The sequence below is a fragment of the Paenibacillus sp. P4_A9 genome, from assembly GCF_056402415.1.
The window spans coordinates 1-230,686 of record NZ_JBFUHL010000003.1 but is presented as its reverse complement, the minus strand read 5'-3'; the positions used below and the strand labels follow the sequence as shown (position 1 = coordinate 230,686).

203 protein-coding genes, 12 tRNA genes, 2 rRNA genes, 2 pseudogenes and 3 riboswitches (1 of these 222 cut by a window edge) are annotated in these 230,686 nt (G+C 46.0%); of the genes and pseudogenes, 68 read left to right on the top strand and 151 right to left on the bottom strand.

Annotation, left to right across the window (positions count from 1 at the left end):
• A protein-coding gene (locus tag AC1DVJ_RS04920) for an S-Ena type endospore appendage (RefSeq protein WP_477588815.1) crosses the window boundary here: on the top strand, nt 1–486 show its 3' portion. Its footprint begins 15 nt before the window's first position; the window shows 486 of its 501 coding nt (coding positions 16–501); the start codon falls outside the window, past its left edge; its stop codon occupies nt 484–486.
• Between the two features lie 414 nt (nt 487–900).
• On the opposite strand, the gene AC1DVJ_RS04915 is transcribed toward AC1DVJ_RS04920, so the two are convergent.
• From AC1DVJ_RS04915 to AC1DVJ_RS04850, 14 genes are all read right to left on the bottom strand, one after another.
• On the bottom strand, nt 901–1,782 hold the full coding sequence (locus AC1DVJ_RS04915) for a carbohydrate ABC transporter permease (protein WP_477588813.1): 882 nt from the start codon (nt 1,780–1,782) through the stop codon (nt 901–903).
• A gap of 21 nt (nt 1,783–1,803) precedes the next feature.
• Nucleotides 1,804–2,685 (bottom strand): carbohydrate ABC transporter permease, encoded by an 882-nt coding sequence (locus tag AC1DVJ_RS04910; protein WP_477588950.1) that lies wholly within the window; start codon nt 2,683–2,685, stop codon nt 1,804–1,806.
• Between the two features lie 91 nt (nt 2,686–2,776).
• Nucleotides 2,777–4,135 carry an extracellular solute-binding protein gene (locus AC1DVJ_RS04905; protein ID WP_477588812.1) on the bottom strand — a complete coding sequence of 453 codons (1,359 nt, stop codon included), beginning with the start codon at nt 4,133–4,135 and terminating at the stop codon, nt 2,777–2,779.
• 94 nt (nt 4,136–4,229) lie between these two features.
• Nucleotides 4,230–5,039, bottom strand: a complete 810-nt coding sequence (locus tag AC1DVJ_RS04900; protein ID WP_477588810.1) for a response regulator transcription factor — start codon at nt 5,037–5,039, stop codon at nt 4,230–4,232.
• Nucleotides 5,036–6,955 carry a sensor histidine kinase gene (locus AC1DVJ_RS04895; protein WP_477588808.1) on the bottom strand — a complete coding sequence of 640 codons (1,920 nt, stop codon included), beginning with the start codon at nt 6,953–6,955 and terminating at the stop codon, nt 5,036–5,038. The genes AC1DVJ_RS04900 and AC1DVJ_RS04895 overlap by 4 nt, the downstream gene beginning before the upstream one ends.
• Nucleotides 6,956–7,342: 387 nt before the next feature.
• Nucleotides 7,343–8,431, bottom strand: coding sequence for a nitric oxide synthase oxygenase (locus AC1DVJ_RS04890; protein ID WP_477588807.1), 1,089 nt, complete (start codon nt 8,429–8,431; stop codon nt 7,343–7,345).
• 14 nt (nt 8,432–8,445) lie between these two features.
• A complete protein-coding gene (locus AC1DVJ_RS04885; RefSeq protein ID WP_477588806.1) occupies nt 8,446–8,775 on the bottom strand; it encodes a hypothetical protein in 330 nt (109 codons plus the stop codon).
• A 33-nt stretch (nt 8,776–8,808) separates the two neighbouring features.
• A complete protein-coding gene (locus tag AC1DVJ_RS04880; protein WP_477588804.1) occupies nt 8,809–9,507 on the bottom strand; it encodes a pirin family protein in 699 nt (232 codons plus the stop codon).
• A gap of 101 nt (nt 9,508–9,608) precedes the next feature.
• Nucleotides 9,609–10,310, bottom strand: a complete 702-nt coding sequence (locus AC1DVJ_RS04875) for a hypothetical protein (RefSeq protein ID WP_477588802.1) — start codon at nt 10,308–10,310, stop codon at nt 9,609–9,611.
• 352 nt (nt 10,311–10,662) lie between these two features.
• A complete protein-coding gene (gene abc-f / locus AC1DVJ_RS04870; RefSeq protein WP_477588801.1) occupies nt 10,663–12,603 on the bottom strand; it encodes a ribosomal protection-like ABC-F family protein in 1,941 nt (646 codons plus the stop codon).
• 108 nt (nt 12,604–12,711) lie between these two features.
• Nucleotides 12,712–12,855 (bottom strand): RAxF-45 family protein, encoded by a 144-nt coding sequence (locus AC1DVJ_RS04865; protein WP_477588800.1) that lies wholly within the window; start codon nt 12,853–12,855, stop codon nt 12,712–12,714.
• A gap of 117 nt (nt 12,856–12,972) precedes the next feature.
• A complete protein-coding gene (locus tag AC1DVJ_RS04860; RefSeq protein ID WP_477588948.1) occupies nt 12,973–13,734 on the bottom strand; it encodes a TSUP family transporter in 762 nt (253 codons plus the stop codon).
• Nucleotides 13,735–13,915: 181 nt separating this feature from the next.
• On the bottom strand, nt 13,916–14,320 hold the full coding sequence (locus tag AC1DVJ_RS04855) for a VOC family protein (RefSeq protein WP_477588798.1): 405 nt from the start codon (nt 14,318–14,320) through the stop codon (nt 13,916–13,918).
• 74 nt (nt 14,321–14,394) lie between these two features.
• Nucleotides 14,395–16,155, bottom strand: coding sequence for a glycoside hydrolase family 35 protein (locus tag AC1DVJ_RS04850; RefSeq protein WP_477588796.1), 1,761 nt, complete (start codon nt 16,153–16,155; stop codon nt 14,395–14,397).
• A gap of 141 nt (nt 16,156–16,296) precedes the next feature.
• On the opposite strand from AC1DVJ_RS04850, the gene AC1DVJ_RS04845 reads away from it, so the two are divergent.
• Complete coding sequence (locus tag AC1DVJ_RS04845; RefSeq protein WP_477588795.1) at nt 16,297–17,253, top strand: helix-turn-helix domain-containing protein; 957 nt, start codon at nt 16,297–16,299, stop codon at nt 17,251–17,253.
• A gap of 99 nt (nt 17,254–17,352) precedes the next feature.
• Complete coding sequence (locus AC1DVJ_RS04840) at nt 17,353–18,114, top strand: GT-D fold domain-containing protein (protein WP_477588793.1); 762 nt, start codon at nt 17,353–17,355, stop codon at nt 18,112–18,114.
• Here AC1DVJ_RS04840 and AC1DVJ_RS04835 read toward each other — a convergent pair.
• The 4 genes from AC1DVJ_RS04835 to AC1DVJ_RS04820 form a co-directional block, all read right to left on the bottom strand.
• Complete coding sequence (locus AC1DVJ_RS04835; RefSeq protein ID WP_477588791.1) at nt 18,107–19,225, bottom strand: Ger(x)C family spore germination protein; 1,119 nt, start codon at nt 19,223–19,225, stop codon at nt 18,107–18,109. The two genes, AC1DVJ_RS04840 and AC1DVJ_RS04835, sit on opposite strands and share 8 nt — an antisense overlap.
• Nucleotides 19,222–20,295 carry a GerAB/ArcD/ProY family transporter gene (locus tag AC1DVJ_RS04830; RefSeq protein WP_477588789.1) on the bottom strand — a complete coding sequence of 358 codons (1,074 nt, stop codon included), beginning with the start codon at nt 20,293–20,295 and terminating at the stop codon, nt 19,222–19,224. The genes AC1DVJ_RS04835 and AC1DVJ_RS04830 overlap by 4 nt, the downstream gene beginning before the upstream one ends.
• Nucleotides 20,292–21,719, bottom strand: coding sequence for a spore germination protein (locus AC1DVJ_RS04825; protein ID WP_477588788.1), 1,428 nt, complete (start codon nt 21,717–21,719; stop codon nt 20,292–20,294). The genes AC1DVJ_RS04830 and AC1DVJ_RS04825 overlap by 4 nt, the downstream gene beginning before the upstream one ends.
• A 155-nt stretch (nt 21,720–21,874) precedes the next feature.
• Nucleotides 21,875–22,645, bottom strand: a complete 771-nt coding sequence (locus tag AC1DVJ_RS04820; RefSeq protein ID WP_477588786.1) for a DeoR/GlpR family DNA-binding transcription regulator — start codon at nt 22,643–22,645, stop codon at nt 21,875–21,877.
• A gap of 232 nt (nt 22,646–22,877) precedes the next feature.
• On the opposite strand from AC1DVJ_RS04820, the gene AC1DVJ_RS04815 reads away from it, so the two are divergent.
• The 4 genes from AC1DVJ_RS04815 to AC1DVJ_RS04800 all read left to right on the top strand — a co-directional run bounded on the left by AC1DVJ_RS04815 (nt 22,878) and on the right by AC1DVJ_RS04800 (nt 27,637).
• The gene (locus tag AC1DVJ_RS04815; RefSeq protein WP_477588784.1) at nt 22,878–23,819 is read left to right on the top strand and encodes a metallophosphoesterase family protein; all 942 of its coding nucleotides are present in this window, start codon (nt 22,878–22,880) and stop codon (nt 23,817–23,819) included.
• A 69-nt stretch (nt 23,820–23,888) separates the two neighbouring features.
• Nucleotides 23,889–24,749, top strand: coding sequence for an EamA family transporter (locus AC1DVJ_RS04810; RefSeq protein ID WP_477588782.1), 861 nt, complete (start codon nt 23,889–23,891; stop codon nt 24,747–24,749).
• Between the two features lie 222 nt (nt 24,750–24,971).
• Nucleotides 24,972–26,603, top strand: coding sequence for a DUF2339 domain-containing protein (locus tag AC1DVJ_RS04805; protein ID WP_477588780.1), 1,632 nt, complete (start codon nt 24,972–24,974; stop codon nt 26,601–26,603).
• A 323-nt stretch (nt 26,604–26,926) separates the two neighbouring features.
• The gene (locus tag AC1DVJ_RS04800; RefSeq protein WP_477588778.1) at nt 26,927–27,637 is read left to right on the top strand and encodes a YwaF family protein; all 711 of its coding nucleotides are present in this window, start codon (nt 26,927–26,929) and stop codon (nt 27,635–27,637) included.
• Nucleotides 27,638–27,793: 156 nt separating this feature from the next.
• Here the strand turns inward: AC1DVJ_RS04800 and AC1DVJ_RS04795 are convergent, their stop codons facing one another.
• The 7 genes from AC1DVJ_RS04795 to AC1DVJ_RS04765 form a co-directional block, all read right to left on the bottom strand.
• Nucleotides 27,794–28,540, bottom strand: a complete 747-nt coding sequence (locus tag AC1DVJ_RS04795; RefSeq protein WP_477588776.1) for an alpha/beta fold hydrolase — start codon at nt 28,538–28,540, stop codon at nt 27,794–27,796.
• Between the two features lie 106 nt (nt 28,541–28,646).
• Complete coding sequence (locus AC1DVJ_RS04790) at nt 28,647–29,198, bottom strand: DUF6143 family protein (RefSeq protein WP_477588774.1); 552 nt, start codon at nt 29,196–29,198, stop codon at nt 28,647–28,649.
• Nucleotides 29,195–29,758, bottom strand: coding sequence for a DUF6143 family protein (locus AC1DVJ_RS04785; RefSeq protein ID WP_477588773.1), 564 nt, complete (start codon nt 29,756–29,758; stop codon nt 29,195–29,197). The genes AC1DVJ_RS04790 and AC1DVJ_RS04785 overlap by 4 nt, the downstream gene beginning before the upstream one ends.
• A 232-nt stretch (nt 29,759–29,990) precedes the next feature.
• Nucleotides 29,991–30,344 carry a DUF2500 domain-containing protein gene (locus AC1DVJ_RS04780; protein WP_477588771.1) on the bottom strand — a complete coding sequence of 118 codons (354 nt, stop codon included), beginning with the start codon at nt 30,342–30,344 and terminating at the stop codon, nt 29,991–29,993.
• Between the two features lie 68 nt (nt 30,345–30,412).
• A complete protein-coding gene (locus AC1DVJ_RS04775; protein ID WP_477588769.1) occupies nt 30,413–31,126 on the bottom strand; it encodes a DUF975 family protein in 714 nt (237 codons plus the stop codon).
• Between the two features lie 351 nt (nt 31,127–31,477).
• Complete coding sequence (locus AC1DVJ_RS04770) at nt 31,478–31,747, bottom strand: hypothetical protein (RefSeq protein ID WP_477588768.1); 270 nt, start codon at nt 31,745–31,747, stop codon at nt 31,478–31,480.
• Nucleotides 31,748–31,922: 175 nt separating this feature from the next.
• Nucleotides 31,923–32,879, bottom strand: coding sequence for a polysaccharide lyase family 7 protein (locus AC1DVJ_RS04765; protein ID WP_477588767.1), 957 nt, complete (start codon nt 32,877–32,879; stop codon nt 31,923–31,925).
• Between the two features lie 389 nt (nt 32,880–33,268).
• Between AC1DVJ_RS04765 and mraY the strand changes: the two genes are divergently transcribed.
• From mraY to AC1DVJ_RS04745, 4 genes are all read left to right on the top strand, one after another.
• Nucleotides 33,269–34,222: a phospho-N-acetylmuramoyl-pentapeptide-transferase gene (gene mraY, locus AC1DVJ_RS04760; RefSeq protein ID WP_477588766.1), complete on the top strand. Its 954-nt coding sequence runs from the start codon at nt 33,269–33,271 to the stop codon at nt 34,220–34,222.
• 132 nt (nt 34,223–34,354) lie between these two features.
• Nucleotides 34,355–35,164: a HipA family kinase gene (locus tag AC1DVJ_RS04755; RefSeq protein WP_477588765.1), complete on the top strand. Its 810-nt coding sequence runs from the start codon at nt 34,355–34,357 to the stop codon at nt 35,162–35,164.
• 97 nt (nt 35,165–35,261) lie between these two features.
• Complete coding sequence (locus AC1DVJ_RS04750; protein ID WP_477588764.1) at nt 35,262–36,362, top strand: GGDEF domain-containing protein; 1,101 nt, start codon at nt 35,262–35,264, stop codon at nt 36,360–36,362.
• A gap of 282 nt (nt 36,363–36,644) precedes the next feature.
• Complete coding sequence (locus tag AC1DVJ_RS04745) at nt 36,645–37,292, top strand: SOS response-associated peptidase (protein WP_477588762.1); 648 nt, start codon at nt 36,645–36,647, stop codon at nt 37,290–37,292.
• Between the two features lie 47 nt (nt 37,293–37,339).
• Here the strand turns inward: AC1DVJ_RS04745 and AC1DVJ_RS04740 are convergent, their stop codons facing one another.
• From AC1DVJ_RS04740 to AC1DVJ_RS04730, 3 genes are all read right to left on the bottom strand, one after another.
• Nucleotides 37,340–37,762, bottom strand: coding sequence for a DUF1284 domain-containing protein (locus AC1DVJ_RS04740; RefSeq protein ID WP_477588761.1), 423 nt, complete (start codon nt 37,760–37,762; stop codon nt 37,340–37,342).
• Complete coding sequence (locus tag AC1DVJ_RS04735; RefSeq protein WP_477588759.1) at nt 37,759–38,334, bottom strand: NUDIX domain-containing protein; 576 nt, start codon at nt 38,332–38,334, stop codon at nt 37,759–37,761. The genes AC1DVJ_RS04740 and AC1DVJ_RS04735 overlap by 4 nt, the downstream gene beginning before the upstream one ends.
• A gap of 392 nt (nt 38,335–38,726) precedes the next feature.
• Nucleotides 38,727–40,139 (bottom strand): hypothetical protein, encoded by a 1,413-nt coding sequence (locus AC1DVJ_RS04730; RefSeq protein ID WP_477588758.1) that lies wholly within the window; start codon nt 40,137–40,139, stop codon nt 38,727–38,729.
• 149 nt (nt 40,140–40,288) lie between these two features.
• Between AC1DVJ_RS04730 and AC1DVJ_RS04725 the strand changes: the two genes are divergently transcribed.
• Complete coding sequence (locus AC1DVJ_RS04725) at nt 40,289–40,504, top strand: hypothetical protein (protein WP_477588756.1); 216 nt, start codon at nt 40,289–40,291, stop codon at nt 40,502–40,504.
• 57 nt (nt 40,505–40,561) lie between these two features.
• Here the strand turns inward: AC1DVJ_RS04725 and AC1DVJ_RS04720 are convergent, their stop codons facing one another.
• The 9 genes from AC1DVJ_RS04720 to AC1DVJ_RS04680 form a co-directional block, all read right to left on the bottom strand.
• Nucleotides 40,562–41,632 carry a polysaccharide deacetylase family protein gene (locus AC1DVJ_RS04720; protein WP_477588755.1) on the bottom strand — a complete coding sequence of 357 codons (1,071 nt, stop codon included), beginning with the start codon at nt 41,630–41,632 and terminating at the stop codon, nt 40,562–40,564.
• A 128-nt stretch (nt 41,633–41,760) separates the two neighbouring features.
• Entirely contained in the window at nt 41,761–42,720 is a 960-nt protein-coding gene (locus AC1DVJ_RS04715; RefSeq protein WP_477588754.1) for a polysaccharide deacetylase family protein, read from the bottom strand.
• Nucleotides 42,721–42,731: 11 nt separating this feature from the next.
• On the bottom strand, nt 42,732–42,992 hold the full coding sequence (locus AC1DVJ_RS04710; RefSeq protein WP_477588752.1) for a YqkE family protein: 261 nt from the start codon (nt 42,990–42,992) through the stop codon (nt 42,732–42,734).
• Between the two features lie 45 nt (nt 42,993–43,037).
• Entirely contained in the window at nt 43,038–44,873 is a 1,836-nt protein-coding gene (locus AC1DVJ_RS04705; protein ID WP_477588750.1) for an APC family permease, read from the bottom strand.
• 101 nt (nt 44,874–44,974) lie between these two features.
• Nucleotides 44,975–45,126: riboswitch (cyclic di-AMP (ydaO/yuaA leader) on the bottom strand.
• A 292-nt stretch (nt 45,127–45,418) separates the two neighbouring features.
• Nucleotides 45,419–46,648, bottom strand: a complete 1,230-nt coding sequence (locus AC1DVJ_RS04700) for an NAD(P)/FAD-dependent oxidoreductase (RefSeq protein WP_477588749.1) — start codon at nt 46,646–46,648, stop codon at nt 45,419–45,421.
• A gap of 184 nt (nt 46,649–46,832) precedes the next feature.
• Nucleotides 46,833–47,633, bottom strand: coding sequence for an EcsC family protein (locus tag AC1DVJ_RS04695; RefSeq protein ID WP_477588748.1), 801 nt, complete (start codon nt 47,631–47,633; stop codon nt 46,833–46,835).
• A gap of 90 nt (nt 47,634–47,723) precedes the next feature.
• Complete coding sequence (locus AC1DVJ_RS04690) at nt 47,724–48,758, bottom strand: polysaccharide deacetylase family protein (protein WP_477588746.1); 1,035 nt, start codon at nt 48,756–48,758, stop codon at nt 47,724–47,726.
• 323 nt (nt 48,759–49,081) lie between these two features.
• The gene (locus tag AC1DVJ_RS04685) at nt 49,082–50,734 is read right to left on the bottom strand and encodes an ATP-binding cassette domain-containing protein (protein ID WP_477588745.1); all 1,653 of its coding nucleotides are present in this window, start codon (nt 50,732–50,734) and stop codon (nt 49,082–49,084) included.
• On the bottom strand, nt 50,725–51,543 hold the full coding sequence (locus AC1DVJ_RS04680) for an ATP-binding cassette domain-containing protein (protein ID WP_477588743.1): 819 nt from the start codon (nt 51,541–51,543) through the stop codon (nt 50,725–50,727). Before AC1DVJ_RS04680 ends, AC1DVJ_RS04685 begins: the two co-directional genes overlap by 10 nt.
• Nucleotides 51,544–51,683: 140 nt before the next feature.
• Here AC1DVJ_RS04680 and AC1DVJ_RS04675 point away from each other — a divergent pair, with 140 nt between their 5' ends.
• The 8 genes and pseudogenes from AC1DVJ_RS04675 to AC1DVJ_RS04640 form a co-directional block, all read left to right on the top strand.
• Entirely contained in the window at nt 51,684–52,295 is a 612-nt protein-coding gene (locus AC1DVJ_RS04675; RefSeq protein ID WP_477588741.1) for a biotin transporter BioY, read from the top strand.
• Between the two features lie 205 nt (nt 52,296–52,500).
• Complete coding sequence (locus AC1DVJ_RS04670; protein ID WP_477588739.1) at nt 52,501–52,803, top strand: S-layer homology domain-containing protein; 303 nt, start codon at nt 52,501–52,503, stop codon at nt 52,801–52,803.
• Complete coding sequence (locus AC1DVJ_RS04665; RefSeq protein WP_477588737.1) at nt 52,766–53,482, top strand: hypothetical protein; 717 nt, start codon at nt 52,766–52,768, stop codon at nt 53,480–53,482. Before AC1DVJ_RS04670 ends, AC1DVJ_RS04665 begins: the two co-directional genes overlap by 38 nt.
• Nucleotides 53,483–53,624: 142 nt before the next feature.
• Nucleotides 53,625–54,812: a beta-propeller fold lactonase family protein gene (locus tag AC1DVJ_RS04660; RefSeq protein ID WP_477588735.1), complete on the top strand. Its 1,188-nt coding sequence runs from the start codon at nt 53,625–53,627 to the stop codon at nt 54,810–54,812.
• A gap of 325 nt (nt 54,813–55,137) precedes the next feature.
• Nucleotides 55,138–56,223 (top strand): GerAB/ArcD/ProY family transporter, encoded by a 1,086-nt coding sequence (locus AC1DVJ_RS04655; protein WP_477588734.1) that lies wholly within the window; start codon nt 55,138–55,140, stop codon nt 56,221–56,223.
• Nucleotides 56,213–57,328: a Ger(x)C family spore germination protein gene (locus tag AC1DVJ_RS04650; protein WP_477588732.1), complete on the top strand. Its 1,116-nt coding sequence runs from the start codon at nt 56,213–56,215 to the stop codon at nt 57,326–57,328. The genes AC1DVJ_RS04655 and AC1DVJ_RS04650 overlap by 11 nt, the downstream gene beginning before the upstream one ends.
• Nucleotides 57,329–57,347: 19 nt before the next feature.
• Entirely contained in the window at nt 57,348–58,793 is a 1,446-nt protein-coding gene (locus AC1DVJ_RS04645; protein ID WP_477588730.1) for a spore germination protein, read from the top strand.
• Between the two features lie 592 nt (nt 58,794–59,385).
• A pseudogene (locus AC1DVJ_RS04640) lies at nt 59,386–59,499 on the top strand (winged helix-turn-helix domain-containing protein); the annotation flags it as partial.
• 45 nt (nt 59,500–59,544) lie between these two features.
• On the opposite strand, the gene AC1DVJ_RS04635 reads toward AC1DVJ_RS04640, so the two are convergent.
• Nucleotides 59,545–59,985 (bottom strand): PDC sensor domain-containing protein, encoded by a 441-nt coding sequence (locus tag AC1DVJ_RS04635; RefSeq protein WP_477588957.1) that lies wholly within the window; start codon nt 59,983–59,985, stop codon nt 59,545–59,547.
• Between the two features lie 370 nt (nt 59,986–60,355).
• Here AC1DVJ_RS04635 and AC1DVJ_RS04630 point away from each other — a divergent pair, with 370 nt between their 5' ends.
• The 3 genes from AC1DVJ_RS04630 (at nt 60,356) to AC1DVJ_RS04620 (ending at nt 63,632) form a co-directional block, all read left to right on the top strand.
• Nucleotides 60,356–61,228 carry a hypothetical protein gene (locus tag AC1DVJ_RS04630; RefSeq protein WP_477588729.1) on the top strand — a complete coding sequence of 291 codons (873 nt, stop codon included), beginning with the start codon at nt 60,356–60,358 and terminating at the stop codon, nt 61,226–61,228.
• Between the two features lie 125 nt (nt 61,229–61,353).
• Nucleotides 61,354–62,055, top strand: a complete 702-nt coding sequence (locus AC1DVJ_RS04625; RefSeq protein WP_477588727.1) for a response regulator transcription factor — start codon at nt 61,354–61,356, stop codon at nt 62,053–62,055.
• The gene (locus AC1DVJ_RS04620) at nt 62,052–63,632 is read left to right on the top strand and encodes a HAMP domain-containing sensor histidine kinase (RefSeq protein WP_477588725.1); all 1,581 of its coding nucleotides are present in this window, start codon (nt 62,052–62,054) and stop codon (nt 63,630–63,632) included. The genes AC1DVJ_RS04625 and AC1DVJ_RS04620 overlap by 4 nt, the downstream gene beginning before the upstream one ends.
• Here AC1DVJ_RS04620 and AC1DVJ_RS04615 read toward each other — a convergent pair.
• Both AC1DVJ_RS04615 and AC1DVJ_RS04610 read right to left on the bottom strand, forming a co-directional pair.
• Nucleotides 63,600–65,525, bottom strand: a complete 1,926-nt coding sequence (locus AC1DVJ_RS04615; protein WP_477588724.1) for an ABC transporter permease — start codon at nt 65,523–65,525, stop codon at nt 63,600–63,602. The two genes, AC1DVJ_RS04620 and AC1DVJ_RS04615, sit on opposite strands and share 33 nt — an antisense overlap.
• Complete coding sequence (locus AC1DVJ_RS04610; RefSeq protein WP_477588723.1) at nt 65,512–66,279, bottom strand: ABC transporter ATP-binding protein; 768 nt, start codon at nt 66,277–66,279, stop codon at nt 65,512–65,514. Before AC1DVJ_RS04610 ends, AC1DVJ_RS04615 begins: the two co-directional genes overlap by 14 nt.
• 176 nt (nt 66,280–66,455) lie before the next feature.
• Here AC1DVJ_RS04610 and AC1DVJ_RS04605 point away from each other — a divergent pair, with 176 nt between their 5' ends.
• Nucleotides 66,456–67,127 carry a winged helix-turn-helix domain-containing protein gene (locus AC1DVJ_RS04605; RefSeq protein ID WP_477588722.1) on the top strand — a complete coding sequence of 224 codons (672 nt, stop codon included), beginning with the start codon at nt 66,456–66,458 and terminating at the stop codon, nt 67,125–67,127.
• Entirely contained in the window at nt 67,124–68,161 is a 1,038-nt protein-coding gene (locus AC1DVJ_RS04600) for a sensor histidine kinase (protein ID WP_477588721.1), read from the top strand. Before AC1DVJ_RS04605 ends, AC1DVJ_RS04600 begins: the two co-directional genes overlap by 4 nt.
• A gap of 112 nt (nt 68,162–68,273) precedes the next feature.
• Here the strand turns inward: AC1DVJ_RS04600 and AC1DVJ_RS04595 are convergent, their stop codons facing one another.
• The 3 genes from AC1DVJ_RS04595 to AC1DVJ_RS04585 form a co-directional block, all read right to left on the bottom strand.
• The gene (locus tag AC1DVJ_RS04595; RefSeq protein WP_477588719.1) at nt 68,274–69,476 is read right to left on the bottom strand and encodes a YhgE/Pip domain-containing protein; all 1,203 of its coding nucleotides are present in this window, start codon (nt 69,474–69,476) and stop codon (nt 68,274–68,276) included.
• Between the two features lie 82 nt (nt 69,477–69,558).
• Nucleotides 69,559–70,182 carry a TetR/AcrR family transcriptional regulator gene (locus AC1DVJ_RS04590; protein WP_477588717.1) on the bottom strand — a complete coding sequence of 208 codons (624 nt, stop codon included), beginning with the start codon at nt 70,180–70,182 and terminating at the stop codon, nt 69,559–69,561.
• A 262-nt stretch (nt 70,183–70,444) separates the two neighbouring features.
• The gene (locus AC1DVJ_RS04585; protein ID WP_477588716.1) at nt 70,445–71,182 is read right to left on the bottom strand and encodes a ThuA domain-containing protein; all 738 of its coding nucleotides are present in this window, start codon (nt 71,180–71,182) and stop codon (nt 70,445–70,447) included.
• A 200-nt stretch (nt 71,183–71,382) separates the two neighbouring features.
• On the opposite strand from AC1DVJ_RS04585, the gene AC1DVJ_RS04580 reads away from it, so the two are divergent.
• Nucleotides 71,383–72,351: a helix-turn-helix domain-containing protein gene (locus AC1DVJ_RS04580; RefSeq protein WP_477588715.1), complete on the top strand. Its 969-nt coding sequence runs from the start codon at nt 71,383–71,385 to the stop codon at nt 72,349–72,351.
• Nucleotides 72,352–72,361: 10 nt separating this feature from the next.
• Here the strand turns inward: AC1DVJ_RS04580 and AC1DVJ_RS04575 are convergent, their stop codons facing one another.
• The 3 genes from AC1DVJ_RS04575 to AC1DVJ_RS04565 all read right to left on the bottom strand — a co-directional run bounded on the left by AC1DVJ_RS04575 (nt 72,362) and on the right by AC1DVJ_RS04565 (nt 74,427).
• Nucleotides 72,362–73,180 carry an SPL family radical SAM protein gene (locus AC1DVJ_RS04575; RefSeq protein WP_477588714.1) on the bottom strand — a complete coding sequence of 273 codons (819 nt, stop codon included), beginning with the start codon at nt 73,178–73,180 and terminating at the stop codon, nt 72,362–72,364.
• A gap of 17 nt (nt 73,181–73,197) precedes the next feature.
• On the bottom strand, nt 73,198–73,800 hold the full coding sequence (locus tag AC1DVJ_RS04570; RefSeq protein WP_477588713.1) for a methylated-DNA--[protein]-cysteine S-methyltransferase: 603 nt from the start codon (nt 73,798–73,800) through the stop codon (nt 73,198–73,200).
• Nucleotides 73,801–73,884: 84 nt separating this feature from the next.
• Nucleotides 73,885–74,427 (bottom strand): bifunctional transcriptional activator/DNA repair enzyme AdaA, encoded by a 543-nt coding sequence (locus tag AC1DVJ_RS04565; RefSeq protein ID WP_477588711.1) that lies wholly within the window; start codon nt 74,425–74,427, stop codon nt 73,885–73,887.
• A 152-nt stretch (nt 74,428–74,579) separates the two neighbouring features.
• Between AC1DVJ_RS04565 and AC1DVJ_RS04560 the strand changes: the two genes are divergently transcribed.
• Nucleotides 74,580–75,524: a DNA-3-methyladenine glycosylase family protein gene (locus AC1DVJ_RS04560; protein ID WP_477588710.1), complete on the top strand. Its 945-nt coding sequence runs from the start codon at nt 74,580–74,582 to the stop codon at nt 75,522–75,524.
• A gap of 22 nt (nt 75,525–75,546) precedes the next feature.
• Here the strand turns inward: AC1DVJ_RS04560 and AC1DVJ_RS04555 are convergent, their stop codons facing one another.
• From AC1DVJ_RS04555 to AC1DVJ_RS04530, 6 genes and pseudogenes are all read right to left on the bottom strand, one after another.
• Entirely contained in the window at nt 75,547–75,711 is a 165-nt protein-coding gene (locus tag AC1DVJ_RS04555; protein ID WP_477588709.1) for a hypothetical protein, read from the bottom strand.
• 165 nt (nt 75,712–75,876) lie between these two features.
• Nucleotides 75,877–76,713: a hypothetical protein gene (locus AC1DVJ_RS04550; RefSeq protein WP_477588708.1), complete on the bottom strand. Its 837-nt coding sequence runs from the start codon at nt 76,711–76,713 to the stop codon at nt 75,877–75,879.
• 98 nt (nt 76,714–76,811) lie between these two features.
• On the bottom strand, nt 76,812–78,020 hold the full coding sequence (locus AC1DVJ_RS04545; protein WP_477588706.1) for a multidrug effflux MFS transporter: 1,209 nt from the start codon (nt 78,018–78,020) through the stop codon (nt 76,812–76,814).
• A 127-nt stretch (nt 78,021–78,147) separates the two neighbouring features.
• A pseudogene (locus AC1DVJ_RS04540) lies at nt 78,148–78,240 on the bottom strand (type II toxin-antitoxin system RelE family toxin); the annotation flags it as partial.
• A gap of 71 nt (nt 78,241–78,311) precedes the next feature.
• Nucleotides 78,312–78,542 carry a hypothetical protein gene (locus AC1DVJ_RS04535; protein WP_477588704.1) on the bottom strand — a complete coding sequence of 77 codons (231 nt, stop codon included), beginning with the start codon at nt 78,540–78,542 and terminating at the stop codon, nt 78,312–78,314.
• A gap of 154 nt (nt 78,543–78,696) precedes the next feature.
• Nucleotides 78,697–81,987, bottom strand: a complete 3,291-nt coding sequence (locus AC1DVJ_RS04530; protein WP_477588703.1) for an OmpL47-type beta-barrel domain-containing protein — start codon at nt 81,985–81,987, stop codon at nt 78,697–78,699.
• A 402-nt stretch (nt 81,988–82,389) separates the two neighbouring features.
• On the opposite strand from AC1DVJ_RS04530, the gene AC1DVJ_RS04525 reads away from it, so the two are divergent.
• Complete coding sequence (locus AC1DVJ_RS04525; protein WP_477588702.1) at nt 82,390–84,267, top strand: AbfB domain-containing protein; 1,878 nt, start codon at nt 82,390–82,392, stop codon at nt 84,265–84,267.
• 67 nt (nt 84,268–84,334) lie between these two features.
• On the opposite strand, the gene AC1DVJ_RS04520 is transcribed toward AC1DVJ_RS04525, so the two are convergent.
• Nucleotides 84,335–85,468: an NADH:flavin oxidoreductase gene (locus AC1DVJ_RS04520; protein WP_477588701.1), complete on the bottom strand. Its 1,134-nt coding sequence runs from the start codon at nt 85,466–85,468 to the stop codon at nt 84,335–84,337.
• A 154-nt stretch (nt 85,469–85,622) separates the two neighbouring features.
• Between AC1DVJ_RS04520 and AC1DVJ_RS04515 the strand changes: the two genes are divergently transcribed.
• Both AC1DVJ_RS04515 and AC1DVJ_RS04510 read left to right on the top strand, forming a co-directional pair.
• Nucleotides 85,623–85,952, top strand: coding sequence for an ArsR/SmtB family transcription factor (locus AC1DVJ_RS04515; RefSeq protein ID WP_477588700.1), 330 nt, complete (start codon nt 85,623–85,625; stop codon nt 85,950–85,952).
• A 225-nt stretch (nt 85,953–86,177) separates the two neighbouring features.
• Nucleotides 86,178–87,059, top strand: coding sequence for a glycosyltransferase (locus AC1DVJ_RS04510; protein WP_477588699.1), 882 nt, complete (start codon nt 86,178–86,180; stop codon nt 87,057–87,059).
• A gap of 88 nt (nt 87,060–87,147) precedes the next feature.
• On the opposite strand, the gene AC1DVJ_RS04505 is transcribed toward AC1DVJ_RS04510, so the two are convergent.
• Nucleotides 87,148–89,298 (bottom strand): glycosyltransferase, encoded by a 2,151-nt coding sequence (locus tag AC1DVJ_RS04505; protein ID WP_477588698.1) that lies wholly within the window; start codon nt 89,296–89,298, stop codon nt 87,148–87,150.
• A gap of 193 nt (nt 89,299–89,491) precedes the next feature.
• Between AC1DVJ_RS04505 and AC1DVJ_RS04500 the strand changes: the two genes are divergently transcribed.
• The 4 genes from AC1DVJ_RS04500 to AC1DVJ_RS04485 are packed head-to-tail and all read left to right on the top strand — an operon-like array spanning nt 89,492 to nt 92,361.
• Nucleotides 89,492–90,517: a GHMP family kinase ATP-binding protein gene (locus tag AC1DVJ_RS04500; protein WP_477588697.1), complete on the top strand. Its 1,026-nt coding sequence runs from the start codon at nt 89,492–89,494 to the stop codon at nt 90,515–90,517.
• A gap of 2 nt (nt 90,518–90,519) precedes the next feature.
• The gene (locus AC1DVJ_RS04495) at nt 90,520–91,104 is read left to right on the top strand and encodes a D-sedoheptulose-7-phosphate isomerase (protein ID WP_477588696.1); all 585 of its coding nucleotides are present in this window, start codon (nt 90,520–90,522) and stop codon (nt 91,102–91,104) included.
• Between the two features lie 4 nt (nt 91,105–91,108).
• On the top strand, nt 91,109–91,813 hold the full coding sequence (locus AC1DVJ_RS04490; RefSeq protein WP_477588695.1) for a nucleotidyltransferase family protein: 705 nt from the start codon (nt 91,109–91,111) through the stop codon (nt 91,811–91,813).
• Complete coding sequence (locus AC1DVJ_RS04485) at nt 91,810–92,361, top strand: D-glycero-alpha-D-manno-heptose-1,7-bisphosphate 7-phosphatase (RefSeq protein ID WP_477588694.1); 552 nt, start codon at nt 91,810–91,812, stop codon at nt 92,359–92,361. Before AC1DVJ_RS04490 ends, AC1DVJ_RS04485 begins: the two co-directional genes overlap by 4 nt.
• A 106-nt stretch (nt 92,362–92,467) precedes the next feature.
• Here the strand turns inward: AC1DVJ_RS04485 and AC1DVJ_RS04480 are convergent, their stop codons facing one another.
• From AC1DVJ_RS04480 to AC1DVJ_RS04435, 10 genes are all read right to left on the bottom strand, one after another.
• A complete protein-coding gene (locus AC1DVJ_RS04480; RefSeq protein WP_477588693.1) occupies nt 92,468–93,022 on the bottom strand; it encodes a histidine phosphatase family protein in 555 nt (184 codons plus the stop codon).
• Nucleotides 93,023–93,137: 115 nt separating this feature from the next.
• Nucleotides 93,138–93,461, bottom strand: a complete 324-nt coding sequence (locus AC1DVJ_RS04475; RefSeq protein ID WP_477588692.1) for a hypothetical protein — start codon at nt 93,459–93,461, stop codon at nt 93,138–93,140.
• Between the two features lie 127 nt (nt 93,462–93,588).
• On the bottom strand, nt 93,589–94,071 hold the full coding sequence (locus AC1DVJ_RS04470) for a hypothetical protein (protein ID WP_477588691.1): 483 nt from the start codon (nt 94,069–94,071) through the stop codon (nt 93,589–93,591).
• A gap of 198 nt (nt 94,072–94,269) precedes the next feature.
• Nucleotides 94,270–94,365, bottom strand: coding sequence for a competence inhibitor ComI (gene comI / locus AC1DVJ_RS04465; protein ID WP_477588690.1), 96 nt, complete (start codon nt 94,363–94,365; stop codon nt 94,270–94,272).
• A 111-nt stretch (nt 94,366–94,476) separates the two neighbouring features.
• Complete coding sequence (locus tag AC1DVJ_RS04460) at nt 94,477–96,099, bottom strand: helix-turn-helix domain-containing protein (RefSeq protein ID WP_477588689.1); 1,623 nt, start codon at nt 96,097–96,099, stop codon at nt 94,477–94,479.
• 3 nt (nt 96,100–96,102) lie between these two features.
• Nucleotides 96,103–97,893, bottom strand: a complete 1,791-nt coding sequence (locus AC1DVJ_RS04455) for a cache domain-containing sensor histidine kinase (protein WP_477588687.1) — start codon at nt 97,891–97,893, stop codon at nt 96,103–96,105.
• A 107-nt stretch (nt 97,894–98,000) separates the two neighbouring features.
• Complete coding sequence (locus tag AC1DVJ_RS04450; RefSeq protein ID WP_477588685.1) at nt 98,001–99,356, bottom strand: ABC transporter substrate-binding protein; 1,356 nt, start codon at nt 99,354–99,356, stop codon at nt 98,001–98,003.
• A gap of 148 nt (nt 99,357–99,504) precedes the next feature.
• Nucleotides 99,505–100,335: a carbohydrate ABC transporter permease gene (locus AC1DVJ_RS04445; protein ID WP_477588684.1), complete on the bottom strand. Its 831-nt coding sequence runs from the start codon at nt 100,333–100,335 to the stop codon at nt 99,505–99,507.
• A gap of 20 nt (nt 100,336–100,355) precedes the next feature.
• Entirely contained in the window at nt 100,356–101,300 is a 945-nt protein-coding gene (locus tag AC1DVJ_RS04440; protein WP_477588683.1) for a carbohydrate ABC transporter permease, read from the bottom strand.
• 167 nt (nt 101,301–101,467) lie between these two features.
• Complete coding sequence (locus AC1DVJ_RS04435; RefSeq protein WP_477588681.1) at nt 101,468–102,913, bottom strand: DEAD/DEAH box helicase; 1,446 nt, start codon at nt 102,911–102,913, stop codon at nt 101,468–101,470.
• A 190-nt stretch (nt 102,914–103,103) separates the two neighbouring features.
• Between AC1DVJ_RS04435 and AC1DVJ_RS04430 the strand changes: the two genes are divergently transcribed.
• Nucleotides 103,104–103,850: an ABC transporter ATP-binding protein gene (locus AC1DVJ_RS04430; protein WP_477588680.1), complete on the top strand. Its 747-nt coding sequence runs from the start codon at nt 103,104–103,106 to the stop codon at nt 103,848–103,850.
• Nucleotides 103,847–105,823, top strand: coding sequence for an ABC transporter permease (locus tag AC1DVJ_RS04425; protein WP_477588678.1), 1,977 nt, complete (start codon nt 103,847–103,849; stop codon nt 105,821–105,823). Before AC1DVJ_RS04430 ends, AC1DVJ_RS04425 begins: the two co-directional genes overlap by 4 nt.
• On the opposite strand, the gene AC1DVJ_RS04420 is transcribed toward AC1DVJ_RS04425, so the two are convergent.
• From AC1DVJ_RS04420 to AC1DVJ_RS04410, 3 genes are read right to left on the bottom strand one after another with little or no spacing between them, the layout of a single operon-like run.
• Complete coding sequence (locus AC1DVJ_RS04420) at nt 105,824–106,816, bottom strand: sensor histidine kinase (RefSeq protein ID WP_477588677.1); 993 nt, start codon at nt 106,814–106,816, stop codon at nt 105,824–105,826. It abuts the gene before it with no gap.
• The gene (locus AC1DVJ_RS04415) at nt 106,813–107,487 is read right to left on the bottom strand and encodes a response regulator transcription factor (protein WP_477588675.1); all 675 of its coding nucleotides are present in this window, start codon (nt 107,485–107,487) and stop codon (nt 106,813–106,815) included. The genes AC1DVJ_RS04420 and AC1DVJ_RS04415 overlap by 4 nt, the downstream gene beginning before the upstream one ends.
• A 51-nt stretch (nt 107,488–107,538) precedes the next feature.
• Complete coding sequence (locus AC1DVJ_RS04410; RefSeq protein WP_477588673.1) at nt 107,539–107,964, bottom strand: GNAT family N-acetyltransferase; 426 nt, start codon at nt 107,962–107,964, stop codon at nt 107,539–107,541.
• Nucleotides 107,965–108,138: 174 nt separating this feature from the next.
• Between AC1DVJ_RS04410 and AC1DVJ_RS04405 the strand changes: the two genes are divergently transcribed.
• Complete coding sequence (locus AC1DVJ_RS04405; RefSeq protein ID WP_477588672.1) at nt 108,139–109,011, top strand: AraC family transcriptional regulator; 873 nt, start codon at nt 108,139–108,141, stop codon at nt 109,009–109,011.
• Between the two features lie 114 nt (nt 109,012–109,125).
• On the top strand, nt 109,126–109,710 hold the full coding sequence (locus tag AC1DVJ_RS04400) for a P-loop nucleotide/nucleoside kinase family protein (protein WP_477588670.1): 585 nt from the start codon (nt 109,126–109,128) through the stop codon (nt 109,708–109,710).
• A 32-nt stretch (nt 109,711–109,742) separates the two neighbouring features.
• On the opposite strand, the gene AC1DVJ_RS04395 is transcribed toward AC1DVJ_RS04400, so the two are convergent.
• Genes AC1DVJ_RS04395 through AC1DVJ_RS04385 form a run of 3 tightly spaced genes read right to left on the bottom strand, consistent with a single transcriptional unit; the run spans nt 109,743 to nt 113,328 of the window.
• Nucleotides 109,743–110,849 (bottom strand): Ger(x)C family spore germination protein, encoded by a 1,107-nt coding sequence (locus AC1DVJ_RS04395; RefSeq protein ID WP_477588668.1) that lies wholly within the window; start codon nt 110,847–110,849, stop codon nt 109,743–109,745.
• Complete coding sequence (locus tag AC1DVJ_RS04390) at nt 110,846–112,249, bottom strand: spore germination protein (RefSeq protein WP_477588666.1); 1,404 nt, start codon at nt 112,247–112,249, stop codon at nt 110,846–110,848. Before AC1DVJ_RS04390 ends, AC1DVJ_RS04395 begins: the two co-directional genes overlap by 4 nt.
• A complete protein-coding gene (locus AC1DVJ_RS04385) occupies nt 112,246–113,328 on the bottom strand; it encodes a GerAB/ArcD/ProY family transporter (protein WP_477588665.1) in 1,083 nt (360 codons plus the stop codon). The genes AC1DVJ_RS04390 and AC1DVJ_RS04385 overlap by 4 nt, the downstream gene beginning before the upstream one ends.
• 276 nt (nt 113,329–113,604) lie before the next feature.
• Between AC1DVJ_RS04385 and AC1DVJ_RS04380 the strand changes: the two genes are divergently transcribed.
• Nucleotides 113,605–114,513 (top strand): ArsR/SmtB family transcription factor, encoded by a 909-nt coding sequence (locus tag AC1DVJ_RS04380; RefSeq protein WP_477588663.1) that lies wholly within the window; start codon nt 113,605–113,607, stop codon nt 114,511–114,513.
• Between the two features lie 104 nt (nt 114,514–114,617).
• On the opposite strand, the gene AC1DVJ_RS04375 is transcribed toward AC1DVJ_RS04380, so the two are convergent.
• The 4 genes from AC1DVJ_RS04375 to AC1DVJ_RS04360 form a co-directional block, all read right to left on the bottom strand.
• Nucleotides 114,618–115,799 carry an MGDG synthase family glycosyltransferase gene (locus AC1DVJ_RS04375; RefSeq protein ID WP_477588662.1) on the bottom strand — a complete coding sequence of 394 codons (1,182 nt, stop codon included), beginning with the start codon at nt 115,797–115,799 and terminating at the stop codon, nt 114,618–114,620.
• Nucleotides 115,796–116,479: a phosphatase PAP2 family protein gene (locus AC1DVJ_RS04370; protein ID WP_477588661.1), complete on the bottom strand. Its 684-nt coding sequence runs from the start codon at nt 116,477–116,479 to the stop codon at nt 115,796–115,798. The genes AC1DVJ_RS04375 and AC1DVJ_RS04370 overlap by 4 nt, the downstream gene beginning before the upstream one ends.
• 877 nt (nt 116,480–117,356) lie before the next feature.
• On the bottom strand, nt 117,357–118,118 hold the full coding sequence (locus AC1DVJ_RS04365; RefSeq protein WP_477588660.1) for a hypothetical protein: 762 nt from the start codon (nt 118,116–118,118) through the stop codon (nt 117,357–117,359).
• Between the two features lie 19 nt (nt 118,119–118,137).
• Complete coding sequence (locus AC1DVJ_RS04360) at nt 118,138–118,992, bottom strand: hypothetical protein (RefSeq protein ID WP_477588658.1); 855 nt, start codon at nt 118,990–118,992, stop codon at nt 118,138–118,140.
• Nucleotides 118,993–119,132: 140 nt separating this feature from the next.
• Here AC1DVJ_RS04360 and AC1DVJ_RS04355 point away from each other — a divergent pair, with 140 nt between their 5' ends.
• Entirely contained in the window at nt 119,133–121,130 is a 1,998-nt protein-coding gene (locus AC1DVJ_RS04355; protein ID WP_477588656.1) for a hypothetical protein, read from the top strand.
• 61 nt (nt 121,131–121,191) lie between these two features.
• Here AC1DVJ_RS04355 and AC1DVJ_RS04350 read toward each other — a convergent pair whose 3' ends face one another.
• Together AC1DVJ_RS04350 and AC1DVJ_RS04345 are read right to left on the bottom strand one after the other, a co-directional pair.
• Nucleotides 121,192–121,632, bottom strand: coding sequence for a hypothetical protein (locus tag AC1DVJ_RS04350; protein ID WP_477588654.1), 441 nt, complete (start codon nt 121,630–121,632; stop codon nt 121,192–121,194).
• A 5-nt stretch (nt 121,633–121,637) separates the two neighbouring features.
• Entirely contained in the window at nt 121,638–122,018 is a 381-nt protein-coding gene (locus tag AC1DVJ_RS04345; RefSeq protein WP_477588653.1) for a winged helix-turn-helix transcriptional regulator, read from the bottom strand.
• A gap of 127 nt (nt 122,019–122,145) precedes the next feature.
• Between AC1DVJ_RS04345 and AC1DVJ_RS04340 the strand changes: the two genes are divergently transcribed.
• The 3 genes from AC1DVJ_RS04340 (at nt 122,146) to AC1DVJ_RS04330 (ending at nt 123,950) form a co-directional block, all read left to right on the top strand.
• Nucleotides 122,146–122,499 carry a DoxX family protein gene (locus AC1DVJ_RS04340; RefSeq protein WP_477588651.1) on the top strand — a complete coding sequence of 118 codons (354 nt, stop codon included), beginning with the start codon at nt 122,146–122,148 and terminating at the stop codon, nt 122,497–122,499.
• Nucleotides 122,500–122,547: 48 nt separating this feature from the next.
• On the top strand, nt 122,548–123,315 hold the full coding sequence (locus AC1DVJ_RS04335) for a DODA-type extradiol aromatic ring-opening family dioxygenase (protein ID WP_477588650.1): 768 nt from the start codon (nt 122,548–122,550) through the stop codon (nt 123,313–123,315).
• A gap of 149 nt (nt 123,316–123,464) precedes the next feature.
• The gene (locus AC1DVJ_RS04330) at nt 123,465–123,950 is read left to right on the top strand and encodes a pentapeptide repeat-containing protein (protein ID WP_477588648.1); all 486 of its coding nucleotides are present in this window, start codon (nt 123,465–123,467) and stop codon (nt 123,948–123,950) included.
• A gap of 62 nt (nt 123,951–124,012) precedes the next feature.
• On the opposite strand, the gene rpmF is transcribed toward AC1DVJ_RS04330, so the two are convergent.
• On the bottom strand, nt 124,013–124,189 hold the full coding sequence (rpmF, locus tag AC1DVJ_RS04325) for a 50S ribosomal protein L32 (RefSeq protein ID WP_047680282.1): 177 nt from the start codon (nt 124,187–124,189) through the stop codon (nt 124,013–124,015).
• Nucleotides 124,190–124,364: 175 nt separating this feature from the next.
• Here rpmF and AC1DVJ_RS04320 point away from each other — a divergent pair, with 175 nt between their 5' ends.
• The 5 genes from AC1DVJ_RS04320 (at nt 124,365) to AC1DVJ_RS04300 (ending at nt 129,171) form a co-directional block, all read left to right on the top strand.
• The gene (locus tag AC1DVJ_RS04320; protein ID WP_477588646.1) at nt 124,365–124,628 is read left to right on the top strand and encodes a hypothetical protein; all 264 of its coding nucleotides are present in this window, start codon (nt 124,365–124,367) and stop codon (nt 124,626–124,628) included.
• 40 nt (nt 124,629–124,668) lie between these two features.
• A complete protein-coding gene (locus tag AC1DVJ_RS04315; protein ID WP_477588645.1) occupies nt 124,669–125,364 on the top strand; it encodes a response regulator transcription factor in 696 nt (231 codons plus the stop codon).
• On the top strand, nt 125,357–126,370 hold the full coding sequence (locus AC1DVJ_RS04310; protein WP_477588643.1) for a sensor histidine kinase: 1,014 nt from the start codon (nt 125,357–125,359) through the stop codon (nt 126,368–126,370). The genes AC1DVJ_RS04315 and AC1DVJ_RS04310 overlap by 8 nt, the downstream gene beginning before the upstream one ends.
• Nucleotides 126,371–126,470: 100 nt before the next feature.
• Complete coding sequence (locus AC1DVJ_RS04305) at nt 126,471–127,232, top strand: ABC transporter ATP-binding protein (protein WP_477588642.1); 762 nt, start codon at nt 126,471–126,473, stop codon at nt 127,230–127,232.
• Complete coding sequence (locus AC1DVJ_RS04300) at nt 127,222–129,171, top strand: FtsX-like permease family protein (RefSeq protein ID WP_477588640.1); 1,950 nt, start codon at nt 127,222–127,224, stop codon at nt 129,169–129,171. The genes AC1DVJ_RS04305 and AC1DVJ_RS04300 overlap by 11 nt, the downstream gene beginning before the upstream one ends.
• A 262-nt stretch (nt 129,172–129,433) precedes the next feature.
• Here AC1DVJ_RS04300 and AC1DVJ_RS04295 read toward each other — a convergent pair whose 3' ends face one another.
• From AC1DVJ_RS04295 to AC1DVJ_RS04250, 10 genes are all read right to left on the bottom strand, one after another.
• Nucleotides 129,434–130,255 carry a squalene/phytoene synthase family protein gene (locus tag AC1DVJ_RS04295; RefSeq protein ID WP_477588639.1) on the bottom strand — a complete coding sequence of 274 codons (822 nt, stop codon included), beginning with the start codon at nt 130,253–130,255 and terminating at the stop codon, nt 129,434–129,436.
• A gap of 247 nt (nt 130,256–130,502) precedes the next feature.
• Complete coding sequence (locus AC1DVJ_RS04290) at nt 130,503–131,921, bottom strand: ABC transporter substrate-binding protein (protein ID WP_477588637.1); 1,419 nt, start codon at nt 131,919–131,921, stop codon at nt 130,503–130,505.
• Nucleotides 131,922–131,954: 33 nt separating this feature from the next.
• Nucleotides 131,955–133,061: an efflux RND transporter periplasmic adaptor subunit gene (locus AC1DVJ_RS04285; RefSeq protein ID WP_477588636.1), complete on the bottom strand. Its 1,107-nt coding sequence runs from the start codon at nt 133,059–133,061 to the stop codon at nt 131,955–131,957.
• A gap of 34 nt (nt 133,062–133,095) precedes the next feature.
• Entirely contained in the window at nt 133,096–133,974 is an 879-nt protein-coding gene (locus AC1DVJ_RS04280; protein WP_477588634.1) for a carbohydrate ABC transporter permease, read from the bottom strand.
• A gap of 2 nt (nt 133,975–133,976) precedes the next feature.
• Nucleotides 133,977–134,849, bottom strand: a complete 873-nt coding sequence (locus AC1DVJ_RS04275) for a carbohydrate ABC transporter permease (RefSeq protein ID WP_477588632.1) — start codon at nt 134,847–134,849, stop codon at nt 133,977–133,979.
• 109 nt (nt 134,850–134,958) lie between these two features.
• A complete protein-coding gene (locus tag AC1DVJ_RS04270; RefSeq protein WP_477588630.1) occupies nt 134,959–136,167 on the bottom strand; it encodes a CapA family protein in 1,209 nt (402 codons plus the stop codon).
• 96 nt (nt 136,168–136,263) lie between these two features.
• Nucleotides 136,264–138,369, bottom strand: a complete 2,106-nt coding sequence (locus AC1DVJ_RS04265; RefSeq protein ID WP_477588628.1) for a hypothetical protein — start codon at nt 138,367–138,369, stop codon at nt 136,264–136,266.
• A 17-nt stretch (nt 138,370–138,386) separates the two neighbouring features.
• Entirely contained in the window at nt 138,387–139,100 is a 714-nt protein-coding gene (locus tag AC1DVJ_RS04260; RefSeq protein ID WP_477588627.1) for an N-acetylmuramoyl-L-alanine amidase family protein, read from the bottom strand.
• Between the two features lie 166 nt (nt 139,101–139,266).
• Complete coding sequence (locus AC1DVJ_RS04255) at nt 139,267–141,084, bottom strand: sensor histidine kinase (RefSeq protein ID WP_477588626.1); 1,818 nt, start codon at nt 141,082–141,084, stop codon at nt 139,267–139,269.
• Entirely contained in the window at nt 141,081–141,785 is a 705-nt protein-coding gene (locus tag AC1DVJ_RS04250; protein ID WP_477588624.1) for a response regulator transcription factor, read from the bottom strand. The genes AC1DVJ_RS04255 and AC1DVJ_RS04250 overlap by 4 nt, the downstream gene beginning before the upstream one ends.
• Nucleotides 141,786–141,958: 173 nt before the next feature.
• On the opposite strand from AC1DVJ_RS04250, the gene AC1DVJ_RS04245 reads away from it, so the two are divergent.
• From AC1DVJ_RS04245 to AC1DVJ_RS04230, 4 genes are read left to right on the top strand one after another with little or no spacing between them, the layout of a single operon-like run.
• Entirely contained in the window at nt 141,959–143,290 is a 1,332-nt protein-coding gene (locus tag AC1DVJ_RS04245) for a spore germination protein (RefSeq protein ID WP_477588622.1), read from the top strand.
• A gap of 30 nt (nt 143,291–143,320) precedes the next feature.
• A complete protein-coding gene (locus tag AC1DVJ_RS04240) occupies nt 143,321–144,421 on the top strand; it encodes a hypothetical protein (protein WP_477588620.1) in 1,101 nt (366 codons plus the stop codon).
• Nucleotides 144,418–145,512 (top strand): Ger(x)C family spore germination protein, encoded by a 1,095-nt coding sequence (locus AC1DVJ_RS04235; RefSeq protein WP_477588618.1) that lies wholly within the window; start codon nt 144,418–144,420, stop codon nt 145,510–145,512. Before AC1DVJ_RS04240 ends, AC1DVJ_RS04235 begins: the two co-directional genes overlap by 4 nt.
• A complete protein-coding gene (locus AC1DVJ_RS04230; RefSeq protein ID WP_477588616.1) occupies nt 145,509–146,657 on the top strand; it encodes a cation:proton antiporter in 1,149 nt (382 codons plus the stop codon). Before AC1DVJ_RS04235 ends, AC1DVJ_RS04230 begins: the two co-directional genes overlap by 4 nt.
• Nucleotides 146,658–146,883: 226 nt before the next feature.
• On the opposite strand, the gene AC1DVJ_RS04225 is transcribed toward AC1DVJ_RS04230, so the two are convergent.
• From AC1DVJ_RS04225 to AC1DVJ_RS04205, 5 genes are all read right to left on the bottom strand, one after another.
• Nucleotides 146,884–147,408, bottom strand: coding sequence for a DUF421 domain-containing protein (locus AC1DVJ_RS04225; protein ID WP_477588614.1), 525 nt, complete (start codon nt 147,406–147,408; stop codon nt 146,884–146,886).
• A 66-nt stretch (nt 147,409–147,474) separates the two neighbouring features.
• Nucleotides 147,475–147,891, bottom strand: coding sequence for a hypothetical protein (locus tag AC1DVJ_RS04220; protein ID WP_477588612.1), 417 nt, complete (start codon nt 147,889–147,891; stop codon nt 147,475–147,477).
• 308 nt (nt 147,892–148,199) lie between these two features.
• Nucleotides 148,200–148,961, bottom strand: a complete 762-nt coding sequence (locus AC1DVJ_RS04215; protein WP_477588610.1) for a S66 peptidase family protein — start codon at nt 148,959–148,961, stop codon at nt 148,200–148,202.
• The gene (locus AC1DVJ_RS04210; protein ID WP_477588608.1) at nt 148,918–149,127 is read right to left on the bottom strand and encodes a hypothetical protein; all 210 of its coding nucleotides are present in this window, start codon (nt 149,125–149,127) and stop codon (nt 148,918–148,920) included. Before AC1DVJ_RS04210 ends, AC1DVJ_RS04215 begins: the two co-directional genes overlap by 44 nt.
• Nucleotides 149,124–149,732, bottom strand: a complete 609-nt coding sequence (locus AC1DVJ_RS04205; RefSeq protein WP_477588606.1) for a TetR/AcrR family transcriptional regulator — start codon at nt 149,730–149,732, stop codon at nt 149,124–149,126. Before AC1DVJ_RS04205 ends, AC1DVJ_RS04210 begins: the two co-directional genes overlap by 4 nt.
• Before the next feature lie 294 nt (nt 149,733–150,026).
• Here AC1DVJ_RS04205 and AC1DVJ_RS04200 point away from each other — a divergent pair, with 294 nt between their 5' ends.
• Entirely contained in the window at nt 150,027–150,455 is a 429-nt protein-coding gene (locus AC1DVJ_RS04200) for a putative periplasmic lipoprotein (protein WP_477588604.1), read from the top strand.
• Between the two features lie 69 nt (nt 150,456–150,524).
• Here AC1DVJ_RS04200 and AC1DVJ_RS04195 read toward each other — a convergent pair whose 3' ends face one another.
• From AC1DVJ_RS04195 to AC1DVJ_RS04175, 5 genes are all read right to left on the bottom strand, one after another.
• Complete coding sequence (locus AC1DVJ_RS04195; protein WP_477588602.1) at nt 150,525–151,490, bottom strand: MBL fold metallo-hydrolase; 966 nt, start codon at nt 151,488–151,490, stop codon at nt 150,525–150,527.
• A gap of 271 nt (nt 151,491–151,761) precedes the next feature.
• The gene (gene atzF, locus AC1DVJ_RS04190) at nt 151,762–153,591 is read right to left on the bottom strand and encodes an allophanate hydrolase (protein WP_477588600.1); all 1,830 of its coding nucleotides are present in this window, start codon (nt 153,589–153,591) and stop codon (nt 151,762–151,764) included.
• A 45-nt stretch (nt 153,592–153,636) separates the two neighbouring features.
• The gene (gene uca / locus AC1DVJ_RS04185) at nt 153,637–157,260 is read right to left on the bottom strand and encodes an urea carboxylase (RefSeq protein WP_477588598.1); all 3,624 of its coding nucleotides are present in this window, start codon (nt 157,258–157,260) and stop codon (nt 153,637–153,639) included.
• 30 nt (nt 157,261–157,290) lie between these two features.
• A complete protein-coding gene (locus AC1DVJ_RS04180) occupies nt 157,291–157,941 on the bottom strand; it encodes an urea amidolyase associated protein UAAP2 (protein WP_477588596.1) in 651 nt (216 codons plus the stop codon).
• Between the two features lie 31 nt (nt 157,942–157,972).
• Nucleotides 157,973–158,692 (bottom strand): urea amidolyase associated protein UAAP1, encoded by a 720-nt coding sequence (locus AC1DVJ_RS04175; protein WP_477588594.1) that lies wholly within the window; start codon nt 158,690–158,692, stop codon nt 157,973–157,975.
• A gap of 69 nt (nt 158,693–158,761) precedes the next feature.
• Nucleotides 158,762–158,860, bottom strand: a riboswitch (guanidine-I (ykkC/yxkD leader).
• Nucleotides 158,861–159,050: 190 nt separating this feature from the next.
• Nucleotides 159,051–159,156: riboswitch (guanidine-I (ykkC/yxkD leader) on the top strand.
• A gap of 87 nt (nt 159,157–159,243) precedes the next feature.
• Between AC1DVJ_RS04175 and AC1DVJ_RS04170 the strand changes: the two genes are divergently transcribed.
• The gene (locus tag AC1DVJ_RS04170; protein WP_477588592.1) at nt 159,244–160,587 is read left to right on the top strand and encodes an APC family permease; all 1,344 of its coding nucleotides are present in this window, start codon (nt 159,244–159,246) and stop codon (nt 160,585–160,587) included.
• A gap of 69 nt (nt 160,588–160,656) precedes the next feature.
• Here AC1DVJ_RS04170 and AC1DVJ_RS04165 read toward each other — a convergent pair whose 3' ends face one another.
• The 4 genes from AC1DVJ_RS04165 to AC1DVJ_RS04150 form a co-directional block, all read right to left on the bottom strand.
• Nucleotides 160,657–161,643: a Gfo/Idh/MocA family protein gene (locus tag AC1DVJ_RS04165; protein WP_477588590.1), complete on the bottom strand. Its 987-nt coding sequence runs from the start codon at nt 161,641–161,643 to the stop codon at nt 160,657–160,659.
• A 99-nt stretch (nt 161,644–161,742) separates the two neighbouring features.
• Nucleotides 161,743–162,849, bottom strand: coding sequence for a Ger(x)C family spore germination protein (locus AC1DVJ_RS04160; protein ID WP_477588588.1), 1,107 nt, complete (start codon nt 162,847–162,849; stop codon nt 161,743–161,745).
• The gene (locus tag AC1DVJ_RS04155; RefSeq protein ID WP_477588586.1) at nt 162,842–163,921 is read right to left on the bottom strand and encodes a GerAB/ArcD/ProY family transporter; all 1,080 of its coding nucleotides are present in this window, start codon (nt 163,919–163,921) and stop codon (nt 162,842–162,844) included. Before AC1DVJ_RS04155 ends, AC1DVJ_RS04160 begins: the two co-directional genes overlap by 8 nt.
• Nucleotides 163,922–163,934: 13 nt before the next feature.
• Nucleotides 163,935–165,440 carry a spore germination protein gene (locus AC1DVJ_RS04150; protein ID WP_477588584.1) on the bottom strand — a complete coding sequence of 502 codons (1,506 nt, stop codon included), beginning with the start codon at nt 165,438–165,440 and terminating at the stop codon, nt 163,935–163,937.
• A 160-nt stretch (nt 165,441–165,600) separates the two neighbouring features.
• On the opposite strand from AC1DVJ_RS04150, the gene AC1DVJ_RS04145 reads away from it, so the two are divergent.
• From AC1DVJ_RS04145 to AC1DVJ_RS04125, 5 genes are all read left to right on the top strand, one after another.
• Nucleotides 165,601–165,834 carry a hypothetical protein gene (locus tag AC1DVJ_RS04145; protein ID WP_477588582.1) on the top strand — a complete coding sequence of 78 codons (234 nt, stop codon included), beginning with the start codon at nt 165,601–165,603 and terminating at the stop codon, nt 165,832–165,834.
• A gap of 35 nt (nt 165,835–165,869) precedes the next feature.
• Complete coding sequence (locus tag AC1DVJ_RS04140) at nt 165,870–166,292, top strand: SRPBCC family protein (protein ID WP_477588580.1); 423 nt, start codon at nt 165,870–165,872, stop codon at nt 166,290–166,292.
• Nucleotide 166,293: 1 nt separating this feature from the next.
• A complete protein-coding gene (locus AC1DVJ_RS04135; protein ID WP_477588946.1) occupies nt 166,294–166,668 on the top strand; it encodes an ArsR/SmtB family transcription factor in 375 nt (124 codons plus the stop codon).
• Nucleotides 166,669–166,839: 171 nt separating this feature from the next.
• Nucleotides 166,840–167,607, top strand: a complete 768-nt coding sequence (locus AC1DVJ_RS04130) for a DODA-type extradiol aromatic ring-opening family dioxygenase (RefSeq protein WP_477588578.1) — start codon at nt 166,840–166,842, stop codon at nt 167,605–167,607.
• A gap of 92 nt (nt 167,608–167,699) precedes the next feature.
• Nucleotides 167,700–168,071 (top strand): DoxX family protein, encoded by a 372-nt coding sequence (locus AC1DVJ_RS04125; RefSeq protein ID WP_477588576.1) that lies wholly within the window; start codon nt 167,700–167,702, stop codon nt 168,069–168,071.
• A gap of 40 nt (nt 168,072–168,111) precedes the next feature.
• Here AC1DVJ_RS04125 and AC1DVJ_RS04120 read toward each other — a convergent pair whose 3' ends face one another.
• The 13 genes from AC1DVJ_RS04120 to AC1DVJ_RS04060 form a co-directional block, all read right to left on the bottom strand.
• The gene (locus AC1DVJ_RS04120) at nt 168,112–168,576 is read right to left on the bottom strand and encodes an SRPBCC family protein (protein WP_477588574.1); all 465 of its coding nucleotides are present in this window, start codon (nt 168,574–168,576) and stop codon (nt 168,112–168,114) included.
• Nucleotides 168,573–168,863: a MerR family DNA-binding protein gene (locus AC1DVJ_RS04115; RefSeq protein WP_477588572.1), complete on the bottom strand. Its 291-nt coding sequence runs from the start codon at nt 168,861–168,863 to the stop codon at nt 168,573–168,575. Before AC1DVJ_RS04115 ends, AC1DVJ_RS04120 begins: the two co-directional genes overlap by 4 nt.
• Before the next feature lie 49 nt (nt 168,864–168,912).
• Entirely contained in the window at nt 168,913–169,239 is a 327-nt protein-coding gene (locus AC1DVJ_RS04110; protein WP_477588570.1) for a type II toxin-antitoxin system RelE/ParE family toxin, read from the bottom strand.
• Nucleotides 169,223–169,495, bottom strand: a complete 273-nt coding sequence (locus AC1DVJ_RS04105; RefSeq protein WP_477588568.1) for a type II toxin-antitoxin system prevent-host-death family antitoxin — start codon at nt 169,493–169,495, stop codon at nt 169,223–169,225. Before AC1DVJ_RS04105 ends, AC1DVJ_RS04110 begins: the two co-directional genes overlap by 17 nt.
• Nucleotides 169,496–169,933: 438 nt before the next feature.
• Nucleotides 169,934–170,839, bottom strand: a complete 906-nt coding sequence (locus AC1DVJ_RS04100; protein ID WP_477588566.1) for an effector binding domain-containing protein — start codon at nt 170,837–170,839, stop codon at nt 169,934–169,936.
• 72 nt (nt 170,840–170,911) lie between these two features.
• Nucleotides 170,912–171,622: a metallophosphoesterase family protein gene (locus AC1DVJ_RS04095; RefSeq protein ID WP_477588564.1), complete on the bottom strand. Its 711-nt coding sequence runs from the start codon at nt 171,620–171,622 to the stop codon at nt 170,912–170,914.
• A 155-nt stretch (nt 171,623–171,777) separates the two neighbouring features.
• The gene (locus AC1DVJ_RS04090) at nt 171,778–177,429 is read right to left on the bottom strand and encodes an S-layer homology domain-containing protein (RefSeq protein ID WP_477588562.1); all 5,652 of its coding nucleotides are present in this window, start codon (nt 177,427–177,429) and stop codon (nt 171,778–171,780) included.
• Between the two features lie 94 nt (nt 177,430–177,523).
• Nucleotides 177,524–179,041: a glycoside hydrolase family 28 protein gene (locus AC1DVJ_RS04085; protein WP_477588560.1), complete on the bottom strand. Its 1,518-nt coding sequence runs from the start codon at nt 179,039–179,041 to the stop codon at nt 177,524–177,526.
• Nucleotides 179,042–179,065: 24 nt separating this feature from the next.
• Nucleotides 179,066–180,160 (bottom strand): glycoside hydrolase family 88/105 protein, encoded by a 1,095-nt coding sequence (locus tag AC1DVJ_RS04080; protein WP_477588558.1) that lies wholly within the window; start codon nt 180,158–180,160, stop codon nt 179,066–179,068.
• A 53-nt stretch (nt 180,161–180,213) separates the two neighbouring features.
• The gene (locus AC1DVJ_RS04075; RefSeq protein ID WP_477588556.1) at nt 180,214–181,341 is read right to left on the bottom strand and encodes a hypothetical protein; all 1,128 of its coding nucleotides are present in this window, start codon (nt 181,339–181,341) and stop codon (nt 180,214–180,216) included.
• Between the two features lie 2 nt (nt 181,342–181,343).
• Nucleotides 181,344–182,219 carry a carbohydrate ABC transporter permease gene (locus AC1DVJ_RS04070; protein ID WP_477588554.1) on the bottom strand — a complete coding sequence of 292 codons (876 nt, stop codon included), beginning with the start codon at nt 182,217–182,219 and terminating at the stop codon, nt 181,344–181,346.
• A 38-nt stretch (nt 182,220–182,257) separates the two neighbouring features.
• A complete protein-coding gene (locus AC1DVJ_RS04065) occupies nt 182,258–183,208 on the bottom strand; it encodes an ABC transporter permease (RefSeq protein WP_477588552.1) in 951 nt (316 codons plus the stop codon).
• Between the two features lie 87 nt (nt 183,209–183,295).
• The gene (locus tag AC1DVJ_RS04060; protein WP_477588550.1) at nt 183,296–184,834 is read right to left on the bottom strand and encodes an extracellular solute-binding protein; all 1,539 of its coding nucleotides are present in this window, start codon (nt 184,832–184,834) and stop codon (nt 183,296–183,298) included.
• Nucleotides 184,835–185,132: 298 nt separating this feature from the next.
• On the opposite strand from AC1DVJ_RS04060, the gene AC1DVJ_RS04055 reads away from it, so the two are divergent.
• Nucleotides 185,133–185,219, top strand: coding sequence for a putative holin-like toxin (locus AC1DVJ_RS04055; RefSeq protein ID WP_081787580.1), 87 nt, complete (start codon nt 185,133–185,135; stop codon nt 185,217–185,219).
• Nucleotides 185,220–185,405: 186 nt separating this feature from the next.
• On the opposite strand, the gene AC1DVJ_RS04050 is transcribed toward AC1DVJ_RS04055, so the two are convergent.
• Complete coding sequence (locus tag AC1DVJ_RS04050) at nt 185,406–186,923, bottom strand: extracellular solute-binding protein (RefSeq protein WP_477588548.1); 1,518 nt, start codon at nt 186,921–186,923, stop codon at nt 185,406–185,408.
• A gap of 155 nt (nt 186,924–187,078) precedes the next feature.
• On the opposite strand from AC1DVJ_RS04050, the gene AC1DVJ_RS04045 reads away from it, so the two are divergent.
• A complete protein-coding gene (locus tag AC1DVJ_RS04045; RefSeq protein ID WP_477588546.1) occupies nt 187,079–189,403 on the top strand; it encodes a helix-turn-helix domain-containing protein in 2,325 nt (774 codons plus the stop codon).
• A 179-nt stretch (nt 189,404–189,582) separates the two neighbouring features.
• Here AC1DVJ_RS04045 and AC1DVJ_RS04040 read toward each other — a convergent pair whose 3' ends face one another.
• The 3 genes from AC1DVJ_RS04040 to AC1DVJ_RS04030 form a co-directional block, all read right to left on the bottom strand.
• Nucleotides 189,583–189,879: a hypothetical protein gene (locus AC1DVJ_RS04040; RefSeq protein ID WP_477588545.1), complete on the bottom strand. Its 297-nt coding sequence runs from the start codon at nt 189,877–189,879 to the stop codon at nt 189,583–189,585.
• A gap of 779 nt (nt 189,880–190,658) precedes the next feature.
• Nucleotides 190,659–191,498, bottom strand: coding sequence for a sugar phosphate isomerase/epimerase family protein (locus AC1DVJ_RS04035; RefSeq protein WP_477588543.1), 840 nt, complete (start codon nt 191,496–191,498; stop codon nt 190,659–190,661).
• Nucleotides 191,499–191,574: 76 nt separating this feature from the next.
• The gene (locus AC1DVJ_RS04030) at nt 191,575–192,648 is read right to left on the bottom strand and encodes a Gfo/Idh/MocA family protein (RefSeq protein ID WP_477588541.1); all 1,074 of its coding nucleotides are present in this window, start codon (nt 192,646–192,648) and stop codon (nt 191,575–191,577) included.
• A 121-nt stretch (nt 192,649–192,769) separates the two neighbouring features.
• Here AC1DVJ_RS04030 and AC1DVJ_RS04025 point away from each other — a divergent pair, with 121 nt between their 5' ends.
• Nucleotides 192,770–193,657 carry a helix-turn-helix domain-containing protein gene (locus AC1DVJ_RS04025; protein ID WP_477588540.1) on the top strand — a complete coding sequence of 296 codons (888 nt, stop codon included), beginning with the start codon at nt 192,770–192,772 and terminating at the stop codon, nt 193,655–193,657.
• A 68-nt stretch (nt 193,658–193,725) separates the two neighbouring features.
• Here the strand turns inward: AC1DVJ_RS04025 and AC1DVJ_RS04020 are convergent, their stop codons facing one another.
• Complete coding sequence (locus AC1DVJ_RS04020) at nt 193,726–196,185, bottom strand: S9 family peptidase (RefSeq protein ID WP_477588538.1); 2,460 nt, start codon at nt 196,183–196,185, stop codon at nt 193,726–193,728.
• A gap of 179 nt (nt 196,186–196,364) precedes the next feature.
• On the opposite strand from AC1DVJ_RS04020, the gene AC1DVJ_RS04015 reads away from it, so the two are divergent.
• The 3 genes from AC1DVJ_RS04015 (at nt 196,365) to AC1DVJ_RS04005 (ending at nt 199,291) form a co-directional block, all read left to right on the top strand.
• Nucleotides 196,365–197,108 (top strand): spermidine synthase, encoded by a 744-nt coding sequence (locus AC1DVJ_RS04015; protein ID WP_477588536.1) that lies wholly within the window; start codon nt 196,365–196,367, stop codon nt 197,106–197,108.
• Nucleotides 197,109–197,202: 94 nt separating this feature from the next.
• A complete protein-coding gene (locus AC1DVJ_RS04010) occupies nt 197,203–198,759 on the top strand; it encodes an ABC-F family ATP-binding cassette domain-containing protein (RefSeq protein WP_477588535.1) in 1,557 nt (518 codons plus the stop codon).
• 214 nt (nt 198,760–198,973) lie between these two features.
• Complete coding sequence (locus AC1DVJ_RS04005; RefSeq protein ID WP_477588534.1) at nt 198,974–199,291, top strand: DUF5658 family protein; 318 nt, start codon at nt 198,974–198,976, stop codon at nt 199,289–199,291.
• A 113-nt stretch (nt 199,292–199,404) separates the two neighbouring features.
• Here AC1DVJ_RS04005 and AC1DVJ_RS04000 read toward each other — a convergent pair whose 3' ends face one another.
• Both AC1DVJ_RS04000 and AC1DVJ_RS03995 read right to left on the bottom strand, forming a co-directional pair.
• Entirely contained in the window at nt 199,405–202,677 is a 3,273-nt protein-coding gene (locus AC1DVJ_RS04000) for a response regulator (RefSeq protein WP_477588532.1), read from the bottom strand.
• Nucleotides 202,678–202,742: 65 nt separating this feature from the next.
• Nucleotides 202,743–204,014, bottom strand: coding sequence for a GGDEF/EAL domain-containing response regulator (locus AC1DVJ_RS03995; RefSeq protein WP_477588530.1), 1,272 nt, complete (start codon nt 204,012–204,014; stop codon nt 202,743–202,745).
• A 266-nt stretch (nt 204,015–204,280) separates the two neighbouring features.
• Here AC1DVJ_RS03995 and AC1DVJ_RS03990 point away from each other — a divergent pair, with 266 nt between their 5' ends.
• Nucleotides 204,281–204,994: a response regulator transcription factor gene (locus tag AC1DVJ_RS03990; protein ID WP_477588529.1), complete on the top strand. Its 714-nt coding sequence runs from the start codon at nt 204,281–204,283 to the stop codon at nt 204,992–204,994.
• Nucleotides 204,995–205,220: 226 nt separating this feature from the next.
• Nucleotides 205,221–205,427 carry a hypothetical protein gene (locus AC1DVJ_RS03985; RefSeq protein ID WP_477588528.1) on the top strand — a complete coding sequence of 69 codons (207 nt, stop codon included), beginning with the start codon at nt 205,221–205,223 and terminating at the stop codon, nt 205,425–205,427.
• A 464-nt stretch (nt 205,428–205,891) separates the two neighbouring features.
• On the opposite strand, the gene AC1DVJ_RS03980 is transcribed toward AC1DVJ_RS03985, so the two are convergent.
• From AC1DVJ_RS03980 to AC1DVJ_RS03970, 3 genes are all read right to left on the bottom strand, one after another.
• Entirely contained in the window at nt 205,892–207,154 is a 1,263-nt protein-coding gene (locus AC1DVJ_RS03980; protein WP_477588944.1) for a voltage-gated chloride channel family protein, read from the bottom strand.
• Between the two features lie 69 nt (nt 207,155–207,223).
• Nucleotides 207,224–208,666: a SulP family inorganic anion transporter gene (locus AC1DVJ_RS03975; RefSeq protein ID WP_477588943.1), complete on the bottom strand. Its 1,443-nt coding sequence runs from the start codon at nt 208,664–208,666 to the stop codon at nt 207,224–207,226.
• Nucleotides 208,667–208,874: 208 nt separating this feature from the next.
• Nucleotides 208,875–210,368 carry a DHA2 family efflux MFS transporter permease subunit gene (locus tag AC1DVJ_RS03970; RefSeq protein WP_477588526.1) on the bottom strand — a complete coding sequence of 498 codons (1,494 nt, stop codon included), beginning with the start codon at nt 210,366–210,368 and terminating at the stop codon, nt 208,875–208,877.
• Between the two features lie 230 nt (nt 210,369–210,598).
• On the opposite strand from AC1DVJ_RS03970, the gene AC1DVJ_RS03965 reads away from it, so the two are divergent.
• Nucleotides 210,599–211,180 (top strand): TetR/AcrR family transcriptional regulator, encoded by a 582-nt coding sequence (locus AC1DVJ_RS03965; protein ID WP_477588524.1) that lies wholly within the window; start codon nt 210,599–210,601, stop codon nt 211,178–211,180.
• 53 nt (nt 211,181–211,233) lie between these two features.
• On the opposite strand, the gene AC1DVJ_RS03960 is transcribed toward AC1DVJ_RS03965, so the two are convergent.
• The 27 genes from AC1DVJ_RS03960 to AC1DVJ_RS03830 form a co-directional block, all read right to left on the bottom strand.
• The gene (locus AC1DVJ_RS03960) at nt 211,234–213,672 is read right to left on the bottom strand and encodes a heavy metal translocating P-type ATPase (protein WP_477588522.1); all 2,439 of its coding nucleotides are present in this window, start codon (nt 213,670–213,672) and stop codon (nt 211,234–211,236) included.
• Nucleotides 213,673–213,686: 14 nt separating this feature from the next.
• The gene (locus tag AC1DVJ_RS03955; RefSeq protein ID WP_477588520.1) at nt 213,687–213,887 is read right to left on the bottom strand and encodes a copper ion binding protein; all 201 of its coding nucleotides are present in this window, start codon (nt 213,885–213,887) and stop codon (nt 213,687–213,689) included.
• Nucleotides 213,888–214,000: 113 nt separating this feature from the next.
• Complete coding sequence (locus AC1DVJ_RS03950; protein ID WP_477588519.1) at nt 214,001–214,324, bottom strand: metal-sensitive transcriptional regulator; 324 nt, start codon at nt 214,322–214,324, stop codon at nt 214,001–214,003.
• Nucleotides 214,325–214,390: 66 nt separating this feature from the next.
• Nucleotides 214,391–215,893: a glycoside hydrolase family 26 protein gene (locus AC1DVJ_RS03945; RefSeq protein WP_477588517.1), complete on the bottom strand. Its 1,503-nt coding sequence runs from the start codon at nt 215,891–215,893 to the stop codon at nt 214,391–214,393.
• Nucleotides 215,894–216,036: 143 nt separating this feature from the next.
• Nucleotides 216,037–217,776: an ABC-F family ATP-binding cassette domain-containing protein gene (locus AC1DVJ_RS03940; protein WP_477588515.1), complete on the bottom strand. Its 1,740-nt coding sequence runs from the start codon at nt 217,774–217,776 to the stop codon at nt 216,037–216,039.
• Nucleotides 217,777–217,983: 207 nt separating this feature from the next.
• On the bottom strand, nt 217,984–219,813 hold the full coding sequence (gene glmS / locus AC1DVJ_RS03935; protein WP_477588513.1) for a glutamine--fructose-6-phosphate transaminase (isomerizing): 1,830 nt from the start codon (nt 219,811–219,813) through the stop codon (nt 217,984–217,986).
• Nucleotides 219,814–220,264: 451 nt separating this feature from the next.
• The gene (gene glmM, locus AC1DVJ_RS03930; RefSeq protein WP_477588512.1) at nt 220,265–221,605 is read right to left on the bottom strand and encodes a phosphoglucosamine mutase; all 1,341 of its coding nucleotides are present in this window, start codon (nt 221,603–221,605) and stop codon (nt 220,265–220,267) included.
• Between the two features lie 30 nt (nt 221,606–221,635).
• Nucleotides 221,636–222,880: a CdaR family protein gene (locus AC1DVJ_RS03925; RefSeq protein ID WP_477588510.1), complete on the bottom strand. Its 1,245-nt coding sequence runs from the start codon at nt 222,878–222,880 to the stop codon at nt 221,636–221,638.
• The gene (gene cdaA, locus AC1DVJ_RS03920) at nt 222,873–223,691 is read right to left on the bottom strand and encodes a diadenylate cyclase CdaA (protein ID WP_477588509.1); all 819 of its coding nucleotides are present in this window, start codon (nt 223,689–223,691) and stop codon (nt 222,873–222,875) included. The genes AC1DVJ_RS03925 and cdaA overlap by 8 nt, the downstream gene beginning before the upstream one ends.
• 168 nt (nt 223,692–223,859) lie before the next feature.
• Nucleotides 223,860–224,465: a zf-HC2 domain-containing protein gene (locus tag AC1DVJ_RS03915; protein ID WP_477588507.1), complete on the bottom strand. Its 606-nt coding sequence runs from the start codon at nt 224,463–224,465 to the stop codon at nt 223,860–223,862.
• An 81-nt stretch (nt 224,466–224,546) separates the two neighbouring features.
• Nucleotides 224,547–225,143 carry an RNA polymerase sigma factor SigW gene (sigW, locus tag AC1DVJ_RS03910; protein ID WP_477588505.1) on the bottom strand — a complete coding sequence of 199 codons (597 nt, stop codon included), beginning with the start codon at nt 225,141–225,143 and terminating at the stop codon, nt 224,547–224,549.
• 77 nt (nt 225,144–225,220) lie between these two features.
• A complete protein-coding gene (locus AC1DVJ_RS03905) occupies nt 225,221–226,090 on the bottom strand; it encodes a DMT family transporter (protein WP_477588503.1) in 870 nt (289 codons plus the stop codon).
• Between the two features lie 122 nt (nt 226,091–226,212).
• Nucleotides 226,213–228,999 (bottom strand): phosphoenolpyruvate carboxylase, encoded by a 2,787-nt coding sequence (gene ppc, locus AC1DVJ_RS03900; protein ID WP_477588502.1) that lies wholly within the window; start codon nt 228,997–228,999, stop codon nt 226,213–226,215.
• Between the two features lie 240 nt (nt 229,000–229,239).
• Nucleotides 229,240–229,310: transfer RNA gene (locus AC1DVJ_RS03895), tRNA-Gly, on the bottom strand.
• 18 nt (nt 229,311–229,328) lie between these two features.
• Nucleotides 229,329–229,402 (bottom strand) — tRNA-Pro (locus AC1DVJ_RS03890).
• Nucleotides 229,403–229,427: 25 nt separating this feature from the next.
• Nucleotides 229,428–229,504: transfer RNA gene (locus AC1DVJ_RS03885), tRNA-Arg, on the bottom strand.
• 9 nt (nt 229,505–229,513) lie between these two features.
• A tRNA-Gly gene (locus tag AC1DVJ_RS03880) sits at nt 229,514–229,588 on the bottom strand.
• A gap of 38 nt (nt 229,589–229,626) precedes the next feature.
• Nucleotides 229,627–229,706 (bottom strand) — tRNA-Leu (locus AC1DVJ_RS03875).
• Nucleotides 229,707–229,724: 18 nt separating this feature from the next.
• Nucleotides 229,725–229,800 (bottom strand) — tRNA-Lys (locus tag AC1DVJ_RS03870).
• 10 nt (nt 229,801–229,810) lie between these two features.
• Nucleotides 229,811–229,885: transfer RNA gene (locus AC1DVJ_RS03865), tRNA-Gln, on the bottom strand.
• Between the two features lie 9 nt (nt 229,886–229,894).
• Nucleotides 229,895–229,967 (bottom strand) — tRNA-Thr (locus AC1DVJ_RS03860).
• 12 nt (nt 229,968–229,979) lie between these two features.
• Nucleotides 229,980–230,055: transfer RNA gene (locus AC1DVJ_RS03855), tRNA-Val, on the bottom strand.
• 14 nt (nt 230,056–230,069) lie between these two features.
• Nucleotides 230,070–230,144: transfer RNA gene (locus AC1DVJ_RS03850), tRNA-Glu, on the bottom strand.
• Nucleotides 230,145–230,160: 16 nt separating this feature from the next.
• Nucleotides 230,161–230,236, bottom strand: a tRNA-Thr gene (locus AC1DVJ_RS03845).
• A 2-nt stretch (nt 230,237–230,238) separates the two neighbouring features.
• Nucleotides 230,239–230,314: transfer RNA gene (locus AC1DVJ_RS03840), tRNA-Asn, on the bottom strand.
• 5 nt (nt 230,315–230,319) lie between these two features.
• Nucleotides 230,320–230,436, bottom strand: a 5S ribosomal RNA gene (rrf, locus tag AC1DVJ_RS03835).
• 100 nt (nt 230,437–230,536) lie between these two features.
• Nucleotides 230,537–230,686: ribosomal RNA gene (locus AC1DVJ_RS03830) — 23S ribosomal RNA — on the bottom strand; the annotation flags it as partial.

Here is a 230,686-nt window from a genome sequence, read left to right as displayed (position 1 = left end):
CTGGCAGAAAAAGCGAAGTTGAAAAATAAAACCAACATTCGGATAGATAATAAAATTAACAACCGTCAAGTAACAATTATTAAAGAAAAATGCAATGATGGAAAAAAATGCCCGGAAGTAAAGAAACGTAAGGGGAAAATAAGAAAACGATTAATTGAGATTCATAGGTGTGTTCCAATCCAACTTAAGTGTGATGGAACTTCGCCTTCGTCGTTTAAACCAGTTTTTATATCAGCAACATCGAGTTCCATCATTAAGCATCCGTCTGGAACTATTACCATTACTAATACTAGTGATACATGTACAATGGAAGTGTCAATTAATAGGATAAATGGTGATCATGGTACGGTACAAGTCGGACCTAGTTCATCGTTTACTTCAACAGTCTCGAATTTAAAAAGTGTGGAAATTCGTTGCAAAGGCTCATCTGATTCAAAATGTACAGGTACGTTAGATTTAGATTTGTTCTTCATTGTTGAGTTCTAACCTGATAGCTACCGTTAAACTACAGGAAGCGAGTTTCCTGTTTTTGCTTGCGCTTACAGTCGCATATTCTCGTAGTTTCCTTGGTGCATACGTGGATACGGTATGTAGTTTTCCAATTTGGAGGGATAATCATGATGGGGCTTAACGGAGATCATCCTCACAGTTTATTATTTAAATTGTGAGGATGATCTCCCCAAAGATCACTTACTGCGAATTCGAAGACTTGAAACCTTAGGGTACTCTTTATTTTCACCGAACTATAAAAAAACAAGAGCAGCTGCCACGGCAGAACTACTCTTGTTGTTTATTGGTTAGTAGAGATACAGTACATAAAGCACCACGACTATTTTCTTTTAAAAACACCAAACCTACACGAAAGCCCTATAGAATCATTACGGGGACTCCTCTACGCGATTACCCTTTCACCGAACCAGCCGCAATGCCTTCTACGATACGGTTACTCAACAGGATGAACGCAATCATGATAGGCAAAATACTGATCATCAGGGTAGCGCCAATCGCTCCCCAATCGGTTGTATATTGGCCGACGAAATTCTGTACGCCAACGGTTAAGGTCTTATACTTTTCAGAGGAAATAAACGTATTCACGAAAATAAACTCATTCCAATTGTAAATCATGTTAATGATGACAGCTGTTGATAACACAGATGCCGTCATCGGCAGCGTAATGCTAAAGAAGATACGATTCACGGAGCACCCGTCCATAACGGCCGCTTCTTCCACTTCACGCGGGAGTGTGTAATAAAAGCCGAGCATAATCATAATCGTAATCGGCAAATTAAACGCAATGTAGGATAAGATGATCGATAACGGATGATTGATGAGGTCCATTTTCATAAACATACTGAATAACGGAATGAGCGTCGAATGTACGGGAATCATCAGGCCCACCATAAACAGTCCAAGCACGAACGATTGCAGCTTCCATTTCATCCGTGTCAATGCGAATGTCACTAAGCTGGCCAGCAATACCGTAACCCCAACCGACACTAACGTCATCCACACACTGTTGAAAAAGTAGCTATTAATATGGCCTTGCGTCCAGACTTTCTCGTAATTCTCCCAGCGCAGTCTTTCGGGAAATGCCATCGGAGCAAGATTAAAGATTTCCTCATTATTTTTCAAGGAGAACAACATGAGCCACAAGAGCGGGAAAATCTGAATCACAGCGACAATCGATAACACGATATACAATACGCCATATCCGATCTGTCCAGGCAGCTTGCTTCGCGGCGTTAGGGCCTGTGTCTGATGACGGGTGGTTTCGAGTTGCATCGGAATCGGAATCTCCTTTCGTTACGAGTATTGGATATCATCTTTGGAAGCCGTCGCTTTGCGGATTAACCAAGTAGCCACGAGGCAAATCAAGAGCAGGAAGAAGCCAATGGCGCTGGCATAGCCGAAATCATAGCCTTTGAACGCTTTGCGGTACATGTAGGAAGCCATGACTTCACTGGATCCGTTAGGCCCGCCGCCTGTCATCACATAGATCAGGTCAAAATATTTCAGCGATCCAACGACGGCCAGAACGACCGTTACTTTCATAACCTCTGCGATTAACGGAACACGAATGGATATAGCAACGCGCCATGGGCTTGCGCCATCAATACGTGCTGCTTCGATCAGCGAGGTCGGTACATTTTTCAAAGCGGCATAATAGATCAAAATATAAAATCCGGCGTACTGCCACAAGATCGGCATAAAAATGGCGTATAAAACAATGGATGGATTGGACAGCCATTCCGGTGTATGCGTGACCCCCAATGACGCTAGGATAGAATTCAATACCCCGTTCGTTGGGTGGAATATTTTCAACCATAGTTGAGCGATAGCAACAGAAGAAAGCAGCATAGGGATTAAATAGATTTTACGGAAAAAATTAGCCCCGCGAATGTTCGCGGATAGCACTAATGCGACTAGTAAGTAAACGATCAAAGAGATCGTCGAAAAGATCGCCAGCAAGAACGAATGCTTCGCGCTTCCCCAGAACAATTTATCGTGCAGCAGTTCGGCATAATTATGCAAACCGATGAAACTCATTTTGCCTACGCCATCCCACTTCATTAACCCGTAATAGCCTGTCATCAGGATCGGCATATAGATTAAAGCTAACAGCAGAAATAACGAGGGAATTACGTAGATCGCAATCATGGATTTGTTGGACATGACTTTATCCATAGCAGGCACTCCCTTTCTCACACCGGTAATGACAAAGGACATATCTCTTTGCAGGGATATGTCCTTTCCCGTATCCTTCGTATTCGGTAGGTTACTTGGCTTCCTTCGCCAAGGCATCCTCATGATTCTTGGCAAAAGCTTCCGGTGTTACCGCTTTACCAAACAAAGCTTGAATCATATTCAAGTGAACTTCTGCGGAAGCAGGCTTCATTTGAACATCTGCGAACAGCGTGATATTGCTCGCTTTATTCAGCTCGTTCAATAGGTCGATGTACATTTGCGGCAGCTTCACTTTGGATGTGTCTACTTTTGTAGCTGGGATTACGCCTGCTTCAGAAATAGCGTGCTCGCCCCACTTCGATACGAAGAAGCTGACAAATTTCTTGGACTCTTCTTTCACTTTGGAGTTGTTCGCAACGAACAAGCCTACGCCTGGTCCGCCAACCCAGCTATCCATATTTCCTTTACCGCCATCAACCGTTGGGAATTTAAAGAATCCGATTTGATCCTTGAACGCTTGTGGAACGTCTTTATTCGTTGTGTAGTTCGGCAATTCCCACGTTCCCATCATGTACATAGCTGCTTTGCTATTCATGAATTCAGCTTTACCTTCATCGTTGCCAAGTCCGTTAAAGCCTTTGTTGAACGCGTTCATGTCTACAAGGCCTGCAATTTCCGAAGCTGCGCGAACTAAGCCAGGATCAGTGAAGGAGCCTGTGCGGTCAATCGCTTTTTTCAATGTTTCTGGTCCGCCGATCCGGTCAGCAAGGTACATGTACCAGAGGGAACCCGTCCAACGGTCTTTGTTACCAAGTGCGATTGGTGCTACACCGTTCGAGCTAAGCGTTTTGACAATATTTTTGAACTCGTCATATGTCTTAGGAGGCGCAAGGTTGTACTTAGCAAAGAGCGCTTTATTGTAATACACCGGTACGATGTTTAATTCAACTGGAAGTCCGTAGGTTTTGCCGCCGAATGCGTACGCATCGGTTGTCCCTTTAACGAACTTGTCTTTCAAATCACCTTGCAGCAGGTCATCAAGTGGAGCAAACATGTCACCTTTTACATATGGATCCATGTAGCCAGCTGCCCATGTGAAGCCCACGTCTGGAAGCGCATTTGAAGTAGAAAGCACTTTCATTTTATTCTTATATTGTTCATTCTCAAGCACTTCTTGTTCGATCGTAACATTCGGATTAGCGGCTTGATACTCTTTGATGATATCGTTTACAATTTTGTTTTGCGTTGCGGAGTTTCCTGTTGGCCAAAGGTGCATCATTTTAATTGTTACTTTTTTAGCAGGTTGAGCACTTGCTGCTTCGGTTGCTTTCGCTGTTGCTGCAGGTGCTGTCGTTTGGCTCGCATTATCTGTAGAGCTAGAGCAGCCCGTCAGTGCCACGGATAGGCCGAGCATCGTTGTTAGTGACCATGTAAGCGTTTTTCTTACCATGTTTTGTTTCCCCCTAATCATTTGTGTGCTACGTGTTTTATTGTAGCGCTTTCATAGAGGCCACAGAGAGTAACAGCTATCGGGTAATATTCCACTATTTCGAGGTATCTATCCGATCCTCGGCATCCATGATCTGTTTCCGATACTGATTTGGGCTAGTCCCTTCGTACTCTTTGAACAGCTTAATGAAATATTTCGACGTCTGATAACCAACTTGCTCCGAAATATCGGCGATCGTTAACCTTGTTTGCAACAGCAGCTCCTTAGCCTTCTGGATCCGGCTTCTCGTGACATATTCGCTGAAGGTGAAGCCGGTTTGCTCTTTGAAAAGCGCGCTGAAATAGCTCGGATTCAGGTGTATATGGCTAGCCACTTCGCTCATGCCCAGTGGCGCTTGTATATTTTGTTCAACATAAAGTACTGCCTGTTGGACAGGCGGGCTATAGTTTTTGTCAGCGGTCTTCGCCTGCATCAGGCGAGTATCCACCATTTTCTCCATCGTCTCTACGCGACCCCGTTTTTCTTCAATGCGCAGTGCTTGCTCGACGGCGTCGATCAGCTTGCTCTTCTGGATGGGCTTGAGCAAATAGTTAACGACACCTAACTCGATGGCTGTTTGTGCGTATTGGAAATCAGGATGTCCGGAAATAATGATCGCAACAGGCTTGTGGGCGAAACTTCGTGTGCCCTCTACCACCTGCAGTCCGTTGATTTCAGGCATTCGGATGTCCGTAATCAAGAGATGAACGGGGCGGGTTTGGAGAAGCTCCAGTGCTTCCGTTCCGTTGCTGCAGCTTAGTATCTGATAACGCCCGATCGACCAGGCTTCTAATGTTTTGCGTATGCCTTCTCTCGTTAATGGCTCATCGTCAACGATGAGTATGGTTTTCCCCGATTCGTTCATCGTGTTCCTCCTAAAAGTTTTTCGCCAGAAAAACTAGCCTCGAAAGCATCAGCTTCAATCGGAATATCGAAGCTCACGCTTGTCCCTTGCCCAGGGACGCTGGAGATCGTCAAACCGCGGTACGTATCTGGAAGTGAAGGGTAATAAAGCTGAAGTCGTCGCTGCACATTGGAGATGGCCATGCCTTTCCCTTTGGCTGATGGGGTAGTCGTGCTAGGGGCAGCACCTGATCCTGATCCAGTGCCAGTGCCAGAGCCAGTACCAATGCCCATGCCGCCGCCCTGCTCTATCGACTCCTTCACAGCTTGAAGTGTCTCTTCGTTCATACCTGGCCCGTCATCACTTACTGTGATCCGCAGTTCATCTGCTTGTAGCGGTGACGGCTCCACACGGATTGTGATGAGTCCCGTTCCTATTTTTCCCTCTAAGCCATGTAAAATCGCATTCTCCACTAAGGGCTGGATGAGCAACTTAGGGATATGTACATGACTGTACGTATCTTCACTGTCTATTTCCCAAACTAAACGGGAGCCGAACCGTACACTCATAATGCTCAAATACCGCTTAATATGTTCCAATTCCTCGGCCAAATCGACCCATACCTCTTTATTGGGATTACCGATGACATAGCGGAATAAATCAGACATGGATACGACGAGATCAGCAAGCGCTTCCTCCTCTTTTTCCTGCAAAGACCAGTACAGTGCTTCTAATGTGTTATATAAAAAGTGCGGGTCAATCTGCGCTTGAAGTGCCTGCAGCTCGGTTCGGCTTTGGATCATTTCTTTCTCATACACGAGTTTAATGAGCCGATTGATATTATCGACCATCTGATTGTAGGTCATGTTCAAATCGTTCAGCTCCGTGGTGTAAGACTGCGTCAGATTGGGTGTCAGCACCCCTTGTCTTGTATTTCTCATGGCTCGCATCAGCCGGAGAATCGGCCTCGTAATCATCGAGGAAAGAAGAAACGAAAGGATAATAAACAGAACCAATCCGATTGCCCCAGATACGATAATTGCCCAACGCAGCACGGAAATCCCATCGGTAATATCACTCACCGGATACAAAATCATCAACGTCCAGCCCGTTTGCTCCGAGAGCTGCTTTACCAGAATGTACCGTTTCTGCTCCAGCGTCACCTGTTGCGAGTCGGTATGCATCAGTCCGCTAATGTTGGCGAGCGCTTCGCCGCCCGAAACAATTGGTCTAGCCGAGCTATCGGCTAGCAGCATCAACTCGCGCTGCCCCGATTCCGGCAGCTGGCTCTGGAAATCAAAATAGCTGCGATTAATTCGCACCATTAAATACCCGCCATTCGAGAACCATCGGTCAATTAAATTGATCCGACGAATGGCTAGCACCGATTCCGGATCCTTCGGATCGTTCCCTACCCAAACTAGCCTGCCCTTTTCTTTATCCGCCTGCTCAATCCAGTTCGGCTCGACGCGTTCCGTAAGCTTCTGCTCATCCAGCGGGAACATGCGCGCAAAGTCAGTGGTATACAGCTCTACATTGCTAACACCGCTATAGCCTTGGATATGATTGGCGATTTTCAAAAGCGACTGACGTTCGCTGAAGCTCATCGTTCTCCCTTGAACGGCCGAAAGAAACACTTGCTGTAGATACACATCATTTACAGCCTGTAACGTTAGCGTATCGATTTGTGTAATGAGCGCTTCCAGCCGGCCATTGGCTTGACTGGCGATTTGCTTCATCTGCGTCTCCGCCTTCGTATTGAGGAGGGTAGACACCGAGTTGTACGTAATAGCGCCTGCGCAGACCAGAACGATGATCATCACGGCAATAAATCCCGCCAGCATCTGATTGCGCAATGTATTCCAGTTAGCTACCTTCTGCCACAAGCGGAGTTCCCCATTTCGCGTATAGTACGTGCTTTCAATATGCCAAATCATACTACATACGAGTTAGTTTGGCTATTAAACTATTGTGGATTGGACCTTTACGACTAACCCTATGCTGCGCGTGCCAGTCCCCATAGAGTTACTCGATTATTTCGAGTAATTCTAAAGCTGGAATATCCAGCTTCAGTGTGGCTCGGCTACTCCAACTGACCTACTAAAGCTGGAATATCCAGCTTCAGTGTGGCTCAGCTACTCCATCTGACATTCTAAAGCTGGAAATTCCAGCTTCAGAGTGGCTAAGCTACCCTGTGGGCGCCACTTTCTATAGAGTTACTCGCAAGTATTTCCTAAACAGCAAAAAGTCTACCCCCGCCCCACACCATGTGTGCATACGTGAGTAGACTCTACAACTTGAATAACGCCCTCCGTGAACTGAGACTAGCGCTTACTTCTACGGTAAAAGAAATTCGGCAGCTTCACTTCGTTCGAATAATGCTGATGAAAAATATGCGTCGTCGCGGGTGAAAGCGGTGGAATCAGCCACGTCCAATCGCCAGTGACGTCACGCCCGCTCTTTTCCTCGTTGTCTTCGAACCGTTTGAACTGCTTCGCCGCCGTATGGTGATCGACGATGGCGACACCCTGCTGCCCAAACGAATGCAGCACCGCTACATTCAGCTCGACCAACGCTTTGTCCCGCCATAGGGACGCTTCGCGCCGCGTGTCGAGTCCCATAATCGCCGCTACCCGCGGCAGCATGTTGTATCTGGTCTCATCGGCAAAGTTCCGCGCGCCGATCTCCGTTCCCATGTACCACCCGTTAAAAGGAGCCGCGGGATAAATCACTCCGCCCATTTCGAGGTACATGTTCGAGACCATCGGCACCGCATACCATTGCAGGTTCAGCTCTTCAAACGCCTGCAGCTCCGGATGCCTAATAGCAACCTCCAGAATCAACGCTTTTGGAATCTCAAACAACCTTGGCGCTCGCTCTCCCACCTGAAGCAAGAGCGGGAGCACATCGAAATGTGTGCCTGCACCTTGCCAGCCGAGTGCCTGGCATTCTTTCGTGAAGGCCAGTGAAGCCGGATCGCCCACGATGCCGTCCCCTGTCTCATAGCCTGCATAACGAACCAACTGTTCGTTCTTAATCTGGACGACGGGCTTTCCATCTCGCGCAGCCGGAAAGACAGTGATAACCGGGCGGATCTTCCCGCCATTCGTCGCTTCCTCAATATGCCTGAAAAGCGCGTCAGCAGCCGCCTCTTCAGTCTCGATATGACGAGCATCGTATACACGAAGCGACTCCCAGAACAAGCGACCGATGCAGCGGTTGCTGTTGCGCCAAGCCATTTTCGCACCATGCGTCAGCTCTTCAATCGTGTGCTCGTACTCCCCTTTATACCGAATCGCTTGCGTGATCTCTGCAATACGCGCGTCAATTTGGGCCTGACTTTTGCCTAATTCGGTGTAGCATTCTTGTATAAAAGGGATCGCTTTCTCTAGTTGTTGGTCCTGAACTTTCATGGGTATTGCTCCTATCACTTCACACTAAATTGGTCGGGAATATAGCTGATATGGGAGGTTGCGACGATCGTTAGCTCGCCCTTGTCCTCGGAATACTGAACGGCATCATCACCGACATAGAACCATAATTTCCGTGTAGGCTCATTCTCAAACTCTTGGAAAACAAATACATTCAATTCATCTTTCCATTTCAAAAGCTCCGCAATTCGCTCTGGCTGATCGATCTGCACGCTGAACAACCATTGTTCGCCTTGCTGCTTCCATGTATAGGACATCGGGTGCTTCCCCGTATCAATAAATGCACGTCCGCCTACCGCATGCTTCACCAAAAAAGTTTCCTTCATCGCTGCAACCTCCTCTATCTCTCCGTTACCGCCTTATGGCAGATCGATTAGCATGAAATGTGTATCTTCCAGTGCACGAATGGTCAATATTGACTCCGCTTGCATACGCGCGCTATCCTTCGCTTCCAGTACCGCATCATTAGCGGAGCATTTCCCGCTTACGAGCATGAGGAAAATGCGGCGATTCTCGCCCTGCTCGAACTGAAGCTCCTTGCCCGCATCCAGCTTACAGAGGTAAATACTCATGTCTTGATGGATTTTCGCAATGTGAGGGCCACCAACAGGAGTTACGACCGGCAAGAGATGGTTTACCATCGCCTCCGGCACATACGTCACATTTTCAAAAGAAGGCTCCATTCCTCGTTTTGCTGGCATAAACCACAGTTGAAAAAGACTCATCGGCTCCGTTTCCGATGCATTATATTCGGCATGAATAACACCGCTGCCTGCGGACATCCGCTGTACGCCATTCGCCGCTGTTACGGCCACATGGCCGAGGCTATCTTCATGTTTTATCGCTCCGCTGAGCACGATGCTGACAATCTCCATATCGCTATGGGGATGTGGGCCAAAGCCCCGTCCTGCTGCGATATCATCGTCATTACAAACACGCATCACACCGAAGCTGACATTCTCTTCATCAAAATAATCGCCGAATGAGAAACTTTTGTGGCTCTTGAGCCACCCCATATCGGTTGAATTACGCGTGTGGGCCGGGAAAACTTGTATCACAGCAATCGCCTCCTTCTACTAGTACCTCTAGCTTATCATACTGGGCTTCTTAACTTCCATGACAGATCAGTGGCGAAACGAAGTCAATTGTGCAACTAAGCCTAATTGCTGCGTTCGATAAGTTGTATTTGCTTGTGATACGTTTGGTTGTTGTCTGTTGACGTGTTGAAAAACTGAATGCTGGCACGCTCAGGGGTGTAACTCGTGTTCCTATCGCCTTGAATCGGAGTGGAGAGATCCAGATATTGCACGACTTTTCCATTCAAAATAAAAACAAGAAGATAGCTATTATCGTAAGATAATCGTAACGAATTATGGGTCCACGTGTAGCCTAGTCGCTCATTGATTTGAGTGTGAGATGTATACGGACTGAACAGATAGAGCTTATCCCATGCAAAATGGGTTAGTTCTTTGACATTCCTTGTAGTTGTTATCCCACTGCCTTGAATGGCATTGATCTGTTTTTGGAAATTTTCAGCTAGTGTTTGATGTTGAATCGGATCGACTTTCTTCAACTGCTGATCCAATAGTTTGATGACGGATAGACTTGTAGGAACGGCCAGTAGGATAGACAGAATGATCATCCACCGTACTTTATGCGTTCGACATCTAGCTATCAGCCGAATAAGCACATACGTAATACCTACGGATATAACAAAAGGCAGTAAACTGATCGTTGTGTTAACGAGGTCAAATCCATTCTCCCTCACATCTATAACCTGATTCACAATGCCATAAGCCAAATAGTACAGGATAGTTAGCACGACCCAGATCATTCCGAAAAGTAATTTGTTCCTACGCATGTACGAACCTCGTTCCTATCACAGATATCCTACATTATCGCACGAAAAATGATTTCTAGTTCCATGAATCATTAATTGCCGAGCACCGCTCTCTTCTGCCTCTGTGACTGGACGGCGAAGGTGTTACGTAGGAGACTCGTTCGGCTAACGGACATGGATGCCGTTATTTCGGTCGAATTTGGCCTTTTCACAATCTAACGGACACTCCAGCCGTTAATCGGGCTTAGTTTCTAGATAGATGACTGAAAACGGGCGAATAGAGGCACCTGTGTCCGTTAGAATTTCAAAGCCGCTAATTTGGAGCAAATAAGGTCCACTGTGTCCGTTTGCGAGTATCGCGTGGGAAACTCTTCTACTCCTCCAGCAGCACCCACTGCTCATACAGCGCATCCAACTGTCCCTGCACAGCTTCCCGCTTCTCCCAAAGCTCAGTAAGCTCCGCCGGTGTCAGCGTTTCGCTTTCTTGCTGCAGCCGGTGATCCAACACCGCCAGCTCCGCTTCTGCGTTCGCGATCCCCTTCTCCATAGCTGCCTTCCCAGGCGCTGCCGCTGTCTTGCCCCGCTTAGCCCCGGAATCCTCGGGCTGTGCCACTTTCACTTTCACTTTCGCCTTATCCGCAGCGAACCGGCGTTCCTCCGCTTCGAGCTCTTCCCGCACGCGAAGCTCTCCGCTCTTTTCCTTATACGCATCAAAATCACCTAAATACACGGTGATCTTCCCTTTGTCTAAATCCCATATTTTGCGTGCGAGCCGATTCATAAAATACCGATCATGCGTCACCGCCAGCACCGTGCCAGGGAATTCCTCGAGCGCGTCCTCCAACGCTTCGCGCGAAGCGATGTCCATGTGATTCGTCGGCTCATCCAGAATGAGCAGATTCGGCTTACGCAGTACAAGCAGGGCTAACCGCAATTGCGTCCACTCGCCGCCAGACAAGGAGCTCACCGATTTGAACACATCCGCACCATAAAATAAGTAAGCCGCGAGTCGCCCTCGCGCTTCGCCTTCTTCCAGCTTCGCTTCTTCGCAGAAATACGCCAATACGGATTTCTTATCATCCGCTGGATACGCCTGCTGCGCCAAATATCCGATGTCGACTCGAGCCCCCAGCTCGAGATCCCCGCCATCCGGCTGCACTTCACCGAGCAGCATCTTCAGCAGGGTAGTCTTCCCTGAGCCGTTATGCCCGACGAGCATCACTTTCTCGCCGTATTCGAGCGCACCCCCAGCTTGCTGCAACAGCACCTTCTCACCGTAACGCTTCGTAACATTCTCGAAGCGCAGCACCCTTCGCCCAGAGCGGTCCTCCGGCTTCAAATCGAAATCAGCCGCCTTCGGATCCAGCACTGGACGCTTGAGCTTTTCCATCCGATCCAGCGCCTTCTGCATGGAGAACGCCCGGCGGAAAAACTTCTCATTCCCGCCGATCCGCCCCCATTCTATCAATTGCTTGATCGTCTCCTTCATCTTTCGGATTACCTTCTGCTGCTCTTGATACTCCGCGAACTGCTGAAGAAGTCGGACTTCCTTCTCCTTCACATAACCCGAATATGAAGTGTGATACGTTGTCGATTCACCGTCTTCCAAATCCACAATTTTCGTGACGACGAGGTCCAGAAAATAACGGTCATGGGACACAATAATGCAGGCACCATCGTAATGCCTGAGGTACTCCTCCAGCCACTCCACGCCGGACAAATCCAAATGATTCGTCGGCTCATCGAGCAGTAATAAGTCTGGCTTGCCAATTAACTGCGAAGCTAAAGTGATCTTCGTCTTTTCTCCCCCCGACAAGGTGGCAAAGCTTCGCTCGTAAAATCCCTTTGCGATATGGAGTCCGTTCGCCACCTGATCGATGCGGGCATCTAGCTCGTAGCCGCCTTCTCGTTCGAATCGCTCCTGCAGCTGAGCGTACCGTTTCAGTAATTGCTCCATCTGTTTCTCATCGTTCATCATCGCCGGACTCGACATCTGCGCTTCAAGTTCACGCATCATTGTGCGGCACGCAAGCAGCTCTTGGAAGCTAGCCGCCAGCACATCATACACCGTGAAGCTTTCCCAAGCGGTTGGAATTTGGGCCAAATACCCAATCCCTGTATCTTTGCGCACCGTCAATTGCCCTTCATCGGGCTTTTCCATCTTGGAAATAAGACGCAGCAGCGTTGATTTCCCACTGCCATTGCGACCCACAAGTCCGACACGCTCCCCTTGATGGATTTCAAACGTAACATCCTCAAGCACCAGCTGTGCACCGTGGTATTTTTTTATATTTTGACCATTAACAATTAACATAATAAAGGATCCTCCTTGGTATGAAGACAGACCCTGACCTGTTCGCAGGTGACACAAAAAGGCCGCAGGAAAAAATTCCCACGACCTTTCGGATGCTTCCGTAGAGGGTTAAGGTAGGCGTCTTTTCGTGAGTTGGTTAACCGTATGCGCATAAGTGGACAGACCTCTCGCGTCTTTGACTTCTGCATGAACGATGCCAGCCATCGCAATGGGTAACTGGCTCACACGGTTGTTTACGAACTCTCGATTCATCCTACCTTCACCTCCTTCAAATTATACTCTGCTAAAATAGTACCATAACCATCGGTCAATTCGCAATGGACCCGTGCCTAGTGATGAATACATGACACGTCACTTAGCAGCCTCCCCCTACAACAAACTCCAAATCTGCTTACCAACCAGCAGCACACATACCGTGATAAAAAGCGGTCGCACATACGCCGAGCCTTTGCGAATCGCCATGCGCGAGCCGAGAAAGGCGCCGCAAGCCATAGCTAGTCCCATAGGGATGCCGACCTTGTAATGTACGGAACCCACTACGATGAACGTCCCCAAGCTTGCGATGTTGCTGCCGAAATTTAGGAGTTTGGCATTTCCTGCTGCTTTGACGAAATCGAATCCGACCATGAGGAAAACGAAAATTAGAAAAGAGCCGGTTCCAGGCCCAAAAAAACCATCATAGAAGCCTAGAACGAAAGCCGCACACCCCATCAAAAAGGCCGTTCTCGCGGAGTATTGACTGAAGGTCGAGATGTCACCCCAATTTTTACGGAATATCGTGTAGATCGTAATCAGAATGAGCATAACAACAACGAGTGGCTTTAAAAAGTCAGAAGGAATTTGCTGCAAAACAAACGTCCCGCATACCGCGCCAGATAAGGAAAGCACGAATAGTACGCGAACTGCCTTCAGATCGATATTTCCTGATCGCATAAAAGATAAGGTGCTTGTCAGCGATCCCATGCTGCTCGCCAACTTATTCGTCCCCAGCGCCACCGCAGGAGGCATGCCCGTTGCAAGCAGAACCGGCACCGAAATGAGCCCTCCGCCTCCGACAACGGAATCTATAAATGCAGCCAGAAAGCCGCCGATGATAACGAACATCATCATTTCCCAACTCAAGTGCAACATAATGGTAGTTAACTCCTCTTGTGTGTTTATAAGTATGGATTGTCCAACACCTATTTTCGCACGATGCAACCGTTCAAGCAAGAATTTACCTATGGTAAATTTATAATTATTTGATTGAACATGAAAAGGCCACCGATCCTCTCGGCAGCCATAGCATTTCTACAAATTTAACGGATCTGGATTAATCGACTTTCGGCTCGGCGGTAATCATCCATATTACACCGTATTTATCTGCTAGTTCTCCGTAGAACAAGCCGAAGGGTTGTTGTGCGATTGGGTATTTCACCTTACCGCCTACCGCAAGCTTCGCGAATGCATCACTAGCTTCATCTTCTGTGTTGTACGCTATACTAAGTGAAATACCAGGCCCTCGCGTAAACGGTTCAAATGAATCCGACATGAAGATGGCATTTCCTCCAGCAACGACCATACTTAAATGCATGACTTTGTCCTTAAACTGATGTTGTGCCCCCATTAACTGTTCATGCGTCATGACGGACAATATCTCACCACCGAGAGCTTCTATGTAAAACGCAGCCTGAGATCTCGCATCATCTGTTGAGAGATAAGGTGTCAATTTCCCCATCTTAAACATCCTTCCCTTTGTGTAGTAGAGTTGTTTAAATTATCTTATCATACTTAGCACAAGATAGTTGCAAATCACCCTAAGTCTGGCGTATCGGTCAGCTCCACAACTAGCTTCTCCGCATGATGCAGTTCTAGAACGATGAGCTCATTACGCCCTTTTTTGAGCAAAGGAGCTGGCACATACAGCGTACGCTGCGGTCCTTTTTCCCAGTAACGGCCTAGGTTGAAGCCATTGATCCACACAATCCCCTTCGACCAACCCGCTAACTTCACAAATGTGTCCCCAGCCACTTCAACGGTAAATTCCCCACTATAGAACGACGGGCGGTCACGCACTTCACTCTCTGGCGCGATTTGTGCAAATGGAATCGTAGTTAGGTTGTCTAATGGGAGTGGATATATCGTCCAATCAAATAAGAACTGATTGTTCATCCGCACGCCCTCTGTGATTCCCTTACAGTCTCTGAGCTTCGGCCCATAGTTCACGCGCCCCATGTTCTCGACCACAATCGCAAGCTTCGCTCCCTCAGCAGGAATGTCCATCTGGAGTGGACGTGCATCCCATCGTTCCACCGTACCTTGATAGACACCATTCAAGAAAACCTGCGCCCGATCATGAACCTCTTGCAGGTGAAGGCTTTCACCGGTACGAGGTCCTGATATGTGTGTCGCATACACGATGAATCCGTAATCTTGCCCGAGCTGTTCCATAGGTACTGGAGAGATGCGCTCGACAGGTTTGGCTAAATAAGACAGATGATCAAGCAAATCTGCCTGCTCTGTCATTGCGATATGACCATAGCTTTTCTTCGCTATGGGTTCTGGCAATGCAGGAAGCTCCGCTTCCGTTTTGCCCAAATAAGTAGCAATCACTTTACGAACGGCACGATATTTCTCCGTCACATCCCCGCATTCCGATAACGGTGAATCGTAATCGTAGCTTGTGATCGTCGCTTCATATTTCTCTTGATAGTTGGCTCCGTTATAGAATCCGAAGTTCGTTCCGCCGTGGAACATATAGAAGTTGACCGATGCACCAAGGCGAAGCATGCGGTCGAAGACATCCGCTACATCTCCCGCATCCCGCGTGTGATGCGGCTTCAACCAATGATCAAACCAACCATTCCAGTACTCCATGCAAAAGAGCGGCTCATCCGCGCGATATTGGCGGAATTTCTCGAAAGCCTCTTCCGGCTGTGAGCCGAAATTGACAGTCGCAAGCGTTCCTGGGACCGTTCCACCCTGCAGCATCCCATCCTCAGGACCATCCGATGTAAACAGCAGTACATCCACACCCCGACTGATTAGCCCATCTCGCAGATAGGTTAAGTACGCGGTATCATTGCCATAGCTGCCATACTCATTCTCGATTTGCATCGCTAGGATCGGCCCGCCATTGGTGCTTAGAAGCGGCGTTAAACGAGGAATTAATTCATCGTAGTAGTTATCCACTTTTTGCAAATACATCGCATCCATACAGCGCAGCTTCATAGCCGGATACTGCAACAGCCACGCCGGTAATCCCCCGAATTCCCACTCCGCACAAATGTAGGGACTAGGCCGCACGATCACATGCAGACCGAGATTGCCTGCAAGCTGGATGAATTTCTCCACGTCTGCAAGACCACTAAAGTTGAATTCATTTTCCTTCGGCTCATGCAAATTCCAAGGCAAATACGTCTCCACGGTGTTAAACCCGCAGGCTTTCAGCTTCAACAGCCGATCTTCCCAGTACTCAGGGACCACGCGGAAATAGTGAATAGCGCCCGACAACATTTGAAATGGCTTGCCATCTAATAGAAATTGTTTATTTGCAGCTGCTAAAATAGCCACGATCATCCCTCCGAATTATGCGTATAAGCGGTGTTTACTCCTCTCATCATCGCTGATTCGGCCCTATCTTCTCAATCTCCAAATGGTGCATGTTCTATACCAAATGTGCCAATGGATGTTATGATGAAACTAACCTTTAACATGAAAGCGAATGTGAATCCGACAATGGTAGATGTTTATCGATTCCCCAACCTAGTAAATACCCTGCAAGTGGTAGGCTGCCATTTCGGCTTGCAACCTCCAGGCTGGCACTACCCGCGACATCATCACCATTTATTTGAGCTGCTATACTGCTCGCAGGGTGAGGTTGTTCAAGAAATGAATCGCGATGTGATTACGATGCGGGAAGGTGACTGGCTGCTGATCAAATCCAGTATAAGGCATGGATCTGCCAATACCAGCATCGAGCCCTATGGGTATTTCAATGTGCATTTTGACCTCGACGATACCGAGATTCGCAGTCTGCTCGCCGCGGCTGCTTATCGACATATCCCTCGTAGGCAGGCCGAACAAAGCAAGCTTATGTGCTATGTAAGTGAGCTAGAGGCTGTCATGCAACGTAACCGCTCTGCGGAGATCATGGAGCTGCAGGATCCAGAGCAGCAGCTTCCGCTGCGCTTCGAAGATAAGCTGCTGCTGCAATCGTATACCCTGCTCATCCTGCATGATGTGCTGCATTTGCTGCGTCAGCAAGAGCAGGCTGCCCCGAAGCAAACGAAGCAACCTATTCAGTTTGAATCGGACCCTAGCAGGGATGCCTCCTTGTTCACCACAGATATCGCGCACGCCATCGAAGAAAAGCTTTCGCTCGGCCTCGGCGAAGAAGCCTCTGTTGCCGGGATTGCCAAGGAGCTGAACCTGAGCCGCAGCCAGTGCACCAAGCTATTCGCCAAGGTGTACGGCCTGTCACCGCGGCAGTATGTCAGCCAGATGAAGCTGAAGCTGGCCAAGGAGCTGCTCGTCACAACGCACATGTCGATGACGGACATTGCGGAGAAGCTTGGCTTCCAATCTGCCAGCCACTTCTCGCGACAATTCCGTCGTTGGACTGGCCAGTCGCCAAGTGAATTTAGGCCCAAGCATCATGCTGTGAAATAAGAGGAAGCGGAAAGTCTTGCAATTCGACAAAATAGGTGCACCCTGTTTCGGCATAATCATAGAATGCATGGTTAGTCTTGAAAAGGAGGTGTATTCGAAATGATAGTTAACGAAATGAAACGGAGAAAAATTATCGAAGCACGCTATGGACGAAAAACGGTCGGGCCCCATTACGTTTATAGGCGATTGGTACAATCGATCAGGTTGCGCAAACCCATTTCCATCATTCGGATCGGCGATGTGGTGGCCAAACTTCTCGCACGCAGAGAGATCAAATCATTGTATGAAGTGTCAGCGTTTCTAGGCATTGATCTACCGCCCTCTCGTAAAATGATGAAGGAATTGTATCAATCAGTCCGAGAGGCTGATATTGTTGGCGTATCGCACTTTGGGCCTAGCATTCCACATATTCAATCGTTTATGAGGAAATCCGGTTGGCACCCTGCGGTCATAGCTGATGCCTTTATCAACGATCAACTGTACGAAAGGGGATACTTGCAGCGCTTGATAAGTGACTATCGTGTAGCTCTCGTTGGCCGAGCCGCCCCAATGGCTGCTAAACAACTACGAAATAAGGGGATTCACGTTGTTATGGCCATACCCCTCAATCACTATAAAGAAATTGGCTCGGTGATGCACAAGCTGAGTAAACACCGCAACGACATCGATCTTGTTCTGGTCGGCGCCAGCGTTCCGGGGAGAATTATGGTCCCCCAAATAGCCAAACGTCTCGGCATATCTGCCATTGAAATCGGCCATATGATGGACGCACTTTCCGATCCGAAAGGTTGGTCCCAGGCACGGGAAAACCGACATGCGTTCAAGTCCAGGTGGATGCAAAAGTTGAAAAGAACTAATTAATAATCCCATGAGCGATAATGCTCACTTTCATAGAAATTTTGAAATTCGCCTTCGGATAGTCGGTTTCCCAGTCCATCTTTTTCCACTCATTCGGATAAAAAGCCATCACGTCCCGCGCAATGCCCAAAGCATCGGAGTTGGCCTGCTGAAGCAGTTTGCATATCCCATTGCTTTCATCCGTTAGTACCTCGGAGAATCGCTTATTCAATTGTTCGATCTTATGCTTGTCTGCTAGGTCTTCCTTGGCATATTCAATGACTCTGCCCTTCATACTCAGGTTGATCTGAATCTGCACTTGCCCCTCCGCATCAATCCAGACCTCTTTATTCCGCTTAAAATTCATTATGTTAAGGGCTAAATAATCGGAGGGTTCATCTTTCTTATTGGAAGATTCCTCCTCTATATCCCTTGTGATTACGCAAATGTCACCTTTCTCTCCGTTCATTAATAAATACAGCATGGATTGTTCCGGCGTTAATGAATAGCCTGTATATTTGCGAGCATGCATAAGAGCCAAGCCGTCAACTACAGCTTTATCGGACTCCTTCCTCAGAATCGGAAGCACGGGATCTCGTCCTGCATCATGTAGAATGGGATAGAGTGAATGCAGCGTCATTGAAGGAATTATCGTTTCATAGTTAGCACTTCTAAGGATTTTCCGTAAATATTCACCTACCGTTGCAGACCCAATACGGTCGAGACGAATCAATTCGCCAGCTTTCCCGCGAACAATCGCTACTTTTGCAAGCATAGGAACATTTGAACTCCGAAAGGAAGCGTCCAGCATTTGAGCTAAATCTTTTCTTGCCAGCTTCTCTCCGATCAGAATGACTTGATTTTTGGAAGTACCTATGGGGCCGGCAATTTGCAATCCGATTTTTTTAAATAAGGCATCTTGCAGCGTTGGTCCCGATGCGGTTAGCACCTCATGGACTGGCGCCGTTCGTTCCTTCCCCCCAGGAGATTGAATAGTCGCGGTAGTGACGATCTCATTTTGATCGTTGGTATCAATCGAGGCAGCATAAATGAGTTGTAGGTTCTTAAGTTCATTTCGATAGTTGCATCCCGAAAGTAGCAGGAGGCTAAGGCATCCAATCGCAAGTTTTCTCATACCGGCGGCATCCGTCCCCTTTCCCCTCTCAGCCAGGCTAACATTAAAAGTACGATCGGAATCCCGAGTATGATAAAGCTATCGAATTGGCTGATTTTCTCCAAGACTTGGATCCGATTCTCCGATCGCCAGAATGTCCCCATTAAACAGACAAGCGGGACAAGATAATAAATGGCTTTTTTGTGCTCATTGCGATGAAATAATAAACCTAATCCTTTCCCTGCGCTGTAGAGGTAACTGATCTGTGTTGACGTTACTTTGACCAGCCAGATAGAAAGAAAGAGCAGATCCAATCGTTCTAGAAACGGCAGGGAAATCCCATTGAGATAGTACGGCACGGGCTGTGGAATGAAACGAAGTGATTCGGGGCTGAAATTTAGATAACAGACGAGAACCATGATCATAAAGAAGGCGGTTGCCACTCCATTTGCCCACAGAATGGGGGGGATCAAGCTCTTTCCTTTGGCCTGTATATCGGAATTCAGCACTAACAACACTTCAAAACCCAGAAAGGAAAGCAAAGAGCTTTTTACCCCCAACATAATGGCGTGAAACCCGCCTTGCCCAACAGGCAGTAGATAGCGGTAATCCATTTGGCTAAAGCTCGTCATCATGATCCCCAGCATCACAATAATGAGTAGGGTAATTAACGCATTGTAACGGGCAATAATCCGAATATTCTCCTTGGCCATGTATAGGCAAACGATACAATTCGCAACGATGATAAGCCCAGGGGTCATGTGGGGCAATATCCATAACTCTACAATCACCATTTCCAGTAATAAAATCAAGCAGCTCGTAAATGTAAAATGTAAGATATACACCACGTTGAGCACATTCCCGAGCCATTTACCGACAATGAGAGGTATGAATTGGTATAGATTTTGCCGCGGAAATCTTTGACATAACATGGCGTAACCCACTAGGAGGAGCTGAACAACAGCTCCAGCCACAAGAACAGAAATCCACCCATCTGCACCCGCAGCCTTATGCAAATCATAAGGGAAGGAAAGCACAGCGATACCAATCTGCGTTTGCAGAATGAATGCAAATAATTGAACCCTAGTCATGATGCCCTCCTATCTGACGCTTTACTGCCGAAGATTCGTTTGGGCAGCTGAACAAGCGTAGTCAGAATGCGTCTGGGATTAAACGGAGTAAACGGATAGAAATAAGGCACTCCAAATGTTTCAAGTTTACTTAGATGCATGAACAAGAGGCAGAAGCTAAAGGCGATACCCGCAAAACCAAGCAGCGCGGAAGCAAACATGATGGGGAATGAGATGAGCCGAATAGCAAGGCGCATTTCATGTGATGGCACACTGAAAGAAGCGACGGCTGTCAAGGAAATGACAACAATCATCGTCGTAGAAACCAAATTGGCATTCACAACTTCACTTCCAATCACGAGACCTCCGACGATAGACAGCGTTGATGCGATCGATTTAGGAAGTCTGATTGCAGCTTCTCTTAGAAGCTCTAGCACGGTGATCATGAACATCGCTTCCATGAGCGGATTGAATGGGATATTTTCCAACGAAGCCTTCAACGAAAACAATAAGTCAATCGGCAGCACATCAAAATGATTGGAAACAATGGATATGTACACCGAAGGAAGTGCAATGCCGATCATGACGCTGATTAACCGAAGGAACCTAAAAAAAGTTCCGTTCCACCACCTGACATTAAAGTCGTCTGCGGCCTGAAAAAACATGAAGAACGTCACTGGCAGAATGGTCGCGGACGATGTTCCGTCTATTAATAGTGCTATTCGTCCTTCCATTAAATGCGAAACGGTAGTGTCGGGTCTTTCGGTTAAAAGCAATTGTGGAAATGGCGACAGATGGCTGCTTTCCAATCGATCGGTAATTTGTCCGGACGATTTAATGAAGGTTGCCTGATTCGTGAGCAGATTGGCTATAATCTCATCGACAACCGTCATGTCGGCAATATCACACATATATAATAGCTTTACGTTCGTCGGGCTTTCGGAACCTACGGTGAAATGCCGTTCAACGAGGTTCGCATTCTTCAACCGTTGGTGGATCAATTGTCCATTGATATAAACGTCATCCACAAATCCAACATGTGATCCGCGAACCGTTTGTTCATTTTGTGGTTCTCCCACGCTGTTCGCGACTCTTGCACTTGCATCGACCAACATAATATCCGTTCGTTGTTGCAGCAGAATCGCACATTTGCCCTGAAGCATTCCTGCCGCTGCTGACTTCAAATCGGTGACAAGCTCAATATCTAGAATCGGAAGTATATCTTCAAGACGGCCTTCCCCAGATTGCAGCAAAGGTTTGAGTATTTCCGATTGCAGCTTATCTGTATCTGTAATTGTAGACAGATAGAGGAGGCTTCCTTGTAAGCCTTGCAAGGTAAATTCCCTGGAACGCAAATCATCGGAAGAATGAAAGAGCTGGAAAAGTTTACGTATATTCGTCTCAATCTCTTCAGAGATGTGAAATGAATCCTGTTCTGTTTCCATACTACCGTGCCCTCCCGCCCTACTACATTTCCGTTAGTATCTACCAGTTGGTCAAGATTATCCAAATACATCCATACAGAAATGAAACAGATATGAAAAAAGCCTCCTCATCGCTAAGGAAGCGTAACTTTGCCTGATCTAGGATGACTAATTAATTATTCGCTAATTCGCACCTCGATGCTAAGCGCCTCAATCGTATCCACCCATTCCTTCGGGCAGCCTGGATCTGTGATCAGCATGGAGATTTCCTCCAGCTTGGCAACTCTTGCGAACGTGGATAGTCCGAATTTACTGTGGTCTGCAACCAGAATCGTTTCTTCGGCCCGCTGCATCATTTTCCGCGAAATGACGGCTTCAGCTAAATGAAAGTCCGTAATACCATCGTGCAGGGAAATGCCGCCAGCGGAAATAAACGCTTTGTTCACCTTAAACTGATCGAGCAGTTGATCTGTAAGGGAACCTGTCACGGCTCGACACTCCTGGCTTACCTCTCCGCCTGCAAAAATAATTCTCCCCCGGAACATGTCCATCGCCAGATTGAGGATCGGAATCGAGTTCGTAATGAGCGTAACGTTCGTCTTCTCTTTCAGAAAGGGGACGATTTCGATCGTCGTTGTGCCGTTATCCAGCATGATCGTTTCACCATCTTGAACGAGTGAGGCTGCCAGCTTACCGATGGCCGCTTTCTCTGACTTCATCATTTGCACGCGATTTAGAAAAGGCGGCTCGACCAGCTCCATCCGCATTTTGACAGCTCCCCCGTAAACCTTACGCAGCTTGCCTTCCTTCTCCAAACGATCCAAATCGCGTCGAACAGTTTCCGTCGAAACCGTCAACAATTCCGATAGGTGATGGACCTGAACTTTTCCTTCCAGCTCCAAATGATTCAGAATCGTCATCCTGCGATCTTCGTATGTTAATGACATAATGGCCTCCTAATATGACCGATGGTTTGTATATGATGTTGTTTTATGTTGTTTTCATAAGTGTAGGGGTTCGTGCTAGGTGTGTCAATCATGCTTACATCATCCCCCCATCTCACCGAAATTTGTTCGTTGACAGCTTTGCCTGAACGGGTATACAATTGTCAACAAACAACAACATTTATATTTAAAACAACACAATTCCACACCCATTTACATATAGGGGGCTATGATCATGTTCAATCGGCATCCACTCACATTTCGTGAGGATCGTACATTTACGATTACGCAATTTACAGATTTGCACTGGATCGATGGCAGAAGTGAGGATCAACTAACCCTTCGTCTGATGGAGGAAGTACTTGATGCGGAGCAGCCTGATCTGGTCGTTTTTACCGGTGATGTTATTTATACGGGACCTGTTTCGGAGGGTGAACAGCGCTGCGAGCAGCCTAGCCAAGCATTCCGCGATGCGGTTCAAGCTGTGGAAGTCCGCCGTATTCCATGGGCTGTGGTATTCGGTAATCATGACACAGAAGCCTACATCACAAGAGATGAGCTCATGGACACCATCCTCGAGCAGCCCTACAATGTGACACAACCTGGTCCTGCCGACATTAGCGGGGTTGGTAATTGCCGCCTTTCCCTTTATAGCCGTGACGGACAGATGGCAGCGAACTTATACTTTTTTGATTCGGGCAGTCACTCGACAGTTCCGCAGATCCAAGGCTATGACTGGATTCGCAGCGATCAAATCCACTGGTACACCGAACAAGCAAGCAAGGAACAGGCCGAACTACCTGCACTCGCATTCTTCCATATCCCGCTCCCGGAGTATCAGCAAGTATGGGAGTGCGCAACATGCTACGGTAACAAACACGAGAATGTCTGCTGTGCTCGCGTGAATTCTGGCCTTTTTGCAGCAATGGTTGAAATGGGTGATGTAGTAGGAACCTTCTGCGGACATGATCACATCAACGATTACTGGGGCGAGCTTCACGGGATCCGTCTCTGCTACGGAAGAGCGACAGGCTACAATACGTATGGCAAAGAAGGCTTTCACCGTGGTGCGAGGATGATTCGCCTCCACGAAGGTGAGCGTGCATTTGAAACTTGGCTGCGACTCGCTGATGGCACCATCCTGAGCGAACAACCTGAGCACCTTCCCGGTGATTGATCAGAGCGAACATCTGAGCATCAACACTGAGGCTTACCTAGCCGGTACGAATGAGTTGGAGATGATGATTTGTTAATCGTAGCAACTTTACTTGTCTTAGCTTCTGGCCTAGCTCATGCCATTTGGAGCTTGTTCACCAAAAGCAGCCGCAACAAAAGCGTTTTCCTTTGGTCCATTATCATGGTCACCACTGTACTCCTTCTTCCGTATTTGATTCGAGAATTATGGCTTCATCCTTTATCCTTATCCGCTTACGGCCTTCTACTGTTATCCGCTTGTTTACAGGCCGTTTATGCGCTCTTACTGTCTCGCACCTATACGATGGGAGATCTGTCGCAGATTTATCCGATTATGAGAGGCACCAACACCTTGCTCATTCCGATTGTAGCCGTCCTATTTCTGCGCGAATCCTTATCCATCTATGGATGGTTAGGTTTGCTTTCTATGGTCATCGGCTTCATTACGCTTAGCGGTATCTTCACAGGCTTCCGAGCTGGAACGCTGGCTACTGGATCCGTTAAACCTTTTTTAATGGCGCTTAGCGTGGGCGTTTGCACGACTTGCTACGTACTTGTCGATAAGCTAAACCTCGCTCACCTCTCCGCTGTCTCCTTATTAGAGGTGACCAATATCGGATTCGTCGCGGGACTCACGCCGATTGTTATTGCTTCAAAACAACTTCGTATAGAGTGGAAATTGAACTTCAAGATTATATTACTTGGCGCCATTCTCAATCCGGCCTCATACTTGCTATTCCTTTTCGCGATGAAATACGCACCCGTTGCCCAAATCTCTCCGTTGCGCGAAATTGGGACTGTTTTTGCAACGATATTGGGCATCGTCGTGCTCAAGGAAAAGCAAGGCACCTTGCGGATTCTTTGCTCCATTCTTATATTAATTGGCATTCTGATGATTAGTTTGTGGGGATAAGGAAAATAAGAAGACCCGCCCAGGCGGGTCTTCTTCCTATGTACATGCCAAGTGCATTAAGCTCGAAGATCTCGCTGTGAAGCATGTATAGTCACATTTTCCACCTCATATGTAGGGTACTACAATAGGATAGTACTTATTTAATCGAGCATTAACTGTTATCCTGAATATATAAAACATTGACCGCCAAAATTGTCACTAAAAGCAAGGGGAGGGTTGGTCTTGGACATTGATCATCGATTTGAGAACTTAGAGAAGAGAGTTATTGCTCTAGAGAAAGAACTCGCGATTTTAAAGCAAAGCAAACCAACAGAAACTAAAATAAGTTATCCAAATCCAGTTCAGCAGAATGTACCTCCAAAACAAGAAGTGAAACAAGAAGAAACCGATTGGGAACACCTGATTGCAAGGGTATGGCTGCCGAGAGTTTTTATGTTTGTACTACTTATCGGCATCGTATGGGGATTTAAAGCCGCAGTTGATAGCGGATTCCTAACAGAGGGTATGCGCTGTGCTATCGGTTATTTGGTCGGTGGAACCTTTGTATTCTTCGGTTTCAAACAACACACGGCAAATCGGCCATTGCTGTCGCAGGTTTTATTGGGCGGTTCAATCGGATTGTTCATGCTAACCACCTTCGCGTGCCATAATTGGTATGGACTCATTCATGCTCCTATTGCGTTTTCCCTGAATGTGTTATGGGTCGTATTAGGTTTATGGTTTTCACACAAATTTAAATCACAAGCATTAGCAATCATAGCTAGTGCAGCGGGTGTATTGACGCCATTCTTATTGAATAGTGACAATCCTTCATCTGTATTTTTTGTGAGTTATGAGACGATATTGTTTGTAAGTTTTATGATTTATGCGATAAGAAATAAATTTGTCGGCTTATTTTACAACTCGTTCGGTTTACTAATAGTAGCATTGTTCCTATTTGGCCTAATCGGAAATGGGGATGATGTGAAGGTTGCAGCAATTGGCGTGTTAGCGCAACAATTAGTTCTGCTTGCGTCTATATTTTTTAAAAGCCCCACGATGAACCACCAACTGAGATTGCTGATTCCAAGTTTCGCGTTTACCGCTATATGGTTTAAAGTAGCTTACACAGATGCCCAATTCAATATGTTGATGGTTGCTACTTGTATTGCCTATGCCTTAATTTCCTACTACTGGTTCAGCAGAAAAGCACAAGAGAAGCTGCCATTTACTATGACATTAGCATCCTATGCACTGTTATTCTACACGGCCAACTTCTTCAGTGCAGATGCTTTATCTGGTTTCTTGTTGGTTGAGGGAATTATTGCGCTGTTACTTGGTTTCATAGTGAAGTCGTTACTGCAAAAAATCAATGGAGTCATTATTTATATACTCGCTTTCGCAACGGCATTAGATACACTCACAGAGGGTATGAACAAAATTATTTCGGTTGAGATGTTAATATGGTTATTCGTATTAGGAACACTATCGTGTATGATCAAAATGGTTTCCCATTTTGGGGTGGGCAGCTCAACTAAGAACACCTTAGTCATTCTTAAGTACGGACTCGGTGCATTGTTCTTGTGTTTCATTACGGAGGTCACACGAACATTGGCATACGATTTAAGCACAAATATACAACATTTACTCGTTTCGACGGCGTGGGTCGTATACGCGATTGGCGTTATTGCCTACGGACTGAAGAAAGAAGTCAAAAAAGTAAGACTTACTGGTATCGCCTTGTTATTCCTAACTTTAATGAAGGTCATCTTCATGGACTTGCCAAATGTCTCTCTGACCATCAAAGCAATATTATTTATCGGACTTGGCTTCATCGGTATTTTGTTATCTCGGTTCTTCTACAAGAAGGACTGAGGATCTTGAATGACAAAAAAGAGAAGCCCTATGATGCAGGGCTTCTTTGGTATTAAGATTGACGCCTTTGGATGAGATTACAAAATATGCATATAACTAATTACAAATTGCCGCACCACCATCGGATGATCCGAAGAAGCAGGGGAGATCTGCTGCTAAGAAGAAATCGAAGTAACTCTGATATCAAATGATGTATATGCCGCCGGTTGGCGTTTTGGATCATCCGGCGGTCTCGCTGTTTTTTGAAATATCGTTCGCTGTTAGTGTAATACGAAATGGTAGAGCTGTATTCATTCCCAATAATAAAAGGGGAGGGGGTTTTTATGGACTGGTTTTCGGAAACGGAGTATCCTTTTGCCATGTTTTCCCCACAACATATTCTGCCGCTTGTCGGAATAGCTTTACTGATTCTGCTGCTGTATCGGTTTAAAAACTCGCTTCGTCACGATGAATGGAAGAAAAGAATCAGGTTTGGACTTTGCACGCTCCTCATCGTGTTTGAAGTCTTACTTTACGGATGGTATTTTTATTTCGAGCAGTTTTCCTTAGAGCAGTCCCTTCCCCTCCAGCTATGCAGCATCAGCTACATCTTAACCATCGTCATACTGCTTTTTCCATTTTATCGGATTTATGAATTTTTATACTTTGCAGGTGCCGGCGGTGCCATACAGGCATTGCTGACACCGGCGGCCATCCTGTCCGGATTTCCCCATTTCACTTATTTTTACTTTTTTATCGGTCATGGCGCCATTGTATGGGTTGCCTTGTATATGACCTGGGTGCATGGCTATCGGCCAACGTGGCGTTCGATTTGGAGAGTACTATTGATTATGAACGGTCTTCTGGCAGTAATCATTCCTGTAAACTGGTTGACAGAAGGGAACTACCTGTTTGTCACAGAAAAACCGTCCGGTGATACACTGCTTAATTATCTGGGTCCTTGGCCATGGTACTTGTTATCCCTGGAGGTGGTGGCGGTGATTATCTTCATTTTCATGTACCTCCCCTTTCTGTTCCGCAGGTCTAACCCCTAGGTTTATTCCACTAGCTCACCGAAGGAGTGCCGCTCGGCACTCCTTCGGTGTTTCAACTATACGACATTAGATTCTTGTCCGGTTCGTCGTTAGCTAGGCGTTTATATCACAAAGAGCAGATAGCCGCGTCATCTGCTCTTTGCGATAACTATGATTTTAGGAGCGAGGGACGGATATTATCCAGTTTTCAATTGCATCGATTGTAATTTTCAGTTGCTCGTCGGCTGAAATGTCCGCCGGTAAATCCCCTCTTTGAAAGCCGTAACTGCCAAATTGTGCATGATTGCCCCCATTGATGATTTTGAATGTTGTCGAAGTAGGCAAATTGGACTTCGCAGATTCCCAAGTATCCTTATTTACAGCGCCATCCTTTGTGCCAATAATCGATAAGACTGAGATGGAAGAGGAGTTTATGCTGCCTTTCGCATCAGGATAAGAGGCCAAAAAGAAGATGCCCTTAATACGGTCTTGATGGGCTTGCGCAAATCGGGATGCCATGACACCACCCAGCGAATGCCCGCCTATAACAAAAGCAGTATCGGGAAATTCCTCCAGTAGTAAATTGCCACGATCGCCTCCTAATACGGCTAAATCCAAGGGCATTTTAACGATATAGGTAGGGTGACCGCTCTCGGCTAATTTGCCAGCAAGTGTTGCATAACTCTCTGGTTCCACTAAACCGCCCGGGTAAAAGATAATGCTAGGACCTTTTTTCGTCTGTTGCGGAGTGAACTGTATCCAATTTTTTGTGTTCAATACCTCAACGCTACTATTACTCTTCATGGCTTCGAGTGCTTTGGCGTCAGGATCGTAGGGATTGATGAGAACAGCAACGAGTCCAACTGCGATGACGACAATGAGCACAAGTAATTTCCACCAGCGAAATTTGAAGAATGATTTCACAAATAAATTTACACCTCCCATTGAATACCGAAAATCTGCGCATAAACAGTTTTGTCGATACTGTGTTTCTCTTATATTTGACCTCACTGCTTTTTCAGCAAAACCTTTAAGTCAATGGAGCAGGATCCTCCCACCAGCCGAAGCCTACTCGCGCCGGAACAGTCCCCCGCTCCTGTGAGCGTAAAAAAGCGATGATAGAGCTTCCTGGAGGCAGGATAATCGTGCCCTGTAAATCGTGTGTAATGGTTGACTTAGGCTCCGCTATTTGGACAAATGAAAATAGACCATCCTCAGGAGATTCGCTTAGCCGATCCGCATCTCGCAGCTCCACCTTAGGTATCGGAACGGGACAAATCGCCTGATTGACGGAGGCAACATTCCGAGAGACTATTCCTTTTCCAAGGGAGTTGTTTTTCAACCAAAATTCAACAGTAAATGGATTGGGTGAATAATTCGTAACCGTAAATACATCACATAATAAATGGATACCGGAATCACTCGGATTGAATAATCCTCCCCAAGCGTGATTACGTTCTCCAAAAGTTAACAACCCCGTCTGGCCGAGAAAATAATTTCCAAGCCGGGTTTGATAAACAGATTCGGTCATATTGATGACCTCAACAGGCAGCTCTGCTCTTTTTCTGTGTTGAAAGCTCATTGCTGACCTCCAACTGATTTTTTTTCCTCCCACCATCTGAATACGATTCTAGACTCATATATAAATGGGCCTGGAGATTTCAAGAAAATAGCAAAGGACCCACCGGGTGGCAATATGATTCCGCCTTTGTTAGAATCGCTCATAAATGTTGAATTCGGGGGAACGATTCGATTACTCACATTTACTCCCCCTATTGGAATTTCATTAATTTGGCTAGCATATTGCAGCTTTACTTTAGGCTGGGTAGGTGGATTTAACGTGAGATTTGCGGGATGAACAAGAGAGGACGTATTGCCTTTTCCAGTAAGTTTGGGGTTAACCCATATTTCCACATTAAAGAATTGGCTTGAAAAATTGGTGATGGTAAAAATGTCTAAGAACAGGATGACTCCTGATTCTGCGGGATTGAACAGTCCACCCCAAGCGTTCTGCTGCTGACCCTCCATTATGAGCGCGTCGGTCTGGCCGAAAAAATATTTGCCCCGAGATGAATTCAACGTACGACTCGTCACATCCACCACTTCAACAGGCTTGCGCCTTTTTTTGATCAAGCCGAACACAGGATCCCTCCTTCATGCCAGCATTCTCCAATCAGCAGGCTTTACCAACATTTTATTTTCGATTTCCCAAAAGCATTCACGTTTATTGTTCCGTTTTGTCGTGTATTATCATTATCCTTCAACAATACCGTACAATTGCGCTATCCTGCATACAGAATCCTTCCCCTCCACGAAAAAAGACGCCGTCGCGGCGTCCAATTTATTTAATCTTTCCCTGGAATTACACCTTCATTCACCGCTGAAAATTGTTAAACCGAGTCCCCTGATTCGTCAGCTTTCCCCTGTCTCCTTCTGCGATCAGACCGTACTCCGAGCCGCTCAACTGTAGCTCCAGGCGCGAACGATCGTCGAACTCGAATGTCACGAAGTAAGAAGTACTCGCGCTTGAATCTTCGGATCCGCCCCAAACTTTCGTTCGTTTCGTGACAACTGTTGCATCCCTTCTCAGCACAGGGGACGCATTATTTCGCGCCCAGGTATGGATCCCGCTTATCACGGCAAAGACGATCATTCCAATTATCAGTAACGGAATCAACACAAACATCGCTTTAAAAATAAACGGCGGTCCATCAAACCCCATCGGCATAACAGCAGCGCTCCTCTTACTGTCAAATTTTTACTACTAGTAGCACAGTTGCAAGGTGATGAGGGCTTTTATTCAATTGGGGCTTGATGCAAAGATGCACCTTCTTGTTGCTGCATGGCTTTCCGATTGACATAGAATGCAGCTGAAGCGGCTGAGCTATAGGTAACGACAGGCAATATGAATACGGCTATAATGACACTACTCCAATAAGGGTCCACCATATCTACCCCCGGGAGTAATCCAACAGCAATAAACCCACCAATAATCGCGAGTAGATACCAGCCTATAAAGCTCAAGTGAAGCTTGAAAAAGTCCCATTTATGCCCTCTCATCATTTCCGAGCTGCGTTTAATGGCTTGAAGCGGTTTTAAGTCTGGTTCATCGTTCAAAATGTAGAAGGTCATGGCATAACGTAGGGCTGCAATAATACCTGGTATTATGAGTAAGACTGTCCAAAGCAGGATGAAAAGTATGAACAGGAGGTAAGTCAGAAATGAAGAAATAAATTGTTTGAATCCATAAAATAGATCGGTGAACTGTGCACTTTCATCTCGATTCAGTTTTAGAAAATAATGCGCAGAGCCCAGCAGGAGAGCACCACCTACTAGAAAGCCTGCAAGGTCTAAGAACCAGTGCGCCTCAGGACCCGTCAATGGACCGAACAAAGTCGCAGCCGCCGTAACAAACAGAGCTAAAGCCCAGTTCCCTCGCAGACTCCACCTCGCTAATTCCCTTAGGTCCGATGAATTCTTGTAATAATAATTATCTTGGTTCACGTTCATGTTGGTCCTCGCTTCGTCTGGAATATTTTACATTTACTCTCAATAATAAGGAATCTGACCCCCTTAGTAAAGAACCAAATTTACAAGTAGGTGAATTGTCCTATCTATACACTAAAGCCTCAGTCCAGTATTCACACCCACACATGGAGAAAGTTAAGAGTTAAATTATACTGCGCGATACTCAGTAAAAAAATAGGGATCGTCGACTGCACAACAGCCGGCGATCCCTATTTAAGTAACTGTTCACCGTTAGTGCAACGACCTAATCTTTGTCATTTTTCCAATGGAAATATTAAAATCACCATCAAATGATGATGCTTGATTTTAATTACATATCTGTATATATACTCGTTAAATTTTAGAGAGTACAACCGAAGCAAGCATTCCAGCAACAGGAATCCAGAACAAGTATGATTTTAGAAGTCTAACCAACCGATTGTGTTGTGTATTTACCATTTTTTTGTGATCGTGATTCATTTGTAGGTCTGTTAAAGCACCTGTGGCATTTACAGCATTGATATAGTTGGACTCACCACCGCTTCCTGAGTAAAATATCATAACAGTAATTACCATGAAAATTAACGATCCCAAAAATAAATAATCTGAAATTTGTTGCAACATTTTTATCTCCCCTCTCATAGTTGCCTTATTCATTATAATATATTAACCGTGGAATTAATTCCATTATTATCCTTTGTCTAATTAATTCTGCCTATAGCTGAACAGACTGCCGATTTATCGGCAGTCTGTTGTTCGTTACAAAATCATCTCCCATAAGTTTTGACGTGACCGAGATTTAATCATGGGAGTGCTTAAGAGAGAAAAACGTCGCTTGCACGTAATCGGATGCGTCACCGGTGTTATTCTGATTGTACACACCTGCTTTGAAGTACAAGTACTTGTCATTGTAACCAGAAGGGAGAGTGTATGTCACAGTAGTAGTTTTGCCTCCTTCAGGGGTGACGTGAAGCGTCAACTGGAGGCCTTCAACATTGATTTTGTAGCTCCATTTCTCCCCAAGTGAGATTCCGTTCGTAGGATTCAGATTGTTCGGACCACCGATCACTTCGACCCAGGTATTTTTATTGTCCAAATCATCCGTACCGAAGTAGATAGCTCCCTTGGCGTCTGAAGGACGCTTATGGAAGTACAAACGGATTGGCTCTGTATTTGGGGCATGGATCTGGCCCACGATGACGCGACCGACTTTATTACTGTCGCCTGTAGTGGAAACGCGGTCAACTATCAGTGTTGCTTTCATCGAACCGTCGACGCCACCGGCTTGAGATTTGGTGCTTTCCGAGGAAGTCGACGTAACCCAGTTATTCCCCAGGGCGGTTGTGCCGGCTGACGGGTTGAGCATTTCCCGAAGCTCTGAGCGCGTATAGCTGCTATTCACCGTTGTACTTCCAAGGTTTGGCGACACGAACACCATTCCTCCTGTGGTCTCGTCCGTAAAAAACCAGTTAGGGTGCGTAAACCCCATACTGAGCACCGGAGGCTGAATTTCGATCGCATTCGGAAGAGTAATCTTCCACTTGGTCAGATCGAAATTGTCCGATGGCGTACAGGACGTACACAAGTCCTTTCCGCTATGACCTTGTTTTGTCACGCTGGTTTTGATGGTTTCGGAGGATGTGCTTTCGTTGCCTGCAGCAAGTCCGGTGCTTCCGACAATCATTGAAAGTCCAAGTGAAACAATTGCTGTGGAAAGCGCCACTCTGTTAGGAGATTTCTTTGAACCAAACTTCATCATTTCTCCTCCTCGCGTTATTTTGAGTACACAATGCTCCAAGCAAAGTCTTTGCGAAATCGCTTTCATTTGTATTATATGGAAGCCAAACGTTCCCAGCAATGGAATCATTTTAGTTATAGTTGTGTTTTTTTGTTGTTCCAAACTCTTTTTTCTTCAGCTGACACGTAAACCCGTTAGTTGAGAAAAGGCCGCCGATCACTTTCGGCAGGCCTTTGATTGAGCTATCTTTTTTCAACTCAACTCTCTACGCAGAAAAAATGATAGAATTATTATGCTTCCATTTTATCAGATGGTGTTTTTATTCATAAATAAAGCAAAAGGAATATTTGTCCACATACTAGTCGTATAATAAAACTGAATGATATCGTTAGGGGAGAACCAATCCAATGGAGAGTTCATTACTTAGTGCTATAAGTATTTCGTTTCTGCTTGTTGCCATGTTAACACCTATTTTAATATGGGCGTTGCGTAGTTTGAACCTAACTCAACCTATCAGGGTAGAGTTGCCACCGGACCATCAAGCAAAACGTGGTACTCCGCTGATGGCAGGCATTATCCTACTTATAGGGGTAATTACATCAACATATTTCCATCCTAAGCCTCTGGTACTTTTCCTTGGAGCAACCTTTGTTTTATTTGGCATATTGGGGTTCATGGATGATTTTAAAAAGGCTGCATTTCAAGACCCCTCCGGTATCTCAGGAAAAACGAAACTGATTTTTCAATTTGCTTTCACTATCATATTGTTATTTGCATTACTTTATCAGTTCAATTTAAATTCAGAAATCACCCTATTTAAAGGTTTTAAACTCCACTTACCAATTTTCGCATATCTAATACTAATGATGTTATTTATTGTGGGGTCAGCCAATGCAATAAATTTTACTGATGGGCTGGATGGACTTCTAATAAACGTTGCAATACCAACTTTCTTTTTCTTTTTTGTGATTTCGGAAAGAATTGAAGTACAGACTTTTTCGTTAGTAATGATTGGTTGCTTATTAGGTTTATTTATATATAATATTTATCCAGCAAAAGCGTTTATGGGGGATACTGGGTCTCTTGCAATTGGTGGATCTCTTGCTTTCTTAGCAGTAATTGAAAAGGTTGAAATTTTGATTCCGATATTATTTTTTGTTTATCTAGCAGAGCAACTATCTGTCATTTTGCAAGTTTGGTATTACAAGAAAACCAAATTGAGAATATTCCGAATGGCACCTATTCATTATCACTTTAGTTTGAAGTATGGCTGGAGCGAGAATAAAATAGTAATGGTATTTGGATTCATATCTTGGATATCAGCATTTATTTCTTGGGTTCTTTGGAAATACATACTTTAGATTTCCTATCTCTTACTCAACTACATATCACCTTAATTAACAAAGCAGGTCGCCGCGCGCCTGCTTTATTGGTGTATCTTTATTCAGCTAACATACAGGCTCTTCAATCATTTTTGAATATTGTAATGTTAGATGCTATCAAAGAAAGGTTGGGGAGCAGTGACATCTTTAGAACCGATAAAATATTTGGAGACGCTGTCTGGAAAAGCCGCACATTTGTTGTCATTTAATGATGGAAACCGTTATGCGGTAAAATGTAAAAACAATTTCCACGGAACAAGGGAACTGGTGAATGAATTCGTGATCGCCAGATTAGGGCAACACCTTTCTTTGCCTGTAGTACCATTTAAAATGGTGAATATGACAGAGCAGCAGATTCAATATATACCAAAAAAGTTTTCTTCCAAATACGTGCCGGGGACACAATTTGCAAGCCTATTTATAGATAATTGCAGAGGCCTCTCGAAGGAACCTCCTCATCCGACTAAAACGGAAATCAAAAATAGCCAGGTTTTGGCCGGAATCCTCGTGTTCGACCATTGGGTGCATAACGCTGACCGCACAAAAAGCAACATTCTTCTAGAGCGGCTGCCGGAAGGCAAGTATGATATTCATATGATCGATCACGGAAAATGTTTTCCGGGAGGATACAAATGGAACAAAGCAACATTGCAAAAGCACGATAAGTTTAAAAAGGATTCTATCGTTCATATTTGGACTGTGGGCATGCTTGAGGATACATCGATACTCTCTTCATATATTGAACAGATCCTTGCTTTTCCGGAAGCCCTTATTGAAGAAGTGATTCGGGAAATTCCTACGGATTGGAGTGTGTCGATTCAAGACAGAGAGGCACTTATTACTTATCTCATCGTACAGAAAAAAATATTTGCCGATTCGGTGTATCAATTTGCGAAAAAATATGGAAGGGGCTTAATTTAATAGCTTGCCTAAACAGGGGGTTATTCTTTACAATATCAGGATAAGGCTCAAATCATTTCGATACCTACTGCCCTGAAAGGAAAGTGGCCACCTGTTGATGGAACAATTTCCAGCACATGATTCAACTTGGAATCGAAAACTCATTCTAACATTATGGTGGATCCTCATCGTTTATGAAGTAGCTGCTACGACTACGCTCTTCTTTCGAATTAATGAGCAGCCGGTGGATTGGTTTAATAGCTTTATTCGTTTTCAACTTGTTCCTACGATTTTGCAGCTTCTTCTCATGGGCATAGGTTATTTGGCGATGCATTATTTGAAGTTCTATAGAGAGTTTATCATGATCACATGGACCATGACCATGGTTAGTATATTCATCCTTTGTATTCCTGAAATGACACACAGCTATGTGCTCATCTGCATGCCTATACTTATGTCTTCTGTCTATTTCCAGAAAAAATATATCATTTTCGCTTATTGTCTCGGTGTTGGATTCTTCTTCTCTTTACTTCTTATCCAGATGGCTTACGAACAAACGACCACCTTATATGAAATTATCGTATCACTTGCCATCCTAACCGCGACTGTGGTGCTTTGTTTTGCAATCATGGGTAGAGGACTTGAACTGCTTGCTCAGCTTAAGAATTCGGTTGTACGCGAGCAAGATTTGCTGATTCGCAACGTCATGACTGACCGTCTATCCAAAGTTGATGCGCTCACTGAGCTTTTTAATCATCGTTCCTTTCAAGAACATACGGACCACCTTATTTCGCATATGCCCCATGATACATCGCTGGAGCTTGCGCTAATGGACATCGACAACTTCAAGCTGATTAATGATAATTACGGTCACTGGGTCGGGGATGTTGTTCTCAAAACCATCGGTACCCTTCTCAAAGAGTTGCTCGGCCCGGATGATATGTCTTTTCGCTATGGCGGCGAGGAGTTTGCCGTGTTATTCGTGGGGAAATCGCATCAAGATGTGCTAGCCATTTGCGAAAAAATTATGGAATCGATACGCAGCACTGTCATTCCTGAAATGCCGGACCAGAAGCTGACGATGAGCATTGGACTCGCGACCTATAATCGAAATACGATGAAAAAGGCGTGGTTTCAGCTTGTCGACGAATGCTTGTATACAGCCAAACGTAACGGCAAGAACTGCATACATGTGCATACTGCAGACATTCAAGTGTAAGTAGCTGAAGGGTAAACCCATGTGGCAGTAGTCAAAACCAGGAGCGAGGTGCTTCTGGTTTTTTTATTTTGGAAATCTTCTGTGGAAAAAAGTGTTAAGCCTCATACATGAATTGGTTGCATTAGGAAAATAATGAAAATGAGAATACCTATATCGAGGCAACTCGAAGATGAGCGACCGCGAATAGAGGTAGGTATTATCGCCAATAAGCAAGCGGTATTCGGAATCCGAAAACTTAGAGCTTACTTATGTGGTAACCAAAATTCAAATGAGGTGATAATCATGTGTCATTCCATAGCCATTCTGGCTGATGTTCAAGAAGTCATGAAGCAATTCCGCGTCGATCGGCTCTTATCCTATAGTTCCAATCGCTATGAGGTGCGCCCTACTGAATCCGTGTCTGCTGTGATGATCAATCGCAAGGGCGAGCGCCTGTTGGATGAGTTCCGTTGGGGGCTGATGCCCTTCTGGGCGAAGGATGCGGTATGCGGCGAGCGCAACTCGATTTTCTCAAACATCGTGTTCGATCGCATTGTCAAAAAGCAACGCTGTGTCATTCCCTGTAGCAGCTTCTATGTGGGGATGACGGAGGGCAAGGAGACGGAGTGGATTCGTTTCAAAATGCGAAGCGGCACGTTCGGCATTGCTGGCCTGTACGACATTTGGCAGGCACCCTCTGGTGAAGAGGAGCTGCGTACGTGTATGATGCTCATGACGGAATCGAATTCCGTCGTCTCTCCGTACCACGCCAGTATGCCAGCCATTCTGGACGAGGAACAAATGGAGAAATGGCTGCAGCCCGAGCAGAAGGACAGTCGTCAGTTGAGATCTTATCTGCAACCCATTGACGACATGCGGATGGTGGCTAATATTCTTACATCCCCTTCAGAGAAGCTGGAGATGGGTTCCGATGTGAGTATTTTTGTATAAGAAAAATACAGCGAGAAAAAAGGACTTGCGACTAGGCGCAGGTCCTTTTACTTTTTAGGCACAGGCGGCAGAGCGCCACCCTCCCCAATGATACGTACACCATCCGCGCAAACACCGTAAGGCTCCCAACGGCAGGTCGCGCAGAGATTGCTGATATCTGCCGGTTTCACTTCAAGAGCAACTTGCCCGCAAATGGTGGACCATGTCCGCTCCATGCCGACCTCCAAACCAAGCTTGGCAACAATCTCTGCGTCACGTTGGTACACGGTACGATTCTCACAATGCGCAACTTGATCCTGCGGAAACACCGCGCATAAATCATCAGGACCAAGAACAACATGAATCATCGTCTCAGGCTCTGTGCGCAGCTGTTCATAGACCGTCGTCATATTTTCACAAAACGCTGGTGAATAGCCCATTCCTCGGTAGCCTAATAAACAGAGCAGGTGATGCCCGCGAAGTTGGATCATACGTTGTTAACCCTCGGAACACGGTACAATCCGTATCCGGCCATAGGAATGACGGGTACTTTATCCTCGACGAGGCCGTCCCCTTTGGAATGTAAGGCAACATCAATGAGCCATTTGGTGAAATCAGCCACAGGCATGGTAGCCATTTCTTCTAAGCTATAAAAGCCTGCTGCATCTACCTCCACGCCATCTGGCTGTGGGGTTCCGCCGATGTAAGCCATTTCGAAAGCGATGTACACATTATGTATGCTTCTCGGCTGATCACGCACAGCAACCAGACGTGAAACGGACGCTTCGACCCCGCATTCTTCCAAGACTTCACGCACAATGGTATCTTGAATCAGCTCATGCTGCTCGATATATCCACCCGGGTTTGTCCAACGGCCCTTTCCCGGTTCTTGCGCTCTGCGCACAAGTAAAATCTTCTCATCCTTCATCACCAGTGCACCGACACCGATGCTGTAGTTCCCCCAATGAACAAAACTACACGCTGTGCAGGCTCTTCGCTCCGTCCCATCCACATCACGCGTCTCCATGGCAGCTCCGCAGCCCATGCAAAATTTGACTTCCATCTGTCTCAGCTCCCTTTGGATCATCTATCCTCTAAATCATCTATATGCAATGTTACTGCGAAAGATGGACAATAGGCAATACTAAGTACAAAGGATATACTTACCAGATGCTCCTCAAGACGATCCATGTCAAAGATGCTAAAGTACATCATTTTTCGGTAGAAGCAGCAATCATAGACGAATTAATGCAAAAGCGAAAGTACATCATCTTGGACCGAAAAGGTGCCAAATTGCTGAGAGTCGGCAGAAATTGTTGTACTTTTGCATGAATTTCAGGGGCAATTTGGAGAAATGTGGAGCGATTTCGGTTAAAAAAAGAAAAAAGGGTCCCCGCCACATCCAATGGCGTTCGGGACCCCCTCCACACTCATACCCCTCTTCCTTGCCACTACCTAAACCAAAAACATCGCCACAATCGTCGTTACCGCTAAGCCAATGAGCACGGGCTTCAGGTTCCGTCTCGCAAGCTCGAACGGACTCACACCGCAGATGGCCGCAGCCGGAATGAGCGCCCACGGGATCAAGGTTCCGCCGCCGACCCAAATGGCGGCAACTTGCCCTAGCGCGGTCAGCACCGCTGCGCCAGAGCCAATGGCGGTCGCGAACAGCTGCGCGATGGAGCCCGCCAAGGATATACCCGAGAAGCCGGAGCCATCGAGGCCTGTAATGGCGCCGACGACGGTTAACGTCACGGCACCAATTGCCCCGTTCAGCGGCACGACTCCTGCGAGTGCCACGCCCAGATCGTTCACGATGCCATGTGAACCCTCTGGAAGTATTTTACCAAATAGCTCCGAGATGGCGGAGTCACCTAAATAGAAGAAAGCCGCAATCGGGATAACGGGTCCGAAGACTTTGAACCCAAACACAAAGCCCTCGATTAAATAGGAGGTAATTTTCTCCACACCCGCATTTCGGTGAGCGATCAATGTGACCGCTATTAAAATGAACACCGCCGTACCGCCGACGAGAGCGGTTGCATCGCCACCCTGCAGATTCAAGACGAACATCGCAATGACATCTAAGGCAAATAACACGGGAATCGCAATGGCTAAACTTCTCTTTAATCGCTCGCCGATCAGCACTTTGCCGTCTTCCTCCACAGGAACGAGACCGCCGCTTTCCTCTAAACGGGTATCGATGAGACCGCTGCGCCATTTCCCATTTTTCATATCGCGCCGCATAAACCAGAACGCTGTAATGGTCGTAACAAGACCCATCACAATAACGAGCGGAATGCTTGCTTCCATCACGGAGGAAACCGGCAATCCGGCTGCATCCGCTGTCAATTTGGGCGCTCCTTGAATAATGTAATCCCCAGACAGCGCAATCCCATGTCCGAATAGGTTCATCGCCATAGCGGCACCGAGTGCCGGCAAGCCAACACGAACAGCAACTGGCAAAAGCACAGCACCAATCAACGCAACCGCAGGTGAAGGCCAAAAAAACCAAGACGTCACCATCATAATGATGCCGATACCCCAGAAGGCTAATGCTGGCGTTCTCAGAAACTTCGTCAGCGGTGCAACCATCGTTTCATTAATCCCTGTACGAATTAAAACGCGGCTCATGGCAACGATAATCGAGATGATCATAATCGTCCCCATCAACTCTTTCGTTGCATAAATAAAGCTGTTAAATACACCAGATACAGAGCCGCTCAATGTTTCCGTAGCTAAAAATCCTAGTGTAAAAATACCCACCACACATATCATCGTCGTATCTCTGCGTTTAACAAGAAGTGTAAGAATAAAGCCAATGAACACTAAATAGACCCAATGAATCGGTAAAAGTTGAATATCCATCCTGCACCACACACCCTCTCAGCCCAAGCAGCAATTGGTGCTACATTGTATGCTCGGCTAGGCATAGGCGTTCGTCTAAATTCGGGCATTTCGCCACCTTGTGGTACAATAAAATAACTATTTTAATGAAGTTAGGGGATTGTACATACATGGCAAGGAATCAACGATTACATTCAGATTCAGATTTTCAGGAGGTCATTGATCGACAGGGCGTTGTTCGAATTTTTAAAGATGACCATATCGTCGATTCCAATGCGGTCGTCCTGCGATTCAGTGATACGACAGTGGTTGTGCAGACACGCGTTAGCGATTTGACCTACTATGATCGAGCAGCATGTGAGTTTTTTGAGATGAAAAGAAAATAGAGTTCCTGCTTCGTGAACAAAAAAGAAGCCGCTTCAATGCGGCTCCTTACTATAGTTTTACTTTACTTTTTTATGATATAACTTCATTCTCCACATCAAATCATCTTCAGACATATACGCTGCGCCTGCATGGACTCTAAAAATCTCATTACTCCCTTTGCTATTTATCCCCTCTTTGGTCGTAAAGAAAAGTTCGATTCCCAATTCCTTTCCTACCCTAATTACAGTTTCATTATAGGCACCAAAAGGAAACGCAAGTAGACGGTACTGAGGTCCAAGCTCTTCCTCAATACGGTTTTCAGCCGTGATCAGATCGTGTTTAATTCTTTTTAGGTACTCAGTTTCGGTCTCTAATCTCTTTTCAGCTTCCAAATAAATGGGGTTTGTAAGCATAGGCATTAGTGCGTTGCTTGAACCCGCCTTGGCTTTGTCATGATGATCATAGGTATGAGAGTAAAAACTCATCCCGTTCTGTTTCATTTCTCTCATCTGATCCCATGTTAGACGCGGTGCCTTTGGATGATCTATTGAATCGACCACAATAAATTTTGTAGCATGAAAACCTAAGCTAAGTAATTCCGGATACGCGTGGGTATAAAAAGATTCATATCCATCATCAAAAGTGATTAAAACCGCATTTTGAGGAACCTGAGCCTCATTCTTCATAAAATGAATAAAATGTTCCATGCTGATTACATTGTAATCTTCTTTCTTCAATCTTTGCATGTGACTTTTAAATCTTTTCGGGGAAATTGTAATGCCATTTTCTTTCTCATCAATGTGATGATAGGTCAGTACAATGACTTTGTCGGTATAATGGACCTTTTGTTTGCTATAATCTGTTTGAATAAAAGATAGCGTATTTACTTGATGCTGTTGGGGTTGTTGCGTTTCTAGTTCTAATTGTTGTGCTACTTGTTGTTCTACTTGTCTTGCTTCTTGTTCTACTGGCTGCTCATAAGAAGGCACAAGTTGTTCTTCGCTAATTACTTGTTCTGGCATGATTGTCTGCTCTAAGGACTTCTGCGATGTCGTAGGCAATAATACATAGAGACAAAATAAAAAGCTAGAAACTAAAAGAACAGTAAACGCCACATTCGTTGGGTTTTCCAATTTCGGTCTATTCATGCGGACAACAACCCCATAGATGAGAATATAACAAATTAGGAAGATAGTATCATGAAAACGCTTTCTTGTAAACTTTTTATTACACAATGCTTTCCCCGTCTCAGGGGCAAGAAAATATGACTTCGTGCTTAATTAAGTTCATTAGCAGCAAGCTGTACAAAGCTGTAGCCTAATTTACGTAATTCAGGAATCGCTCTGATGACACCTTCAGCGGTATCCTTCTCGGGATGATTCATATGCGCAAGAACAATGGAACCGCTCGTGGCCTTGGTTATGGCCTTGTACACCTGCTCCGTGTTATAAGTAGCTCCTGCGTCACCAAGCACAGAGTAGCCTGCTAACTCAAAGCCAAGATCATGGGCAACATACACCGCGACATCATCATAAAAAGCCGTACCCGAGCGGAAAAATGTTGGTCTTTTTCCCGTCAGCTTCTCAATCTGATCCGCATTGTCGTTCATTTCATGAATGGCTTCTTTGACGTTCTTCGTGCCCGCGATACCATAGGCTGGCTTGCCATTCACCGATAATGGCCGGTGCTCGGTGCCATGATTTTCGATCTCGAACAGCGGATTCGCAGCCAACGTGGCAAAGATGGCTGGATTCACAGCTATCCATCTCGCATTGATGAATAACGTAGCCGGAATGTGCTCCTGAATCAAATACTGGATCAGCTTCTCGTCGTAACCACTGCCTTCTTTCCCGCCGCAGGCATCAAAGGTGAGGGCTATTACTTTGTCATTCGTATGTAAACGTGTTTTCACACCAGGGACACGCTCTCCCCACTTCGTCGGTAAGGCAGAGGCATAACGAGAAATTAAGGATTGTTCCACCGACGCGAAGGCTGGGATGGCCTCGATTTCTGCTGTAATTGTCGGACTATCTGATATCGAATGGGATGAGTTCGTCGTGACAGGTGACTCTGTTGGGATGCTCACAGGGGTTGGTGAGATAGCTGGTGGTGTTGCCGTTGCACTCAGCGGCGCAGCTGTTGTAACTGCTGTTGTAACTTGTACGCCTTCAGCACCCTGCTCCACCTCACAACCTGCAAGCGCTATCATCGCGATCACAAAGAAAAGGAGGCACATCGTGCGCCCCCTCATTTGTGTTTCCGCCAATCTAATTTACTTTTCTCCAGCTGATATGCAAAATCATTTTCAAGCCGCTTCTCTTCCGCTTTGCGAGCCGCCTCTACCTTGGCTCTTTCGGCGTCCTTCTTCGCTTGCTCTTCCGCTTTCATCGCGTCAGCCTGGGCTTTGAGTCCTTCCAAAATTTCCGGACGCAGCAGATCCTTAAGTGTTGCGGGTTTATCTTGCGCGCTAGCCGCAGCTGGCGTCATTTTAGCTTTCTTTTTCACCATAATAAGGTCACCTCGTCTACATGTTCTCCCTATTATTGTACACGTCTACTGGTGTAAATGATACGGTACCGTCGCAACAACGATATCCTTATCAGCTTGAAGCTTCGAGCGTATACGCGCTGCAGACTGATTATGGAGCAGACGGTGCCACCATTTCTTCGGCATGAATTGAGGGAGAATAACCATGATAGACTGCTTCTCTGACACGTGAGTGTCGATGCGATCAATGAATTCTGCCAGCGGCTTCAGGATCGTCCTGTACCGTGATTTGAACACGACCAGTCGTACGCCTGGATCCCAGATCTGCCACTTCTCCTGCATCGATTCTTCGTCCTCATCCGAGAAGGAAACATAGAAAGCGATGACGTTTGGCGAAAGTGATTTCGCATAGTTCAGTGTTTGCTCGACAGCGCGATGAATCCCGGCCACAGGTACGATAATCACGGGTTCTTTGGTGCAAACACGGTCTTGTGTAATATCAATTCTCAGCTGATTGGCTACATCGTCGTAATGGTGAGCGATCTTCGTGATTAACCATAGTAAAATCGGTGTCACAATAATAACGATCCAAGCACCCTCGCTAAATTTAGTCACAGAGAAAATAATAAGAACCGCAAAGGAGACGATGCCGCCTAGACCGTTAATGATCAGCTTCCCGATCCAACCGGGTACGCGTTCTTTTAACCATTTACGTACCAAACCAGCCTGAGCTAATGTAAAAGATAAAAATACGCCAATCGCATAAAGTGGAATAAGTCCGTCGGTCTTACCTTTAAAGCCAATCAAAAGCAGGCTGGCCAATACGCCTAGCGTGATAATGCCATAATGATAGGAAAGTCGATCCCCACGGAAAGAGAACATACGCGGGAAGTTTTTGTCTTGGGCCATGATCGATGCCAAAATCGGAAAACCATTGAAACTTGTATTCGCAGCTAGCACCAAAATGAGCATCGTCGCGATTTGGGTCGCATAGTACATGACTCCGCGGCCAAAAGCTTGCTCCGTCACCATCGATAGAACCGATGTATGCCCGTTATGATCAGGTGCAACCCCATAGCCTAAAGCGATCAGCGTTACACCGCCGAACACGATGGCCAATAAGCCGCCTAAGGAGAGGAGCGTACGGTTTGCATTTTTGACGGAAGGTGTTCGGAAATGTGGGACAGCATCTGAAATCGCTTCGATTCCCGTTACAGCTGAACAACCGGATGAGAACGCCTTAAGAAGTACGAATAAGGTTAATGAGTTCGTCGCAGCGCTTGGTGCGAATTCGATCGCATGCGTATTGAGTGAGCCCGTCAGTAAATCGAAGACGCCTTTACCAACTAACAACAGGATACAAAAGATGAAAAAGTACGTTGGTATCGCGAATACAGTCCCTGATTCGGAAGTACCTCGCAAATTGAGCCACACCATTATCCAAACTAGAATTAGCGTTAAGGGCACAATATAGGGCACCGTAGAAGGAAAGGCCGACGTAATCGCCTGTACACCGGCAGAGATCGAAACCGCAACCGTTAAGGTGTAATCGATCAGGAGCGAGACCCCTGTAAGTCGTCCCCACACCATACCTAAATTTTCTTTCGTAACCATATAAGCGCCGCCGCCCATGGGGTAGGCTTCAATAACTTGTCTATAGCTCAACACGAGCAGTAGGATCAACGCGATAATGGAAATGGCAATGGGCAAGGAAAACGCAAATGCGGCAACCCCAACTGTTGCGAGCTCTAACAGAATTTGTTCCGTCCCGTAGGATACAGAGGATAATGCATCCGAAGACAGGATAGGAAGGGCTTTCCAGACAGGCAGTTTCTCCGACTCAATCTCACTCGACTTTAGCGGCTTCCCAAACACAATTTTTTTTAATGAATCACTTGTCATTTCGTGGTCGTTCCTCCAATTAAAGCTAATCTCAATGATCTAATCCCGTAAAATTGACGCAAAAAAACACAAGGATTGACCTTGTGTATTAGACACATGTTCTCCTTTCTCACGATCGCTTACGAGGTTAGCTGTCGGGTTCGGGCCGCGAGAAATCCGCCCTAAAAGGTACTTGGTATCAGCACCATTATTCACCCCATGAAACTCGTGGTTCCCCCGCTTTTCTTAACAGAAAATTAAGCGAAATATTCAACTGTTCAGGTACGAGTTGAATACTACTCTCTTCTTCCAACATAGTAAAGGAGGGAAAAAACGTAAAAAGGTCTTTTCCAGTACCCGATTCCTCCAATAATTCGCTTACATTCAGTTGATTCATTGTTTATCTTCCATTCTCGTAGTGGTTCGAGGTATTTCGGGCAAAATAGAGGGTTGCATTCTTCAAACATTGGTTAATTCATTTATTACGGGGATATTTATTGGAGGAAATCCTTTTGAGATCTAAAAACCTAGTAATAATTAGTGTTTAGATGGAAAAGTTAGCAGCATTAATTCGGCACATGATAATTGCGGGTTGTGGATTTTTGCTTCCAAATCATTTTCTTCCAAATGAGTGGAATGCCGCCGATGAGGTATAAATAGCGGGCATCGATCATTTTTTTGATAAGTGAGGCCATGCGGCCTTTCACTTTCTTGACTTTGAGTAGACCAACAGCCTGACCGCGGCCTAGGGATGCAACTGTGCCTTTGAAATCATATACAAAAGGCTTCATTTCTTTGCCTCGAACAGTCTGAATGAGATTCCTAGCTGCATTATAGCCCTGTTGGACAGCAATTTGGGCATTTGCGGGATATGGCGTACCCTCTGGGCTTGTAACAATCGAGCAATCACCGGTAATGAAGATCTCTGGAAACTGATGCGAACGCAAGCAGCTATCCACTTTTACCCGCCCCCGCTGAACCTCGAACCCCGCTTGCTGCAGCAAGGAATTACCGCGTATTCCCCCTGACCAGACTACCGTTCCTGCGCGAATGAACTCACCATTGCCCAGAATAACTCCTTCCGGTGTGCATGCCTTGATCGCGGTCGATAGCTTATATTGCACGCCCTTGCGGCGCATTACTTCCATCCCGTATTCAATCAGATCCTCAGGAAGCCCGGGCGGCAGCGCCGATGGGGAAGCTTCCACATTATAAATGCGGACATCCGCAGGATCGACATCATAGGTTTTACACAGAACGGGAATGCGGTCCGCCAGCTCTCCGACAAATTCTGTACCCGTGAACCCCGCGCCGCCAACGACGAAGGTCAAATAATCCTTGCGCTTCGGTGCCATTTTGGACTTAGCAAACATATATTCAATGTGCTGCCGAATGAAGCGGACACTGTTAATGCTTTTGATGGACATGGCATATTCATTCAAGCCCGGAATACCGAAGGTCTCCGTCTCACTTCCTAAACCAACCACCAGGTAGTCATAGTCGAGCGTAGCATCTTCCAGCACAATCTTCTTTTCATTAGGCAAAATTTCTCTAACCGTCGACTTCACGAACCGTATCTTCCGTTCATCAATCAAATCCGAAATGGTCACGCGCGCGTTCTCATGATGATCCGTACCGGCAGCCGGCATATGCAGGTGTGTCGTAATGTAGTGATAGTCGTGCTTGTTGACCAGTGTGACGTCCATCTCATTCTTTCTCATCTTCTTCTGCAGCCTTATCGCTGTGACAAGTCCGCCATAGCCTGCGCCCAGGATAACGATTTTGGGTTTACTCATTGCCTCAACACTCCTCCATTTGTGAAATTAATCACATATATGCTTGTGAAAATAATCACAATTAATCACAAGATGAGCCGGTATCCGACTCTCTACTAGTGTATGCGTGAGGTTCCAAGAAATAACTATGAGTTTGACTATTTATGAAAATAAGGCGTGAAAGGCAACTGATCATTCGTCCCTACTACGCCTCAAAGTTAGCGTCCAATTCTGCCGCTTTGTCTTGCAAAGTGCGCAGCCGGTAGCTGTTCATGCCTGTCACGCCGAGCTCCTCGAGCAAGCCAAAGTTGGCCCAAGCGCCGACGACGGCCCCGATGCCGGGGATGAGCTGGAGCATTTTACGAAAATCAATCGTATCCCTGTACTCCTGCTGGAGCTGCAACCAATTCACTTGTTTCATGTAGTCGGCGGCAGGCGGAAAGGACTGCGAGACGGCAGGCCAATTCTTAATGGTGTTAAGCAGTTCCGGCTTCTTCTTCGAGCTAGAGAACGCCAGCTGGAACACGTATAGAATGAACAGTCTCTCTCTATAATCCTTGGTCGAATACCCGTAAATATGCGCTAATTCAAAAAGGAATTTCAACTTAATCCCGATCAGAATCGGAAAATCAGCAAGCCCAAGCAAAATTCCGCCAGCACCCGCACCAGCTCCCTCGGCGGCCGCGATCTTTTTGTAGAGAGATAGCAATTCCTCTGCTTTGGCATCACGATCTGCTAAAGACACGCCCTTTAAGGGATCCGTTGTCGGCATATAGTTCATCCCGAACAGGGTCGTTTGCACAATCCCTTTGACCGTCGCGGTGATCGTATTGTGGACTTTCTCTGGGATCACTTGGTTGATGCGGTTTTGGACAGATTTGGAGGCACGCTCTATTAGGTTCGGTTGCTTTTGCAGACGTATTTCCCAGCGCTTAAGCTTTCTCTGCATTTGCTGCTCGTAGATCGTGTACGCTTGATCCATTGCTCCACCGCCGCCTTTTGTCATCGTTCGTTTAAGTATAGTATACCGTGGAGATGGGCTCAAGGTGATTGGTGGTGTTGGTGGGGGTGGACTGATGAGTCAAATGGGTGCCCACTACTTGGTTTTTGAGAGCTTGTGAATGAACGCTTTCAGGTTTTCTTCTCCGTTGATAAAAAGCCTTTTGAGCAGATAAGGAGACTGATGATTGGTCGTGTAACCTTGTTCGATCGTAAAAGCGTAGCGAAAGCCGTGGTCTTGTAAGAGCTTTAATGTTGTTTGGTTATATTCACCGTAGGGATAGCAGAATACGTCTGCTTGTGTGCCTAGCTTTTCCTCGATTAGCTTTCTAGCTTCAGTGATCTCGAGAGCCTGTTGTTCCGCTGAAAGCCGGGGCAGATGAGGGTGTGTCATGCCATGAGGTTGAATGTCCCAGCCGGCTTCATGTAGTTTCTCGACTTGCTCCCAATTCAGATAGCCATCATGATCGACCATACCTGGTGACATGAAAAGTGTAGCAGGGAAATCGTATTTGGCCAGGATCGGCATCGCCTCCTCCAGATTATCCACATAGCCATCATCAAAAGTAAGCAATACCGGTTTTTCGGGTACCGTGAGCCCGCTTTCATTTTCAATAAGGCCTATGAATGTTGTGAGAGAAATGGGATTGTACCCGTGGTCATGCAGATATTTCATCTGTTCCAACAGCTTCGCTGGGGAAATAACGACCACATTTCCTGGGTCAATTGTGACGCTGTGGTAGTTGAGTACTGGGATACTGACTTTGGATGGGGAAGGAGTGGCAACAACAACGGGCATGTAAGTGACCGCTGTAACGGATGGTGTTGGAGTTGGGGGTATGTCCACTTGGACGGATGATGTTGGCGTTGGCACTGTGTCCACCTGAACGGATGATGTCGAAGCTGGAATTGTGTCCGGCTGAACTTGGACCGGCTGTTCGAGCTTGTCCGGTGTAAAAGCTGGAACCTCAATCTGTGCTGGTGTAGGAGATTCGATCAATTCCTCGGCTTGTACTTCTATGTCGATCGGTGCTGATGAAGGATTGAGTCCAATGATGACAAGGAGAAAAAGCAGGGTAAACAGCCCAGCTAGCAGCGAGTAAAATAGAAATCTCTTTCTTTGGATGTTCATAACTCACCAACCATTTCTAGAGTAATTGTCTATCACTCTATTTGTAAGCAATGGTTGAGAGAATTATTCCTAGATTTAGATGGATGGTTGAGTTTCCAGAGGAACTTCACTCGTTGAGCCTCCTACTCGCACGAGCTACTTCAAAGGTGATTATCCCTTCGGTTATGCCTAACGGACCTGACAGCCTCTATTACATAGAATATAGACAATTTCGATTTCTAACGGACACAAGGAGCGCTATTTGCTGATTTGTGTGCTCCAATGTACCTTTCGAGTGGAAATAACGGCAGTGACGTCCGTTAGATTTTCGTTAGCCGATGAAATTATGTGAAAAGCAGTAGTCCCCATGCTAATAGAGCACCCACCACCAAAATCGTGTCCCCCCGCTGCCACTCTAGCGTGTTCTTCCGTAGAAGCAACGTCTTGCCGTCGATTTGTTTCATTTCCATCGCGACGGTCATTTGCTCCGCTTTGTGGAACATCGCAAGTAATAGTGGAACAACCAGTGCCGGGATGTCGCGCACACGAACACTGCCTGGACGGACAGATGCTTTGCCTCGGGCACGTACGATTGTTGAGAATTGCTGCCACTCCCGCAAGATGAGCGGGATGAAGCGAAAAACAAACGAAACAGCCAAGGAGAAGGACGCCACTGGCAGCTTCACCTTGTGCAAGTATTGCAATGCCCAGTTCAGTCCCTGTACAAGCTGACCGTATGGGGTCGACATCGCGAGCCAGTAACCGACCATTAGGACGAGAAATAGACGTGTCAGAATGAAGGTTGTGCTCCAGCCAATTTCGACCACGTAGCCTAGCGGTGAGAACTCAATCCCTGCTAGAGCGACGGAGAAGATCAAGAAAATCGCATAGGACATCGCGATTTTTCGGATCCCGCGCAGGACACTTCGCGGGAGGCCCAGAAACGCGCAGCCGACGAGCCCTGCGGCCACCGCGAGGCTGCCCCACCCCTGCTGCCCCATCGTCCCGATGGCGAGCAGCAGGTAGAGCAGCCACTTCGCCCGCGGGTCCAGTCGCAACCACCCCGCCATCGGCGAGGGTGGCTGCAGTTGCGGTGGCTGCGCCACGCGCGCGGCAGCCGGCGCCGCTTCCGCAGGCGCCGAAGCGCTAGCGCTGCCGCCTTCGCACAGCGCAGCCAAGATCGCCGACGCGGCAAGCGCCGGCGTGAGCCGATCCGGCGCGATGGCGATGCCAACTCGCGCCATCTCGGCAGCGGCCTCCGCGCAGCTCGGGAGGCCAACCCCGGCGCGCGCTAGCACTTCGTGCGCGCGGCAGAGCTCTTGCGGCGAGCCGTCGAAGACGAGCTCGCCATGGTCTAGAACGAGGACACGGTCCGCTAGCGGAAAGAACGTGTCCAGATCATGCGTGGCGACGACGAGTCCGCCACGGGTTCGCTCGCGCAGCATGCGCAGAAGCTCGCGCACGGCGGCCGCCTCGAGGCCGGCAGTTGGCTCATCCATGAGGAGCCAATCCGGCGCCGTGGCGAAGGTGGTCGCCAGCGCGAGCCGCCGCTGCTCGCCGCCGCTGAGTGCGAAGGGCGAGCGATCCATGGCGAATACGCCATGGGGATCAAGCGCATGCGTCGTCTCGCGGATGCGCCGTTCGCGCGCTTCTGCCGGGAGCTTGTAAGGTCTAAGCGAATAGGCGAATTCTTGACGGATGCTGCGTGCGAACAACTGCTGCTCCGGAAACTGGAATGTTAAACCGAATCGAAGCATTTGCTTGGAATCAACCTTCGTAGGCTTGAGCCAAATAGGCTGTTCGTCCAGCGTAATCGTTCCAGCTTGTGGCTTGAGTAGACCCGACATCACTTGCAGCAACGTGGATTTCCCTGATCCTGCATGGCCGATAAGCAACGTCGTTGTTCCCTCTTGCAGGGTGAAGCTTATATCTTGTAGCAGAGTCACATCCGGTGAATCCGGAGCTATTACTCCTACTCCCTTCAATGCTATCGACATAAGATCGCCTCCGCCAGTTCTTCCATATTTAGAGGTAGGGGGTGTAAGGAGAGTCCTTGCTCGATCAAACTCATCGCCGTTTGAATGGCAAAAGGCGGATCAAAGCCAAGCTCCACACAAGGCGAAGATTTCTCCCCAGCACCTTCGGCTTCACCATAAAAGAACTTGCGCGGATCCCCATCAAAAGTAATCCTACCCGCTCCAAAACCGATCACACGGCTGGCATCCGCCACCTCTTCTAGCCGATGTGATATCCAAACAATCGTCGTTCCACGTTGATGTGCTTGACGTACGGCTTCGCGCACTTCTTTACGAGAAGCAGGATCCAGCATCGCTGTGGGTTCATCCAATAATAGAATCTCTGGCTGAATAGCAAGTGCGGCTGCCAGATTAACGAGCTGCTTCTGCCCACCTGATAATGTTGCCATCGTACGCTCCGGCGAAAGTGATAAGCCTACAGCGGATAGGACGTCCACATACCATTTCCTGCGTTCCCCAGCCGATAGCTGCTGTGCTTGCGATAGGAAGTCCAGTTCCTCCGCGATCGTTTCTCCTATGAACTGTGCTTCTGGCAATTGGAGTACGCCTCGTGTCGTTGAATTCACATCATCCGTTCTACGTTGAATTTGCCCTTCCGACAACGGGTTCAAGCCTAATAGTACACTTGCAAGCGTACTTTTCCCGCTTCCATTTGGGCCCACAACAGCTATCCACTCACCTCTATGAATGTCTAGCGAGACGCCCGACCACACACGCCGCCCTTCACCCGATTCCATTCGATAGACGATAGAAGCATTATTTAATGACATTAATTTCTCTCTCGTAGGCATATGTAAAAAAGTTCCTTTCACTTTTCTAGCAGTTGTGCTATCATCTGTATTGTCAACTTAGTTGCAATGTTTCGGTTGACAATGAATTAACAATACCAGAAACAGGAGTGGTCAACAATATGAAACTTACGTTACGTGGTGTTATTTTCAGTGCTTTATTTGCCGCTATTCTCGTCTTATTCAGCTTCCTTAAAATCTCAGTTGGCTCCGAAGTTCCGATTACTTTGCAAACATTAGCTGTTATGCTCGCTGGAGGTTTACTGGGCGCGCGTTACGGATTCCTAAGTATGGCCCTTGTCGTTGTTCTTACTGCGTTGGGCTTTCCCCTTCTCGCTGGGACCGGAGGTATTGCCAAAGTACTCGGACCTACCGGCGGCTTTATCATGATCTGGCCGATATCCGCGATGCTCATTGGTCTCATTTTACCTCGTATTCGATTAAAAGGCATCATGGGCTATGTCGCTGCGTTCCTTGTTCTTGAAGTTTTCGGCTCCCTCTTTCTTTATTTGGCTGGCGTACCGTGGTTAATGTATAAGGTTCCTACCTATACATTTGCAAAAGCAATGGCACAAGGCTGTTATCCATTCCTTCCTGGGGATGCAATTAAAGCTGTCGTAGCTGCGCTCATCATTGCGCCAGTTCGCCAAGTTTTTCCTCCGCAACGCCTTACCGGTTCATCTTCACACAGCATCATTCAAAATGATACGAAGCAGGATGCGATCGTCAACTAATCATTGCCATTTTCATTCAATCCAACTAAGGGCTGTCCTCCAAGTAGCTTCAACTACTTGAGGGTCGCTCTTTTTTATGCATTTTTACGAAATTGTAATGTCTTGCCCTTCATTTTTATGCGATTGTTATGCGCGAACAAGTAAGCTTAGTCCTGTAGACAACAGCGCAAATAACAAATCCAATAAACTTGAGGAGTGTTTCTCGATGAAAAATAACAATAAAGTTCTAGCCACTCTAACTATCACAGCAACTGTCGGATTATCCGCCCTTCTTCCTTACCATGCTCTAGCAGCAAATCCTTTTACGGATTCCGCAGGTGTTGCACAAATCCAGACTGCTATTAAGCAACTAGCACAGCAGCAGGTGCTGTCAGGCTATGAGAACAATACCTTCAAGCCCAATCAAGCGGTCACACGCAGCGAGATTGCCAAAATGGTAGCCCTCGCCTTCCACGTAAACACTACCGTGGATGCAACGACAGCTAGTCCTTTTCAAATTCACAGCTAGCACAGAGCGCATCCGTTTGGACTCCACAGCGCAGGTTGCCAATGATCTATTTGAAGTTGAATCACATCTAGCTGACGGTGTTGCGGATTACGGTTATGTCATTGCTGCTTACAGCAAAGGCCGACCTGGTTCATTTATCGTTGACGCATGGAATCGTTATAATGGAACGACCTACCAAATCCTTTCTTCCATGCGGGGACGCCAAGTCCAAATCACCCCTGAGGGTGGTGCAGCGATGACGGCTAATTACTTGCCTTTCACGCAAGCAACGGATGGTCGCCAAGCGCCTAAATTCATTTTGCCTAACGGCGAGACCTTCCGCCCTGGTGTAACCTATACGGTTTCCGCAGACTGGGCGACACTTACGAACCCTACTTTTACTGCAAAAGAAATCGCTCCGAATAAGCTTCAATCCGCTGCCGCAGTAGATGCGAAGACGATTGCAGTCACGCTGACGCAAGATCCGAAGGATGAGATCTTCGTTTCACGCCGCGTATCCCTAACTGCTGCCGATGGCACAGTCTTGACTGCTGAATACAGCTTAACGACACGCAAAGGTGCTGTTGGTACGTTCACGCTTTTGAATAATGCTCAACTGGTTCCAGATACGACTTATACGGTTGCTCCAGTGGGTGCTTGGGCTACGGCTTCAGGTGTCACTTTAAACTTGAAAAAGTAATCACTTACTATATAATCGAATGACAAAAGATAAGGAAGATGACCTGCGATCAGGTTCTCTTCCTTACCTTCGTTTGCTAAACTTATCCACAGGTACTGCTGTTTTCTAAAATTCTTACATCCTAATTTAGAGGTGACCATCTATGTTACTGAAAAATATTTTCCAATTCGCACGCTTAACGCCACTCACATTGTTTCTTGTCTTAATTGGCTGTAGCAGCCAACAACCGAACCCCGTCAACAGCCTCAACCCGACGAAGACATCAACACCAGCTCCTACCGCAGCAGCTGCAGCAGCTGCAACACAAACTCCCGCGACGAGTTCATCACCTGCACATACGACCACTTCCCCTTCGACGGCTACTACGACTTTAATGGTGACTCATTCGAAAAGTGACTATATGTCCTTCCTCGATCCCGCTTCAGGCCGATTTGAGAAGCTGGTCGTCGGTAAAGCCCCTTTTGCTATCGCAGAGGGGCCAAATCATCGCGCTTATGTGTCGACAGCTGAAGGTGTTGCTGTCATCGATACGAAGGCCCGTACGCGGATTGCACTAGTACCATATCAAACCAATGTGGGTAAACCACGCTTTGGTGAATATCGCTCGGGAGGCATGGGGATTGCAGTATCGCCAGATGGTAAATTTGTTTATGTCGGTGTCTATTCCGATGGAGGCAAGAGTCAACTAGAAATCTTGTATACGGAAAAGCTCACTATGACGGGGCAAGTCCCTGTCGGCGTTCGACCTTTTGATGTTGTGACTAGCTTGGACGGCCGTGAAGTATACAGTATAGATCACGATGGATACACGGTAACGGCTGTCGATCCTTTTAATCTAAAAGGCCGCACGTTAGAAGCTGCACCTTTCGGTAAAGGCGGCTTCGAGAAGCCGCACTACGCCGCCGTCCGTGCTGATGGCCGTTTACTTCTGCCTTACCAAGGACGCGGTCTTGTGGTGCTTGACCCGAAGAGCGGCAGCTATACAACCGAACCCTTGACGGGCAACACCCATCAGGAAGGCGTCACACTTACCCCGGACGGCAAGCAGCTGCTGATCGTTGGCATCGGCGAGGCAGGCAGCGCAACGGGGAAGCCGAATCTGACCGTGCTCGATGTGAACACTTATAAAGAGAAGATCCTTCCGTTAACCCGCATGCACCAAATGGTTGCCAGCAGCGCCGATGGTCGGTATGCCTATCTCACAGGTGGCGTCACCTATGCTGATACGGGCTGGAATGGCATGACCGTGGTTGATCTCGCAGCAGGTACAACACGCGAATTTGAGCTGCCTGATTATCCGCTTGATGTGCAGCTTCTGACGAAGCAATAGTCGCTGCAGATCAATCCCCCTTCACCATATAACCAAATGTTCGCGGAAACAAAGTGTTAGACTGGAAAATAGAGTTGTAGACTGAGAAAATAAACTATTAGACTCACTCGGCAGCGCTCAACGTGCAGAATAATTGAAGATCAATTACCACAAGTGACGCAAATTTTTTGGTACATGAGGCTAGGACAAAATAGAAAGCCCTGCTCAATTCTGTGTTCAGAGAGCAGGGCTTTTCTTGCACACTAGTACCTAGATGCATTTTGGTATGCATCCACGGATTAAAATACCCAAAATGGGAAAAATATGGCGGAAAGAGGGTGATCTGATGGGCGTTGTAACAAACAGGCAGATATTCTTTATCGTACTTTTCTCAATAACAGCTTCTGCTTTTATGGGTATGCCTGGAAATGCTATAAAAGCAGCGGGGACCGGTGCATGGCTTGCTATCTTAATAGTGGCTATTGTATTTGCGTTTGGAATCTTTATTATTGCAAGTCTGAACCAAATGTTCGAAGGCAAAATCATTCATGAATATGCAGAGCTATTGGTTGGAAAAGTAATGACCAAAATCATTGGTATTATTTATATCATCCACTTTAGTTTCTTTTCAATCCTCCTTTTCAGAGGTTCTGCAGAATTTATTAAAGAAATTTTCTTGCCTACTACCCCTAAATGGGTAATATTGGCGTTATTTATGGCTGTTGCGCAATACATGGTCTACAAGGGAATAACGACAATTGGACGATTGCTGGAGTTTTATGGATTTATTTTTCTTGTTGTTCCGCTAACTGTCCACACAGTTATGTTCTTTGTGGGAGATCTAAACTATATAAAACCGTTTTTTGAACCTGAACTTGTGAAAGAATATATTTTTGGTACAAAGGATTTAATATACGCGTTTGTAGGCATTGAGATTCTGACCATCATTCCTTTTGGCAAAATCAATCTCAAAAGTGGTGTGTGGTATGCCATGATTTCCGTTCTGTATGTGGGACTTTATTATGTGATCAATACAGAGACTTCCGTGATGATTCTCGGAATCAACCAAGTTTTGTTACATAAAGCTTCTCTTGTTGAGGCATTACGGCAAGTAAACCTTCCTTACGCTTTTTTTCTAAAACGGTTTGATACCGCCTTTCTAACCGTTGGGATAATGGCGATATTGTCTGGCATGGCTTCGGTCCTGTTTGCAACTGTTGAAAATACACTAAAGCTGTTTGCAATGAATCAAAGAAATATTGTATTAGTTGTGGTGGGAATGATTCTTTTTATTTTGTGTTTGTTCTTAAATAAACCCGAAGTAGTTACCTATTTGTCGAAAAATATATTGCCGATCAGCGGAATCCTAACAGGATACATTATTCCCATCATCTTATTTGTTTTAGCAAAGGCGAAAAAATATGGGAACTAGAATGATTGCGGCTGTTTTAATCAGTGTAGTGATGCTGTTCCTTTTGGTCGGATGTTGGGATGTTCGTGAAGTAAAAGACTATTCGTTTGTTTCTCTCATAGGCATTGAAAAGGTTGACGATAACATAAAGTTCCACCTGCAATTACGATCAACAAGGAGTAGATCTTCAGATTCTCAAAGCGGAGCAAGTAATAAATCGGAAATTCTAGTTTCAGAAGGAACTAGTTTTACGGAAGCAAGAACCTCCTATTTAAGAGGGGCGGAGAAGGGTGTATATCTTGGTTCAGTTAGAGCGATCGTTTTCTCTAATAATTTTTCTAAAGGTGGAATAGAGGAATATTTCAATCGACTAAGGGGATCGAGGGAATTCAATAAAAGCCCCATTTACATCTTTACTACAAATACGAATTTGGAAAAATTACTGTCTGAAAGTCAAGCCAAAGAAACGAATATTGGCGATAAACTTAAAGAATTGACGCGAGGGTTGGTTAAACAAGGAATGTTGGATGATTCAATTTTGACTAAAGAGATGGAAAATGCACTGGTTAAACATACGGGATATGTGCTGAACAATATAGATAAAATCAACGAAAAAATTAAGGTGAACGGTTATTCCATATTTAAGGATAACAAGAAAGTCGGGTTTATTCCTGAAAGTGGAATTAGAGGCATTAACTATTTCATTTTAAGAAAGCCTTATAATGAATATACAATTGACTTTGAAGGCGTAAGTGTAGCATTTTCCGCACTCGTGAAGCATAAAGAAATCGAATCCTATTACGATGGCAGAAACATAAATTTTATGATTCGAGTATCTCTTCGCTGCGAGATCATTAATTTTTCCAAGATGATTAATCTTTCCTATGAAAAAAAGAAGGAATTGCAAAATATAATTTCAGAATTAGTAAAACAAGAAATGCTAGACACCATAAAAGCATCGCAGGAAAAATACGGGTGCGATTATTTGCAATTGTATAGAGCATTCAGAGAGAAATATAACAGCGATTTCAGAAATATGAATTGGAATGAGAAATATATGCAGGCTAACTACAATGTTATAGTCAAGACAGAAGTGAAAACAGCCAATTTAATAAATTTAGAGTAGATGCAAGTGGGGGGATATGATGAAAAATATTAACTACATGGATGCTCTCAATGATGGTGAATTATCCAAGCATGACATTAAAAAGCGAGAGCTAAAAAACGAAAAAGGTAAAATTACTTTCTTATTTGTAGACCAGCTGACAGACAAGAAAATGCTATCAACTGATGCCATACAGCCAATCAGCATGCTGTTCTCGCAAAAGAAGGACGCTTTATTGAAAGCTCAGGAAGTTCATGACTCGATTATATATGCGATTGATTTAAGTATCGATGATAAGATAAGCAAAATCATTGAGTATATTCTTCAGGGAATGACGGTGGCGATATTTTCTAATGATTGGCAATACATCGTCCTGAATACAAAGAAGAATGAGAAGAGATCAATCCAAGGCCCGGAACTAACCTACACAGTAAGAGGGGCACGGGACTGCTTTATCGAAAATTTGGATGATAATTTGTCTTTAATCCGGTACAGGATTAAGGACCCGCAGCTCAGGTTTACTAATCTTAATGTGGGAAGAAGGACAAAAACAAAAGTTTCTGTTATTTACATTGCGGATATCGCGAATGAAATAGTTGTAGCAGAGGTTACTGATCGAATTAAAAAAATTGATGTGGATGGCATTATTAGCTCTGGAGAGTTGCAAAATTTATTGTTGAACCGATGGTATCACCTATTTCCCCAGACGGGAATCGTGGAACGGTCAGACTTAGCGGCAACAGCACTCCTTGATGGCAAAGTCATTATTTTGGTCGAAGGAAGCGCTTTGGGCATTATAGCGCCAAAAGTTTTTTTGGAATTCTTTGCATCAGGAGATGACATGTTTGACAATTCGTTTATAGCGATTCTCTTAAAGTACATCCGATTAATGTCAGGCTTTCTTTCCATTTCTACTACTGCCTTGTATGTGGCAATCTTGAACTTTCATATCGATGCGCTCCCCATTGATTTCATTGATTCGCTCAGCACCTATTCTCAACATGTACCCTTTTCCACATTTGTAGAGGCTTTAATTTTAGAAACTCTCGTTTTGATTCTTAGAGAAGCCATGATCAGAGTACCTAAACAGATCGGTTCTGCTGTAGGTGTACTGGTAAGTATCATTATTGGACAAGCAGCAATTTCAGCGAATATTTTCAATCCGCTATTGCTGATTGTAGTCACGATTGGACTGATTACAGCCTTTGCTATACCGGATTATACGATGACCAGCCCCTTAAGACTCATCAGATTTTTCATGTTATTTGCGTCTGCTTCATTTGGTTTAATCGGGTTTACATTAGCACTTACCATCGTTTTTACAAACCTTGTTTCCATAAACTCATTTGGAGCACCCTATTTTGCCCCAATGGCGCCCTTTAACTGGCAAGATCTTAAGAACCAGTTTTTCTTTAGAAGAGACAAGTCTTTTTTAAGACCGAATTTCTTAAGAAACAAGGATAAGACTCGATCTAATAAGCGGTAAGATAGGCGCCGATCATGGCACCTAAAATTGTTTGAAAATTGTCAATTGGGTTGAAAATCCATATTGCTACGAGTTGCATAATGAATAAAGGGATATCCTTTAGGCAGTCATTAGTCTACAATTGCGCTATCCCTCAGAGTGATTCTATTTGAGGTTAGAAATTCGCCGTTAGACCTGATATGGTGAACCGTATCATAAAGGAGTTAAGGTCATTCCGCTCCCTCGGTATGATTTGATTTAATGGGAATAAAGGATATTGCACAAAATGGGGTGCCCCTTTAAAAGGTCAAAAAGGAGGCCAACTTGTGTGGATACAAGGTAAAACACGTTGTATAATGACATCTTTTACAATAGATGAAAATGAGATGATAAAATACGCAAAAAGTATGAGATCAATCGAGTGACTTATTGGATAAATATAAAGAAGAAACCACAAAACAATACAGTCACAGACCACATTTTACAATAACCCCTGTAAGAGAACAAGAACACGAACGGGCAGCTTAGTTCCAATATGTGTTAATTATTCGAGGTGTAAAAAAACGCCGGTGACCTTTTAGCTCAGCGACGGATACGACTAGGCGGTACGGAAGTGAAATATACGGAGACGGAGTATAATCTGTTCGTTCTTCTTTTGCAGCATGAAGGAAAAGTAATGACGCATGAACAGCTGTTGGGTGAGATATGGGGAAGTGAGTATCGCGATGAGGTGGAATATTTACGCGTTACGATCGCGCGGATTCGGCAGAAGCTAAAGGCCCACTCCGAAGGAAGAAATAATGGCTTTCTGTGCAGCCTTCACACGTGCTGTATAGTCCCGGTCATTGACATCCGTACCAATCAAATCCGTCGACATCTGATGTGTCGCTTTGATGGTTCCTTTATCATCCACCACATAAATGCCCGTGAACCCCTCCAAATTCTCTTGGAGCGATTGCAGCTTCAACGTCAAACTCTCACGGTTCCTGAAAGCCGCATCCGAAGCCGAAATCGTAGCCGCTAAGGTTTCAACGGCGTTGCGATGATAGGACATATATGCTTCTACCGCGTCCCCGAGTCGATACGTCGTCTGCCGCTGGTTCTGATTCGTTTCTTGTGTAATATGCTTAATTTGTGAAACCTGGAAGCCGCCTAGAATTAGGATCGGAATCAAGGCCATTAGGGCAAATGTAATCGTTAAATGTGACCTCATGGAATAATGCTTCAATATGAAAATACCCCGCTCTCCATCGCAATCATTTGTTTAGCTTCCAACTTATTTTACCACTGGCAAATTTGTAATGAAAATGAAATCTAACCTTCATGTTGTTTTAATGTAAAGTGCCTATAATAAAGACCAACCCCCCTTTAAAATATAAACTTAGACCCACAGCCCGTTGCTGTGGGTCACTTTTTTTTGGGGGGCGGATGTGGGGAATCCTGAGACCATTCAAACTTCCCCGCCAATCACACAATTTCCCACAATCTTACGATAGGATGTCCATAATCTTTCGGTACAGTAAGGGTGTAAGGGAAATTAATCATCCCTGCACGCTACATAAATCGAAAGGAGTTTTCACAATATGAACCCTACTTGGAAAAAACGCGCCCTTCAAACGAGCATGCTCGCCCTTCTAACAACAGTCGCAATCGGCGCTGTAAGTGCTTCTGCAGCAGAAACTTCAACAACGAAACCAGTCAAATCTTTTCAGATGGTGAAAGCTGGTAGTGCTAGCGCTACCGTCGCAGCGCCTGCTTTCCACATCGGTTCAACATTTGGCGGCTTACTTAATAACCCTGCCGTTGAGCGCAATTACTTGAAACTGCTGGTGACCACTTATTCACCAGACTCCCTCGCTGATTGGCAGAAAGCGCTAGAGGATCGGAAGCAAGCTGAGGCGGAAATGCCGAAACCAACGCTTGCGAAACGATTCTCCTTGAAAGATGGCGAGCAGTTGAAAATTGATGGCGCTGTGCCAGCGGATACAATGTTCTTCTCTGCGGATGGTTCTGCAAAGCCAATCGAAGGCAATGCGCCAGCAGGCACGATGTTCTTCTCTGCTGTAGGTTCCACTGAGTCAGTAAAAGGCCTGCCTCCTCTTGCTGAGCTGAAAGAGCTGCCTGAACTGCCAGAAGCCGCTGAGGGAATGGTCATGCCTAAACGGATTATGATCCAACGTTCGGCTCCGGATGAGGTGCAAAAATCAGGTAACCGAGTTCTTCCAGTTGAGCCAGGTGCCGCTGGTGGTATAATAATAGGCGAACCTGTGCAACCCGAATCTATCAAGCTGCAGCAAAAACTCGTTGAAGCGATCGAAGCCGATAATGCTGAATCGATTCGTGCTGCCCTTGCTGATTACTTGAAAGAATATGTGAAGCAATCCGAACAAATTAAGAAATTTGCCAAGGAAATTAAAGAAAAGCTCCCAACTGAAACAGAGTCGGAGTCGAAATAAACAGCTGCACGTCCTCTATGTAGGAACGGAAGGCTATACCTGCAAGAGAAGTGGAACCGATCGCATTCATGCGTTTTCGGCTCCACTTTTCCCCATGTTATCAGGCGTTAAAGGAGAGATATACGATGTATAGCATCTATCTAGTAGAAGATGAAGAACATTTACGAGGCGTGCTAGCCGCCTATTTGGAGAAAGAGGGGTGGCAAGTGCGTTCGTTCCCTGACGGGACCTCAGCGAGAGAAGCAATCTCGGAGCGGCCGGACTTGTGGGTCCTCGATATTATGCTCCCGGGCGTAGACGGCTTCCAGCTCATGCGTGAGATTAAAGCGGATCAGCCGTCGCAGCCTGTGATTTTCATCTCGGCTCGCGATGCTGATATTGACCGCATCATTGGGCTTGAGCTTGGCAGCGATGACTATTTGGCCAAGCCCTTCCTGCCGCGAGAGCTGGTCATTCGATCCCGCAAGCTGCTTGAGCGGGTCTATGCGGGTCACAGCAACAGCAGGCAAATGACTGCCACCGAACCCCGCAGGGCGAAACTCATCACTTTTGCCTCCTACACCATCGACGAGCCAGGCCGTATGGTAGCCGATCATGATGGCACAACCTTAGACCTAACGTCCAAAGAATTTGAACTGCTGCTGTACTTCGTTCAGCACCACGGGCAAGTCCTGGAACGCGAGCAAGTGCTTCGCGCTGTCTGGGGAATCGACTATTTCGGCACGGACCGCGTCGTCGATGATTTGGTGCGCAGATTGCGCCGCAAGCTGCCTGAACTGCGTTTAGAAACCGTATATGGATACGGGTATAGGATGGTGAAAGCATGAAACTTCAACTAGGCCGATGGCCGCTCGCTATGAAGTTATGGGGAGCCTTCGCGGCGTTAACCCTCTTCATTTTCACGCTGCTCGCGGTGTTATTGCCTTGGACATTAAAGGGCTTTTTCACCGAGCAGCTGTATGACATTTTGATGGATACCCAAAGCGGTCTGCAGGTAGCAGCAACAGCAAGCGCAAGCTCTGCCTTCGCCATTCCTTTGTCTCCTAAGCCCGCAGATGATGAGATGAGGGCAGCTCCTATTTTCACCCAAGCAGGCAGCATTCGCGTGAAAGCCGATGGGGAAGGAACTCCCAATGCGAACGTGCTGCGTCCAGACGTTAGATTGAACCTCTCAACGGGAGTCTCTGCCGGAACGCCCCCAGTTGGGTTGGATCCCGCCACACTATCTGCTCAGATCATCGCACCGATGGAAGCCACCATTGCTGGTCCTTCTATTCGCCATTTCACGATCAATGGTACACAAGCTGCACAAGCCATTGAAGCGACTTCTGGAAGCACGGAACCCGTCATGGCAGCGATGGAGAAGGATGCGCTTGCCCAGCTCCTACCCGTTGCGAAGTATACGCGTACAATTGACAACGATAGTATCTTTTACGTGATCCGCAAAGAGATCGTCGAAGGCGCCCCACGCTTCATCATCTCCTACGCATGGGGGAACTATCGGAATGACCTGATCATGTCGATGTTCGGCAGACTTATGCTGCTGATGGTCGCCCTGATCGTGGTTAGTTGGCTGCCCTGCTTACTGCTGGCGCGCTACTTCACGCGCCCGCTTGTTCAGATGGAAGCCCATGTCGGACGCATGGCAGAGCGTGATTGGCATGAGCCCATCGAAACGGGGCGTAAGGATGAGATCGGCCGCCTCGGCCGAGCAATCGAATTGATGCGGCAGCGTCTTGTGAAGCAAGACCGTGCGCAGCAATTTTTCCTGCAGCATACGTCCCATGAACTAAAAACCCCCGTCATGGTGATCCGCAGCTACGCGCAATCGATCCAAGACGGGGTGTTTCCGAAGGGCACCTTGCGTGCCAGCATTGATGTGATTATGAAAGAAGGCGAACGCCTTGAGAAGCGCATTCGCGATCTGCTGCTATTGAATAAGCTGAACTATTTTACAGCGAAGGAGAAACCATTCCACGCTTTCGAGATCCACGCCGTGCTCGAAGATGTCATTGAACGCCTCCGCTATCGGCGGCCTGAGCTGAATTGGGAGCTGGATCTCCACGAGCACACACTCGTCGGTGACCAAGAGCAATGGAAAATTGCGCTCGAGAATATGCTCGACAATCAGCTCCGCTATGCGGAAAGCTGCATTTGCGTCAGCATCAAACCTGCTCCGTATTTTGAAATCCGCATGTCGAACGACGGTCCTTTGCTCGATGAAACCATCGCAGACAGTCTATTCGAAGCTTTCCGCAAAGGAGGCAATGGACAGTTCGGACTGGGTTTAGCCATCGTGAAACAAATCATGGATCACCACGGGATGAGCGTGCGTGCCGTGAATGAGGCAGATGGCGTCACTTTTACCATTTTACCTGCCAACGATGCGGTTGGAGGCTCCTAGACATAGCACATAGTAGCAGAAATAAATGGCCGCATATAAGATCGTCGTAGATAGAATAGGCACGAGAAGATTTCCGCTAATCAGCTGGATCGTTGCCAGAGCCTTGAGAACCATGATGCTGTGCACAACCCCAATCAAAAGTGGAAGCAAGAACACGAACAGCGTCTGCTTGGCAATGGTCGTCCGGATTTCTTTGCGGCTCACGCCGATTTTGCGCAGCATCACATAGCGGTCTTTATCTTCATTGGCATCGGTTAGCTGTTTGAAGTAAATCATACAGCCCGTCGCAGCTAAGAATACAAGCCCGAGGAAGCCAAGTGTGAAAATATCTAAGCCGGCTGACTCCATGTTCTGCCGATATTGAAAATAGTAGGTGGACATCCCGTTTTGTTCCGTTTTCAGCTTCATTAGGGTATCACTGGTCAGCTTCGTTGACCCTTGATCCTTGACGACATACCCTTTGTACGTCACTTCGTCTGATCCTGGGAGCAGCTTGGCATACAAGCTGTCGCTGACAATGAAGACGAGATCAGGAAAGCCCCAAGGCAGCATTCTACCTACAATCAGCTGCTGGACCGTTAGCGTTTGGTTACCTGCCGGAGCGCCAACGGAAATCGTGTCTCCTTTCACCTCATTCAAGGTGAACGTCGAATATTTCGGCTGAATAACCGCAACATCATTGTCTTGAAGATCAACCTGCCCCTCTCTGTCTAGCGCCTCTGAGGTACGATTGTACATGGAGGCTGACACAATCTTAATGGGAACCGAACTAGGTGAATGACTCGATGGATGATAGAAGAAGTTCGTCACATCCGCAGAAACTCGAATGATCGGCACATCAAGCTTTGCCTTAATCGGATGATCTTTATCCTGCTCCAAAATGGCACTAAACTGCCCATCAAAGCTAGCTCCTTGCGAAATGTACATGTAGCTAAACGGAGCTTCCTCCTCGGCTTCCTTGGTTACTGTAAAATAAGAGCTTGATCCAACCGTAACCGCACAAAGCGTTAGCGCGCTTAGCAGCGCAATCATCGTGAACATCCGCGTATTCCCACGAATGCGATAAATCAATTGAGCTGTTGAGATCATATTCATGCCTCGATAGTAGCGAGACTTCGTCTTTTGGGCGATTTTCAGGATGTAAATGAGTGCATATCGAAATAGCAGATAGGTGCCGGCAATCAAGCTGCCGAAGATAATGAGGAAATTCCGCCCCATTTGCGCGCCTGTCGTCATCGGTTGGAACACTGTCCAATAGCCGATAACCAACAGCACTACGGCCAATATAGCTGAAAAAGCCGATGGCTTCGGTACCTGCTCCCCTTCTTGCTCCGCTTTGAACAATTCCACGAGTTGGAATCGATAGATTAAGCGATAGCTATGGATCGAGGTCACCACGATGATAATCGCAAACACGATCAGTGTGTTCACAATCGCCTCGGTCGAAATACTGAAGCTGACTTCAACGGTTGAATCCAACAGCTTCAGGTACATCATGGCAAATAGCTTGGACAATAGCGTGCCAAGCACAATACCAATGGCTACAGCCCCAATGCCCATCATCATATTTTCATAAAATAACATCGTCCCAATCTTCCGCTTCCTCACACCAAGCAAGGCGTAAAGGCCTACCTCCTTCTTCCTCTTTTTAGTGAAAAACGAGTTAGAGTACCAGATAAATACAGCCACGAATAGGATCAGAATGATCGAGGCTTGCTGGAAAACCGAGCGCATACCATCCCATCTCTGCACATTGGCCGCAATTTCTTCGCTGTATCGCAAGGATACGAACGTATAGTAGATCACGACACTGAAAATCATCGAGATGAAATAGATCAAATAGTTCTTCAAATTCCCAAGGACGTTCCTTCTAGCCAGACTAAATAAGGTCACTTGCCCCACCTCCTAGTACCGAGAGCACGTCCATTACCTTGTTGAAAAATTCCTTCCGAGAAGAGGTCCCCTTATTTAACTCCGTAAATAATTTACCATCTTTAATAAAGACGACGCGTGTACAATAGCTAGCTGCAAAGGCATCATGCGTCACGATTAAAATGGTTGATTGATCTTGCACGTTCAAGCTCTGCAAGCTTTCTAGAAGCTCTGTCGCCGACTTGGAGTCGAGCGCTCCTGTCGGCTCATCCGCTAGAACGAGGCTGGGGTTGGAGACAATGGCGCGACATGCGGCAGTACGCTGCTTTTGCCCGCCAGAAATTTGATACGGATATTTGTCTAGAAGTGAATCTATGCCAAACTTCTTGGCGATAGCCGCTACTCTGCTTTCTAGCTCAGCCACCTTCATTCTCGCTAGCGCTAGAGGGAGGATGATATTCTCCTTCACAGTCAGCGTATCCAGCAGGTTATAGTCCTGAAAAATGAAGCCTAGCTTGTCGCGGCGAAACGCTGCCAGCTCCGCTTCCTTCATCTTCATCAGTGAGATGCCATCCACTGTGATTTCCCCCGAGGTAGGTTGGTCAATCGTGGCCAGCAAATTCAACAGCGTCGTTTTGCCCGATCCGGACGGGCCCATAATGCCAACGAACTCGCCTTGTGTGACGGTCAAATCGATATCCTGCAAGGCTGTGAATACATTTCCTTTGGATCCATATACCTTCTTCAACTGCTTAGCTTCAACGATGGTTTTCATATCGGTTATTCCTCCAATAAGCATGTTTATTTCTTTATACCTCTATCCTACTATCTCCGTGTCCCTGCAACCATCGAAGTAACTTACAACTCCTCTGCGTTACCTTACAATTTTGTCATGATTGTGCTACCATTTCTGGTAAAGCAACATTTGTCAGGCTTTAGGAGGTGTCCGCTGTGAAAATTATGATCGTGGAAGATGATAAAACGATACGAGATACGGTAGCTGAAGCACTTGGCCGCTGGGGGTTTGAAACGGTTATCGTGGAACAATTCGACTCCGTACTCAACATTTATGTGAAGGAAAATCCTCATCTCGTACTCATGGACATTAATTTACCGGCGTTCGACGGCTTCTACTGGTGCCGCCAAATCAGGGAAGTATCGAACGTGCCGATTCTCTTCCTCTCCTCCCGTAATACCCCGATGGATATGGTGATGTCGATGAATATGGGTGGCGATGATTTTATCCAGAAGCCCTTCTACACCGACGTTCTCGTGGCCAAAATCAATGCCCTGCTTCGTCGAACCTACTCCTACATGGAAACAGCGGCCAATGTGATGGCGCATAATGGGGTCGTCCTTAACTTGAAGGATGGCGACATTTCCTGTGGCGATCAGAAAACAGAGCTCACTCGAAATGAGTTCAAAATTCTAACGATTCTCATGCAGCATCAAGGCGCTATCGTCAGTCGTGAGCAGATGATGCGCGGTCTCTGGGAGGATGAAAGCTTCGTCGACGATAATACGTTAACCGTTAATATTACCCGCCTGCGCAAAAAGCTTGCAGAACTTGGACGCGATGATTTCATCTCAACCAAGAAAGGGCAAGGGTACATCATTCCATGAGCTTTCTTTCGTATTTGAAGGATAAACGATATTTCCTGGGGATGTATGCGGTGACGATGTTATTCGTTTCGCTCATTATGCTCGTCAGTGTGAAAGATCAGGCTGCGCTTAACAATATTGCCTACACGAATGCAGGCTGTTTCCTATTTGCTGCCTCTTATGTTACAGTTGGCTACTTCTATCGGAAGTCCTTCTTCAAGGAACTGAATGAGTTTCTAGGCAAAAGCAAACATCAAGATTGGGCCATCGAAGCGATGCCCGAGCCTCAAAACGACGAGCAAGAGCTCTATCTCCAGCTGTTAACTCAACTGTCTAGGGATCAAGCTCATGAGGCGCAGCTCCTGCATGCGGATATCCGAAACCATCAAGACTTCATCCTCTCTTGGATTCATGAAGTGAAGCTGCCCATTGCAGCCAGCCGTTTGATTATGGAGAACCGTGCAGGTAAAACAGCCGAATATCTCGTGGACAAACTCGAAGATGAGCTTAGCAAAATCGATAGCTATGTGGAGCAAGCGCTCTATTATTCGCGAATTGACTCCTTCTCGAGAGATTATTTCATCTCAGAGTTGGCACTGACCGCCCTTGTGAAGGATAGTGTCAAGAAGGTGGCCAAGCTGTTTATTGCCAAACGGATACGTCCCGACATGGAAGAGCTAACCCACCATGTGAACAGTGACAGTAAGTGGTTGGGCTACATCGTGAACCAGATCGTGGCGAATGCTTTGACGTATACGGAGAATGGCGGGAGCATCCTATTTCATTCCGAGGAAACGGAGTCTGAGAAGCGACTGATCATTCAAGATACCGGGATCGGGATTGATTCCGCTGACTTGAGCCGCGTATTCGATAAAGGCTTCACCGGGAAAAATGGCAGAACGCATAGCCGCTCTACCGGGATGGGACTCTACTTAGCCAAGCAGATGGCGATCAAGTTGGGGCATGATCTGTCGATCACCTCAACCTTGGGCGAGGGGACCACAGTCACGATTCATTTCATGAAGATGCAGTATTATAATGATTTGCGATTATAGTGAAAAAGCCTCCAAACCTGTATTTTCAGGTTGGAGGCTATTTGGTGATTCGTGGAATCTACGCCCCGGCCATTCGCCGGAACTACTTTTCTGTTGTATCTACAACAGATGATTATGAACGAGAAGCCTCTACCTTAGGGGCTGGTTGCTCATGTTTTTTCAACAGCGAAAGCAGGATGACCACCAGAGCGCCTGCTCCAATCAAAGCTAGTGTCCAAATCGGACTGCTCAAATTCAAGTTCTGACGGAAGTAGAATAAGTCACGTAGACCTTCCGCAGAGAAGCGAAGCGGCAGCCAGGAATATAGCCAGTCGTGGCTGAACGATGGCAGTAGCTCTGGAGGTAGTGAAAGCACTGGTGCGCCGAAGAAGAAAATGAGCACGAAGATGGGAATCCCTTTAAATCCAAGCCAGCTAACAACGGCAGTTTGTAGTAGGAAAAAGGCAAATCCGACTAGGCATAGGAATAAGAAGATTTTGCCGTTATCCGGAATCGATAGACCCAACCATGCTCCCGCTACGAGAAGAATGCTTGCCGCCGAAGCAGCTGTAACTACAAGCCCGCTCACTAATTGTGACAATTGAATACCGAGACGGTGCAAGCGGGATCCGGTTTGTGTCGCTTTGCCTGCTGCCAAGAAGAGCAAAATCGTCGTCACCATCGCTCCAAACCAAGCAAGCTGCGTCAACACTACAGGGGCGTTGCCATTGGCGCTGTTTGTGCCGACGGCGTTTACGTTTTTGCTTGTGATGACAATCGGTGTAGCGAACGCTTTGGTTTGTTCAACAGTGAGGGTTCCGCCTTTTTGGCTGACTTGCGCCAGCAGCTGCTCTCTCACTTGACCGTTAACGCCATTAAGGATCTGCGTCAGCACCCCATTTGCCATCGTAGCCGCGGTGTTATTCATCCCTTGGTTCACATAAAGTGTTACGGATGACGCCTGCGGCCCAGGAGACAATAAGCTTGCTAGCTTATGGCTGAAGTCCGCCGGAATGACAATCGCTGCGTACGCTTGCTCGCGATCCATCGCATCGATGGCTTCTTGTTCACTGGCTAATGTTGTCCATTTGAGTGGGGACACCGTAATAGCTAGATCTGGAACAGCCGTTATTTTGTCTTGAATGAGCTTGCCGAAATTCATGTCTTGACCTGTCGGAAGCTTCTCACCCGCATCCATTTGAACGAGTACAACAGGCAAATTCTTAGGCATGGGGTTTACAGTAGAACCGAGTTGAGCAACCCCTAGTAATAGAATAACGAGGAAAACGACAATAATGGCGAGATACGGGTGTTTCTGTTTGAAAAAATGATTCATAGTAAAACCTCCTTGTGATTAATTTAATTAAAATTTGATTCAATTCATTCAACGATGTGTGAACGAAATTACTAAAAAAGAATCACTTTCTCCAAAGTGATACGGTGAAAGCGATCATTTTTTTCAAATAGCTGTCTACATCTGGCTCAACCAATTTTACTGGCATGATTTGCCCTATTATCGCCATCATACCAACGGAAATGACTTGCTTAGCTGCCAAACGAAAGTCCATTTCTTGAATCTCGCCCGCATCAGCTCTTCTAGCTAACGCCTCAGATAACGCATTGTGCCTCTGCAGGATCAACTCGTTCATGAAATTCTTATCCTCGGATAAGATATTATCTGCATCCCGAAGCATAATCTTCATGAAATCCGGATCTCCAAGAAGCGTCTTCACTAGTCCGGAGATAAATTGGTATAACGCATCTTCCAACGGCAGACCTGGGTGAATCTTTTTAATCAACTGATCCATGATCTCCATACGAGTATGCTGCGCCTCGCGGAAAATCGTCTCCAAAATCTCCTGCTTTCCTCCTGGAAAGTAGTGATATAACAAGCCATCCGTAATCCCGATATGCTTGTTCATGGCGCGAATTGACGTCCCGTGGTAACCATGCTGAGCAAACAGTTGCTTCGCACCAAGTAAAATCTGTTCCCTACGCTCAGCAGCTTGATGATCGCGGCTTGTTTTCGGCACTCTTTTCATCTGATGATCTCACTTCCGTTATTTCATTCAACGATCGTGTAATGAATTATAGACCTCTTTTTTTGAAAATGCAAGTGGCAACGATAGCTAGCCTGGATTCTTCTCGACGCCGTAACTCGATTTTTTCGACTTACACTACTCTTTTGGCCATTCTTACCACGTGTAACTCGATTTTTTCGAGTATTCGTGCGGCTGACTACAAACACACAAAGCAAATATGCCCCCATTTAGGTGGGGGCATACATAGTTATAAGCATTGCTTTTACGCTTTAACCTTGGCTTTAATCTGTTCCAAAGGCTTGTGATTCCCATATTTCGGGTACTCACGTGTGGATGGTGCTGCCCACTGAACCGCATTGCTGATCACGCGGCGGATTTGCTCGTTGTAGTATGTGCGGTACGTTTCGTGGCCAGGACGGAAGTAGAAAATCTTCCCGTTCCCACGGTTGAACGTACAACCGCTGCGGAATACCTCGCCGCCTTCGAACCAGGAAACCATGATGAGCTCATCCGGTTGTGGGATATCAAAATGCTCGCCGTACATTTCCTCAGCCTCAAGGTCAATGTACTCGCCAATGCCTTCCACGATGGGATGACCTGGCGCAACGACCCATAGGCGTTCCTTCTCGTCAGCTTCGCGCCATTTAAGATCACAAGAAGTGCCCATAAGGCTTTTGAACACTTTAGAGAAGTGACCGGAATGCAGGACGATAAGGCCCATGCCTGCCCATACACGCTTTTGAACACGAGCTACGATTTCATCTTGTACTTCGTCGTGTGCTTTATGTCCCCACCAAATCAGTACATCCGTATTGTTCAAAACCTCTTCCGACAGACCATGCTCGGGATCATCTAATGTTGCATATGTGACTTGGACGTCACCGCTAAGCCCCTCACCAATTGCCGTGTGGATACCTTCCGGGTAGGCGGCGCGGACGATTTCACTTTCTTTTTCATGACGGTATTCGTTCCAAACGGTTACTTTAAGTTGTTGACTCATCTTCCATGACCTCCAAAGATAGCGTATACATTCTTACTTCTGAGTATAGGTTGTCCCCAATGCTTAGGAAAGGCAGAATTGTGCCGACTTCTTATTCAATAGTGTCATCTGCTGCCCTAGGGTGTTATACTTAATGGGATTAACCCTTATAACTACTAGCTTACCGCCTATCCAAAAATGTCCAACCTGTGAGGTATTCCATGCCTATGAACCCTACTCTTAGTCCTACGAACTTAACTAAAATCGTAAATGAAGAAGTCGTTTACCAGAATCCGCTTCTCTTCTTGAAAATATGGGAAATCAAACATGATACTTCCCAATTCGGCTTTACAGAGCCTTGGGCATGGCATTGGCATAAGCAAGTTGAGTTTCTGGTGGTGACCCAAGGTCATCTTGCTATCCAAACCAAAGATGCCTATACAATTATGGAGGCAGGGGACGTCATGTTGCTCGGCTCCTCACAGCCGCATCGTACGCATAAGTACACGGAAGCCCCCCTGCATCAAATTGTATTTCAAATTGATCTTACACAGCATTTTGACCTGAGCACACTGGCTTATTTGCATTTATTTTCAGAATTGACGCACTCGCTTGAGCCGTTTAATGCTCTTTTTCGTTCAAATGCGACGGTTAGAGCAAGTGCTTACCAGCTCATCCGGCAAATTCATGAGGAATCACAATCTCGTCAGATTGGCTATGAACTAGCCATTGTTGCTGCCATTAAGCAACTCCTGCTTCTTCTGCTGCGCAATGATAAACGTGATCTTGCAGGACTGACCGAGGACTCCGGTATCTCACGCCTGCGGCCCGCGCTTAATTTTATTGACGAGCATTTGACAGAGCGAATTACGGTCGAAGATGTGTGCCGCATTCTGAATCTGAGCTATCATTACTTTATTAAGTATTTTAAAAAAGTGATGGGCCTATCCTTTATTGATTATGTGAATTATAAACGTATCAAAAAAGCCGAGCGCCTCCTGCTCACAGGGGATCTCAGCATTATGGAAATCAGTTATGAAGTCGGTATTCAAAATATGGCTCAGTTCTACAAGCTTTTCAAGCGTCATAATCAATGCTCGCCTAAGGAATTTAAGCAGCGGTTGCGTGACCAGACGGAGCTGCAGGATGAGCAAGAGGGTGCGCAAGACAGTGTTGAGGGTCGGAGCTAAAAGAATATTCTCAGGGGAGGAATCCCTCCTGGCTGATAAATACACGCTCCTGCGGGAAATGCCGCAGGAGCTGTTCGTGCACGCGCAAGTACGCGTCCCGACTGTACCAGTCGGACAGCTCCAGCGCGTCATAGATGGCACGCACGCCGATGCGTTCCGTGCGCTTGCCTCCACCCCCATCGCCCATGAAATAGTCGTCGATGCACACCCGATCCACGATGCCAGCCAGCCGCTCGGCGAAGCCGTCCGAGCTTGGCAGCGCTGGCGCGATCGTGGCCTGCACCGGGATCCCGCGAGCGGCGAGCTCGCGGAGTGCTTCTAGCCGCGCCACGATCGGTGGCGCGGACGGGGTAAACGCACGACGGATGTCCTCGCGGTCCGTCTCCACCGTCATGCTGACTCGCACGCGCTCGCCGAGCAGCTGAAGCAGGTCCGCATCCCGCGTCACGAGCGGGCTGCGGGTTTGCACGAACAAGAAGTCCGGCTGCTGTACGGACATCACCTCCAGGAGCGCGCGGGTGAGCCGCTCCTTGTATTCGATCGGCTGATACGGGTCTGTCGCCGAGGAGAAGAAGATCGTGACCGGCCCTTTGCTCTTCGCCCTCGCCAGCTCCTTGGCGAGGAGCTCGGGCGCGTTCTCCTTCACGTCGACCCAGCTGCCCCAGGGCTCGCCGCTGCGGAACAGCGCCACCGGCATTTGCCGCACGTAGCAGTAGGAACATGCGAAGGCACAGCCCGTGTACGGATTTAACGTATGCGAATAACCCTTGAGGAAACCGCTCGCCTTCGTCAGCAGGGTCTTCGATTGCTTACGCTTCACATCGACCATGGACGTACCTCCTTTGACTAACGTAACTTGCCTGCTACTCCCTCTAAACGCAACAATTTCTCTTTGTTTCCCAATCCGCCACGATAGCCCGTCAATGCCCCATCCTTCCCTTTCACCCGATGACAAGGCACGACGATGAGCACGGGATTCGCCCCAATGGCGGTTCCGACCGCACGTACGGCACTGGATCTCCCCAGCGTCTGGGCTACCTGTGAATAACTCACCGTTTCACCATGTGAAATGTCGTGCAAAGCGGCCCACACCCCCTGTTGAAACGCCGTCCCACGGAGATCCAATGGAAGTGAGAACGCCGTTCGTTCCCCACTCAAATACTCGTCCAACTGCTGAATATAAAGCCTCAATTTCTCATCATCTTTTACCCAACTGCTTTGAGGTCCAATCTTATTTGCCCACTTGCTAAATTGCAGCCAAGACTCCACACCGACACCATCAGCGGCATCCCCATTCTGAAATTGCAAATAACATAATCCGATATCTGTCACAGCCAGTAGGAAGTTACTCCCCTGCAGGCGTACGGATCCCCAGTAGATGGGGGTATTTTTCGTTTCAGCACCACTTTTCTGCATGCCCATCGTCTCCACTCCTGTAGTCACTCCCACTCAACTCCCTCCACCTATACGACTTAGCCCCCACTATCCAAAAAGCTCCGCCTAGTTGCATCTCCGATCCCCCGTCGGTTATGGTTAGTGAACGTGCTTTTGACGGAATTCCGTAGGCGTAAGTCCGGTTTTCTTCTGAAACAACGTCGCAAAATAGGCAGCATTCGCCATCCCCACCTGCGCTCCGATCACATTTACGGCCATGTCCGAGGTGAGCAAAAGCTTTTTAGCCGCCTCCAGTCGGGCCTGCCCAATATACATAAGCGGCGTCACGCCTGCTATTCGTTTGAACGTCCTTTGCAGATGATACGTACTCGCAAAAAAATGCTCCGCAAGCGTCGCTAACGACAGTGGCTCAGCGAAATGTTCTTCGATATGCGCCTTCATTTGCGCGACCCATTCCTCGTCGGGAAGCCTGATGCCGTCAGGCCGACACCTTTTGCATGGACGAAAGCTCTCTGCTATTGCCGCCTGACTGTGATGAAAAATTCGCACATGCTCCCGCTTCGGAAGCCTAGATTTGCAGGAAGGCCGGCAGAAAATCCCTGTCGTCGCCACCGCATAATAAAACGTCCCATCATACGCCGCATCATTGGTAACGATGGCTTGCCAAAACCGCTCCTGCATACCGAGTGCCCCTCTCCTTGTGATCCTTTTATACGCTCAGTATACCCAAACAGGCCTGCGGTTGTAAGTGCCCCAAGATGAGAAAGCAAGATTACAAAAGCCGCAATCGGCGATAATGCATGTAACACTTCCTACCGATAAGGAGAATGACGATGCCACACCTAAAAGCTTTTGACCCCTCTAGCCTAAAATGGAACGAACAAACAAGCACGCTCTCGTTAGCTTTGCCTGAGCCTTTTCGATACAAGCAAAATATCGGCTATTTATGCCGCTCAACCAATGAATGCCTATTCGCTGTGGATAACTCTAGCATCTATAAGTTGCTGCCTGTTGGGGATAACCTGGCGCTTATCGCTGTCCACAGTGAGGATGACGAGGTGCTTCATATCCGAACTGTGCACTATACTGGTGCTAGTTTAACCTCTGCAACCCGCGAAGAAATCGCTCGTTATGTGTGGGAGTGGTTTGATTTGGGGACGGATCTAGCGCCATTGTATGAGATGGAGGATCCGATTCTGCGTCAAGTGACGGAAGAGTTCCGAGGGCTGCGCTTGATGGGGATTCCAGATTTATTTGAGGCGATGAGTTGGGGGATTATCGGGCAGCAGATTAATTTGGCTTTTGCCTATACGCTCAAAAGGCGTCTAGTCGAGACCTTCGGCACTTCCCTCGTCTGGGAGGGACGAACGTATTGGGCGTTCCCGACGCCTGAACGAATTGCGACGCTAACGACAGAGGATTTAACCGCTTTGCAATTCACAGGTAAAAAAGCGGAGTACCTCATTGGCGTTGCCAATCTCATGGCAGAAGGCGCGTTATCCAAGGCTGGGCTGCTTGCGATGGGTGATTTCTTTGCCATGGAAAAAGACCTGCTGCGCATTCGCGGCATCGGCCCGTGGACGGCCAACTATGTGCTGATGCGCTGTCTGCGCAACCCCGCTGCGTTCCCATTGGCCGATGTCGGCCTGCATAACGCGCTGAAGCATGTGCTCGGGCTAGAAGCCAAGCCCTCGCTCGAAGAAATCCGCCAGCTAGCCGAGGGCTGGCGGGGCTGGGAAGCTTACGCCACGTTTTACTTGTGGCGGGTTTTATATTAGCGTGCTACAGGAGCATCGCGCATCATGGGTTCGTCGGCGGCTCCACAGTCAACGCTTCCTCAACGCCTTCATCCGAGCAATCAAAACAAACTAAGGTTTTGTCCTCCTGAACAATGCCATCCAGAAACCCCATTTTGCAATAAATGGGTTTCTCGCATGCGCGACAATGACCGATGAGTTCCTCCATTTGCTTTCCTCCTTCTTAACGACGCTGTATACCACGATTTACATGTGAATAACTTCTACGTTCTGAGCCGCTTCCCTCCAACTCCCCCACTCGTCACCAAAAAAAGGTTGCCTCGCTCGATATCATCGAAAGTGGCAACCTTTTGTTTTTACTTCACGGTGTTAACTAAGTCGCCGAGGGCTTCGCTGTTGTCGGAGCTAGTCTATGCTCCCCGCCGCGACCAGGCTTACCTTTGAACGAACCGCCGTCGCCACGCGGTTGTGGCGCTGGGCGTTCGCCGCCTTTGCGTTCGACGAAGCTTTTCAGCTCGTCGGTCATGTTGTCTTTGAGTTTGGCGATCAGCTGATCTTCGTTGATGCCTTTCGCTTCTGCGATTTCTTTTAGAGACTTCCCTGCTTTGCGCTCAGCAGCAAGCTCATCCTCGGTGATGCCTAGTAGGGCAGCTATTTCTTTCGGATTGCCCCAAGCACCGCCAGGCATTGGCATGTTACCGCCGCCGCGAGGCATTGGCTTTTTATCGAAATCCATCGCCTTTGGCGTAGCTTCGACGATTTTTTTCAAGCGATCGGCGAGTCCCGTTTTGAGCTTATCGGCCTGCTCTTGCTTGATTTTCCCCGCGCTAAGCGCTGTATCGACTTTCTTCGTTTCCGCCTCGGTTAGTTTGGCAAGCAAAGCATCTTCACTGAGATTAGCTTTCTCCTGCGCAATTTGAACGATGGATTTACCTGCAGCAATTTCCGCTTTCAGGACGCTCTGGTCAATGCCAAGGATGGAAGCAAAGTCTATGAAACCGTCTATACCGCCTCTACCAAATTCAAAACCGCCTCTCGGCGCTTGATGCTTCTCTATTTTGCCTCTATCCTGAAATTTCTTAGGTACTGATGACGTCGTCGTGTCTGTGTCTTTTGCAAATACTTGGTTATGCTGAAGTACGAAGCCGCCACTGATCAATAATCCAGCTGCGAGTGTGCCGATAAGCCACGTTTTATGAATGCGCTTCATGCGAGTTACCCACCTTTTTCAAAAATTGGTCGATTCTTCTTCAGTATAGAAGCTAATTGTGAATAAACTTTGAATTTTCGAAAAAAAGTAATCTCCCTTTACGCTTTTTCTCGTGTAAGGACAACGAAGCAAACGACAGCACCTAGTTCCATAACTGCGATGATGATACCTAAAGGAACAGCCGTGTGACTGCCGCCAAGACCAACTAGCGGGGCTACGAGCCCTCCGATAACGAAGGTCATCAAGCCTAGCAAGGCTGCGGCGCTGCCGGCTGTTTTGCCTTGATTTTGCAGAGCCAAAGATGAGGTTGATACGGAAACTGGACCAATACAAGCCACGATGAGGAAAAACGCCGGCAAAATCAGATAAAGTCCTGCCCCGCTAAGTGTTGCGACGAGCAGCAGCAGCCCACCTAGAACGGCTAGTACTAAGCCGCCAGCAAGCAGACGGTGATTGCTAACTTTGCCAGCTAGTCTACCCGTTATTTGACCGGCAAGGATCACGCCTGCGCCATTCACGGCGAAGATGACACTGAACATTTGTGGAGACACATCAAAAATATCCTGCAAAACAAACGGCGACCCCGAAATATACGCGAACATGCCGGCAAAAACGAGCCCCTGCGTTAACGCATAGCCCATGAACAACCGGTCTGTGAGCAAGCCCCGGAAAATACGCAGTGTGTTTGTGAGGCCGCTTTTGGTGCGGCGTTCAGGTGGATGGGTTTCTTTTAGCCCAAGAACAACAATAATGAGCATCACGATACCGATAAAGCTGAGCACAAGGAACACGCCGCGCCATGAGGTGAATTGCAGAAGCTGTCCCCCGATAATCGGAGCAAGGATCGGAGCCGAGCCGTTAACGAGCATCAGCAGCGCAAAAAACTTCGTCAATGCCACGCCTTCATACATATCACGAACAATAGCCCGAGAAATCACGATCCCTGCGGCTCCCGCCATCCCTTGCACGAATCGCAGGACGAGGAACGCCCAGATCGACGGAGCAATCATACAGAGTGCAGAGGCAGCGCCATAAATCAAGAGGCCGACCAACAGAGGCATACGTCTTCCGCGTACATCACTCACCGATCCAGCGACAAGCTGGCCTAGCGAGAGACCGAGCATGCAGGCGGTTAGACTCATTTGTGCGAGCGACGTTGTCGTATGGAGATCATCCGCAATGACAGGCAGCGCAGGTAAATACATATCTAGGGAAAGCGGCCCGAAGGATGCGAGTAAACCGAGAACCAGCACCATCCATAAACGGCTGCCGCTCGTTATTTCTTGAGATTGCGAAGCAATGGACATATGAGATCACAAACTTTCCTGTGTAATTCATTTAACCTACCATTGGGATTGGGTTTTGTCTAGATCGTTGGATCCCATCGATTTATTCCTTAAAAATAAAAAAATAAGCTACTCTAATGAGTAGCGGTCAAAACTTATAAATATCACCGCGAGACCCAATTGCCACTACGAAAATAATTAGAACATTATCTTCAATCGTGTACAAAATTCTATAGGATCCAACACGTAATCGATTATAAACTTAAATAACCTTGAAGCTTTTTGATATCTAATTCTGAATTCCTAGGATTTTCAGACAGTATATTCAATATCCTTTAAGTTGATTGTAAGACCCTTTTTAAACTCTAATCTAGCCTTCTCAATCGCACTAATGTCATCATCAGTTAAAGGTTCATCATCAAAGGGAATAATTGAATCTAATGGATGACTTATAAGTCGATGAATTAAATCTGCAACTAAAATAACATCTTTTTCAGAGAGTTTTTCCAGTAAATCTGATAGTTCTTTTTTTGATACAGCCATTTAAAATCAACTCCTTTCAATACGAATTTATCCAAAATAACAAACCTATATACATAATAATAACACAAAGTACTTATCGTTTAATTCAAAAATGTGAGTAACAGCAAAGAACCTGAGGCTCTGCCTCGGGTTCTTTGCACATCATACATGTAGTCTATTTCGTCACCACTACACTCAACACATCGCTCGATGTCACGCCAGCAGCATTGAACAGCTCAACGCGATACTGATAAACACCAATTGCGCGACCAGCGATTGCAGTTACTGCACTTTGTGCACTAGGGGAAGCAGCCTGCAGGCTTTGCGTATCGATGAGCACACCATTTTCATAGAGACGATACCCTGTTGCATTCGTGCCCCACCACATGTTCATCGACACCGTGTAATTCCCATCTCCATCCCAATTATTTTGCGATAAGACAGGCTTACCCGGGGATGCGTCTGTGATGGTTACAACGAGGGGCTGACTGGCTGTCGTTCCGAATATATTGATAAGTTCGCTTGTGTATGTGTACGTGCCGTTTGGTTTACCGGATACATCCACTTTGGCTATTTGAGCCACTGGGGAGGCATCTGTCAGGGTTTTCGTGCTGATGAGAACGCCGTTTTCGTATAGTTTGAAAATAGTGCCATTATTCCCCCACCACATGTTCATCGTGACGGTGTAGTTGCCATCTTTTAAACCAGAATAGCCGTTAGTAGAAGATAAAACAGGCTGGCCTGGAGCGCCGATGGATAATGGCTTAACGACGTTAAATATCTGTGACGCACTCGTCGTGTTACCAGCCGCATCCACTACAAGGTATGCCACTGTATGTGCACCTACGGTCAGACTGCCTGCGGCAATCGTTTGACCACTTGTTATCGCATTACCGTCCAAGGCCAAGGATTGTTCCACAACACCCGAGAGTGCATCGCTGCTAGACAAGTCGAATCTTACCGAAGTCGTATCCGTCACATCCGTTACCGCATGTCCCGACTCGGTTAGGGTCGCTGCTGGCGCTGTTTTATCCAGCTGTACTTGCAAAGACTGTGCCGCTTCAACATTGCCCGCTGCATCCGTGGAGGCATAGCTCACTGTTGTTGTTCCCTCGGCACTAATCACGATTGGCGCTGTGTAGATAGCTGAAGCTCCGCCGTTAATGGCATATTCGGTAACCACTGCACCCGCTTGATCATCTACAGCAGTTAACGTCGCAGTTACGTCATCCTTGAACCAACCCGCTCCGTTCGGAGCACCCGATAGCGCAGCTGTTGTTACAGGTGGGGCCGTATCCGCCGCCATACTGAAATCGCTCAAGCCCCTCGGCTTCAATTGGAATACGCCTTTGAAAATAGCGCCAACCCCTTGAATCGTGACCTTTTGCCCCGCTGTGTAAGGGAAGGTTGATAAGGATAGCCCCGTTCGTGTATCGACACGAATATGGTTGCTCACACCGTCTTTGACCGCGTCGAATTCAAAAGAACCCGTCGGTGATGCCGTAATAATGTTGCTAATCATCACATCGCTAAGGGAGAGCAGCTGCCCTTGATTGTCCGCTGTCACAGCGGAAACCGGCGTTGGTGTTGGGATCGCAGCGACGCCTGTTTTGCTGATTTCAACAGGATCTGCCAGCTCAAACTCCGTGTTGAAAAGTGCTGTAGATGCAGTTACTTTTACAGTGTCACCGAGGTGGAAGCCGCTCAAGCTTTGGAACACATACAAGCCGCCTGTCGCATCTTGCAAGTAGAAGGCCTGCCCGCCAAAAGCACCCGGCTCCGTCGTAACAACACCCTCAACCGTCACCAAGGTACCTGCCGCTTTCGCACGTGCTTCAGAGATCGCGATCTTGGCAGGAATCGGATTCTCCTCTTCCGGCAAGGTTTCAGCAGGCACGTTTCCTAGTGTTACGCTCTCGGTTTTGATAGCTGAACCATTGATACGCAATCGCAGGTTAGTCGGAGCCGTCGTCCCTGGAACAACACGCACCGTCAAATCCTTCGTTGCATGCCCGTTCAGATCTGCGGTTACGCTGAACGTCGAGCTGTACCCATAGTTTGCTGGCCATGTGCCATCCGCATTTTGCACCTTAGCGATTTGCGAACCGCCAGTTACCAGATAGATGCCGAGGCTGAAGCCCGTAACCGTTGTCGATGGAGGTAAGTTATCCACAACGACTCTGATCGGGAAGTCTGCCGCATTCGGCAATACCGCTTGTTTCACGAAGCTGTAAGTCGTGTTCGCTGTTGCTGCAGGTCCACCATAAGAGCCCGCTTTGAAGGTGCTGCGGTCATACCATTTGTAGCCGGCATTTGGTGCCGCCCAAGGCTCTGGCTGCGGCTCTGTCGATGCCGCTGGCGCTTCAAAAGGCAGCAAAGCCGTCGGCTGGTCAAGCTGCAAGCCGCTTACTTCAGCTAAGCTGGTATAGCTTTCTTTGGTAGAAAGCCAGTTCACCATATTCACAAGCAGCTTGCCGTCATCCACTTCTTTAAACCCATCATACGTCGTCTTCTTCACGCCTGTATCCTCGCGCACATATTTCGGCGTTGCGTCCTCTACAGGCGAGGAGTCACCGATGAAGGCAGCCTTCCCTACGCCCGCTTTCGAAACGGCCACATACGGTCCTTCCGCGACGCCGCCTCCATTATATACACCTTGATCAACCGCATTCGCCCAAGCATCACTCGTTTGTGGCAAGTACACAATGCCCTTCGCCTTCGTCGGATCAATAATGGCCAGCGTGGATCCCGCATGCATCGCTACACTGGAGACCCCAGTCGTGATGCCAAAAGCTTGCGCAGGCGCTACGATGTTATTCGCATTAATGTCGCCGAGAGCGTTATAGCGAAAACGTAGCCCGAACTGTGTCGCCAGCCAGTCCGAGCTTGCGACATCTTGCATCGCTGAGGAGGATGCCTCTTCCGCGTTCATCCCCGCTGCCGGATTCGTCCAAGCTCCACGGCGGTAGCCGTTGAACACTTCGGAGCCGTCCCAGCGGTTTTTGTTCCGGTCGGCATTGTAGTGATCGCCAATGAAGAAAATACTTCCGCCCGCCGCCACATATTGGGCTAAGGCGTTTTGCTCACTTGTTTTGTACGGCACATTAGACTCCGCTACCACAAAAACATCATAACCGCTCAAATCGGCCAACGTAATTGGCGTTGTTTTGCGCAGTTCTTTGACATAATAACCATCATTCGCTAACGCATTGGCGAAATCCGAAAAAGCCCCATCAATGACCCAATCCGCTGCTCCTGCCGTCTGCTCGTGTGTGTTGTCGAAAAGTACTTTCTTGCCTGCATTTCCGTTTACGACTTTGGCTTCAATGAATGGCGCCGGATCCGTCGGTCCCTCCGCCATCACCGTTTGCCAGCTGCTAGCAGCCAGCACTTGAAAAGGTATTGCTACTGTCAACGCCAATGTTGTCTTCCATAATCTCGTCTTCCATCCTTTGAGCCTACTCATTACAATTCCTCCTTAGCTTATTTGCTGAGTCAAAACCTTTCTACATAAGCAGCCAGCTTATCGGACAGACAAGCTATCTAAGAACCACCTTATTTTACCATAGGCTAATTGCGAAATTTGCTATTTTATTGTAAAGACATGGAAATTTGTGCAGGATACCAAATAATTAGATTGTTTTCCAGAAGTGTTTGGAATATAGCTGTTTGCTGGGGGCTGCTCAGCAACAAATCAGTTATTTATAGTGACCTTCGTAAACTTCACTCACCGCTCCGCAACATTGTTCATGAATATCACTTTCGTTCAGTTGTAACCGCTTACAAATGGCCGTACGATGAAGTGGAGACCATATCTCAGAGAATGTTGAGAACGGTTATCCCAATCATTGAAGGAGGAAATTAACGAATGAACATCTACACAAAACGTACGCTCACCGCACTGTTGTATGCACTCTTGGCTGCCGTGTTTTTGGCCCTCATCCCGCATCAAGCAAGCGCTGCAAGTGTCACCATCACGAATGGCACGGCTTGGACTGATACGGCAGGTAATGAGATTCAAGCAAGAAGCGGCAATATTTTGAAGGTGGGATCGACGTATTATTGGTATGGCGAGCATGCGGTGAGCGGAACATTTGATAGTGTGAACGTATATACCTCAACGGATCTCAAAAATTGGACCTTTAGCAATGCCATCCTCACGAAAAACTCAGCAACTGAACTTAACTCCAGTAAAATAGAGCGTCCGAAAGTCATCTACAACGCCTCAACCGGCATGTATGTCTTATGGGCACATTATGAAAATGGCACCGATTACAGCTTAGGCCGAGTGGCCGTTGCTACGAGTTCTACACCGAACGGAAACTTCACCTACCAAGGCAGCTTCCGCCCGCTAAACTATGAATCCCGTGATATGACGGTGTTCGCTGACACCAACGGTTCAGCCTACCTCGTGACCGCTTCCCGCAAAAATGGCGGCGCCAACGACACCATGGCGATCTTCCAGCTCAACGCCAGCTACACGAACGTGTCTTCCTTCGTTGGCTGGATTTTCGAGAATGGCTATCGCGAAGCGCCTGCTGTCGTGAAAAAGAACAATACGTACTACCTGTTCACCTCACAGGCTTCCGGCTGGTATCCGAATCAGGGGGCTTATGCGACGGCTTCATCCATGACAGGCACTTGGTCTGCGCTTTCGCCTTTTGGGGACCCTGCGGCTTACGCTACGCAAATCGAGAACATCATGACGGTCTCCGGCAGCTCGACGACCAGCTACATCTATATGGCTGACCGTTGGAATCCGCTCAACTTGAGTGACCATAAATACATTTGGCTGCCGCTCACATTAAATGATACAAGTGCCTCAGCCACGCTGAACTGGTACAGCTCTTGGAACATTGATGCCGTAACAGGCACCGTCACACTGCCAACTCACGTGAATCATGCCACAGGCAAAACGGCCACCGCAAGCTCCACAGCAGCCAGTTCTTCCGCTGCCAATGCGCTGGATGGCAATGCCCAAAGCTCGTGGGCCGCTTCAACCAACACATGGCCCGCTTGGTGGCAGGTTGATTTCGGAGCGCCGAAGACGGTTACCGAGGTCGATATTTCCTGGTTTTTATACAAAGGCTCGGAAGGCTATCACAAGTATAAAATCGAAATCAGCAACGACGGCGTCAACTACGCCACGATTGATCGCACCACGAATACCGCATACGGGTTTACGACTGATAAGGTACACTTCACAGCGCGGTACGTACGGATTAACCTCGTGAATGCTGTGCTGTTCAACAATCCGAGCAACTGGTATACGCCGACTTTATACGAGGTTCGTCTCTTCGGGCCATCGACGGCCGATGCCACTGGGTATAGTAGATTCGCGTCTCACAATTTCTCAACTTACTTCATCCGTCACTCTAATTACACGCTTCGCATAGATCCTAACATTTCACCTGTTCTGGATTCTCAGTTCCGCGTTGTACCTGGTTTAGCTAGCGCGTCTAGCGTTTCACTGGAGTCCATTAATTTCCCAGGCTATTTTATCCGGAAAAACGCCAGTAATCAGATCGTCCTTGCTCAGTTCGATGGTACGACGGCCTTCAATCAGGATGCTACCTTCAATCTTGTGGCCGGTTGGGCAGACAGCAGTAAGGTCTCCTTCCAATCCTACAGTGCGCCTACCTATTACATCCGTCATTACAACTATGTGCTGCGGGCTGAGGTCATTAATGCTTCAAGTAGTGCGACGGTGAAAAGTGATGCGACGTTTGCGCGTACGAATTACTAAGTGGAGTGGTAAATAGCAAAAAGAGATGACAGCAATGTCATCTCTTTTCTCTATTTTTGGAATCGAATTAGTATAATCGTTGCAGAGCACCTGGGGAAAATGGAAGCAATTCCGAGAATCGTCCGCCACGAACCTTATCCGCCCAAGCAGGGTCAACCAATAACGCGCGTCCGATGGCGACGAGATCGAATTCGTTCTGTTCCAAACGGACAAGCAACTCGTTGATGTCAGCCGTCCCTGCGCTTTTTCCTCGGAAGGAGCCCAAGAATTCATCATCCAGACCGACAGATCCTACGGTAATCGTAGGCTTGCCCGTTAGCTTCTTCACCCAGCCTGCAAAATTGAGGCTAGAGCCTTCGAACTCCGGTTCCCAGAATCTTCGCGTGGAACAGTGGAAAATATCCACTCCCGCTTCCACGAGCGGCGCAAGCAACTGACCGAGCAGCTCAGGTGTAGCGGCGAGTTTGGCCGTATATTCGGATGATTTCCACTGTGACAATCGAATGATAATCGGAAAATCAGGCCCAACTGCGCGGCGGCAAGCCTCGATGATCTCGACAGCAAAACGTGTACGAGCCAGTAGATCGCCACCGTATTTATCCGTGCGTTGATTCGTTCTCTCCCATAGGAACTGGTCGATCAGGTATCCGTGGGCACCATGGAGCTCGATGCCGTCGAAGCCAATCCGTTTCGCATCCGCCGCCGATTGTGCGTAAGCTTGCACGACATGCTCGATTTCCTCCTGCGTCATCGGTTCATTCACTTGTTCGCCCGCTAAATTGCGCCCTGATGGTCCGATCGATGGTGCTTGCGGATGAGGAAGCGAACCACTCTTGCGGGTCATCCCGATATGCCAGAGCTGCGGCACAATACGTCCACCCGCTTCGTGAACAGCATCGGCAACGCGTTTCCAGCCTGCGAGCGCTTCTTCTCCATGAAAGTTAGGGATATTCGGATTGTCAGTTGCCGCTGGGTGGTTGATCAATGTACCTTCAGTAACGATCAGCCCAACGCCGTTCTCCGCGCGCCGACGGTAATAATCCACTACATTCTGCCCAGGAACAGCTCCCGGCGAGAAGCCTCGCGTCATCGGTGCCATCACGACTCGATTTGCTAAGCTAAGATTTCCTAGTGTAAAAGGCTTAAACAACGCCTCGGTTGAATGAGATTGCGTTGCTTGATCCGTATTTTGATTCGTCATATTCGTTCCTCCACTCTATTGCTTCTCTAGGGCTTGCTTATGACATGCGTTCTTCGTACTTGTTAATCCCTTTGTTCGATTATTATCGAATAATAGAAATATAGCATGAGGTATGGTAAAATGCAATCACTACGTTAAACGAGGAGGAAGCATCTTGAAAATACTATATCACCCGGACAAAGAGGATATGCATCTCTCGTCCGTCCTCTATGCGTTAAGCGATCCCGTCCGGTTATCCATCGTCTCAGACCTACATAAATTAGGGGAATGCACATGTGGTGGCATCGAAGTTTCCGTCGTGAAATCCACCTTATCCCACCATGTGCGCACCATGCGTGAAGCAGGCGTCGTGCACGTCCGCGTGCAAGGGACCCAGCGCTTCTTGTCGTTACGGAAGGATGATTTAGAAGAAAGATTCCCTGGCTTGCTGATGTCTATTCTTAATGCTTACGACAGTTGTTCGAATGAGCAGCTGCCAGAGTGACTGGAAAGTACGAAATAAACCCTTCAAAAAAGAAACCTTGAGAGGCATTATGCCAACCAAGGTTCTTTCTCATGCTTATTAAGTCATTTTGGCAAAAAACCAAATTTAGTTATTCGTCCATTCGTAGGCAGAGACCGCTGAATATACTAAGTTGGATTGCAGGAGTGGCCACGTATACGCATGAAATTCCCGACCGTTTTAACCACATCACGAAGGAGGTCCTCAATGAAAAAAGTTCTCCAGCTGGCAGCTAGAAAGGCCGCCAAAACGAACCGGAAACTCAAGCTGCGTAAGAGAATTCGCAGTAAAAATGGGATCAAAATGAAACGGACGCGGAGAACAATAAAGTTACGCAAGCGTCCTTTGCGATCCATAAAACTCCGGAAGCGTCGGCTGCGAATAGTTAAGAAACGTATACGAAGAAGAAAATCGTTACGATCGACTCCCCGAGCAAAGGGGACGCTTCCTCCTTTATTAAACACTCCGTTAGTCTATGGACCGGTGAATGTTCCGCATACGCCGTTACTCGAGCCAAAGCTGAAGCTTTCGGTCATTGTGCCTATTTTGAATGAGGAAAAATTTCTCCCGCTGTTTCTAGAAAGTGTCGCTTCCTATGCGGATGAAATTCTGATCGTGGATGGAGGAAGCACCGACGCCAGTGTTAGCATAATCAATGATTGGAAAAACCGCGCGAATATTCGGTTGTTCAATATTAAGCAATCGGGCTTACCCTATTCCGATGATTGGAACGAGTCCGTCGTCAGGAATTTCCTGGTCGACCAAGCTGTAGGGGATTGGATTATGGCGATCGATGCGGATGAGATGATGGATGACGGCTTCCGTGATTTATTGCCCCGAATCATGGCACAGAAAGAGGCCGATGCGATCTCATTTCCGTGGGTGCAATTCTGGATGAATCCTCAAACAGTAAGAATAAGTGCACCGAACGACGAACACTGGTCCGTCAATAAATGGCTCATGTGGCGCAATCATATTGGAATACGGTACGACGATGCCAAAAATCATTGCAAGTTGCAGCTATTTGGACGCTACATGTGGGAAATTCCCAATATGGTTGAGTCGATACCAGCCTACCATTACCATTAAGCTTTCGGTTCCAGGGTAAAAGCGAACGACAAAAAAAGTGACCGAAAGTCGAAACTTTCAGTCACTTCTTTCCTGCTTTTATCCGATCCTATAAAGCTAAGTTTATACTCGCCAAGGCATTTGATCGGGAGAAGTAAGTTTCCACGTACTGTTTACCTTGTTCGGCCTTGTGCTCTAATAGATTGTTATTGTGATATAACCGAATGATTTCTTCGGCGAATGCCTGAGGCGTGTTCTTAGGTTCAATCGTTTGGATAATATTCTGCAACCCTTCGATCCCTGTACCTGTAGAAACGATCGGCATCTGATGGCACATGGCTTCTACGGTTTTGCCTTTCACGCCTGCGCCGTAACGAAGCGGAATGACGGCAATTTTAGTGCTTCTATACAGCTCTCTAAGTTCATGGTCGGATACAAAACCTTTGACAACAATCCGGTCCGATTGTAATCCTAGTACATCCGGCGGAGGATTGGAACCCGCGATGAATAGCTGTATCTCAGGAATGGATTGCTGCACAATAGGCAGGATTTCGCGACAAAACCACAAAATTCCATCCGCGTTAGGGCTATGGTTGAAGCCGCCAATAAAGAGCAGACCGTTACGTTCATGCCATGCCTTTGTTCTCGGTATCGTTTGATCAAAGTAATAAGCTGGAAGCAATATGGCATTTTTATTCGGGAAATTTCCGTCGATAATTCTTTTTTCTGATTCACTGCAGGTTAGAACGGCATCCGCTTTGGTGAACATGTCGAACTCCAGCCTCTTGATGTTCTCAGATGCTTGAAGCAACTCCCGGTTTTTTTCCAATCCGAACCGTTTCAACTCTCGAACGTAATGCAAGTCATGACCATAGTACAGAATTTTAGCCCGGGTATAGGCTTTAATGAGATCGATATATTTATGTGAAATGTCAGGTCGGTTCAAGAAGACATAATCGATGTAATCCTTGTGCTTAACAAGCCAGTGCTCGTAATAATTGCGGTCCTGCGTTCCATAAAGGATCTCGATGCCCAGTTGTTCGAGTTCAGAGCCATAAGGCTCCGGTTTGATGAAGTTGTCTGGTATAAACTTTACATTAAAGCCCATGTCCACAAACAGCTTCAGATACATAAACGTCGTTCGGCTGCCCGCATCTTTGTCGAAGCTTGGAACGCCAGAGTCAATGAACACAATGGTTTTTTTATCCTTGGAGCGTTCCCTTGCCCAAAAGAGATGTTCACTGCCAGTAAGATTCTCCCGTTCGAGTACATCCGCCCATTTGGATCGGAATTTCTGTTGGTTAACCACCTGATATTGCTTAATTCCTGCGTTGAGGTCTGTGCCATGGGATATTCCCTCGTAGTGCACGACAACGGATTTTGGTTGGTAGACGACCTTGTACCCGAGTTGTCTTGCTTTGAATGCAATGTCCACATCCTCTGAATAAGCAGGTGCGAATTGTGCGTCAAAGCCGCCTATTCTCATCCAAAGGTCTCTGCGAATCATTAGCGATGCCCCGGAGATATAATCCACTTCCTTAACATAGTTGTACTCATGTTTGTCCGGGCTGTCTAACCGACCATAATTCCATGCAAACCCGTTTGTAAAGACGATACCACCGGCTTCTTGAAGTCTTCCGTCCGGATATATCAATTTAGAGCCTACGATTCCGATGGATGGATCTTTTTCAGGTAAAGAGAGCAGGTGCGCCAACCAACCGGGAGTCACTTTGGTGTCGTTATTTAGAAATAATACATACTTTCCTCTAGAGATCTGTGCCCCATGATTGCAGTTATGCAGAAATCCCCTCTTCACCCTATTGCGGATGACAGTAACTTGGTTCACGAAATGTCCGATACGTGCTGTTAAGTCGTTGGACATATCGTCCACCACGATGATCTCATAAGGGATTCCATGGGTGTTCTGAACAATAGACACTAAGCACTTATAGGTATAATCCCATTTGTTATAAACCGGAATAATAATGCTGACCAGTGGGTGATCAAATCTCGGTACCCTCAGCTTATTAACCCGTGGTAATCCTTGACGGATCCGGCGATGTTTCAAGCGCCGGATCCGTTTGCGTTTATTAAGCATCAAAACCGATCGTTTACTCCGTTTCTTCCAACGGGCATGTACGGATTTTCCACGTTTGAGCAATAGTCGCCGGCCTGTAGCTTTTTGTTTGAGTCTACGAAGCTTGCGAACGCGTACGGACGCGACTGTCTTTATCTTTTTTCTCCTAGCCTTTAACTTCACCTATACACCTCCTGGCCGTAACTCCCTATCACATAGCTATACTATTCCTTCTATAAAAGGTCTGAATGGGACAAACGTATATTTTCATTACGTGAAGAGTTGGAAATAAGCCTCGCTGCACCATCCGTCCATACGAGTTGTCTTAGCCACACATATGCTGAATTGTTGGACAAAAAAGGAACGGAGGAAGCACATGATCATTAGATCTAAAGCCCCTTTAAGATTGGGACTAGCTGGAGGAGGAACGGATGTGTCGCCTTACTGCGACTTATTCGGAGGATGCGTACTGAATGCGACGATTGATTTGTACGCCTATTGTACGATTGAGGTCATCGATGACGGTAACCTTACTTTTATCGCTGCGGATCTCAATGAAGAGTTCCATTCTGTCGCTCTCCCAGAATTAGCATTGGATGGCTGTCTAAGCTTGCATAAAGGCGTGTATAACCGGATTGTTAGGCAGTTTATGCCAGACAAACCGCTCTCTTTTCGGATGACCACCTATTCTGACGCTCCCGCAGGCTCAGGTCTCGGTTCATCATCTACGATGGTTGTCGCCATGCTGAAAGCTTTCGTGGAATGGCTTAACCTGCCACTCGGGGAATATGAAATTGCACAACTTGCTTATGAAATCGAGCGTATCGATGTCGGGTTCATTGGAGGAAGGCAGGATCAATATGCGGCCACCTTCGGCGGATTCAACTTTATAGAGTTTTACGAAAACAATCGAGTTATTGTAAACCCGCTAAGGGTGAAAAACTGGATTATAAGTGAATTGGAAAGTTCTATGATTTTATATTACACAGGAGCATCAAGGGAATCTGCCCGGATCATTGACGAACAAGTCCGCAATACGCTCGCCAAAAAGCAGTCGACCCTGAAAGCCACCCATGCATTAAAGGAAGAGGCTTTTGCCATAAAGGAATGTATTTTAAAAGGAGAAATCACAAAGTTTGCCGAGCACTTGGGGAAATCATGGCAAGCCAAAAAAAAGATGGCAGCCTCCATAACCAACAACCGGATTGACTTCATATACGATACGGCGATTCATGCCGGTGCATTAGCAGGTAAGGTATCCGGAGCTGGCGGCGGCGGATTTATGATGTTCATCGTGGACCCCGTCAAACGCATACAGGTGGCTCATCGATTGACCGAATTAGGAGGCAAAGTGTTTCAAGTCCATTTTACAAAAAACGGTACGCAAGGATGGAGGGTATGAATGTGAAGGCGTATATTAGCAGCGAAATTTTACGGGCAATGGAGATTAAACGGGCGATTGCTAAGGATAAAGTTTTACTGAGTTTAATCGAGCAGGCAGCTAGAAAAATGATCGAAGTTTACCGAAATGGGCATAAAATCATGATCGGCGGCAACGGAGGAAGTGCGGCAGATGCTCAGCATATTGCTGGAGAATTCGTCAGCCGGTTTTATTTCGATCGTCCCGGCCTGCCGTGCATCGCGCTTACGACGGATACCTCCGTGCTTACTGCAATTGGCAACGACTACGGATATGAAAAGTTGTTTGCACGGCAAATTCAAGCTAACGGACAAGCGGGAGACTTATTTATTGGCATTTCCACATCCGGTAACTCATCCAATGTGATCAGAGGTTTAGAAATGTGTCGTACGATGGGGATCACCACAGTTGGATTAACCGGTGAAACCGGAGGCAGTATGGCTAACCTTTGCGATATCTGCCTTCGGATACCATCCCAGGAAACCCCCAGAATTCAAGAAGCGCATATACTGATTGGCCATATTTTGTGCGCGATTGTAGAAGAATCCATATTTGGTAAGGGATTTTAACCCTATGGAAGCAGTCATTTTAGCTGGCGGACTCGGGACTCGTTTGCGGGGGGTTATAGGGGATGTACCGAAGCCGATGGCTCCCGTAGGGGGTAAACCATTTCTTCGTTACATTATGGAACGATTGGAGATGCAAGGGGTTCGCAAGGTCGTACTCGCGGTAGGATACAAACATGAAACCATCAGCTCCTATTTCGGCCATCGGCTTGGAGAAATTGAAATCACCTATTCGGTGGAAGCAGAACCGTTAGGAACCGGAGGGGCTCTTAAGAAGGCGATGGAACAGGTTTCCAACAATCAGGTGCTATTAGTAAATGGAGACACGTTGTTTCACGTCGATATCGGACAGCTGATGCAGGTTCACCAAGACCGCGGTGCCGACTTGACGCTTTCGCTTAAACCGATGAGGCGGTTTGACCGCTATGGTACCGTTATCGTAAGTCCGGACAGTCGGGTGTTGAACTTTCAGGAGAAACGGATGTGCGAATCCGGCTTGATTAATGGTGGTGTCTACGTAGCTCGTGCCGATTTATGGGATCCATTCGAGTTATCTACCAAATTTTCGTTTGAGCAATTTCTAGAAAATCCTGGAGTACAAAAGCTTAATATGTATGGCTTCCCGAGTGAAGGCTATTTCATCGATATCGGTATTCCGGAAGACTATGAGCGTGCGAAGTCTGAGCTTGGCACCGGAGGTGGGGACGGATGAGAGCGAAGGCGCTTCTGCTCGACCGGGATGGTGTCATTAACCTTGAAAAATCGTATGTGTACAAAGTGGAGGATTTCGAGTTTATCGAAGGTATCTTTGATACACTTTTACGTTTTCAACAAGCGGGGTTTTTGCTCATCATCGTGACCAATCAAGCCGGTATTGGGCGAGGATATTACACGGAGGACGACTTCTGGGCGTTAACGGCATGGATGACTGAGCAATTCGAGGCACACGGGATCCATGTGACCAAAGTATACTTCAGTCCCTATCATCCGGTACACGGCATTGGTGAATATAAACAAGACGCTTTCTGCCGAAAGCCGAATCCGGGTATGATTTTGCAAGCCATGCGGGAGTTCCAGCTGGACCTAGCCTCATCGGTGATCATCGGTGATAAAGAGAGTGATATCGAAGCCGGTTTGCGGGCAGGCGTCGGGACTACGATCTTGATCCGCGACGGTGAGGCAAGTTCACCTACAGCGGCTACGTTTACTGTGAGGCATGTAGGTGAGGTGGCTGAGCTTTTTTTGGGGAAAGGTAAATAGCATACAATGAGCAATCGAGTAGGCCCATGCGGCAATGGCATGGGCCTACTCGATTCGTCCTTCAATTTCTATCTCTAATTTGTTATTGATAATCATTAATTTCGAGCTACTCCAACCAAAGCCTTTTTACTTCTATTAATTCCTGATCTTTAAATTCTAATTTATAAATGTCTGGCATTGACGTTGATTCCCAAAATTCAAAGTCAAATTGATTATTAAAATAATTCAAAATCAAGGTCATTATATCCCCATGTGTCCCAATTACAATTTTCTTTTCTCTATACTCATTTAATATTTTTACTATTGTTTTTATTGCTCTTTCTTGAGCACTGCTGGTCGATTCACCTTCAGGAAATGAGTAATAAATGTCATTATAAACTTTCAGCTTTGCTTCCTTAAAATTCATTTCTTTGATCTGCCCTATTTCTCTTTCTTTAAGATCTTCAAAAGTTACAATCTTCTTAGTTCCAGCAGCGTGTTTTATCGTCTGAATTGCTCTTTCATACGGACTTGAGATAAAAATATCGATTTTTTCGTCTTTCAAAATTGATTTGATCTTTAATGCATCTAATTTGCCTTTATCAGATAGCCCTCTTGTTCTCTCCATACCCTCAATATATGGAGATTCGGCATGTCTGACAAAGTAAATAACGGTTTTCATTCTTTTCACTTCTTTCTTATCTGCTTAGTAATGGATTCTGCTAATGTTGTTGTGTTCTCGATGCCTCTAGCACTAGCCCAAAGCATGAATATGGCTCCTTCATTGATCTATTCTGTTATAAAATTGAATTATAGAATGTATCCACTATGGTTTGAATTTGTTGTGAAAAGGGGTACAGGGCTGCAGAAAGTAATAGTAAACAAAAATAAATAATCCAATATAGGGGTTTCTTTCTGATAAAAAAATAGTTAATAACAATAAAAAGTAATAAGTAAACAACACCTGCTGCTATTCCTACTACTCTTATATACGTAGGCACCACTTGATTATCCCAACCTCTTCCACTTAATCCCGAAAAAAACACCCATAAAGTAATTAATAGGAAGAATCCAAGAAATGTATTAAATAATACTAATACAACATGTTTATTTAACTTCATAGTGTTTCTTCTCCTATATTTATTAGGTTCTTAAAGGAATTTCCGATTATAAGGATCGTAGCGACTGGGCCGTTGACTTAGCCACGCAGCGTGAATAAGTTGTTATAATATGTCCCCACCTTGCCACTCAAAAGGGTTTAATAACTTTGTTAATAATCTTTAAAATGAGATCAGTTTTCTTTACCATAGTAAATCCAATTGCAAAATGAACTAGATATAATACCGTATCTACTTTACTCATGTAGCTAAACCCCATAAAGTCTATATATACTAGGCTTTGAGCAACATACACAACAAAATCCGGAATGGTAGTTATTATATAAAGTATTCCTACAATAACTATTATCACACCTTTAAGGTCTTCACTATTGATCCCATCTAGTTTATTAAACCGAGGATTATTGAATAAAAGGGTTACCTTTCTTGCTGAAAACCATAATATGATACTAGAAAATATGTAAACCATTGATGGATAAGTCATTCTAATTAATTCATTTGTATCGAAATAAGTAGCCATAATCCCGTGATATAATTCTTCGAGAAGAATTAGTCCTTGACCAAAAAGTAGAATCGATATAATTCTAAGAGAAAAATAAGTGATTTCTTTCATTATGCTCTCCTATCATAATGTTTTTTGTTTTATATTGTTCTTTAATGAATTGAAGCAAATTTTTGATTGTGTTATCATAATATTATAAAGACCAAGTGCGCTAACACTTGGTCAGTACAATTGGCTTGGATGGTCTATTCCCTTCTAAGTAATAAGGCAATAAAAACCCACCTTCGGCGTGAACCATCGGGTGGGTTTTTACTTTCTCTTGTTGTGATTACTAATGTATGTTAAAAGAGCAAGGATAAACATTCCAAAAAGGAACATAATTGTTATTGCATCCTTAACTTCCATGGCTTCACCTCCTTTCGAAGGGAAACCATGCCCACCCAAGATTCAATTGTACCTATATTTTACCTTCTTCTCTGTATCCGCACAAGTGTTCTTATACACTTTCCAAAATGATTAACTCCCCTTCGTCTGCCCCCGATACACATTCGGCACGAAGCCCGTGTGCGCCTTGAACAGCTTCCCGAAGTAGTTCTTGTTCTCGTACCCGAGCATGTCGGAGATTTGTTCCACGCTTTTGTCGGTGATCTCCAGAAGCTCCTTCGCTTTCTCCATCTTCATCCGCGTCACGTACTCGATGAAATTCTCGCCGGTTTCCCGCTTGAACAAACGGCTCAAGTAGCTCGGATGCAGATGTAGATGTGCCGCGGCATCCTCGAGTGATATTTTCGAATCGAGATGGTTGTACACGAACCGCTGGCACTCCAGGATTTCACGATTATGCGACTCCCTATACACTTGTCCCGCCCACTGGATCGCCTGCTGCAAATAATCCTTGAGCCATAGCTCCATTTCTCGGATGGAGGACAGCTCGTGCACATCATGGTGCAGCAGCTCCGAGGAGAACGTCGATTGATAATGCTGCAGCGACTTGAGGCGCATTCGGACGTCGAGGATCATTTTGAGCAACCAATCTTTGACCTCTAAAGGACGGAACCGATTGTATTGGATGAAATCGACCCATTTCGAGACGAACGACTCAATCCCTTCCACGCGCTCATCGAATACCACACTGCGGAACTCATCCAACGCCTGAGCATACTGCGCAAGCAGCTCCCCGCCGTCTCCGAAGCCCTCCTGCAAACGCTCGAGCTTGGAAATCGAAGTTTCAGGCAAATAGAAGCGCAACGCTCGGGCCTCAACCATGCGAATCAATTGATCCTTCAATGCTCGAACATCCTTAACGGGAGCTCCGGTGATGAACGAGAATGAAATTTTCGCGTACTTCTGCAGGCAAGTCTGTAGCTGTCGCAGCGTCTGCTCCATCTTCTGGCTGTTGTTCACATGCAGCTCAGAGAAATGTGGAAATAACAGAACGATTTCTCCTGTATCATAGGTAAATAAGGTTACTTCCTTTTGATCGACGAGCAGCTCTTCCACGATATTCTGAATCGTATATTCGAATAAATCCGTCGATTGAAACCGACTATTCGCTTCTTTTACCCGATTGGCATAACCGAATACAGGCAGGACCGCATGCTTACTCAGCTGGATCCCGAAGTCACCCGCTTTCGCACTCCACTCCGCAGAATCGAATAAGGGTTCATTCACCGTGCTGCGGATAAACTGGCGCTTGGACGCTCCGCGCTGCTGAGAGACCTCTTTCTCTAGCTTACGGCTCTTCGACTGCTGCCGATCTTCCGCATCCAGCTGTTCCTTGAGTCTAATCAGCACCTCGGTAATATTACTGACATTCATTGTTTCCTTCAAAATGTATTCACTCACCGATAGCTTAACCGCGGTCTGCGCGTAGTGGAATTCGTCGTGACAGGAGAGAATCACAGCCTTCACGTTCGGATCCTCTTCACGGAGTGACTTGATCAGCTCCAGCCCATTGATCTCCGGCATCCCAATATCGCTGATCAGCACATCTGTCTTGGTTTGCTGTCCCGCCTTCAAGGCGTCCAACGGATTGGCATAAACGCCAGTCAATTGATAGCCGAGCTCTTCCCATTTTATCGTCGTTTTCAGAAATTCAAGAACTGGGATATCATCATCTACAATCATGACGGTGTACAAGGGTCACACCTCCTTCTCGGGTTGCTGCGGAAAGCGCAGAATAATCTGAGTACCTTGTCCCAGACTACTTTCAATGTCGTAATCGAAGCGATGTCCATAAATCATGCGAAGCCGTTCAAACACATTATGTAAACCAATCCCCGATAAGGAAGGACTGCTTGCTTCTTCCTCCACATGTGCCATTGGCGCGGCCTCCAAATGATCACGCAGCTCTGTCACACGTTTAAGTGTCATGCCCACACCGGAATCATTGATCTCCACCTGAAGCCTGCCATCCTCCGCAATTCGGGACGCGATGGTTATTTCACCTGCTTTACTTTTAAGGCCATGAATATAAGCATTCTCTATGAGCGGCTGCAAAAGGAATCGTGGAATTTGGATCAGAAGGGTGTCCGACGCCGCGGATACCCGCAGGATAACCTGATCGCCATGCCGCGAATTTAAGAGTCGCACATAGTGTTCATTGATCCCAATCTCTTCATGCAGCGATATGTACGCGTTGTTGCGGTTGATAGTCATTCGCAAAAGAGCGGATAATGAGCTGATCAGCTCCGCGTTTTCCTCGTCACCCTTCATCATGATTTTCAACCGAATCGAATTCAGCACGTTAAAAAGAAAATGCGGATTGATCTGAGCCTGCAGCATCGCCAGTTCAGCTTTGCGCTTGAGCTCCTGCTCTCTCCGATTTTCGACCAATGTCAACTCGATCCTGTCGATCATACGGTCAAATACATAACCAAGCCGACCGACTTCATCACCGCCATGAATATTCGAACGTTCACTCAACTGGCCAGATTCGATTCGTACTACTGTTTGAACGAGTTTCGCGATGGGCTTCGTCAACGATCCCACCACATAGAGGAGCACGACCGCGAACAAAATCAGAAACAGCAGTTGAATCCCGAAATCAGTCTTCCGGAACGATTCGATTTGCTGTGCGGCCGCCTTGTATGGCGTCATGTTCACGAGCTTCCATTCTGGCGTAATTTGATCACTTTGCATAATATATTCTTCGCCTGCGACCTTCACGAAAGAGGTACCCTCCTCCGGAGGAAGCTGATCAAAATAGGTAAATGGCTTGCCGATCCGACTTGAATCCTTATCCACCAAAATTTTCCCTTGTGCATCAATAATGACCATCGATTCATTATCTTCATATTGCGCAAATAATTTCTGCAGAACGCTCGGTTCGAGACCAACAATGACATACCCATACGTAGCACCATTGAGACGAAGTGGCTTAACTGCTTCTAATAGATAGGTTTGTGAAGACTGCTGACTGTAATTAGGCTCAGCTCCAATCCACTTCACGCTGTAGCCGCCTGACTGCATGACATCCCGCATCCACGCTTTCTCGAAAAAGGATTTCGGATCAAAATTAGTCGTCGTATAGGTCGCATAATACTGCCCATTCGGTAGGAGTAGCGTTAACACTAAATTTTCCAACGGACCAATGACCGTGTCGATCCGCTTATTAATCGTATTCTGACTGATATAAAGATCTCCAATGGAGGTTGTTGCGTCCGCATGACTTAAGCTCAATATGGGCTCCCGAAGATCCACATCAAATTGCACGAAATTCATCATATACAACATATTCTTCATCTGCCCGGTAACAATCTGACTCGCAATGAGCATCGATTGTCGCGCATTATCGGCGACTTGTGTGCGAACCGCATCCCGTGTAAATAAATTCGACACATACATCGATACGATGGATGGCAGAACCAGACAAATGAGAATTGTTAGTACTAATTTATTACGAAGAGATAATGTGCGAAACCAATGCAGCACTAACATTTCCCGCCTTTGCCAAATAAAATGGGAAAAAGAGGGGCCCTATGGCCTCCTCTTGCTTCCTACTTACAGTATACCAGTAAAGCTAGCGGAATCGTTACCGATTACTTCACATTGCTTTTTCTGATATCTTCAATTTTCGTTTTTGCAGTTGAGATTGTTTTCTCCAGATCTTGCTTGCCAGTTAAGAACAACTCAACTTGCGTTAAGTATTCTTTCTCTTGTTGCAATGCGTACGTTGGAGGAACAACCAATTTCGTTGCTTTGTTTACTTTTAAAGTAGATAGCAAGGAAGTTTTGTCGATAAACTTAACTTGATCTGGTTTGCCGCTTTTTAGAATCGCATCAACATTTGCGTTAATATCAGCTTTTTTCCAGCCGGAGAAGAATAGACCTTGTGTTTGAATACCTTCCGTTGTGTACCATTTCACGAAGTCGTAAGCCGCTTGTTTGTTCTTGGAGTTCGCAGCAACACCCATGAAGTCAGCGCCAACTTCTGTTAGACCGTTAGCATCTTTCGCATCATATTTCGGATACGGAGCAAATACAGTGTTGAACTTCGCGTTTTGTGCAAGCTCGCCAACCATCCAGTTACCTGTTGCTAGCATTGCTGTTTTACCAGCATAGAACACGTCACGGTAAGCCATCTTTTGAGAAACAACTTCAAAGTAAGGAACGGATGTTTTATCAACATTTTCCAATTGGTTACGTAGGTTCAAGGAGAAACGAACCTGCGGATTATCAATATTTTCTGTACCATCGGATTTTACTAGGTACGGGTTATCCATATTGTTGTTCAAACCAAGAAGCGCGTAGTCTTTCCAGTTGTGGAAGTAAGAACCGTATTGTTTCGCTGCACCTTCACCGGAAGTTAATTTCTTCGCGTATTCCGCGTAGTCATTCCAAGTCCATTCTGTAGGAACAGGAAGCTTAGCTGCGTCCAATTTGTCTTTGTTCAACAGGACGAACCATTCAATCATTTTACCAGGTAGCGCATAGTATTTCCCATTCACAATCGGATCAAGCTTATATTCATCTTTCACAACAATTTTATCTTTGGCCAAGTAAGCATCAAGTGGCTCAAGAATTCCTGCGCCTACACGTTGTGCAAAGTCAGAGGCACTGGAGTACATAACAACGTCCATTTGCTCGCCAGAAGCTGCTAGTAGATCAAGCTTTTTCATACCTTCTTGGGAATCGCCCTTCTCGGACATGCTCTCATACACGACTTTCACGTTCGGGTGAGTCTTGTTGTAAGCTTCTACGGTTGCATTCCAGTTCCCTTGTACCTCTGTGTACCAACCTTGTACTTTAATCGTAACAGGCGCTTTCGCTGCTGCAGTTGCCGCTGCTGTACTCCCAGCAGTTTCAGTTGCATTATCTTCACTTTTGCTGCCACAGCCTGCAAGTGCCGTACTGATCGCTAGAACACCGCTTAATACTAGTAAACTCTTTTTCATATAAACCCCTCCAAGAAGATATTTTTATTTTGCTTCGATAGTTGAAAACCTTTACATCACGAATCGTAACAAACTTGCTTGGAGCACACGAGGCAATATTTTAACCTCATGCACTCTTATTTTGACATCTTGCTGTTGAACCGAAATATTAACCTTTAACGCCACCCGTGGAAATCCCCTCGATAACCTGCTTCTGACCAAGGATGAAAATGATAAGTAAAGGAATGATAGCTGAAACCGATGCCGCCATAATTAAGGAGTAAAACTCGCCATTTAAATCGGCAAAGGAGTGAATCCCAAGTGGAAGTGTGAATAAGCTCTTCGTTCTTAAGAAAATCAATGGATTCTGGTAATCATTCCATGTCCATATGAAACGCAGGATCGCATAAGTTGCAATCGCTGGACGTACAAGCGGCGTACAGATGGTCCAGAAAATACGGGCATGTCCTGCGCCATCCATCCTTGCAGATTCCATGTATTCGTCGTGAATACCCAGATAGAACTGACGGAGCATGAACGTACCGAGTACGCTAAAGGACCCAAGAAGAATAAGTCCCATATGCGTGTCATACAAGTGCATGTAGCGAAGTAAAAGGAATTGAGGTACGAGAATCGCCTGACTTGGAATCATATAAATAGCTAGAACGAGAATAAAGAGAACATTCGAGCCACGAAACTTAATTTTCGAGAATGCATAAGCGGCCATGGATGAAAAAAGAACAGACAAGGCCGTTGTGATGACGGTCACCTTAATCGAATTCCAGTAGTATAAGGGGAATTTCGACGTCGTCCATACGGTTTTATAATTTTCAATCAAGCTCCAATGCTTGGGAATCCACTGAATAGGAAAAATGAAAACGTCGGCTTCGGGCTTCATGGAAGCGGATATCATCCATAGGAATGGTGTCATGAACAGGATACCGAAGAGGGCCATAACAATCGTTAAAATGATTTTTTTCAATCGTTTATTGTTATCCATAGGTTAACCTCCATTCTTGTTTAGTAGTTGACCCATCTGCGTTGGCCAAACCATTGAATTAACGTAATCAAGAGAACCAGAATCAGAAGCACAATCGCCATCGCAGAGGCATAGCCGGATTGTAGGTTAATGAAGGCTGTTTCATATAAGCGATACACCACAACACTTGTTGAATTGGCAGGACCGCCATTCGTAAGTACGGAAATGACATCGAATGCTTTGAAGGTTCCGATAATACCCGAAACGAGCAAGAAGAACGTAGTTGGTGACAATAAAGGCACGGTAATGCCGTAGAACTGTCTCCATTTTGATGCCCCGTCAATATCAGCAGCTTCATACAAATCCTTCGGAATGGATTGAAGTCCCGCCATAAAAATAATCATGTTGTACCCGATACTGATCCACACCATAAGTCCCATCACACAATACAAAGCGTAGTCGGGATCAGCTAACCATTTCGGTGGATTCGCAAAGCCCCAGTCCATTAATGTTTGGTTAATCGGTCCGTAAGTTGGGTGGAATAGCACTTGGAACACAATCGCTACCGCAACCACACTGGAGATATAAGGGATGAAATAAATGACTTTAAAAACACCTTTAAAATACACTTGCTTATCAATCAAAACCGCTAAAACAAGCGATATAATGAGTGTTAATGGTACAACAACCAACAGAATCATATTGTTTTTGAGTGAAAGTAGAAATACGCTATCGTGAATCAGCTTGGTAAAGTTGTCCAACCCGAGGAATTTCACCTTCGAGAAGCCGGCAACAAAGTTCCAGTCCGTAAAGCTTAAGAAGAATGACGCGATGATTGGGAATAACGTAAAAACAAATAATCCGAGTATCATGGGACTAACGAAAATATATCCGGCTAAATCCTCTCGAATTTGCTGCTTTGAACGCTTCAGCTTCACTTTAGTTGTTGATATACTACTTGCTTGAGATTGTATATGGTTAGCCATGAAAATTCACCCCATGTCGTGTTTTCTATAGTCTACCTTGTGAGCGTTTCACGGATAAGTCACAGAATTGACCCTTTCGAGTAATATTTTAACCTTCCGGGCTGTTTCCTATTTGAAAAGCGGCAAAAAACCAGAAAGCCATAAGGCCTTCTGGTTCTCCAATTCCTCTACTTATTCGCTTCATGCACCTTCAGCAGTTTCCCCTTGATGGTCGTGTTTCTCATGATTTTGAGTACCATCGGCCCTTTGCCATTCAAAATGTCGACATACGACACATTATCCTGAATCGTGATAATCCCGATATCCTCCGAGGAGACACCTTCGATCTTGGCGAGGGTACCGACAAAGTCGACAGCGCGGATCTTTTTCTTTTTGCCCCCGTTAAAATAGAGCTTCATGATGCCCTTGTTCAACTGGTCGCTGCGATCGCGCTTGATGACAGGCGTCGCCTGCATCTTCTGATCGAAGGCCGCTTGCTTCGAGGCAACCTCCTCCGAGTCGGGCGCGTCATGTCGCGGAATCTCGAAGCCTAGATAACCCTCGATATCGGCGAGGAACTTGTCCTCATGCGGCGTTACGAACGTAATCGCCTTGCCCGTCTTGCCAGCACGACCTGTCCGACCGATACGGTGCACGTAGCTCTCTTTCTCCATCGGGAGATCATAGTTGATGACATGCGTGATATCCTCGACATCGATCCCTCGCGCCGCGACATCCGTAGCCACCAGGAAACGGAACTCGCCACGCTTGAACGCATTCATGACAAGAAAGCGATCGTCCTGCATCATGCCGCCATGAATCTTATCGCACGGAAAGTCCAGCTGATCAAGCAGCGTGTAGAGCTTGTCCACATTCTCCTGCGTCCGGCAGAAAATGATGCAATTATCCGGGTTCTCCATCACGAGGACGTTCTGCAGCAATGGCCACTTCTCGTTATCCCGTACCGTAATGAGAGAGTGCTCGATTTGAACTTTCGCCGCCTCCGGCGTTGCGATTTCAATATCGATCGGCTTCCGCATGTACTGATGGCACAGCTGCTCGACATCCTTCGGCAGTGTAGCCGAGAAGAGCATCGTCATCCGATCCGTCGGCAGTTCATCAATAATCGCGCCTACCTGCTCAATGAAGCCCATGCGCAGCATTTCGTCCGCTTCATCAATGACCAGATACCGCAACCGCTCTACATCCAGCGTGCCTTTCTGAATATGATCCAGCACACGCCCCGGTGTTCCGACGACCACATGACACTTCTGGTGCAGCTCCAGCTTCTGCTTGGCAAATGGCATTTTGCCGTACAGCGCCACCGCCTTAATCCGCTTAAATCGCCCGATGTTGGTCATATCCTGTTTCACTTGATCGGCTAGTTCCCGCGTCGGAGTTAAGATTAGCGCCTGCGGCCTGTTCTTTTCCCACTCCACGAGCTCACAGATCGGTATGCCGAACGCCGCCGTCTTCCCGCTTCCCGTACGCGACTTGACCGTCAAATCTCTTCCTTGCAAGGCGATTGGAATTACCTTATGCTGCACATCCGTTGGCTGTGTATAGCCTAATGTGGTCAGCGCCCGCGTAATATCCTCGCTTAGTTCATAATCGTTAAAGCTTCTTGTCGTCACGTATTTGACTCCCCTTCTTGTTGCTGTAGATCTATTCTACTACAGATGGAGGCGAAAAAGGAAAGAGGGGTGCCGTCTAAGCACTACTGTAATTCGGGCATTATGACAAAAACGTCACATTAGAAATTGTTATATCGATGGTTTGCGGGCACATTAGACGGTATAGTAGGCGGTGAAGGAGGCCGATACCATGGCTAAAATTATACAAACCAAGAACTTATCGAAATCGTATGGAAAAACACAAGTCTTAAAAAATATTGATTTAACCATTGAACAGGGTGAATTCACTGCAATTATGGGGCCATCTGGCTCTGGGAAAACAACACTAATGAATATGCTTTCCACGATTGACGCCTTTACCGGTGGGGAAGTTTGGATCGAGGGAAAATCGCTGTTAGATTTGAAAAAGAAAGAACTCAGACAATTCCGCCAAAAACGAATGGGCTTCCTTTTTCAAGATTACAACTTACTGGATACCTTGACGGTGAAAGAGAATATCCTGCTGCCGCTCTCATTGCAAAAAACACCTGTCGCGGAAATGGAGCAGCGATTAGCAAAATTAATTGAAGCGTTAAATATCGAATCGATTTTACCTCAATATCCGTCTGAAATTTCCGGCGGCCAAAAGCAGCGCACGGCTGCAGCGCGTGCAATCATTACCAATCCAGCGATTGTGTTTGCTGATGAGCCAACAGGTGCGCTTGATTCCCGATCCGCTACCCAGCTGCTGGAACAGATCCAATTGCTCAATCAAACCTTTATGGCAACGGTTCTGATGATTACCCACGATCCGTATGCAGCGAGCTACTGTCGGCGCGTCATTTTTCTCCGTGATGGCAAAATCGTCAATGAAATGTTCAAAGGCGAACAATCGGAGAAAGAATTCTTCGACCGGATCCTGACGATTCAAAGTGCCATAGGGGGCGACCGGCAATGAGTTTGATGCAATTATCATGGCGCAACATTAAACGTGATTTCCGGCTGTATGCGATCTATTTTATTTCCATGCTGATCGGGGTTATTATTCACTTTACGTTCTCATCCTTGATGTTCAACGATGATATTCTAGTGGCCATTAAACATAAAAATAATTTTCAACTTGGCGCGTCCATCGCATCTGTTGTCGTATTCCTGTTCATTATTTTCTTCATCCTCTATGCGAACTCGTTTTTTATGAAACAGCGCAAAAAGGAATTCGGGATGTATTTGCTTTACGGTATGAGTGAAGGGCAAGTTGCCTTCATGGTCTTTCTAGAGACTGTATTTCTGAGCGCGATTTCACTTATCAGCGGGATTTTGATCGGGGGATTGCTGTCCAAATTCTTTGGCATGCTGCTTATGAATCTGATGCAATACGATGAGGTCATTTCCTTTTCCTTCCCCATCGAGGCTGTGGGATCGATCATTCTTTTATTCGTAATCCTCATTGGCATTATTAGTGTGCAAAGCTATCTAAGTGTACGTCGGGTCCAATTGGTGGAATTATTTCATGCCAAAGCCAAAATGGAGAAGCCGCTAAAATTTTCCGCATGGCTTTCCATATTATCCATCCTGTTATTAGGAACAGCTTTCTTTCTTATTACTCGGAAGGGAGATTCGGTTTTCTGGATGGATTACACCTTGGCGAGCATGCTTACCGTAACAGTCGGATTGATCGGGGGGACGTATTTATTTTTCCGTCAATTTTTCGGTTGGGTACTAGAAAAGATTAGCCGCGGGACAAAGTATGTGGAAGGCAACAAGATGCTATGGATTTCCTCGCTACGTTTCTCAATTCGTGGTAATACCTTGAATCTGACCTTCATTTCATTATTCAGTGCACTGCTCATTTTCTTGGTGGGGTTCGTCGCGATTAACTATACAGCGCATTTTTACTCGGCAGAGAAAGAATTTCCGAACCACCTTGCGTTTACAACGCAGGATGAACAAACCCAGAAGCAAATTGAACAAATCATCGAGGAAGCCCATCCTATCACCCATCATGCGCGGATCGAGGGGCTGTCAGCAACACCGATCACTGACAGGGGAATCGCCTATGATCGCAGATATTTAAATAATTTCACCGAACAATTCCTTCTGTTCTCTGAGTCCCAGTTTAATGACGTCGTCAGCCTCCGCGGCGATAGCAGCCAAGTGAATGTGCAGGCTCAAGAAGCGGTTGTCCTTGCACAAGGCGTACCTAATCCGACCCAGTTTACCGAAGGCGACCGGCCCAAATTTACGGTAAAACTCAAGGAAGAAACAACATTCAATCTCGTTGAAATTAAAAGCTATGCTTTACTGAGCAAGCCTACGGACGCAGACAGCGATGTAGGCAAGAAACCTTCCGTGTTGATTATTTCCGATGAAGCATTCGCAAAGCTGAAGCTAGAGGCAGTCCTTGCCTCGTTCGACATCTATCAAATCAAAGATGCCAGAAATTCGATTGCTGTATCCGATCAGGTTTATGACCTTGTTTCAAAAACGCCTGAATCCTACTACGCAGCGTTCGTCGTTATGTATTCGATTGATATTGAAAGCTCATCCTTGCTGCTATTTTCAATTGCCTTTCTTGCGGTGATCGCCTTATTCGCTTTAGGCAGCATCATCTATTTCAAGCAATTGCGAGAAGCGACGGAAGAACAACGGCAATATGCCATTTTACGAAAAATGGGCGTCGATGACAGTGAAATAAAAGGGATCATTCGCAAACAGCTGCTATTTGTGTTCTTGCCTCCGGTACTCCTCGGTATGCTGCATAGTTGGTTTCTTTTAGTTTATCCAGCCATGGAAGAAGTCAAAGATATGCCGCAAATCGCACCGATTATTGCAGGAGTACTGATCCTGTATTTTGTGATCTACACGTTGTTTTATTTCTCTTCTACGAGTATTTACTACAAAATTGTCAGTCCAAAGAACGCAATGACCTAGTCATTGCGTTCTTTTCTGCATCACAAAGTATGGATCGTCGTCTTTCGGAAAATGAATGATACATTGCGTATATCCGCCAACTTCAGACGTACAGGTAATATAATGGCCGAGCTTGTTCGATAATTGCTGCGCCAAATATAAACCCATTCCGGTCGACTTTGGATGCGATCGTCCTGTTTCGCCCGTAAACCCGCGATTGAAGATTCGCGGAAGGTCTTGGGGGCTAATGCCAATCCCGCTGTCCCGAATCAACAACTGTTTTTCTTGCGGCGTTTCGAATACGGAAATCGTAATCTCGCCGCCGATTTCTGTATATTTCAAGCTATTGGTCAATAACTGATTGAGAATAAACTGCAGCCATTTCGGATCACTTTGAACCACAAGCGTTTCTGCTTGTAGGTCAATTCGAATTTTTTTGGAGAAAAAGGTTTTCGAATGTGACTTCACGATCTCTTTCGAAATCTGGATGACATCACAGTTTTGAATCGCGTAATCCTGGTTAAAGCTATCGAGTTTGGCGTAATAGAGCGCCTGGTCAACGTAATTTTCAATCTTCGCGATCTCTTCCCTTAAACTGTTAGCGTCCATATCCGTTTGCTGAAGTAAACGAAGAACAGCAATCGGCGTTTTGATCTCATGAAACCAAGAGACGATAAAATCATAATGCTCATACTGCCTCTCCTGAACACGATTCATTTCATGAATATGCTGCTTTTTCAGCTCCTCGATGTACTGCTGGGCGAATTCGCCTTCCAGTGACAAACTGTCATAATCCTCATTTTTCATTTGTCGGATCACACGAACGTGTTGCTGGTAGCGAAATAATAAAAATCCGAGTAACACAATCAAGCACAAGGCGAAAGCATAGAAGAAAGTCCCCCATGCCAAGTCACCATGGCTATCCGCAAAAAATACCGCGGCAGAGATCAGGAAACTAACCAGATAGAGATACACATAAGACTTTTCATAGGCGAGATAGCGTAGAAAGGTCATTCGATCATATACCCCATTCCTTTCCGGGTCACGATGAAGTCCTCCAGTCCAAGCACGGCGATTTTCCTTCGCATCCGGTTTACGTTCACGGTCAGTGTGTTATCATCGACGAACTGCTCTTCATTCCATAGTGCCTGCATGACGTCCTCGCGCGAAACAATTTTCCCGATGTTCCGCATCATCAGCTGCAGAAGAATGAATTCGTTCCGGCTTAATTCTGTGACTTGTCCTTGATATTCAATTGTGGAATTGGTGACATGTAATTTCAAGCCCCGATGAATGAATCTAGCACTTTCATCTACCTGATACATATATTTCCGGCGGATGAGCGCACTGATTTTGGCAACTAGGATATCCAAATCAAAGGGCTTCTGGATAAAATCATCCCCACCCATATTAATCGCCATAATGATATCCATATTCTGATTTCTGGATGACAAGAAGATGATCGGCACCTTGGAAACCGCGCGTATTTGCTGACACCAGTAGTATCCATCAAACACCGGAAGATTAATATCTAATAGGACGAGATGTGGAGCTGTCTGCTGGAACTCCTTGAGAACCTGGTCAAATTGCGTGACTTCCACCACATCATATTGCCACTTTTTCAACGTATCCGCGACAATCCGTCTAATTTTCTCATCGTCCTCAATCATCATGATTCGATACATGGAATCCCTCATTATTCTAATAGTGCGATCTACCTTATTTTAGCATAAACCTTAGATATTCCTTATATAATCAGGCATCCTTCTCATAAATCGCTCCGTATCGTGCTCAAAATCAAACTGCTTATACAATTCATGCGCATCCTTTGTCCCCAACAAGCCCACAAGATCTTTATATTCATCGGAGGTGGTCAAGCTTTCAACTAGCTTCTTGCCGATCCCCAATCCTCTGTAATCTTCATCGATATAGACATCACACAAATAATACATGGTCGCATGGTCGGTTATAACTCTAGCAAAGCCAACTTGTTTGCGCCCCTCAAACACGCCATAGCAGACAGAGTTCTCGATCGAGCGCAGCGTCCGTTCTTCCGGTCGCTTATTCGCCCAATAGCTTCGTGAGAGGAAACCTTTGATTACATCTAAATCTAATAATCCCTTATTGTCGCTGATGACAAACTGATTCCAAGTAATCTCCATTGTGGCTGCTCTCCTCTACTTAACAGGGTTAATTGTTTTCCATTTATAATACTACATTCCATTGCGTAGCAGCATACTATTTCCGTCCCCTAGGAAAGTCCTACAAACTTGTGCACGAAAAGTCGGATAACGTCCAACGATTCCTGTTATTCTATCGATATAGGAGGTCAGAATATGGATTTGCTTAAAAACATGAACGATGCGATCAGGTACATGGAAGATAACCTGACTGGCACGATTGACACGAAAGAAGTAGCGCGACTGGCCTTATGCTCGGAATTTCATTTTAAAAGAATGTTTTCCTTTCTTGCAGGCATTCCGCTATCGGAGTATATCCGCCGCAGGCGTCTAAGTCTTGCCGCTTTTGAGCTGAGAGACAGCAACGTCAAGGTCATTGATATTGCGATCAAATATGGGTATAACTCACCCGATTCGTTCACAAGATCTTTTCAGAATTTACATGGGGTTACACCGTCAGAGGCCAGAAATAATGGACAATCATTGAAAGCCTATCCACCTATGACCTTCCAAATCACGATTCAAGGGGGAAATGAAATGAATTATCGCATTGAGGAGAAAGAAGCGTTTAGCATTATCGGTATCTACAAAAGAGTTCCGATTGTTTTTAACGGCGTTAACCCTGAGATTGCTGCCATGTGGCAAAGTTTAAATATGGATCTCATTACCACCTTGAAGCAACTTTCCAACGTGGAGCCACTTGGACTGCTTAGCGCATCCACAAACTTCTCAGAAGGCCGTATGGAGGAAAAAGGAGAGCTCGATCACTATATTGGCGTCGCCACAACGAGCCCGTGTCCCGAAAATCTAACACGGCTCGACGTGCCTGCCTCAACGTGGGCGGTTTTCGAATCCGTCGGACCTTTTCCTGAAACGTTGCAAAATATTTGGGGACGCATCTACTCCGAGTGGTTCCCCTCCTCGGGCTATGAACAAATCGCAGGCCCAGAGATGTTGTGGAATGCGGATAAGGATACGACTTCGCCTACGTTCCGGAGTGAGATCTGGATACCGGTGAAGAGGATGTAGGGCTAACCGCACCTGCTTTAACCCTTCCACTCCTTCTGATCGCCAACGCGCTGACTTCCGTATGTTACAATTAAGAAAATGTTCTCTTAGACCGCATTTTTTCGGAGGTTACCTATGCGCAAATTAATCTTTTTCATCGGTCCTGCTGGTGCAGGCAAAACAACCCTAGCGAAGTCTTGGGTGCGCCGACATGGCGGGGCCTTGTTGGATATGGACACCTTGCTGCGCCCTGCCGCAGAAGCCATCATGACCCTTGCCGGACAAGATCCGAGCGATCGGGACTCACCATTTTACAAGGCACATTGCCGTGATTTGGGCTATCGCATCACGATGGACGCTGCGCTCGAACAGTTGTCGGTGGATCGAGATGCCATCGTGATCGGGCCTTTTACGAAGGAGCAAGGAGATCCGCTCTGGCTTGAAGGGGAGCTAGCTCGGATCGGCGCTACGATACATGACGTCAGCGTTAGGGTGATTTATGCGTATTTACCGAGTGAGGAAGCGTATAAAGAGCGTATTCGCCTGAGGGGTTCCGCTTTGGATGTTTGGAAATTGGAGAATTGGCAGCAATTTCGTTCTTCGTTGCTGCGTAGAGAGGTTACTTGGCTCATGGAACCGTCCTTTCTCCTCTATTGGGATAACTCGGAGCCGTTATCGGATGTAAGAGAAGCTGAGTTAGCGAAATTTATCCTAGATTGATCTGGATTTACTAAATCAGCTTCGTATTCAAGTTATGTTTTCTTAAGCTCTCCCGTATGTTGAATGTTTACATGGACATCGATTTGGTTTAGCGACGAAGAAGTGAGCTCTATATCTTGCCAGTTTTTCATTCTTTTCTTAAACATCACATTTCTAAAATTGTAAACGTCCGCCTTAATGCGTAACCCTTCTTCAAATGTAGATCGGATTTCTTTTTTTATTAGTTCCGCTGCTTCTTTCTCCATTTCTTGCTCTGATGGCTGGCTGTCAATTAATTCAACAATATTTCCCCTGACTCTGACCTCAATATTGAAAATTGGTTTCCCGTCTTGTTCTGTAACCGTTATTTTAGGTTTGGGTTTTTCAAGCGAGATGATGGCGGACTTGATCTCTATGGGTGATCTTGATGTCTTTTTCTCCATCCATCGCAATCCATTTATCTGATTTTTTGCCATCCAACCTTGAAAGTCGTTTTTTTGAACGACAAACACACCGTTTATTTTCAATTTATTTTCAGATTTTTTCTCGGAATCCCATGTGGTTTTGTCGATGGTTAGGGTTGGAACTATAGCGGTATTACCGGGCTCATTGAGATTAAATTGATATTCTTGCGCAAGGAGGGGCTTTACGAACGAACTCTGAATATAATTATCTTCCGGTTGCCCAAGAATGCTGGTGATTGGCGACAATTGATAAAAAGAGGGTGTTTTAAATATGTCCTCAATGGATCCTCTCGTGCCGAATATCCATGGTGTATACCTAAATTCTCTGTATCTCTTTAAATTATCGAAGTAATCCTCGCCTCCGGCTTGCATCGCGCTTTCGGTAAACAGATATGTGCGAACATGACTCCAATATAATCTTCTTTGTGCCGTATTATAAATATCGCCAAATGCCAAAGTGGGCGTCTTTCCTCTTCCTTTGCCGACATACACTTGCGGGCCGTTCCCTCCGCCTCCAGATTCCGACTTAGCTACATTGTTAAAGTTTACAGTTTGAATGTAGGCCTCATAAAGATTATTTTTATAATCAATCCCTATGGCTGTAACGTAAAGCAGATCTTGAATATTTTTATTGTCCCAACAGCCGGACAGGCACATCATACAACAAAGCATGAATAAGAGTACCGATGGTTTCATTGTCTTTCTCCTTGTGACGTAGAATCAGTCGTATGCAGCATGCTTGGTCTTTTGTTTTTGGATTTGAAAGGTCGACTGAATAACGCTAATATGGAGGACTTAATATTGAGCTCTGCGATCGGAGACCAGTAGGATATTCCGAAAGATGTTAGCGTAGAGGTATACCCCACAACTGAAATTAAACCGATAATAAATCCATATATGCCCAAAATTGAAGATATCAACAACATGTAAATTCGAACAAGGGTAACGGTGCCTGTCAAGGATTGATTAACTAGCGTAAAGGAAGCAACGGCAGTAGCCGCCGTAATCATGAGCAGGGCAGCAGAGGCAAGTCCGGAACGGATGGCAGCATCCCCAATTATAAGACCACCAACTACCGTTACTGTTTGTCCCACTGGTTTCGGCAGACGTATGCCGGCTTCACGAAACAATTCGAATAATCCGAAAATCAAAAAGATTTCTATCGTCGTTGAATAGGGTATACCCGTACGTGCTACGGCAATAGTTGCAAGTAACGGAAAGGGTATTTGGTCGATATTATAGCAGGTCAATGAAATATAGAATCCAGGCAGAAACATAGCCATAACTAAACCGACAAGACGTAATGTGCGTTGAAATATCGTGTAATAGTAAGAGGCATGGACATCCTCCGGAGATTTTAATTGCTCGGTAAGATTGGATGGGCCGATGATTGCCATTGGAGATCCGTCCAAGAGGATAACAAATCTGCCCTTCAGCAGTGCCTCAGCTGCAAAGTCAGGTCTTCCAATCGTGTCCACTAATGGAAAGATGGAGTCGCTTGAATCACTTAAATATTCTTCTAACTGCGCACATCCTATAACGGAGTCCACATCTATTTGGGAAATCCGACGCTTCGCTTCTGTAACGAAATCTGGATTCATAATATCTTTGATATACAGAATGGCTAAACGTACATTTCCTCTCTTGCCAACAATGAAATGCTCATATTGAAGGGAAGTGGTTTTTAATCGTTTGCGAATGAGGGCAACATTGGTGATCACTTCCTCTGTAAAACCATCGCGCGGTCCGCGAATAGATATTTCACTGATGGATTCTTCCGGCTGGCGTTTGGGCGGATTGGAAATATCTGCTTCATAGACGTGAGTTTCATTCTCATGGAAAAATAAAACAATTACAATACCTGAAAATACACGCTGTTCAATTTGACTAAGCTCTACACTTCCGTCTAAAAGCTTCAGTTCATCGTTTCGAATCATTTCTGTCATTCGCGGGAGTACATTTTCATTCAACTGCTTACTATCCACCATGCCTTCGCAATAAACAACTTGAGTGCCGCTGCGCTTCTGAAATTTCACATCGTAGCAGGAAGAGAATAAAGCCCTGAAATCCGCTTCTTTTGCATTTTTGATGTTCATGACAACCCTCTTTTTCTTGTTGTAAGGTAAGCTATTACAGTCCAGCAGAGAATCGACAATGTGCTTAGTGGATAAAAGTAGTTTTTAGTTATTGCTAACAAATCGCTATCGTTGATTTGAAGCTCTACTCCGATAAATATGGCCGTCGTACATGTAACGATCGCTATTTTTTTATGCCGTTGCTTGGAAGTCAGCAAATCGCCTATTAAAAACAATGCCAAACTGATGAGAATAGCGGAACTACTAAGCCATTGATACATGGATAAAAAGTCAAGATGCTCCAGGAAACTGCTGATTCTAACTAATCGCCACTGCGTAAAGAGAGGGAACCGCTGTTTTGAAGCTTCATAAGTACCAAATATAGTCAATATACTCATAATTCCATTGATGAAAAAAAACGACACAACAGACAGGTGTGCTACAAAATACCTCCATTTGAAAGTGCATTCCGTATGAGGTGATAGTAATAATAACAGAAACAATTCCATGCTAGCCCTAAGGGTAGTTGCCGTGCCTTCTAAGATGGGTCGTACTCCTTCACTGAATAAGGGGAGCAAAAGGTCAAAATGTCTATATTTAAAAGTAAACACCGCCATAAATACAATCAGCAACAGAGTAGCCGGCATTAGAATAGAAAAGGAAATGGCGATCGGTTTGATTCCTTTAACGGCTAAGTAGGCACAAATAATCAATAAGGGCAATGCAATCGCCCAAATAGGCGTAAAGGGCAGGATCATGGATTTAACCCATGTGACGACATTTTTGTCAATGACAAAAATTTCACAAAACAAGAATAGGGCAATCCAACATCTCACTACCCAGGCGATCAAACTCCCCATTTTAAGTTCAAGTACATCGAGGAAGGATTGATTAGGTGCTTGATTGATTACTATTCGATAAATCCAAAAGGCATAAAAGAAATACGCTATGCTGCCGATAATGCTGCTGACAAACGCATCCCGTTTGGCTTGTTCAATTAGTATGACTACGCCTGACATTTGGCCCAAGGCCATAGTTCCGCTCATACATAGAATAATAGCATGTAAGGGATTGATTTTAGGATTGGAAAACGACGACATTGGGCTCACCTCCTGACCCTATATTTTCCTATAAGTTATTTTTCTATCCCAAAAATAGGTAATAGGTACAGGATAGAACGACACCGTTTCATAAATGAAGCGAGGCTGCCAGCATATGCCGGCAGCTTCGTCATTTTCCCTTATCTATTTTCGCGCAGTGTGCGGAACGTACCAGCTGAGGGGCCTTTTTGTTTGTATCGATACAAACAAGTTGTTTAAATAACCTACAGGTTATACAATAGAGAAAACTATGTATGCAAAGTCGAGGTCCCCCCTATGCAAATTGAGGTTTCATCCAAAAATATGCCCTTCCTGGAATGCTTCTCCTCGGAGACTCGCGTGAAGATGATTGAACTATTGGGCGAAGCACCGTTAAATATTAAACAGCTGTCCCAGCGACTAGAGATATCGTCGGCGATCGTGACGAAGCATATTCAGAAGTTGGAGCAAGCTGGCATCGTGCGTTCGGAGAGCGTGACCGGTGTGCGCGGCACGCAAAAGATCTGCTACCTGCAGCTTGAACAAGCCACGCTGCAGTTTAAGTCGAAGAAGCCCTACGAGCATCCAACTACGACGGTTGCGATTCCCATCGGCCAATATTCGGCTTTCGACGTGAACCCCACGTGTGGCCTGGCTTCCGCGACGCAGCTGATTGGCGTACTGGATGATTCGCGGTACTTTGCGGATCCGCAGCATGTACAAGCTGGCATTCTCTGGTTCGGCAGCGGGTATGTCGAGTACCGCATCCCTAATTTTTTTCATAGCAACCAGAAGCTCCGCACTTTGGAAATTTCTTTTGAAATTTGCTCAGAGGCTCCTGGCTTTAATGAGAACTGGCCTTCGGATATTTCCTTTTCCATCAACGACAAGCCTCTCGGGCAATGGACCTGCCCTGGCGATTTCGGCAAGCACAGAGGTGTACTGTCCCCCGATTGGTGGGGAAATGGCAACACCCAGCATGGTCTGCTGAAAATTATTACGGTGAATCCACAGGGCTCTTTTCTAGATGGCACGCAAATATCGACGACCACGATTCATGACCTGAACATCTTATTCTCGCAAGATATTCATTTCCGTATTGCATCCTTAGAAACGGCCGCGAATTGTGGCGGGGTTACGCTATTTGGTAAACAATTCGGCAACTATGCACAAGATATTATTGTGACGATGCAAGAGGATAAGTAATGATTGACGGTTGCAGCTGATGGGTTATTTTCGCACAAAAAAAGACCCTATTCCCACGCCATAAAGGGGCGGAAGAGGGTCTGCTCTGTGATCTGACAACGATTCTAAACATTGGCATATGAAAATTGTAAGCCATCCTGAACAGGAAGGTAATGGTGCTCCGTTTCCAGAATCGCATCCACGGTGCGAAGCACATCCGGCTGGCGATGACTCATCTGTGCATTTTTTTTCAGCTTGAGCAGAACGGATTGGTTGGCGATGACTTCAAGCAGTTGGCTTTTCATCTCGGCCTCGTTCTTCACCTCAACGGCTGCACCAATCCCAACCAGATAGGCAGCGTTCGCCTGCTCTTGTCCGGGAATCGGCTTGTACAGCATCATCGGCAGATCGAGCGCAAGCGCTTCGGACACGGTGAGTCCGCCTGGCTTCGTCACGATCAGATCGGACAGCGCCATCAGCTCATGAACATGATCGACGAATCCTGTCACCATCACATGATGGTGTGTATGCGAGCCGCCTAGCTCCTCTTCCAAATGCTGCTTCAGCTTCTCGTTGCGTCCGCACACGAAAACAAATTGCACTGGCACCGCCAGTTCATCCGATTGCAGCACCGATTTGAACGACTTCCCGATCAGGCCATGTCCTCCGCCCATCACAAGGACCGTTGGCATGTCGCGTTGCAAGCCGTATTTATCTCGCAGCTCGGCACGATTGTACGTTTGTGTGAAGGGCATGCGAATCGGTATCCCTGTGACGACGATACGCTGCTCGGGAATCGCATACTTCAGAAGCGCTTGCTTCACATGCTCCGCCCCCACCAGATACTTATCCGTCCCCGGATGAATCCAGTAGCTGTGATCGGTGTAATCGGTGATGACCGTCACGGTCGGCACGGTTGTAAAGCCGTTACATTTTAGATAAGACATAGCTGCAGCGGCTCCTGGGAACGTACATACAACTTCCGTGGGCGCTTCCTCTTCTAACAAATCCAGCATTCGGTCGGTGCTGAAAGACTTCATTCTTTTCAAAATATGGGATAACGCGGTATCATGTCTTGTTTTGTGATATAGAAAACCATACACCGAGGGCAAGCTTTTCACCCATTGCATATAGCAGTATTTGCCGAACCCATGCAGGTACGGGTGTGTCCACGCTAAATAGTCGACCACTTTTACTTCCATATCCGGTCTGTGCATGCAAACGGCCTCCAGAATCGCCTGCGCTGCTTTATTGTGCCCATCTCCAAGACTGCCCGTCAGTATCAAAAGCTTTCCTTTTCGTCTCATTGCTTTAGTCCCCTTTCGAGCTTATCCTGCCGCGCACTAGCAGCCATCGATCCTGTCAACCACGCTCTTCTACCTCTACTAACTACATAGACGACTCCCTCAGCCACTATCACTGCACCCACAATATCCATTAGTACATGTTGCTTAACGAACAGTGTCGAAACGATGATCAGAATTGCCATACTCGCCGAAATGATTCTGTAAGTCATCGCAATCCGTGTGGATCGGAGATAGGCCCTCAGCATTAGATAGGCCGTTAACACGTGTGTACTTGGAAAACAGTTAAAAGGTTGATCCGAGCTGTACACCCACCGCACCGTCTGCAGCAGCCAATCACTTCCAATAATGTCCGGCCGCGGCACTGTTGTCTGATATATAGCATAGACGCCGTAACACAAAAGCAAACCTATGATAAATTCCACGAGTGTTTGGAGATAATTCGCGCGATCTCGATACGCTATGTACAGGAATCCTACGGCTAGATAGCCATACCAGGCTAAATACGGGACCACGAAGCCTTTGATAAAAGGTATCTGTCGATCGAGATCCGTCATTAAACTGTACGCTGTTCCTGTATCTTGATTTAAATGTATATAAATGAGCCCTACTAATGGGATCAAAAGTAATCCGCTGCACGCCAGCAAATAGGACATCCAAGCTTTCATTGCTTTCGTTCTCATGCCAAATCCTCGCTCTCCTCTACGTTACCTCTATCATAAAGAAGTTAGGCCATTTATTGAACGAACCAAGGTACTGTCTTTCGTTAGCCAAAGGTCGTGAAAAAAACTAGACCAAAGGCGGAGTTGTCCACATCCTCAGGTGCATATAAGGTGCTGTTGGTGACTCAACCGGTATAGACGCTGAGCGGCTTTTGCGGTATCACTGTTACGGAAATATTACGACAATGTTACAACATAATACAGCATACCAAATTAGAGGAGGAAAAGCACCTCCTTGAGCATCTCGGAGGGTAGTATGACTTTATCGATTGGCTCAGCCAACCTGCGAGACCAGATTCGCGGCTTGTCCCAGAGGCATGTCTTTCTCCACCTGTGGATAAGATCATCTGTGGATATGTGCATAAGGCTGCTAAAATCTTATGCACAGTATGATTTGTGGACATGTTGATACTGTGGGTAAGTTTGGGGATAAGTGTGTTTTTGGGTGATTTCCGGGCCGAAAAGATGGGGTAAAAAGAGGGAGAGAGTGTAGTTGGCGAAGCTGTAAGGGATGGAGGGGGAGGAAGGTTGATGGAAACGAGGATGAGGTAGATAGGGGTAGATGGCTCCCCCCGGCAAATAACTGGATTTTCTCCAGCTAAATTCGCTCGATTTCAACGAAATGAAGTGATAGATGGAAAATATCCAGTTAAATCTGCCCGATTTCCGCCAAACGGGTTGATGGCTTCAAATTAACTGGAGGAAATACATCTAAGTCAAAATGTCGGCCAATATCCGCGAGAATAGATGGAGGAAATACATCTATTCTGTAGTCCAGTAGCTGCCAGCAGCCACGAGGATCCGCCTGAACCGTACATTCCGCAGCCGCGAACACAATTCATTTTAAAAACTGATCGGTCGATCCCGTCGCCACAAAATCACTAAGCTTTAGAAGCTTCTTCTTCCCAATGTTGCCAGTTATTGTGTGTGAAGTGGGCTTCTCAGCCTTTGGATCGTCTACGATTCTTTTGACATAATCACCTGTAAGCAGGTTATAGTCTTCTTCATCCCCATTATCTTGCGTTGTCGTACCTGTAAAATAGGATCCAACGGTGGCACCTATCAGGTACCAGTCATCATTTTGAAATCTGAATCGGTAATTTCCGTACCATCTCCAGTTACTTCCACCATAGAAATGAACCACAACGGAACCTCTATCGATTACAATACTATCCAGTGGATCACCCCAAATCCCGCCTTCGTCGGCTTTGAGAATCGCCTTATCTGCGATAATGGACAGCGTGTAGGTATGATCACTATTCCCAAAAGCAATCAAAAGTGCCCTATCAGGTGCTACACCTGTCTTGGTCTCCGTCTTTTCGATAACAACGGCGGCATCTTGGATACCATCTTTGTTCAAGTCACCTTCTACCTTCACAGGGCCGCTCTGCCGAACAAGTAGCTGCCACCCTTTAGGAATAAGAGATGTTAGATCCTTAACCTCGTTAATCGTAGGGGTTGCTTCATTCTTTTTCACGATATCGGGAGCTGTATTCTCCTTCTGCACGGCACTCGGTTCAACTGTTGTAGGCATTGTTGCTTGGCACGCGGTCAAAACTACCATGAAAGTTAACACCATGAAATAATATAAAAATTTCAAATGCACTTACTCCTTTCGACTATTCACGAAATGTACGAAATCCTATGACTAACCCTATAACAACTAATATGAGTCCTACTAAAGCTGTTCCAAACGGGTACGCCAACGGGAAAATAAGAGAGGGCCAGCCGAGCAGAATGTCACTCTGATATCCCACTGGAGAAGGTGCAGTTGTCGTCAAATTGATCATATTTACCCGTTGTGGGACCTCACCCAGCTCATCAAATGTGAAGCGATCTTCTTCAACCTGACCACCACTATCGACACTTAGTATGCGCCATGACAAGTTTTTATCAGGTGTAAACGCAGTTCCGGAGATTCGTTGAATAACAACGAACTTCTCGATCCCTTTCTCCTCGACTGTCAGAACCCCAAAGTATCCATGGTACCGATTATCATCCAAGAAATTCGGCCTTACCAGGACAGGACCCTCCACAGACCAATCCTTGTGGTTGATCGTCATTTTTAAATTCGCTTGTTCACGACTGGATTCATTAAATACGCCCGATTGGAATTGATCTGCAATTTCAATGGTCTGACCTGCCCACTTGTATACTCTAGCGTAGGTAAGTCGCGTCACATCCTCTTGTTGATTCATACTCACGTACTCTGCCATCGTATGAATAGCTTTATTTTCGTTGCCATCAGATATATAATTCTCAACTGAAATACGATCTACTGGAATGGGCGCGCCCCTCCCGAGAATCTCCACTTTACCTAATTTCATGAAATTCACATAGATATGATCAAATGTAAAGTCACGGTTAACATGGCTTCCGACAACCATCTCTTGCCCCATTAGATATAAGGGGGTTGCCGAGAGTAACAAGAGAATTGCACCTATAAATAACGGGATTAATTTGATTAGTTTCATGGGTTCGCCTCCATGCTTCAAGAAAATCTATTCATTACCCCTTTCCCACTATGTTACTCCTATTTTAGAAACTTTTTACCGATACATTACGTCTAATGTTTGAAATATTTACCACAAATGGTGATGGGAAGTGGTTGAGAATGAAGTGGCGTGTAAGCCTGATGGTAACCCTGTTAGCTGCAATCCTAGTTGGTCTTCTGGTCAAACCGGCTGAAACCTCAGCTGATTTCATGGCTCAGGGGCCTTATTCCCCTGATGGTTTACGTATTCCTGAATCTATAGAGCTGTTGTCAGATACAGCTTACTACCCTGCGTCAGATACACCTATCGATCAACCCGAGGGATGGTTTTCCCCACAAAACGTCAAGGTCATTGAGACGTATGGTGCTTGGTCCATCGGCGCAGCTACTTGGAAAATCGAGACGATGTTCGGCCCACGGTGGATTCATCCCAACCCATGGGAGATTGATATCGCGCCACCTGAGCGCATTATGTTAACCTCAGATACGCCTCTCTACAGCAAAGCAAGTGAACGCGGCGGTTCAGTAGCGGCACTCGCCCCGCAAGAAGTAGAGGTGGTCTACGCGGAGAAGCAATGGTTCTATACGAACGATCCGGTCAGTAAGATATGGATTCAGATTCATACTACTTGGCTGGGAGACTTGTGGGCGCATATCCCAGTGAAACAGATTGGTATCATTCAGGACGTTAACAAGCTAGTTTACCATCAAAATGTAAGCGGAAACTCGGATCTTCTGGCCGTTCTTCATCCGGATCCGGGTCAGGCAAAAACAGTCTATGTGTCAGCAGGCGAAACTCGTATCATTAAGGAGTATACAACCATCTATGATCGGTATTTCTTAGTGGAAACGGATGAGGGTCCCCTATGGACATGGCAAAATGGTGTTCCCATCGTCTCGACCGATGAGACGCTTAACTTAACCACCGAGAGGCCCTTATTTCATGGACCATCGAACAAAGAAATGACTGTCCTCTCCGGTGAGAAAGTCACCGCCTTCGAAAAAATCACCCAACCGCTATGGTACGGTAGAGGTCCATATGATATTTGGTACGCCACTACCTGGTACCACGTAAAAACTTCGAAAGGAACAGGCTGGATTAATCTCTTCTATGGAGAGCCCGCAGATGCGGTCAACGTCCATTGGAAGATATCCATTCGAGGCGACCGTGAGCTCCTGCGCTATCCCGATGTGTACTATATGTCTTCCGTCCTTTTGCTGCGGAATCAGGACGTGGACGTAACCGCGGTTTGGAGCCTACCGAATGGGGTCACATGGCTCAAAGTGAGCGCAGAAGGACATACGGGATGGATCCCTTATCAACCATGGAGTCAGGATCGATTCTGGGATCTGGATACAGGCACAGCGTTGCAAATTGGAACCCTATATCCACAACAGCTTATCTACAGGCCTGACAGCCAAGGCAATCTGAAGTTGAATGATGATGTAGACGCAGGCTTTGTGAAACTAGGCGTTGATGTACTTAAGCTTAAGATCTTAGCTGAGCAGCTGGGGTACGAGCAAGCGGATGTGGAAGGAGCGAGCGGCGCCGTTCGGTTTACGAAAGGCGACTATGGCTTTATTTTGCATAAGGGGGGCCAGAATGCTGAGATCTATTGGAAGGGTATTTTAACAAATACTATTGTCCTTAACAGCGTACCTACTCGATCAGATGGTAATGGCGAATTATACTTGGAACAGCCCGTGGTCAAACAATTATTCGGCCTTTCTCCCATTCCTTGGTATGAGGGGCATGCCCTCTATGAAGGAGCCTATAAAGTCGAACTCGGTGTGCTACCTGGCAAATTAACGGGGACAACGGCTAAATTAGAGGCATTTCTTTACGATACAAATAACGCATGGACACAGAAAAACCTCAAAGATTCCTTACAACCACAACTATCTATCGAAGAAAATAACGCACAAGGCAATAAGGATTCCATTTCAGCGATCTCGGTGGCCCCTGCCGCTAAGCAGGTTACCGATGAAACAGTCGTCCCCTTGTATCGATTGAGCGCCTCAGTCTCCCTCACTGCTGGCCCCCACGACTTGAACATCGTCCTTCGCGTAGGCGAACGAATTGTGTGGATGCAGCCGTGGCATGTGGTGATGGAGTGATTGGTTGACGGAATAACGAAAGAAGAAGCCAAAAGAGGCTTCTTCTTTTTTGAAATAATTGTTAGCGGAACCATTGGGGAAATTCTTTCTTCGTAATTACGCCATCTAGCGGAAAAATCATCTGGATAAAGTCCCCCGAATCTGCATCGATCTTAATGCCTATGCCATCAATAAACCCATCCCATTCCCTTTTGCCGAATACCGTGTTCCAAAAGCCATCCTTGGTGATGTGCCAGGTGCTTTCTTCTACATTTTTGATTTTATAGTCCCTATTTTCTTTTACAATTTTCGTATTTACCGTGTTTAGATATTCTTCGGCTTTAGCCATGGCTTCATTTTTCGAGAGGAGTGACTTATTGAATTGATAAACGACAAAACCGATGATGAACATACATACTACCGATATTAGAATAATTATTTTAGTACGCCAGAATACTCCATTTACCTTCCTATGTTTCGTTTTGTTCACCTCTCGACATTCTTGGATTTTCAAATTAAACATCGGATCTAGCTCCCTGTAACTTCATCCAATCTACTCTCGAATGATTCCACGGATCTATCTTCCCCGTATAACTCATTCAAATGATTGACATGAGCCATTCCCCAATCATTCATTGCCTGTAATACAGTAGCCATTCCTTTGCCGTATTCTGTGATGGAATATTCGACTTTAGGAGGGATTTGGCGATAGATTTCACGATGAACAATATCATGATACTCTAACTCCCTTAATTGTTGGGTAAGCATTTTCTTAGTTATACCTGGAATAGCTTTTTGAAGTTCGCTGAATCTCATCGTGCCATTTGAAAAAAGTTGAAACAAAACGACAGGCTTCCATTTGCCGACAAGGATTTCTAACACAGTTTCAAATTTACAATCCGTTGACATTTTGATCGCCTCCCCCGTAAGGTATCTTTTTGTATACTAGATATATTTTAAGTAACTACTTCTCAGTATCGCTCCAAGGGATTAGTATACGTCTATACACTTACTTAATTCAAGGAGGTAATTTTTTATGAATATTGCATTATGGATCGCGCAAGGTGTTTTAGCACTAGCTTTTATTATGGCTGGTTCCATGAAAGCTTTTCAGTATGAGAAAGCGAAGGCTGGGATGCCTTGGGTGAAAGATTCTTCGAAAGGCCTGGTAACTTTCATCGGTGTATCAGAGCTGCTTGGTGGACTAGGATTAATTTTACCTCATGCGACAGGAATTGCACCTTCCTTGACACCAATTGCCGCGTTTGCGCTTGGTCTAATCATGGTACTTGCTGTAATACTTCACGCGAAGAGAAATGAAAATCAAGCTATCGGGATGAACATCCTTTTCTTGGCGATATTACTATTTGTAGCTTTTGGACGTTTGTAATTTTCGAGCGTTATACAAACAATACAAATAAGGATAGGAGGTCATGTTATGCTATCACCCGTCTTTTTGCCCCACGGCTCACCCTATACCATTTTCGAAAAATCCGAATTCACTGCGTTCCTGAACCGCTTCGGCAAGGAAAACCGACCAAAAGCCATTGTCATTTTCTCAGCGCACTTTGAAAGCGAAGTGACAACAATAGCCGCGACGGATGATGTTCATGAAATGGTTTATGACTATTACGGGTTTCCTCCGGCCTTTTATCAGGTTCAGTATCCTGCGAGAGGCTCAACCATCGTTGCATCCATGGTAGAAGAACGCCTGCGCCGAAATAACATTCCGGTTAGGCTGGCGTATCGCGGCTTAGATCACGGCGTATTCCCTCTCCTGATGCATGCATATCCGGAAGCCGACATTCCCATCGTCCCCGTTTCGGTCAATCCTTTCCTGCCAGCTAGGCAGCAGATTGCCATTGGTGAAGCATTACAAGGACTTGAGCAAGACGGTATTCTCGTCATCGGAAGCGGCTTCCTGACTCACAACTTTAATGAAATTGACCGTGAGAAGGATGCTCCGCCTCGCGAATGGACGGTACAATTCAGAGATTGGATTCGTGACAAAGTGCTCTCTAGAGATATCGAATCCTTAAGCAACTACGAAACGCTAGCCCCGCATGCAGCGGTGGGGGTTCCACGTGCAGAGCACTTTGTGCCTTTGCTCATTGCTCTCGGAAGCGGAAGCCCTGGTCGGGATATCCGTGTATTGCACGACACCATCGAACATGGTTCATTGAGCACACTGTGCTTTCAGTTTTAATTGTATTGAGGTGAAGAAAACCCTGATCGGCAATTGCTGATCAGGGTTTTTAGGTAGTTGGTCTATCTTTTTTAGGATTAAATCTTGCTCACTATTAACTTCAATTTTATGGTAAATTTAGGATGTAATCAATCTAAGGAGGGATACAAATGGCTGGATGGACAACAGAAACACTAAACTTGCAGAAAACAGATATCTCTGGTTCCAAATTTCAAGAGGTTAGAGCAGAAAAGCTAGATTTTGATAACGTGAGTCTCGCTGGAACGAAATTTAACAATGCTAACTTGAGCGGGCTGTTGTTCAACGATGTGAATTTATCTGGCTCACAAATCAACGATGCCAACTTAAGTCATGTTAAAATAACTAATGCCAATTTTAGCAATGCTGTCATTGAGCATGTCCATTTATATGGTACTCAATTTCGTAATGTCATTCTTCCCGTTGAAGGCGATGCAAAATATAAAGCCAATCATGACTATGAACCCATTCAGTTCGATCATTGCGTATTAAGTAACAGCGTGCTTACGAATTGTGATTTATCTCATGTCGACATCTCGAACTGCGATATCACTGGCCTGAAAATTAACGGTATCTTGATCGAGGATTTGTTGAAGAGATATGCTAACAACGATTAAATAGAGATTATAAAAAATGACACTCCATAAGGAGTGTCATTTTCATTGCAAGATTCATATGATTATTGAGCTTGTACGATCTCTCTACCCTTATATGAACCGCAGTTTTTGCAAACATGATGCGCTTTTTTAAGTTCAGCACATTGTTCACACTTCACCATTCCTGGCACAGCCAGTTTAAAGTGAGTACGGCGCTTATCGCGACGTGTTTTGGACGTTCTCCGTTGAGGAACTGCCATTGTCAAAACACCTCCAGTTACATTCTAAATACAACAAGAGATATCATAGCGTTCTCGAGGGACTTTGTCAATGCCGCAACCCAATGTTGACTTCACTAATGCATCCAATCCATGACTCCTAATTTGAATTTATGTTATGATTTGCTAAAATGGACAAACGAGAGGGGATTACCTGATGAAACTCCGCTTTCCTATCTATTTCACAATAAGCGCCTTACTAAGTTATCTATCTGATGCCTATATTATCAAGTGGGTACCAGATCTAACATTGAAATCCACTATCTATGGCTTACTAATTGGACTATCTTTCCTCCTTCTCGAAAAAAGCAAAATAACTGTTAAACAAATCCCTGTTCCCGTCGGCATTGGTATCATCGGTTTGGGGCTTGCCATTATTATATTTCAGAATCATTTTAGCTCTGTTAACCCGTTTACATAAGTTTGAGACTCAAAGAATGACCAGAAGCAGGTGACTTCCCTTGTTTAAGATCTTACTTATCGAAGATGATGCAACGCTGTTCGCAGAGATGAAAGAACGGTTGGCCCATTGGTCCTATGAGGTCCATGGCATCGCCGATTTTAATAAAGTGGTTGAGGCATTTATTGACCTGAAGCCCGACCTCGTCATTATTGATATTCAGTTACCCAAATTCGATGGTTTTCATTGGTGTCGCATGATTCGGACGCATTCCAATGTGCCGATTGTTTTCCTCTCTTCGCGTGACCATCCGACAGATATGGTGATGTCCATGCAGCTTGGAGCGGATGACTTCATCCAAAAGCCTTTTCATTTTGACGTGCTGATCGCGAAAATCCATGCCATTCTCCGCCGTGTGTATAACTACAATACGGAGCAAATCAAGCTCAAAACCTGGTGCGGTGCGACGATTGATTTTGAAAAGAATATGGTTAGCCATCCCTCAGGATCTATTGAGTTGACCAAAAATGAAATCTATATTTTGAAGCTGCTCATTGAGCATAAAAACACGATTGTCAGTCGAGAAGACATGATCAACAGCTTATGGAATGACCAGCGTTTTGTCAGCGATAATACCTTGACTGTGAACGTGAATAGACTTAGAAAGAAGCTGGACGAGCTTGATTTGGGCCGTTTTATCGAAACAAAGGTCGGGCAAGGTTATATCGCCACGGAAGAGACCTCTCGTCATGATTAAAGCGTATCTCTTAGAGCGAAAAAGCTGGATCCTCATGTTCCTCTGCAGTCAAGGCCTCCTGCTTTTAATTGCCTATCTCGACCATTCGATTCCTTTCCGATCCGTTCTGTATATTGTTTTCTTATCCACGATGCTGTTCGTTATCTTCTTGATCATTCGTTATACCAAAGAAACGGCTTTTATCAAGCGGTTAACTGACTGGGAAACAAGTCTCGATGTCTCCCCAGTCGTAGATGCGGCAAGTCCTTTTGAGAAAATCATGGCATCCGCCTTGGTCAATCAAACCGAACGGCTCCATCAGACGGCCTCGCGGCAGCAAATCGCCCTGGAGCAGGAGAAGGACGAGCTATTAGCTTGGATTCATGAAGTGAAGACGCCTCTCACCGCTATGCATTTGATGATTGGCCGTTTGGAGAACGATCCAATGAAAGCCTCTTTAACCTTCGAATGGCTTCGCATTCATCATCTTCTGGATCAACAGCTCCACCAACAGCGGTTACCTTCGATTGAAAATGATCTCTACATTGAAAAGGTTGACGTAGAAGACCTCCTCTACATGGAGCTCAAATCGCTGCAATCTTGGTGCATCCAAAAAGGGATCGGGTTTGACGTCCAGTTAGACGCCGCCGAGACGGTCCTCAGCGATGCCAAATGGCTCGCTTTTATCCTTCGGCAGATCTTGACGAACGCCGTGAAATATAGCCCTAGCTCCGCGTCCGATATCATCGTGAAGAGCTTCTTCACACAGGAGCGTACCGTCCTAGAAGTAACGGACTTTGGACGCGGTATTGACGCCAAGGATCTTCCCCGTATCTTCGATAAGGGCTTCACCTCCACGACCTGGCATCAGGACAGCGCCGCGACGGGCATGGGCTTATATTTGGCCCGTAAGGCAGCTGATACGCTGCATATCCAGCTCACTGTGCATTCCGAGGTTGGCGTAGGCAGCACGTTCATCCTTTCTTTCCCGCAGCCCAATGAACTCGTGCGGATTACAGGCATGTGACAATAATGTCACATGCCTTTCTACTTTGTTCGTCCGATCGAAGGATAAATGCGGCCCAGCTTTTTATAATATAGCTATCGTGTAAAGGAGTGTGTGGTTCATGTCTATCTTACAAGCCGTCAAAATTCATAAAAGCTTCGGCAATAAACATAACAAACAAGAGGTACTTCGAGGCCTCGACATCTCGATCGAAAAAGGGGAGTTCGTCAGCATCATGGGCCCCTCCGGCTCTGGGAAAACGACGCTGCTCAACGTGCTTTCCTCCATCGACAAGGTAAGTCATGGTTCCATTCAGATTAACAAGGCAGAAACGACGAGCATGAAGGAAAAGCAATTGGCTGAGTTCCGGAAGCATCATCTTGGCTTTATTTTTCAGGATTATAATTTGCTGGATACGCTGACTGTGAAAGAAAATATCCTGCTTCCGCTATCGATTACGAAGGTGTCCAAGCAAGAAGCGGAGCAAAAATTCCATACCGTAGCCACCGAACTGGGTATCTATGAGCTCAAGGACAAATATCCGAACGAGATATCCGGTGGGCAAAAACAAAGGACGTCCGCTGCTAGAGCGTTTATTCATGATCCTGATATTATTTTCGCTGATGAACCAACAGGTGCACTAGATTCCAAATCGGCTTCCGATATGTTGAACAAGCTGAGCGCAATGAATCAAAGCAGGCAAGCCAGCATTGTGATGGTCACTCATGATTCGGTCGCCGCCAGCTACAGCAGCAGAGTGATCTTCATTAAGGATGGTCAGATTTATTCCCAAATCTATAAAGGGCAAGAAACGAGACAAGCCTTCTTCCAAGACATTATGAAGACCCAAGGCGTACTTGGCGGTGTGCACTATGAGTATTAATCAGCTCATCCTTCAAAATCTGAAGTCCAATATCAAGCACTACTACTTGTATGTGTTCGCCTTAATGTTTAGCGTTGCTCTGTATTTCGCTTTTGTCACTTTGCAGTATGACCCCGCTTTAGACGCGGCGAAAGGGACGATTAAAGGTGCCGCATCGATGCGTTCTGCATCGATCTTACTGATTGCTATTATCGCCATCTTCAATTTGTATGCGAATAACATTTTCGTGAAAAGACGCAGTAAAGAAATCGGCTTATTGCAATTAATCGGCATGACGAAGGGACGAATCTTTCGCATACTTAGCACCGAAAATTGTATCCTTTACTTCGGTTCGTTAGTCATTGGGACGTTTATTGGATTCTCCGTGTCCAAGCTGATCCTGATGGTCCTCTTTCAAATTACAGGGGTCAAGGCTGCTGCCACACTACACTTTTCGCCACAGGCACTCATCCAAACGCTTGTTGTCTTTGGCGTGATTTATGTGTTTATTATGCTGGTCAATTCAATGTTTATAAAAAGGCAGACCATCCTTTCGCTATTTCGAGCCTCAACCTCCACGGAAGCTAAAGTGAAGAAGATGTCCACCTTGGAAATCGTCATGGGGCTCGTTGGTCTTTCCTTAATACTAATCGGCTACTACGTATCCTCATGGCTGTTTGCTGGTGAGATTACGACTGCTGTTGCGTTATTCGGCAGTATGATCTTTATTCTCGGAGCTGTCATTCTGGGAACTTATCTTTTCTATAAAGGATCCGTTCGCTTGATTCTTAACATTGTTAGAACGAAGAAAAACGGCTTCCTGAATGTTCACGAAGTCCTGTCCCTAGCCTCCATTATGTATCGGATGAAATCCAATGCTTTGCTTTTGACCGTGATTACAACCGTATCCGCACTTGCGATTGGCTTGCTGTCGTTAAGCTATATCGCCTATTACTCTGCGGAGAAAACAGCCAAAATGAACGTGCCTGCTCACTTTGCGATGACGAATAGACAAGATGCAGACCAGTTCAAGGCAGCTTTAGATGCAAGCGGTATCGGACATCGTGAAACAACGATTGACGTTATTCAAACCAATGTCGACCATAGTCAAGCTATGAACTCGAACAGCGAGCTTTTTATGGTTAGGGATTCGAGCGTTACACCCATGGCTGTCATTAGCGACAAAGCTGCGCAATCGATTGATTTGAAGGCAGATCAAACACTTCTTACTGGAGTGAATGACGCGATGACCCAATTTTTCTATTTCAAAAATAACGGCCAAATCCAGCTGCATGCGCAGCACTCTGTCATTCCGCAAACGAATATTGGCGTCGAGAAACGCTCCTATATTTCATGGTATTTTACAAGAAGCAATCAGCCCGTAGTTGTCGTAGACGACTCTATTTTCCAGCAATTAAAGCAAGATATGGATCCTACGATTCAGAAAAAGTCATCCCTCTATATTGGCGTTGATATCCTAGATGAGAAGCAATTGGAGGCAGCTAATCAGATTTTTCATTCGTTAGTTTTTGATGAAAGTCATACCAATGAGTCGTATCTCACTATGGCCAATGAACAAAAAAATAGAATCGGATTATTGATGTTCATCGTTGGCTTTTTAGGCTTAACCTTCCTCATCACTTCTGGCTGCATTCTTTACTTCAAGCAAATGGATGAGAGCGAAGATGAGAGGTCATCGTATACCATTCTCCGAAAGCTTGGTTTCACCCAGGGCGATCTGTTAAAAGGAATTAAGATTAAACAGCTATTTAATTTCGGTATTCCCTTAGTTGTCGGGCTGGTTCACAGTTACTTCGCCATCCGATCAGGGTGGTTCTTCTTCGGAACGTCGCTGTGGACGCCGATGATGATCGTTATGGTGATGTATACGGTACTCTATTCGGTGTTCGGCGTGCTGTCTGTGCGGCATTATAGGAAGGTGATTGAGCGGGCGTTGTGAGTTGGTTTTTATTATTACTGAGTGAAAGAAAAATGGGCACCCGTGGGGTGCCCTTTTAGAATTCTTCCTGCTCATCACCTAGAAGTCTAGCATTTAGTTTCGAGGCAATGGATTTAATCTTGGGTAGATAGGGAGAGTCCTCCTCATCCCCGTATGGCTATTCGGATATTCAATTACCCCAACACGCTTAAGATTACACGCAAAAACGAAAAAAGAAGCCTGCACAACCGCTGCAGGCTTCTTCCCTATGTAAACCTCACACTTACGTCACTTTACTCACAATTTTCAAAACTGCATCCCGCGTCAATTTGTTGCCGCCAGCAGCAAGCAGATTTACCGTAGCATGCGCTAGAGCTAATGGGACCTTGCAAAATTTCAACGCTGGACCCTGTTTCAGGTCTGCGATATAGCTATCTGCCAGTTGCAAATTGCGACGAGTGTATTGCTGCATTTCCTTGAATCCCCAACCATCCGGGAAAAAGTTCACGCCGCGCTTCGCATCCTCCAATTTATTACGGAGAATATTAACCGCCTGCAGTCCTCTTCCAAAGGCAATAGCCTTATCGCGATCGGATTGCGTGCCATCATGCCACAGCCAAAGCTCGGACAGCATCTCGCCAACCATACCAGCTACGCTATACGTATAGCGGTCCAAATCCTCTTCCGTATGGATATTCCAACCGTTTTGGACCCATTCGGACATTTCCAATGACATTTTAGCAATATACTGCTCAATGATTGGAGTTGCTGTAGGCGGACAGAGAATCAGCCATTCATCCAGTCTCATCGAAACTTCCGGCAAAACCTCCTTATGAGGCGCTAGCAAGTTACGGATGGATTCGATAATATCTGAGGATTGGAAAGCTTCATACACACCAGATAAAAGCTCTATTTTCAATGGGTCCGCTAGTTCCTCATGATCCTCGATTTCATCGATGGCCCGCATACATAAATAGGCAGATGTTACAGCCTCTTTTAATCCGAAGTCCAAGTTGCTAATCGGTATATAAAAGGTTCGGCTCGTTTCTTTCAACATCGTCATTGCATCATTCAGGGTATCGGTATTAATGGTAATTACCTCCAAGTATATACTTACCTTTTCGCTTATTAAAATAATGTAATCTCATGATAACATACTTTGTCAAAGTTAATCCAAATCAAACAACCAATAGTTGTCCATACTGCGCTTCATTACACAAAAGTGTCAAACTTTCAGATAACAATTTGCCATTTGGGTCTCACTTCCTATGAAGTAAATAAACGCACCTTTTTCTGGATATTATGCCCACCTAAAAAATGAAATAGACCCCAAAAAGGGGTCTACCTATCAATTATTCATTCAAATAAGTCGTCACACGATTCTGAATCAGCTTTGCAACAGCTTCAGCTGTCTTTTGCCCAGTGAAATAAGCTTTGGACTCCTCAGCGATAATCGATCTAACCTTGTCACTTTTGGATATTGAAAGACTCGCTTCCGAGACCATCATCTTTAGAACTTGAATATCTTTCTCAGAAACTTTGACGTTCCCGCCTTTAATTGTGCTAACTGTACCTTTTTTCGCGTCATTTGCGATTTCCTCAATTAACTTCTCAGTGACTGATTTCTTCACAGGGAAACCTGTTTGTTGTGGGATACTTTGCATCTCTTCGGATAATAGGAATTTCATGAAATCCCAAGCGGTTGCTTTAATCGTTGAATTTGCGTTCATCGCAATGGTTTGCATGCCACCAAAGGCGACACCTGATTGCTGCTCAGCTGTATGAGGCTTGTGATAAACAGTTCCATTTGTAAAATAGAGCGAATTGCGAGTGATGAAATCGTTTGGAGAATAGAATTCCGACAGTAAGAAGTTAGTTTCCTTCGGGCCCAACGGTTTGGCTGAAATGATTTTGTCGTCGTATAAACGCTTTACTTGTTTAAGCAGATCAGTGAAATCGGACGAATCTAAGTTCGCTTTGCCCTTAGCACCATCAACCAATCGGGCATAATTGTCGGATACAAGTAAGTTCAACATATTCTCTGGTTCCAACCCGCTTAATGAATAGGTGTGAACCCCTTTGGAAGCTAATGATTTGCTTACTTCTACAAACTGACTCCAAGTCCACTTTTTATCATCGATCGCTACGCCTGCTTTCTCAATGGCAACCTGATCTCCGAACAATGCTTGCAAATGAAACTTGGTTGGAAGGACATAGAGTCCGCCGTTCATTTTGGAATTGTCGAGGATGTTCATATAATACTGACTTTGGTCAAACGATTTATCTTGTTTAATGAATTCTCCAACGTTCACGAACACATTTTTACTCACATACTTATCAATCGGTAAATCGACCGTAGTGAGTGCGAATAAATCGGCCCCTTTTCCAGATAAAATCTCGGTTGTAGATTGTTTAATATACTTTTCTACTTCGGATGCGCTCATAATGCCACTTCCGCCAGTTGCTGTAATAAATTCCTTAAATTCAATTTTCGTGTTTGGATGTGCTGCCTCATATCGCTGCTTCGCTTGTTTGTAAAAATCAGTCGCAGCTAATATCGAGATGACAATCGTCTTTTTACTATCTTTATTTTCATCCTCGATTGTCATTTCTTTTACGGCTGGGCTGTTAGTAGGATTACTAATGCTGGCAGAGCTCGCGATATTGCTGCTGCTCGTCGGTTCGCTTTGGTTGACCGAGGTAATTTCATTGCACGCTGTCAAACTGAACATAACGACTAAACTCATGAGCATAAGAAACCATTTCTTCATCTTTACTTCACTCCTTATAATTAGTAAAACATATTAATTCTCTCTTACTCGATCACCATCTGTGAGGGCTTCGCTGCTATCTGTGATGATCTTCAGTCCAGGGTAAGCCCCCTTTCGAACAATCACGGCATCTTCCGTGGCTTCTCCGACCTCTATGAACACTTTGCGGACATGATAGGTGTTGCCAAGTGGGCTCTTCGTCTCTTCAAGAACAAACATATATTTGTTCGTATCCGCACCATATACAGCTTTTTTAGGTAAAAGCAGGCCTTCGCCGGCATCAGAACTTATACTAAAGTCTACATTAGCTTTCTCGCCGCCTTGTAATTCGGCATTTTGCACAGTTAAACTCACTTTTTTCGTCTGCTCATCAGTAGCTACAATGCCAGAAATGACACTTTCATAGCTTTTGGTTTCTCCATTGATTTTGACCGTTATATCCTGTTTGCTTCCAAGCTCCAAGTGGTTAGCTATCGCTGAAGGTATTTGTAAAACTAACTGATACCCTAAGCTCGAATTCGATATCGTTACATCACCACCGGCGCTACCAGAAACAAGTCCTTTCACAGCAGATAGGTGTGAGATGACACCTTCGAATGGTGCTGCGATTTGACTTAAGCTCGCGAAGTCATCCTTCAACTCTTTGATTTTTCGTTCCTGCACGCTTCGATCTAGTTGAGCGACCTCTAGGTCTCGTTTGGCACTGCGAATTTTGAGGTCATCCCCGCTTTGCACGGCTTCGATGTATCGATCTTGCAAGCCTTCCATCAATAATTTCTGTCGGGATAACGATGCCTCCTCATCTAGAATGCGACGCGATGCCTCTTTGCTCTCGTAAGTCACGAGGACCTGTCCCTTCTCCACATGGTCCCCCACTTTCACCATGACATCTTTAATCGTCCATCCGGACTTATTGGAAAGTTCCACTTGGCTAATCGGCTGCAAATCACCACTGCCGTTGTACTGTTGAACGAGTGGTTCCGATTTCCCCTCTTCTACCATGACCTTAGGTAAATTCATGGTAAGAATCGTGTTGCTATATAGTGTAAGAATAAGTAATACAGCGATAAAAAGGATCGATGCCCATTTCATTTTTGGATTTAAGCCAGTTCCCGTCTGATCAGAGACTTGGGTTTTCAAGGTAATCCCTCCTTTCCTAGATGTTATCGTCGCACTAGCCTTTGATCCCTGACAACTGAACACCCTCAATAAAGTAACGCTCTGCATATAAAAATAGAAGTAACATCGGAGACATATACAGCACGGATGCTGCGAAGCCAATACCTCGCGCTTCTCCTTGGATACGTGATAAGTAAAGGGATAATGGCTGTTTGAAAGCATCTTCCAAGAAGATCAGCGGTTGCTCGACCATATTCCAGTAATCCACAAAGAGCAGTACCACTAGTGCGGCCAGACCAGGTTTAATTAATGGCACGATAATACGCCCGAAAATCATAAGATGACCAGCGCCATCCATAATGGCGGCTTCAACATAGGAGTAAGGGATCGACAGCATAAACTGTCTTAGCATGAAAACGCCGAAAGCAGCAAAAATACCAGGTAATATGATGGCACTAGCACTATTTAATAGGCCCAGCTTATCGGCAATAATGTAGTTCGGCACCAAGGTAACTTGAAATGGCATTAGCATAACCATCACATAGGCAAGGAATAACGTATCTCGACCCCGAAACCGCAGTTTAGCTAAGGCATACGCAGCTAGCGAGCCCACAAGTACTTGTCCGATAATCATCGGCACAACCAGGAACACCGAATTCCAGAACATATTCAGATACGTTGGCGTTTCGAACAGAATCTGCCCGTACTGCGCAAAGGACACCCAATCTGGAATGACTTTTAATGTTATAAATAGCTCTTTACTGCCTGCGGTTTTCTCCACCATCTGGCCTATTAAATCATAGTTGGTACCGATTTCATTCTCCGTCATCAACGAGTTCGTAAATGTGAACACGACGGGGAAAATCATAGAGACTGCAATGACCAATAACATAGCGGATACGATGCATTTTTGAATAAAAGCTGATTTAGTCATAATCACTCCATGAATTGTCTGAATTTGCGCTCCATTGTCATCATCCCAAGGACAAGAAAAAATATCACAACGACCATTAAGGTTGCTGCCGCTGTTAGCTTCTGAACATCAAGAGAGTAAAACATATTGTTCATATAGTGCTGAAGCATATAAATACTGTCATGCGGATAATCTCCTGCGATTAAATACGTTTCACGGAAAATCTTAAAAGAGTTGATGATTGACATGAGCACAACAAAAAATAAGGTTGGAATTAAATAAATCAATGTTATCGAAGTTAGTTTACGGAAGGGTCCAGCCCCTTCCAAATCAGCTGTTTCGTAATAATCGTTCGGAATACTTTGCAGGCCAGCCAGAAATAAAATGATGTTATAGCCAACATTTTTCCAAAGGTAAGCAGCCGAAATGACCCCTCTCGCCCACTCTGAATTCATCCAGTCAACACGGTCTTGACCAAAATGATGCAGCCAGCCGTTTAGTGCACCATTCCAATCGAACAGAATCTGCCAAACCATAACAATCGAAGCCACAGGTACAACAAGCGGTAGCACATAAGCGGTTCTTATCCATTTGCGGATAAACACATTCTGATTCAACAGCAAAGCAAGAAGTAGAGAAACAACGATCAGCAACGGTACACTGATACCTGTAAACAACAAGGTGTTCGCTGATGCTTTGCGGAAGGAATCGCTTGCTAACAGTTCTTGATAATTGGCTAAGCCTACGAACGAGCCATCAATCGTACGATCCATAAAGGAGTAGACAACACCTAAAGCAAATGGAATTAAATAAAAAATTGCGAACCCAATTAGGCTTGGCGCGAGAAAACCAATAGCAACGATATGTTGTTTTCGTAATAACTGTTGCATCTTCATTCTTGTGAGCACCTACTTACAACTTATTTCTCTCTTGATGAACTCTACTAAGAGCATACCCTTGTGAAATCAAGAAAAAGACAAGTCGAAATAAAGATGAAATGAAGTTTTAGGGCATTTTTGATGATGAAAGGATTTGGAGTTCTTGCATGTAGGTCCGCATATGTTTTTTTATCTTTTCATGTTGCGCGGCAGCATTAGGCAGCTCATTGTTCGTTAAGCTATCTATTGCAATGATTCTGAATTGATGTCCCTTGTGGCTGTAAGTAAACGCAGGTAAAAAGCTGGGGCTTTGTAAGGCAATTGTGGATTGGTTATTGCTTTTCGTTTTGGTAACCTCAATCGTGGCCATTCCGCCAATTTGTTTATATAGGTCTATTTGAGCGGAAATGAAATTCCCAAGCGAGTATAGAACGAAGGTTCGATGTCCATTTTTACCGGTTACCCAGGCTGGCGGCTGTAGGACATGCGGGTGGTTCCCTATGACAATATGAACGCCCATATCCGCGAGCTTTTGCGCAAGAACAGTTTGATCTTGGTCCGGGAATCGTTGATATTCCTTCCCCCAATGAACAGCAACCACAACAACATCAGACATGTGTTTAGCTTGTTCCACATCCTGACGGATTTGATTTTCATCGATTCTGTTGATGAGAAAGTCTTTTCCTTTTGGCGTAGAGATGCCATTGGTACCATAGGTATAGCTCAAAAAAGAAAACGTAATCTCGTTCTTCGTCATCGTTCTTATAAGGTCTCTGTCATTTTGAGTTCTGAAGGTGCCTGTATAAGGAATACCAAGGATATCCCAATAGTTGAGAGCGCTTTGAATAACCTTCTCTCCTCTGTCCAGTGCATGGTTATTAGCAATCGTGACAATGTCCACCCCTGCATCTTTCAGTGCATCTCCAACTTCATGGGGGCTGTTGAACGAAGGATAACTGGAGAGCCTCAACGCCTTCCCTCCGATCATGGTTTCTTGATTGGCTACAAGGATGTCAGGAGCCTGTAACAATCCTTTCACCTTTTCAAAAATAGGCTTAAAGTTATACGTCCCATCTTTCTGAGCGGCGTCCCAATACACTCTATCGTGAATGAGTACATCACCGATGGCCCCTAGCGTAACCTTCGTTATACGCGACTTAACAGGCTCCTTTTCAATCGAAGAAATAACGAATGGTTTCGGTGTTTGGGTAACTGTTGACTGGACATGAGGTAAATGACGGTTCGTTTCAATTGGAGTCTTGTTAGGCGTTGCAGATTTGTGGAAGCATCCACTTGCTAGAATCAATGTAGAAACAATCGCAATCGTTCGCTTCATGATGAAGTTCAACTCCCATCCATTACAACCTAGATTTACCCCGTAGTATCCCCGCAAAAAAATCCCTCATGAGAGAGGGATTTTTCCAATATTCTATTAATCTGTCGTCGTGAACCAGTCGATCACTTGGCTTCCTAGAAGTCTTCGATGCCCTTGGTATTCATCGTAAATTTGCAAGGTATAGTTACTCTGGTAGCTGAAATCTTTCTTAATCATATCAATACGAAAACCTTCGTGTTCGCCTAGCAAGAGCCGCTGTAGTCCAGCTTGATCGTCATCGGTCGATTTATGTTCGAGATCGGAAACTTGATAAGCCCGTTCGAACGACGTCCCGCCTGCCTTATCTTCAAAAGCCAAAATCAGTTTATGACCAGTTAGATTGGCTTCAGCAGTCAGATCTTCCGTTATTTCGTAATTAAACTTTAATGTGAGATTGATTCCCGCCGGTGTGACACTAGACATCGAGGCATTAATTTGACTGAGCGAAATGTTGTAGGGATAGAGGGACAGATCTTTCAGCGTCGTTTTCACATCGTTCGTATCTTCTGGCAGCCAATAAGCCGCTGGCTTCACATACATCATCTCTGCAGCATCATCAGAAGTGGTTGGGATCGCCTCACCTAACACAAGCTGCAAATTCGATGCGTCATAATTTTTCGGTAAGCGGGTCCATGCATTAAGCTGCGCTTTACCAGATGGGCTAATCTTCTGATTTACTTCATCCAGTGTCGCTGGGTAAATAGAACCGTCCTTCGAGCGAAAATAAGCAACTAACTTCGGAAGGTTGGAGAAGCGCTTCTCTAGATTTTCCACACGAATTTGTGCCGTAAATAGATCAGAGGAACTCCCTGTATATCCCGCTGTTTGATAAATGGTGTATCGCGTTCGACGGCCTGGGTCACTGATCATGTGTGTTTCAAAATTACGTATGTATGGCATCGTTTGCTGCTCTTTCAAATCAGAGAAAGTTAGCAAATCTTGCAACTTGGCGTCGCTTTCCTTCTGCTGTAAGACAAGCTTCAAATCCGAAAATTCGTACGTATAAGGGATTTTCCCAACCATTTGGACATCTACGTGATCACCCGCTCCAATTCCGATCGTCTTGGCCATTCTAATCACTTCTGCTTCGACTTTCACTCCGCCGTCCAGTAGGAAATAACCTGTTAACTCGGGAATTGGCAGTGATTGATCGCCTTTATTACCAAGGGTTATATTCGCAGAGAGCATGTCTAGATCACTCAACGGCAGCCGTTGTAGATCATTTAGCTGAGTGGTATATATCTCATTATCATAGGAAAATGTATATTCATGACCTATTGTCTTGACTTCTTGCATGGTCTCAGGTGGTAATTGGAATGTTGCAACGGGCATGTGCCGTTTTAGCTCCGAATCCATGCTAGTCACAACAAGCTGCCAGTTATCTGTATCCACAGAAACAGGAATGGACCCAGAGAGTTGAAGTTCTTTGGCATCATTCGGGCTGATCGACATGTCTTTCAAAGCTTCTGCTTCTAGTGGATGGATGCGTCCGTCCGATGTGCGGATGGCATAGTTGAACGCTGGTACAGTGACCTGATAGGCGCCTTCATTCTCCATGCTCACATAGACAGTCGGTAATAGATACCTCCCATTCGAATTCGTTTCTATTTTGGTTATTTGTGCTTTGACGTTGATATCATTCATATGAATAACTTGACTTTCACCAGCTGGCACCATAGTTGTGTAACCTTCTGGAATCGTTAATTCGCCAATATTTCGTTCATAATTCGTCTGACTGAAATCCCATTGAAAGAATTGGAAGATAAGTTCATGCAGTTTGGTTGAATCATTTACTGTGGCATAAAAGCTTAGATCTTGACTCGAATTTGGCTGGACCCGTTTCTTATTAAGATCTTGCGGGTACAGTTTAACGGGATAGGATTTGCCTGAACTGTCCTTCACACGAATCCAAATCTCGTTAAAACTTAGTTCACGACTAGTCTTGTTGTGCATAGTCACAGTGAACGTCATGAATTGCCCTTCTTGATCAGGTAGCATTTGAATATTCTTGAGTTCAAAGCTACTGTCGCCCGTCCAAGCCACGGTCCCCACTTGAGCGTTGGCAACGCTCTGCACGCCATCCGCATAAACAGGTACATTCAAACTTAATGCACCTGCGAGCGTCATGGAAGCAACGATGATAGGGATGATTGTTTTTCTCATTGGGATCGCCTCGATTCTTAAGATAAGTAGGAAATAATGCCCTTCGTAATTGCTGTAGCTGCCTTGTTTTGAAAGTCAGGTGTTTGCATGCGCTGTTCATCCTCTCGATTAGATATATAGCCTAGCTCGAGTAAAAGGGATGGGCTTTGATTGTCTCGGAGTACACGATAATCCCCCTGCGCTACGCCGCGATCTCTGGTATTTATGTTTTGATCGAAAATTTCATCATGAATTAGAGTTGCTAATTCTCGATCTGCTGGTTTGTTGTAATAAGTCGTTATGCCTGATACATCATTCGTAGTAAATGCATCAAAATGGATACTGATAAATAGGTCAGCCTCGTTCTTCTCGGCAATCTCCACACGATCCGCAAGCGTCAAAAACTCATCCTTATCACGAGTCAAAACAATATTTGCGCCCGTTTTTTGAGCTAATTCCTGCTGGATATTTAATACCGTTTGAAGCGTCAGATCTTTCTCATGGATGCCCGTTTGTCCTGTTGCACCTACATCTTTGCCACCATGCCCAGCATCAAGCACGATCGTTTTTCCTTCTAAAATACGTCCAGATTTATTCATAGAGTTGCTAGCCGATTGTATGTTTACTGCAGACTGTGTTGCATTGTGTGCAGTTTCATTCTTAAAAAGGCTACTCGCCTGTACGTTATACACAATGAAGCCGGAAATAAGTGTACTAATGGCAGTTAGGGCAAGAATTCCATTCTTTTTCATTGGTGGTCTCCTCTCAAGATGCAAACTCTATCTGGCTGAATCTTTCATTTCATAGAGTTATTCTAATAGAGGGAGATGAACATAAAACGGATTTGAGATAAAGATAAGATAAAGAAAAAAAACCACCTTCCAAGACGTAGAAACTCACGTCAAGTAAAGTGGCTGCTCAAGCTTTATTCAAATAGAAGTAAAACAAAACCCCGTCTTCCGTATTCGCCGCGCCAAACTCAGCACCATGTAACTCCAAGATGTTCTTGGAAATGGCAAGGCCTAAGCCTGTTCCGCCTTGAGAACGATGACGAGCCGTATCACCGCGGTAGAAACGATCCCACACTTTCGCCAGCTGATCCTCGGGGATATGCGCTCCTTTATTCTCGATACAGACCTTAACGCGCTCCCGCTCTTCATGAACCGTCACATAAATATGTTCATCTTCTGGCGAATAATGAATCGCATTGGTCAGAAAATTTGTAATCACTTGCTCAATACGGTTCTGATTGGCCATGACATCAATGGAGACGAGCTCTATATGCACTTGAAGCCTTTTACTGCTAAATTCTAACGACAATTTCTCACAGATTTCCTCGATCAGCCTGTCGATGCTGAACGCATCCATCTCCATTTTATACGTACCAGACTCGAACTTAGCAAGCTCCAGCATATCCACGATCAAGACGTTCATCTTATCAACTTCTTTATTCATGGCCTCGAAATAGTGATCTGTCTTCTGCACGGCTACGCCATCTTGAAGGATCGAGATACAGCTCTTCATCACACTCAGCGGCGTCTTTAACTCATGGGATACACCTGAGATAAACTCTTTTCTAGTACGTTCCAATTGCTTTTCTTTCTCTATATCCTGCTGTAGCTGTTCAATATGAGAATGAAGCGTTTGGGAAAGTGAATTGATATTGCGTGATAATTCCCCAATTTCATCATTAGATCTAATCGTTATCGTTTCCGAAAAATCTAACTTCGCAATTCGTTTTGTTGTTTCATTCATTTTCAATAAGGGTCTGGCAATCTTTCTCGAATAATACAAGGCAGCAAGAATAATCAGGAATAGAACTAAAGCAATCATGTACACATAATAATCTTTGAGCATTTGAACGGCTTCATCGACGGGCTGCAAGGAAGCCATCGAAAAGATGTAGCTGGTTATGCCAGACTGATCTTTAATCGGATCCATAAAGATTTTATACTTGACGTCATTCTGCGTGAAATCGAGAATTTGCGAGTTATCCAAGTTATTATTTGACTCTTTTAATAATAAGTTTGCTTGAAACTGTTTGATTCTGTCTAGAAACAAACTGTTTGTATAGATGAAGCTAGAAGATTCATTCCCGCTTGGAAATTGAACTTTGGTAATCGCTCCGCTCAGGGTAATACCAGGGAAATCCACATTTTCTTTTCTTGAATTTTTAATATCTAACGTGAGGTCATCCAGCATTTTCGCTACTTTATCATTGACCCAAAGTACATTACTTTTTTCAATTTGCAACCTATAGGGAATTAACGCGGCATCTTTTTTATACTCCGCTACAATGACACGAGCTTTGGGAACCAACATACTGATCATTTGGCCTGATGTTTTGTTCAATACCTCATTGATGTTAATCATCTGATAAAGAGGTACCGTAATCGTTTTGCCAGCATACGCATTGTTTGTTTTAATTAGATCTAATTTTACCTCTACATAAAAATCATTCGCATTTTTCAAGTTCCCCTGGCTATCGAGTGTTGTAATCCAGGTATCGTTTTGTCGATAAAAATCTTGTTCTAGTCTCTGAATGGCCAGTAAATTTCCTGCGCTACTCACATACTCATTCTTAAATGTTTGGATATTCGTTTGAATTTCATTTACTTTTCTGTTCTCGTAATATTGCTTGAAGAATATCGTTTGTCCGACATAGATCGTCGCCAGAATGAAAAGGCATAATGTGGTTGTCAACGCAAATAATTTGATGACAATACTGATTCTCATGCTTTCCCCTCGAACTTATACCCTGTTCTAACAATGGTTGTGATCAACTTAGCTTTATCACCTAGCTTACTTCGCAAATTTCGAATATGCGTATTTACGGTACGGTCATCCCCTTCATATTCATAACCCCAAATTTTCAGAATGAGCTGCTCTCTGGTAATGACAATTCCGTTATTTTGCATGAAGTAAGCTAAAATTTGGAACTCAGTATATGTCAGGTAGACAGGTTCACCATCAACAGTTATTGTCCTGGACGGGAGATGGATGCTAATTCCTTTAATGGTGATCGAATCGTTATTGGGGGACTCGGAGGAACTGGTTTGGCTAGCTTCCTTCATCCTACTTTCGATCAGTCTTTTGGCTCTAGCCATTAACACTGCTGGACTATAGGGTTTGGTCACATAATCATCGGCACCTAGCTCAAACCCCATTAACGTATCATCCTCATCGACTCTAGCGGTCAGCATGATGATCGGAACATTGGATGTCTTCCGGATACGCCTACAAACAGACCAACCATCTAGCTCCGGTAACATGATATCTAGAATTATTAAATCAACATCATGATTCTGAAATAAAGTTAACGCCTCTTTCCCATCTGCTGCTTCTAATACCTGATACCCCTCATTCAGCAGATAATCTTTACTAATTTCACGTAAAATTTCTTCGTCTTCTACGATAAGAATGGTCGTTTTTTGCATAAGGCCTCCTACGCTGCCGTTGTTCCCAAGAATAATCACATGTAGTTGTAACATAACCAAATAAAGATTGTGTAAAGATACGACTACTTATCCTCATTTAAATCATTGTATTTGAGTAGCATTTCCGAAAAAGGGCAAAATAGGTAAAAGACCAAAACTAAGGATGTTGCAGCATGACTGATGCCCTGAAACTTCGAATCAAAAATCAACTTTCCTCTTCAAGTGACTATAAATCGGAATCTATTCAACTCCATGGAATTGAAATGGAACTCCATTATGTAGATAGTATTTGTGATGAAAAGAAGATCAAAGACAATCTTATTTATCCAATGTTGAAAAGTAAGAGTATAGAAGAATTTATGACTTATTTAACTTCACTTCCTGATGTTTCACGCCTAAGTGAGGATCAGGACGTACTGCCCAAGTTAATGAGCGGTAATGTCTGTATATTCATTGGCAGCGATCTCTACATATTCAGCGCGGATAGCGTGGTCAATAATGAGCTTGGAGATACAAACACGGAAACATCCATTTATGGTTCGCAGCGCTCATTTAGCGATGACTTGAAGACGAATGTCAATCTTCTTCGCCATCGCTTTCCCTCGGATCATCTTGTTTATGAAAATTCTAAGGTCGGTCAACAGCCACAAACAGAGATTGCTCTGATTTACGACAACCAACTCGTAGATAAAGAAGTATTGAATGATATTCGATCGCGGCTCGCTTCTGTCGAACCGAGTGTTATTCTTTCGGCTATGCATCTCCAGAAACTTCTTACGGGACGTAAGTTTTCTTTATTTCCCGTGATGATGGTCACAGAAAGACCAGATCGGGTCGCGTTAAACCTGACGCAAGGTAAAATCGTCATACTTGTCCAGGGCACAGGATTTGCTTTGATCGCTCCAGCAGTTTTTTATGATTTCATTTCTTCCATGGATGATGTATTTCATCTTTTTTGGATTAGCGCACCTATGGTAGTTGCTCGTTATATTGGCATTTTTATCACCGTGCTGCTCCCTGCCTTATACATTTCCATGGTTTCCATTGACCCTGAATTCTTAAGTGTACAGCTTGCCCTTACGATCGCCGGCAGCCGAGAAGGTGTCCCGTATTCATCGTTTATTGAAGTGTTAATCATGATGTTCTTGACTGAAACTTTAATTGAAGCAAGTATTCGTCTACCTAAATCAATAAGTGCAGCAGCAACAACCGTTGGGGGGTTGATACTAGGGCAAGCGGCTCAACAGGCTAACCTAGTAAGCAGCATTATGATTATTGTGACTTCGGCTATTGCAATCTCCAATTTTGTTGTTCCGATCAATGCGATGAGCTTTGCGATCAGAATCATGAAATATCCTTTTGTCATATTAGCGAGTTGCTTTGGCATTATAGGTGTTGTCGTCGGTTTATTTTGTATGATCATTTATCTGAATGATTTGAAAAGCTTTGGGAAGCCTTACTTGAAAGTGTTTATAGGGGAACAGGAAAAATACGGTAAAATGTAAAAAGATAGATGGGAAGAAGGATCGAATTTCATGAACCGGTACGCTTTTTATGTCCTCTGGAGTAATATTCTGACCGTTGGCTCCTTATTTTCAGTCGCCTATTTAATTGAAAACAGATTTAATGGCAGCATATTGGCGATAGCGCTCTGTACGATTCCAGGCTCGATTTATCTTGTAACACTGATCAAGTCGTTACGCTATTTTCCAAAGCAAGGTCTCCCAGAGATATTTCGGATGTTTATGCACGCTTGGGGCAGAGTTCCTCTCTTGATCTTTTTCTCATTCATGATCATATCCAAAGGCTGTCTCATGATAGGCTATACGGCATCTGTCATCAATCAGTATCTCCTGCCGGAAATAAGTCCGATCACCTTCATCGCATTTTTCTTTCTTGCTGCGGCCTGGGGGGCTACTAGATCAAGTAAGACGATCTTAAGCACTTTAGAATTAGTTATTATTTTAACTACACCTTTCATCTATTTCGTCTCAATAAAATCCATTTTTTCCCATGGATTCGAGTGGAATGCGGTTAGAGCCATGTCTGATTATATTTTCATTCTGCCGAAATGGCATGCTATCACGACGGCGAATATTATTTTCTCCGGATTTATGGGCTTAACGATATTTAATCGAACGATCCCAAGCAGAATAAATGGGAAGTTTTACGCGCTAATCCTCTTCTTAAGCTTACATTTCGTATGCATTCTTTTTATGATTTCAATCGGCTATCATGGTACGATCGGGGTTGGAAATTATATAAACCCAGGTTTGAGCGCTATTGATGACATGTACATAGAACTTGGGCTCTTCCAACGCGGTCTTCTCCTTTACTTGCTTACCCTTATTCTCCTATTTATCATGTACGCGACGATTACGTTTCATGTTGGAATTGAACTGGTGAAAGGATGCTTTTCGATGGATACTCAGAACAAGCCACACAAGGAACGGCTCGTTTCCTGGGTAACGATCACCCTTTATGCCATACTTACGATGCTCTTTTATTACTTCTTCTCGATAAAAGAAATTTATAACTATACCATCACTTGGCTAAATGTAAGGTTCTTTACCGAGCTGCTTATGGTCGTGATCCTCGTGGTGCTTGCTGGAATGAAAAGGCGGCGCAGCCTATGAGAATCAGTCGTTTACTCCTTCTCTGCACGGCAGTGTCCTTACTTTCGGGCTGCTCCTTCAAGGATATCGATAAACGAATTTTTGTCATGGCCATTGGCATCGATAAATCGGATGAAGAAAACAAACCTTTTCGCGTGTCCTTAAAACTTGCTTTACCTGCCCCAAAAACTGAACCTGGGGGAAATCATACTCAAATTGTGAGCGTTAATGCCGAATCGATACCAAGTGCAATCAGACTGATCATCGCCAAAGTGCCAAAACAACTTGATTTTAGTCATTCGTCCATTAGTATAGTCGGTCAATCTTTAGCGTTTCAGAGTATTCAAGAGCCCCTTGATTTCTTAACAAGGAGGACAGATATTCCAAACTTAGGTGTCATTGCCATGGGAAGCCCCAATGCGGAAGCTGTTCTGAGAATGAATCTGAAATCCGAAAAAACGCCCGGAAGCGATTTGACTTTAAGCTTCTCCGAAAAAGGAACACGATCACCATTAACGATTGACGAATATTTATTTGATTTTTACCGGCGAACGACGGAGAAAGGCATGGATCCCTTCTTACCCGTTATTGAACCTGAAAAAGATACACACAACATCATTAAGGTTGCTGTGCTGGATAAACAGAGGGTGAAAACGATCATTGTGGACACGGTTGAATCACGTATCTTTAATGAACTGCTTAATCAGTATCCATATTTCGATATCAACACAAAATTAGATGAACAGCCCTTTGTTTTATCGATTCAAAATCTAAAAAGAAAGTTTGTCATCGATACAAGCGATAAAGATGTGCCTGTGATTCGTGTTGATGTCTCTATGAGTGGAGTTGTAGAGCAATCCGTTGTAGGTGTATATGAGGACGATTGGAACAAATTATCACAATCTGCTGAACAGGATGAGATCATGAAACATACAAATTTGCTGAAAAAGTTACAAAAAAATGATGTCGATCCGCTCGGCTTCGGCTTGCTCTATAGAGCTACTAGGCATGGAGGAGAGAAAGACTGGGAAGAGTGGCAGGCCATTTATCCAAAGGCTAAATTTGATGTTCAGGTCAAAATTGATATACAAGGGACAGGAGCGCTCAAATGACCTTATATCTCGAATTGCTGATCATTTTATTAGCGACTAAGCTAGCGTCTGACTTGAGCGTACGACTTGGACAGCCTGCTGTATTAGGGAAGCTCATAGTCGGAATTATTTTGGGACCAGCCGTGTTGGGCTGGGTGAAAAGCGGTGAAATGATTGATGAGCTTAGCGAAATTGGCGTGCTTTTGCTCATGTTTATTGCAGGACTAGAAACCGATCTGCAGGAATTGCGCCGTAATCTCACGTCATCCTTCGCTGTAGCGTTCGGCGGGGTGCTTTTCCCTTTCGCAGGCGGCTATCTGACTGGAATAAGTATTGGATTTACAACATCACAGGCCATGTTCCTTGGATTACTGCTAAGTGCAACATCCGTCAGTATTTCGGTCCAAGTGTTGAAAGACTTGAACCGACTGAATAGTCGGGAAGGCACGACAATGCTAGGCGCCGCGGTCATCGATGATGTGTTGGTTGTGGTTCTACTTGCCGTCCTGTTAAGCATGACTGGCGGCGCTGATGTCTCACTCTCAGCTGTCTTGCTCAAGAAGTTGCTCTTCTTTGGAGGTATTCTACTATTGGGTTGGAAAGTCGTCCCTTGGATCATGAGGTTCTTAGCACCACTTCGTGCCACCGAAGCCGTAATCAGCGCAGCATTGATCATTTGCTTTTTGTTCGCGTATCTCGCTGAGTACTTAGGCGTTGCGGGAATGATCGGCGCATTCGCAGCCGGCATCGCCGTATCGGAAACGAAATATAAACATACCGTTGAAGAGCGTCTGGAACCGATTGCCTATGCTATCTTTGTGCCGATCTTCTTCGTTAGTATCGGTTTATCTGTCACCTTCGAAGGTGTTACCCAACATCTGTGGTTAATCGTTGTTCTGACCGTCCTATCGATCTTCACCAAAATGGTTGGTGGAGGTCTTGGCGCTAAACTGACAGGTTTCAACTGGAGATCCTCATTCGGGATAGGCTCCGGCATGGTTTCCCGCGGCGAAGTTGCGCTCATCATTGCGGCAATCGGACTGGACTCTGGTCTGTTGGATCCATCTTATTTCACACCATTATTGATCGTGGTGATCTTGACTACGTTAGTGACTCCGCCTCTGCTGAAGCTGGCATTTGGGGGAAAGCAGACACAAGAAGAATGAAGATCATATGAGAAAAACTTCTATCGAAGTACTTCGAGGAGGAGCGACCGCGTTTTAGATGTTGTTTTTATCGCCAATAAGAATTTGTTCTTCCGAGTACCGGAAACTTATAAATTCTTATGTGGTAACAAAGACCAGTCTCTCACTTTATTGGGGTGTGCTGGACTTGTCTAATAAATAAAGCCAGAGTCCCGATAGGAGCTCTGGCTTTATTCATCCGTGGTCTTCAATCATGCTTTACTTTAGCGGGAAGTCGGGACTCAATTAACTGCATTAACTGTTCAATATCCTGCTTCGTCGCAGGAACTTTATGAGGCTTTAGCTTAATGGACAGCTGACCGTTGACCTCCAAAGTTGCATATTCAACATCATCGCGATCGTAGATTCCAGCAGTACGCAACTGAGCGTCCAGCCCTTCGTCGGTAAGGTTCTGCGATTTCATTGCACCGAGCTCCAACTTTCCGCTCACGATAATTGGTATAGGCTTGCCGATCCATAAAGCGCGAAAAATAGCATAGCGTTTCAGCAAAGTTCTAATTATTCGTACTATTAAGATAAGAATAATCGCAGTGCCGAAGGTCGTCCATATGTTCTCATTCTCAACAGGTCGAATTAACAACGGACCCATAATCAGCATGAGCAGCACGTCGATAATCGTTAATTTCCCAACTGATGTTCGACCAGTAAGACGGAGAAGCAATGAACCAGCAGTAATAATGAGGATAGCTTTCCAAACCCAGTCTAAAATCATAGAATACTCCCCTTTCAGATCAGTATTCCACCGTCTGAGCATGCAATATACGAAAGGGGATCAAAGTCACTGCGATACTTGAAACAGCGCGCTAATTTCCTTCGCCAATTCCTCCGAGTAAACATAATAAGTCCCTGCAATCTCGTTCGGGAGAAAGCGGAGTTTCTTATCCTGACCTTCAAACAGATCAACGTAGAACAAATAACCTACTCTACCTTCTTGATTCCGATCAGGCGTAAGCTTCATGTGACGAACTTTAGCGATCCAATCTTGAGCCAGTTGTTTATCATTAACGATCTTAAGCGCTCCCGTCGAACCACTTCTAATCTCAATATGATCCACGTTTGAAATGTCGCCGGGGTAGAATTCTTCCAATTGTTTAACAGATAGCTTAGGTTTTACAGCCGTTTCTCCCTTTGCACACCCTACACATACCAAAATGATGATCATGATAAGTATAAAAAGAAACCACTGTATTCTCATCGGCCGCCCCTCCCCTATCCGTTCCATCCCGCACGTTGCAGTATCCCTGGTCCCTGTTACTCTATAATTGGCTTCAAATCACTGAACTTTAGCAGGACTTCTCTGCTCGTATCGAGATAGATCACCCTAATGTCTAATTCCTCGTTAGTAAGCTCGAACGAAAGAATCATACATTTTCTACCTCGATTCTTAGTCTTTCTGGGGTTGTCTGGTGCCACAACGTAAGATCCTCCAAGACTTAAACTTACCGTTTCGCTCATGTTATCTGCTACCCTCTCATGTTGTTTTTAGATGAAAAACTACTTCGATCATTCAAAAGGACTCTCCAACAAAATCACCTCATTCGTCCCCGGATTTAACTCCACTCTCCCGCCGAGAGGCAGAATCAATTTCGGATCCGTATGACCAAAGTCAAAATCCACAACAACCGGCACATGACCCGCTCCAAACTCTTTTGCAATAATATTCACTAGAATCTCTCTAAGCTCCTGATTCTCTGCCATGCTGTAATCCTTCGCTCTACCTAATATGACGCCTTTAACACGTGAAAAGATGCCTTGCATCCCATAATTCCTCAGCATATAGCCCACTTGCATGGGCGAGGGCTTCTCTTCCGATGTTTCGAAAAACAAGTCCTTATCCTGCCAGAAATCATCCTTCGGCCAATAGATCGTCGATTTCATAAACTCCAGCACTTCGATACATCCACCCCATAAATACCCTTGCTCAATCGCTTCACCCTGTATAAACGTCCACCCATTCTCGTTCTCCATAAACGGCTGACACTCGCCCATGGTCTCAAGATCGCTCCAGTCTTTATAGCCATTCGTCCATATTGGATACGGCACATAGCGATAAGGGAATTGCTCTTCAAACAATATCGCTTTGAGATGATCCGCATAAGCTTCAGGAAGATTTCTTAACTGTGCGAGTCCCGCCATAACAGATGGCCCATAGAATGTTACCATTCCCAAATTATTTAAGTACGTTAAGAATGTCGTTGCATCCGAGAATCCCATGATGAATTTAGATATCCCGCGCACGCAGCTGCGGGTTCTTATACAGCTCATCGGGTGACATCCTTGCCGACGGCATTTCAACAACTTCTAGGCCAAAGACCTCTTGAAGATGCTTCAGGCCTAGCTCATAAATATCTGGGAACAAATAAGGCAATCCGCTGGAGGGTGAAATAATGGCTATTTTGGATCCAGACTTTAATCGTTTTGGTTTGATCATTTTAACCCTCCTAGCAACAACTGCCAAACACTCTCGAAGTCCTCATCCATACTCCCAAATCCCCATTCCCCAGCATGCGATGGATGATGGAAGCGCGAGGTAGCCAAAAAGATCGCTCTGGCGATCGATTCCGAATCACCCTGTTTCAATTCGTTCCTCGCCATACCCCGCTCGAGGATTTGTGTAAGCTGTCCCATCAAACGATAGACATGAGTGCTAATCATTTCAACTTCAATGATCGTAACATTGGCATACATTGTGAACATTTCAGTATCCTCGGCAGCGAATTTCCGCTTGGTTTGAATCAGCGTCTCTAACCACAATCGCAAACGGCCAACTTCGCTACCGCCAGTCTCACTCGCAATAGCCTCCAAAGGAACTGCTATGCTCATATGCAACCAACGTGATGTTACGGCTTCCCGCAACGCTGCTTTGCTTTCAAAATGCCGATACAACGTCCCATGACTCACTTGCAGCACTTTGGCAATGTCCACAACGGATGTTTTGTCCGGTCCATAACGCCGAAGCACTTGCTCGGCTGCATCCAAAATCTCATCCTTCGATAATGGCAACTCATTCTTCATCATTTTATATAAACCCGCCATTCACTCGAAGCGCTAGCTCCTAATTTACGTTCCATTTCCTAGTCCCGCCTTCTCAATGAGTTGAATGAACCAGCCGTTTGACCGCCGCCTAACCTATTAACTTTATTATAAATTTGCGAATGACAAATATCAAATGACATTTTTTCATTTTTGTCATTCATGAGTATTATAAAACAATATAGTCCCCCTCTCGAGGATCCCTCAAAAAACCCCTGATACTTCCCCATGCAACTAAATTGAAAACTGTTCCGTCAATCTTGTCATACAGAATTTATTGGATAAGGTGGTCGACGGATGAAAATAACGCGCTATGCCTTACTTGGAGTACTAAGCTCTGCACTGCTCCTAACAGGATGCTCAAAGACTGAGGTTATACCAGAAAGCTCAACGAAGCCAGTAGTTTCATCCCCAAAAGAGGTAGTCGTCACAGCGATGCAAGCCTCTGCGACGGTAGATAACGGAGACAAGGAGACGAAGGTAACCTATACGTTCACAAATCAGAGTAAAGAAACGATCACTGTCATTGGCGGAGCAAAGTATACCCTTATGAAGGATCAAACGGTAATCGAACAAGGCGCCGTTGCGATCAAAGATTATTTGGACTTGGAGCCGGGACAATCTTATACGGATTCGAAGATTTTTACGAATTTGCCTAAAGGGGATTATCTCATCGAAGTCATGTGGAACAAAACGAAGGTGACGGCGGTATTTAATAGGAGCTAACCGCCTAATGCAAAGAGGTGCTTGATTTCAGGACTCCAATCCTTGAAATCAAGCACCTCTATTTCACATCTATCCCTCAGTTCGCTCCGCCACCAAGGTTTCTCCGTGTTTTAACAAGCGCAGCATGCTTCGATCAAGCCCTCTCCGCTTCCAATCAGCCAACAACCGATCCAACGCCTCCTTCGGCGTATCATCGGCAAGTCGGAAAGCCCCATAATGCATCGGAATAAACTGCTTTGCGCCGACATCGAGAAATGCCTGCACCGCTTCCTCGGGGGAAACGTGCTGCATCCCCATGAACCACTCAGGCTCATAGGCGCCAATCGGCATCAATGCGTAGTGAATGCTCGGAAATCTCGCCCCGATTTCTCGGAACCCTTCAAAATACCCGCTATCGCCAGCGAAGTATATCGAATGAGGATCCTGCTCACCTACTGGTAAAGACGCTGCAGTCCGCTTAATCATCCAACCTCCCCATAGCGAGGTATTCGTATCGGTTAACGTACGCCTAGTCCAATGCTGCGCAGGAACAAAATGAAACTCTAACTGGCCGATGGTGTGACTCCCCCACCATGGCAATTCGCAAACGGTGCTAAACCCCAGCTTCCGCACCTTGGAGCCAAGTCCTTCGGGCACAAGCACGTAGGGCGTACCTCTCAGCTTTTTCAACGAACCTACATGCAAGTGATCATAATGCGCATGGGATAACAAAATAACATCGACTGGCGGGATCTCCTCTATAGAAAGTCCTGGCGCTTCGAGCCTCTGGGTAAACCCCATGCGATTGGCCCAGACGGGGTCGGTAACAATCGTCAAACCTGCTACCTGCAGCAAAAAGGTTGCATGCCCGATCCAAGTGATCGTGACATCACGCTGATTATTCTTCAGCAGTTCCTGCTGCTTATGCTCTGCTTGGCCGATGCGGAAACTCAGATCTTTGACTTTACCCTTCCGCTCCTTTTGCCAGCGGCGTACTTCCTTCCAGGTTTTCGTCTTTGCATTTGGATCTAAATTACTATATCTCTGCCGTGCCATACCTTCATCCCCATTCATCTTCTAACCTTTTATATGTGTTAAGGCTAAACTTTCATGTTGTGCAACGTACGCGTAAAATACTATTTATTAGTATATCAAATGAGATCAAGGTATTGAAATGCTGGCAACGCACGAAAAAGACCTCTCGGCAGCCAAGCTGCCATGAGAGGTCTACATTACCCGCTGAGTCGCCCAAAGCGGGCTCCTCAGCTAAACACCGGCCGCCACTCTGAGCGGCCGGAAGAACAAGATCGGCGCTTGCAGCCGCCGATTACAAAGGCACCACGTTGCGCCAGCTGCGCAACGCCGTGACATCTTCCGCGCCTGCGGCCGCGTAAGCTTCACAAACAAATCCCGGGACTTCCGTGCCGTCCCGGAGCTCAACCTTGCCGATCCCGAGCGGAGCCGGGATCGCTGCCGCAAAGCTGCCGAATGCCTCGAGCGGCATCTCCCAGATCTCCAGCAGGATGGCTGCGCCACCCTGCTGTTGCTTGATCATCCCCGGCTTCGCAGGGGATGTTGGCAGCTTCACAAGGCTGTACTTCGCAGCGGATTCATCCTCACGGATGAACCGTGCTCCACAGCCTTGCATCTGTTTCTCAAGCGGGTAGCCACGCATGTGCAGCCCGCACACCGCCACCAGCGTCATTTGCGCAGCAATGGCGCTATCCGCACTTGAACTGGCACTCGCACTCGCATCCGTACTGGAAGCAGCAACCTCCGCCTTCACTTCATCATTCGTGCCAGCAACGAACAAATCTGCAACCCCGCAAATCAACCCTTCCTCTTCCGCTAACGTAAAAAGTGTAATCCCAAAAGGCGTCTCCGGCGCCGCATCGCCAGCAGGCACAGCAACCGCACTCAGATCCAGCAGATTGCAATGGTTCGTGTAACGCCCCATGTCACGATTCGTGCTGATCGGATCTGCCAGAACTTGTTCACGCGTCCACGTGCCACCACAGGTCGGCATCACAAGCACGGCATCCTGTAGCAGCTTCCTAGCTTCCAGCTTATACTTTTGGAGCTTATGCATCGCCACGAACACCGATGCCGCATCGTACTCGGCGGCTGCGCCCGAGCGCAATATCTTCTCAGTAACAGGGTAAGCCACACCAGGATTCGCTTCGATAAACGGCCCTAAATCGGCCCAACGCTCCGCTACCCATGGACCTTCATATAAAATCGCCGCAGCTTGCGCGAATAAAGTCACATCAACCTCAACAATCGGAATCCCCTCACGACGACTTACTTCTCGCAGGCGACTAACAGCCTCTTCCCACGCCACGCGATACTCATCCGCGTAAGGTCCGTAAAAGCCAAGCTCGCCTTGAGGCAGCAGAAGGCGAGCAGGCAAGCCAGCTGGTTTGCGCACCACTTGGCGCGACCAAGGATCTTCCGCGTGAACACCACGGGCCACGCTGTCTACGGCAAGCGCATCCGCAAGGGTATGCGCGAAGACAGTGACACAGTCGAGGCTCGCGCAAGCGGGTACGACCCCTTTGGTCGGCCATGCGCCGAGACTCGGCTTATAGCCGACTAGGCGATTCAGCGCTGCCGGCACACGGCCGGAGCCCGCTGTATCCGTGCCAAGCGAGAATACCGCTTGGCCACGGGCCACGCTGACGGCTGAGCCTGAGCTCGAGCCGCCGCTGATCAATTCGGGACGCAGCGCGTTGTGCGCGTCGCCGTAAGGACTGCGAGCGCCGACTAAGCCCGTCGCGAACTGATCTAGGTTCGTTTTGCCTACAGGAATGGCGCCTGCCGCAATCAATCTCTCCACGACACCCGCATGCTCATCCGGGGTAAATGCGTACTCCGCGCAGCCTGCCGTCGTCGGAACACCAGCTAGATCAATGTTATCTTTGATCGCAAAAGGTACCCCCCATAGAGGCGCATCCGCCATAGAGAGCGATGACAAACGATCCACGTGCGGCTGAATCGCATCCATCGACGGCGGCGTAATCCAAATGTTCATATCAGCGTCCGCGACGGAACGCTCTACAATGGTCGCCATAACTTCCTGTGGCGTCAATGTACCCGCTTCATACTTTTCACGCAAGTAAGGAATGGTTAACTCTTTTTCCAATTCAACTCTTAACATCCTTTTATCGTCCACTCGATCTCCCATAACCTCTTCACCTCTCCCTTACGCAGATTGGGCAATACCCAGAATGAGTTGTCCGGCATGCACCTGATCACCTGGCTTCACACCAATCATCGAAACAAAGCCGTCACATGGTGCGTGCTGCGGGAACTCCATTTTCATACTTTCCAGAATCGCCAGTTGGTCACCCTTCTTCACTTGCTCGCCTTGGGACACGAGTACTTTCCACACACTGCCCGGCATAATACCACGAACGGCAACCGTCCCTGCAGGCAACTCATCTTCCGGCGCAGCATCACCTGTCTCCTGCTCGGAGACATATTCAGCTAACCCTTTGGCCTTCCAGCTCTCACGCTCTTCATCAAAAGCAATCCGCTGATGGGTACGGAATGTTTCCGTACTTTCTTCTATAGTACGAAGGAATTGGAGATATTCCCCTAGATCAAAAGTCGTCTCTTGAATGTCAGCCTCATAACGGCCACGAGGGAAATCCTCACGCAGCTGAAGCAGCTCTTCCGCACTCACTTCATAGAATTGAATTTGATCAAAAAATCTCAGCAACCACGGCTTACCCGCCTGAAAGCTCTCCGTTGAGCGCAGACGATTCCACATTTGAATGGTACGTCCTACGAACTGGTACCCGCCTGGACCTTCCATCCCATACACACACATGTAGGCTCCGCCGATGCCGACGGCATTTTCTGGTGTCCATGTACGCGCTGGGTTATATTTCGTTGTTACTAGACGATGACGAGGATCTACCGGTGTTGCCACAGGAGCCCCCAGATACACATCACCCAACCCCAATACGAGGTAATTGGCTTCAAAAACAATCTTTTTAACCTCATCTATCGTGTCTAAGCCGTTAATCCGTTGAATGAATTCGAGATTGCTCGGGCACCAAGGCGCATCTGGCCGTACCCCTTGTTGATAACGTTGAATCGCCAGCTGTGTAGCTGGGTCATCCCATGACAATGGCAAGCGCACAATACGCGAAGGCACTCGGAACTGTTCCAAAGGAGGGAGAGCAGCGTCGATCTCCACGACCTTTTGACATGCCTCCGTCACCGTAATTTGGGATGGATCAATATGAATTTGCAAGGAGCGAATGCCTGGTGTTAGATCGAGCACAGGAATCGAGCCACTCTCGACAATCGCCTGCATCAAAGCTTGCACTTGGAAGCGAAGCAGCAAATCCAGCTCTAACTCACCGTATTCAACGAGCAAGTTTTGGTCCCCGCAGCAGCGGATCGTGATTGGGAATCGGCGGTTCGCCACTTCATGGAAAAGTCGCGGATATTCCGGTGTAATCTCCTCATTCACAGCAGGCAATTGCACCTGTACCAATTGGTCAAAATCTCCCTCGCCAATCGCACGCAGGTTGCTCTCTTGCAGATCACGCAGCGCCTCCGCTTCCGGAAGCGTCAGCAGGTGGAAACGGATCGTATCGCCAGGGTGCAATTGGCCTAGCTTCCAGAACTCGGCTGATGCCGTCGTCACCGGACACACGAACCCGCCAAGACTTGGTCCATCTGGTCCGAGCAGAATCGGCATATCTCCGGTCAAATCCAGCGTACCTACCGCATAGGCGTTATCGTGAATATTGGAAGGGTGGAGCCCCGCTTCACCGCCATCTTCCCGTGTCCATAGCGGAGCTGGCCCTTTCAACCGAACCCCCGTCCGCGAGGAGTTAAAATGCACTTCCCAGCTCGTTTCTGTCAGTTGATCCAGATACTCCGTGCGTAAAAACTCACCTGTACAATGCGGTCCAGGAACGACCCCAATCGTCCACTCGCGCGTCATCCCTGGGCGATGATCTTGGGCTAATTCAAACACGTCCTGCACACGGTTCGCACCGCCTTCATTCACACCCAACACATCACCTGTGCGAAGCGCCCGTCCGCCATGACCCCCGAAGCCGCCCAGCGTAAACGTGGACGAGCTGCCCAGAATCTTCGGCATATCGAGTCCTCCGCCGATCAGCAAATACGTACGCATGCCTTCTTTGGCTTCGCCGAAGCTCAGCACTTGGCCGCGTGCAGCTTGAACCGGACGGTACGTAGCAACCGTCTTCCCATCAATTTCCGCTTGCATATCCGCACCCGTTACGCAGAACCACATATCGCTGCGAAACTTGTATGAGCCGCCACGCAGCGTCATCTCGAGCCCGCAAGCATCGTCGGCATTGCCAAGCAACTTATTCCCGATACGGAAGGATAAAGGGTCCATCGGTCCACAAGGCGGTACGCCCACATCCCAATGGCGAATACGGCCTGGGAAGTCTTGCACGGTTGTTTGGATACCGCCATCGACAACCTCAAGCGCTCTTTCTGTAGGTTCGAACGTATTCAGCAATTGCGTGAAGACATTGCCGCTTAGGCACGCTTCTTCTTGCAGAAGCGCACGTACATACTGCAAATTCGTCGTCAAACCATACATGCGCGTTTCGGCCAGCGCATCGACTAATTTATGGATCGCGTCTAGGCGGTCCTTGCCGTGAACAATGATTTTAGCCAACATCGGATCATAGAGTGTCGTTACGGTTAGACCATCTCGCACCCACGTCTCATTGCGGGCTTCGCTAGAAAATACAGCACGGTCCAGCTGGCCCGCACTCGGACGGAACTGCTGCAGGCAGTCCTCTGCGTAAATCCGCGCCTGGATACTGTGGCCTTGCGGCTTGCGGATCAACGATTGCAGATCATTCAACTCCAATGCCGCCTCACGCACCATCCACTCCACGAGGTCAATGCCCAGCACTTCCTCCGTAACACCATGCTCCACTTGAAGGCGCGTGTTTACTTCCAAGAAGTAGAACTCACACGTTTCTGGGTCGTAGAGATACTCAACTGTACCCGCACTGCGGTAACCAACTTCTGCAGCCAATCGTTTCGCCGAAGCAAACATCGCCTCACGCACTTCATCCGACAAGTTCGGAGCCGGGCTTTCCTCTATTACTTTCTGATTACGGCGTTGGATGGAGCAATCGCGCTCACCTAGCGTTACTACCTCACCTAAGGAGTTACCGAAGATTTGCACTTCCACGTGACGGGCACGTGCGATATATTTTTCGAGGAACATGCCCCCGTTTTTGAAATTCGTTTCTGCCAAATGGCGTACGCCATCATAAGCCGCTCTCAGCGTTGCTTCGTCTGCGCAAACACGCATGCCGATACCGCCGCCTCCTGCTGTGCTTTTCAGAATAACAGGGTAGCCAATACGCGCAGCTTCCGTTAAAGCTTCCTCCAACTCCGTAATTAACGGAGTACCTGGCAGCATAGGCACACCAGCTCTTTCGGCAATTTCACGCGCAGAGTGCTTGAGTCCGAACATCTCCATTTGCTCAGGTGTCGGTCCGATGAATACAATGCCATGTTCGCGACAAGCTCGAGCAAAATCCGCATTCTCACTCAAGAAGCCGTACCCAGGATGGATCGCTTGTGCACCGGTTTCGAGCGCTGTTTGTAGGATCAGCTCTGTATTCAAATAACTCGACTTCGCCGGTCCCTCACCAATCAGAACCGCTTCATCGGCTCCATCCACATGTAAACTATCTTGATCTGCCGCCGTATAGACAGCCACGGATTGAACTCCCAATTTGCGCAATGTACGCTCGATACGCACAGCAATCGCTCCACGATTCGCAATTAGCACTTTTGTAAACATCGTAACCACACTCCTTCGCGTTTATCTTCTTTATTTATCCCAGATGAGCACCTGAATCGGCGTCGGGTTATAGGCATTACATGGATTGTTGAGCTGTGGACAGTTGCTGATCAGCGCCATCGAACTACCAATGGACTGCATTTCGACATAACAGCCAGGCGCTGATACGCCATCATCGAATTTCAAACCGCCTTCTGGTGTCACAGGTACATTCATGAAGAAATTAATGTTTGGCGCCAAATCGCGCTTCGTATACACACCGTCCTGCCCAGCCAACTGTAGCATGAACGTATCGCGACAATTGTGCATGGACAGCTTATCGTGCGAGTAACGCACCGTATTGCTTTGCGCTGAGCACGAGCCACCGACCGTATCGTGTCGTCCGCAGGTGTCAGCCACGATTTTCAGCAACTCCTTACCTGATTCCGCTCTTAAAATAGAACCCGTGCTCAAGTAGATGTTGCTTTGACCTGTGATTGTCGCCACCGCACTGTAATGATCCTCCGGATTCTCAGCATCATAGAACAACGTGTCTGCCGCCTGATTGCCGTCCAGATCCACGATTCGCATCACTTGCCCTGGCTTCAGGACACGCATCCAGCCATCTCCCGCTTGAATCACTTCGCTATATATCGCATCCTCCACTTGACGAGGGCTCTCTACTCGATTAAAAACAGCCATTTTGCATGCCTCCTCCGTTTAGTCGTTTCTATTAAGAACCTAACAGTGTGTGATATTCCCATGTATTTTCAAAAGCTCGGCGATTCTCCGAGCGATAATTCAAGCAATAGTCATCTTCATTGACAGGTGATGCGGCCAAGACTTCGATTTTGACAGGTACCGAAGGGTAGCTCTCTCGTGGATCCAGAGGATTAGGCGTGTTAGACAGCACCAGTAGTGTGTCTAACTCCGTCCTTAGTGTGACAGTCGCCCCTGCTGGACAATGATCTAGGCTAAGGACCATGTCCCCATTGTCATCCACGACGACTTTGGAAAATAAATTCACAACCGGCATCATATCCCGCATGCTCAGGCCATTGCGAACCAGTTCAACCGCGAAGTTCTCTTGACCGCTTCGTAACCAATCATTGCGCAGCTCCTGATAGTTCGTCGCCCCGTACTTCGCATCCGTTGCCGCACGGCTCGTGTAACCGCTAAGCGGATCATGCCAGCCTAAGCTGTCTTCCACGATACTCACCATCGCACGACCGTTATCGCTCATGAGCACATTCCCTCGCGTTAAATGAGCGGTATACTGCGCCTTCAACGTATCCGGCATATTGTAGCGCTCCGTCAGATCCTTCGCGTGGAACAACTGGACCGACACATTCGCGCCCGCTTCTAACGCAGTCAAACGAATCAACTTCCCTTTGCCAATTACCCCTGACCATTTGCCCCCTGGCCCTATGTCCTTGCTCCAAATGTTCCCCATGCTATCGATCTCCCTCGCTGTTTGGTTAAACAAAAAGGGAGACATCACAAGACCCATTGTCTTGGTGATATCTCCCAGGTTTTTATCCTTCCGTGTCACTCTCTCACAAGAGTGGTTTACTCTCGGACCAGCCCGATTAATACCGGCGGAACCCTAGTAAACAATCGTATTCATTTGTGTTATTAAACATAACATCGTTGATGATATGTGTCAATAACTTCTAACTTTTTTAGTTAATTCGCTTAAAACACTTCTCACGATTCTAATAATGTGTTATATTAACTTACACGAATGGCGAATAGCTAACATCATTAATGAAATGGTTAACCATCTTATACATAAGTAATGAAACATCACATACAAAGTTTCCTAGGGTTCCGCGGAAGGCTTGCCGCCCCGGTCTGGACCAAGAGGAGACGCACAGCTAATGACTGTGTTCACGGAGGGATAAAAGCCCGGGAGATATCTGTAACCTAGATATCGCCTTGGCTTTTTTGCATACAAACCTCTTCTGTGTTCACAACTACCACTGATGAGGGAGTGTTAACGCTATGACCAAAGAAGTCACACTACGTAGGTCCCTGAGCCTGTACCAAGTCGTCTACATGGGGCTCGCTTGGATGACCCCGATGATTTATTTCTCCATATATGGGATCGCGTATGAGAATGCAAATGGGATGTTGACGCAAGCTTATTTACTGGCTTTTATCGCCATTATTTTTACGGCCTATAGCTACGGTGTGATGTCTAAGGTTTTTCCGACTTCTGGCTCCGCCTACACCTATACCAAGAAAAGCATCCACCCCTATCTAGGCTTTCTCGTTGGATGGGCCTTGCTCCTAGACTACTTCTTCTCCCCCATCATCGCGTGCCTAACCTTCGGCATTTACCTGCATGCTCAATTCCCGTCCATTCCCGCTTATGTGTGGATCATCGGACTTAACATCACCCTCGGTCTCATTAATATCATTGGCATCAAATTTTCTGCGAATATCAGCAAATTGTTCGTCTGGATTCAAATCATTTTCATTGCTGTGTTCTGCTTCTTCCTGTTCCGTAACTTATCCGGTGTTGGTGAGATTCACCCGCTTCAGCCTTTTCTGCAAACGGATGTGCCTTTCTCCACCATCCTCGCTGGCGCTTCCATTATCTGTTTCTCGTTCTTAGGATTTGATACGGTGACGACAATGGCAGAGGAAACGGTTAACTCCGAGAAAACCATCCCGCGAGCCATCATGATCATCATCATCACTGCCAGCATTCTTTACATTGTGCCATCTTTTCTAACACAGCTCGTGTATCCGCATCTGACATTCGTCCATATCGATTCTGCAGGCTTTGAAATTGTAAAAATGGTGGGTGGCGCAGCACTAAGCTCCGTATTCCTTACCGTTTTGATTCTAGCGATCTTCACACAAGGTCTATCGTCGGTTACTAGTGTTTCCCGTCTCCTGTTCGTGTTGGGGCGCGATAACGTACTGCCTAAGCGTGTATTCGCATTCCTTCATCCGAAGTTCAATACACCTGTTATCAACATCGTGATCGTCAGCGTCGTCTCGCTGCTCGCTCTCGTGATCTCGTTAGATAATGCCGTGAAATTCGTTAATTTCGGCGCACTAACCGCCTTCTTCTTCGTCAACGTCTCGGTTATCGCTCAAAAATATATGAAAGAACGCCAACGCTCCCCGAAGCAAACGATATTGTATCTTGTGCTTCCGCTGCTTGGTGCCGGATTCATCGGCTATCTGCTGTCTTTGTTGGATAAGGATGCCTTATGGATGGGTACGACGTGGTTGCTGATTGGGATTGTGTATCATCTAATTCAAAAGCGTTCCGCTCAAACCAAAGACGCCGCGGTTACCATGCGTACTGCTGGCTCAACTCCACTAAACTAGCGTAGAAACAAGAAGAACCTGAGAATTTCCTCAGGTTCTTCTTGTTTTATGTTCAGATTTCCTACCTTCCTACTTCAGATCCGCCGGAAACACCAGTCCAATCTGTCTCCGCGCCTCATCCATGATCGCCATAGCAGCGCTGGAATTCGCATGCGAGTTCGTCGCAGATTCCAGCTCGCCCTGCTTGATCAGCCGGCTAAACTCCTCCGCCTCATAGCGCATCGTTCTTACACTCTGCTCCTGCGTCAATTCCTCGACGGAACCGTCGCGGTAGCGGATTTGCACCTTCTCAGGCTGGTTAATCTTATCGATGACCATAGTCGCCAGTTCACCTTGAATTTCAGCAGGCAGGTAGGAGCTGGCGATTTTGGAATGCTGAATTACCGCATCCATTTCTTCATAGCTCAGCAACAAGCTGCCCTCGCCATCGACGCCGGATTCCAGCATTACCGCACTCGCCTGCACTTTCTTCGGTGCTCCGAACAGCACAACCAAAGGATAAATACAGTACACACCCAAATCCATCATCGAGCCATTCGAAAAAGCTGGATTAAAAGCATTAAGCACCGTGCCCTGCTTGTACGCATCATATCTGGACGAATATTGGCAATAGCTCGCAAAATAACGACGTACTTTCCCAAGCTTATGTAAATTCTCTTGTACGACTTTAAAATTAGGCATGAGCGTTGATTTCAACGCCTCCATGAACACAACCTGATGGCTGCGCGCAGCGTCAATCATCGCCGCCAGTTCAGCAGTATTGGAAGCCGCAGGCTTTTCGCAAATCACATGCTTACCATACTTCATACAATGCACGGCATACTCCGCATGCAGGGAATTCGGACTCGCGATATAGACAGCATCGAACGTATCACTTTCCGCAAATGCGTTCAAATCTGTGAATCGATGAGCAACATCGAACTTCTCCGCGAATTCCGCTGCCTTCTCTTCCGTACGGGAGTAAACTGCGGTCAAATCGAACTCTCCTGTTTCGAGCGCCGCATGTATGAATTCCTCCGTGATCCAGTTCGTACCAATAACTGCAAATCGTATCATTTTTCCCCATGACTCCTTCACCTAGCTATATTCTATGACTTACCCTATCAAATTCAACCTCCGAATTCAATTGTCTTTGCGCTTCTGCTTTCTATGAACTCACTGAAGCTTCCCATAATGCTTGATTTTCACTTTTGCTGTACAATGAATCTCTACTTCGGGATACACCTCGCGCCAATCCATAGCCTTCCATTCCTTATAGGGTACGATATTCTTAATAACGCCTCCCAACCCGATGCTATCCACATCATGCTCCTGCATATCCTTCAACATCTTCTCCGTCTGAGCGCTAATTTTCTCTGCAATTTTGGACTCGAGTTCATGCCGTTCCTCTTCCTTGCTTATTTTCAAATCTCCGATGTACTCCAGAATAGCGCCGCTAACCGAGATATCAAAGTCCACTTTAAAGGAGCCAGTTCCCGATCGAGATGCTTTCACATGCCTTTTGCTAATGATAGAGTCCAACAACGCAAGCTCTTTAGCCTCATTTTCTTTATTGAGAAGAATGGGTAACGAGCCTAATTTGAAATTCCCGCGCAGCATGGCAAAATAAATCGACTCTTTCGCAGCGATCTTCATGCGATAACGATCGTCCCGAAAAAGGGCAATACCCTCGATCCTAACATGATCACCGCCATCTTTAATAATGGGAGCAACCGGATCAATACCATCGTCGTAATAATCTCTAGTAAAATCATACAAGCTGACCTTTGGTATCGTCTGTACCTTCGTCTCACTTTCAATCATACGGTCAATATACTGTCCTGTTAGCAGGGATTTGGTGTAGTTTTTCTGCAATATCGTGTATGCTTCCCCGTCCACAACCGTGACTTTGACCCGGGGTGAAATCGAAGGATCTCTCACTAAGGTATCGATATCGTCCCAGAAGCCTCGCTGAGCTAGTGTTAATCCGAACAAAGCATTACGTAACTGTCCACTGACCAGAATGAGCTGCGTTTGTCTGGATAGATCGACTTTTGCACTTTTACTGCTATGGGAAATAGAAGTCAACACTTCTCGCCCCCCTTGGGCGGCATTCGCAGACAGCGGGATGCTATTGGTTACCCTGAGCATATCCCCAGGCATTAAATCGAAAGAAGTCGAGTGGGCTAACCCGATTTTCTCCAGAATGCGTTGGTCATTACCACAACCTGACAGCAAGAGCGACATACTAATGAGCAGCGATCCAAACCGACGTTTAAGCAAGCTGTTTTCGCCACCTTTGAATAGAAAGAATAACAATTAAACTGATCGGTAAGCAAAAAGAAAGAGCAATATTGACATACCCGATATTAAATAACCACTTGCCCGCCTCATCCAGTACACTCGGAATAAACGAGATGAGATAGGTCGTCCCCATTACATACAGGGTGATCTTATTTGCCTTCGTATGCTTGAAAATCTGTTGTATGGTCAAGCTCGCTGCCCAATGATACATCACAACTGTAATGATAACCGTGAATACAAAAAAACTAAAAAGGACATTCTCCACTCTCTCCATAAAAGGAAATTTAATGTAAGCGAGCAGATCGAGGAAGGGAAACATAATGAGCTTGAGTTGCTGCAGGCTATAGAATCCGAAACAAATGACGGTAACGCTCAGATAAACGGCGAAGGTAAAGACATTACCTAACTGTACGGCCGTGAAAAATCTCGTCCTCTGCTGAATAAAGGGAAACAACAGTAAGCAAAACTCATACCCTTGGAAAGAGCTGTACAAGTTCAACCCGCCTTTCCAGAATTCTTTCCCCTCTTTGAATACATAATGGGTGTATCTCGCTATTTTCAAATCATTAAAAAAGAAGAACTCCAAGAACATCATCCAAAACACTAAAAAGAAGAAGACCGTACTTGCCTTCGTAATCGTATAGATGCCTTTGATAATTAACACATAGGCTAGGACACTCATCGCAAACATGAAAACCATTGGATTCGCACTTGGGAATGCCGTCACTTGGAATATCAGTACATATATTTTAGTAACCAAACTAGCTGACATTGACCACGAAAACGACATAATGACATACAACGGATATACGATCCACTTCGGTAGATATCTCTCATAGATCGCGTATACACTTTCACCCTTCCCCATCTTCCAAACGATCCACATCAAATAAATATTAAACGCAACTACACCAGCTATGATAAAGAGCATGAGCCAACCGTTATAGCCAAAATATTCGGCAGCAACCCGAGGTAGGGAAAAGATCCCAACTCCTATCTGTATCATAGGAATCAAAATGAAGATATGGAAACTGTTCAGCTTCTCTTTCACGCTCGGATCATCCTTATTTTCTCATTTTGTTCTTCGTCGAATTTTCCGTTTTCACTTGATTAGGACGTGATGTCAGTATCGAGAAGGGACCACGGATGAATACATCCTTCCAATCGCGCCAATTCGCTGGTGCAATTGGCGTGAGATAAGAAGTACCCAAACTGGTTAAACCGCATAAATGGATCACAATGAAGCCAATCCCCATCATGAGCCCGAAGTTTCCCCAAATGCCTGCCAGCACAATTAATGCAAAACGAATAAGACGAATGGAAGCACTCATCACATAACTAGGAATGACAAAGGACGATATCGCGGAAGAGGCGACAGCAATAATAAGTATGTTACTTGTGAGCCCGGCTTGGACGGCTGCTTGGCCGATCACAATACCGCCTACGATGCCGATCGTTTGCCCGATTTTGGTCGGCAAACGCGCCCCAGCTTCTCTCAATAGCTCGATCGTAATTTCCATCAGCATCGCTTCATACACAGGAGGAAAGGGCACCCTGCTTCGCGACTCCCTCAAAGTTAAGAGCAAAGCCTCTGGGATCATTTCATAATGAAACGTGGTTACCGACACATAAATAGCCGTGAAAGATATCGCCATCACGAATGCCATAAATCGAAGCAGCCTTGTGGCGGTTCCAATCGTCCATCGCTGATAGTAATCATCCGCCGAGGAGAAAAAGTCGAAGAAAGCCGTCGGACCACTCACCACTGCCGGACTTCCATCGACGATGGCTAGAATCTTACCAGAAATCAATTTGGAAACTGCGGTATCTGGGCGCTCCGTAAGTAAGAATTGTGGAAATAGCGAATTCGGAAAATCATCGATATGCTGTGTAAACATATTGCCATCATAGATCGCATCCACTTCGATCCCTCGAATACGACGAACAAACTCGTCTACAAGGTCCATATTGGCAATGCCTTTAAGGTATAGGACGAATACCACAGTCTTGGTGATTTCACCAACTTCTAGCTTGATAACTTTCAAATGCGAGCTTATTACCCTTCTTCGAACTAAAGAGAGATTCGTGCCCGCTGTTTCAGTAAATGAATCATGTGGCCCCGTAATAACGCTCTCGGTTTCGGACTGCTCCACCCCCCTCGCTTGAGGTCCATACACAAAGACGAGGTACACTTTCTCATCATGAAAAATAGCAACTTGCCCCGACAAGATTCCGATGACAATCTTTTTTGGATCATCCGCTTCTTCAAATTGCGATTGTTCCAAAATGGAGCTCAAATCATCTGTCTCCACATTAGATAAAGGATCTATCACTTCCCGAGACAATTGCATGTGATCGACGAGATGTGGAAAATAGACCAGATCAACTTGGATACTGGGAATGGTTCGATGAAACATATCACTGCAATCTTCAAATTGGCTAAGAGTATGAGCTAATGATAACGGCTCGTTGTTGTCCGAATGGTCATCTAGAGCAGGGATCTCAAACCGTGTAGGTGCTCTGTCCATTCTCCGTGAAAAGGAAAATAATAAACGATCCCATATGGCCATGCGCGATCCCCCCACCTAGAGCTTTCCTTTATTCTGAGCAGTTCCGCTTAAAATATTCCATATTGCCCAAAAGTTACGCTTCGGCGTACACCTTGACATGAAACCAAATGGTTTCATATAATAGAACATGTAACCAAATGGTTCCGCGTTGTGTGGACCGATGGAAAAGTGGTTTTACGGGAAAGCTAGGCGGATGCGCGTTACTATGAAGACTACTACATTGAACGAGGATGCCTTGTTCTGGATTACGTATCCCAAGCAAAGCTCGAAGATCAAAACCGATATTAACCGAGACAGCTTATTCGCTTTAGTTGACGGTCAAACGGATTATCGCGCGGTCAGCAACGTCGCAGTGAATGGTCGGCTCTGCGTTTTCGTCACAAGAGTAAGGTAAAAAGTAAATAACTATACAACTGGAGGCCTTTTATTATGGAAAATCAAATTCAATCCCTACCTGATATTAAACAAACACTCGTTTTTAATGCACCTATTCAAAAAGTTTGGAATGCTGTCGCGACTTCTGAAGGCATCGCCGTATGGTTCATGCCGAATAATTTCATGCCGGAAATCGGCTATGAATTTCATTTGGAAGCTGGTCCGTTCGGCAAATCACCGTGTAAGGTCACGGAGCTTGATCCTCCGAATCGTTTAACCTTCTCCTGGGGAAGAGACTGGTTCTTGACCTTTGAATTGTCCGATGTAGATGGCAAAACAGAGTTCACACTCACCCACGGTGGCTGGGATATCGACAAGGTCACCGAATTCGGTCAACCGCATGTTACGGTTCGTGAAACTATGGCACAAGGCTGGGCAGGCATCGTTCAAAGGCTTACTGCTTACATCGAGGCTTAAGATGGCTATTCCCTCGCAGAAGCATGACGTCTTTCAGGCCATCGCCGATCCCACGCGTCGCCAAGTGCTTCAGCTGCTCGGTGAAGAGGAAATGCCTGTCACTGTCATCTCCAGTCATTTTCCGATGAGCCGCACCGCGGTATCTAAGCACCTCCGCATTCTTGCCGATGCGGGTCTCGTGAAGGAGCGCAAGGTTGGCCGCGAGACGCGATACCGATTGGAGGCCGAGCCGCTCATGGAGCTCAAACGTTGGCTAGCGTATTACGAGCGCTATTGGGAAAACAAACTCAATGTGCTCAAACGGTTCGTCGAGCAGGATGATGATGCAGCTGATCTTACGTTTTCTCGTCTTGAGGTTTTGGATCCTGACAACTAAGGTTGGTTAGTCAGATGGAGTCTCCTATTCTGGGAGGCTCTTTTCACTCTACTTTAACTTACAAAAAGTAATTTACTTACTTGACGAAACCACTTCAGAGGCGTATTATTGGTTACATAAAGTAATTAAATATATTTTAGTAAACGAATGATAAATAAGGAGTTGTGCGATATGATTTCACCAATTTTTGTTGGGCACGGTTCACCGATGATGGCTCTCCAGGATACCGCTTGTACGCAATTTCTGCTCGATTACGGTTCAAAGGTGTCACCTAAAGCCATTGTCATCTTCACCGCACATTGGGAAACGGAAGTACTCACCATTTCCTCCACGAATGACGTATACGAAACGATTTATGATTTCCGCGGCTTTCCCGATGAGCTGTTTCAATTGAAATATCCCGCCAAAGGTGACGTTGCACTGGCTCAATCTATCGCGGAACGCTTTCAAGCGAAAGGTATTCCGGTTCAGCTGGACAGCACGCGCGGTCTAGACCACGGCTCGTGGGTGCCGCTGTTAAGGATGTTCCCTACACCTGAATGTCCCGTCATTCAGGTGTCCGTGAATCCTTACCTGCCGCCTGCGGAGCAGTATCGGATCGGCGAAGCCCTGCGCGGACTGGATCAGGAGGATATCCTGATCGTTGGCAGCGGCGCCACCGTGCACAACCTGCGCGCGTTGAACTGGAACGCAACCGAGCCGGATGCTTGGGCGGTAGCTTTTGATGATTGGCTTGCTGCGAATATGCATGCTCAGAACCTGGAGGCGTTGTTCAACTACGCCACAGAAGCCCCCAATGCGAAGATGGCGGTGCCACGCCCCGAGCATTTCATCCCGCTTTACATCGCGATGGGCAGCGGCGATCCGCAGCGACCTATCGAGATCATTCACCGCAGCTATGAGGTTGGCTCACTGAGCTATCTGGCAGTTTCTTTTTAAGTACGCTTGTGGCTAATCGGTACATCTGAATGAAATTGGTGGAATTGCACAAGATAACGTAACCAATTTCAACAAACAGAGGTGCTCTGGCAGTGACATGGACGACTCGCATCATTCAAATCTTGTTGGCGGCAGCGTATGTCATGTTCGGGATTTTGAAACTGTCTGCCCATGACCTGCAAATGGCCATCTTCACGTCGACCTACGGGTACAGTGTAAGTGTCATGTACATCGTCGGTGCCGTCGAATTAGTCGCCGGCATCGGGCTCATCATCGGCCTGTGGCACCCGCGGATTGCGCTCCTCTCCGCAGGCATCATCGCCATGATTATGGCTAGCGCCATGCTCACCCACATCCGATCCCATGAGGGGATGCGTACCTCGATCTTGCCGCTCATTTTCCTCCTGATGGCGATATTCGTGGTTGTGAGCAGCTCGCGTGTACGAGAACGGGAATGGGTTTAAATAAAAAGCGTGAGAGCCTAAAGCCCTCACGCTTATTTAATTATGAACCTGACTCGGGCTTCATTGCTTCTTGTTCAACCCTTTGCATAAACTCATGCACCACTTTGTTGTTGCTTTTCGCGCTGCCCAGCTTCAGCATCGCTCTTCCGACAAAATTAACACCTTTATTCTGACCCTCATAAATAAATTTCGTGTTTTCATGATCGATCTTAACTAACGTAAAGGTTAGACTGATCTCAAAAGCCTTCCCCAATACAAAGCTGATCGTCTTCCTTTTCTCGCTTTCATGATCTTCATACGCTAACGTGTCAACGATATACGTTTCCACACGCTTACCTTCCCGATATTTCTGCTGATGCTTAGCGCCTGCTTCCTTTTCACTCTTCTCAATGAGCGTATGTTCCTCTACTTTCGGCATAATTCGCTTGATATTTTTGTCCGAAAACAAGCCCCAAACCTTCTCGATATCCGCGTTTATCACAATTTCTTCTTTCCATTCCATCATGCGTTCTCATCCTTCCCCAATGCCAGGAATTCATCGATTTCTCCAGCTTGATCTTGCAGCTCTTCGATTTGGCCCTGTATCTGTTTCCTTTTCTGTACTAACAACTCGTCCAAATGGGCGAATGACTCATCCTCCATCACAGAACGCATTTCCTGTATCGTAAAGCCAAGTTTTCTTAATTTGATTAACAATATGGCCAAAAAGTAGCTTCCATCATCGTAATACCGATAATTATTCACCGGGTCAATCGAAGCAGGTTGGGTCAATACTGGTGATGATAAATTCAAATAAAGCCACTCACATATGAGCGGCCACCTTAACTGTTAATTGAATATTTTATTCAAACGAGCCAAACAATTCACGAAGGTAATCTCTACGTCCATGCAAAATACGATGGATGACCACAGTGTCGTCAAAGATCCGGTAGATGACTAAGTAGGGATTCACAACGATAAATCGATAGCCACGCTGTATGAGTGTGTATTCCTCATCCGATAATACAGAGCCCCTATTAGGAAAATCTGCTAATCCAGCTATGTGACGATCTAAATTCTCCAGCATGCTTTCTGCGGCGGAAATATGATCTTGGGAAATATACGAAAATATTTCATCCATATCGTCTACGGCTACCGGAGAATATTGGATCTTATACTTTAGCGGCATTAATTTTCCTCCGCATCCTTGCTATTACTTGGTCATGGTCAAGTAATTCTGCTCCTTCGGCTACCTGCTTTTCAGCTATCAAAAGCTTTGACTGCAGTTTAATGCGAGCTTCCATTCGCCGATATGCCTCATGACTCATAACCACTAAATCAGCTTCACCGTTACGTGTTATAACCACTGGCTCGTCTAGCTCATGGCAGTATTTTGAAAATCCATTGTAATCCTGCCGAATTGTAGTGGAGGGCTTGATATTCATTCTTTACAACCCCTTTCGATATGACATTATTCTAACAATATTATATCATTAAACTGTCAGTCAATACTACTCGTCGCTTTATCCCTTTTTTTAGTCCGCCTCCCCGCTCTGCAAAAAAAGAGACCCACAGCAACGGGCCGCGGGTCTTAAGGTATATATATTTAAAAGGGGGTCGAATTTCATTATAGGTCCCGAACCTTAAAGCAAGATGAAATTCAGATGTCATTTCCGTGACAAATGATTCCTCATTTATTACCACAATAGAAAGCACAAGTTTTCGGTTCCCGAAAACTTCTTTCTATTTGGCGATAAAACCTACCATATATAGGGATCTTTGGTCGGAGACCAAAGTCTCTCCACTAATAAACGCGGTCGCTCTTCATTGAATGGCCTCGATAGAGGTTTTCTCACAGCTTACACGCATCCTATTACCACAGCCTACTTCGCCTTGATCGGAATATAAATATCCATCTCTACAAGCTCATGCAGGTTGGCATGACAGCGCTCATCATAGTATTCAAACTCTGCGCTACCCGCATGCTCATACCCCGAGTGAGGGAACCACTCCGTGAAAATCGTATTCCATGTGCTTTGAATCGATGCCGAGAACTGATCCAGTGTCACCTTCGGTGTCGTGAATACAGCATACTCCGCTCCAGGAAATTCGCGGCAGACCATGTTCGCAGGCACATTCTCGAAGTCGGTCGCCTCCATCCCAATGATGTAGGTTAAGTCTCCGCTCTCCAAGTCAAAATCTGCACAAATCCCCAGTTCAACACACGACTCCGTATAGACGCGGTTTGGGATGTGTTTCCCCAACCCTTCTTGCAAATACTTCTGCCAGAACGCCGGAATATCACGATGATTTTGACCCTCTTTGCACGAGGTCTTCAATTCATACCCAATCAGCTTAAACCCGGGCTTCGTTTTCAATGCGTAGTCCATACGTATTCCTCCTAAATAGGGATTAAATTTCCGTTCCAGCACGTTCACCTTGGGATAGTTAGGCGGCCGTATGCCTTGCTTGCGATAAGCAAGCGGCGTACGTTCAAACACCTTTTTGAATGCCCGCGTGAAATTCTCAGGCGATTGGAAGCCATTGTCGAGGGCGATATCGATCAACTTGTGTTCGGTATGCGCGATTTGATAAGCCGCTCTCGCTAATCTTCGTTTGCGAACATATTCCATCACTGCGTCCCCCACCATGGTTTGAAAAACGCGATGGAAATGGAAGGCTGAGAAGCAGGCTACCTCGGCTAAGCACTCAACAGACAGCGGTCCCGATAGATGTTCCTCAATATGATCCAGCGTCATCTGAATCCGCGTCTCATAATTGGTATCCATCGTTTACCCCCTTCAGCTTGGTAACCTCAGTTTACGCCATTCAGAACTACGCTTCTTGATATTTCTTGCTCCTTATCTCCAGCTGCCTTTCGAAGCAACGGAATACGTCTTGTATTGATTCTTCCCCTTAATTTCCAGAAGATTCAGCTGCAGACCATAGGCACAGCCGCCATCGATCCCGATTTTGTCCGTATCAAACCACACATCTGCTTTCCCATGAATATCCTTGGTCGTCGTATGCCCGAACACCACATGCTTCTTCACAACTGTTTTCTGCTGTACGAATGGCGCGCGAATCCAAATAAAGTCCCGCTCCGGCTGTGTTTTCCAGTCTGCATAAGCAGGATTTAGCCCTGCATGGACAAAAATATGCGTGTCACTCTCGTAATACAGCGGCAGATCCCGTAAAAATGCAATATGCTTGCTGCAATTCGCCCGAATGCGCTCCTTCGCTACTTTCAAATCAAAGTCCCTGACACCGCTAAAGCTTTGAAACGTCTGAATGCCTCCATGCTCAAAAAACTTCATTTCCGTTAAGGCATCGGTCTCGCCCATCACTTCTAAAAAGCGTTGATCATGGTTCCCTTTGAGTGCAATCGCACCCTTTTCACGCACCAAGAACATCACATGCTCCACAACCTCACGGCTGGCAGGCCCCCGATCCACATAGTCTCCTAGCAAAACAAGTTGGTCCTCTTCCGCATTGAACTTTACTTTATCTAGTAATTCCTTAAACTCATCCACACAGCCGTGGATATCGCTGACTGCTAGTAGTCGTTTCATAGACGGTTCCCCCTGATGCTAACTTGTCGAATTCCCATGTATATGTAGCTATTTTAGCATATTTAGGCGCATTCGAGCTTCCTTAATTATGGGAATTAGCATGGGAACAAGAAAAAGGACGCCCTATGGACGTCCCTCTCTCAATCTATGAACATTTATTCATTGATAAAATGAACAGCTTGCAAGAATCTCTTCAGCATTACCGCGGCTTCCGCTCGGGTCGCAGGAGCTGCCGGAACAAAAGTCGTTTCGGTTACACCATTCACAATCCCAGCGCTTACCGCCTCAGCTACGGCAGCTTTAGACCATACGTTCAATCCATTGCTATCCGTAAATTTGTCTAATTGCTTGAGGTCAACTGCAGCTGATTTACCGGCAAATTTCATTGCACGCGTTATCATAACCGCCATCTGCTCTCTCGTGATGCGCTCATTCGGCTTGAATGAAGTATCATCAAAGCCCTCAATCAAACCAGCCTTAGCAGATGAACCAACTGCCCCCGCGAACCAACTATTCGAAGGTACATCTACGAATTTCGCCGAAATTTCCTCCTTCAAGCCAAGTGCTCTAACCAGAAGAGCTGCAAATTCGGCACGAGTTACGTTTGCATTTGGTGCGAACTGGGTGTCACTTACACCTTTAATGACCAGTTTGGAGGCAAGTAATTCCACATCCGCTTTCGCCCAGTGTCCTTTCACGTCTTCGAATGTTTTGAAAGATTGAACGACAGCGTAGACACTGTTACCTTGACGTTTGATCGTGACTTCTGTTTTGCCATTTACTGTTGTAAAAACCGCAGGAACGAAAGTCATCTCCCCGGTTTCCGGGTCGTACATGACCGCAGTTAACTGATTGGAATCTACGGTTTGAACAAGCGTAATTGTTCTAGGCACATAAGTATTTCCAAAATCATTCACTGTTGTAGTCTTACCATTGCCTTCCGCAGTAATGGTAAAATCAACTGCACCTGAAAGAAGTGACAACCCTGCTTGCTTGGCTTTAGCGCTAATCAAATCAGCTGCCACGCCTGTTACTTTTTCAATAGTAATATTAATTACCACATTGCTTACGTCGATACCAAGCGTTTTAGCTATATTCGCAAGATCCAACGACTTGGCAGGAAGATTGTAAGTAGCCTCATTGCTTTTAATGGATAATACCGTATCTGGAGCATTATTCAGACCTGCCAATAAGGCGTTAGCTTCAATCTGAACCATACCTGCTCCTTCACTACTTTTCACTTCAATATTAATGATTTGACCCTTTGAGTCTTTTGTTTTGAGTTCATCAAACGCTTTGCTGAGCGTACTGTCATCCACCGTAACTACCGCAACGGTTTTCCCGTTGATCGTTTGATTGACCGGATTGATTAACAATTGCACGCCATCTTCCGTAGTTTGAACTATGGTTGTTGGTGTGGTCGGTCCTACAGGTCCTCCATTAGTAGGTGCTTGTGCTGGCGCAATAGGTGTAGCACTAACAAGATTTGAGTATGGACTTTCGCCTGCCGCATTCGCTGCTTTTACCTTGAAGTAATAAGTCGTACCATTGGATAACCCGCTATCCGTGTAGGAGCCACTTGTAATATTGGTTGCAATACGTGTGTAAGAACCGTTCTCTGTTGTGGCACGATAGACGTTATAATACGTCGCACCCGTTACGGTATTCCATGCCAAAGCCGCCTGTGTATCACTTGCGTTCGCGGTTAAGTTAATTGGTGCAGCAGGTGCCTGTAACATTAACTGCGGGGTAACACTCACCGTGTTTGAATAGACGCTTTCCCCAACCGTATTAGCTGCAGTTACCTTAAAATAATAAGTCATCCCGTTAATTAATTCGCCATTTGTATACGTTGCACTCGTAACATTTGTCGCAACTTTGTTAAATGAGCCGTCCTCAGCCATTCCGCGATAAACGTTATAATACGTAGCGCCAGTAACGGTATTCCATGTTAAAGTCGCTTGAGCGTCACTTTCGGTTGCAGTTAAGCTCGTCGGAGCAGAAGGCGGTGCGATAAATTGAAGGAAGCTTCCCCAGATTATGCTGCCATCTTCATTTCTTGTGTACGATTCAACCGGTACTAAACTTGTAAAGTTGGCATCTGTAAGCTGTACACCCGAGTTGTTAACGGATTTGGAACCGTCAAACATATAGTTATTATCGGCTTTTAATTCTGCTGGGTAATTATCTTTTACAGAAACCGTTTTTTGATAGGATACAAAACCATTAATTCTGAAATCAGTATCTATGCCTGAATACGTTGTGAAGCTTAAATTGCCTTTGGCATTGTTAAAGCCAATATTGTTTTCTGCTTGGACGCCAGGGTTACTATTACTTGTAAAACCGTTAGCACCATTTCCAAATGCCATACTGTTACGGATGATATGAGGAACGTGAATGCCTTCGCCACCCAGCTTGAAGCCATTCTTGTCTCCTTCACCTACTCTGCCATTCGTTAATGTCCCGTTATTATAGGCGATGCTGTCTTCAATCGTTACAGCGCCGATCGCCCCCGTACCCACCTTTGTATACAAATCCCAACCGTCATCAATGTTATTGTGGGCAATATCCCCACGGAACACGTTGCCTACGCCAGCTGTCAGTTTTGCTGCAAAACCATCGGCATTGTTATTGGATGGATCTATATTATCAAAGGATTCACAGTTCAAAATCAGGTTATACGACGGCCATGTCGTTTTGTCAGCTGATCCGTCCGTGCTGCTAATCTGCAGCCCAGTGTCTCCATTAGCGTAAAATCTGCTTTGCTCAACGATGTTATGATTGCCGCCTACTGTAAAACCTTTCGTGTTCGGACCTGTCCGCGTAAAATCAATTCCTTTAATGTGCCAATAATTCCCGCTCAATACAACACCTTCTGATTTCTTATCAAAATCAATGATAGGCGTCGCACCTGGAGCTGCTTCGAGATACTTGTTGGCGGAAGGCGTACCGTCATTGCCCTTCTTAATATCAAGCTTGGCATTACGCACATATCTACCATCTTGAAGAATGATCTTTTGCCCTGTGCTCACATAAGCAATAGCTGTGTCAAGGTCAAGCGGACTATCTATTGTACCTGTACCAGCACTTGTACCCGTTGGCGATACATAGATATCACCACCTGGAACAAACGTCTTCATGGATACTGAAAAGTTTACTACCCGTTTATCTGACGACGTCAAAAGCTGCGTATCATTTGGTAAAAACACAGCGCTAAAGTTCGTGTAGGTATTCTGGGTAACAGTTGTAGGTAAGGTAATCATTTTACCCGCTTCAACATTCATTTCTGTTGCGATTACATGTTGATCCTGTTTAATCGTTACCGTACCGTTTACATTCGACTTTACGGATAAGGAATAATCCGTTTTTGAAGTTTTATCTAGAGAGACGAACTGGAAGTCAGGTGTAACCGGCAAATTAGGAGCCTCTACCTTAGGCGTATCCGTTTCTGCAGCCGTTACTTCCAGTTTGATATTACTAACATCAATCGTTGCAAGACGAGCCGCATAAAACCCTACATACATTTTGGAATCTTGAACACTCATAATGTCTGGAACAAAAATCTTTTGCTCCTGCTCAGTGTTAATCATTCCAGTGAATCCGCTATTCGTTTTGGTGAGTGTAAGCTTATAAGGCGTGTTAGTCGATGAAGGTCTTTCATTTCTTAACATCACGCTTTGAATGCCCTTGCTGCCTTTGCCATCACTAGATTCGACACCTGATCTTACGAATAATTGCGTGCCATTGTCTTTCGTTGTGCCACCGCTATATCCGCCAACAGCAGCAATGTTGGAGGCGAATACACTAGAATCACCTGCAGTTCCAATGGCATCTCTCGCCATAATCCCGAAAGATTCTTGGCCGTCGTAAGGCGTTTTTGCATAGTTGCTAACTTTAATATCTGCCGATAAGACAAAGTTATCTTTTGCAGCGTCTAATTCTACGTAGTAAAAGGAAATACCATCATGATCGCCAGTAACCTTACCACCGCCGTCTAAAGCTACAAGTTGTACGCTTCCATCTACTTTAGGTGTGATGGTATTACTGCCTGCAGACGAAGATTGGCCGAATCTAATCGGATTCCATGTATAGGTAATTGGCTCTCTAACCGTCACTTTATAGACGATGGGCCCAATACTTCCATCGGTAGGAATGATCTTAATGTCATAGACGCCAGCCATGTTCTTTGTATAATTCGAGCTATCAATTATATAGTCAGCTTGGGCTAAGACTTCTTGATCTTTGTTGTCGTACAATTTTGAAACCGTTAAGCCGTTAGTGACTACATCTTCACCTAATTGATAGGTTGTTTTGGGATATTGGGTAACTTGGATCCCTGTTAATTCTTTTTGTTTGACAGTAACAGCGGTGTTAGCTTGAAGTCCTCTATACGAAATGACAACCTGCTTGGAACCCGCAGACGTTGTGTCGAGTGCTGTTGTGTATTCTTTGGATAAAAGTCTTACTTTCGAATTGTCACTATAGCGGGCATACACAACCATCCCGTTAGGTTTAAACGCATCACCCAGATAATAAAGTGTTTTTTGTGGAGGCTGTGCGACTTCCAAGCCAGTCATTTGAGCGTCATTTACAGTTACGTTAAATGTTGTGACCGTTGAAGGCGTCTCTGTTGATCTGACTGTAACTGTTTTTGTTCCTGGAGTATCGAAGGCATATGTGGAACCCGTAACCGTCGCTTCTGGAATGGAGAACGTGTATTTATCACTTGTGAGATCTGTCACAACCCCTGAATTGTAGGCCGCCGTAACAACGAAACCTTCAGGATCAAATAGATCTCCTAAATAATATTCCGTCTTGGCAGGAAAATATTTGATTCCCAATGCCGTAGCTGTTAAAGGAACGATAGTAAGATTAATCGTTTGGATTGCTCCATTAAAGCTAATCGTAATCGGGACTGTTCTCAATTGACTACTATTAAAACCGGTGATCACATAATCGTTTGCAGTAAGAACTTCCTCACTATTATCTGCGTATACGGCTGTCACCCTTAAACCGGTTGTATCTAAACTTGTATCTTTCAAATACTCCGTTTTCATTGAAGTTGTGTCTAGTTTTAATTGAATTGGAGCTCTAGGATCTACTTTTATGTCGAAATCACTAAACGTGATTTTTGCATCTCTTGCCGCATACATACCGACATAAATTTTACTGCTGAATAAATTATCTAGCTTAAACTTTTCACTTTTGCCGTTAGCCGTTATGACATAGGCATCCCCTGTTTTTCTGATTTTCAGCACATATTCTTCATCCGCAACAGGAGCATTCAAATCGCTAAATGCTTTTTTGGTTTGAGTTCCTGTGACAGGTGTACCTCCCACACCTTGCTTGTAAAAGGCCTGAATATTGCTTGTAGTAGCTGTGAGACCAAAGCCCCCTACTGCTACATAGTTAGATGTTTGTGTGGAACTACTTGTCCCCACGCTGCCACGCAGCATTAATCCAAACGATTTTTGAGACGGAGTGGAAATGGTGGATTTACTGTTAAAGTTCACGACTTTCGCTTTCGCGGAAATTTCAAAATTGGCATCCGTAGGAATGTCTAGTGTTTTATAATAAAAAGATATGCCCTCGTTATCTGATGCAATTTTGCCGTTAGTGGCTTCTAATGTGATGGAACCATCTGCATTAACAGTAGGACTAAGATTAGTTGTTGTAGAATTTGTACTTGATCCGAAAGCGCTAAATTGCCAATCCCCAATTGCTGCTGCGAATCCGCTAAAAGGAATCATCGATAGTAATAAAACAAATGACAAGACTGTTGCCAACAATCGTTTGTGTTGTTTCAAGTAACACCCCTCCATACTTCGCTTTTGTATGCGCTTACTTTATGAAATCAGATGAAGGACGCTGGAAAGCGCCCTTTATCCAATCCTACTTCCATCAATCAAGTGTGCGAACAATCTCTTTCTCTTCTTCCATATAGCCAGACTCCGTGGACTGCCGCCCAGTGAAGAACACATCCTCCGAACGAGCAACCCGCACAACCGGCGTCGCGGAATGTTGCCCCTTCATTTTAAGCGAATGAACATCGACACCCTTTACATCTTCCAAACGAAGAGCAGGACCCTGCCGCGTTTCAATACGCACATGATGAAGCTCCAAATCCGCTACATGCTTACAGAGCATGCCGTCGCCAGCCATGATGATTTTCTCTCTCACCATGTCAGGCTCATCCCCCTGCTCCGCGGGATCCGTCGTCATTTCGATGTGGACATGAGATAACTGCACGTCCCGAATCGGCATTTCCGGCAAACCGTAGAGGAAACCAGCAGCAGCGCGAGTGCGCTTCGCAGTGACTTGATGTATGCGTATATGTTCAATCACGGGTGTACTTTCGGTTACGGGAACCGCATTCGGGCTGCTGATCAGCGGATCGCTTTCGTCAACACCATGCCGATAGAACGAGTTAATCGTTAATGGGCAGAACACATCTTCCATGTAAATGTTGCTGATCAATATATTCTTGATATATCCGCCGCGGGCGCGATTTGTTTTCATCCGTATCCCACGATCGGTCCCTGTGAAAATGCAATTGGAAATAACCACATTGCGAATACCGCCAGCCATCTCGCTGCCGAGCACGACACCGCCATGTCCTCTCAGCATCGTACAGTTGGTAATCACGATATTCTCTGAAGGCTTGCCCACCCGTCTACCATCTTCATCTATGCCGGATTTGATGCATAAACAATCATCGCCTACATCGAAGAAGCAGTCGGATATACGTACATTTTGGCAAGAGTCGATATCTAGTCCATCGCCATTAGGCGTATCATTCGGGTTCTTGATCGATACCCCATGAAGCTGAACATCCGTGCAATAGACCAGATGTGTATTCCAGAACGGCGAGTTTTGCAAGGTGATGCCTTCGAGCCTGACACCTTCACAATCGATCAATTGCAGCAGCGGCGGCCTAAGAAATTGGGTGGACCACTCCACAATGTTGCTCTTCACCGATTCCAGCAAAGCCTGATTCTTCACCTTGAGCTCTTGCATCTGAGCAGAGTCCAATGTGCCGCCTTTGCGAATCTCACGATACGCCTGCCACCAAGCGCTGCCTTGACCATCGATGATGCCGTCGCCTTTGATCGACACCTTCTTCAAGCCTCTACCATAAATGAGCGGGGAGTACCCGTAGCATTCATAGCCCGACCAGCGCGTCTGTACAAGCGGATACTTGTCGAACTCGCTGATAAACATCAGCTTAGAGCCCGTCTCAAGCTCCAATGTCATGTAACTGCGCAGCTCAATCCGGCCCGTAAGATAAGTGCCGGCAGGAACGTACACCGTTCCGCCCCCTTGTAGGGAGCAGGCTTCAATCGCCGCCGCGATAGCCTGCGTATTATCCGTTTCGCCATCTCCGATAGCGCCGAATGTCGTAATATCATAGATCGCCATCGTCTGCTTCGCTCCTTCGGATCCTTACTTATTCAATGCCTGAACTTCAACGCACGCCATGACAAAAGCTCCCACACCATGCAGATCATTCTCACTCGTTGGACGCGTTACGTAATTCTCATAGTCCCCCGCAGATGTTCCAATACAAATCAGCGGCATAATAACTCTGCCTTGCTCGTCGAATTTCAACGTGCGCAGCAAGCCTTCATACCCCTTCACGGCTGCTTCCGCGCATTCACGGCCTACGACGCCGAGATTTACGGCTTTGGCAATTGTGTACACGAACAGACTTGTACAAGAGCTTTCAAGCCAGTTATCCGGCTGATCACCTTTGTCGATCACTTGGTACCAGAGGCCGCTTTCCGTATCCTGGTAGCGGATCAAGGCATGCACGAAGTCGTGCAGCGAGTTGACCAGCGCTTCGCGCCCTGGCTCACCCTCAGGCAGCTCGTCGAGGAATTGCGAAATAGCTAAGCCGTACCAGCCGAGTGAACGTCCCCAGAATTCCGGCGAGCAGCCTGTTTCGGGGCTCGCCCAAGACATGCGGCGGCTTTCGTCCCACGCATGGTACAGCAGACCCGTGCGCTCGTCCTTCATGTACTTGCGCATAAGCTGCTCTTGGTGCAGCACGGTTTGGCGCAAGTCCGTATCGCCGAAGGCGTTCGCGTATTTCAGCGAGAATACGCCGGCCATATATAAACCGTCCAACCACATTTGGTTGGCGTATTTGTCTTTGTGCCAGAACCCGCCTTCGGAGGTGAGGTTCAGCGTTTTGAGCAGGTTGCGCAGCTTATCCGCCGCAGCGCGGTATTTGGGATGGCCTGTGCGCTGCTCCAAGCGGAACAGCAGCAGCCCTGCTTGCATCGCGTCGAGCTGATCGCGAGCGAAGTAGAGATTGCCATAGTCGTCGACTAGACCATCGACATAGGCCTGAATATAAGCATCATAGCGGTCATCCTGCCCAGCTGCCGCGAGCATTTCCATGCCACAGAGAAATACACCTTGATGGTAATGCCAACGCCCTGCGGGCGGTAGCTCCATCGGTGTATGCATGTCCATGATCGAGTCGCAGGCAGCTTGTGCCCACTCCTGTGGTGTTTTCGTTTGAACAGTAGCCATGATGGGGATCCCCTTCCTAAATTAAGAAAATGGTAAATTTAAACGCTTCAATTTCAGCTCATGAGGTGGAAAATGGGCCGTTTCGTGAGAGCGGGCGCCTTCCTTCCAGCTAACTGGTAGCAAACCGAACGTATCAACAAGGCTTGTGTGCCAGCGTTCATATCACCTTCGACTTCGCCGCCCCCGATATGGACAGCCTTCGGCATGCCGGGGTAAAACTCCCCTGGCTTCACTTGCGCCACATTAGGTGCTGTTGGCGAATGCGCAAGCTCGCGGGAAAACCCGCCATCCGCACGAAGAAGGCGTTTCATATTCGCAAGCGTAATGGCGATGATCTCGCGCAAATCTTCTGCTGGAATGGACAATTTCATGTATGACAATAAATGAATCGGATTGCGAATATAGCACATATCGACCGCTTCCTCATGCCGCAAAGCGTAGAGGATACTTTGATAAATTCGATCCTCTCTAGGCAGCGGCACGTCAAAATGATCGTAGAAAATGTGCAGCTTGAACGTACCTGAGATTCGCACATAGTAGGAGCCTTCTCCCCATAAACCGGTAATGGGATCCTGTTTATTGGCAAAAAAACGGAAAGCTGTTTGCGCAAACTCAGCTCTGCGACTCGCCGGTTCCACTTGTTTCACATACACGCTGGAGGTGGAAAGACGATCACAGCCTCGCCAGCTGTTCGTTAGTACAACCGAGTTCAACCAAGCCAGATAGTCTTCTGGCGAAGACATATAGTTCGGGGCTTGCTGTGCCTCGTAAGGCAGTGCGTGAAGCGGCTGCCCGCCAAGCTTGCGCAATGCATTCAAGCTATAGCTGATTGCACGGGCAACCATCACTTCATCTTCACGCATGAGCGGATTCTCGTCATAGAAGTAGCCCGACGATGATTCCTGTTTGCTTTGAAAGAAACGAATGCAGCTGTCTTTCATGGCCACTGGCACTTCTGCCAGCCAACCGCAGCGTTCCAGAATGTTCAATGCCTGCGCCGTGGATTCAATGTCAGGAACGCTGCTCGGCAGCCGTCTGGAGCTTGCGGCGTAATAGAACCCGCCGCTTTCCGCATCCATTTGCCCGCTGAGCCACGCTCCAAAGCCATCAAACAATCCATCCATCTCGGTTAACAGTTCACTGATTTCCTTGCTTAAATCGCGCCCTTGTCCTTCTCTCATCATTACCCCTTAATGGATCCAATCATTGCACCCTTAGCAAAATGCTTCTGCAAGAACGGATACACGATTAGAATCGGAACTGTAGCTACGACGATAACGGCCATTTTGATCGACTGTGCTGGTGGTGGTGTTGCGCTATCCAAGTCCGAACTCACGTCCAAACCGCTGGCAAGGACGACAATTTGACGAAGCAAAACCTGAATTGGCCATTTGGCACTTTCATTGATATAAAGAATCGCACTCAAGTACGTGTTCCAATACGTTACCGCATAGAACAACGAAATCGTCGCAATCGCAGGCATCGATAAAGGCAGAACGATACGGAATAGAATACCGAAGTCGCTGCAGCCGTCGATTTTCGCCGACTCCTCAAGCCCCTCAGGAATGTTCTGGAAGAAATTTTTCAAAATAATTAAGTTAAACGCACTGACTGCTGTCGGAAGAATCAACGCCGCGTAGGTGTCGATCATGCCAAGCTCCTTCACAACGAGAAACGTCGGAATCAAGCCGCCATGAAACAACATAGTGAACACAACGAGGAACATAATGACTTTACGTCCATCCACATCTCTGCGTGCCAAGCCGTAAGCCATCAACGCCGTGATGAACATACTGATCACTGTGCCGATAACCGTCGTCCCAATTGAGACCGCCATCGCTTTAAATATGGTATTTGTTGAAAAAATAAATCGATATGCCTCGATACTCCAGTCCGTCGGAATGAGGACGAATTTCTTCGTCGCCATTTCCGCACTCGTCGTGAAGGAACCTGCCACCACGTGCACGAACGGGATGATCGTAATCAATCCGATGATCGTTAATAACAAATAGTTGATGATACCGAACATTCTGCCGGCTAATGTTTTATCTTCTACCACAACTTCAACCTCCTAGCTGCTTTACGCTCTACTCAAGCTTAGTAAACGCCTTCTTCGCCCATTTTCTTCGAGATTCGATTCACAATCATCACGAGCGCAAGTCCAATGAATGATTTGAATAAACCAATCGCTGCGCTGTAGCTGAATTGACCTTGTTTCAGACCTGCTGTATATACATAAGTATCAATGATCTCAGCAACTTCTCGGTTCATGGAGTTAAGAAGTAAGTACACATGTTCAAAACCGAGCTCGAGAACCGCACCAATTTTCAAAATTAATAAAACAATAATGACACTTCGGATCGCGGGCAACGTAATGTGCCACACTTGTCTAAGCCGTCCTGCACCATCCATACGAGCAGCTTCATATAACCCAGGATCAATGGATGCAATCGCTGCTAAATAGATGATTGTTCCCCAACCTGCTTCACGCCAAATAACTTGCAAAATATAAATCGGTCTGAACCATTCTGGAGCCAGTAAGAAGTTCACTTTTTCTAAGCCGAAATATGAAATCAACTCATTAATAATACCGCCGTCCATGGTCAGCATAACAAAGCTGATGGAGACGATAATAACCCAAGACATAAAGTGAGGCAGGTAAACAATCGTTTGAAACACTTTCTTAAACAGATCCCCTCTGACTTCATTCAGCATGAGCGCCAGGATAATCGGAATCGGAAAATAGAATACGAGATTCATAACAAACAAAATTAACGTATTGCTCAAAATGTTGAAGAAATCCGGCTCTGTAAACAAGCGCTTGAAATGCTCCAAACCGACCCATTCACTCCCGGTAACACCTTTGAAAGGCTTGTAGTTCTGGAAGGAAATAATCAGTCCATACATCGGAATGTATTTGAAAACGATAAAATACAAAATCCCCGGCAGCAACATGACATAAATCCATTTATTTTTCCAAAGGCGTCTGCTCAGCTCACTGCTTGACTTCCTAGCGACCACGCTTTGTGTTACTTTCACTTCTTGCATAGGACTTCTTCCTTTCCTTAAAAGGAGAAGACTGCCGCGGTTTCAGCAGCCCTCTCGCCTTGACTTTTCAAACATTTTGTTGCTGAATTACTTTTTAGCTGCGTTGTATTCCTCGATGATTTTGCTGCCACCACGAGTTTTCCAATCTTCAATCGCTTTCTCAAAGCCTGCTTTATCGATTGTTCCGTAAATGTACTTGTTCGTTGCATCAGTGATAACAGCTTGCGCTTGAACACCTTTTTCAAGGTTTGTTTTGGAATCAAGTGCTGCTACTGGGTCTTGCACAGCGAACTTCAGGTTGGCAATTTTCAGCTCATCCGCTTTTCCTTGCGCAGGGATCGTTGGAATACCCAAGAATCTTCCGGATGTATCTTCGTCACCAATCGCTGCATCTGTGAAAGGTTTCACTTCGCGTGTCCACTTTTCTTCATCCAGCTTCTTCGCTTTGTTATCCGTTACACTGTAGTTCACATCTTTAATGCCCCAGTTCGCCATGTTGGCTACTTCTGGTGTCATCATTTTGTCGAAGTAAGCTAATACTTTACGAAGATCAGCTTCCGTTTTATTCGCAGATTTAGGGAATAGAACTACGTTTGCATAACCAGGTAGCGCCCATGCTGCGAATTTGCCGTCAGGTCCAGCAACCATACTGTGAACATCTACGACAGCTGCGGGTACGTTTTTGACCAAATCTTTGTTTAGTGTGGAAACGTCCGTCATTGCACCAATGTACATGCCGGCTTGGCCGCTAGTGAACAACTTTTGTTGATCTGTTTTACTTGTTGCCGCGAAGTCTTTGTTGATGTATCCGCCATCACGCATTTTCTTGAAATAATCCATCGTCGCTACATATTGTGGGAACATGAATTCAGGAGCTAGCTTGCCGTCCTTAACGCCCCAGTTATTCGGTGTGCCCTGCCAAGCAGCAATCGTTTTGAATGCGCCGTAGATCAAATCGTTACGATCTGTAAGTCCGATGGTATCTTTTTTGCCATTTCCGTCAGGATCGTTTTCCGTAAACGCTTTCGCCATTGCGAACAACTCATCTAGATTTGCAGGAGGTTTCAAGCCTAGCTTATCCGCCCAGTCCTTACGGTAGATTAGACCTTGACGAGCAATGTCTACACCGCGGTACAAGGAGTACAATTTGCCATCCACTTTCGTATTATCATTCGTTGTGGATTTCAACTTGCTAAGGTTCGGGAAGTCTTTCAAAAGAGGTCCGATTTCCCAGAACTGTCCGTCACGGATTGCCCCTTTCATTTGAATAAACGTCGCTTGATTCTTCAAGTACGTCGCTTGTGGCAGAGCGCCAGTTGCGAAAGTCGTATTCAGCTTCTCTTCATACGTGTCTGCCGGGAAGAATTGATACGTAAGCTTCGTGTTCGTCAACTTCTCAAGTTCTTTAATAATGGTATCTGGTGGTGTTTGTGCCGTATTAAGTGGTGCCATAATCGTAATCGCTGTAGGCGTATTGTCTGTAGGTTTCGGTGCCGCTGTTGTCGTTGCTGCTGTTGTTGCTGCCGCTGATGTTGATGCAGGCGTTTCTTTCTCTCCGCATGCTGCCAAAGCAAAGCTGGAAACGAGTAGAACGCTAACTGGAATCGTGACTAATTTTCTCTTCATATCGGTTTGACCTCCGTGAAAATGTGGTGTGCTACAACTCACACATTACACGGTGCAAGATGGGTACCGAAACAATCATTTACTCATATAACCTAGGTCTTGCGCAGGATGGGAGCGACATGTGAGATGATGATTATCGAGTGGGGAGATGATTATTAGGGAGATTTGTCGAAAAAACTACTCACACACATTAAAAGGAAAAAAAGAAAGAGTCTACCAATTGGCAGACTCTCTATGATATATTTAGTTGGTACAACTCAACTTGTGTGCGGCTCCCTCCGGAAAGGAGGTTGATGCCATGGAAACTTTCCAAACGATAATCGTTATGCTCGCGTTCGGTACGTTTATACTGGCGCTTCTAACATATATCGAGAAACGAAAGTAACCCACTCAAGCTGACGGCTTAACCAGTGGGTTACACCTTGCAACTACCTTGGAGGTTGCCCACCAAATGATTGTACAGGAGACGTGTTAGCCGCACGTCTCTTTGTTATTTATAATCTTATCACGCCTGTTTTATACACGCAACTCACTTGTTTGCCTTGGAGTAAGACGTATCACAAGGCTCACTTCACTTCTTCGCATACGCCTCATTATACTCCGTGATCATCTGATTCCCGCCGCCGCGCTTCCAACGCTCGATCTCTTGCTGGAAGGCCGCTTTATCCAGCTTGCCTAAGATATAATTATACGTTGCGTCAGAGATGATTTTGTACAATTCGACACCTCGCTCATCATAAGTCTTCGACTCAATACCCAATGTCGGGTCCTTAACCGCATATTTCTCATTATCCAAGCTAAGCGTATCCGCCAGCTGGGACAATGACTCACTCTCCACAACGGGAATGATATTCGGGTTGTTCAGATCAGCAATCATCAACGCATACAGCGCATTGACCTCATTGACACGAATCTTCGACGTCTCTTCGGAGAGTTGGATTTGCCCATTTTTGACCGTATAATGACGTCCCTCCAAGCCATATTTCATGAGATTGGCGACATCCTTATCCATCGTCCGATCAAAAAACTGCAGCATCTGCTTAAGTTCCGCCTCGGTCCTTATGGCCTTTTTAGAAAACAAATATAAAGCACTATAATTAGGAATGGACCAAATTTGGAACCCCTGCGGCCCTTCAATATGATTCACCAGCGTTAATCTGGCCTCGGGATTCACTAACTGCGCCTCATCCGAAAGACGCTGCACATCCTGCATACTGCCGATGTATACGCCAGCTGTGCCGCGAATCAACTTATCCCGCTGCACTTCTTTACTCGTCACGGCAAAATCCGAATTAATCAGCTTCTCGTCATACAGCTTCTTCATGAAATTCATCGCGTCTACATACGACTTTGTTTCAAACTCTGGTATAAGCTTGCCACCCGAAACACCCCAATTATTCGGTGATCCAAAGTAGGAGCTGAGTGTTTTAAAGGAACCGAACACCAAATCATTGCGGTCCGTTAACCCAATCGTATCGTCATTTCCGTCGCGATCAGGATCGCCGTAAGTGAACGCTTTTAACACTTCATATAGTTCATCCAGATTGGTCGGCTTTTTCAATTTGAGATTATTCAGCCAATCCTCACGAATAATAATCCCCTGCCGAGAGGACGGGCGCTCGGTGTATAAGCCATATATTTTGCCATCAACAGCCGCCTGTCCCAAAATCTCTTTATTCAGCTTTTTCAAGTTCGGATACGCGGCTAAATACGGCCCAATATCCCAGAATGCGCCGGAACGGATCGAATTTTTCATCAGCATGTAATCCGTATATTTAACGTAGGTCGCCTTCTTCAACGAGTTCGTCGTAAGGGCCGTATTCATTTTATCCGTATAAATGCCATCTGGAACCCAGTTCAAATCTAGCTTCGTTTGCGTCCGATTCTCAATCTCTGTAACAAGCTCGTCTATCGGCGGATGCGGAAAATGAAGAGGTGCCATAATAGAAATAACAGGCCTTGTGCTTGTGTCATCTTTCGCTTTGGGCGTGTTGTCCTTCTGACAAGCGCTCATCAACATAAGGACAATTAGCGCTATACTCATTCGTCCCGTCCATAGGAACCGCTGGCCAAACAAACTACTTCTCATGCTAACTCCCCCTTGCAACAGCTGTGTTTTGGGCGGCAAATATGAGATAATGATTATCCCATTTGCAGATGATTATTGATCTGAACTGTACTCTTGACTACAATACATAGATAGTCTGACGAATGATTCTTCGAATAGATAAGGTGTTGGATACGATGCGCTCTTTAAGTTTTCTTAGCAAAATGACGATATTCAGCTTCCTGCTCAGTACACTGCCTGTTATCTTTATCGGCGCTTTTGCCTTCGTAACATCCTCTAGCGAGATCCAAAAAAATGTCAACGAAGGTAAAATGCAGTTAATCACCCAAATTAACTCCAATGTAGAGCAGAAATTAACCACTGTCAACCATACACTCAATCAGGTCATCAATTCCACCGTTCTCAAAAAGGCGATGGAAATGCCGCTGACCGTTACCGATTTCATGATGTACGATGATCTGCGAAGTGAAATTCGGTATATGCAATCTTTTGACACGAGACTGGAAGATGTTCTCCTGATCAATGCGAAACAGAATTGGATGATCAAAAATTCAGGGCTTTACCGTTTTGACAACTATCCGTTCGCCGATAAATTGATCTCGCTCATGAATGCCCAAGATAACAGTACGTGGACCCTGAATCCTTCCGAGTGGTTTTACACCGAAGAAAATGCGCGAAGCGTGACCTGTGACTATAGTATTTCGCTTGTCAAAAAGCTGCCAACGACCGGCCTGGATAAATACGGCTTGGCCTTAGCTAATATTCCCGCCTGCTCCCTGCAGGATATGATTCAAAGTGATTCCGAACACCCCGATGACATTGTCATCATCGATGAACAGCAGCGGATTGTGATGAATCGTGATCCGAGTCTGATCGGAAAAGCAATCACCGCGGCCGGTCTGACCGACCTGACACCGCTTGAAAATGAAGCTAGCGGTCAGTTCCGCGCCAGTATTCACGATAAACCTTATTCCGTTACCTACCTGCGTTCTAACCTGAACAACTGGACCTATTTATCCTTGACTTCGATCGACAGCTTGACCAAGGAATCCAGCAAAATCGGAACTTATACGATTTATATCTGCGTTCTGATGCTAATTCTCGCTTTGCTGCTCGCATGGCTAGTTTCGCGCAAAATGTACTCACCTATCCAACTCCTCCTGAATCAAATTGGGGGCTTGGTGACCGGAAATCAGCAGCGTAAAGCGAATGAGTTTCAGATGATCAGCGAGCATGTGCATACCTTGTTCCAATCGAAATCACAACTCGAAAAAGAAGTCCACCAACACATCGGCCAAGTGCGGACATTCTTCCTTATCAAGGCTTTTCAGGGACATATCAAATCGGCGGAGTTGTTAGAAAAACTTGCACAATTCGGCTATAGCGACCATATTGCCGCATGGAAAACGATGTCGGTCATCACCATTCAAATCGACGCCATCGACCATACCCGCTATGAGAAAAAGGATATGGAGTTGCTGCTCTTTGCCGTACACAACATGATGGAGGAGCTCATCCCTTCGGAACAGCGTTTAGCGCCGATACTCATTGATCAGACGATCGTTACTATGATCGGAAGCGCCGACTCGGTTGATAGTGATTTTCGCTCGATGGTGTACGCCCTGACCGAGCAGGTGCAGCAGCATATTTATAACTTCCTGAAGCTGCATATCTCCATCGGGATCTCTCTGCCGATTCATGCATTCAACCAGATGTCGCTAGCCTATAAAGAAGGGCTTGAGGCCTTGAAGCATCGCATCAAGCTTGGTGAGGGCATCATTATTCAGTATGAGAACATCAACTCCGGGAAGCATTACTTGAATTTGAACTATCCGAAGCCTATTGAGAACGATCTGATCGATAGCATTAAGCTAGCCGAAAAGGATAAATCCCGCGAGCTGCTGAAGCAGCTGCTGCATGCTGTGTTCGCGGCGCCGCTTTCCCCGCAGGAGTACCAGATCCCGCTGGCGCGGCTGCTTAACAACTTACTGATGATGATGCAGGAATCCGGCATCGCGTTGAATCAGATTCATCCGAACAAAGGCTCTTTGTTCGAAGAAGTTCTCGGCCTGCATACGACCGCCGAGGTCGAGGACTGGTTCTGGACCGAGGTCATCCACCCGCTGATCCGTATTTACCGCGACCGGCAGGATGCGCAGTACCACAACATTTCCGAGAAAATTATCGATCTCGTGCAGCATTATTACGATACCGACCTGACACTCGAGGAATGTGCTTCTCGTTTGCATTACAATGCGAACTATTTGAGCAGCATTTTCCGCAAAGAGACGAACTGCTCCTTCAGTGATTACTTATCGAACTACCGCTTCAACATGGCGAAAAAATGGCTCTCCGAGACCGATATGCCCATCAAGGATATCTCCTCGAAGCTGCGCTACAACAACTCGCAGAATTTCATCCGCTCCTTCCGCAAACAGGAAGGACTCACTCCCGGCCAGTACCGGGATAAGCAAAAAGAGGGCTTGCCGCCTAGTACGTAGGGCATGTTCGAATCCATTGCAAGCGCAAAGGCAAACAGCCTGCGAAGCCACTGTATACACACAAGCAAACAGCCTGCGAAGCCACCACATTGTTGTTGGTGGTTTCGCAGGCTGTTGTTCGTCTTGCGGAAATGGGGCAGCCTTGAGGGCTTGTCCACATGATCTACGTTTCTACGCTATTAAACGGAAACGACTTGGCTGGCTTCAACCGCTGCTTTCAGCGCAGCACGGTTGTCCCACAGGAAGGAGAGCACCTGATTAAGCTCCTCGAAAAACAACTCTTCCGCGTCCTCATAATCTTTCCCGACGCCATGAACACTAAAGCGTTCACCCTCATAATTCATTAAGGTCCATTGACCCCCACGTTTTTTATCAGCAAAAACAAGGTAAAGCTTCTTCCCTGCTGCATCCCACTCTGCGAAATCAGAGAAGTTGTCCAAAATCAAGCTGATGTCCTGTTTATTCTTAATTTGCATGATCTTATCTCCTTTTCGCTTTTTTTTAAATCGTACCCGAGTTTCCTTGAGAAGTTTGTCACACTTTAGGGACGAAATATAGGAATTTTTGTCGAAGGGGTTGCGTTAGGGGGCGGGAATCGCCGCGGAGTGCAGCTTCTGGTACCAGGTGACGCCCTTTAGCTGTAAAAACTACAGCTAATCTCGGCGGATTCACTAGATATCGCCACTTAGATGGATTTTATGCAGTTAAAATCAAGCATTTCAGCGTGAGGTCTGAAATATGCGGAAAATAACTGGAGGAAATCCAGTTATTCCTCTCAACACGTGGATCTCCCGCAATTTAACGGGAGAAAATCCAGTTATTAATAACAGACCGCCCCAAGAGCATCACCCATGGACAAATACAGCGTTTTCCTTCCATGACGTCAAAAAGGCCCCTTTTGAGTATTTAGCTACTTGTAGTACCGATCCATTGGATTTTCCCAATGGAGCTGAGTTCTGATTAGTTCGGGTTGGCGGTTCAGAGGCCAAGGGGACGGGGTTCAGGGTTCGGTGAAACGCTCCGTTGAGGGGTTGGGTTGGGTTGGGTTGGGTTGGGTTGGGTTGGGTTGGGTTGGGTTGGGTTGGGTTGGGTTGGGTTGGGTTGGGTTGGGTTGGGTTGGGTTGGGTTGGGTACGAGGCTCTGGGTCTCCCACTTGTACATATGACAGAATTACCAATTTGCTGGACTGCTCCCTCATCCACCATCACCAATAAAATCAAAAAGAGCGAATCCCAAAAGATTCGCTCCACACTCACTACTTAATCCCCGCCGCGGCATAGACCTTGTCGAAGCCAGCCTTAGACCGCTCCACCAGACTCTCCGGAGAGTCCGTCGGAGGCTCGGCTGTCAGGATCTCCTGCGCTACGGCGCCGGTATAGCCAATACGCTGCAGTCCTTGCAGGAAGCCTGCCAGATCAATGACACCTTCCCCCGGGTACACGCGTCCGTTGTCAAGCACTTCCTCCACCGGCACGTCCGGCGCATCGTTGATGTGAACGTGCACGATCTGATCGGCGCGGAGCTTCTCGATATCCGCGACGGTCCCACCAATTGTGTACCAGTGCAACGAGTCGAACAGCAAGCCCACGTTGCGCTCACCGATCGCATCGATCCAATCCAGCGTTTCATCCATCGTCCAGATGAACGGATGCTTCCACCGTGTCCGCAAATGATGCGGACCGACGAACTCCAGCCCTAGGCGGATGCCGTAAGCGCCTAGGATTTGGGCGCACGTGCGCAGTCTGCGCGTCGCGAGCGCCATGAAGTGCGCTGCCCCGAGATCCGTCGAGGGCAGCACATACGTGCAGCAGCTCGTGCAGCCGAGCGCTGCTGCCGCTTCCGCGGCTTGGGCCAGCTTCTGCAGGCCGCTCAGGAACGCCTCTTCCGTGGTCCGCCATTCCACAGGCAATCCAATGGACCCGACGACGAGTCCATTCTTCACTAACAACTCCCGCGCACCAGCAACGGTGTGCGCTTCTACCAGGCTCAACGCGTCGATATCGACCGCTTGGAAACCATATTTTGCCGCTAACTCTATGAATTGCTCGTTACTCTCGATCTGGCCAAGCCCTGCTCTCGTTAATCCTCTAAGCATTGAATATCCCTCCTAATCGTTACCTGCTCTATGTTTTCTTTATATTGTTCTATCTTTCACGATCCCATTTCCACACTTAATTCCAGTTCAACTTAACTTCACTACCTGTACGCGAAGACTCATAGATCGCATCGAGAATCAAATTGTTCGTATATCCAGAAAGTGCGGATGTAATCGGCTGCTTGCCTTCACGAATACACGCCAAGAAATGGGCGCTGAGTCGTTCACGCTCTCCTTCATCATTCTCAGGCTTCTTCAGCTCCGTTTCGATTGCACGGTTGAATTTCTCCGTCAACAACTTCCCTGTAGCTCCCTTGTAGCTAGCTCCGCCGTCAGAGCCCATGAGGTGAACGAATGGTGTGTTGTCCGTATCCATGTGCACCGCCCAGCTCACTTCAAGCGTCAGCGTGCTGCCATCCTCCATACGAATCAGCGCAGTTGCCAAATCCTCTACATCGTAATAACCGTTCCAGTTCGGTGTGCCCCATGTGCCAATCCCTTTACGGCGCGGCCCGAATTCCGCATACGTTGCACCAACAACAGAAACTGGTTTCGGATTCCCCATCAAATAGAGGGCCAGATCCAACATATGAACGCCGATATCGATCAAAGGACCGCCGCCAGACTCGTCCATTTTGGTAAACCAAGTTCCCCAACCTGGAATGCCTTTGCGGCGGAACCAGCCCGTTTTGGCCGTGTAAATTTTGCCTAGCTCACCAGCTTCAACCTGCTCTTTAATTTGCATGGGAACGGATTCCCAGCGCATTTGGTGACCGATCATCACGATTGTGTTCGTCTTAAGGCTCGCTTCATATATTTGTTTCGCCGCTGCAGCACTAATGCCCATTGGCTTCTCGATAAGTACATGTTTACCCGCTTCAATCGCTTGTACAGCAAGGGAGGCATGGTATTGATTCGGTACGCCAATAATGACTGCGTCGACATTCGAGCTTTGAATAAGCTCCTCAGGTGTGGCTGCCACATAGGCAATGCCGTGCTCTTGCGCTTTCGCTTCTGCTAAAGGCAAGTACGCGTCTGTAATCGCCGTAATTTCGCAGAGATTGGCCAGCTTCGAAAACTGCCGAATATGAACGCCGCCAATATTTCCTGCACCAATAATCCCAATTCTAATTTTGTTAACGCTTTCCACGATTCGTTCCTCCTCATAAGTACACGCTGTTGATCTGCTTTTATGATAAAATAAGATCACTAAGAAGTCGTACCATATATTCGGAAAACGTCCCATTTTTTCGAAGGAGACCTGATAGATCATGACTTATTTTCCGGATTATTTTAAAACGTACCCTAATATGCACTCCCCCTTCCCTTTTCACCTCAGTCGAAATACTCTGGAGCGTGGCTTTCGCGCACACCGTCATGATTTCCTAGAGTTTTCTTATGTGGTGGAAGGACGCGGCGCAGAAACGATAAATGATGTGAAACATGCGATGGTGCCAGGTACTTTTACCTTTGTGCTGCCTTATCAGGTACATGAAATTTTTACGGATCCAGGTCACAAGCTAGTTCTCTTCAATAGCATGTTCAGCATGGATCTCCTCATGGAGCCGGGGAACGATCAGGGATTATCTGATCTTTTTAATGACTCGAATGGATTGCCTGCTTATGTGCAGTTCGAAGGGGCCGAGCAGGAGCAGATGACCGCAATCATCGAAGATATGATGAAAGAATATCACGGGGACGAGCGTTACAGACAGACATTACTGAAGGCAAAATTGAAGGAGATTCTGATCCGATTCGATCGGAGACGGTTTGGACATGCAGGTCAGGAGGAAGAAGCTGCGATGATAGTCAAATCCCCCTCACGATCCAGCCAAGCCGTGTGGCCGATCATTCACTATATCCATCGGAATTATCAAGAGGATCTCGCCTTATCCGATCTAGCTTCGCGCTTCTCGATGAGCGTTTCACGCATCAGTGAGGTCATTAAGCAAACGACGGGGCAGACCTTCGTTCACTTCCTTCACGACCTCCGTCTGCGTCATGCCTGCAGCCTGCTGGTCTCCACCGATATGAGTGTCACGGAGATCGCATTGGAGGTTGGCTATGGCTCGTACAAAACCTTTTCGCGGATTTTCCGTGAGAGTAAGGGCATCGTGCCGAAGGAGTATCGAAAGGTTGAGCATGGGCGATCGGTGTAATGTACAATGACACAAAAAAGCATCAAATCCACTACAGTGGACTTGATGCTTTTTCTTAATGCACCTTCTTAGGCCGCCTTCTTCTTGTTCTTCACATTCTTATTTAGAAAATGGATAAGTGCCTGATAAAAATCGCGAACATTTTCTAGCTTTTGATAACCATGCCCCTCATTTTTCTTCAGCATGTAAGCAACGTCAACATCTAATTTATGCAATGCTGCGACCATTTGATCCGACTCCGCTCGATTGACCCTAGGATCATTCGCGCCTTGCGCAATCAGTAGCGGCGCTTTGATTTGGTCAATATGGAACAGTGGTGAGACGCTTTCAAGTAGCTTCTTATCTTTGACAGGGTCGCCAACCTGTTGATACATGCGTGGACGACCAATTTCCCAGTAGGGTGGCAATGTTTTCATGAAGCTTAGTAGGTTCGACGGCCCAACGAAATCAACGCCAGCTGCGTACAAATCCGGCGTAAACGTCATCCCTGCTAGGGTTGCATATCCGCCGTAGGAGGTTCCAAATATCGCCACACGCTCAGGATCTGCAGTCCCCCGACCGATCAACCAGTTCACACCGTCGGTAATATCGTTCTGCATCGTTAACCCCCACTGCTTATCGCCAGCGTGCTCGAATGCCTTGCCATAGCCTGTTGAACCGCGGAAGTTCAGCTGCAAGACGGCATACCCTTGGCTAGCCAATAGCTGGACTTCCATATTGTAGCCCCATGAATCGCGGGACCACGGTCCTCCATGCGGATTAACTACGACAGGTAACTGCTTGGCAGCAACACCTTTAGGAAGCGTCAAGTAGCCGTGAATCGTTAATCCATCTCTACTTTTAAAAGAAATCGGCTGCATGTCCGCCATCTTCTTCTCATCAATTTTCGGCTGAATATCACCAATTTTATCTAACTTGTCCCTGATACGATCGTATAAATAATAGCTGCCGTACGATTTATCGCTTTCCGTATATAAGAGCAACACGTCCTTGTCCGGCGACCCAACGAGCCCCCAATGACGGGTTTGTAGTTTCTCTTCGATTTTGCGTGACATCGCTTCGAATTCATTGTCTAAATAATGCATCTGTACATCATCAGTCTCATAGGAGACAGCTAGAATCGATTGCTTTTTGTAAGACACGATGAAATTATCAATATCCACATCGTCATTCACATAGATGACTTCCGTCTCTTTCTTGGTGACAGGGTCATATTTCACTAAAGCTTGCTTGTCACGCCCGACGTTTGAAGCTGCGTAGAGTTGTTTATTATCGAACGTAAACATGACTGGAACAAAGGAGTCTTTCGCATCGAATTCGGCTATTTTCTCAAAAGATAAACGTTCACTTTCCCGATAGATAAGACCAGTCTTTTCGCCATCTCTGTCGATCCCAGCCCGAACTCTCCCCCAATTGTCTGTTAGCCAATACTCCACATTGCCGGGATTCTGCACATGCATAAAGATTTCTCCTGTGCTCAGTTTAACCCGATACACATCCATGGCTTTCGGATCCTGCTTATTCATGGTCACTAGAAGCTCAATGTCGCTCTCGTTCTTTGCAGGCAGAACATCGAGCAGAGAAGCTTTTACATTCGTATACGGCGTCAGATCGCGATCATCCGAACCATCCACACGCACAACCCGAAGATGTGTATTTTCCGTACCGCCACTATCAATCACATAAACGATCAAGTTATCCGTAATCCAAAATATACGCTCAATATTTTCATCTTTCGCGCTTGTAATCCGTGTACTCTGCGTTTCTCCAACTTTCTGGATGTAGATGTTCATTCGATTTTCCCATGGTTGCAAGAACGCCAACGATTTGGAATCAGGGGATAGTCGCACCATCGCCTTATCCGGCATCTTCAAGAAGTCCTCTAAGGGAACGGGCCCTTGGGTGGTTTCTTCTTTTTGAGCTATTGTCCGATATAAAAATAAGACAAGCTGCGCACGCGTCACCTGATCCTGTGGCATAAAAGCCACTTGCTCGGTAATAAAATGCTGCTTCAGCTTCATAACATCGTCGTGATGCGGCTTACCGATCGTAGATTCATCCTTAAGCCATGCCTGGATGCCATTATCTTGGAGCTGAAAAGCACGCACAAGCAAGCTCGCCATCTGTTCGCGTGTAAGGAAAGCATCCGGTTGGTACATCCCCTCATTGCCCTGCACGATGTTCAGCTCTTGCAAAGCATTAACAGCTTCCGCATAGGGACTCGTCTCCGTTATGTCTGTAAAAGCATTCAACGCTTTCGGTTTGTTCAGCTTTAGTGATTTACTGAGCCATACAGCAGCATCTCCTCGCGTAACGGCATCATCTGGATGAAAGTCACCGTCCGCTTTAGCCTCGATCATGCCTAGCTCTTTCAGCATAACAATTTCTTGACTCGCATAATGCGTAGCTGGTACATCTGGATAGGCGACGATATCGCTGCTAGCCTGCGCGCTGATTGGAACGACTACGACGGCAATCCATACCGCAGCCAAAATTGAAGCGACGCTTTTTCGAAAAAAAATGTCCATGTTCAGCCCCCTGTAAAGTCCATACAACTAATAGGTAATACATTGTATTATATACCAGAAAATAGTGGATTGATAGACTCATAGCGTAGATTTACGGCTATCGCTGAGCATGGCATTGCAGCTTGCTAGGGTATGATATACTGTCCACATATCTTGCTTATTGAAGGAGCATACGACCTGTGGACGTGCTATATAAGGAACTAACCGCCCATCATGACATCTCCATATACGACACCAACACCTTCTCGGGTGCAAAAGGGCGTTTCCGCATCCTGGAGTTTTCCAATCATGCCATGCAAGGCGCGATGGATTTGGAGCATCCGGATCGCATTCTATTCGAATATCCAAGAGCCATGATTCATCTCTTACAAGCTAACAACCCCAGCTTCCAACGTGTTTTCCTAATCGGACACGGTATCGGCACCATCGCTTCGCATCTGAAGGAGAAACGCTTTACTGTTGCGGAGCTGGACGAGCTTGTCGTGGATCTGAGCAGGCGCTACTTCGGTTACAGCCGAGACAACGTCCTTATCGGTGACGGAAGACAGCTCCTTCATAGCGAGCCCCGTCGCACCTATGATTACATCCTTGTCGATGCTTTTACCGAAAAAGGCACACCTAGGTCGTTAACTTCTTTAACCTTTTTTCAAATGGCTACGCAAAAGCTTGACGCCGAAGGCGCCATCCTCCTGAATCTCATGGGAAAAGGTGACAATGACCCGCTCCTCGCAGCGATTCATACCACACTTAGTGAGGTGTTCACTTCCGTCAAAGCTTATAAACTTCCGTCCGAGGGACGCCGCGACCTGCAGAATTTCATCCTGATGGGTCAAAATAAGCCGATCACTTGTCACATGCGCCATATGGCTGGCTTCGTTGAAACTGAGCTTGGCTACGGGCATATCCTGATGGATGAAGCCTAATTTCCTTTTTTTATTCACTTGGGGGAGTTGTTTGCTTCCTATTGTTTATAATAAAATGTAAGAAGAAAAAAGTTCAATAGAAAAGGTGTCATTCATGAGCATATTAAATGTAGAACGACTTAGTCACGGCTTTGGAGATCGCGCGATCTTCAACGATGTATCCTTCCGCCTGTTGAAAGGCGAGCACATCGGACTTATTGGCGCAAATGGTGAAGGGAAATCCACCTTCATGAACATCATTACCGGGAAGCTTCAGCCAGACGACGGGAAAGTCGAATGGTCCAAGCGCATGCGCGTTGGTTACCTAGATCAGCATGCGGTGCTGAGCAAAGGGATGACGATGCGCGATGTCCTCAAGGGAGCTTTCCAATATCTTTTCGATATGGAACAAGAGATGAACGATATGTACGGTCGTATGGGCGATGTTTCACCTGAAGAGTTGGAACGTTTGCTCGAAGATGTAGGAACGATTCAAGATACATTAACGAATCAAGATTTCTACATGATCGATGCCAAAATCGAAGAAACGGCCCGCGGTCTGGGTCTGACAGATATCGGCTTAGATAAAGACGTGAATGACTTGAGCGGCGGGCAGCGGACGAAGGTTTTGCTTGCGAAGCTGTTGCTGGAGAAGCCAGACATCCTGCTCCTCGATGAGCCTACGAACTATTTGGATGAGCAGCATATCGAGTGGTTGAAGCGTTATCTGAACGAATATGAGAATGCCTTTATTCTCATTTCCCATGATATTCCGTTCCTGAACAGCGTAATCAACTTGATTTACCACATGGAAAATCAAGCATTGAACCGCTATGTCGGCGACTACGACCATTTCCTAGAAGTTCACGAAATGAGAAAATCCCAGCTGGAGTCCGCGTACAAACGCCAACAGCAGGAAATTTCTGAGTTGAAAGACTTCGTTCAACGTAACAAAGCGAGTGTCGCAACACGTAATATGGCGATGTCCAGACAGAAAAAGCTCGACAAGATGGATGTCATTGAGCTTGCCAAAGAAAAACCAAAGCCACAGTTCAACTTCAAAGAAGGACGTACGGCTGGTAAGCTCATTTTTGAAGCGACAGATCTAGTTATCGGTTACGACACACCATTATCCCGTCCGCTGAACCTCCGCATGGAACGTGGTCAGAAAATCGCGCTCGTCGGTGCCAATGGTATCGGTAAGACGACGTTGTTGCGCAGTATTTTAGGCGAAATCCCGGCTTTGGCGGGTTCCGTGCATAAGGGCGAGAACCAGCAAGTTGGTTACTTCCAACAGGAAATTAAAGAATCCAATAACAACACGTGCATCGATGAGGTTTGGAACGAGTTCCCTTCGCTTAACCAATTCGAAGTGCGCGCGGCGCTTGCCCGCTGTGGACTAACAACGAAGCATATCGAGAGCAAGATTGTCGTGCTCAGCGGTGGAGAGAAAGCCAAGGTTCGCTTATGCAAGCTGATCAACCGTGAAACGAACCTGCTCGTACTCGATGAGCCGACGAACCATTTGGACGTCGATGCGAAGGAAGAACTGAAGCGTGCACTACGCGCTTACAAAGGCAGCATCATCCTAATCTCACATGAACCTGATTTCTATCGCGATGTCGTGACGGAAACATGGAACTGTGAGTCCTGGACGACGAAAGTATTCTAAGCCACGCGAGTCCTGAGGAGCTTACCCCATCAACGCGATGAGGTAAGCTCTTTATCTTTTACGCGGCAGTGAACTGGACAACTCCGCCCCAAGATGATACATTATGTATCAGATGATGTATCTCACTCCTACCCCTGCACCCCTACGCAAATCTCTGGAACACATCCGAATGAAGCCACGGAAAGCGAGGAATCGTATGCTTGTTTTTCGATTCTTGTTTAAGAGCAAAATGTTGGTATTGCTGCTCATTCTCTGTTTTTTTGACGCGCTATTTACCGATATTGGCCTGCAGCTAGCCTTTATCCAAGAAGCAAATCCGTTCATCCGCAGTGTATACGAATGGCATGTCATCGCTTACTATCTCGTGAAGCTCATATTCCCTGTCGCTTTCATGTTGATGTATCCCTATATCCGCCAGAAATACTGGGTGCAGCCCTGCATAACCCTTACCGTCATTGTTTATGCTGCCGTCAACGTATACCATTTCGTCTGGTTATCTTATGGACTAACGTACCTCGCTGGCAACGCTTAGTACTCTTCGCTACTCATCGTAGCAATCATAGAGGCCTGATGTACGCCAACCGACTCTCTCGGTATCCACGTTGCATTAGGCCTCTCGGTCTGCCAAGCTTTCAACATCCATCGCTAACTCAGATGAGCTTCACTTACCGCCGCTGCGTCGCTGCGCTTTCCAAGAGTCCTGTCAATCTCTTGCTGTATACGCTTCAAGATGGTTAAGATTTCCCGTGGGTTGATACCATTTTCCAGCTCTTTCTCCATAGCGAGTACCTCTGCCACTAACACTTCCGCGTAGAAATTCACGGCAATCCCTTTCAGCGTATGGATCTTCCTTTTAACCACAACCTGTTCCCTACCGATAATATACGGGGTGAGTTGGTCATAGAAGCTACTGTAATCTTGCCTAAATTTCTCCATCATATATTGGAAAATATGCAGCTTATGATCGATATTCCTCATCAATTGCTCCGTACCAACACCTTGATATTGGTTTAAATAGCTCAATTGATCCCATTTTCCCAGCATGTCTGTCAACTGCTGTTCCGAGATGGGCTTGATGAGCAGATCATTCATTCCCAGCTTCAGCAGCTGCATACGATCCTGCATTAGCATATTCGCGGTGAGCGCTACGATAGGTACGAGATTCAAGTTCTTACGCTGTCTTAACTTCTGTGTCGCCTCATAGCCATCCATCTCCGGCATATGAATGTCCATCAGAATCAGCGTCCACGCTTGCTTGTCAGCCATTTCTAAAGCTTCAAGGCCATTCTGTGCCATAACCGTGTGATAGCCTAATTGCCTTAATTGCTCAGAGATAACAAGTTGATTGATTTCATTGTCCTCTACCACGAGAATGTTCCCTTTGTACGCGTTTACCTGTTTCTCTATCGTGTGAGTCACCAGACTAGGTTCCGTTACTATGGATCGTGTCTCCTGCTGAGCTAACCCGTCGACGGCCATCTTCAGATTGGCTCTGCTCACTGGCTTCACGAGCACAGCATCGGCCTGTAAGGCCTCTGGCAACTCCGACATCAGCTCTCTGCCATCGAGTGTCGTATAGGCGATTATCTTCGTACGTGAGCGGTCGATGGGTGCCATCACTCGCTCTAATCCATCTTGATCCTGGAGATCCTCCATTTGCATATCAAGAAGAACATAGTCCATTGGTGCGGCATTCCAAGCATCTTTCTCCAATGCGGTTACTAACTCTGACGCTGTCGTTACGCATTCTGTTTGCAAATGCATAGCTCCAAGCAGTTCAGCGATATGCCCAGCAACAAGGGGATGATCCTCAGCAATCCGAATTCGCTGATTTTGAATAGAACTTGGCTGCGCATGCGATCGATGAGGCTTCGCATCCTCGTCATCAGTACGAGATTTCCCTAGCATTAAGTTAAAATAGAATCGGCTGCCTTGGCCAAGTGTGGAATCCACCTGCAAGACACTGCCCATCGACTGTACTAAATGCTGGCATATGACAAGCCCTAATCCGGTCCCCCCATATCGCCGACTCATCGACGTATCTGCTTGTGAGAAAGGGACAAAGAGCTTCGAGAGCTTTTCCTTCGAGATTCCGATGCCAGTATCCTCCATAACAAACGAGATGGAGTAACCCTCATCTGACGTTTCCTCCAGAGCCACTTTCAACCTCAAATAACCCCTCTTGGTAAACTTAATCGCATTATTCGTTAAATTAATGAGCACTTGCTCCAATCGAAACGGATCGCCGCTGACAAGATCTGGGAGATTCTCCGACGTGTCGAGCATAATCTCGATTCGCTTCTTGCCTAGCGATACACTCGCAAGATCCGCTACCTTTTGAAGCGATGCCTCTAGGGAGAAATCTACTGTTTCTAGTGACATTTTTCCCGCCTCAAGCTTCGAGAAATCGAGAATATCGTTAATCGTAGCGAGCAGAACATTCGAAGATGAATCGATTTTACTCAAATAATCCTTTTGAAACGCAGATAACTCTGTTCGTTGTAAAAGCAGTGAAAGACCGATGATCCCGTTCAGTGGTGTGCGAATTTCATGACTCATCCTTGCTAAGAACTGACTCTTGGCCCTGTTGGATTGATCCGCTTCTTCCCGCTTCTTCAGATCCGTAATATCGTGGATCGTTCCCGTTATGCCATCAACCTCCGTTTCCCCATCTGTGAATAGCGGGGATAGTGTGACATTATAGGCATGCTCCGACCCGTCCGGATGTATAAGGTGGATACCGAACTGTTGTGTTTTCCGCTCCAAAATCGTCTGTTCGAACCCCATCTCCCACGTCTCAGGCTCGTCCATCTGGACCAATTCTGTTAGCAGCTTACCTTTCACTTGGTCGGCATCCATCTGGTATGTAAGGTACATCTTGCTGTTGGACGAGGCAATCGTACCATCTAGTTGAAACCGGAAAATGAAATCTTCTGAATTTTCGACCAATGTCCGGTACTGCTCATCCCTAGCCCTTGCTTTAATTAAAGCTGCACGATGCTCCGTGACATCACAAGCAGACCCAATTAACTCCGTCACAAGACCGAATTTATAGATTGGCTGTAGACTTACTAAGATCGTAAAGCCATTATAGTCATACTCGAAATTGACGCGTTCTCCCTGCCATGCTGTCTCGTAGTATTGTTTGCTACGAGTCTGAAAGGATTCGTTGAACACATACACTTCGCTTATTTTTTTGCCAATAAATTGACTAGGATGTAAGCCAAGCATCTGCAGCAGCTGTCCTTCGATCACTACGTAAACGTATTCATCACGGTGTTTATTTAGCTTAAACGTAAACCCCGGCTGAGAGCGCAGCATATCAATCAGCTCTTCCTCTACTTGCCGAATCTGCTGCTTATATTCCCGATTTCTAACCAAATATCGCATGAAGCAAGCAATCACAAAGACACAAATCAACTGATAGCTGATGTATTTCCAAATGATGTCGATTGACGTCCCGTACACCATCCAAACCATGGCATAATAAAAAACGAAAAAGAACATTGATCCAGACAACCACTTCATCCAATAGGATCTTATTTTAGCAAAGATGACGCCTGTTCCTGTAATCGCAGCGACGCCAGTCAAGAGCAACGGCACAGAAATCGTGCCATCCACGATGAATTTTCCTACCCATAGACAGACGAAGGTAATGAATAAAGAAATCATACCTCCCATATAGGCGGCCAACAGCAAACCGACACCGCGGAAATTCAGACTTACTTGCGGGGCTATTTGAATACTGAAATTCATTAGAACGACCACGAGCGCCCCATGCGCCAAACCTATATAGACTTTATTTAACCAGGTTGGCCTCTGATCAAGCTTCATGAGAATAAAGAAATGTTCCACAACTACAACAAACACGGTTATTAACGCAAAATTAATAATCAAATCATGTAACAGAGCAATCACCCACCCGTTTCTGACTCTCGTGAGGAAAACCATCTATCTTTTCCTTCATCATTCTATCACTATGTTTAAGCTAGTTGATACAACATTTCTTCTATATGCACCACTTCAACTGGTTTGCTAAAATAATACCCTTGGACGAAGCGGCAGCCATACTCGCGCAATACCTGCAGTTCTTCTTCGGTCTCAACGCCTTCCGCCACAACGAGAAGATTCAATTGCTTCGCCATTGTAAGCATGGTGCTCACGATAACCGCGTTCACTTGCCCGTGCTGTAAGCCTTTGATAAAGGATTGATCAATTTTCATTTTATCCACAGGAAAGTCACGCAGATAACCGAGTGAGCTATACCCCGTACCGAAATCATCCATTGCAATCTGGATACCTAGCTTCTTAAGCTTCCCAAGCGTATCTGCGGCTAGTCTGGCATCAACACTTAAGCTCTCCGTAATTTCGAGTTCTAGGTACTTGGGATCCAAGCCGGTTTCCTCCAGAATCGCTGCAATCGTCCTGCTTAGCCGGCAATCATTGAACTGTTTTCTAGATAAATTTACGGCCACAAACATCGGCGGAAGACCTGCCAACTGCCATTTCCGACTCTGTCTACAAGCTTCACGCAGCACCCACTCCCCGATCTCGTGGATGAGCACACTTTCTTCTGCAATTGCAATGAATTCCGATGGAGGTACATAGCCGAAATAGGGATTATCCCAACGAATCAGACACTCCATTCCGACAATACAGCTCGTATCGATATCAACAACGGGTTGATAGACGAGCTTAAATTCTTGCTTCGAGATCGCCCTGCCCAGGTGAAACTCAATATCCATCCGCCTCTGCAGCAAGACGCCATTAATCAACGGAGCGCCAGCCTGCAAGCTGTCTACATGTCCGTCTGAATGCGCTGCTGCGGGATACACACCTTTAACCCCATTTTGTATCGCGACCTTACATCGCTCCAGGAAATAGGTGATAACCCCCTCACCTTCCAAACCCGCTACTAACATTTCTTTATGGAAATAATCGACTGCGCCGAAACGCATCGCTTGGATCGTTTGAATCGAACCTTCTGAGGTATGTGTGCTAAGCATTATCACTGGAATAGGACTATGGTCCATGATGAGTTGAAGTGCCGTAAGTCCCAATAAATCAGGTAAGTCCATATCGATAAGGACCATATCTGGCTTATCATGTAACATAGAAGCCAATGCAGCACTGCCATGCGCTGAAACCCCTGTCAGTATGAGCTGTTTATCCTGCTTCAATATGGTCGCAATGACCTCCTGAGTATGCTCGGATATACTCACCAATAGTACTCCGTACCTGCCTGTCAGACTCATTCCCCCGCCACCTCTTCAAGCCATGCTTACTTATAACCTCATTATACTTTCCACCTATTAGGTTACTTACTTAAATTCTATGAATTTCATCCCTATTTTTTGCTAATATTTTACTAATATTTTTTAGAGCTCAGTAATGAAAACGGTTTACTCTTAAAATTCGACATTGTATAATAGAATTATTAGCTAAATATTAGCAACATCACTCACCTCTTCACTTTTTAAGAATTTCAAATTAGAAAACTATGCGTTAGGGGGGACTTCTAATGGACAGAGTTCTATTAATTGAGGACGATGATATTATCGGTGAGATGATCTGCATGTATCTGAAAGAGGAAGACTTCTTAGTTCTCAGGTGCCACAATGGACAGGAGGGGCTAACAGCCCTGCACGAATTCCAACCAGATCTGATTTTACTTGATCTTATTCTCCCAGACTTCGAAGGTACAGAGCTATGTAATTCCTTGCGAGGACTAACACCTGTTCCGATCATTATCATCTCTTCTAATTCCAAAGTCAGTGAGAAAATCGAAGCCTTTACCGTTGGAGCCGATGATTATTTATGCAAACCGTTCAGTATGCATGAAATGAAGGCACGTATCCAAGTCTTATTACGTCGCTTCAAGAAGGAACAGCCCGCCGAGCAGCAGCCAGCACAACCTACCCCGATTCGCCAACGGATTACCGTTCCCGCTATGGAGCTCCAAATTAATCTCGAGAAACGAACCTTGCACGTACGAGGTGAATCTATCGAAATGACGTTCTCTGAGTTCGAGCTCATTCGATTGTTAGTTGAACATCCTGAACGGGTTTACCGTCGCGAAGACCTGATCAATGCTTTACGCGGATTCGATTCTTACATAAATGAGCGAGCGATTGATGTACATATTACGAATTTGCGCAGGAAAATCGAGATCAATCCTAAAGAGCCAAAATATATAAAGACCGTATGGGGCGTAGGCTATAAATTTGTTATCTAATCCAACTTCACATAGACCCGCTCCGTTATTGGATAGGGTCTTATTTTTTGTTTATTTTTATGGAAAAATTTCAAAAATTGCTGCTGTTCCGTTTATTCATCAAAGAAACGCCGATAGAGACCTTTCCTATCGACGGCTATTTGAAAAAGAATGCTACGCTTCATTTCGCTGCAGGTTTACAAACCATCCCTGCGCCTGCTCACAGCGCAGGCCAAATCGCCTTGCTATGCCGAAGCAAGGGGGCGTCATGTTTGCCGCGGATGCAGCAGCCAATATGATGGGCCTTGGCTGGAGCATCGGGCACGAGAACTTCTCGCAAGCTAAGCAGGATTTGATCCGCTTAGGGAAAGCGGATTTTAATGTGGCCTGCTTTGGCCACGGCAAGCCTCTGCTGGATAAGGCTTCGCAGACGTTTCCGAGTAAATGGGCGTAAATGCTTCCCACGTAGTATTCACCTCCACACCAATCGCCGCTGGCGCAACCAAGTTAGTCGATTTTTTCGACTTACACCACTCCTATTGCCATTATCGCCACTCGTAACTCGATTTTTTCGACTTACACTATACCTATTGCCATTATCCTCACTCGTAACTCGATTTTTTCGACTTACACTACTCCTATTGCCATTATCGCCACGCGTAACTCGATTTTTTCGACTTACACTACTCCTATTGCCATTATCGCCACTCGTAAGTCGATTTTTTCGACTTACACCACTCCTATTGCCATTATCGCCACTCGTAACTCGATTTTTTCGACTTACACCACCAATCGCCACCACGGGCCCTCTCAGGTGCCCCGAAAGTTTGAGAGAGCCGCGTGGCGGCGTTTTTACATAATACCAAAACAGGCCATCCAGAAGTAGACGTATCTACTTTATAGGACAGCCCGTTCCCTTCATTCCTTCTTTTCCAACTTAATCGAGCCCAATGTCGCGCCCTCAGCAACAGCATGCCCCCTCGATTTAGAAAAACCAATTCGTTGTGAAGTGTAAATCCCCGAATGACCGGAGAACAGATAACTCACGATACATGCCATGAACATATAGATGATCCCTTCAGAACCGAACAACTCTATGCCCATAATGAAGCACGCAAGAGGCGTGTTCGTCGCGCCACTGAATACCGCGATAAGTCCCAGAGCAGCCAAGAATGGCGCGGATAGCCCCAACAGATCAGCAAGCGAATTGCCCATAGTCGCGCCAACGACGAACAACGGGGTTACTTCCCCGCCTAGATACCCCGCTCCGAGCGTAAACGCGGTAAAGACGGTTTTCCACAAGAATGCCAAGTGGGCAACGGGCTCTTCGAAGGATTGCTGCAATAACGGAATACCCAACCCGAGGTAGTCCCTCGTCCTGAAAACCGCCACAAGCGCGATCACAACAAGACCGCCAACGAAAGCTCTCCACACAGGATTGGCGAATAGACGCGTGTACAGTTTTTTCATCCCATGGGTAAGCTCGCTAAATAAGATACTGGCCAAACCAAATAGGATAGAAGCAAACACTACCTTGAGTACAACCCCTGTGGATAACGTTGGGACGGCCCCCATGGCATATTGAATATGCTGTATCCCCCACGCAGTGGTGACGAGATGCGCTACCAAGCTGGCGATAAAGCACGGAATCAGCGCCTGATACCGCACCATCCCAATAGCAACCACTTCCAAGCCGAAGATAGTTCCCGCAAGTGGCGTTCCAAAAACAGAACCAAACCCGCTGCTGATCCCACAAATGAGCAAGATTTTCCGATCTGCCTCGTCCACTCTACATAACCGCCCGATCCATTCGGCAAAGCTGCCGCCCATTTGAACGGCAGTCCCTTCGCGACCCGCCGATCCGCCCAATAGATGAGTTACTAGCGTCCCTATAAGCACCAAAGGTGCCATACGAAAAGGAATCGTCTCCTTACCTTCATGCAGCTGTTCGAGGATAAGGTTATTCCCCTTACCCGAGTTTTTGCCGATTTTCTGATAGACATAAGCCATCAACGCCCCGCCTACAGGTAAAAGAAACAACAACCAGGGATGGTTCAATCTCTTCTCCGTAACAAGGTCTAAACTAGCAAGAAACAGCGCGGAAGCTGACCCCGTGAGGATGCCAACGAAGCTTCCATAGAAAATCCATTTAATAAATGAACCTATTAGTGCAACATGCATGAATTTAGCGGCATACTCGAATGCCTTTGGACGATGTTTCAACGTAACGCTCACCCCTCATTGCAAGGCCTACTGTTGCAGCGGTCCGACGCGATCCATCAGATGCTTACTTTCCGCATTCAAGCCAATGATCGTTACGGTTTTATGGATTTGTTCGTATTTTTGCATGGTTTTGGCAATCGCCGTCACGGCTGAATGATCCCATACGTGAGAAGCGGTGAAATCGATCATGATCGTTTCTGGGTCATTTTTATAATCGAAAAGCTCTACGAAATGCGCCATCGTACCGAAGAACAGCTGCCCCGTTATGCGATAAACCTTGGTCCCATTCTTCTCGAGCGTCGCGTGAGCCTTGATTCTTGCTGATCGCCAGCCATACACCAATGCACTTAACGTAACACCAGCTACTACACCTAACGCCAAATCGGATGTGGCCAACACGACCGCAACGGTCACTATCATGATAAGCGCATCACTCCGTGGAATTCTGGCCAATGTTCTTAACGAATTCCAATCAAAGGTGCCGATCGACACCATGAACATCACGCCAACCAGTGCGCCCATTGGGATTTGTTTCACCACATCGCCGAGAACAAGAATAAGGAAAAGAAGAAATACACCGGATACGAAAGTCGACAACCGTGCTCTGCCACCGGATTTCACATTGATGACCGTTTGTCCGATCATGGCACAGCCTGCCATCCCGCCAAACAACCCGGAGACCACATTCGCGATCCCTTGGCCTTTAACCTCTTTATTTTTGTCGCTTTTCGTTTCCGTCATCTCATCCACAATCGTTGCCGTCATCAGGGATTCCGTCATACCAACAACCGCAAGTGCCAAGGAGAACGGCAGCATACGCCAGATCAGCTCGAAAGATAACTCAATTTGTGGAATATGGAAAAACGGCAGATCTTGCGTGATTTTGCCCATATCCCCAACAGTCCGAAGATCCAGATGCAGGCTCATGGAAATAATCGTCATCACGATAATCGCCACAAGCGGTGAGGGTACTGCCTTCGTAAATCTCGGCAGCACATAAATAACCGCAAGCGTTCCTGCAATCATTAACGGCATTTGCCAATTCGCCCCTTCAAAGCTTGGGAACTGTGCCATACATATAATGATCGCCAGCGCATTCACGAAACCCGTCATCACCGAATGAGGGATAAACGTAATGAACCTGCCAAATTTCAATGCCCCCATCACATACTGGAGGACACCTGTAAGTATCGTCGCGGCGAATAAGTACTCTATTCCGTATTTCGCAACGACAGGTCCCATCAACGAGGCCATAGCCCCTGTAGCGGCCGAAATCATCCCTCTGCGCCCGCCTACAATGGATATCGTCACAGCTATACAAAAAGAAGCATACAATCCCACCATCGGGTCTACACCCGCTAGAATGGAAAAGGCGATAGCTTCGGGAATTAGCGCTAAAGCCACTGTTATCCCCGCGAGAACATCCTTACGGACGTTCGAGAACCACGCCATTTTAAACTTGTGAACCAACAACTTAACTCCACTCCTTCATCTTGCATCTTGACCTTTCAGTCTCAGAAAAGTCGGGTCCGTTCGTCAACTTGTCTCATTATACACAAATCTCGGGCATCCCTCTAGACTCAAAAAGAAAGAGCACAGCACTCTCTCATTCAGAGAATGCTGTACTCGATCTCGCTTCTGCTAGCTATTAGTTAAAGCCTGGGAAATTCGAATATTCCTACGTTGCACTAACAGGTTTCCTATTTACACTGACTTCCGTTTCTTCTTCCTCCGCCTGACCTACACGTTTAATGAAGAAGGAAAGCACCAAGCCCACAACTCCGATCCCAATAATGACCAGATAGGAATCATTAATCCCTTGAATAGATGCTTCTTTGATCATTTCTTTCGTAGCAGTTGCTACCTTGCCTGTCGTCATTATTTCGATCAGATGAGATTTGGTTCTCGTCGTCATAACGGTGATGAGTAGTGCCGTACCTACGCCCCCTGCCACTTGCTTGATGGTATTGGAAATAGCTGTACCATGCGCATTGAGCCTGGAAGGTAATTGATTAAGACCCGCCGTGGTGATTGGCATCAAGAAGAGTGCCATCCCGAAACGTCGACCAGTGGACATAAGAACTAAATACGTATAGCTTGTCGAATCCGTTAAATTGATGAATCCGATTGTGGTGACGATTGTAATGGCCATACCGATAATGGATAACCACTTTGCTCCGAACTTATCAAACAATTTACCAGCTATTGGCATCATTAAGCCCATGAGCAATGCGCCAGGGAGCATAAGAAGACCAGACTCTAACGCGGTATAACCGCGAGCATTCTGCAAATACAATGGAAGCAGCATCATATCCGCATACATAACCATTGTAACCGCAATGTTGATAATTGTGGTCAAGGTAAACATGTTGTGTTTGAATGCCCTAAGATCCAGAAGCGGATCTTTGATAACCAGTTGGCGCCATGTAAACAAAATTAAAGCGACTACACCCACAACAATCGATAAGATAACCTCCATGCTGGACCAACCCTTGCCGCCAGCACTGCTGAAGCCGTAAAGAAGGAAACCGAATCCGATGGTTGAAAGAATGGCACCCCATGTATCAATTTTGGGATAAGTACGTTCAGAGACATTTTTCAGATAGATAAAAGCAACGCCAATCACGACAACAACAATTGGAATGATGCCATAGAAAAGAGTACGCCATGAATAATGTTCCAAAATATAACCAGCTAGAGCAGGACCGACTGCAGGAGCAAAAATAATGGCCAAACCAACCATTCCCATGGCTGCTCCACGCTTATCTGGCGGAAAGATCGTCAAAATAACATTCATAAGAAGCGGCATGATAATACCAGCCCCAGCTGCTTGAATCAAACGGCCAGTCAACAACAACTCAAAGCCTGGCGCTACGGCTGAAACAATCGTACCGATAAGGAAAATAATCATGGACGCTTGGAACAGCTCCCGCGTCGTAAAGCGTTGCATCAGGAATGCAGTTATCGGAATCAAAACACCGTTAACCAACATATAACCAGTGGTCAGCCATTGTCCAGTTGATGCGGCAATATTGAATTCGACCATGAGTGGCGGTAAGGCAACGCCCATAATCGTTTGATTCAGAACGGCAATGAACGCCCCCAGTATCATAACAAATAGAAGAGGACCTTTCTTAATAGAACTAGGATCAAATGCTGCAATTTTACTCATAATCACATATTCCTTTCAATTTCAATTCCACAACTAATTGACAATGTGTTGTATAATAAACTTTATGTAAATAGTATTATAGTCATCTAGCTTAATGTTCACAAGCAACAGCTTTTTTATAATTGTTTATTAGTTTACAGTTTCACAAGATGTGTAGCCTATCTATTAGATAATCCACAGTATTTGCGGAATTTGTCGTACAGTTAATTTTAGGGAAGGAATGCTAAGTTATGACAACAAAATCACAACGAATGGATCCACGCGTACTCCGCACTCGCCAATTGATTCGAGACGCCTTTATAGAATTACTCCAGGAGCTTGAGCTTGAGAAAATAACCGTAAATCGCATCGCGGAGAGAGCGACGATTAATCGTGTTACCTTCTATCTTCATTACAAAGATATTCCAGATATGTGCGATAAGTTGGCTGAAGACATGGTTAACGAAATCAAAGCCATCTTAAACGAAGTTACTGACCCGCCAGGTTTTAACATACAAATCCTAATCAAAATGCTTGAGCATATCGCGGACAATTCAAAATTTTATAAGGTACTGCTCGCTTCCAAACGTATCCCTATATTTACGGAACGACTTATGAAGCTAATCGCTGAGTTTATTACAAGTCGAATAGACAAGCTAGAGGCATCCTCAACCTTGAAAGTTCAGAAAGATATCGCGATTTGGTACGGCTCCTCGGCCATCATTGGTACGATTGTCTGCTGGCTTCGCAATGATTTACCCTATACGCCGATTTTCTTGGCTACACAGCTTTCAGAATTGCTACATCTGCGTCATCCAGAATCTACGGTATAACCGAAGAAGCCCTTGTCCCTCCTGGTGGAGGAATCAAGGGCTCTATAAGGAAATTAATTACGAATCTTCACACGTTGAAGACGAAGTGCATTAAGAACTACGGAGACCGAGCTTAACGCCATTGCCAAGCCCGCTACCCAAGGTGCCAATAAGCCTAGCGCAGCAATTGGAATGCCTAACGTGTTGTAACCAAGCGCCCAGACCAAGTTTTGCTTGATGTTGCTCATCGTTTTACGACTCATGTAGATCGCATCCGGGATACTCGATAAGTCACCGCGCATCAGCGTCACATCGGCGGCTTCCATCGCCACATCCGTGCCTGTTCCGATGGCCATCCCGATATCAGCCGTCGCCAACGCCGGTGCATCGTTAATCCCATCTCCAACCATGGCCACTTTCTTACCTTGCACCTGAAGCTTCTTCACTTCTTCTGCTTTTCCTTCTGGCAAAACCTCGGCAAGTACATGGTCGATACCCACTTGAGCTGCAATTGCCTTAGCCGTCCGCTCGTTATCGCCAGTGATCATCATGACCTGAATCCCCATCTCCTTCAGTCGGCCAACCGCAGCCTGTGAAGTTTCTTTGATGGTATCTGCAACAGCTACCATACCCCCGTACCGTTTATCGATAGCGACGAGCATAGCTGTTTTACCGGACTCCTCCAGCTTCGACATCGTGTCATAAGCAGACTTCGCATCTACATTGTTGATCTCCATGAGACGTCGAGTGCCAATCAATAGCTCTTTCCCTTCTACGACAGCTCTAATACCGTATCCAGGGATCGCTTCGAACGCTTCAGTCTGCGGTATTTCAATGTTCTTTTCACCGATGCCAGCCACGATCGCTTCAGCAAGGGGATGCTCCGAATTCTTCTCCGCGGCACCCACAAGTCTTAGAAATTCCGCTTCATCGCCAATTGCGTAAACATCAGTAAGCTCCGGCTTCCCTTTCGTGACAGTACCTGTCTTATCTAAAATGATCACATCTATGTGATGGGTTTGCTCCAGATATTCGCCGCCTTTGAACAAGATACCCAGTTCGGCTGCGCGTCCGGATCCCGCCATAATCGAAGTCGGAGTCGCCAGACCCAGTGCACAAGGACAAGCGATAACCAGGATGGCGATAGCTTTTTCCAAAGCCCCAGCAAAATCGCCCGGTGTCACCACGAAATACCAGACTAGGAAGGCGACAAGAGAAATACCCACAACAATGGGGACGAAAATCCCAGAAATGACGTCGGCTACCCGTTGAATCGGTGCTTTAGAGCCTTGCGCATCTTCGACGACTTTAATAATTTGTGCCAGCGCAGTTTCTTTCCCGACTCTCGTCGCTTGAATGCGAAGCATGCCGTTCTTGTTGATCGTTGCCCCTATAACAGCATCGCCTGGCTTCTTCTCTACAGGAAGACTCTCTCCTGTGATCATCGATTCATCCACAGAGGATGATCCTTCGAGCACCTCTCCATCAACGGGTACTTTATCTCCAGGACGGACAAGAACGATATCCCTTGCCATCACTTCATCAATGGGTATGTTGAGCTCTATGCCTTCACGGATGAGCAAAGCCGTCTTGGCCTGCAGCCCCATCAAAGACTTAATCGCTTCCGATGTTTTCCCTTTAGCGAGGGCTTCGAACAATTTCCCCATAATGACTAGTGTAATGAGTACCGCACTTGTTTCATAATACAAAGACGGCCCGTGATGCACACTGGCGCCTCCGATCAACCAATCGATCGTCAGATACAGACTATAGAAGTACGCAGCCGACGTTCCCAGTGAAACCAGCACATCCATATTGGCGGAGCCATTACGCAGCGCTTTATACGCACCAACATAGAACTGTCTTCCGATGTAAAACTGAACCGGCGTCGCCATGATCAATTGAAACCACGGATTCATGAACAATTCCGGTATCCAAATCCATGAGGTAAACGAAAAGTGGCTCACCATCGCCCATAGCAACGGCAGTGATAGAATCGCAGATAGCAGCAGCTTATGTTTTTGCTTTTTAACCTCTTGTTCGCGATGTTCAGATGGGTCGCCTTGCTCCTGTTTAGGGACTGCTTTGTAGCCTATCTTCTCCACCCGCTTCTGCATATCAGATACAGTGAGATCTGCTGGATTGTACACAACATGCGCAGTTTCCATCGCAAAATTAACCGTTGCTTCGCTTACGCCAGGTAATTTATTTAGGGCCTTTTCAATCCGCTGGGCACATGCCGCGCAAGTCATGCCTTCAAGCTGCAAATCAACGGCTTCCTTCGCTGTATCATAACCAAGCTTCTGAATGCTTTGTTCCATCTTGGCAAGATCAATTCGGCTCGGATCATATGTGATCGTTGCTCGTTCCATCGCGAAGTTCACATTGGCTTCCGTGATCCCTTCAAGCTTGTTTAACCCTTTTTCAATGCGGTTGGCACAGGCGGCGCACGTCATTCCGGTAATCTGTAGTGAGGTTTGTTTAGTCTCCGTTGCTGCGTTAGCAGTCTCCATCATCTACACCTCTTTTAATTGACGTCGTATCCTTGATCTTCAATCGCCTCTTTAATGGCATCTTGCGTTAGCACATTTTCATCGAATTCCACTTGGACCGTTCCGTTTGCTAAATCAACTTTGCCTACAGCACCTAATGTTTTCAAAGCTCCTTCAACTGAATTCACACAGTGGTTACAAGACATACCTGCTACTTTTAACGTGATATTTTGCATCCTTCATACTCCTTTATGTGTTTGATGTGATGAATTCAGTATACCCCCCTACCCTATATAGAGTCAAGGTTAAAATGCGATGGAATCCGGAGTTATGCCGCCCTCCAGATACCTCATTTCATGAGTTTATTAATCGTTGTCAACAATTCGGTAATCACTTCTTCATCGCCTTCTTGAATGCGATCGATAACGCAGCTCTTCATATGATGCTCAAGCAATTGCTTGCTAACCCCATTCAGCGCGGACTGAATGGATGAAATCTGATTTAGCACATCGTCACAGTACGTATCCTTCTCAATGAGCCCCTTAACCCCTCGAATTTGCCCCTCGATGCGGTTCAGACGGGTGATCAGATTACCCTTAGCTTTGTCGGAATGGTGGCTCTTTCGTTCACTTGAAGTTGCACACATGTCGTGTGTGTTGCTCTCTTCCGTCATGACAATCACTCCTTCATGATTGCATTTTAACATAGCCCCCTACCCTATGCAAAGGGTAGGCAATCATTAATAAAGTTCATTCATCCCTAATTTTAATCCACTTCGAATAGCATTCATTACGGATTCATTATCATCCATTTTATATATCCGAGCGGGATTTTCCCCATCCCAATCTATGCTGTTCCACCAAATCGCAACTTTAATCTTGGGATACGTTTGGATCACACGAAACATGTCTTCAATCCATGCCCTCTTGTCGCCTCCAATGGAACTTGATGCAAATTCCGAGATCATCAAAGGCTTATCAGACCATTGCGCATACCTCTTGTATAGCGGTTCGTACAGTTCTTGAAACGTATGCCATTGCTCTCCTGCCACTTTATAATAATTCCCTGTGTTATAAGCGGTTAGCCCTACCACATCTACATATTCATCACCAGGGTAATACATCAACTCGTGATTCCAAGCAAAAGGTGGCTTCGAATCATGATTCGGATTCCACACCCAGATCACATTGTCGACCCCGTTTTCGTTGAAAATTTGGTGGATGTATGTCCAGACCGCTTTATACAAATCAGTGTCTTTCGAACTGTAATAGGCTGAATACCCCACCCAGTCCCCATTCATCTCATTATTCAGTCGAAATAAAACAGGATGACCAAACTCTTTTAAACCTTTTGCATATTGTTGAAAATAGGTTTCATATTTCCCCTCTAAAATGTCATATATGAAATTGGCTTTGTGATCGTTGCCTATAGTTTGCAAAGTTAATTCCACCAAACGGTGATTATGCCATGCATTCATTAAAGCTTTTTTCGGCAGCTCATGGGTGATGGAATTATATCGGACCAGATAATCAAAGGTGTAATGAACATCATCTTCTATTTTATTTAAATTTGTAAAGGTGTCCGGCGCGTCCGGCTGAAAAATTCCCCATCTGAGCGGATTAGTTTTGAAATGTTGATTGTACGCATGAAATGTTTCATCACTTCTTATGATTGGCAACTCTTTAAAATGAGTGTTTAGTGTAGCGCTCTCCGTTTGATCCACGATTTTAAAGCTATTTATCAAAGTTGACTCATTGTGAATCGGTTGACTGGATTTGATCAGAATCGTGTATACCTCCATGCTGTTTTTGGCAATTTCAATGGAAGCATAATAATTATGGTCATTAGGAATTTTAGCAAATTTCGTACGATGCCACTTGAGAACATGGGTGTTCATCCCACTCAACATCCTCATCTCATCGATCTCTATCGTATGATGTTTATCCTCAATCACCATTTGATTGGAGTAACTCGTATAAATATTCGAATCCGATATCGTTCCTTGAAAATTATCATAATAAATCTCAATCTTCGTATTTGGATCATACAACACGGTTCGAATTGGGTGTAATGAAGTGTCTACCTGCATGAAATTAGGATAAGTCAGACTGTATCCGTTGACCTTATCCACCAATAGTTTTCCTTCGTCATTAGCGAACGTATGGATGGTTGCCAACTTACTAATGCTGACGAAAACCAATGATACCGATACTACGCATATTAAAATCCAATTCTTTTTCATTGATTTTCTCCTGTTAGAAACCATCAAGTTACATAAAGTATTCCCCCTAAATTCTTCCCAAAAAGAACCAAATTATTAAACTGAAATTTAACGCAAATAGGCGTTCACCCCAATTGAGGTGAACGCCTATTTATCTACTTTAATTAAAGCAACTTAATCAGCTCTTCTAGCTCTTCAACCAATACTTTTGCAAGTTCAAAATTATTATCTTTTAAAGCCAATTCTATTTTCATTTCAACTGATCTTTTATTTTGTTCTTTTTCTAAATAGTCTCGATCAAAATGACTTGCATAAATCATCTGTCTAAATTTTCGCATGCTCATTTTTCTAATCGTCTTATCGTCAATGATTAACACATAATCCATACCATTTACAACAGAATAGAAATCATGAGAAATCATGAGAATCGCACCCTTATAGTCTACGATGGCTTTCTCCAGTGCTAATTGTGTATAGGTGTCCAAATGACTTGTCGGTTCATCAAGAAGTAATACGTTTGCTTTACTGGCAGAAACTTTAGCCAATTGAAGCACGTTTTTTTCTCCACCAGATAAAGATTCTATCTTTTGATTAACGATTTCTCCTTCAAAGCCATAGTTTGAAAGATACAATCTAATCTCATCATACGTTTTAAACCCAGCCTCGATGAATTCTTCTAGTATGGTATTAGAACCCTTTAGCACTTCGCCTTGAATCTGAGATAAATAAGCCACTTTAACATCAGCATTTATTTCAATTGCATCATGATTATTTGTAAAGATATCTCGGAGTAACGTCGTTTTCCCGGTACCGTTTGGTCCGATAATGGCTACTTTATCCGTAGATTTTATCTCAAAGTTAACATTTTCTAAAAGCAATTCATCAAAGGCAACACGATAATTATTTACACTTATAACAATGACGTCTTCCATTTCATTATCAATATCTAAATGGATATTCGGTTGCTTGATATCTACAAATGGCGCTTTAATTCTACGCGCTTCCAATCTCTCTTGAAATCTAACTCTAGCTTTTAACGCTCTACCTCTAGATGCTTCTGAATTATACGTTGCGATAGCTCTAAGATTATCAATAATGTTATCGTATCTCTCAATTTCTTCTTGTTCAGCGACTGCGATTTCTTGCAACTCAATTTTTGTCTGAAGTAATGAGAAATTATACTCCATATACCGCCCATCAAACTCTTGGATCTCCATGTTTTCAAGGTGTATAATTTTGTTGAAACAATGATTCAATAGATACCGGTTGTGCGTAACAACTAGCACCATGCCTTTGTGAGAATTAATAAGATTTTTAAGCGCATTTAGGTTTTCAAAGTCTAAAAATACATCAGGTTCATCCATAATCATTAAGTCTGGACTACTCAGCATTTCCTTCATCACTTGAATAAGTTTGAATTCCCCACCACTCAAGTCGGATACCCTAATATCTTTTAGCTTCATGAGGTTTGCTAGATTTAGTTTCTTACTAATGTTGCTTTCAAAATCTTCCCCACCGATTGAATCAAATGCATCTAAAGCTTCTTGATACTTTTCTAGTAGCGAGTCAATATCGGTTGATGTTTCCATTTCGGTGCAAATCGTTTGTATGTCATTTTGAATCTTAATAAATTTTTCTCCTAAATATTCGAAAACAGTTGTTTCTTCCGTTTTGTCTGGTTGTGAGAACTGACTTACAAACCCGATTGTGCAAGTTGGATCTATCTCTAACCTGCCATCAAACAAATATCTTTCTGGATCCATCAGTATATCGATCAGTGTACTTTTCCCACTGCCACTTGTTCCTATAAAAGCGCAATGTTGTCCCTCTTCAAGAGTGAATGAAATGTTTGTATATAGTTCTTTTTGCGGAAATGAGAAGGATAAGTTTTCAACTTTTATCATAGTATTACCTTTCTTTATAACTAAAATAGAATGTATGAAAGAACATAGCGTTCGAGTTTACCGTTGTAAGAATAACACTTGTTACAACTAACATCAATCAATTCACATGAAAGTTATTCGTTATCACCAATCGTATTCATTATTTTACTCCAATTACAAAAAAATAGGGCCATCCTAATAATGGTATTAGGACAGCCCTTCATTTATTTACTCAACAGTCACGCTTTTGGCAAGGTTCCGCGGCTTATCAACATCATTTCCTCGCGCCAACGACGCGTAGTAAGACAGCAACTGCAATGGAATCACTGACAAAGCAGGTGTTAACACATCCAATGTTTTCGGAATAATGAACGTGCTGTCTACCGACTTCTGCAGCTCCGTTTCACCTTCCACGGCAATACCCAGCACATTCGCGCCGCGCGCCTTCACTTCTTTAATGTTGCTCACGGTTTTCTCAAGCAGCTCATGCTGTGTCGCTAACGCGATCACCGGAATATCATCCTCGATCAGCGCAAGCGTACCGTGTTTCAACTCACCCGCTGCATACGCCTCGGAGTGAATGTAAGAGATCTCTTTGAGCTTCAAGGAGCCTTCAAGAGCTACTGCATAATCCAACCCTCTGCCGATAAAGAACAGATTATCATGCTTCGCCATCTCTTCAGCAACAACCTTCAATGCTTCCGCTTGCTCCAAAATCTCACTAACCTGCGCAGGCAGCTCCTTCATTGCTGTAATTACTTCAGCAATTTCCTCAGCCGTTTGCGTGCCCAGCGTTTGTGCCAAATGTAGACCAAGCAGGTAGAACGCGATCAATTGTGACGTGTATGCTTTCGTCGAAGCTACCGCAATTTCCGGTCCTGCCCATGTTGTAATAATATCGTTCGCTTCACGCGCAACAGAGCTGCCTACAACATTCGTAATTGCCAGCACGTGTGCTCCGCAACGTTTCGCTTCACGAAGTGCTGCCAACGTATCCGCCGTTTCACCGGATTGGCTCACAACAATCACGAGCGTATCCTTTGTGATAATCGGGGAACGATAACGATATTCAGACGCAACATCCGTTTCGACCGGAATACGCGCCATTTTCTCAATGACATATTTCCCAACCATACCAGCATGGAACGCCGTTCCACAAGCCACGATATGCACACGGCTAATGTTGCGAATCGCCTCTGGCGTCATCGTAAGCTCATTCAACGTAACGCTCTTACCGTCAGGTGAAATACGACTTCCCATCGTATCGCGGTACGCCTTCGGTTGATCATAAATTTCCTTCAACATGAAATGATCAAATCCGGCTTTTTCCGCCGTAACAATATCCCAATCGACATGGAACATTTCCCTGGAAATAAAATTCCCCTCTAATGTCATTAGTTCGACAGAATCCCGCGTTAATAGCGCCATTTCGCCATCATTTAGAATGAACACGTTACGTGTATACTCTAGAATTGCAGGAATATCTGAACCAATGAAGTTCTCGCCTTCGCCAATCCCGATAATAAGCGGGCTAGCTTGACGTACAGCTACGAGTCGGTCTGGTTCGAACTCCGTTAACACGCCAAGTGCAAAAGCGCCTGTCATGTACTTCACGGCTTTCTGAACAGCTTTGAGGATATCTCCCTCGTACAAACTCGCGATCAGGTGCGAAATCACCTCTGTATCCGTCTCCGATACGAAAACATGGCCCTTCGCGATTAACTCTTCTTTCAGCGTAATATAATTCTCAATAATCCCGTTATGCACAACGGAAAATTTCAGTGAATTATCGGTGTGAGGATGTGAGTTCAAGTCTGAAGGCTTACCATGTGTCGCCCAACGTGTATGCCCGATGCCAACGCTTCCGTTCAAAGGCGTTTCACCCAGCTTCGACTCCAGGTTCGCAATACGGCCTTTGGCCTTTTTAATTTGCAAACCATCCGCCGTATACACCGCAACCCCAGCAGAATCATAGCCTCGATACTCTAGCTTTTTGAGGCCTTCCAATAAAATCTCCTGAGAATTACGCTTTCCAATATAACCAACAATACCGCACATAGTTACAACCTCCATATTTTTATAAGCCTCTTCTACAAGGGCTGTTTGTCAAGGATCTCTCTTTTTAGCCAAATCAAAAAAAACAATCTATAAGGACGTTCATTACGTGTACATGTCAAAAAAACATTAATAGATGTTGGATACTTGTCTGCCCGGTCGCCCGAACGATTTTGCTCTCCAACTTAACGGCACTCCTCGTGCCGGAAGGTCCCCGCCGAATGTTTCGAACACCTTCACCTCGTCAACTCACCGCGTAGTAGCAGCCTTTCGGCTACATTTCCGTCCCGCTTGCGAGTTCTGGCGCTATTTGTTGCGAATAACCTCTGCCCTGCCTTTCCTTCTTGAGTAACTTCATCATATGCATTTTATCATGGCAATGCAACCTGTTTTTGGCATGCCTCATCCCCCACCCCGCTATTTTCTAGCAAAATGAGGGACTAGCAACCTATGATTATACCAATTGCTCTTGAATTACCTTCGCAATATCGTGTACATACGCTTCAACTTGCTCTTTGTCTGGACCCTCGGCCATTACACGAATCAAAGACTCGGTACCCGATGGACGAACCAATACGCGGCCATTATCGCCAAGCTCATCTTCAACCTTACGGATCGCATCTTCGATAACAGCATTATCCTTCAACTTGCTCTTGTCAGCAACTCGAATGTTGACGAGCAATTGCGGGAATTTACGCATAATCCCTTTCAAATCGCTAAGCTTACGCCCAGTCTCAACAAGGGTATTCACCAATTGCAAAGCTGTCAGAATGCCATCACCTGTTGAGATGTAGTCTAGGAAAATAACATGACCGGACTGCTCCCCGCCTAGGTTGTAGCCGCCTTTACGCATCTCTTCCATCACGTAGCGATCGCCTACAGCGGTTTGCAAAGCCTTCAAGCCCGCTTTTTCGATCCCTTTGAAAAAGCCAATGTTCGCCATCACCGTCGTCACAATGGTGCCGTGGTTCAGCTTCCCTTTGCGATTCAGCGCATCGCCAAGGATACTCAAGATGAAGTCGCCGTCGACTTCATCGCCCTTCTCATCGATCGCGATCAGACGATCCGCGTCCCCGTCAAAAGCAAGCCCGATGGCCGCGCCATGCTTAACCACCTCGGCGCGAAGCGTCTCCGGGTGGGTGGAGCCGCAATCATCGTTGATGTTGCGCCCATTCGGCTCTGCGCCGATGGTGATCACTTCCGCTCCTAGCTCGCGGAAGATCAAAGGAGCCAGCTCATAGGCCGAGCCATTCGCACAGTCAAGAACAACCTTGACGCCGTCGAACGATTTCGACACCGTCTCCTTCAAGAACGCCAGATAAAGGTGCTTCGCATCTGGCTGATCCGAAACCGTACCAATCTCGCCGCCGACTGGGCGAGGCAGTTCATCCACAGCTGCATCTAGCAGCTGTTCAATTTCAAGCTCCGTCTCATCCAATAGCTTGAAGCCGTCGCCCCCAAAGAATTTAATCCCGTTATCCTCAACCGGATTATGGGAAGCGGAGATCATAACGCCCGCGTCAGCGCCTAGCTTTTTCGTCAAATAAGCAACCGCTGGCGTACTCACCACACCAATTCGAATCACTTCAACACCAATCGATAACAAGCCTGCTACGAGGGATGCTTCCAGCATGGGCCCCGAAATTCGTGTATCTCTCCCGATCACGACTTTCGGATGCTTTGCCTGTCTTGTTAACACATACCCGCCGCAGCGCCCTACCTTATAAGCTAATTCTGGCGTGAGCTCGCCATTCGCGACACCGCGCACACCATCCGTACCGAAATATTTCCCCATTTTTGTATTCTCCTCTTTCTCTATTCCCCATTAAGGATTTGTAGCTTTTACATTTTTCTCGCTGATTTCAACGATCGCCTTCACTTCTTGCGGAAGCCCGAGCTTCACATAGGTAGGCATATTCAAAGTAACAGTCAATTCATGCTTACCTGGAGGCAAATTACTTACATCTAGTATCGCTTGAATATCTTGAACTTTCAATTGATCAATAATGGTAGGAGCACCTTCTACCGTAATATTTAAGGAAGACGATGCCGGCTGTGTAACTGTGGTGACATAATTCTCATTTTGCCCAATGATCGTAATCGGCACATTTTCTACGGCTTTCGTGATCGAAGGCACAACCTCCACATGGACCGTCACCTTCGCAGGATCCAATTGAGTTACTTTATTCCTGAGAGGAATGTCCAGTGCAAAATCTTTCGTTTCCTTCAGATCCTGCAGACTAAGTATCGGCCCTTGATAGAACTCCAGACGATCTACGACATCTTGCGAGCCGTATACCGTTACCTTATCAGGGGTTTGCGTAACCATCGAGATCGCATAGCCTTTTGGCGGTTCGCCGCTTATTTTGAGCTGCAACGGAATCGTTTGGAACGGACTTGTAATTGGCACCTCAACATCCACAACCGATGGATTGATGTTCAGTGTAACTTCTTTACCATCCTTGTCGAAGGCCTGCAGTCTAACCTGCTTGGTTACCGCCGATTGTGCTTTATCTACAGACACTTCGCCGCGGACATTCTCAATCTGATCCAATTTACTCGTCTGTGCCGTAATATACACCTTGCCAGGCTTCACAATAGGTTGTCCCGCTTTGAGGCCTGCTGCTGGCGTTCCCTTGACATTAATAACCACAGGTACTTCTTTCATCTGTAGCTCCTCAATGACGACGTGAACCGTTCTAGGAACGATCTCTACATCAACATCCGAAGGTATCCCTACTGGTGTAAGTGGTACTTGATGGTCGCCTTTGCCGACCTGCGTCAAATCGAGTTGAATCTGATACGAATTACTTGTCGTTACTTTCTTAACGGAAGATTCCTTCCCTTTCAGAATCACCTGTACATTCGCAGGAGACATCGACGAAATGTAATAATGCGTTTCATCGTATTTCGTTGTAATCGATACGTTATTAATGGTTTCCTCGCGTTCGCGCAGTGGTGTATTCCCGGAGATATTCGTCTCTTCCATATGCACGACAACCCATAGCAGAATCCCGATAACAAGTGCAACAATCCGTACCACATTCGTATTACGTAACCATTTATCCATTCGAACGCCCCCTCCATTTCAAGAAAGGGTTCTTTTCTTTTGTTTTTGTTTTCGGCTTCAGTTCTTCAAAGAGCTTAGATATTAACGATTCCTCTTTAATATCCCGCACGATATGACCATTCATCGTCAACGAAATTTGGCCTGTCTCCTCTGAGACAATTACACACATTGCATCCGAAACCTCACTCATACCGATCGCCGCACGATGCCGCGTCCCAAGCTCCTTCGAAATGAAAGGATTTTCAGACAGGGGCAAATAACAACCCGCCGCCATCAGCTGTCCTTGCCGAATAATGACTGCACCATCATGAAGAGGCGTATTGGGGATAAAAATATTAATTAACAGCTCTCCGCTGATCTTGCTCTCTATTGCAATACCGGATTCGACATAGTCAGTAAGTCCAGTCTCTTTCTCAAAAACAATCAAGGCCCCAATCTTCCGCTTGCCCAAATAATTCGCAGCCCGAATCACTTCGCTGATTCGTTTGTTGACATCTTGATCCTCTTCTGATGAAGATCTGCCGCCGAATAGCTTCCCACGACCCAATTGCTCCAAGGCTCTTCTTAGCTCTGGTTGGAAAATAATGATGACCCCGAGCACCCCGAACGTAAATGCTTGATTCACCATCCATTGGAGTGTACTTAACTGAAACCAAATACTAATGACCCAGATAATGACAACTACGAGGATACCTTTCATTAATTGAATGGCCCTTGTCCCGCGCACCAATAGGATCAATTTATAAATCACATAGCTAACGATGAGTATATCGACGATATCCTTAGCCGAGATGCTCGTGAGCAAATCCATTGTATTCTCCCCCAGGCGACTTAACAAAGTTCTCTCTATTTAAGAATCATAACATAAACCTAGGTATACTTCTATTTATCTAGACTCACCGCGCGAGAATTGGTTCAATTTTCCTATACAAAAAATGAGAAAAGCCCCCTATAGTCTCAGCTATAAGGGGACGTTCCGTTATGGCGTGATTTTACCTGCGAATTCACCTAATTTATACCAGACCCAGCTCAATGCTTCATCGACTTGTTTGACTTCTCCAGATATATGCGCCGTTGAGGCCAGGTTGACCGAACCATCGATTACGACGACATTCCCCGTTACATCGCCTTCAACCTTCAGTTTACCGCGTTTGACAACAAGATCCCCATTCACGGTATGCCCTTGCGGCACAATCACAGTATCCCCTTGAATAACGACATCCTGAAGGTTACTTCCCTGCACCATGAGATTCTGATCGTCATCCCACATCGATACGAAGCTTCCGAACATGACCGTTCCGAAAACAACAGCAACCGATACAGCAGGGTGTCTGCGAATCCAATCCGTCCAAGTGTTCTTCTTTTTCATCGGTGGTAAGCCGCTCATAATCTGTGCAGTTAACGTATCAGGTACTTTGATGGAGGGCAGCATTCTAACCAAAGCATCCGTTTTCTCTAATTGTTTGAAAGTGTTATGACACCCCTGACAGGCTATCAAGTGCTCTTTCAGCTTTAGAGCTTCAGTCTTTGTTAAATCACCGTCGAGATATTCATGTATGAGCGGGAGGGCTTCTTTACAATGCACGATACAGCCACCCCTTTCTTCAAATGTTAGAATTACTTATGCATGTTGTGATATACCATACGTATGGATTTCAAATATGTTTCAAATTCGAACAGGATTTGTACTTTCAACTTGTTCCTCTTGCTCCAACCTTTTGCGTAAGTACTCTCGCCCCCTGTGTACACGCGTTTTGATCGTCGTCACGGGCATGTCGAGCACATCGCTTATTTCTTGCAGAGACATATCATGCAGATACCTGAGAATGACAACCGATTTATATTTCTCTGGCAGCATCTCAATCGCTCGGTGAATTTGTGCCTGCGTCTCCGATACAATCAACTGCTTCTCCGGTGTGTCATCATCACTAGGCAGCATGGCATAATAATCATTGCCCTCGCCATCTGTCATTTCTGCATCCAACGAGTACGTTGGCTTTCTTCGTCGCAGCTTATCAATGCATAAGTTTGTCCCGATCCGAAAAATCCACGTAGAAAACTTCTGATTCTCATCATAGCGATGCAAATTCGTATACACACGCAAGAATGTTTCTTGCACGGCATCTTCGGCTTCTTGCTTGTTATTCAGCATGCGGTAAGCCAAATGAAAGATCTTGTCTTTATAGAGCTCCACGAGCTCCGCAAAAGCATTCCGATCCCCATTTCTGGCCAGCTTAGCCAGTCGTGCTTCAACAAAGTTCAATTTGTTTTCCTCCGGCTTCTCGACAATTCAACTACCATTTATATAGAAAATTCCCTCTACTAATATATACGCAGAAATTACGATTTGTTTTCAGAAATTATTATTCCTCCAAGAATCAGGGCCATCCCACCCCATTGTAATCCGCTAATCGGCTCTCCGATAAGCAGATAGGCAGCGACAATAGCCACAGGAAGCTCTACAGATCCCAACAAAGCAGCGAGTGTACTTCCGATCCTAGGTATCCCGATGTTGAATGAAACTGTCGGTACAGCTTGTCCTAATAAACCTAACAGCAATCCCCACAGCATCAGCATGCCACCATTTTCGTGAACAAAAATCGTCGGCGGATACAACATATACATAACCGGCAATGCAGCCGTAAGCATAATTGCTGAATTCATGAGCGGAGGCAGGGTGCTCACCACTTGTCCCGTGAAAAATAGAAAGATACTATAAGCTAACGCTGATAAAAGACCATATACGATGCCCAGCACGCTGAGCTCTCCCCAGTTGGTATCAAACACATTCACAGCAAGTATCGTTCCTGCCAAAATGAGAGCAATCGCAATCCCTTCCATGCGTTTAGGCCATCTACGTTTCACGATACAATCCATCGCGATCGTCATCCACGTAAACTGAAAAAGAAGAATAATACATAGGGAAGCATCGAGTTCCTGCAGCGCAATATTGTAAACGACCGTCGTTAATGACAGTCCAAAAATACCAATCAGGCCAAGCTTGATCCACGGACCTTTGAAGGGATTCACCCAAGATTTTTTATGAAAAAGTATTAATATCCATACGAATAACGTCCCCATTGTCATTTGCGCAGGCGTAATCTGTACGTCTGTGAAGCCCTGATCATAAGCCATTTTGATAAAAGAGGAGAGCAAGCCATAGCTTGCAGCTCCAATAATAACAAGGACTATTGCCAACCATCGCCCCATGCTGCCGCGCACCTCCTGCCTTTGGGCAATTCCCGTAATCACAGGAAAAGCCGAGTTGCCTGCATAGCTGCAAGCCCCCCGACTTTATCATCCTGTTGCTTTTCTTATTTTGTCATAAAGGATCAGCCCGTATTCCGAAGTCCCGCGGCAATCCCATTGATGGTAAGCAGTACTTCACGAAGTAGAATCGCATCATCTTCATTGTTTTCTCTTAGTGCGCGAAGCTCAGTTAACAGTTCTACCTGCATGTAGCTAAGCGGATCCACGTAAGGGTTACGCAATTTAATGGATTCTTGAATTACAGGAACATTATCCAGAATCTCTTGCTGACCTGTAATTTGCAAAATAATAGAGGACGTCAACTCATACTCGTCTTTGATTAGATTAAAAATACGCTCTGCAATCGCGGATTCCTTCACCAAGCTGCCGTATTCCTTCGCAATCTGAAGATCTGCTTTCGCTAATGCCATTTGCAGATTATCAATCATTGTGCGGAAGAATGACCAGTCCTCATACATCTCTTTAAGAACCGCTAGGTTGTTTTCATTACCTTGAGCGAAGCTTTGCAAGCCTGTGCCTGCCGCATACCATGCCGGTAGCAGGTATCTCGTTTGAGTCCAAGAGAATACCCATGGAATCGCACGCAAATCTTCGAACTTATCACTATTTTTACGCTTGGATGGACGGGAACCGATATTCAGTTCACCAATCTCCGGAAGCGGTGTGGATTCTTTGAAGAATGTTAAGAAGTCTGCGTCTCTGAAAATAAGATCTTGATACTTCGTTTGCGCTTGCTCCGAAATGCCACGCATAATATTCTCCCACTTGTCTTCTAGCGGGTGTCTTTGTGGGGATCGGGACAGCTTTGATGCTGTGATCAAGGCAAAAGTCGCCTGCTCCAAGCTACGGTAAGCAATCCCTTGCAGGGAGTAACGGGAAGACAAGACTTCACCTTGCTCCGTAATCTTAATGCCGCCGCCAAGCGTTTCAACTGGTTGTGCCAAAATACTTCGGTTCAACGGCATGCCGCCGCGACCTAATGCACCACCACGACCATGGAAGAACTTCAACTTCACACCGAATTTCTTCGCAGCTTCTGTGATATCTTGAAGTGCCATACGCAGCTCCCAGTTCGCTGTAATCACACCGCCGTCTTTATTACTGTCGGAATAGCCCAGCATAATTTCGTGCAGCTGTGTTTCAGGGTCAAGGCTAGCTCGGTAAGCAGGGATCGCTAACAACGTGCTCATAATACCAGGCGCCGCATGAAGGTCGTCAATCGTTTCAAAAAGAGGAACAGACTGAACCGTACTCGTTACCGTACCGTCGCTCTCTCTGCGGTATAGGCCCGCCTCTTTGGCAAATACAACAACTTCAAGCAGATCACTCGCGCCTTGCGTCATCGAGATCAGGTAACTGTTAATACAGTTGCGTCCGAATTCCTTCTGCGCTTTACCTACGGTACGATAGACATCTAAGCATTCCTTCGTGCCATCCGTATAGTCCAAATACGTTGACGTGATTGGACGAGGATCATTTAGCACATTCGTGAGCAATGAAATCTTCTCATCTTCCGAAAGCTTGCTGTAATCCGGTGTAATCCCCATTTTCGCCAAAATTTCCGTCATCGCATTCTCATGGTCTTTACTGTGCTGTCTGATGTCCAGAGCAGCTAAGTGGAAGCCGAATAGCTCCACCTGACGAATCAGCTTTTTAATATATTTATCAGCGACATAATCTGCGTAATGCGCACGCAAACTAGCCTCCATGATTTGCAAATCTTGAATGAACTCTTCAGGAGTATTGTACTTCTGTGTAGCAGATACATTTGCATTGCCCGTATTATGAACCTTCTCGATCATATAAGTCGTTTTAATCCGGTACGGTTCTTTCTCATTGCGCCAAACATCCTGAACATTCCCCATCGCATCACGATCACTTTGGATCGAGTTGATTAGCGCATCGCTCACATTCACAATGTTCTTACTAAAGCTCATATGCGCTAGCGATTCTTTGAGGATTTCCTCATACTTTTGCAAAGCCAATTGACGGTGCAAACCAAGTGTTTCCCACGTCACATTCGCTCTCACAGATGGATTTCCGTCACGGTCTCCACCGATCCACGAACCGAATTTCAAGAAGGATGGCACATGCCACTTGTCTTCTGGGTAATATTTATTTAAACAACGCTCAAGCTCATGATAAACCTCTGGCAGTACATCGAATAACGTCTCGTCAAAATAATACAGTCCGTTACGCACTTCGTCGATTACCGTCGGTTTACGGTCTCGCAGCTCGTCCGTTTGCCACAAATTAAGCACTTCACCTAACAGCTTCTCACGCAATTGCTCTCGCTCACGGTATGTTAGATTAGGGTTGTCCAGCTTCATCATATCTTCAGAAATGCGCAGGTTAATATCAAGAACTGCACGACGCATAGCTTCAGTTGGATGTGCCGTCATCACGAGCTCCAGAGAGATCGCTTTAAGAATTTCTTGCACCTCGGAATACGGAATATGCGTATTCTTCAGCTCTTGTACGATGCTCTCAATAGAACCTGGTTGTACAGATTCACCAGAAGAGCGCTCATAGTCACGCTTACGACGAATACGATGGTTTTGTTCAGCAATATTAACTAGTTGGAAGTATATAGCGAAAGCTCGTATCACTTGATGGCGAATTTCCGGATCTAGTGAAGATATCGTTTTCTTAAATTCATCATAGATCTCAATGACATAGTGTGCTCTTAACGACTTGCTCATTTCACGAATTCTTTCAACGACATCCAGCAGATCATTTCCGCCCTGATGTACAAGAACTTCGCCTAGTATGTGTCCAAGAAACCGAACATCCCTGCGCAGCAGATTATTCGTACTTTGTTTTTGTAGGACGATCTCACTCTCTACCATTACTCTCCACCCCATCTATTCACTATGATGCATTAATGCTTCTCTCTGCAAAAGCTAGTCGCTATAAAAACTCATTTCAGAATATTTTACCACAATCTGACCGCTACACATAGTATTAAAATAAAAAAACCGTACGTTTTCCGGTGGTAATTAATGTATTGGTAAGATTCTAGGAACCTCTTATCCCTGACTTAATCCTTGGAAAACAGAAAAAACCACCCGAAGGTGGCTATTTCTTTAAGCGGGCGGCGGGAATCGAACCCGCGCGATCAGCTTGGAAGGCTGAAGTTCTACCATTAAACTACGCCCGCGTAGTTTAGAAAAAATGATCGGGACGACACGATTTGAACATGCGACCCCCTGCTCCCAAAGCAGGTGCTCTACCAAGCTGAGCTACGTCCCGATACGTTATAACTTATAATGAAGAATGGCGCGCCCTGAGAGATTCGAACTCCCGACCTTTTGATTCGTAGTCAAATACTCTATCCAGCTGAGCTAAGGGCGCATATTAATTTGGAGCGGAAGACGGGGATCGAACCCGCGACCCTCGCCTTGGCAAGGCGATGCTCTACCGCTGAGCCACTTCCGCAGGGTACCTCAGGTATATGAATATACTTGAGGATTTAATGCGCGTAGAGGGACTTGAACCCCCACGGTCACCCGCTAGATCCTAAGTCTAGTGCGTCTGCCAATTCCGCCATACGCGCACATTGTAAAAAGGCAAATGGTGAGTCATGTAGGATTCGAACCTACGACACCCTGATTAAAAGTCAGGTGCTCTACCAACTGAGCTAATGACTCAAGTTTAAAATGGCTGGGGATCAAGGATTTGAACCTTGGCATGACGGAGTCAAAGTCCGTTGCCTTACCGCTTGGCTAATCCCCAATAATAACATGCCGTCGAGAGGACTTGAACCCCCAACCTACTGATTACAAGTCAGTTGCTCTACCAGTTGAGCTACAACGGCATATGAAGTTAATGGTGGAGGCTGACGGGATCGAACCGCCGACCCTCTGCTTGTAAGGCAGATGCTCTCCCAGCTGAGCTAAGCCTCCATGGGATTTGAAAATGGTGACCCGTAGGGGACTCGAACCCCTGTTACCTCCGTGAAAGGGAGGTGTCTTAACCACTTGACCAACGGGCCTTACTATAAAAATTACTGGAGCTTCCAACCGGAATCGAACCGGTGACCTCATCCTTACCATGGATGCACTCTACCGACTGAGCTATGGAAGCAATGGCTCCCCGAACAGGACTCGAACCTGTGACAACTCGATTAACAGTCGAGTGCTCTACCAACTGAGCTATCAGGGAACAATGCTTGGCAACGTTCTACTCTCCCAGAACCCTGCGGTTCAAGTACCATCGACGCTGGAGGGCTTAACGGTCGTGTTCGAGATGGGAACGCGTGGGTCCCCTCCGCCATCATCACCAAACATTGATGCTTCTGCCAGGAAACATCGAAAAACATTCAGGCTGTCTTGCACCCTGAAAACTAGATACGAAACTCACGTAAAGTTAGATTTCTTAGGAATTTTGGTTAAGCCCTCGACCGATTAGTATTCGTCAGCTGCATACGTTGCCGCACTTCCACCTCGAACCTATCAACCTCGTCGTCTACAAGGGGTCTTACATACTGGGAAATCTCATCTTGAGGGGGGCTTCGCGCTTAGATGCTTTCAGCGC

Bases quoted from the DNA above. Each gene is read 5' to 3' on its own strand.
- AC1DVJ_RS04915 (WP_477588813.1), bottom strand. From the start codon at position 1,782: ATGCAACTCGAAACCACCCGTCATCAGACACAGGCCCTAACGCCGCGA.
- AC1DVJ_RS04910 (WP_477588950.1), bottom strand. From the start codon at position 2,685: ATGGATAAAGTCATGTCCAACAAATCCATGATTGCGATCTACGTAATT.
- AC1DVJ_RS04905 (WP_477588812.1), bottom strand. From the start codon at position 4,135: ATGGTAAGAAAAACGCTTACATGGTCACTAACAACGATGCTCGGCCTA.
- AC1DVJ_RS04900 (WP_477588810.1), bottom strand. From the start codon at position 5,039: ATGAACGAATCGGGGAAAACCATACTCATCGTTGACGATGAGCCATTA.
- AC1DVJ_RS04895 (WP_477588808.1), bottom strand. From the start codon at position 6,955: ATGATTTGGCATATTGAAAGCACGTACTATACGCGAAATGGGGAACTC.
- AC1DVJ_RS04890 (WP_477588807.1), bottom strand. From the start codon at position 8,431: ATGAAAGTTCAGGACCAACAACTAGAGAAAGCGATCCCTTTTATACAA.
- AC1DVJ_RS04885 (WP_477588806.1), bottom strand. From the start codon at position 8,775: ATGAAGGAAACTTTTTTGGTGAAGCATGCGGTAGGCGGACGTGCATTT.
- AC1DVJ_RS04875 (WP_477588802.1), bottom strand. From the start codon at position 10,310: ATGCGTAGGAACAAATTACTTTTCGGAATGATCTGGGTCGTGCTAACT.
- abc-f (WP_477588801.1), bottom strand. From the start codon at position 12,603: ATGTTAATTGTTAATGGTCAAAATATAAAAAAATACCACGGTGCACAG.
- AC1DVJ_RS04865 (WP_477588800.1), bottom strand. From the start codon at position 12,855: ATGAATCGAGAGTTCGTAAACAACCGTGTGAGCCAGTTACCCATTGCG.
- AC1DVJ_RS04860 (WP_477588948.1), bottom strand. From the start codon at position 13,734: ATGTTGCACTTGAGTTGGGAAATGATGATGTTCGTTATCATCGGCGGC.
- AC1DVJ_RS04855 (WP_477588798.1), bottom strand. From the start codon at position 14,320: ATGGGGAAATTGACACCTTATCTCTCAACAGATGATGCGAGATCTCAG.
- AC1DVJ_RS04845 (WP_477588795.1), top strand. From the start codon at position 16,297: ATGAAAGCGAATGTGAATCCGACAATGGTAGATGTTTATCGATTCCCC.
- AC1DVJ_RS04840 (WP_477588793.1), top strand. From the start codon at position 17,353: ATGATAGTTAACGAAATGAAACGGAGAAAAATTATCGAAGCACGCTAT.
- AC1DVJ_RS04835 (WP_477588791.1), bottom strand. From the start codon at position 19,225: ATGAGAAAACTTGCGATTGGATGCCTTAGCCTCCTGCTACTTTCGGGA.
- AC1DVJ_RS04830 (WP_477588789.1), bottom strand. From the start codon at position 20,295: ATGACTAGGGTTCAATTATTTGCATTCATTCTGCAAACGCAGATTGGT.
- AC1DVJ_RS04825 (WP_477588788.1), bottom strand. From the start codon at position 21,719: ATGGAAACAGAACAGGATTCATTTCACATCTCTGAAGAGATTGAGACG.
- AC1DVJ_RS04820 (WP_477588786.1), bottom strand. From the start codon at position 22,645: ATGTCATTAACATACGAAGATCGCAGGATGACGATTCTGAATCATTTG.
- AC1DVJ_RS04815 (WP_477588784.1), top strand. From the start codon at position 22,878: ATGTTCAATCGGCATCCACTCACATTTCGTGAGGATCGTACATTTACG.
- AC1DVJ_RS04800 (WP_477588778.1), top strand. From the start codon at position 26,927: ATGGACTGGTTTTCGGAAACGGAGTATCCTTTTGCCATGTTTTCCCCA.
- AC1DVJ_RS04790 (WP_477588774.1), bottom strand. From the start codon at position 29,198: ATGAGCTTTCAACACAGAAAAAGAGCAGAGCTGCCTGTTGAGGTCATC.
- AC1DVJ_RS04780 (WP_477588771.1), bottom strand. From the start codon at position 30,344: ATGCCGATGGGGTTTGATGGACCGCCGTTTATTTTTAAAGCGATGTTT.
- AC1DVJ_RS04775 (WP_477588769.1), bottom strand. From the start codon at position 31,126: ATGAACGTGAACCAAGATAATTATTATTACAAGAATTCATCGGACCTA.
- AC1DVJ_RS04770 (WP_477588768.1), bottom strand. From the start codon at position 31,747: ATGTTGCAACAAATTTCAGATTATTTATTTTTGGGATCGTTAATTTTC.
- AC1DVJ_RS04765 (WP_477588767.1), bottom strand. From the start codon at position 32,879: ATGAAGTTTGGTTCAAAGAAATCTCCTAACAGAGTGGCGCTTTCCACA.
- mraY (WP_477588766.1), top strand. From the start codon at position 33,269: ATGGAGAGTTCATTACTTAGTGCTATAAGTATTTCGTTTCTGCTTGTT.
- AC1DVJ_RS04755 (WP_477588765.1), top strand. From the start codon at position 34,355: ATGCTATCAAAGAAAGGTTGGGGAGCAGTGACATCTTTAGAACCGATA.
- AC1DVJ_RS04750 (WP_477588764.1), top strand. From the start codon at position 35,262: ATGGAACAATTTCCAGCACATGATTCAACTTGGAATCGAAAACTCATT.
- AC1DVJ_RS04745 (WP_477588762.1), top strand. From the start codon at position 36,645: ATGTGTCATTCCATAGCCATTCTGGCTGATGTTCAAGAAGTCATGAAG.
- AC1DVJ_RS04740 (WP_477588761.1), bottom strand. From the start codon at position 37,762: ATGATCCAACTTCGCGGGCATCACCTGCTCTGTTTATTAGGCTACCGA.
- AC1DVJ_RS04735 (WP_477588759.1), bottom strand. From the start codon at position 38,334: ATGGAAGTCAAATTTTGCATGGGCTGCGGAGCTGCCATGGAGACGCGT.
- AC1DVJ_RS04730 (WP_477588758.1), bottom strand. From the start codon at position 40,139: ATGGATATTCAACTTTTACCGATTCATTGGGTCTATTTAGTGTTCATT.
- AC1DVJ_RS04725 (WP_477588756.1), top strand. From the start codon at position 40,289: ATGGCAAGGAATCAACGATTACATTCAGATTCAGATTTTCAGGAGGTC.
- AC1DVJ_RS04720 (WP_477588755.1), bottom strand. From the start codon at position 41,632: ATGAATAGACCGAAATTGGAAAACCCAACGAATGTGGCGTTTACTGTT.
- AC1DVJ_RS04715 (WP_477588754.1), bottom strand. From the start codon at position 42,720: ATGTGCCTCCTTTTCTTTGTGATCGCGATGATAGCGCTTGCAGGTTGT.
- AC1DVJ_RS04710 (WP_477588752.1), bottom strand. From the start codon at position 42,992: ATGGTGAAAAAGAAAGCTAAAATGACGCCAGCTGCGGCTAGCGCGCAA.
- AC1DVJ_RS04705 (WP_477588750.1), bottom strand. From the start codon at position 44,873: ATGACAAGTGATTCATTAAAAAAAATTGTGTTTGGGAAGCCGCTAAAG.
- AC1DVJ_RS04700 (WP_477588749.1), bottom strand. From the start codon at position 46,648: ATGAGTAAACCCAAAATCGTTATCCTGGGCGCAGGCTATGGCGGACTT.
- AC1DVJ_RS04695 (WP_477588748.1), bottom strand. From the start codon at position 47,633: ATGACAAAAGGCGGCGGTGGAGCAATGGATCAAGCGTACACGATCTAC.
- AC1DVJ_RS04690 (WP_477588746.1), bottom strand. From the start codon at position 48,758: ATGAACATCCAAAGAAAGAGATTTCTATTTTACTCGCTGCTAGCTGGG.
- AC1DVJ_RS04685 (WP_477588745.1), bottom strand. From the start codon at position 50,734: ATGTCGATAGCATTGAAGGGAGTAGGAGTAATAGCTCCGGATTCACCG.
- AC1DVJ_RS04680 (WP_477588743.1), bottom strand. From the start codon at position 51,543: ATGTCATTAAATAATGCTTCTATCGTCTATCGAATGGAATCGGGTGAA.
- AC1DVJ_RS04675 (WP_477588741.1), top strand. From the start codon at position 51,684: ATGAAACTTACGTTACGTGGTGTTATTTTCAGTGCTTTATTTGCCGCT.
- AC1DVJ_RS04670 (WP_477588739.1), top strand. From the start codon at position 52,501: ATGAAAAATAACAATAAAGTTCTAGCCACTCTAACTATCACAGCAACT.
- AC1DVJ_RS04665 (WP_477588737.1), top strand. From the start codon at position 52,766: ATGCAACGACAGCTAGTCCTTTTCAAATTCACAGCTAGCACAGAGCGC.
- AC1DVJ_RS04660 (WP_477588735.1), top strand. From the start codon at position 53,625: ATGTTACTGAAAAATATTTTCCAATTCGCACGCTTAACGCCACTCACA.
- AC1DVJ_RS04655 (WP_477588734.1), top strand. From the start codon at position 55,138: ATGGGCGTTGTAACAAACAGGCAGATATTCTTTATCGTACTTTTCTCA.
- AC1DVJ_RS04650 (WP_477588732.1), top strand. From the start codon at position 56,213: ATGGGAACTAGAATGATTGCGGCTGTTTTAATCAGTGTAGTGATGCTG.
- AC1DVJ_RS04645 (WP_477588730.1), top strand. From the start codon at position 57,348: ATGAAAAATATTAACTACATGGATGCTCTCAATGATGGTGAATTATCC.
- AC1DVJ_RS04635 (WP_477588957.1), bottom strand. From the start codon at position 59,985: ATGAGGTCACATTTAACGATTACATTTGCCCTAATGGCCTTGATTCCG.
- AC1DVJ_RS04630 (WP_477588729.1), top strand. From the start codon at position 60,356: ATGAACCCTACTTGGAAAAAACGCGCCCTTCAAACGAGCATGCTCGCC.
- AC1DVJ_RS04625 (WP_477588727.1), top strand. From the start codon at position 61,354: ATGTATAGCATCTATCTAGTAGAAGATGAAGAACATTTACGAGGCGTG.
- AC1DVJ_RS04620 (WP_477588725.1), top strand. From the start codon at position 62,052: ATGAAACTTCAACTAGGCCGATGGCCGCTCGCTATGAAGTTATGGGGA.
- AC1DVJ_RS04610 (WP_477588723.1), bottom strand. From the start codon at position 66,279: ATGAAAACCATCGTTGAAGCTAAGCAGTTGAAGAAGGTATATGGATCC.
- AC1DVJ_RS04600 (WP_477588721.1), top strand. From the start codon at position 67,124: ATGAGCTTTCTTTCGTATTTGAAGGATAAACGATATTTCCTGGGGATG.
- AC1DVJ_RS04595 (WP_477588719.1), bottom strand. From the start codon at position 69,476: ATGAATCATTTTTTCAAACAGAAACACCCGTATCTCGCCATTATTGTC.
- AC1DVJ_RS04590 (WP_477588717.1), bottom strand. From the start codon at position 70,182: ATGAAAAGAGTGCCGAAAACAAGCCGCGATCATCAAGCTGCTGAGCGT.
- AC1DVJ_RS04585 (WP_477588716.1), bottom strand. From the start codon at position 71,182: ATGAGTCAACAACTTAAAGTAACCGTTTGGAACGAATACCGTCATGAA.
- AC1DVJ_RS04580 (WP_477588715.1), top strand. From the start codon at position 71,383: ATGCCTATGAACCCTACTCTTAGTCCTACGAACTTAACTAAAATCGTA.
- AC1DVJ_RS04575 (WP_477588714.1), bottom strand. From the start codon at position 73,180: ATGGTCGATGTGAAGCGTAAGCAATCGAAGACCCTGCTGACGAAGGCG.
- AC1DVJ_RS04565 (WP_477588711.1), bottom strand. From the start codon at position 74,427: ATGCAGGAGCGGTTTTGGCAAGCCATCGTTACCAATGATGCGGCGTAT.
- AC1DVJ_RS04560 (WP_477588710.1), top strand. From the start codon at position 74,580: ATGCCACACCTAAAAGCTTTTGACCCCTCTAGCCTAAAATGGAACGAA.
- AC1DVJ_RS04555 (WP_477588709.1), bottom strand. From the start codon at position 75,711: ATGGAGGAACTCATCGGTCATTGTCGCGCATGCGAGAAACCCATTTAT.
- AC1DVJ_RS04550 (WP_477588708.1), bottom strand. From the start codon at position 76,713: ATGAAGCGCATTCATAAAACGTGGCTTATCGGCACACTCGCAGCTGGA.
- AC1DVJ_RS04545 (WP_477588706.1), bottom strand. From the start codon at position 78,020: ATGTCCATTGCTTCGCAATCTCAAGAAATAACGAGCGGCAGCCGTTTA.
- AC1DVJ_RS04535 (WP_477588704.1), bottom strand. From the start codon at position 78,542: ATGGCTGTATCAAAAAAAGAACTATCAGATTTACTGGAAAAACTCTCT.
- AC1DVJ_RS04530 (WP_477588703.1), bottom strand. From the start codon at position 81,987: ATGAGTAGGCTCAAAGGATGGAAGACGAGATTATGGAAGACAACATTG.
- AC1DVJ_RS04525 (WP_477588702.1), top strand. From the start codon at position 82,390: ATGAACATCTACACAAAACGTACGCTCACCGCACTGTTGTATGCACTC.
- AC1DVJ_RS04520 (WP_477588701.1), bottom strand. From the start codon at position 85,468: ATGACGAATCAAAATACGGATCAAGCAACGCAATCTCATTCAACCGAG.
- AC1DVJ_RS04510 (WP_477588699.1), top strand. From the start codon at position 86,178: ATGAAAAAAGTTCTCCAGCTGGCAGCTAGAAAGGCCGCCAAAACGAAC.
- AC1DVJ_RS04500 (WP_477588697.1), top strand. From the start codon at position 89,492: ATGATCATTAGATCTAAAGCCCCTTTAAGATTGGGACTAGCTGGAGGA.
- AC1DVJ_RS04490 (WP_477588695.1), top strand. From the start codon at position 91,109: ATGGAAGCAGTCATTTTAGCTGGCGGACTCGGGACTCGTTTGCGGGGG.
- AC1DVJ_RS04485 (WP_477588694.1), top strand. From the start codon at position 91,810: ATGAGAGCGAAGGCGCTTCTGCTCGACCGGGATGGTGTCATTAACCTT.
- AC1DVJ_RS04480 (WP_477588693.1), bottom strand. From the start codon at position 93,022: ATGAAAACCGTTATTTACTTTGTCAGACATGCCGAATCTCCATATATT.
- AC1DVJ_RS04475 (WP_477588692.1), bottom strand. From the start codon at position 93,461: ATGAAGTTAAATAAACATGTTGTATTAGTATTATTTAATACATTTCTT.
- AC1DVJ_RS04470 (WP_477588691.1), bottom strand. From the start codon at position 94,071: ATGAAAGAAATCACTTATTTTTCTCTTAGAATTATATCGATTCTACTT.
- comI (WP_477588690.1), bottom strand. From the start codon at position 94,365: ATGGAAGTTAAGGATGCAATAACAATTATGTTCCTTTTTGGAATGTTT.
- AC1DVJ_RS04450 (WP_477588685.1), bottom strand. From the start codon at position 99,356: ATGAAAAAGAGTTTACTAGTATTAAGCGGTGTTCTAGCGATCAGTACG.
- AC1DVJ_RS04445 (WP_477588684.1), bottom strand. From the start codon at position 100,335: ATGGATAACAATAAACGATTGAAAAAAATCATTTTAACGATTGTTATG.
- AC1DVJ_RS04440 (WP_477588683.1), bottom strand. From the start codon at position 101,300: ATGGCTAACCATATACAATCTCAAGCAAGTAGTATATCAACAACTAAA.
- AC1DVJ_RS04430 (WP_477588680.1), top strand. From the start codon at position 103,104: ATGGCTAAAATTATACAAACCAAGAACTTATCGAAATCGTATGGAAAA.
- AC1DVJ_RS04425 (WP_477588678.1), top strand. From the start codon at position 103,847: ATGAGTTTGATGCAATTATCATGGCGCAACATTAAACGTGATTTCCGG.
- AC1DVJ_RS04420 (WP_477588677.1), bottom strand. From the start codon at position 106,816: ATGACCTTTCTACGCTATCTCGCCTATGAAAAGTCTTATGTGTATCTC.
- AC1DVJ_RS04415 (WP_477588675.1), bottom strand. From the start codon at position 107,487: ATGTATCGAATCATGATGATTGAGGACGATGAGAAAATTAGACGGATT.
- AC1DVJ_RS04410 (WP_477588673.1), bottom strand. From the start codon at position 107,964: ATGGAGATTACTTGGAATCAGTTTGTCATCAGCGACAATAAGGGATTA.
- AC1DVJ_RS04405 (WP_477588672.1), top strand. From the start codon at position 108,139: ATGGATTTGCTTAAAAACATGAACGATGCGATCAGGTACATGGAAGAT.
- AC1DVJ_RS04400 (WP_477588670.1), top strand. From the start codon at position 109,126: ATGCGCAAATTAATCTTTTTCATCGGTCCTGCTGGTGCAGGCAAAACA.
- AC1DVJ_RS04395 (WP_477588668.1), bottom strand. From the start codon at position 110,849: ATGAAACCATCGGTACTCTTATTCATGCTTTGTTGTATGATGTGCCTG.
- AC1DVJ_RS04390 (WP_477588666.1), bottom strand. From the start codon at position 112,249: ATGAACATCAAAAATGCAAAAGAAGCGGATTTCAGGGCTTTATTCTCT.
- AC1DVJ_RS04385 (WP_477588665.1), bottom strand. From the start codon at position 113,328: ATGTCGTCGTTTTCCAATCCTAAAATCAATCCCTTACATGCTATTATT.
- AC1DVJ_RS04380 (WP_477588663.1), top strand. From the start codon at position 113,605: ATGCAAATTGAGGTTTCATCCAAAAATATGCCCTTCCTGGAATGCTTC.
- AC1DVJ_RS04375 (WP_477588662.1), bottom strand. From the start codon at position 115,799: ATGAGACGAAAAGGAAAGCTTTTGATACTGACGGGCAGTCTTGGAGAT.
- AC1DVJ_RS04370 (WP_477588661.1), bottom strand. From the start codon at position 116,479: ATGAGAACGAAAGCAATGAAAGCTTGGATGTCCTATTTGCTGGCGTGC.
- AC1DVJ_RS04360 (WP_477588658.1), bottom strand. From the start codon at position 118,992: ATGAAACTAATCAAATTAATCCCGTTATTTATAGGTGCAATTCTCTTG.
- AC1DVJ_RS04355 (WP_477588656.1), top strand. From the start codon at position 119,133: ATGAAGTGGCGTGTAAGCCTGATGGTAACCCTGTTAGCTGCAATCCTA.
- AC1DVJ_RS04350 (WP_477588654.1), bottom strand. From the start codon at position 121,632: ATGTTTAATTTGAAAATCCAAGAATGTCGAGAGGTGAACAAAACGAAA.
- AC1DVJ_RS04345 (WP_477588653.1), bottom strand. From the start codon at position 122,018: ATGTCAACGGATTGTAAATTTGAAACTGTGTTAGAAATCCTTGTCGGC.
- AC1DVJ_RS04340 (WP_477588651.1), top strand. From the start codon at position 122,146: ATGAATATTGCATTATGGATCGCGCAAGGTGTTTTAGCACTAGCTTTT.
- AC1DVJ_RS04335 (WP_477588650.1), top strand. From the start codon at position 122,548: ATGCTATCACCCGTCTTTTTGCCCCACGGCTCACCCTATACCATTTTC.
- AC1DVJ_RS04330 (WP_477588648.1), top strand. From the start codon at position 123,465: ATGGCTGGATGGACAACAGAAACACTAAACTTGCAGAAAACAGATATC.
- rpmF (WP_047680282.1), bottom strand. From the start codon at position 124,189: ATGGCAGTTCCTCAACGGAGAACGTCCAAAACACGTCGCGATAAGCGC.
- AC1DVJ_RS04320 (WP_477588646.1), top strand. From the start codon at position 124,365: ATGAAACTCCGCTTTCCTATCTATTTCACAATAAGCGCCTTACTAAGT.
- AC1DVJ_RS04310 (WP_477588643.1), top strand. From the start codon at position 125,357: ATGATTAAAGCGTATCTCTTAGAGCGAAAAAGCTGGATCCTCATGTTC.
- AC1DVJ_RS04305 (WP_477588642.1), top strand. From the start codon at position 126,471: ATGTCTATCTTACAAGCCGTCAAAATTCATAAAAGCTTCGGCAATAAA.
- AC1DVJ_RS04300 (WP_477588640.1), top strand. From the start codon at position 127,222: ATGAGTATTAATCAGCTCATCCTTCAAAATCTGAAGTCCAATATCAAG.
- AC1DVJ_RS04290 (WP_477588637.1), bottom strand. From the start codon at position 131,921: ATGAAGAAATGGTTTCTTATGCTCATGAGTTTAGTCGTTATGTTCAGT.
- AC1DVJ_RS04280 (WP_477588634.1), bottom strand. From the start codon at position 133,974: ATGACTAAATCAGCTTTTATTCAAAAATGCATCGTATCCGCTATGTTA.
- AC1DVJ_RS04275 (WP_477588632.1), bottom strand. From the start codon at position 134,849: ATGAAGATGCAACAGTTATTACGAAAACAACATATCGTTGCTATTGGT.
- AC1DVJ_RS04270 (WP_477588630.1), bottom strand. From the start codon at position 136,167: ATGAAGCGAACGATTGCGATTGTTTCTACATTGATTCTAGCAAGTGGA.
- AC1DVJ_RS04265 (WP_477588628.1), bottom strand. From the start codon at position 138,369: ATGAGAAAAACAATCATCCCTATCATCGTTGCTTCCATGACGCTCGCA.
- AC1DVJ_RS04260 (WP_477588627.1), bottom strand. From the start codon at position 139,100: ATGAAAAAGAATGGAATTCTTGCCCTAACTGCCATTAGTACACTTATT.
- AC1DVJ_RS04255 (WP_477588626.1), bottom strand. From the start codon at position 141,084: ATGAGAATCAGTATTGTCATCAAATTATTTGCGTTGACAACCACATTA.
- AC1DVJ_RS04250 (WP_477588624.1), bottom strand. From the start codon at position 141,785: ATGCAAAAAACGACCATTCTTATCGTAGAAGACGAAGAAATTTTACGT.
- AC1DVJ_RS04245 (WP_477588622.1), top strand. From the start codon at position 141,959: ATGACTGATGCCCTGAAACTTCGAATCAAAAATCAACTTTCCTCTTCA.
- AC1DVJ_RS04240 (WP_477588620.1), top strand. From the start codon at position 143,321: ATGAACCGGTACGCTTTTTATGTCCTCTGGAGTAATATTCTGACCGTT.
- AC1DVJ_RS04235 (WP_477588618.1), top strand. From the start codon at position 144,418: ATGAGAATCAGTCGTTTACTCCTTCTCTGCACGGCAGTGTCCTTACTT.
- AC1DVJ_RS04230 (WP_477588616.1), top strand. From the start codon at position 145,509: ATGACCTTATATCTCGAATTGCTGATCATTTTATTAGCGACTAAGCTA.
- AC1DVJ_RS04225 (WP_477588614.1), bottom strand. From the start codon at position 147,408: ATGATTTTAGACTGGGTTTGGAAAGCTATCCTCATTATTACTGCTGGT.
- AC1DVJ_RS04220 (WP_477588612.1), bottom strand. From the start codon at position 147,891: ATGAGAATACAGTGGTTTCTTTTTATACTTATCATGATCATCATTTTG.
- AC1DVJ_RS04215 (WP_477588610.1), bottom strand. From the start codon at position 148,961: ATGAGCTGTATAAGAACCCGCAGCTGCGTGCGCGGGATATCTAAATTC.
- AC1DVJ_RS04210 (WP_477588608.1), bottom strand. From the start codon at position 149,127: ATGATCAAACCAAAACGATTAAAGTCTGGATCCAAAATAGCCATTATT.
- AC1DVJ_RS04205 (WP_477588606.1), bottom strand. From the start codon at position 149,732: ATGGCGGGTTTATATAAAATGATGAAGAATGAGTTGCCATTATCGAAG.
- AC1DVJ_RS04200 (WP_477588604.1), top strand. From the start codon at position 150,027: ATGAAAATAACGCGCTATGCCTTACTTGGAGTACTAAGCTCTGCACTG.
- AC1DVJ_RS04195 (WP_477588602.1), bottom strand. From the start codon at position 151,490: ATGGCACGGCAGAGATATAGTAATTTAGATCCAAATGCAAAGACGAAA.
- atzF (WP_477588600.1), bottom strand. From the start codon at position 153,591: ATGTTAAGAGTTGAATTGGAAAAAGAGTTAACCATTCCTTACTTGCGT.
- uca (WP_477588598.1), bottom strand. From the start codon at position 157,260: ATGTTTACAAAAGTGCTAATTGCGAATCGTGGAGCGATTGCTGTGCGT.
- AC1DVJ_RS04180 (WP_477588596.1), bottom strand. From the start codon at position 157,941: ATGGCTGTTTTTAATCGAGTAGAGAGCCCTCGTCAAGTGGAGGATGCG.
- AC1DVJ_RS04175 (WP_477588594.1), bottom strand. From the start codon at position 158,692: ATGGGGAACATTTGGAGCAAGGACATAGGGCCAGGGGGCAAATGGTCA.
- AC1DVJ_RS04170 (WP_477588592.1), top strand. From the start codon at position 159,244: ATGACCAAAGAAGTCACACTACGTAGGTCCCTGAGCCTGTACCAAGTC.
- AC1DVJ_RS04165 (WP_477588590.1), bottom strand. From the start codon at position 161,643: ATGATACGATTTGCAGTTATTGGTACGAACTGGATCACGGAGGAATTC.
- AC1DVJ_RS04150 (WP_477588584.1), bottom strand. From the start codon at position 165,440: ATGGCCATATGGGATCGTTTATTATTTTCCTTTTCACGGAGAATGGAC.
- AC1DVJ_RS04145 (WP_477588582.1), top strand. From the start codon at position 165,601: ATGGAAAAGTGGTTTTACGGGAAAGCTAGGCGGATGCGCGTTACTATG.
- AC1DVJ_RS04140 (WP_477588580.1), top strand. From the start codon at position 165,870: ATGGAAAATCAAATTCAATCCCTACCTGATATTAAACAAACACTCGTT.
- AC1DVJ_RS04135 (WP_477588946.1), top strand. From the start codon at position 166,294: ATGGCTATTCCCTCGCAGAAGCATGACGTCTTTCAGGCCATCGCCGAT.
- AC1DVJ_RS04130 (WP_477588578.1), top strand. From the start codon at position 166,840: ATGATTTCACCAATTTTTGTTGGGCACGGTTCACCGATGATGGCTCTC.
- AC1DVJ_RS04120 (WP_477588574.1), bottom strand. From the start codon at position 168,576: ATGATGGAATGGAAAGAAGAAATTGTGATAAACGCGGATATCGAGAAG.
- AC1DVJ_RS04110 (WP_477588570.1), bottom strand. From the start codon at position 169,239: ATGCCGCTAAAGTATAAGATCCAATATTCTCCGGTAGCCGTAGACGAT.
- AC1DVJ_RS04105 (WP_477588568.1), bottom strand. From the start codon at position 169,495: ATGAATATCAAGCCCTCCACTACAATTCGGCAGGATTACAATGGATTT.
- AC1DVJ_RS04100 (WP_477588566.1), bottom strand. From the start codon at position 170,839: ATGGATACCAATTATGAGACGCGGATTCAGATGACGCTGGATCATATT.
- AC1DVJ_RS04095 (WP_477588564.1), bottom strand. From the start codon at position 171,622: ATGAAACGACTACTAGCAGTCAGCGATATCCACGGCTGTGTGGATGAG.
- AC1DVJ_RS04085 (WP_477588560.1), bottom strand. From the start codon at position 179,041: ATGGCGATCTATGATATTACGACATTCGGCGCTATCGGAGATGGCGAA.
- AC1DVJ_RS04080 (WP_477588558.1), bottom strand. From the start codon at position 180,160: ATGGCTACTGTTCAAACGAAAACACCACAGGAGTGGGCACAAGCTGCC.
- AC1DVJ_RS04075 (WP_477588556.1), bottom strand. From the start codon at position 181,341: ATGAGAGAAGGACAAGGGCGCGATTTAAGCAAGGAAATCAGTGAACTG.
- AC1DVJ_RS04065 (WP_477588552.1), bottom strand. From the start codon at position 183,208: ATGCAAGAAGTGAAAGTAACACAAAGCGTGGTCGCTAGGAAGTCAAGC.
- AC1DVJ_RS04060 (WP_477588550.1), bottom strand. From the start codon at position 184,834: ATGAAGAGAAAATTAGTCACGATTCCAGTTAGCGTTCTACTCGTTTCC.
- AC1DVJ_RS04055 (WP_081787580.1), top strand. From the start codon at position 185,133: ATGGAAACTTTCCAAACGATAATCGTTATGCTCGCGTTCGGTACGTTT.
- AC1DVJ_RS04050 (WP_477588548.1), bottom strand. From the start codon at position 186,923: ATGAGAAGTAGTTTGTTTGGCCAGCGGTTCCTATGGACGGGACGAATG.
- AC1DVJ_RS04045 (WP_477588546.1), top strand. From the start codon at position 187,079: ATGCGCTCTTTAAGTTTTCTTAGCAAAATGACGATATTCAGCTTCCTG.
- AC1DVJ_RS04040 (WP_477588545.1), bottom strand. From the start codon at position 189,879: ATGCAAATTAAGAATAAACAGGACATCAGCTTGATTTTGGACAACTTC.
- AC1DVJ_RS04035 (WP_477588543.1), bottom strand. From the start codon at position 191,498: ATGCTTAGAGGATTAACGAGAGCAGGGCTTGGCCAGATCGAGAGTAAC.
- AC1DVJ_RS04025 (WP_477588540.1), top strand. From the start codon at position 192,770: ATGACTTATTTTCCGGATTATTTTAAAACGTACCCTAATATGCACTCC.
- AC1DVJ_RS04020 (WP_477588538.1), bottom strand. From the start codon at position 196,185: ATGGACATTTTTTTTCGAAAAAGCGTCGCTTCAATTTTGGCTGCGGTA.
- AC1DVJ_RS04010 (WP_477588535.1), top strand. From the start codon at position 197,203: ATGAGCATATTAAATGTAGAACGACTTAGTCACGGCTTTGGAGATCGC.
- AC1DVJ_RS03995 (WP_477588530.1), bottom strand. From the start codon at position 204,014: ATGAGTCTGACAGGCAGGTACGGAGTACTATTGGTGAGTATATCCGAG.
- AC1DVJ_RS03990 (WP_477588529.1), top strand. From the start codon at position 204,281: ATGGACAGAGTTCTATTAATTGAGGACGATGATATTATCGGTGAGATG.
- AC1DVJ_RS03985 (WP_477588528.1), top strand. From the start codon at position 205,221: ATGCCGAAGCAAGGGGGCGTCATGTTTGCCGCGGATGCAGCAGCCAAT.
- AC1DVJ_RS03980 (WP_477588944.1), bottom strand. From the start codon at position 207,154: ATGCATGTTGCACTAATAGGTTCATTTATTAAATGGATTTTCTATGGA.
- AC1DVJ_RS03970 (WP_477588526.1), bottom strand. From the start codon at position 210,368: ATGAGTAAAATTGCAGCATTTGATCCTAGTTCTATTAAGAAAGGTCCT.
- AC1DVJ_RS03965 (WP_477588524.1), top strand. From the start codon at position 210,599: ATGACAACAAAATCACAACGAATGGATCCACGCGTACTCCGCACTCGC.
- AC1DVJ_RS03960 (WP_477588522.1), bottom strand. From the start codon at position 213,672: ATGGAGACTGCTAACGCAGCAACGGAGACTAAACAAACCTCACTACAG.
- AC1DVJ_RS03955 (WP_477588520.1), bottom strand. From the start codon at position 213,887: ATGCAAAATATCACGTTAAAAGTAGCAGGTATGTCTTGTAACCACTGT.
- AC1DVJ_RS03950 (WP_477588519.1), bottom strand. From the start codon at position 214,324: ATGACGGAAGAGAGCAACACACACGACATGTGTGCAACTTCAAGTGAA.
- AC1DVJ_RS03945 (WP_477588517.1), bottom strand. From the start codon at position 215,893: ATGAAAAAGAATTGGATTTTAATATGCGTAGTATCGGTATCATTGGTT.
- AC1DVJ_RS03940 (WP_477588515.1), bottom strand. From the start codon at position 217,776: ATGATAAAAGTTGAAAACTTATCCTTCTCATTTCCGCAAAAAGAACTA.
- glmS (WP_477588513.1), bottom strand. From the start codon at position 219,813: ATGTGCGGTATTGTTGGTTATATTGGAAAGCGTAATTCTCAGGAGATT.
- glmM (WP_477588512.1), bottom strand. From the start codon at position 221,605: ATGGGGAAATATTTCGGTACGGATGGTGTGCGCGGTGTCGCGAATGGC.
- AC1DVJ_RS03925 (WP_477588510.1), bottom strand. From the start codon at position 222,880: ATGGATAAATGGTTACGTAATACGAATGTGGTACGGATTGTTGCACTT.
- cdaA (WP_477588509.1), bottom strand. From the start codon at position 223,691: ATGGATTTGCTCACGAGCATCTCGGCTAAGGATATCGTCGATATACTC.
- AC1DVJ_RS03905 (WP_477588503.1), bottom strand. From the start codon at position 226,090: ATGGGGCGATGGTTGGCAATAGTCCTTGTTATTATTGGAGCTGCAAGC.
- ppc (WP_477588502.1), bottom strand. From the start codon at position 228,999: ATGGTAGAGAGTGAGATCGTCCTACAAAAACAAAGTACGAATAATCTG.